The organism is Vibrio sp. QJM3NY_26, from assembly GCF_057786005.1.
In genome coordinates this window covers 2,940,465-3,170,099 of record NZ_CM173515.1, presented here as the reverse complement: position 1 = coordinate 3,170,099, position 229,635 = coordinate 2,940,465, and the positions used below count along the sequence as shown (strand labels likewise).

Genomic DNA, 229,635 nt, shown 5'->3' with positions numbered 1-229,635 from the left:
AATGAATACAAAGCGCTATTCGCAAATAACACGGACAAGCGCACGCTTGAAGATGTTATTGAAGGCGCTGACCTGTTCTTGGGCGTATCGGGTCCTAACCTGCTACCAGCTAAAGCACTCACGCTGATGGCTGATAAGCCTGTTGTGTTTGCATGTTCAAACCCAGATCCAGAGATCAAGCCAGAGCTTGCTCATGAAGTTCGTTCTGACCTTATCATGGGTACAGGCCGTAGCGATTACCCGAACCAAGTAAACAACGTACTTTGTTTCCCATTCATTTTCCGTGGTGCGCTTGATGTGCGTGCGAGCGAAATCAATGATGAGATGAAGCTGGCTGCGGTTAAAGCGATTCGTGAACTAGCGAAAGAAGAAGTTCCGGCTGAAGTACTTGCTGCTGCAGGTGAGACTGCACTGGAGTTTGGTAAAGGCTACATCATTCCTAAGCCAATGGACCCACGTCTACTTCCTCGCGTAGCACAAGCGGTTGCAGTAGCGGCCGTTGAATCTGGCGTAGCTCGTATTGAGATGCCTGCTAACTATATGGCTTAATGCTTTAATAATTTAATAATTTAATAATTTAATAATTTAATAATTTAATAGCTTAATAGCTTAATAGCTGTTGCTCTATTGAGCGAAAAAGAATAATAAAAAACCGACTCATAGGAGTCGGTTTTTTTTATGTCTATCATTCACAGAGCAGCTACCGATAACGTAGTGGGTGATGTGACAAATAAGGTTCAGCTATAGCGAATCAATATTGAAGGCAGTGACTGAGTTGTTTTTATTCTTCGTCAAACGCTTCGAATTCGATACCCATCTCTGTCATCAGCTTTTTCACTTCAGTCGGGATGTCGTCTGGACGGTCTTTACGGAGATCTTCATCCGTTGGCAGTGGTTGGCCTGTGTACGCATGTAGAAAGGCTTCGCACAGTAGCTCACTGTTTGTTGCATGGCGTAGGTTATTAATCTGGCGGCGAGTGCGCTCGTCAGTAAGAACCTTTAACACTTTTAGAGGGATAGAAACTGTAATTTTTTTTACTTGTTCGCTTTTCTTTCCATGCTCAGCATATGGGCTTATGTATTCACCATTCCAGTCGGCCATTGCGTACCTTCATCACTTTAGTTGTTAGAATAAATTAATAGTGGTGATTTTAGCGGGATTTACTGCCATAAGCAAAGACATATAGACGTCTAGAAGTGTTGACGTCTCACATTTATGAAAGTAAAGTGAATAACATATATCTAACACAGCCGCAAAATGCCGACAAGCCGCTGTGATTCTCAGACGCAAAACTTGTAAGGAAGCACCTATGAGCAGCCGGAAGCCAGCAACAATCGCAGTACGTACTGGTATCGAGTCAGACACGCAACACCATGCCGTTGTCCCACCTATTTATCTTTCGACTAACTATGGGTTTCCCGCTTTTGGTGAAGTGCCAAAGTACGATTACACCCGTTCTGGTAACCCAAACCGTGGTTTATTAGAAACGGCATTGTTTGAGCTTGAATCTGGCAAAGGTGCAGTGGTGACTAACTGTGGTACTTCGGCACTTAACTTGTGGGTATCCGCTTTCTTAGGCGGTGATGATCTTATTATCGCACCACACGACTGCTACGGTGGTACTTACCGCCTATTTAATACCCGCTCGTTAAAAGGTGACTTCAAAGTTTTGTTCGTTGATCAATCGGATCAAGCAGCGTTGGATGCGGCGATCGCGCTCAAGCCAAAGTTGATCTTAATCGAAACGCCATCGAACCCGTTGGTTCGTGTGGTTGATATTGCAGAGACTTGCCGTAAAGCGAAAGAGGTAGGTGCTCTGGTTGCTGTCGATAACACGTTTTTGACGCCTGTGTTCCAAAAGCCTTTAGAGCTGGGTGCTGATTTTGTTATCCACTCAACCACCAAATACATCAACGGACACTCAGATGTTATTGGTGGCGTTGTCGTGACGAAAACTGAAGAGCACGCTGAAGAGCTTGCATGGTGGGGCAACTGTATTGGTGCGACCGGCACACCATTTGATAGTTACATGACTCTACGTGGTATTCGTACGCTAGGTGCGCGTATGCGTGTTCACGAAGAGAGTTCACGTGAAATTCTGACGGCTCTGCAACAACAAGATCTGGTGGGCACTATTTACCACCCAAGCCTTCCTGAACACCCGGGTCACGAGATCGCGAAGAAACAGCAGTTGGGCTTTGGTTCCATGTTGAGCTTTGAGTTTGCGGGCTCTTTTGAAGCACTTAAATATTTTGTAGATAAGTTAGAGTTATTTTCTTTGGCTGAATCACTGGGTGGTGTTGAAAGCCTGATTTGTCACCCTGCGTCGATGACTCACCGTGCGATGGGCGAAGAAGCATTGGCAGAAGCGGGTGTTTCTCAACAACTACTGCGCCTTTCTGTTGGCCTTGAAGATGCGGAAGACCTAATCGACGATCTCAAGCAAGCGTTTGAAAAAACACAACGCTTTATTGCTGAAGGGGAGGTTTAATAATGGCAACCTTTCGCCAGCTACATAAATTTGGTGGCAGCAGTTTAGCGAACCCTGAATGTTACCAACGCGTGGTCAACATTCTTAGAGAATATTCATCAGCGACGGATTTGGTGGTGGTATCGGCCGCAGGCAAAACAACCAACCGCTTAATTGAGTTTGTCGAAGCGCTCGACAAAGATGGTCGTATTGCTCATGAATGCCTGCAAACCCTTCGTCAGTTTCAACTTGAACTGATTGAGGCTCTGCTTGAAGGTGAAGCCGCCTCGCAACTAACGGCAACCATTCAACAAGAATTTACCGCTTTGGGTGAGCTTACAGCTCCCTTGAGTGAAGCACAAAAAGCACAAGTACTGGGTCATGGTGAGGTTTGGTCTTCACGTTTGTTGGCGACGTTGTTGTGCCAGCATGACTTACAAGCGGTTGCTCAAGATGCGCGTGCCTTTTTACGTGCAGAAGCGGGTGCTCAACCTGAAGTTGACCGCGCACGCTCTTATCCTCTGATTAAAGAAGCCTTGGCGCAGCATGCACATTGTCGCGTGGTAATTACTGGCTTTATGGCTCAGAACTGCGAAGGCGAAACGGTGCTGCTTGGGCGTAACGGTTCGGATTACTCTGCAACTGTTATTGGTGCTCTGGCTGAAGTTGAACGCGTGACAATCTGGAGTGATGTGGCGGGCGTATACAGCGCAGACCCTCGTTTGGTTTCGGATGCGTGTTTATTACCTCTGCTTCGCCTTGATGAAGCCAGTGAATTAGCTCGTCTTGCGGCTCCAGTGCTACACAGCCGAACGCTACAGCCTGTCGCTCAAAGTGCTATGGATCTCAGCTTGCGCTGCAGCTACCAGCCGGAGGCGGGCTCTACACAGATAGAGCGAGTACTGGCATCGGGGCGTGGTGCAAAAATTATTACCTCTTTGGATGAAGTTCTTATCGTGCAATTGACCTTTGGTCACGGCCATGATTTCGACCGTCTGGAGAGTGAAGTCCTTGAAGGGCTTAAGCGTGCTCAATTAGAGCCGCTTGCTTATGAATTAGAACCCGATCAACACTGCTTGCGCCTTGCTTACACGGAAGAGATCGCTGGTGGTGCATTAGAATATCTACAAGATCACGCGATTGAAGCTGAGATTAAACTGAAAGAAGGTTTTTCTCTGATTGCTGCAGTGGGTGCGGGTGTGACTAAGAACCCGAACCATTGCTACGGTTTCTACCAGCAGCTCAAGAGCTCGCCAGTGGAGTTCATCTCAGAAGCGAACTCAGGCTTAAGCTTGGTAGCCGTGATTCGTAAGAGTGAAACATCAAGCCTAGTGAAAGGTATTCACTCTCAACTGTTCCAAGCTCAGAAGCGTGTTGCGATTGCCTTGTGTGGTAAGGGCAACATTGGCTCAAGTTGGTTAAGCCTGTTTGCTGAGCAAAAATCGGAACTTGAAAAGCGTCGTGGAATGAACTTTGAATTGGTTGCGGTGGTTGATAGCCAAACCTATTGGTTCGACGATCAAGGCATTGATGCGACTTCAGTTGGTAAACGTTTTGATGATGAAGCGATTGCTAACAATGGTAACGACTGGCTAGAGCGTTTAGGTTCTATTCAGAGTTACGATGAAGCTGTGGTACTCGATGTCACCGCAAGCCCAGTGCTTGCTGAAAAATACCTACAAATTGCACAACAAGGTATCCACCTGATCTCGGCTAACAAGGTGGCAGGATCTGCATCGAGCGAGTATTACCATCAGGTACAAGATGCTTTCGCTAAGATCAGCCGTCACTGGCTGTACAACGCGACAGTGGGTGCTGGTTTACCTATCAACCACACTGTGCGAGACCTGCGTGAGAGCGGTGACGATATCATTGCTCTGTCTGGTATTTTCTCTGGCACTTTGTCTTGGTTGTTTCAACAGTTTGATGGCACGGTGCCATTCAGCGAACTGGTTGACTTAGCGTGGCAACAAGGCCTGACGGAACCGGATCCTCGTGCTGATCTAGATGGCTCAGACGTGATGCGTAAGTTGGTGATTCTAGCGCGTGAATCGGGTTTGGATATCGAACCTGAAAACGTAAAAGTGGAATCGCTCGTACCTGCGGAGCTGCAAGAGCTATCAGTGGATGACTTCTTCGATAAAGCTTCTGTTCTAAGCGAAGAGTTGGCTGAGCGTTTGGAAAAAGCGCACTCTCAACAAAAGGTTCTACGTTACGTAGCGCGTTTGGAGAAGAATGGTAAAGCAACCGTAGGCGTTGAAGCACTATCGAAAGAGCACGCACTGGCGAACTTACTGCCCTGCGATAATATCTTTGCGATTGAGAGTAAGTGGTACAAAGATAATCCATTGGTTATTCGTGGCCCGGGTGCTGGACGTGAAGTAACAGCTGGCGCAATTCAATCTGATCTAAACAGAATGTCTAGCTTGTTTTGATACTCAGATCGGTTGGTATAGTACGTAAATAGCATACTATTCACTAAGATAAATAAGGCTGAAAGCACGATGTGTTTCTCAGCCTTTTTTCTTCCTTATTTTTGCTTTGCGACCCATCTAACGACTTGAGTTTTACTCACGATCTACTTGAGAAAAATTCATAATGGATCTGTTGACATTAAATCGTATTCAATACATCCTACAGACATATAGACGTCTAAACGTCGTTTAAGGATTTGAGTTTTTAGTGGTTGCTTTTACCACAGGGAGAGTAAGATGGGATACACACACGCTAGTCATATCGACGCTTTAAATCAGAATATCGCTGAGCTTTCTGACAACATCAATGTGTCATTTGAGTTTTTTCCACCAAGCAGTGAGAAGATGGAAGAGACCCTATGGAACTCTGTTCACCGTCTTAAAACACTTCAACCAAAATTTGTATCGGTAACTTATGGTGCAAACTCGGGCGAACGTGACCGTACCCACTCAATCATTAAAGAAATTAAGAACCAAACTGGCCTAGTGGCAGCGCCGCACCTAACGTGTATTGATGCTAGCCGTGAAGAGCTAATTCAAATTGCCGACGATTACTGGGCAAATGGTATTGAGAGCATCGTTGCGCTGCGTGGTGACATTCCAGCAGGCGGTGGCGCGCCAGAGATGTATGCATCTGACCTAGTCGAGCTACTTAAATCTCGCCACGATTTTGATATCTCAGTAGCGGCATTCCCTGAGGTTCACCCTGAAGCAAAAAGCGCTCAATCAGATCTTATCAACCTAAAGCGTAAAGTGGATGCGGGTGCTAACCGTGCAATCACTCAGTTCTTCTTTGATGTAGAAAGCTACCTACGTTTTCGTGACCGCTGTGTAGCGGCAGGTGTGGATGTTGAGATTGTACCGGGTATCTTACCGGTTTCTAACTTCAAGCAAGCGTCTCGTTTCGCTGCGATGAATAACGTAAAAGTACCGGGCTGGATGGCGAAGCAATTCGAAGGTTTGGATGATGATCCAACAACTCGCCAGTTAGTCGGTGCGAGCCAAGCGATCGATATGGTTCGTACGCTGAGCCGTGAAGGCGTGAAAGACTTCCACTTCTACACGCTAAACCGTGCAGAAATGACCTACGCACTTTGCCATACTCTAGGTGTTCGCCCACAAGTTGCTGCGCTGTAATTAAGCTTCAGCCTTGTTAAAGCGCTATTTTCTGTAAATCTCAAATCCGAGAGATACAAAAAAGGCTTGGACTCTAAGAGTTCAAGCCTTTTGCTTTTCTAGCGTCTAGCGTCTAGCGTCTAGCGTCTAGCGTCTAGCGTCTAGCGTCTAGCTTCGCTTAAGCAAGAGCACCAAGTTCAAGCAGTACTTCGTCCGCCCAAACAATCCATGCTTCACGGATAAGTAGGTTACGACGAAGCGTTAAACGCTCAAGGCGTGCTTGCTTGTCTAGTGTAGATGGCGTTGCGTAGTAAGCCGCTTCGATTTCTTTGTAGTGAGAAACCAGTTTGCGAGACTCTTCAACTAGCTCAGCAAGTTGTACACGGTAAGCGTCAGCAGGTTGTACAGCACAAGCCATTAGCTTAGCTGAGAACTCGTCACGAACGGTTGGGTGTGCAGTTGGTTGTTCAAACCATTCACCTAGCGCGCTGCGGCCTGCGTCAGTGATAGAGTAAACTTTACGATCAGGTTTGCCTTCTTGAGGCTCAAGCACGCAAGTTACCTGGTCGTTCTGAGCCATTTTATTTAGCTCGCGGTAAACTTGTTGGTGGCTAGCTTTCCAGAAGTAACCAATGCTTGAGGAGAATTCTTTTGTGATATCGTAACCAGTAGCATCGCGTGTACTTAAAACGGTTAGAATTACGTGTGGTAATGACATGTCTGAAATCCAAATGGTAAACAGTAAACAAATACTTAGACAACAAGTGTGCTTCTAATGGCACGTTATATTGGTTATGTCTAAGTAGCACCAACTCGGCGGTTGGTTATGTCACCTTACAAAGCCGTTTATCACCTAGGTTGACCAGTTTATAGGTCAAGTTGCTGCAGATTATTTTTTTGGAGTGTTTCCGCAGCGGAGCAGTAGTATATCTAAATAATAAGCATAAAGTAGAATACATGGACAAAATAACCCAAAAAACTGACAAAATACTTACTAGAGGTTATCTGGTGAAATAAAAAGGCCGCATATGGCGACCTTTTGTTCTTTTTTTAGATGTAAATGCTGATTAGGTTATAGTAGGAATCACTAATTAACCAGTGTTTCGCATACCTGCTGCAATACCTGCAATCGTCACCATTAGTGCTTCTTCTAGCTCTGCTGGTGGTGTTTCACACTTACGAGTACGGTAAAGTAGTTCTGCTTGAAGCATGTTTAGTGGCTCAACATAGATGTTACGTAGGCGAATTGATTCAAGCCCCCATGGGTCACTCTGCATCAGGTTCTCGTTATTTTCTACATTCAGCACGGCTTTGATGTCTTTCTGCAATTGTTCACGCAGTAATTCACCCAACGGCAGCAGTTCTTTATCAACAAGGCGTTGATCGTAGTACTTCGCGATTTCCATGTTGCACTTCGAGTACACCATTTCCAACATACCTAGACGAGTAGAGAAGAATGGCCATTCACGACACATTTCTTCCAGTAGCGCTTGATGGCCTTGATCTACGGAGTATTGGATTGCTTCACCTGCACCTAACCATGCTGGAAGTACCAAACGGTTTTGGCTCCAAGAGAAGATCCATGGAATCGCACGTAAGCTTTCTACGCCACCGTTCGGGTTACGTTTTGCTGGGCGAGAACCGAGCGGCAGTTTGCCTAGTTCCAGTTCAGGTGTCGCTTGACGGAAGTAAGGTACGAATTTCTCTTCGCCACGAACTACGTTACGGTAAGCCTCACAAGAGACTTGAGACAGCACTTCCATTAGGTCGCGCCACTCTTGTTTTGGTTCTGGTGGCGGCAGAAGGTTCGCTTCTAGAATCGCACTTGCGTACAGGTTGAAACTGTTTACGGCAACATCTGGTAAGCCAAGCTTAAAGCGGATCATTTCGCCTTGCTCTGTTACACGTAAGCCGCCTTTTAAACTCTTAGGTGGCTGAGAAAGAAGTGCAGCGTGCGCTGGCGCACCACCACGACCAACTGTACCGCCACGACCGTGGAATAGAGTCAGTTCAATGCCCTCTTCTTCACAAACCTTAACCAGCTTATCCATTGCGTCGTATTGCGCCCAACCTGCAGACATTACGCCAGCATCTTTTGCTGAGTCAGAATATCCAATCATCACCATTTGGTGGTTCTGGATAAAGCCACGGTACAAATCGATGCTCATTAGCTGTTTCATTACTGCTTCTGAGTTGTTCAAGTCGTCCAGCGTTTCGAACAATGGACATACGTCCATGCGGTACGGGCAACCACATTCTTGCAGCAACAAGTGAACAGCCAGCACATCCGATGCTGTACGAGCCATAGAAATTACATAAGCACCAAAGGCTTCGCGAGGTTGAGCAGCAACGACCTTACAGGTGTCTAAAACCTCTTTGACTTGTTCAGATGGCTCCCAGTCGCGCGGTAGCAGTGGGCGTTTTGAGCTTAATTCATTGGTTAAGAAAGCAATCTTGTCTTGCTCGCTCCACTGGTCGTAATCGCCAATGCCTAGGTAGCGAGTCAGTTCAGATAGGACATCTGAGTGACGTGTACTTTCTTGACGAACATCGAGACGAACTAAATGCACACCGAATGCTTTTAGGCGACGTAGGGTATCAAGCAGAGAACCATCTGCGATTACGCCCATGCCACATTCGTGCAGCGATTGGTAACACGCGTAAAGTGGTGTCCAAAGTTGGTCGATGTTCTGCAGTGTTTCTTTCTTCGGTACTTCAGCATCATGCAGTTTTGCGTCAAGCACTTCTAGCGTGTTGTTCAGCAGAGTGCGTAGGCTCTTAAGGATTGCACGGTAAGCTTCGTGCTCATCGCCAGCCAATTCACGAACGGCATCATTACACTTCGTCATCGACAGTTCGGTAATCAGCTCGTTCACGTCACCTAGGTACAGATCAGCGGCTTTCCAGCGAGATAGGCGCAGTACTTCTTTGGTGATGGTGTGCGTTACGAATGGGTTACCATCGCGGTCGCCACCCATCCAAGATGAGAAGTGAACTGGGCGTGCATCGATTGGTAGGCCTTCACCAAGGTAACCTTTTAGTCGGCCATCCATATCACGTAGGAAATCAGGCACGGCTTCCCATAGAGAGTTTTCTACAACCGCAAAGCCCCACTTAGCTTCATCAAGTGGTGTCGGGCGTTGCTGACGAATCACATCAGAGTGCCAACCTTGAGCGATAAGCTGCTCTAGGCGACGTTCTGTTTTCACGCGCTCTTTGTGTGATAGGTCGCTTAATTCCAATTTAGACAGACACTCGTTGATCTTAACCAGCTTGTTGATCATGGTTCGACGAGTGATTTCTGTTGGGTGAGCGGTCAAAACGAGTTCAATGTTCAGGTCGCGAACGGCTTGAGCCGCGTCTAGCTTGCTGATGTCATTTTGATTTAGTTTAGAAAATAGAGATTGCAGCACGTCTGGTTCACAAACATGCTCCTCACAGTGGCGAGAGATGGTGTGGTATTGCTCTGCCATGTTGGTGAGGTTGAGAAATTGGTTAAATGCACGAGCAACAGGAGTGAGTTGTTCGTTCGGCAGGTTTTTGATTTCTTCAACTAGGCTGTCACGGTCAGCTTTGTTGCCTGCGCGGGCGGATTTGGAAAGTTTACGGATAGTCTCCACTTTCTCTAAGATAACGTCACCATGTGCATCTTGGATTGTGTTACCTAGCAAGCGTCCCAGCATGCTTACGTTACTCTTGAGAGCGGCGTATTTCTCGTTCATTGTCATCCTGCCTCGTAAAAAAATTACATCCATTGTTCCTTGTTAAGTACACAATCTAGCGAAAAGTGCTGTATCTAGTCAAATAAAGCATTCTAAGTTTGCAATTATTAGGTTTAAAAATGCGGGAGAAGTAAATTTTTCAAAACTTAGAGAAAAAGTGAAATTTAATTACAAGATCAGGCTGTGTCAGGGATAACAGAATAAAAGCCACCTTTTTGGGTGGCTTATATACGAAAATATTGGAAGGGAAGTAATAACTAGAAACAATATTTACGGATCGATTTACTCAGAACATCAATTGTTGGGTCAATAAAATCGAAGCTTAAGAACTCATCGGGTTGGTGAGCTTGGTCAATTGAGCCTGGACCTAACACCAAGGTTGGACATAACTCTTGAAGGAAAGGTGCTTCAGTACAGTAGTTCACGGTTTGCGATTCAATCTCACAAACTGATTCCATGCCACCAATAAATGGATGGTCGTGCTGGCACTCATAACCCGGGATTGGTTCATGCAGGGGAGTAATCTCAATTCTGTCCGGCCATTTTGCTTCTACTTCTTTAAGCGCGCTACGCAGCATGTTATCCAAGCCATCTAAGCTAATGCCCGGTAAAGGACGAACATCATAGTGCAGCTCACAACAGCCACAGATACGGTTAGCGCTGTCGCCACCGTGAATATGACCAAGGTTTAGAGTAGGGCTTGGAATTGCAAAACCTGGGTGATGGTATTCTTTGACTAGCTTGTCACGCAGCTGCATTAAAGCAAACAGCACCTCATGCATGATCTCAATGGCGTTGACGCCTAATGCCGGATCAGAAGAGTGGCCTGACTTACCCGTTACTCGAACAGCATTAGCGACATGGCCTTTATGACCACGAATCGGCACTAGGCTAGTTGGCTCACCAATGATGCAGTAATCCGGTTTAAATGGCGCATTCTCAGTGAAGTGACGTGCACCCAACATAGTGGTTTCTTCGTCACAGGTTGCTAATACATAAAGCGGCTTGGTCTGTTTGCTCCAATCCATCTTCTTTGCAGCTTCATAAACGAAAGCGAAAAAGCCTTTCATATCGGCCGTGCCCAATCCGTAGAAGCGGTTGTTGTGTTCTGTCAGTGCGTGAGGATCGAAATTCCAACGTCCTTCATCGAATGGCACCGTATCGCTGTGTCCTGCAAGCAATAAGCCGCCTTCTCCAGAACCCATCTTTGCGACCATATTATGCTTGCCGGGTTCGACCTCTACCACCTCAACACTAAAGCCTACGTCTTTAAACCATTGAGCCATTTTTTCGATCACTTTCTCGTTGCCATGATCCCAGCTTGGATCGGTTGAGCTAATGGAGTCGGTGGAAATTAGGCCTTTATAGACCTCAAGAAAACTCGGTAATTGCATAATAACTTCACTTCTACTATTGACAGGAAAACCATAAGTCGGTAAAACACATATTAAATCATATTTAATGCATAAGAAATCAAATAAAGCTAAAAATTAAGTATGAATAGTCAAATTTGAAATGTAACTTACCTCAAGAATGGATGTGTTGAGATGTTGAAAACCACGGTCATTGGCGCAAGCGGCTACACAGGAGCAGAACTGGCTCTAATGATAAACAGACACCCTGAGCTCACGCTATCAGGTTTATATGTCTCAGCCAATAGTGTAGATGCAGGCAAACCTATCGCTGCACTGCACGGTAAGTTAGCTGGCCTGATTGATATGCCAGTGCAACCTTTAACGAATCCAGAAGAAGTGGCTAAACAGTCTGATGTGATTTTCTTAGCCACTGCACACGAGGTAAGTCACGACCTAGCGCCAATCTTCCTTGAGAACGATTGCCAAGTGTTCGACCTGTCGGGTGCATTCAGAGTTAAAGGCGAAAACTTCTATCAAGAGTTTTACGGTTTTGAACATCAACACGAACAATGGCTAGACAAAGCTGCTTACGGTTTAGCTGAATGGAACGAACAAGAAATCAAAGAGGCTCAGCTTGTTGCAGTCGCGGGTTGTTACCCAACAGCTTCTCAATTAGCGATTAAGCCTTTGGTTGAAGCAAAGCTACTTGATACAAACCAATGGCCAGTGATTAACGCGACCAGTGGTGTCACTGGAGCAGGCCGCAAGGCGAGTATGGTCAACAGCTTCTGCGAAGTAAGCCTGCAAGCTTATGGTGTATTCAACCATCGTCATCAACCTGAAATGGCTGTACATCTAGGATGTGATGTGATTTTCACCCCGCACCTAGGCAACTTTAAGCGTGGCATTTTAGCGACCATTACCATGAAACTAGCTGACGGTGTGACAGAACAACAGATACAAGAAGCCTTCGAGCAAGCTTATCAAGGTAAACCAGCTGTGAGATTACTCGAAGAAACATTGCCAAGAATTCAAGATGTAGAACAAACACCTTTCTGCGATTTAGGTTGGAAGGTACAAGGTCAGCACATCATCGTTGTTTCAGCGATTGATAACTTATTAAAGGGTGCATCTAGTCAAGCGATGCAGTGTTTGAATTTACGTTATGGTTTTGCACCATTAACTGCGTTAGTGTAAGGAAATCTAGATATGAGCCTTAATAATCAACCATTAATCATAAAGTTAGGTGGCGCTGCGCTATCTTGTGGTGAAACACTTAGCAAGTTATTTGGTGCGATTTCAGCTTACCAACAACAAGCACAACGACCAATCGTGATTGTTCACGGCGGCGGTTACCTTGTTGATGATTTAATGAATAAGTTGAACCTCGAAACCGTTAAGAAAGAAGGGCTACGTGTTACTCCTTATGAGCAGATCCCAGTGATCGCTGGTGCACTAGCAGGCACGGCCAACAAACTACTTCAAGGTCAGGCTATTAAAGACGGTATCAACGCCGTTGGTTTGAGCCTAGCTGATGGTGGTTTATGCAAAGTAAGCGAACTGAACCCTGAACTGGGCGCGGTAGGAAAAGCGGAGCCGGGCGACTCAACCGTTCTGCAAGCGATTCTTAATGCGGGCGCACTGCCAATCATTAGCTCAATTGGTCTGACTGAGCAAGGCCAACTGATGAATGTGAATGCCGACCAAGCTGCGGTTGCCGTTGCAGGCGCGCTTGATGCTGAACTGGTACTGCTTTCTGATGTCAGTGGTGTATTGGATGGTAAAGGCCACCTGATTCCAAGCCTTAATCAGCAACAAGCCGATGACCTTATTAAAGGTAAAGTGATTACCGATGGCATGATCGTAAAAGTACAAGCTGCACTAGAAGCGGCTAATGACCTAGGACGACCAATTGAAGTTGCAACCTGGCGATACCCAGACAAGCTGACACAACTTTTTGCAGGTAAGAGCATAGGAACACAGTTTTTACCTCAGTAGACCTCACTACGAGTTACTACTAAAGAATTTAGATAAACAGATTAAACATATAATTATTAAAGTGATTTCCAACGCTGACCGCCATGTGCAGTATGGAAACTAGGAGAAAGAAAATGAGCAAAGTTAACGTAAAGAAAGTTGTAGTAGCCTACTCTGGCGGTCTAGACACATCAGTAATCATCCCATGGTTGAAAGAGAACTATGACTGCGAAGTTATCGCATTTGTTGCTGATGTAGGCCAAGGCGATGAAGAGCTGATTGGAATCGAAGAGAAAGCAAAAGCTTCTGGTGCGTCTGAGTGTTACATCGCTGACCTTAAAGAAGAGATGGTGGCAGATTACATCTACCCAACGCTTAAAACAGGTGCTTACTACGAAGGTAAATACTTGTTAGGTACTTCAATGGCTCGTCCAATCATTGCGAAAGCTCAGGTTGAAGTTGCACGTAAAGTAGGTGCAGACGCGCTATGTCACGGTTGTACTGGTAAGGGTAATGACCAAGTTCGTTTTGAAGGTGCATTTGCTGCACTAGCACCAGACCTACATGTAATTGCACCTTGGCGTGAATGGGATCTAGTGAGCCGTGAAGAGTGTCTAGACTACCTAGCTGAGCGTAACATCCCTTGTACCGCTTCTCTAACTAAGATTTACTCGCGTGATGCAAACGCATGGCACATCTCTACAGAAGGTGGCGTACTAGAAAATACATGGAATGCCCCTGATGAAGATTGCTGGGCATGGACTGTAGACCCAGAGCAAGCGCCAAACGAATCTGAAACAGTGACGCTTAAAGTTGAAAAAGGTGAAGTGGTTGCGGTTGATGGCGAAACAATGACGCCATACAACGCGCTGGTTTACCTAAACGAGAAGGGTGCTAAACACGGTGTTGGTCGTATCGATATCGTAGAAAACCGTCTTGTTGGCATGAAGTCTCGTGGTTGTTACGAAACTCCAGGTGGCACAATCATGATGGAAGCACTACGTGCAGTAGAGCAATTGGTTCTTGATAAAGCGGCATTCGAATTCCGTGAAGAGCTGGGAGTTAAGGCTTCTCACCTTGTATATGACGGCCGTTGGTTCACTCCGCTATGTAAGTCAATTCTTGCAGCAACAGATGAGCTAGCACAAGACGTGAATGGTGAAGTGGTTATCAAACTTTACAAAGGCCATGCAACGGTGACTCAGAAGCGTTCTGACAACAGCCTGTACTCAGAAGAGTTTGCAACCTTTGGCGAAGATGAAGTTTACGACCAAAGCCACGCTGAAGGCTTCATCCGTCTTTACTCGCTATCAAGCCGTATCCGTGCTCTGAATAGCCAAAAGTAATCCGAACAATGAGTTAGTGAGCTAGCCTTTAGCGAAAGGTTGAAGGCCAGTAAACAGACATCATTATGCAAAGCCCATTTACTATTGATTAGTGAGTGGGCTTTTTGCTTGCTGTTTGTTTAATAAATCAGCTTCGGTTTTTACTGTCGAATGGCATATAATTCGCGCTCCACGCTGAAAATAATCAATGGAATGAACTTGTGGTGAATAAATATGTGAAAATAATGAATTAATACTTTATTTTCATTTTGAATTGCCGTAAGTTTAAACCATCAGAAAAATACTGAATCTTAATCAGAATTATCATTTGCAAAAACAGTGAGCACTGTGCAATTAGGAGATACACAATGGCATTATGGGGCGGTAGATTTACCCAAGCAGCAGACACCCGGTTCAAAGATTTTAACGATTCTCTTCGTTTTGATTACCGATTGGCTGAGCAAGACATTGTGGGCTCTATTGCCTGGTCAAAGGCTCTACAATCGGTCAACGTTCTAACAGAAGAAGAACAGCAAAGACTAGAGCTTGCACTGAACGAGCTAAAACTCGAGGTGATGGAAGATCCTGAACAGATTTTACGTTCTGATGCTGAAGATATTCACAGCTGGGTTGAGCAGCAACTTATCGGCAAAGTCGGTGATTTGGGCAAAAAACTGCATACTGGCCGTTCTCGTAATGACCAAGTAGCGACTGACCTTAAACTTTGGTGTCGTCAACAAGGTAATCAGCTGCTGTTAGCGCTTGATCGTCTGCAAAGCCAAATGGTGAATGTCGCTTCTCAGCATCAAGAAACCGTGCTTCCTGGCTACACTCACTTGCAACGTGCTCAGCCGGTAACTTTTGCTCACTGGTGCTTGGCTTACGTTGAAATGCTTGAGCGTGATTACTCGCGTTTGAATGATGCGATTAAGCGTCTAGATACATGTCCGCTGGGTTCTGGTGCCCTTGCAGGAACCGCTTACCCGATGGACCGTGAAGAGTTAGCTCACAACTTAGGTTTCCGTCGTGCAACGCGCAACTCTCTAGATTCAGTTTCTGACCGTGATCATGTGATGGAGCTGATGTCGATCGCTTCTATTTCAATGCTTCACCTTTCACGTCTTGCAGAAGATATGATTTTCTACAACTCAGGTGAATCGAACTTCATCGAGTTAGCGGATACCGTGACGTCAGGTTCATCTCTGATGCCACAAAAGAAAAACCCGGATGCGCTCGAACTTATCCGTGGCAAAACTGGCCGTGTTTATGGTTCATTAGCCGCAATGATGATGACAGTGAAAGCCCTGCCTTTGGCGTACAACAAAGACATGCAAGAAGATAAAGAAGGTCTGTTCGACGCTTTAGACACTTGGAATGATTGTATGGAAATGGCTGCTCTTTGTTTTGACGGCATTAAAGTGAACGGCGAACGTACACTTGAAGCAGCGAAACAAGGCTACGCGAACTCAACTGAATTGGCTGATTACCTAGTAGCGAAAGGCATTCCTTTCCGTGAAGCTCACCATATTGTTGGTGTGACGGTAGTGGCGGCGATTGCTAAAGGCTGTGCATTAGAAGAGTTAACCATCGCAGAGATGAAAGAGTTCTCTGAGGTGATTGAAGAGGATGTGTATGACATCCTGACCATTGAATCGTGTCTTGAAAAACGTAGCGCGCTAGGCGGTGTATCACCACAGCAAGTGGCTTACGCGGTTGACCAAGCTGAGAAGCGTTTATCACAGCGTGACACTTCCATCGTGAAGGTTCGTCCTGCTCGTCTGACGGATATTGAAGCGTTGGAAGGCATGGTGGCCTACTGGGCGAATATGGGTGAAAACCTACCTCGTTCTCGTAATGAACTGGTGCGTGATATTGGCTCGTTTGCTGTCGCAGAGCATCATGGTGAGGTGACCGGTTGTGCATCACTCTATGTGTATGACTCTGGTTTAGCGGAAATTCGCTCGCTCGGTGTTGAGGCTGGGTGGCAAGGTCAAGGGCAGGGTACCGCGATTGTGCAGCACTTAGTTGATAAAGCACGACAAATGGCCATTAAGAAGGTGTTTGTACTGACTCGTACTCCAGAGTTCTTTATGAAGCATGACTTCTTACCGACATCAAAATCTCTGCTGCCTGAGAAGGTGCTGAAAGATTGTGACCAGTGTCCTCGTCAACACGCGTGTGATGAAGTGGCCTTGGAAGTGAACTTGGTAGAGCAGATCATCGCTAAGGTTAATGTTGCATAAAGCATTGATTTTATAGCCCCTAAAAAAAAGATCAAAAAATTGATCTTTTTTGGGAACAAATTAAGAAAAGTCCGGTCTATTAAAGTACCACTGCTTTTTCTTAGAATTTTCTAAGAAAGCCCTAGAATCGATTGGTTCTGGGGCTTTTTTCTATCTGCTGTTTGGGAAATGATGATGGCTTGCTAAGTTGGGTCATTTAATTGGGCATCTAGCCTTTATCGTTTATCTAGTCTTTATCACTTATCTAGCAAAGTCTCTCTGTTAGCGCTTTTTGTTCCTTAAAGGCAGCACGACAAACTTCATTATCCAATGTAACGACAGCAAGCCACTGAATGCGAAAGCGGCCATCATCAAAGCGATGGCATTGATGGTTTTTGGGTCTTCTTTGAAAAACAACCACCATGCTCCCCAACTTAAAATCGACAACACCATCAGCTGATTCATGCAGCGCTGGCAGCGGCCGAGTTTGTTACGAATTTTTTCACTTTTATTGCAATGAATGCATGTCATCTTGGGTTTGATTCGCGTTATGCTTGTTGCCTTGATAATAACACGTCACAAGATATTGGATCACGGTGACACAGAGAGAGAAAGTCGATGATTGAGCGCCAAGAAACCAAACAACGCATGAGCCGTATTGTTAAACACAACGGCACTATCTACCTATGTGGCCAAGTGTGTGCTGATGCAACCAAAGACATCACAGAACAAACACAAACGATGCTGGATAAAGTGGAAGCCCTACTTGAGCAAGCGGGTAGCGACAAAGAACACATGCTGTCAGCAACGATTTACTTGAAAGACATGAAAGACTTCCAAGAAATGAATGCAGTTTGGGATGCATGGGTTCCAGAAGGTCACGCTCCAGCTCGCGCATGTGTGACGGGTGATATGGCTCGCGAAGCGCTACTTGTTGAGATCTCTGTGATTGCTGCTGAGAAGTAATCGCTAAGCCTTTAGCGACAAGCAATGGCTTCAAGAGATTCCAGATACCTCGTCCCTCGGTTCTGGAATGACGATGCTCGTCGCCAAAAACAAAAAGGAAAGCCAATGGCTTTCCTTTTTAGTGCCTAGTCTCTGTTAATAGACCAAACTGCTAGTTTTGCAACGACCTGAGATTAACAACCAGGGCCACAATCTAGACAGTGTTTCACCATCTCTGGACCAAGGTGCAGTTTCGCATTCAGGTCACGTAGCGCTGTTCGTACACCTTCTTCAATTACTGGGTGGTAAAATGGCATATCCAACATTTCAGAAACCGTCATCTTTTTCTGGTGTGCCCATGCTAATAAGTGAGCCAAATGTTCTGCGTTTGGTCCCATCATCTCAGCACCAAGGAAACGGCCTGTACCTTGCTCGCCGTAAACGTGCAGAATACCTTTGTTGCGTAGCATCACTCGTGAACGACCTTGGTTCTCGAAAGACACTTCACCGGTTGCGAAACAGCCACATGTGCCTAAGCGAGTTGTGATCTCTTTGTAGGTTTCGCCAACCATCGCGATTTGTGGGTCAGAGAATACCGCAGAGATTTTAGAGCGGCGTAAGCCTGCGCGAATCTCAGGGAAGCGACCTGCATTATCACCCGCAATACGTGCTTGGTCTGCTGCTTCATGCAGTAGAGGCAGTTGGTTGCTTGCATCTCCGGCAATAAATACCGATGGTAACGATGTTTGTAGCGTGTAGTGGTCGGCGATTGGCACACCACGTTCATCAAGTTCTAGAGAGGTATTCTCTAGGCCAAGCTTATCAGTGTTAGGACGACGGCCTGTTGCTGCCAGTACGTATTCAACGACGTTAGTTTCTAGTTCACCTTGCTTATTGATGAACTGGATTTCGACGCGATCTTCACCTGATTCTGTGGTAATACGCTTCATGCTTTCGATTTTCACGTCAGCATCAAGGTAGAACTCTTCATTGAAGGCTTTATCTGCATACGCCATGATTTCTGGGTCGGTTACTGGGCCAACTTGACCACCCAAACCGAACAGTTTGGTCTTCACACCTAAGCGATGCAGTGACTGACCAAGCTCAAGACCAATCACACCAGGGCCAAATACTGCGACTGATTCCGGTAAATCATCCCAGCTGAACACGTCGTCGTTAATGATCAGGCGGTCACCAAGCTCATTCCAAACTGCAGGGTATGCAGGGCGAGAGCCGGTCGCGATAACAATACGCTTAGCGGTGACAACCGTGTGGTCATCGATTTGTAGCGTGTTGTCGTCTAAGAACTTTGCGTAGCCAGAAATCTTGTCTTGCTCTGGGATTTCATCAACACCTTCTAAAACAAAACCAACAAAACGGTCACGTTCAAACTTCACTCGGTCCATCACTTCACGGCCGTTAATCACGATATCACCTTGTGGGTGAACGCCAAAAGCCGGAGCTTTCTCGATTTGGTGTACGCTTTCAGCTGCTGCAATAAGCAGTTTAGATGGCATACAACCAACACGAGCACAGGTTGTACCGTAAGGGCCGCCTTCAATCATCACGACACTGTCAGTGTGTGCTTTTGCAGCGCGGTAAGAACCTAGACCTGCTGTACCGCCCCCGATAACTGCTACATCTACATTGACTTGTTTCATAATAATTTTCTCGCAATGGCTTAATTTAGTGTGAACGAACCCCTCCAACTCTGGTGGTTTTTTGAGAGTCAGGATTGCGGGTCAGTTTTGTGATTCTGTTTTATTAGGTTTAGCTTGTGACTCTTAGGTTTGCGAGCTACGAGCTATATTCTTTTCCAAAGCTCAGATAAGAGTGGTTTGGAATAGCTAACCCACAAGAGGGTGGGTTAGCTGGTATTACTAAGCTATTTAATTACTTAGGTTATTTAATCACTAAGCGTTTATTAGCGACTAAGTGATTAACCTAGGAAAGTTTCTAGTTCTTCGCTACCACCGATGTGTTTGCCACCGATGAATACTTGAGGAACGGTAGTGCGACCAGAGATTGCACGTAGGCTTACTGTTGTTGCGTCTTTACCTAGAACCACTTCTTCGTAGTTTAGACCTTTGTCGATTAGGTTCTGCTTTGCTTTCATACAGAAAGGACAGCCTGGCTTAGTGAATACTGTGATTGACTCTTGCTCTTTGTGTTCAGGAGCAAGGTAGTTAAGCATAGTATCAGCATCAGAAACCTTGAACGGGTCGCCTGGTACGTCTTCTTCGATGAACATTTTTTCTACCACGCCGTTTTTAACCAGCATGCTGTAGCGCCATGAACGTTTGCCAAAGCCGATGTCGTTTTTCTCAACTAGCATACCCATGCCGTCTGTGAAGTCGCCGTTGCCATCTGGGATGAATGTGATTTTTTCAGCTTCTTGGTCTGCTTTCCATGCGTTCATTACGAACGTGTCGTTTACAGAAACACAAAGGATGTCATCAACGCCGTTTTCTTTGAATACAGAGTGCAGCTCGTTGTAACGAGGTAGGTGGCTTGAAGAACATGTTGGTGTAAACGCACCTGGTAGGCTGAATACGATAACTGTCTTGTCTTTGAATAGCTCTTCCGTCGTTACGTTAACCCATGCATCACCTTGGCGAGTTGGGAATGTTACTTGAGGGATTAATTGACCTTCTTTAGATGCAAACATATTGATTTCCTTAAATAGTATTTTAATTTTGTTCTATCAGAGCTTAACGTTTTTCTTTGCTCTGTTTCGTTTCGTTGAGCCCATTATTAGATAAATCCTTTGATAGCTCTAATCGTTTGATGTTATGGTTTTGATAGGTAAATTCTATCAAGAGCATTTTTCTTTTAAATGTTTCTATTAAAACCCTTGTTCTTATTAAAACCTGAGGTAAGAGACTGAGCATGAACATTCGTGACTTTGAATACTTGGTGGCGCTCGCTGAGCACAAACATTTTCGAAAAGCAGCAGAAGCGTGCTTTGTAAGTCAGCCGACATTGAGCGGTCAAATACGCAAACTGGAAGATGAAATTGGACTTCAGTTAACCGAGCGTAGCCCAAGGAAGGTAATATTTACAGAATCAGGTTTACAACTTGTTGAGCAAGCCAAGCGCATTCTCAACGAGGTAAAGACGTTTAAAGATATGGCAAGTGGACACGGTGAAGCGATGACGGGGCCGATGCATATTGGTTTTATCCCGACCGTTGGCCCGTACATTTTGCCTAAGATCATTCCTTATCTAAAAGAGAGTTTCCCCGATCTTGAGCTTTACCTGCACGAAGCGCAGACACATCAGTTAGTGAGCCAGTTAGAAGATGGCAAACTTGATTGCTTGGTGCTGGCTGCGGTAGATGAAACGGCGGCGTTCAAAGAGATTGATGTCTATGACGAGCCATTAAGCGTTGCCGTACCGTGTGATCATGAATGGGCACAGCAGGATGCTGTCGATATGCTGCAGTTAAATGGACAAACCGTACTTGCACTGGGCGATGGTCATTGCTTACGAGACCAAGCCTTGGGCTTCTGTTTTGCTGCGGGTGCAAAAGATGATGAACGCTTTAAAGCGACCAGCTTAGAAACGCTGCGTAACATGGTAGCGGCAGGGGCGGGTATTACCTTGTTACCTCAGTTATCGGTTCCAAAGGAAAAACAGAAAGATGGCGTGTGTTACGTGCCAGCGGTGAATCCAACACCTTCACGTCGCATTGTTGTTGCCTACCGACCGGGCTCTCCGCTAAAGGGGCGTTTTGAGCAACTGGCTGAGGCTATCCGAACTCAATTGGAAAAAGCGGCTTAGCACTCGAGTTTAGAGTTGAGTTCGTTCAGATGTAGATATAAAAAAAGGGTTGATATGAATTCATATCAACCCTTTTTTGTTGGTTCATCTTACTAGGTTCAACAAACCCTAGCTAGAATAGCTCTTCTACTGCTTCGCCTGATGACGTTGAGTAGATGTCATCATTGAAACGTTCAGTGATGTACTCAGTTGGCTCTGTGCCTTTCTCGAAGTACTCGAACATCGATGAGCTATCGAACTTGTTAGTCAGTAAGCCAGTTTCACGGTCGATACGAACACGAACGATGTTCTCCGGAATCTCTTTACGTTCAGCAGGAACGCCCGCTAACGCAGTACCCATGAAATCAACCCATGCAGGTTCTGCTGTTTTAGCGCCCGCTTCGGCACCGGTAATTTGGCTCTTGCCAAGGTTAGAGTTCGCTTTAGTTCGACCTAGGTTACGGTTGTGGTTATCAAAACCAACCCATACCGTTGCCACCATGCCAGGGCCGTAGCCGCTGTACCATGTATCTTTCGAGTCATTGGTTGTACCGGTTTTACCGCCAATGTCACGACGCTTCAACGGCTGAGCTCGCCAACCTGTACCATTCCAACCTGTGCCAGCACTCCAGTCACCGCCGCCCCAGATGTTGCTGTACATCATTTCGCGAACAAGGAATGCGTTTTGCTCAGAGATGACTTGAGGCGCGTATTGCACTTTGGCATCCACATCTTGCTCTGCAAACTCATCGGCCATTGGGTCTGTGGCAACCTTATGATCGCAATTGTCCTTACAAACCACTTTTGGTGTTGCTTCGAATTCAGTCTCACCAAATGGCGTTTCAATGCGGCTGATGTAGAAAGGTTCAACGTAGTAGCCGCCATTAGCGAATACTGAGTAACCTTGAGCTACCTTCATTGGCGTTAAGCTACCCGCACCTAGAGCAATGGTTTCAGAGCGAGGTACTTCGTCAATATCAAAACCAAAACGAGTTAGGTAGTTACGAGTATCATCTAAGCCAACTTCACGCAGCACACGCACAGCCATTACGTTTTTAGATTGAGCTAAGCCAATACGTAAACGCGTAGGACCCACGTAGGTCGGTGGTGAGTTCTTTGGTCGCCATGCGGTACCTTGGCTCTTATCCCATTGATTGATAGGCGCATCGTTGATCAGTGATGCTAACGTTAGGCCTTTATCAATCGCCGCTGAGTAGATAAATGGTTTGATACCAGAACCCACCTGACGAATAGATTGCGTTGCACGGTTGAATTTGTTGTGAACAAAGTTAAAGCCACCCACCATCGACAGTACTGCGCCGTTGTTCGGGTTCATTGCAACAAAAGCGGTGTTCGCATTGGGTACTTGGCTTAGTCGCCATTCAACAGGTGTTTCTGACTTCGCCTCTGCTGACTCTTCTGTCGGTTCTTCAGATACTTCGTCTCCTGTAATTGCTTCATGGCGAACCCAAACTTGTTCACCAACAGCAAGAATCTCTTTCGCTTGAGAAGGGGCTGGTCCTTGGCGATTATCCGTTAGGAATTTACGCGCCCAGTTCATGCCTTGCCACTCAACAGTGCCTTCACCTTGGTTTTTAACCCAAACTTGAGCACTTTTCGAATCAACCGCGGTAACAACAGCAGGGACTAAGTCACCATAGGTTGGTTGAGACTTTAGGTGTTTAACGATTTGTTCTTGATCCCAAGCTGATTGTGCCGTCTGCCACAATACTTTTTCTGCACCACGGTAGCCGTGACGCTCATCGTAGCCAAGTAGGTTCTTAATCGCCGCTTGGTTCGCTGCTTTTTGCAGTTTCGAATCAACGGTCGTGTAAACCTTCATACCTGATGTGTAAGCGGCTTCGCCATAGCGTTCAACCATCCACGCACGTGCTACTTCAGCAACATACGGCGCGCTCAGTTCAATCTCTGCACCGTGGTATTTCGATATCAATGTCTCGCTACGAGCTTCATCGAACTCTGCTTGAGTGATGTATTTCTCGTCTAACATACGACGTAATACCACGTTACGACGGTGAGTCGCGCGCTCAATCGAATAGATAGGGTTCATCGTGGACGGTGCTTTTGGCATACCCGCCAGCGTAGCAATTTCACTCAGGGTGAGCTCAGGGAGATCCTTTCCGAAATAAACACGCGCAGCCGCGCCAAAACCGTACGAGCGGTGACCAAGGAAGATCTTATTTACATAAAGCTCCATGATCTCTTCTTTGCTAAGTAGTTGCTCGATATGGATCGCAATGAAGATCTCTTTGATCTTACGCATGATCTTTTTCTCATTAGATAAGAAGAAGTTACGCGCAAGCTGCTGAGTAATGGTACTCGCCCCTTGTTTGGCTGAACCCGACATTGCGACGACGAGCGCTGCACGGGTGATACCGATTGGATCAATACCTGGGTGTTCGTAAAAACGGCTATCTTCGGTGGCAATCAGAGCTTCAACTAAGTGGCGAGGAATCTCGTCATAAGTCACTGGGTTGCGACGCTTTTCGCCAAATTGAGAGATCAACTTACCGTCTTGACTGAAGACTTGCATTGGCGTTTGGAGCTTCACGTCACGCAAAGTGGCAACATCAGGCAACTCTGGTTTTACGTAATAATAAAACCCAAAAATTGTACTGACTCCAAGAATCATGCAAATCAATGTAAATATGAATAATCGCTTTATGAACTTCACCGGATAATCCCTGATTAGTTAAGGCTGATAAGCAGCAAACCCTTGTACTCTAGGCTAAAAACTTAGCTTTCGTTTATTAACGCTTATTTAACTAATAATCACAACCCCTAGATAATCAACGAAATGCTTGGCACTTCAGGAGCTAGGTCACATGGGTTCATCATTAATTACAGGTATAGATATAAATCATCACAGCATCAAAGCCGTGGTACTAAAACCCGTGGGGGAGTTGTATGCCCTAGTGGGATACAAAGAGCTGCCGATTTCGGACGACATTTTTACAGCTAACCATACTTTGGAGTATCAGAAAACTGTTAAGAAACTTAAAGAACTTAGGAAAGGTCTGCCTTTTGGCTGTTGCAACGTCGCTATTTCAGTACCTGATAACACGGTGATCAGCAAAGTACTGCAAATAGAGAGTGAGTTAGAAGACAGAGAAAAAGAGTTTTCGATCTATCAAACCTTTGCTCATCAATCTCCCTTTCCGATAGAGGAGCTGAGTTTAGATTTTGTAAAGCTAGAAGACAAACGATTTGGTAAAGGTTCGACAAGCAGTTACCAGGTATACGCCACACGTAAAGAAGTGGTGGATAGCCGAGCGGATGCTTTGACCAAAGCTGGTTTTAAACCTGTGGTGGTAGACACGCAGGCGCATGGACTGCTTAACATCTGGCAAATGGCATCGCGCCTATACCCCGAAAAGAAAAACTGGCTGCTGGTGGATGTGGGAATCGACCAAACGTCGCTAGGCCTTATTCCACAAGGTTTGGCACCGTTTTATAAAGATATCGCTTTTGGTACCAAAGATCTTCGCGGCAATGGTGCTGCAAGTGATATCGAGAGTGTGTTCGCCACTACTGAAGATACACATCAATTTATTGTTAATTTGATTGAGAAGCTCAAGCGTCAATTACAGCTCTATTCATCAGGAAATGCGCAGCAACCTATCTCAGGGATCTGGCTGATGGGCGAGGGCGCCAGCATTCCTATGGTAACCGAAGAGCTAGAACGTCATTTTCAGATGAGTTGCGAGTCACTGAACCCTTTGTCTCTATTTGAGAATAAGGTGGCGAAGCGACGTCGATTACCAACGAACTGGCAACATTTCGGTATTGCGGCGGGTATGGCGATGAGTGGACTCAAGTGGCAGGGAGAAAAGCATGTTGCATCAAATTAATCTGCTGCCGTGGCGTGATGATATTCGCGCTCAGCACAAAAAGCGCTTTATTCATCTGGTCATTCTTGGTGTCATCATCGCGCTTGCAGGGCAATGGGCGGTTGGTCACTATTTTTACGACCAACAAGCTAAGCAGCAAGCACGTCTTAGTTACCTCAATCGATATATTACCGAGCTCGACCGACAAATTCAGTCATTAAAGGTCGCGGAGCAGGAGCATAAAGCGATTCTGACCAGGCTTGATGTAGTCGAATCATTGCAGCTTGGTCGCAACAAGACCACCGACTTTATGAACCTGATGCCGAAGCTTATTCCTGAGGGTGTGTATGTCGACAAAATAAAGATGAATGGTCAGGAGATTGAAATGTCGGGCATCAGCGACAGCACCGCTCGTCTCGCCACCATGTTGGACAATCTAGAGCGTTCTGATTCTCTGGAAGGGGTCGAGATGCACTCCATCGTTCATAACCGCAAGCGCTTCAATAAAGAGTTTCAGACCTTCAAGGTCTCTTTTGTGTTTAGCCCTATTTCTTTAGAAAACACGACCGCAGAGAGCACAACTGCGAACATAAAAGAGAAGGGGGCGAATCATGGCTAACGTTCAAAATCGGATTAGTTGGCAAAATAGGATGAGCTTGCAAGATCTTGATGTTGATGAGATCACCGAATGGCCGTTACTGCCTCAATTACTGGTGATTCTAGTGTTGGTGATACTTATTCAAGGAGTGGGCACTTGGCTTTATGTGCTGCCGCTCGACGATGAACTGCAACAGATGAAGCAACAGGAGCAGGCCTTAAAAGCGACCTTGAGAATAAAGGCCAATAAGGTTGCGGCCTTACCTAAGCTTCAGAGCCAGTTGGATGAGCTAACTAGCCGTTACGACTATCTATTGGAGCAATTGCCCGTTCAAAAAGAGCTAGCCAGTATGTTGGCCTCTGTGAACGAGCTTGGATTGGATAATAAGCTGACATTTACGCGAATTGATTGGGGCCAGAAACAGAACAAAGAGTTTCTCTATCGTTTACCGCTCAACATCGAGCTGACGGGTGACTACCACGAGATTGGTGATTTCTCTGCGGCCATCGCTAAGCTGCCACGCATCATCAGCTTTGATGACGTGAATTGGCAGCGAGTCAGTCAAGAAAGTAGCACGCTGCACTTCAGGGTCCGAGCTTATACCTACCAATTTAAATCGGAGGTCAATGATGAAACCCAATAGCGTGTTTTATTCAACATTACTATTGCTTGTGCTCACGGGCTGTAAAGCGAATGAAGATTCGTTAGAAGACTTTGTAGTGCAAGTTGAGGCCAAAGCGAGAAAAGAGGTGGAACAACTGGTTCCTGCGACTGAATTTTTGGCCGCTACTTATCAGCGCCGTGCCTTTCGTCCTCCGTTTGAACTGCCTAAAGAAGCCATCGTGCAAAATCAGCCTCTAGTTAAGAAAGACTGTTGGCAACCTAGCGCACGTTCTCGCAATGGAAAATTAGAGAAGTACCCACTGAGTAAGCTTCGTTTAAGAGGCGTCATGGGAAGCGGAACAAGTGTGTTTGGGTTAGTGCAAACACCCAAAGGGAACGTGGTAAACGTCAAAAAAGGCCAGTTTATCGGCTTAAATAATGGCCGAGTTACTAAAGTGACGAGCCAGTACGTTCAGATTAATGAAACTCTTCCAGATGGCTTAGGTTGTTGGCATAAGCGCAACGTTAGACTGGCTCTGAAGTAAACCAATGTCACATGATGTGGATATGAGATGTAAATATGATTAAAGGAATAAGTAGATTAGTGAGCAAGGCTCTACAAGGTTTTGCTGTGTCTGTGATGTTGGTTTTTAGCGTATTCAGTTATGCAGAAAGCCTACCAAATAAATTAGAGAATATTGATTTTAGGGTAAATAAGGATAAAGACGCCGTCATTATTATTGAGCTGGCAACCAGCACCGCTGTGGTGGATGTTCAACGTGCTCAGGAAGGGTTAAGTATCGAATTACTCAATACTCAAGTTAATGACGATAAGCTTTATCTTTTGGATGTGAAGGATTTCGCGACCCTAGTGGAAGGTATTGAAGTCTATAAAGAGACGCCCAGCACACGATTGTTGGCGACGATCGCTGGTGACTATCAGTATGAATATAACCTAAAAGGTCGTTTCATAGAGGTGGTGATCAGCAAGCCTGTTATCAATGAAGCGACCAAAGAGAAAAGCGTTTTAGAAAAAGAGGGCAAACTGATATCGATTAACTTCCAAGATATCCCGGTACGAAATGTCCTTCAGCTGATTGCTGACTACAACGATTTCAATCTCGTCGTGTCTGACTCGGTAGCTGGTAACCTAACTTTACGTTTAGATGGCGTACCTTGGCAGCAAGTTCTCGACATTATCTTGCAAGTTAAAGGACTAGATAAGCGCGTTGATGGCAATGTTATTTTGGTGGCGCCAAAAGCAGAACTCGATCTTCGAGAGCAACAAGCGTTAGAGAAATCTCGCTTGGAAGAGGAGTTAGGAGAGCTTAAGTCGGAAATCATCAAGATTAATTTTGCTAAAGCCACCGACATTGCCGACATGATTGGCGGTGAAGGGGCGGTGAGCATGTTGTCCGATCGTGGCTCGATCACCATTGATGAACGCACCAATTCCCTATTGATTCGTGAGCTGGAAGAAAACATTGCCGTGATACGAGGCATCATTGAATCTTTGGACATCCCCGTGAAGCAAGTCCAGATAGAGGCGCGCATCGTAACCGTTACCGAGGGTAACCTTGATGAGTTAGGGGTGCGTTGGGGTGTTTCTTCCACCAACGGTAGCTTTAAAGTTGGCGGCTCGATAGAGGGCAACCACCCATCGCAAATTACGCCGTATGACGATAATGGTGGGAATAGTGCGATTGACGATTTCCTCAACGTTAATCTAGGGGCGACATCTCCTAATGCATCAAGCATTGCGTTTCAGGTGGCCAAACTGGGTTCAGATACCTTGCTTGATCTTGAATTGTCGGCATTACAACAAGAGTCAAAAGCTGAGATTATTTCCAGCCCACGTTTAATCACCACCAATAAAAAGCCCGCTTATATTGAGCAAGGTACTGAAATTCCTTATTTAGAGTCGTCTTCAAGTGGTGCTACTTCGGTCGCATTTAAGAAAGCAGTGTTGAGTCTTAAGGTGACACCACAAATCACGCCCGACAATCGTTTGGTATTGGATTTAAGCGTGACGCAAGATAGGCCAGGGCAAGTAGTAAAAACGGGAACGGGTGAGGCTGTTGCCATTGATACTCAACGAATAGGTACGCAAGTGCTTGTTAATAATGGTGAAACGGTCGTGCTTGGCGGGATATTTCAGCACAGTGTGAGCAGTACAGTGGACAAAGTTCCTCTGTTAGGAGACCTGCCAGTTTTGGGTGCATTATTCCGTCGTAGCTATGAAAATGTGGGTAAAAGTGAACTACTTATTTTTGTTACACCCAAAGTTGTGATTCAGTAATGAGCAATTAGATTAAAAATAAAGTTGCATTAGTGGCACCTAACCTTGATAATTTCGGGTCTTATCACGAATTATCTGTGAGGAATCGGTGCCACGGGCCTTTTAATTTCAGTACTTGTACTGACCTACCTTGTGGCGATGTCATTGAATTAACGTTGTAAATTACTGCTAAAAACATGGCTGAGAAACGCAATATTTTTCTTGTTGGCCCAATGGGCGCCGGCAAAAGTACAATTGGTAGACACCTAGCTTCCCAACTTCATATGGAGTTTCTAGACTCTGACACTGTGATCGAAGAGCGCACTGGCGCAGACATCGCATGGGTTTTTGATGTTGAGGGCGAAGATGGTTTCCGTAAGCGCGAAGAATCTGTAATCAACGATCTGACAGAAGAACAAGGTATTGTTCTTGCGACAGGCGGTGGTTCAGTGCTGAGCAAAGAAAACCGTAACCGTCTATCTGCACGAGGCATTGTTGTATACCTAGAAACAACAATTGAAAAGCAACTTGCTCGCACTAACCGCGACAAGAAACGCCCTCTACTTCAAACAGACAACCCGCGTGATGTGCTAGAAGATCTAGCTGTATCTCGCAACGCACTATACGACGAAGTGGCGGACTACACAGTTCGTACCGACGATCAAAGTGCAAAAGTGGTAGCCAACCAGATCGTAAAAATGCTAGAAGAACGTTAAGTTCATTTTTTCGGAGAGCAAACCCATGGAACGGATTACGGTCAATCTAGCTGAGCGTAGCTACCCTATCTCTATTGGCGCCGGGTTATTTGAAGACCCGGCGTACCTTTCTTTTTTATCAGGCAAACAGAAAGTTGTTGTTATCAGTAATGTGACAGTAGCGCCTCTTTATGCCGATAAAATTTTATCGTTGTTGGATCAAGTAGGCTGTCAAACTTCTCTTTTAGAGTTGCCAGACGGTGAGCAATACAAAACACTTGAAACGTTCAACTCAGTGATGAGCTACATGCTTGAAGGAAATTACAGCCGCGATGTGGTGGTGATTGCTTTGGGTGGTGGTGTTATCGGTGATTTGGTCGGTTTTGCTGCCTCTTGCTACCAGCGCGGTATTGATTTCATTCAAATCCCGACGACCCTTCTTTCTCAAGTGGACTCCTCTGTAGGTGGTAAAACTGCAGTGAACCATCCTCTTGGCAAGAATATGATCGGCGCTTTTTACCAACCAAAATCTGTCATCATCGATACTAACTGCCTGTCAACGCTTCCTGAGCGTGAGTTCGCAGCGGGCATTGCTGAGGTGATCAAATATGGCATCATTTACGATGAAGTCTTCTTTGATTGGTTGGAACAGAATCTAGAGAAACTTTATCAACTTGATGAAGATGCACTGATTACCGCGATTGCTCGTTGTTGTGCAATTAAGGCTGAAGTGGTTGCTATAGATGAAAAAGAGTCAGGAATCAGAGCGTTATTGAACCTAGGTCATACATTTGGTCATGCGATCGAAGCAGAACTAGGCTATGGTAATTGGCTACATGGTGAAGCTGTGTCGTCAGGCACTGTAATGGCAGCGAAAACCGCTCAATTACAGGGACTGATCTCTCAGCAGCAACTTGAGCGAATTATTTCTATACTCAAGAATGCGAAACTGCCAATCCATACGCCAGAAAGCATGTCTTTTGAAGACTTTATGAAGCACATGATGCGTGATAAAAAAGTGCTGTCTGGTCAGTTACGTTTGGTATTACCAACAAGTATTGGTACCGCTGAAGTGGTCGCTGATGTGCCTCAAGACATCATTAAACAAGCGATTGATTTCTGCCGTACTCTTTAAATTTGGTTGTGAGGTTGCCTAGCTAAACTCTAGGCAGCTGAAGCGTTTTACTGATCGATCTTATCAGTAGGGATCCCCAATGAGTTTGGCTCATGAATTAAGAGTATTAGAGTTAGAGTCTCAAGTTGAGCTGCTAGAGCGCTTACAGCTTTTGACTAACTTTGGTTCAAACCTTGTAACGGTTGCGGGCAAAGCTGGCTCTGGCCGATCTTGGTTGGCTCAACGTTATCTTGAGGCGTGGTCGACAGAAAAAAATCAGTGCTTACTGCTTTGTCACCCAAGCCAAGACGATCAACAACGTCGCGCGCTTATTCTTAGCCAAATTGTTTCTGATCCCCTCTTTAATCAACATGATTCTTTATCAGATAGCCTCGCAAGGTTACTGGATGGAGAGTCGTGTAATGTGGTTATCGTTATCGATGATGCCCATCGACTGTCTGAGCTATTGGTATCCGAATTATGGATGTTGGTACTTGAAGCTCAATCAAACCCTCAATGGACGATTAATATCGTTCTCTTCTCGGAAATTGGCCATCTAGACACGCTACTAACACGTCTTAGTTACGGGCAACCACACAAGCCTATCGACCTCGAAATCGATGATCTTTCTCAACCAGAAGCGGAACATTTCTTTGAATCCCTAGTGATTCGATATGTTGATGATGAGTCTGAAACTCGCGTGCGACGTGCGTTTAATAAAGCGCAACCTTTGCCCGGCGAGTTAATGGCTTTAGGAGAATTGAAAGTGGAAAAAAGGATTATTATTCGCTCAATTATTGGCTCACCCATCAATATCGCGATTGTGGTGGCCTTGTTGTTGGTTTTAATTGGTGGTGGCTATTGGTGGATGTTTAGTCAACCAACCCCTGACGATAAAGCGCAATCACTTATCGCTCCCATCGAACAAACCGCTATCCCAACTTTTGAAGTGGAAAGTGGTACCGAGCAAGCCGGAGTCGACGGATCTTCAGATTCTGAAGCTGAAGCTGACATGAGCTATCAAGGTGCTGACGATGACAGTTCATCTTTACCACCGGTTGTGGTGGAAGGTACAGCCAGTGTTGGCGAGGTGAAACAAGAGCAGCAACGTGTGGTGATTACTTCTGATGTGGTTGATGCCTTACTTGATGACAAGCCGAAAAGTGCCGATACCAGTGCGATTGATGCTGCCGTAGAAGAAAATACAGGTGCCGCGGTTAGCGCGCAACCTGATGCGGCGAAAAACGAGTCACAAGCTTCAGTTGATGAAGATACTGACCTAACGGAATCAACACCGCCGACGAAAAAGATCACCTTCTCATTTGCTCGCGAAGAGTTACAAGCTATCTCGCCACGCGCTTATACCTTACAGTTGAGCGCGATGACGTCATTAGAAGATGTTCAGTCTTTTATTGAAGAATATGAAGTCGAAGACAAGGTTCGTATTTACCCAACACTTCGCAATGACACTAAGTGGTTTATTATCACTTATCAAGATTATCCAACGATTCAAGTCGCGCGAGATGCCGTAAGTGCGTTATCAAAACCACTTCAGCAGTTGGAACCTTGGGCAAAATCGATGAATCAAGTGCATCGAGAGATAGAACGTGCGAAATAACCCTGAGCTTAGCCTCAAAATATGTTACATTCCGCAGCCTTATTTTTGAGTTGATAGATAGAGCAGTAAATGAAAAAGCAGCGTGCCTTTCTAAAATGGGCTGGTGGTAAATATGGCCTAGTTGAAGACATCCAACGTCACCTGCCACCTGCTCGTAAATTGGTAGAACCGTTTGTCGGTGCCGGCTCAGTATTTCTGAATACTGATTTTGAACAGTACCTGCTTGCAGATATCAATCCCGATCTTATCAACCTATACAATCTACTTAAAACCGATCCTGAAACCTATATCACTGAAGCGAAGCGTTGGTTCTGTCCGGAGAATAACCGTAGAGAAGTGTTCTTAGATGTTCGCGCTGAGTTCAATGGTACAGATAACGTCATGTATCGCTCGTTAGCTTTCTTGTACATGAACCGATTTGGCTTCAATGGCCTGTGTCGTTACAACAAGAAGGGCGGTTTTAACGTTCCATTTGGTTCTTATAAAAAACCTTACTTTCCAGAAGCTGAGTTGGAGTTTTTTGCTGAGAAAGCGAAGAAAGCGACGTTTGTTTGTGAAGGGTATAGCGAGACCTTTAGCCGCGCCCGTAAAGGCTGTGTGGTTTATTGTGATCCTCCTTATGCGCCATTGTCTAGTACTGCTAACTTTACCTCTTATGCGGGTAATGGCTTCAGCTTAGATGATCAAGCGGCCTTGGCTGATGTTGCAGAAAGAGCGGCAATGGAACGAGGCATTCCTGTCTTGATTTCAAACCATGATACGACCTTAACGCGCCGTTTATACCATGGTGCGGAACTGAACGTGGTCAAAGTTAAGCGCACCATTAGCCGTAATGGCGCAGGGCGTAATAAAGTTGATGAGTTACTGGCACTTTTTCATAAAGAGAAAAACCAGCAACACGTTTCAACAGAATTGTAGTCGTCAGCATAATCCCCAAACTCATTAAATTGAGTGACCAACGGGTACTTTCATAAACTAATCTTTCGAACTGCTAGAATCTGCTTAGGTGCTTAGGTAGAATTGCACACCAAATAGTCTTGGGATTGAGTCTTGTATTCGTGTACGAGATGTCACAAGGCGGTGATATTCGCAATTTACTCACTCTTAAGAGGTTTGGTATGAAAGATTTTCTAATCGCTCCATCGATTTTGTCTGCAGATTTTGCTCGTCTTGGTGAAGACGTAGAAAAAGTACTCGCAGCCGGTGCCGATGTTGTGCACTTCGATGTGATGGATAACCACTACGTACCCAACCTGACTTTTGGTGCACCTATCTGTAAAGCGCTGCGAGACTACGGCATCACAGCTCCAATCGATGTTCACCTAATGGTTAAGCCAGTAGACAGCATCGTACCTGAGTTTGCTAAAGCCGGTGCATCAATGATTACCTTCCACGTTGAAGCGTCTGAGCACGTTGATCGTACTCTACAGCTAATTAAAGAACACGGCTGTAAAGCAGGCGTAGTATTGAACCCAGCAACGCCACTTTCTTGCCTTGATTACATCCTAGACAAAGTCGACATGATTCTACTGATGTCAGTGAACCCTGGCTTTGGCGGTCAATCTTTCATTCCTCATACTCTTGATAAGCTGCGCGCTGTTCGTAAACTTATTGATGAATCAGGCCGTGATATCCGCCTAGAGATTGATGGCGGCGTGAAGGTAGATAATATCCGTGAAATCGCAGAAGCGGGCGCAGATATGTTCGTTGCCGGTTCAGCTATCTTCAATCAACCAGATTACAAAGAAGTGATTGATGAGATGCGTGCAGAGCTTGCAAAAGTAAACGCATAATCGTAAAACTACAGATAGATTGAATATTAAGGGGCTCATTGGCCCCTTTTTTACGTCTTGGAGCTCAACTCATAAGACGAACATAATAAATAGGAAAGTAAGATGTCATTAAGATCAATAAAACTGATTGCCTTTGATTTGGATGGAACCTTGTTAGATAGCGTGCCTGATTTGGCTGTCGCCGCTGACCAAGCTTGTCAGGAACTGGGTTTTTCTTCAGTAAGCGAAGAACAAGTTCGCGACTATGTGGGTAATGGTGCTGATGTTCTTATTGGACGTTCATTGAGCCGTAATCTTACGGTTGATCCAAGCCTTGAGCCTGATCTTTTGAAGAAAGCGCGTATCCTGTTTGATGATTTCTATGAGCAGGGCGGCCATAAGCTGAGTCACCTTTATCCATCGGTTAAAGAGACGTTAGCTGAGCTAGACAAAGCGGGCTTCACCATGGCTCTTGTCACCAACAAGCCTTCGAAATTTGTACCAGATGTTCTGGCGCAGCACGGTATCGATAAGTACTTTGTTGATGTGTTGGGTGGCGACTCTTTCCCAGAGAAGAAACCGAACCCAGTAGCGCTGAACTGGTTGCTGGAAAAGCATAATGTGAAGGCTGAAGAGATGCTGATGGTAGGCGATTCAAGCAACGACATCAAAGCGGCTAAGAACGCAGGCTGCCACTCGTTTGGTCTGACTTACGGTTATAACCACGGTGAGCCGATTTCAGTATCAAACCCTGACTATGTCGCAGACAACATTGCACAATTACTAGATGTCGTTCTAGTTTCAGCATAAAGCGGACAAAAGTTAGCTAACCTACTAGCAAAATACTTATCAATGAGTACACTGGATGAGCCGTACAGAAGAGCTGTGCGGCTTTCTATTTTAAAGTTAAGAAGCTAAGTTTTTCAGATACTACGTTAAGAAACTAAGTTAACGAGCTTAGCGAACAAGCAAAGGAATTAAAACCATGAGCAAGCCCATCGTATTGAGTGGTGTTCAACCATCTGGTGAACTAAGTATCGGTAACTACTTGGGTGCTCTACGTCAATGGCAACAGATGCAAGATGATTACGATTGCCAATACTGTGTTGTAGACCTTCACGCAATTACGGTTCGCCAAGATCCGAAAGCACTGCATGAAGCGACTCTAGACGCATTAGCAATCTGTCTTGCTGTCGGTGTTGACCCAAAGAAGAGCACGCTATTTGTTCAGTCACACGTACCAGAGCATGCTCAACTTGGTTGGCTTCTTAACTGTTACACACAAATGGGTGAACTGAGCCGTATGACTCAGTTTAAAGATAAGTCTGCACGTCACTCAAATGACGTAAACGTAGGCCTATACGACTACCCAGTGTTGATGGCTGCAGATATCCTGCTTTACGGTGCTCACCAAGTGCCAGTAGGTAGCGACCAGAAACAACATCTAGAGCTAGCGCGTGATATCGCAAATCGCTTTAACAACATCTACGGTCCTGAAACGCCAATCTTCCAAGTACCAGAACCTTACATTCCAACAGTGAATGCACGTGTGATGAGCCTGCAAGATGCGACTAAGAAGATGTCTAAATCTGATTATAACCGTAAGAACGTGATTACTCTGCTAGAAGAGCCTAAGTCGATCATCAAGAAGATCAACAAAGCGCAGACTGACGCAGAAACACCACCACGTATTGCCCATGATTGGGAAAACAAAGCGGGTATCTCTAACCTAATGGGTCTGTACTCTGCAGCGACGGGTAAAACGTTCGAAGAGATCGAAGCGCAATACCAAGGCGTTGAAATGTACGGTCCGTTTAAGAAAGATGTAGGCGCAGCATTGGTTGAGATGCTTGAGCCAATTCAAGCTGAATACCACCGTATTCGTGCTGATCGTGCTTACATGGATGCAGTAATGAAAGCGGGTGCAGAAAAAGCCTCTGAGCGCGCTGCCGTGACACTGAAAAAAGCATACGAAGCAGTCGGTTTTGTTACTCGCCCGTAGATTGGCATGTAAATCACTTTAAAAATCATTAATTATAAATAAAAGGTCACCTTTAATAGGGTGGCCTTTTTTATTAGTGATTACTAATTTAATGTCAAATCATATAAAGCAAAATGAAAACAAAAAATGAGTAATAGCTCTAATTTTTACTACGTTATGTAAAAAAATGTTGCTTAGCCTCGAGTTCTGTTGGAACTGGACAGTGAGTCAAAAGAGTGAAAAGTCACTAGCGATTAATCTCTCATTAAAATGCTGAATTACTTTTGTGTGTTTCATAAAAAAGAGACATTGGCTAAATAAGATAATAACGCTGATTTTTGCCATAAGTCATAATGTGTAGAGACTTCCCTATTTTTAGTCTCACGTTTGGCAAAGTTCAGTAATGGCCATCTTTGGTAGAGCAAGTGCAAATAAACCAGTGGAATTTGTGCTTGCTCTCGATATCAAGTTCATTATTAAAGGTAAATAACCATGGAACGCAAACTTACCCATACCGCAATCGCCCTCGCGGTGAGTAGTGTCTTTGCCGCGAGTGCATCGGCTGAAATCATCATTTCGCAATACGTAGAAGGCGGCAGCTACAATAAAGCCATTGAGATCGCTAATACTGGTGACAGCGCGGTTTCTCTTGATGGCTTCTCGCTTGCCAAATCAAGTAACGGTGGTGGTATCTGGGATACTAAAATAGACTTGACTGGTAAAATACTTAACGCAAAAAGTGTTTGGGTGTTAGCTCACTCAAGAGCCAGTGATGCAATTAAAGCACTAGCAAATCAGCAAGACGGAGCAGTAGCTAACTTTAATGGTAACGATCCGATTGCGTTACTAAACGCGCAAGGTGAAGTACATGACATGTTTGGTGTTATGGGCGATGTTGATTTTGCTAAAGATAAAACTTTTATCCGTAAAGATGAAGCAATGACGTCAAATGCTTCTTACGATAAAGCACAGTGGAAAGAACTTGTTAAAGATGACATCACAGGCCTTGGATCTCTAGGATATGATGCGCCAGAGCCGCCACCAGCCTTTACTTGTACCGATGATGGTGCTACTCCAACGTTTACCTCTATTCAAGCCGTTCAGGGGGATGGTGATCGTTCGCCACTAATACCTGACGGTAAATTTGAATCAGAGCAAGATATCTTTGTTACTGGTGTCGTTTCAGCTGTAACGAAAAGCATTACTAAAGGCTTCTACTTACAAGCCCTAGAGGATGACTACAACGCTAAAACATCCGAAGGTCTCTTTGTAGAAACAGGCAGTTCAGATACTGGCTTATCCCCTGGCGATGTGGTGTGTGTGAAAGGTAAGGCGCATGAGCTGTTTAACCGAACGCAATTGAAATCAGATGCTAATAGCTTTGTTAAGCAAAGTTCGCAAGCTGCGCCAACAGCGGTAGAGTTTGTTGTTGCCGATGGTGAAACATTGCATCAAGCGTTAGAGCGTTACGAGGGCATGAATGTAGAGCTGTCAGCAGACTCCAAGTTGTTTGTCACTCGAAACTTTAGCTACGACTATGCAGGTCGTCGAAATAACATGGTATTGGCTCATGAGAAGCCACTGATGAAGCCAACTCAAGTTTTCGCCGCTGAAAGTGCACAAGCAACCGATCTGGCAAAGAAAAATGCAGTAAGCCAAGTTTACCTAGAGTCGGATTATAAAGCCGCTTCTGGCGAAATACCGTACTACCCTGATTTTGCTAAAGATACAGACCAAGACGGCAGTTCAGAAAACCACATTCGTTTGGGTTCTCGCGTGGAAGGCCTACAAGGGGTTGTAGATTACAGCTATGGCCAATATCGTTTAATCGCGACTAATACAGCAACCAAAGATACTTTTGTAACAAAAGCTGTTGATGCTCAAGGTAACACAATTTTTGATGTGACCCGTAAAGCAGCACCGGAACTGACGAATGCTGATATACGTATTGCTAGTTTCAACGTACTGAACTACTTCAATAGCCACAGCAGTATTGGTGGGCCGCTGAATGCATCTTGTAGTGATCAGGCAGATGCTGATGCCTCAAGAGGCTGTAACCGTGGTGCCAAAGTGAATGATGAGTTTTTGCTTCAAAAAGCAAAAATTATAAAAGCACTAGCTGCAATGGATTCTGACATTATCGGCTTGATGGAAGTTGAAAACAATGGCTTTGGAGATGGTAGCGCACTTAAAGATCTAACCGATGGCCTCAACGCGACAATTGATGACGTTAAAAAGCACTACAGCTATGTAGAAATCAAAAAAGCGGACATGACCAAGGGGGAGTTCTTTGGTAGCGACGCCATTATGGTAGCTATGCTATACCGTGCTGACAAAGTAGTACCAAAAGGCAAAGCGAAAGTTATAGTTACTCCTGAGCAGCATATTCCTGCGGATGTGTTAACACGAACGAAAGAAGACGGAACGCAAGAGTCAAATACTGCGCTTTCTAAATATCAGCGTCATAGCCTGCTACAAACCTTTACTGCAAAAGGTAGTACCGTACCGCTGTCGGTTGTTGTTAACCACTTAAAATCAAAAGGCTCTCACTGTATTGAGCAGTGGCAGAGTTTTGAAGAGAAATCTGATCCAGCAGATCTACAAGGTAAGTGTAATCGCTTCCGTACTTCAGCAACTAAAGTATTAGGCGATAGCCTTAAATCAGTTAAAGGTGATGTGCTGATTATTGGTGATTTGAATGCTTATGGCATGGAAGATCCTGTTCTTACTCTAACTGACTATTCTGAAGCGAAATATGATCGCGAGATCCGCACAGCTTCATTTACTACATTAGGTAAAGATGACGCTGGTGAAAATAAACCTTATGAAGCTACGGGTAGTGTCATAACGAAAGGTTTTGGTTACATTAACTTGAATACTAAGTTCCACGGAGCTGATACGTTCTCTTACACTTACGGCGGTGAGCAAGGTAACTTGGATCATGCTTTAGCAAATCCATCGCTGGCTAACAAAGTAACCTCAATTACAGACTGGCATATCAATGCGTCAGAAAGCACAATGTTTGAGTATTCATCTAAGTATACGGGCAAGATGCCAAAGTACGCAGATGTGTTCTCGGCATCGGATCATGATCCAGTGATCATTGCTCTTGATTACGCGAAATCGAATAAGATCAAATTGCCTGCTAAAGGCGAAAAACTGAAGGTTGAATATTACTTACCTGAAGAGGCTGTTGTTGGAGATGTTGTGACGGTTCGTTTAGCGAAGAAAAGCCAGGCGGCATTAAAAGCAATGGCTGCTTCTGATGATCTAACAGCTTCAACTACTTTAACTCAACCAGATGTTGATGCAGGTGTTGTACAAGTTAGCTTTGATAAAGAGCCAGAAAAAGCTAGTTATGTTATGACTCAAGAATTGGCTGACAGTGCGGGTACCGTGAAATCAACAGTTTCTGCAGATATCACTATTAGTGAAGCCGCTACAGAAAACGTTGAAACCAGTTCGAAATCAGGTGCATCATTTGGTCTAAGCGGTTTATTTGCTCTGTTCGGCTTTGGCTTCCTACGCCGTCGTACTCGCAAATAGATTAGCTATAAGTCATACAAGCTAATTCAGGTAACTGAAAGTTATCTGTAAACAATTAAGGTCAACTTAGGTTGGCCTTAATTATTGGCGAAATGCAGTTTCCACTTGCCTTTCGCCATGGGTATTGCACAATACCGCCCCTATATCTCCCAATCATTTAGTATTTAGCAAACGATTTCGACCCATGTTACTTATCATCGATAACTACGACTCTTTTACCTATAACTTGTATCAGTATTTCTGTGAGTTAGGGGTCACTGTAAAAGTTGTTCGCAACGATGAGATTGATATTGTCGGTATTGAAGCGCTGAATCCTAGCCATCTAGTTATCTCGCCAGGTCCTTGTACGCCTGATGATGCGGGAATCTCTCTGCAAGTCATTGAACACTTCGTGGGTAAACTGCCGATTTTAGGTGTGTGTCTTGGTCATCAAGCCATCGCTCAAGTGTTTGGTGGTGAAGTAGTGCGAGCCAGACAAGTGATGCACGGTAAAACCTCTCCAATACGCCACAATGGCAAGAGCGTTTTTCAAGGGCTTAATAACCCTCTAACTGTGACACGTTACCATTCTCTAGTGGTGAAAAATGGCACGCTGCCTGACTGCTTTGAATTGACCTCTTGGACGGAATTTGAAGATGGCAGCATGGATGAGATCATGGGGTATCAACACAAAACCTTGCCGATTGATGCGGTGCAATTTCACCCTGAGTCGATTAAAACAGAGCAAGGACACCAGCTTCTCGCTAACTTCTTAGCGCGTTGAGTGTTTAAATTTGACCCTTTCTCCGTCTAAATAAGCCAGTTAAACCTGTTAGCCCATTCGTTAAGCGTTTAAATTCGGGCGCTACGCGTCTCTTACTCCTCTGACGCTGATCACTTTTTATAACATTTCTCCCTCTTAAGGCTAAGTTTTTAGCCTATGCAAAATTATTCGCCTTATTTCGTCTCGAACCCAATATACCGCAATGCCAGTAAGGCTTTGCCGTTGCAGGTTATGCGTTTAGGTAAAAAAAGCTTCATAAAACAGATTAATTGATGCATAAATAGTCATAGGTAGTGACGTTTAGCTGGTTGTTAGGGATAGCTAAAGAATAATCTACTATTGAAAACGTTAATTAAATGTAAATATAATGCTGCAGCGGGATTATGGCGAGAGAAAATATCTTTGTCTCACTTATGAACCAGTACGCTTATTTGCGAAGCTTGCGGTATCGAAAAGGAATGTACGATGACAGTGGAAAAAAAAGTAGAACGTAGTCTGTTTAATGAGGTGATGGTGCCTTGTTATAACCCAATGGAAATGATCCCGGTAAAAGGGGAAGGCGCACGCGTTTGGGACCAACAAGGCCGAGAGTATATCGACTTTGCTGGTGGTATCGCTGTGAGCTGTTTGGGTCACTGTCACCCAGCAATGGTTAACGCAGTTACTGAGCAAGCAAACAAGATTTGGCATTTAAGTAATGTAATGACCAATGAACCTGCATTACGTCTAGCGAAGAAGCTAACAGACGTATGTTTTGCAGAAAAAGTATTCTTTGCCAACTCTGGTGCAGAAGCGAACGAAGCTGCATTGAAGCTAGCTCGTCGTTGGGCAGCGGATGTTCACGGTCCTGAGAAATCTGAAATCATTGCATTCAAACAAGGTTTCCACGGTCGTACTTTCTTTACCGTAACCGTGGGTGGTCAAGAGGCTTACTCTGATGGCTTCGGTCCTAAACCGGGCGATGTAACTCACCTGCCTTACAACGATATTGCCGCGCTAGAAGCGCACATCTCAGATCGCACATGTGCAATCATGATGGAACCTCTACAAGGCGAGGGCGGTATCATCTCTCCAACATCTGAGTTCGTGAACACAGTTCGTGAACTGTGTGACAAACACAATGCACTGCTTATCTTTGATGAAGTGCAAACGGGTAATGGCCGTACGGGTAACTTTTACGCTTACCAAGGCCTAGGAGTGACACCTGATATTCTAAGCACAGCGAAATCACTAGGTGGCGGTTTCCCAATCGGCGCAATGCTAACGACCACCGAACTCGCGACACACCTAAAAGTCGGTACGCACGGTTCTACTTACGGTGGTAACCCACTGGCGTGTGCCGTTGCTGAAGCAGTTGTTGACGTAGTAAGCCAACCTGAAACGTTGGCTGGCGTGAAAGAACGCGAAGCTATGTTCCGTGATGGTTTAGCTAAGATTAACGACAAATACCAAATATTCAGTGAAGTTCGCGGTAAAGGCTTATTGCTAGGTGCTGCACTTAATGAAGCATGGCAAGGTCGTGCTCGTGATGTATTAGTAGCAGCAGGCGAACAAGGCTTGATGGTACTGGTTGCGGGTGCAAACGTGGTTCGTTTCACACCATCACTGGTTATCACTACACAAGAAATTGAAGAAGGTTTATCAAAACTAGACAAAGCAATCGCTACGCTAGTTTAGCCTGAGCGGCGTCATAGGAATGATCGCCATTAGAGCGATCCCATGACGTACTGCTAAAGGCCCAAGATTCTCGTTTTGGGCCTGTTTTGCATCTGGAGGGAATATTGATGCTAGTTGTTCGCCCAATAAAATTATCTGATTACGATGCGTTGCATACCTGCGCGGTTGAATCTGGTCACGGATTCACATCTCTTCCGGTTAACGAAGAACTGTTAACCAACCGTATTACTCATTCTGAATACAGCTTTGCTAAACAAGACGTGACTGAACCTGGTGATGAAGGCTACCTAATGGTTGGCTTTGATACCGAAACCGGTGAAGTTGCGGGCACTACGGGTATCGAAGCTTCAATCGGCTGGGATGTCCCGTTTTACTCTTACCACATCAGCAAAGTGGTTCATTCATCGCAAAAGCTTGGCGTGAATAACGTCGTGAAGCTACTGACTTTCGGCAATAACTACACCGGATGCAGTGAAATCTGCACACTGTTCTTACGTCCTGCTTTCCGTGGTGGATTGAATGGTCGTTTGATGTCTAAGTGTCGCTTCTTGATCATGTCAGAACACCCTGAGCGTTTCTCGAAAACGATTTTTGCTGAGATGCGTGGCGTATCAGATGCAGAAGGTAACTCTCCTTTCTGGAAATGGCTGCAAGAGCATTTCTTCTCGATTGATTTTACGCTCGCTGATTATCTAACGGGTATTGGTAAGAAAGGCTTCATTGCTGACCTAATGCCGAAGTTACCTATCTATGTGAACCTACTGAGTAAAGAAGCTCAGGCAGTAATTGGAGTGGTTCATGACAATACGCGCCCTGCACTTAAGTTGCTGGAACGTGAAGGTTTCACCAACCGTGGCTATGTCGACATCTTTGATGGGGGCCCAACGGTTGAGTGTGATCTAAGAAATATCGAATCAGTGCGTCATGCGATTCGAGCTCAAGTGACAATTGCAGAGCATTCAAGCTCTAAAGACTTCCTAATTGGTAATACCTCGTTTGAGAACTTCCGCGCAGTAGCCGCGAAAGGCGCGTATGACCAAGCTAGCGACACAGTGATTTTATCATCTGAAGTAGCAAGCGCTCTTGAAGTAAAAGAAGGCGAATTCGTTCGCATGTTGGCTCAATAAGAGCGGCGATTATCTGTCGAAGATTTTAAGGATAGAAGTATGACTCAGTGGATAGCAGGACAGTGGGTAGCAGGTCAAGGCGACGCCATGACATCAGTAAGCCCATACAATAATGAAGTCGTGTGGCAAGGCGATAGTGCAACTCCAGCACAGGTTGAATCTGCAGTAGCAGCGGCGCGTGACGCTTTCTTAGTATGGAAAAAGATGAGCTTTGCAGAGCGTGAAGCGATCGTGTTGAACTTTGCTGAGAAGGTAAAAGAGAACAGCGAAGAAATTGCACAGATTATTGCAAAAGAGACGGGTAAACCGATTTGGGAAACTCGCACTGAAGCGGGTGCGATGGCGGGTAAAATCGCTATCTCTATTCGTGCTTACCACGAACGTACGGGTGAAGCTTCACGTGAAGCCGCAGGCAACCAAATCGTACTGCGTCATCGCCCATTAGGCGTAATGGCGGTATTTGGTCCTTACAACTTCCCTGGTCACCTACCTAACGGTCATATTGTTCCGGCACTGCTATCGGGTAATACCGTGGTATTTAAGCCGTCAGAGCAGACACCTTGGACGGGTGAGTTTGCGATGAAACTGTGGCAAGAAGCAGGCCTTCCAGCTGGCGTGATTAACCTAGTGCAAGGCGCTAAAGAAACTGGTATCGCACTGGCGGATGCTAAAGGTCTTGATGGCGTGCTATTCACGGGCAGTGCCAATACTGGTCATATCCTTCACCGTCAATTCGCAGGTCAACCGGGCAAGATGTTAGCGCTAGAGATGGGCGGCAACAACCCTATGGTGATCACTGACCAATTTGGTGATGCTGACGCGACGGTTTATACCATTATCCAGTCGGCCTTCATCAGTGCAGGCCAACGTTGTACATGTGCACGTCGCTTGTATGTACCTGTTGGCGAGAAGGGCGAACAACTGCTTGATAAGCTTGTTGCGGCTACCTTGAAAATTCGTGTTGATCAGCCATTCGCTGAACCTGCACCCTTCATGGGACCACAAATCTCTGAAACGGCCGCTAAGTTCATTCTGAACGCACAAGCTAATCTGCAATCACTAGGTGGTGTAAGCCTAGTCGAAGCAAAAGCGGGCGAAGCGGCGTTTGTTTCTCCGGGTATAATCGATGCAACCAACATTGCTGAGTTGCCAGATGAAGAGTACTTCGGCCCATTGTTGCAAGTGGTTCGTTACCAATCGTTAGAGCAAGCCGTTGAATTGGCTAATGACACGCGCTTTGGTTTGTCTGCCGGTTTAGTATCAACAGACGATTCAGAGTGGGAATACTTCGTTGACCATATCCGTGCGGGTATTGTTAACCGTAACCGCCAGCTAACAGGCGCAAGTGGTGATGCACCATTTGGTGGCCCGGGTGCTTCAGGCAACCTACGCCCAAGTGCTTACTACGCGGCGGACTACTGTGCTTACCCAATGGCGTCAATGGAAGGTGGTGAAACTCAACTGCCAGCTACGTTTAGCCCAGGTATTGAGCTGTAGTTTTGGCTTTTAAGCTATAACTTGATGAATCATAAGCTTATGAGCTCTAGGTTCATGAGTAACAGATTGATTGTGTAATAAGGAAGCGGTGTTATCGCTTCCTCTTTTCACCCACGTCCGACACCTCGATTGGGCGGTAGATAATAATAGAACAAGTATGTCACAGGCTGATGGCTGCTGACTCTGTGTCCAGCCTCTCCCTTTCTAATCCAAATTACTAGCTTGCTAGAACCTCTGACAAGGAGTCACCATGACGCCCGATCTACTCTTTAAATCACTATGGGACGATTACATTCACAGGCTTTGCCCATCGGCTGAGAAAGTTCATCATCTGCTGAAAGAAGACGAAGCCTTGATTAATGATCATATTGCACTGCGTACTTTCAATGTTGCACCTCTGGGTATTGAAACACTGGCCAAGCCTTTCCTTGAATTAGGCTACAAGGCGTGTGGCGACTACTTGTTTGAGAGCAAGAAGTTAGTGGCTAAGCACTACGAGCACCCAGACCCAAACCAACCGAAAGTGTTCATTAGTGAGTTGAAGGTAGAAGAGTGTTCAAGTGACTTACAACAGATCGTTGCTAAGTTGGTTGAGCAAGTGGACGTAAGCAAGCTTCAAGGTCATGAGTTCTTGTTTGGTGGTCGCCTTTGGGATCTGAGCTTCGCGGATTTCCAAGTGCTAGCAAAAGAGAGTGAATACGCGTCTTGGCTAGCGGCTCATGGTTACGGTGCCAACCACTTTACGGTGAGTGTGAATCAGCTTAATGAGTTCGATGAAGTACAGACTGTGAATGACTATTTGAGTGATTCAGGTTTCACTATCAATGCATCTGGCGGTCAGGTTAAAGGCTCTCCAGAGGTCTTATTAGAGCAATCATCTACAATGGCAGACAAAGTCCCAGTTTCATTTGTTGAAGGCAATGAGGTGATTCCTGGTGGCTTCTACGAGTTCGCTAAGCGTTATGCGATGGCGAATGGTGAGCTTTATACAGGATTTGTTGCAGCATCGGCTGACAAGATCTTTGAGAGCACCAACGGTTAAAGAAAGATACGAGCACGGGCTTTACCCTAAAGATGCGGGTACGCTTCGCTTTGAGAGTGTTTGCGCTTGGACGCGGGAGGTGCTCCATTCGCATCTGCTCTCTAGATCTTTAGAAAACAAAAAAGCCACCAAATTTGCATTTGGTGGCTTTCAAATTTTTGGCTCAGTTAATCGAGATTAACGAGTGCCGTATACCACGATAGTTTTACCGTGTGCAGAAATTAGGTTCTGCTCTTCTAGCATCTTCAAGATACGGCCTACTGTCTCGCGAGAACAACCAACAATCTGGCCAATCTCTTGACGAGTGATCTTGATTTGCATGCCGTCAGGGTGAGTCATTGCATCTGGCTGTTTCGCTAGGTTAAGTAGCGTTTGAGCGATACGACCTGTTACGTCAAGGAACGCTAAGTCACCAACCTTTTGGCTAGTTACTTGTAGACGGTTTGCCATTTGCGCTGAAAGGCGCATTAGGATATCTGGGTTCACTTGGATAAGTTGACGGAATTTCTTGAAAGAAATTTCAGCCACTTCACAAGGAGATTTTGCACGAACCCATGCAGTACGCTCTTGGTCTTCTTCGAAGAGGCCAAGTTCACCAATGAAGTCACCTTGGTTTAGGTAAGAAAGAATCATTTCCTTACCTTCTTCGTCTTTGATAAGAACTGCCACAGAACCTTTAACGATGTAGTACAAGGTTTCTGCCTTTTCACCAGCATGAATCAAAGTACTTTTTGAAGGGTACTTATGAATATGACAGTGTGAAAGGAACCACTCTAATGTTGGATCGGTTTGGGGTTTACCTAGAACCATAATATCTTACTTCCTCTGCAGGGTATGCTTGCCGCTTTCCGTATTTTAGCTAAGCCTGGATTGACTTGTAGGATAAGAGCACTCGTTGAGCGCTGCAAGCTATCTTGTGTTTCGTTTAAGAATAGTATCCTTTTTCAGGTACTATTTCTTGATTTTAATCGTGACCAAGCTACGATTTTTTACGCAAAATTGTGCACATGATCACGGTATGAAAAGTAATCAACCAGAATGGTGTCTTGTTAACCTATTTTTCCGGTTTCGATGAGCTGTTGTAGGATGGGCCTTACAATGAGCTCCATAGCAAAACTCATCTTACCGCCTGGCACCACAAGCGTGTTGTGGCGTGACATAAATGAGCCATCTATCATAGCTAGAAGGTAGGGGAAATCGACGTTTTTGATGCCACGCAAACGTATAACAACGAAGCTTTCGTCTAAACTTGGAATCCCTTTAGCGTTCAGTGGATTCGATGTATCTACGGTTGGAACACGCTGAAAGTTGATGTGAGTACGTGAAAATTGTGGGGTGATGTAATTAAGGTAATCATCCATTGAGCGAACAATAGAATCCATTACTGCTTCGCGTGAGTGGCCACGATCGCGTGTGTCACGAACGAATTTTTGGATCCACTCAAGGTTGACGATTGGCACCATGCCGATCAGCAAGTCGACGTGTTGTGAGACATTGATGTCGCCATCTACCACGCCACCATGAAGACCTTCGTAGAACATCACATCGGAATTTTCTGGGATCTCTTGCCATGGCGTAAAGGTGCCCGGCATTTGATTGTAAGGCACGGCTTCATCGAAGGTATGTAGGTAACTACGGACTTTACCCGTGCCTTCATTACCGTATTGACGGAAGAACTCTTCTAATGCGCCAAAATCGTTGGCTTGTGGACCAAAGTAGCTGATGTGCTTACCTTGCTCGCGAGCCTTACGGATCTCGACGTCCATCTCTGGTCGAGTGAAGCGATGGAAACTATCCCCTTCAACCCAAGCGGCCTTCACGTCCATCATATTGAACATTTTTCGGAAGGCTTCTGAGGTAGTGGTGGTGCCGGCTCCTGATGAACCCGTCACCGCAATAATTGGATGTTTAGCGGACATGACAACCCTTGTCTTTTGAGTAACTTACTTGTTAGCAATCGTTTACCACTATAACACGGCTCCTTTATGAGCGCAGCTTAGAAGCGTTTTGTGACTTGAATATCAACGGTTTCATGCAGCTCAGAAAACACGATGCTGACTTCCTTTGAGGCTAATTGATGTTTCACTTGATCAATCTTGTTTTGCAGTGAAACCTCTACGTCGCCGTAGTCTGTGCCTTCACGCAGCACGAATTCTTTAATGAGGTTTTCCAGTGTTTCTGGCGCAATGTCTTGCCATGGGATGATCATAAATACTTCTCTCTTTTATGTTCATAAATAGGTTTATTGATGTGTTGATTACTGTGTTTAGTGACGTTTACCACTCAGTCCTTAAAAAAGGCTCGGCCATTATGCTGAATCTTGAATACTTTCATAGTAGGCGGGTAATGCTTCTTCTAACCAAAACCTTGGTTTGAGCGTGCTACCGGTAATGAACCCCACATGGCCGCCTTTTTGAAATAGGCGATAATCGATGTTATCGGGCAACACGAACTTTGGAATCACGTCGTCTGTCATAAACGGATCGTCTTTGGCATGGATGATCTGAGTCGGTAGTTTAATCTTATTAAGTTTTGGAAGCGCTGAGCACTGAGCATAGTAGTCCTGAGCATTCTTGAACCCGTGCAGAGGCGCAGTAATCCGTTCATCAAACTCATACAGCTTGTCTATCTTCTTAATGGTTTCGGCGGTGATACCGAGCTTTTCTTGCAGCAGCTTAATCTTTTTCAAGGCATTCGATTTGAGAGAGTTGAGCAGGTACTTTTTATAGAGCTTAGAGAAACCTCGCTCAATACGACTAGAGCAACAAGCCAGATCAAAAGGTGCAGAGACAATCGTCGCCGCCGACAGCAATGGGTCGTCCGCGTACTCAGCCAAATAGTTCGCCAGCATGTTACCGCCCAAAGAGATACCAACCGCTACCTTAGGGTTATTGGGAAACTGGGCGTGTAGATGTCTTAGGAAAAAGCGTGCATCTTCGACTTCACCTGAATGGTAAGCGCGAGCCAAGCGATTGGGCTTTCCGCTGCAGCCTCTGAAGTGCATCATCACTGATAGCCAGCCATCTTTAGCAAAGGCATTCATCAGTCCGTTGGCATAAGGGCTTTCAAAGCTTCCCTCTAAGCCATGGAATAGAACGAATATCGGCTTGTTACTTCGAGCCTCATTACTTGGGGTGTCACCCTCTGGCGATTCGCTCCAAGCAAGATCGAGAAAGTCACCGTCGGGTGTTTCTAAGGTTTGCCATTGAGGGTCAAACAATGCCTGCTTTCTAATAAATCGTGGCACTAAGGTTTGTAAGTGCGGATTAGATAAACCAGCGGCTGCGGTAAATATTGTCATAAAAACAGTCCATGCTTCTTTTATGGGCTTTGATAAAGTGTTGAGCTTTTAGCGAAACGCCCACGTTTTTATTTGAGCTTGGTTGATTCTCGGTATAAGCGCAAGGGTTTCACTGATACGGGTTACAAAAACAGGGTGTAGGTAACTGGTTGAATATTGTCGAGATTGAGCTTCAAACATATTGCTAGTCATGCGCGCCACTCCCGTGTGGAAACGAAGAGCGATACTACCAAGGTAAGCTTGGATCTTGATTGAAGATTAGAGAAAGGAAACGCGTTAGGGTTGAGGTGCTGGTTCAGAAAAAGCGTCGTAGAGGTTTTCAGCCCCTAATAAACGACAGTATTGAAAAGCGAGTGGTGATTGCTGGTTAGCCGTAAGCTGAAGAGAATTAATGCAGTCGACGAGATCAGATTGCTGTTGCTTCTCTAACTGCAGTTCAAATTGGAGAGCTTCACGGTAGAGGGAATCGACGACTTGAGGTTTGAGGTGCTTACGCAGCTCTCGGTAGCTATGAAGCAGGGTTTCAGAGCGGCTTAAGCACTGTTGTACCTTGTGCCACTCTTCTTCGGCAAAAGACAATTGCTGCTCATCGAGCCATTTGAGAAGCAGCAGTAGATTGACGTTGCCGTGGAACTGGTTTTGCAAAGCTAGGCACGCATCCTTTACACCGCGCACACTGTAATACTGAAGGCTAAATTGCCATAGTCGTTCCAGTGTTAGTGATATTGGTGCGTGCTCTGGGCTCATAAGCTATCCATATCCTGTTCCATCTGCTCAAGCTCTTCTTGAGTGGACATCCAATCCATTTCAACTTCTTCTAGCTGCGACTTACTGCTCGCTTGGAGAGCGAGTACTTTATTCAGTTTAGCCTTATTTTCAGCTTCATACAGTGAAGTGTCGGATAATTCTTGCTCAGCTTCTTCGAGAGATAGCGTTAACTTATCCATCTGCTTTTCAAATTGAGTCAGCTTTTTACGAAGTGGTGCCGTCAGTTTACGGAACTCGGCTTCTTTACGTTTCTGCTCTTTTTTCGCTGCTGCACTGTTGGCTCCGTCTTTTGCTGGTGCCAATGCTTGTGCTTCTTTGCGCTCAACTTTCTGCTGTTCGGTTAGCCACTTGTAGTAATCGCTTAAGTCACCATCAAACGGTGCCACCTGACGGTCGTGCACAAGGTATAAATCATCAGTAGTCGCACGAAGTAGGTAGCGGTCGTGCGATACGATAACCATCGCGCCTTCAAACGTTTGTAGGGCGAAGGTCAACGCCTGACGCATGTCGAGATCCAAGTGGTTGGTTGGTTCATCGAGTAACAACAGGTTCGGCTTTTGCCATACCAGTAGCGCTAATACTAAACGCGCTTTTTCACCACCCGAGAATGGCGCCACCTTGTCGAGTGCTTTTTCACCTTGGAAGCCAAAGCTACCTAGGTAGTCACGCAGTTGTTGCTCGGTGTGTTTCGGCGCAATTTGCATCATGTGCTGAAGTGGCGTTTCTTCTGGGTGCAACGTCTCCAATTGATGCTGAGCGAAGTAACCCATCTTAACGCCTTGCGAATAGCTCAGCTCACCGCCTTGCTGTTTCAGTTCACCTGAAAGCAGCTTGATTAGCGTTGATTTACCAGCACCATTTCGACCAAGCAGACCAATTCGGCTGCCGGGTACTAGATTAAGGCGAATCTTCTCTAGAATCAGATTGTCATCATAGCCCGCTGATACTTCATCCATCATCATGATTGGATTTGGTAGCGCGTCTGGCTCTCTAAACTCAAAGCTGAATGGATTATCAAACTGAGCGGGCAGCACTTGTTCCATTTTCTCTAGTGCTTTAATACGGCTTTGCGCTTGGCGAGCCTTTGATGCTTTGTAGCGGAAACGGTCAATGTAGCTCTGCATGTGAGACATTTGTTTCTGCTGCTTTTGGAACATTGCCTGCTGCAGGATTAACTTTTGTGCTCGTTGAGTTTCAAACGATGAGTAGTTACCGGTGTATTCATTGAGCTGCTGGTTTTCAACATGCACGATGCGGTTGACGATAGGATCTAAGAAGTCTCTATCGTGCGAGATAAGAACCAGTGTGCCTGGGTAGTTTTGTAACCAACGCTCTAGCCACATTACTGCGTCTAAATCCAAGTGGTTGGTAGGCTCATCGAGTAGCAGTAAGTCACTGCGACATAGAAGGGCTTGCGCTAAGTTCAAACGCATACGCCAACCACCCGAGAACTGGGTTAGGTTCCATGTCATTTGCTCTTGGCGAAAGCCTAGGCCATCCAATAACTCGGCAGCACGTGCTTTGATGCTGTAACCACCAATGGTTTCAATCTTGCCGTGGATCTCTGCGACTAATGTGCCGTTGTCGGCTTGTTCCGCTTTCTCTAGTTGATCTTCAAGGCCACGGTATTCACGGTCGCCATCAATCACGTATTCAATGGCTGTTCTTTCTAATGCTGGTGTTTCTTGAGCAACCCAAGCCATTTCCCAATGAGCTGGTTTACTGAACGAGCCTGCATCAATAGACAGTTCGTCCTTGATTAGGGCGAACAGCGTAGATTTACCACAGCCGTTTTTACCAACCAAACCGATCTTGTCGCCAGGATGAAAAGTCGCAGATGCTTGGTCGAGGAGTGGCTTACCACCGCGGAGCAATTGAATATCAGAGAAAGTAATCATAATTGAAATAGCATAGAAATTAGAGGTGAACAGACGCCTGCATAGTAGGCTGAAACCAGATAAAAGTCGATCACAATGCAATTTGCGTTATGATGCCAATAACATATTAATAACTTTTGCTTAAATTCTTGTGGCCTTGCCACCGTTTAGCCCTCAAAGGAATGTTTCAAAGGAATGAGTAATACTCCCTCGACAGACAAAGCCGTGCCAAAGGTGTTAATAATCTACGCACACCCAGAGCCGCACACCTCTATTGCTAATCAAATGATGGTTAAAAAGGTCGAGTCGCTCGGTCATGTCAAAATTCACGATCTCTACGCCATCTACCCAGACTTCTTTATCGATGTGCCTTATGAGCATGACTTACTCCTAGAGTACGATGTGATTGTGTTCCAGCATCCTCTGTTTATGTATTCCTGTCCTTCGTTATTGAAGGAGTGGTTTGATCGTGTGTTAGGAAAAGGATTTGCATTCGGTGAGCAGAGTGCGCTTAAAGGCAAACACTGGCGCAGCGTTATTACTACTGGTGGTAAAGAAGAGGCGTTTGGCGCCGCAGGCTATAATAAATATCCATTACAAGAGATCTTGCAACCATTCGAGCTAACCGCTGCTTTGTGTCAGATGCACTGGATATCCCCCTTAGTTTTACACTGGGCGAGAAATGTTTCGGATATGACGCTTTACCAACACGCAGAAGCGTATCGAAATTGGCTGCGAGACCCGCTACAAGATATAGGAGCGAATGATGGCTCTGACTAATGATTTTCTACAAAGTAGCGTTATATTTTTAGCGGCTGCTGTGGTTGCGGTTCCTATCGCGCAGCGAGCTGGCTTAGGTTCAGTACTCGGCTATCTATTAGCTGGCGTGGCGATTGGCCCGTGGGGGCTTGGTTTAATCAGTGATGTAGAGGCGATTCTACACTTCTCCGAATTTGGGGTGGTGCTGCTGCTTTTCTTGATTGGCTTAGAGCTTAACCCTAAAAAACTGTGGCAGATGAGGGCGCCTATTCTCGGACTCGGTGGCGCGCAAGTGCTGATCACCACTTTGATTATTACCGCCATCGCCTGTCTATTTGGATTAACGTGGCAAACCAGCCTGGTGATAGGTATGGGCTTGGCGCTGTCTTCGACAGCCATAGCCTTACGTGTTATTGAAGAGCGAGAGCTTGGCGGAAAAGAAGCGGGGCAATCCGGCTTTGCAGTACTACTTTTCCAAGATATTGCCGTTATTCCAATGCTAGCGATGTTGCCTCTACTTGCGGGTAATACGGGCGGCAGTTGGGCTGACATGCTGTGGATGCTAGGTGGTGTGATTGGTTTGCTTGTCGGTGGTCACTTCTTATTGAGGCCACTGTTCCGATACGTAGTCATGAGTGGCGTACGTGAGCTGTTCACGGTCGCAGCGCTGCTATTAGTTATTGGTATTGCCGTGATCATGCAACAGATAGGTTTGTCGATGGCTCTGGGTACTTTCTTAGCGGGCGTACTTCTGGCCGAAAGTGAATATCGACATGAGCTTGAAATCGCCATAGACCCATTCAAAGGGTTGCTGCTTGGTCTGTTCTTTATCTCTGTGGGTATGGCGGTAAATCTAGGTTTACTGGCAGAAAGTCCATTCGCAATATTGATCGCGGTGTCGTCTCTGGTCGTATTGAAAGGCTTAGTGCTGTATACGCTGGCTCGTATCTTCGGCACTCAAACTAAAGCGCGCAGCCGTATGGCGATGATTCTCAGCCAAGGTGGTGAATTCGCTTTCGTTATTTTTACCGCAGCGAGTGCACAAGGCATCCTAAGTGGTGACCAAGTGTCGTTCTTACTGGTTGTTGTGAGCCTTTCGATGGTGACCACGCCATTGATGCTTAAGCTGCAAGATCGTTTCTTTGCTCGTCAACTCAATCAAATCAGTGAAAGCGCAATGTCTTCGGATGTGGTCGATCGTAGCCCTCGAGTGATTATTGCGGGCTTTGGTCGTTTCGGTCAGATCATTGGGCGTCTAATGTATGCCAACAAGATTCGTATCACCGTTCTTGAAAGTGATGCAAGCCAAATCCATATCCTTAGAAAATTCGGCTACAAGGTATTCTACGGTGACTCAACTCACCTTGAACTATTACGAGCTGCGGGAGCGGATAAGGCTGAAGCCATTGTGCTGTGTACCGACTCTCCCGATGAAATCATGAAGACCGTGGATTTGTGTAAGCAGCATTTCCCGCAGTTGAAGATCTTAGCGCGTGCTCGAAGCCGTGTTGAAGCGTATCAATTACTTAACCATGGTGTAAGCAACTATTCTCGTGAAACTTTCCTTGGGGCTCTAGATTTAGGTCGTCAAACATTGACTGAACTTGGTATGCATCCATATAAAGCGAAGCGAGCAGAAGCACATTTTAGGAAATTGGATAATGGTATGCTCAAAGAGTTGCTTCCTCAGCATAGCGAAGATGCCGAGTTAGCTCAGAGAGCGAAAGAGGCTCGTAAAGAGCTTGAAGAGATCTTTGGACATGAGATGGAAAATGATCACCAATCTAGAAACTATTGGCAATAGCCTGAGCTTAGAACTTAGAACTTAGAACTTAGAACTAATCGCTTGAGCTTAGCTCTATAGTTGTTCTTAAAAACTGTAACTTAAAGAACCAATCTAATAATAAACGCGGTCTCTGCTTAGTCTCGAATAGAGCATGTGGGAAGAACTGCGAACCCAGAGTAGTAAAGGATATGAACGTGAAACAGAAAAAACGCTTTATCGCAGGGGCGAGCTGCCCAAGCTGCAAGACTCAAGACACACTCCGCTGGTGGGTTGAAAATAATATTGAGCTGGTGGAATGCGTCGATTGTGACTTCACAGAGCAGCGCAAACCGAAAACTGTAGAGAAATCTGAACACGCGAATCAAGAAATGATCGGTATTTTTAAGCCAGAATGATTGAGTTTCGTTAATTGATCCCCATAATATCCCGGTACAGAATTTTTCCTAAGCTCAACTGTTCGAGCTTAGTCCAAACCTCCTTGGAGCTCTCATGAAAATTGAAAAGAACGTAGTAGTTAGTGTTGCATATCAAGTGAAACTTGAAGATGGCGTAGTAGTTGACCAATCAACTGCAGAAGCTCCACTAGATTACCTTCACGGTCACAACAACCTAATTACAGGTCTTGAAAAAGAGCTTGAAGGCAAAGTAGCTGGCGACAAGTTCTCAGCAACGGTTACTCCAGAAGACGCTTACGGCGAGCACAACGATGACTTAGTTCAACGTGTTCCTGCAGACGTATTCCAAGGTGTTGAGCAAATCGAAGTTGGCATGCGTTTCCTAGCGGATACTGACCAAGGTCCAATCCCAGTTGAAGTTACTGAAGTAGATGGCGACGAAGTTGTTGTTGATGGTAACCACATGCTAGCTGGCCAAACTCTAACGTTTGACGTTGAAGTTGTAGCCGTTCGTGAAGCGACTGAAGAAGAAGTTCAACACGGTCACGTACACCAAGAAGGCGGCTGTGGTAGCCACGGTCACGACCATGATCATGACCACGAAGGCGGTTGCTGTGGTGGCGAAGGCCATGACCACGCTGAAGAGAAAAAAGACGGCTGCTGCGGCGGCGGTAGCTGTGGTTCTCACTAATACCGAATTAACGGTTTAGTTTAAGAATACTGAAAGCCTCCCTTGCGGAGGCTTTCTTCGTTTAGAAGTCTCACTTTTTGAGCTGACTTTTAATCTAGCGAACTAAGTGTCCGTAAATCTAAGTGTCCTCAAATCTAAGCATTCGTAAAAAGTTTGGTTTTCGCTATCAGACATCAAACCATGGATGTGGTATTGATAACACAACATTATAAGACGACGTCAGTGGAGAGTTCGCATGTCACAGCCTTTTTCAATTGCCATTCATGGTGGTGCAGGAACCATCTTACGAGAGCAAATGAGCGATGAACTAAAAACGGGTATTACCGAGGCTTTGGAAAAGTCTGTTTTAGCCGGCTATCAAGTGTTGCAATCGGGTGGTGACGCTCTGGATGCGGTGGTTGCATCGGTTAAAGTGATGGAAGACAGCCCGCATTTTAATGCCGGTAAAGGCTCTGTTTTAACTCATGATGAATTTGTTGAGATGGATGCTTCTGTGATGCACGGTCGCGAAATGGATGCGGGTGCTATTGCCGGTGTCCGCCATATCAAAAACCCCATTGAGCTGGCGCGTGATGTGATGCTTAAAAGCGATCATGTGCTGTTGATTGGTGAAGGCGCAGAGAAGTTTGCGTTTGAGCATGAGTATATCTTCACCGAGCAAGATTACTTCTTTACTGAGCGTCGTTATGACCAACTTCAATCGATGAAAGAGAAAGGCATCTTTGCGCTGTCTGAAGCGAAATATGATGAACAACAAGTTCAAAAATACCCAGATGATAAGAAATACGGCACGGTTGGCGCAGTAGCATTAGACCAAGCCGGTAACTTAGCTGCAGCAACCAGTACCGGTGGCGTAACCAATAAAAAATACGGTCGTGTGGGAGATTCTCCAATCATCGGTGCAGGCACTGTTGCTGAAAATGGCAACGTGGCCGTATCAACGACAGGAATGGGCGAGTTCTTCCTTAGAAAGATGGTCGCCAGTGATGTGGCGGCAAGAATGCGTTATCTCAAGGAAGATGTGCATACGGCTTGTGAACACATCATTCAAGGTGAACTGAAAACCATGGGTGGCGAAGGCGGCTTGATTGCTATCGATGGCCAAGGTGATATTCACTTCGGTATGAACAGTTCAGGAATGTATCGCGCGAGTGTTGATACTAACGGCTGCGTGGAAGTGAAGATTTATGCCGATGACTAAGCTTATATTGGTTTAACTAGCTTTGGTTGAATTAGCGCAGACTAAACAAACTAAAAGGGCGACAGATAAGAATCTGTCGCCCTTTTAGTTTGCATATTTCTAGTGATACACGTCACTAGAATCAATTCGTCATTTTGAATGGCGCTTAATAGTGTGGAGGTGGCGTCTCTTCTGATGCATCAGCGAGGTTTGAGCCATCCATATTTTTCACTTTACCCACAACGAACTTCATTTGGTCTTGCATTCTCGTGATCAACATCTGTTGTTGGCTAAGCGCTTCATTGAGTTCTTCAATGGTCTGTTCTTGGAAAGCCAACTGACATTCTAGGTCATTCACGCGGCTTTCTAGTTGTTCAATTCGCTTTTCTGTCATCGTTCTTAATCCACATTCCAAGCTTGGGCGATGCCCGCAGAGGTGCCCGATATCACACGGTTCTTTTCATCAAAGGCTGCATCATACACTACCGCACGGGGAGGGCGAGCATCTTTTAATGGCTCGGCATCGTGACGAGAAATTCGTTTTCCATCTTGAGTATTCCACACACTCACTTGGCTGGATGGCGTACCCGTCACCAACATACTGCCGTCGTCAGAAAAGCGAGCACTAGAGAATATCAGCTGTCGAGACCAGCTCTGCAACTGCGCTTGAGGTTCACCTGTTTCCAAATCCCAGATCATCGCTTGGTTGCCGCCATCGGAAGTAAAAGCCAATTCTCCATCCCGTTGTAGTGCAACTCGTACTACTCTTTGTTCATGCTCGAAGGTACGTAACACCAAGCCTGATTCGGTATCCCAAAGGTAAGCTTTGTAGTCGTTGCCGCCTGATAATGCGTAGCGGCCATTAGAAGAGAGGGAGACTGAATTAACTTTTTCTCGGTGAGCAAGGAACTCAAGACGGCGTCCGGTGACTAAGTCCACATAGATAGCTTTGCCATTAGACAGGCCAAGTAAGACTTTTTCACCATTGCCGGATATATCGACATCACGAATTAGGCCATCGGAAATAGACCAAAGCCCTTCAGCTTGAGTCCAAGATAAGTCCCAAACGGCGAAATTCATCTGGCTGGCGGTAATGGCGAAGCGGCCGTTGTCCGAGATGCGGATACGCGATACTTGGTTTTCTGATTGATCTTGCGGGCCGAGTTGAGCGAGTTCTTTATCTTGGACGAGGTCCCAAAGTAACAGTTGTTTTTGCTGAGAGTAGAGCAGGGCGAAGCGTCCATCTCTGCTTAGTGCAAAGCTGGTGGCACCATTGGGTTCAATTTCCCAACGTTGCTCATCATCTTGAAAGAAAAAGCAACCATTTAACAAGGTGATGACAATCGTACATAGCAATGAGTGGAAAAATATTCGCATCACATCTAATAATCCGGTTTGTGTCGAAAGACATATGACTAGTATATTGTTATAACTAACGTATTCACACCAATCTAATCATTAGATTTGTGCACAATAACCAATGGCTTGGCCATTAATTGGAGAATTCAATGAAATCAGTTTTAAAAGTATCACTGCTTGCCGCAACGGTTATGCTAGCAGTTGGTTGTCAGAAAGAAGAACCAAAGGCAGAAGCTCCACAGGTAGAAGAAGCTAAAGTTGCAGCAGTAAACTTTAAAACAGAAGATGACAAAGCGGCATACGCAATCGGTGTATCTTTCGCGAACTACCTAAGCACAAGCATTGATAAGCCAAGCGAGCTAGGCATTAACCTAGACAAAGATATGGTTCTTCAAGGTATCGAAGACGTATTCGCAGAGAAAACAGCACTTAACGAAGAAGAAACTCGCGCAGCTCTTGAAGCTCTAGACAAGCGTGTTGCTGAAACAATGCAAGCACAAGCGGCAGAAAAATCTGCAGAAGTGAAGAAAGCCGGTGATGATTTCCGCGCTGAGTTCGCTAAAGCTGAAGGCGTTAAGCAAACTGAATCTGGTCTACTTTACCAAGTAATGACGGCTGGTGAAGGTGCTTCTCCAAAAGACACTGATACTGTTCAAGTGCACTACAAAGGTACGCTAACCGACGGTACTCAGTTCGACAGCTCTTACGATCGTGGCGAACCAGCAACCTTCCCACTAAACCGCGTAATCCCAGGCTGGACTGAAGGCGTACAACTGATGCAAGTTGGTTCTAAGTACAAGTTCGTTATCCCGCCAGAGCTAGCATACGGTGAGCAAGACACACCGACTATTCCTGCTAACTCAACGCTAGTATTCGAAGTTGAACTACTTAAAATTGATAACGCTGAAGCGGCTCCTGCTCAGTAATATCAGCTAAAAGTTTTATTCTAAAATACGTTGATTGAATAAAAAGCCTAACTTTGAGTTAGGCTTTTTTTATGATTTGAAGGTGAGTATTTGATTTTTAAACTTGTTCTAAATCACTAGTTGCAATGTTAGCTAGGTGTGCAATTAAAATTTTCTGATAAACTTACATAAATTTGTTGATTTTTCACACGAAGGTAAGGAATAAGTGACTACTACAGAAACAGTCAATGCAGATGTGTTACTTGAAATGGAATCAGTCCACGTTATGCCATTCAGTGAACACGATAAAATCATTCTAAGATCTTATGAGGCCGTGGTTGACGGTATTGCGAGTCTTATCGGTCCGTTTTGTGAAATCGTTTTACACTCTTTAGAAGACCTCAATACTTCTGCGATTAAAATTGCCAACGGCGAAAATACAGGTCGTCAGGTTGGTTCGCCGATCACCGATCTCGCATTGAAGATGCTGAAAGATATTGAAGGTTCTAAGCGTAATTTCTCACGTTCATACTTTACTCGCGCTAAAGGCGGAGTATTGATGAAGTCGATCACGGTTGCTATCCGCAATGGTGAAGACCGAGTGATTGGTTTGTTGTGTATTAACGTAAACTTAGATGCGCCATTCTCACAAGTACTGCAATCTTTCATGCCTACCCAAGATGCGGACGAAGCAGCATCATCAGTAAACTTTGCGAGTGATGTGGAAGAGCTTGTCGACCAGACGGTTGAACGCACCATTGAAGAAATCAATGCCGACAAATCAGTATCGAACAATACTAAGAACCGTCAAATCGTGATGGAGCTTTACGACAAAGGTATTTTCGATATTAAAGACGCGATTAACCGTGTTGCTGAGCGATTGAACATCTCTAAGCACACCGTATACCTATACATCCGACAACGTAAAACAGAGGATGAAGAGGGTTGTTAAGCTATACACTTTTAGTGAATGGGCCGGTCTACGGTTCACAGTCGGCAAGAAGTGCTTACCAGTTTGCAGTGGCTCTTATTAATCAGGGCCACAAACTTCACAGTGTATTCTTCTATCAAGATGGCGTCAGTAATGGCTCTGACCTTACCGTACCTGCTAATGATGAATTCGACCTGGCTTCCGCTTGGCAAAAACTGGCGGATGAGCACAATGTTAGCCTTGAAACGTGTGTTGCTGCTGCGCTTAGACGCGGAGTGATCAGCACGGATGAAGCAACGCAACATCAATTGAGTGCATCTAACTTGGCGGCTGGGTTTACCCAAGCTGGGTTAGGGAGCTTATCTGAAGCACTTTTGACGCAAGATAGGGTTGTACAGTTTTGAGTAAATTGGCCTTTGTATTTAACACTTTTCCTCATACGACGGCAGCGGGCAGAGAAGGGCTAGACGCACTGCTAGCGGCTTCAGCCTATAGTGAAGACATTACCGTGTTCTTTGTCGGTAATGGCGTTACACAGGTTCTCAAGGCTCAACAGCCTGATGAATCCCTATCACGTGACTATATTTCTGCATTCAAGCTTATGGACCTCTACGACATCGAGCAGGTTTACGTGTGTCAACATAGCCTCAATCAGTTTGGTCTTTCGACCGATAACCTACTGATCGATGTGACTGCGCTAGAAGTGAATGAGTTGACGCAGAAGTTAGCTCAGAGCCAAAAAATACTGACTTTCTAGGGAACGTTATGCTTCATATTGTAAAATCAGTAGACAAACTCAAGCTTGCATTGGCGTACTCGCAACAAAAGGATCACATCCTTTTGGTTGAAGATGCGGTGTATGTTTGCCTTCCAAATCATGAGTTATTCAATCAAATCTCAACCGTTGAACATGTGTCGGTATTAAAAACAGATCTCGATAGCCGAGGTTTACAACAACTTGCTTCAAGCACTCTGGATCAAGTGGACTTCGACGGATTCGTCAAACTGACGGTTTTGAACGACAAATCAGTAACTTGGTAGCTGCGTTTTATCAGTATGGTTAAAAAAAGACCATCCTGAGCTCTAGACGGCTAAAAAAGATCTGTATATTTCTTGACACACATCCCACTGCTGAATAGAATTTTGCGTCCCTATTTACACTATGTGTAATAGGGCTAGATTTTTCATCAAGCTTACTTTCAAGTAAATCAGGAGCTAGTTAATGGCAACTATTAACCAGTTGGTACGTACTCCTCGTGTAAAGCAGGTTGTTAAAAGCAACGTGCCTGCACTAGAAGCGTGCCCACAAAAACGTGGTGTATGTACTCGCGTATATACTACTACTCCAAAAAAACCGAACTCAGCACTACGTAAAGTATGTCGTGTTCGTCTAACTAACGGCTTTGAAGTTACTTCATACATCGGCGGCGAAGGTCATAACCTTCAAGAACACAGTGTTGTTCTTATCCGTGGTGGTCGTGTTAAAGATTTACCAGGTGTGCGTTACCACACTGTTCGCGGTGCACTTGACTGTGCAGGCGTTAACGACCGTAAGAAAGGTCGTTCTAAGTATGGTGTGAAACGTCCTAAGTCTTAATGCGTCTTTTTTAAAAAGAAAGCGTTAAGTAAGGCCAAACACTATTTATTTATTATTCTGAAAAGTTTTGGAAAAAACCTGAAGAAGACAACGGAGAAATTCCATGCCACGTCGTCGCGTAATAGGCCAGCGTAAGATCCTTCCAGATCCTAAGTTCAAATCTGAACTGCTGGCAAAATTCGTTAACATCCTTATGGTTGACGGAAAAAAATCTACTGCAGAGAAGATTGTTTACACTGCACTAGAAACTATGGCTGAGAAATCTGGTAAAGATCACTTAGCTGTATTTGAAGAAGCTCTTGAAAATGTTCGCCCAGCGGTAGAAGTTAAATCTCGCCGTGTGGGTGGTTCAACTTACCAAGTACCTGTAGAAGTTCGTCCGGTTCGCCGTAACGCTCTTGCTATGCGTTGGGTAGTTGAAGCTGCGCGTAAGCGTGGTGAAAAATCTATGGCTCAACGCCTAGCTGCTGAAATGCTAGACGCGTCTGAGAACAAAGGTACTGCGGTTAAGAAACGTGAAGACGTTCACCGCATGGCTGACGCAAACAAAGCGTTCGCACATTACCGCTGGTAATACCTTTTTAGTGCTGCAAGGTTCCTTGCAGCACTTCTTTAGTTCCTATGCTTATGCTAGGAACTATTGCTATTTCTAGGGCAAGCACTTTTTATCGAAGCATCGCTTTTAACGCATAATCTAGACATAGCAATAGTCCCTAAGTCTCTAATAAGAGGATTCAACCGTGGCTCGTAAAACTCCTATAGAGCAATACCGTAATATCGGTATCGTTGCTCACGTAGATGCAGGTAAAACAACCACAAGTGAACGTATTCTGTTCTATACCGGTCTTTCTCACAAAATCGGCGAAGTTCACGATGGTGCAGCAACCATGGACTGGATGGAGCAAGAGCAAGAGCGCGGTATTACGATCACTTCAGCAGCAACGACCACGTTTTGGCGTGGTATGGAAGCTCAGTTCTCGGACCACCGTATCAACATCATCGACACTCCTGGACACGTTGACTTCACAATCGAAGTAGAACGTTCTCTGCGTGTACTTGATGGTGCAGTTGTTGTTTTCTGTGGCTCGTCTGGTGTTGAACCTCAGTCAGAGACAGTATGGCGTCAAGCTGATAAGTACCAAGTTCCACGTATGGTTTTCGTTAACAAAATGGACCGTACAGGCGCAGATTTCTTGCGCGTAGTTGAACAGATCAAGGACCGCCTAGGCGCAACCCCTGTTCCAATTCAACTGAACATTGGTGCTGAAGAAAACTTTCAAGGTGTTGTCGATCTTCTCAAGATGAAGGCAATAAACTGGAACGACGCTGACCAGGGCATGACTTTCACGTACGAAGATATTCCTGCAGACATGCAAGAAATGGCTGAAGAATATCGTACCGAACTTGTTGAAGCTGCTGCAGAAGCAAATGAAGAGCTGATGGATAAGTACCTTGAAGAAGGTGAATTAACAGAAGCTGAAATCAAGCAAGGTCTTCGTATTCGTACCCTTAATAATGAAATCGTACTTGCCACTTGTGGTAGTGCATTCAAAAACAAAGGTGTACAAGCTGTTCTAGATGCAGTGGTTGATTTCCTTCCTTCTCCAGTCGATGTACCGGCAATTAAAGGTGTTGATGACGACGAGAATGAAATTGAGCGTCACGCGGACGACAAAGAACCGTTCTCAGCGCTAGCATTTAAAATTGCAACAGACCCATTTGTTGGTACTTTAACTTTCATCCGTGTTTACTCTGGAGTTGTTGAAAGCGGTAAAACAGCTTACAACTCTGTGAAGAAACAACGTGAACGTTTAGGGCGCATTGTTCAAATGCACTCAAACAAACGTGAAGAAGTAAAAGAAGTACGAGCAGGTGACATCGCAGCCATTATCGGCCTTAAAGATGTTACTACTGGTGAAACTCTATGTGATCAGAACCATAAAATCGTTCTTGAGCGTATGGAATTTCCAGATCCAGTTATTCAGATCGTTGTAGAGCCTCGCTCTCAAGCTGATCAAGATAAAATGACTATCGCTCTAGGTAAACTAGCAGCAGAAGACCCATCATTCCGCGTTGATATGGATGCGGAAACTGGCCAGACACTAATTTCTGGTATGGGCGAACTACACTTAGATATCATCGTTGACCGTATGAAGCGTGAATTTAACGTCAACTGCAACGTTGGTAACCCGCAAGTAGCTTATCGTGAAACGATTCGCGGTACTGCGAAAGCGGAAGGCAAATTTATCCGTGAGCATGGTGGTAAAGGTCAGTACGGTCACGTGTGGCTAAAACTTGAACCATCAGAAGCTGGCGAAGGCTTTGTCTTCGTTGATGAAATTGCCAACGGTATCGTACCTAAAGAGTTTATCGCTTCAGTCGCTAAAGGCGTTGAAGAGCAGATGAACAATGGTGTACTTGCTGGCTATCCAGTTTTGGATATCAAAGCTACACTATATGATGGTTCTTACCATGAAGTAGATTCAAGTGAGATGGCGTTTACAATCGCTGCCTCTATGGCTTTCAGATCGGGTGCACTTGAAGCGCAACCGGTTCTGCTTGAGCCTATGATGAAAGTTGAAGTAACTACTCCAGAAGACTGGATGGGTGACGTTGTTGGCGATATTAACCGTCGTCGCGGCATCATCGAAGGTATGGACGAGGGGACAGCTGGCCTGAAGATAATTCGTGCACAAGTTCCGTTGTCTGTCATGTTCGGTTACGCAACTGATTTACGTTCTGCGACACAAGGCCGTGCTTCTTACTCTATGGAGTTTAGTGAGTACGCTGAAGTGCCTAACAATGTTGCAAAAGCAATCATTGCAGAGCGTGGTTAAACAAAAGGGACGCATTTTTTTCATTTTTTGAAAGATCAATGCGTCCAAATATTGCGCTAACGAGAGTTGGCGCATAAAATAGCAATTTCTGGCGCGTCTCGCTCAATAATGAACGTGGCGAATCATAACTAGGAAGGAACACGATTGTGTCTAAAGAAAAATTTGAACGTACGAAACCGCACGTAAACGTTGGTACTATCGGCCACGTTGACCACGGTAAAACAACTCTAACTGCTGCTATCTGTACTACACTTGCAAAAGTGTACGGCGGTGTTGCTAAAGATTTCGCATCTATCGATAACGCTCCAGAAGAGCGCGAGCGCGGTATCACAATCGCAACTTCTCACGTTGAGTACGATACTCCTGAACGTCACTACGCACACGTAGACTGTCCTGGACACGCCGATTATGTTAAAAACATGATCACTGGTGCTGCTCAAATGGACGGCGGTATCCTAGTTGTTGCTGCTACAGATGGCCCTATGCCACAAACACGTGAGCACATCCTACTTGGTCGTCAAGTTGGTATCCCTTACATCATCGTATTCATGAACAAATGTGACATGGTTGATGACGAAGAGCTACTTGAGCTAGTAGAAATGGAAGTACGTGAACTTCTTTCTGAGTACGAGTACCCAGGAGACGACCTTCCAGTAATTCAAGGTTCTGCACTTGGCGCTCTAAACGGCGAAAAGCAGTGGGAAGACAAGATCGTTGAGCTTGCAGAAGCACTAGATTCTTACATTCCACTTCCAGAGCGTGCTGTTGATCTACCGTTCCTACTTCCTATTGAAGATGTATTCTCAATCCAAGGTCGTGGTACTGTAGTTACTGGTCGTATCGAGCGCGGTATCCTACGTGTAGGTGACGAAGTAGAAATCGTTGGTATCAAAGAAACTACTCTTACTACTTGTACTGGTGTTGAAATGTTCCGTAAACTGCTTGACGAAGGTCGTGCAGGTGAGAACGTTGGTGCACTTCTACGTGGTACTAAGCGTGATGACGTTGAACGTGGCCAAGTACTTTCTGCTAAAGGTTCAATCAACCCACACACTAAGTTTGAGTCTGAAGTATACGTACTTTCTAAAGACGAAGGCGGCCGTCACACTCCTTTCTTCAAGGGTTACCGTCCACAGTTCTACTTCCGTACAACTGACGTAACAGGCGATATCACTCTACCAGAAGGCGTAGAAATGGTAATGCCAGGTGACAACGTTCAAATGACTGTTGAGCTAATCGCTCCAATCGCAATGGACGAAGGTCTACGTTTCGCAATCCGCGAAGGTGGCCGTACAGTTGGTGCTGGTGTTGTAGCTAAAATCTTCGCTTAATAGCATTTAGATTTTTGCACACTCTTCATTAGAAGAGCACGCATCTGAAAAGGGAAGCTTCGGCTTCCCTTTTGTTATTCATAGAGAAACATTCCTTTCCCGCGCAATACTCCATACCTCCTCAAGTTCCTTTTTCAATATATTCCGATTATTTTCCCAACACTACTTGCATACTAAAACGTGATCTGTATAATGCATCGCACTGGCTAACGCCGGTTTGTGAACCAATGAGCACTGAGGAGTAGGTCTTACCTAGTAATGTATACTCAGCTTATGTTCGCGGTTAATAAAAATAGTAAACTTTGTGTTTACTTCAAAAGTTAACTGACAATGCGTCCTGATTTTGGATGCTACGGTTTCACATAAATCAATCGGCATTCTCTCGTTCTTTCGAGCTTGAGTGGCGATATTGTTTGTGTAATTTTTAATAATTGGAGCTCTGTCTCATGCAGAACCAACGTATTCGTATCCGCCTTAAAGCGTTTGATTACAAGCTAATCGATGCTTCAACTGCGGAAATCGTTGAAACAGCAAAACGTACTGGCGCACAGGTTCGTGGTCCTATTCCACTTCCTACTCGTAAAGAGCGTTTCACTGTTCTTACCTCTCCACACGTCAACAAAGATGCACGTGACCAGTACGAAATTCGTACTCACAAGCGTTTGATCGACATCGTTGAGCCAACAGATAAAACTGTTGATGCTCTAATGCGTCTTGATCTTGCAGCTGGCGTTGATGTTCAAATCAGCCTAGGTTAAGGGAGATAAGAATAATGATTGGTCTAGTCGGACGTAAAGTGGGTATGACCCGCGTATTTACTGAAGAAGGCGTTTCTATCCCAGTAACTGTTGTTGAGGTTGAAGCGAACCGTATTTCTCAAGTTAAAACTCTTGAGACAGACGGCTACGCAGCAATCCAAGTAACTACTGGTGCTAAGAAAGCTAACCGTGTAACTAAACCTGAAGCTGGTCACTTCGCGAAAGCGGGTGTAGAAGCAGGTCGCGGTCTTTGGGAATTCCGTTTAGAAAACGGCGAAGAGTTTGAAGTTGGCGCTGAGCTAAACGTAGAACTTTTCAACGAAATTAAAAAAGTAGACGTTACTGGTACATCTAAAGGTAAAGGCTTCCAAGGCGCTATCAAGCGTTGGAATTTCTCTACTCAAGATATGACTCACGGTAACTCTTTGTCTCACCGCGCACCGGGTTCAATTGGCCAATGTCAAACTCCAGGCCGCGTGTTTAAAGGCAAGAAAATGGCAGGTCACATGGGAGCTGAGCGTGTAACGACTCAAAACCTAGAGATCGTACGTGTTGACGCTGAGCGCAATCTACTCCTTATTAAAGGTGCAGTACCAGGCTCAACAGGCGGTAACGTGATCGTAAAACCTGCTGTTAAAGCATAACGTCTAGGAGTAAGTAATGGAATTGATGGTTAAAGGTGCTGATGCACTAACTGTTTCCGAGACTACTTTCGGACGTGACTTTAACGAAGCTCTAGTACACCAAGTAGTTGTTGCATATGCAGCAGGTGCTCGTCAAGGTACTCGTGCTCAAAAGACTCGTTCTGAAGTATCAGGCGGCGGTGCTAAGCCATGGCGCCAAAAAGGTACTGGCCGTGCACGTGCTGGTACAATTCGTAGCCCAATCTGGCGTACAGGTGGTGTTACTTTTGCTGCGAAACCACAAGATCACAGCCAAAAAGTAAACAAAAAAATGTACCGCGGTGCTATGAAGAGCATTCTGTCTGAGTTGATTCGTCAAGAGCGTCTAATCGTTGTTGATAACTTCTCTGTAGAAGCACCAAAAACAAAAGAACTTGTAGCTAAGCTTAAAGAGCTTGAGCTAAACGACGTTCTGATTGTGACTGGCGAAGTAGATGAAAATCTATTCTTAGCTGCTCGTAACCTATACAAAGTAGATGCACGTGATGTTGCTGGTGTTGATCCAGTATCACTAATCGCTTTCGACAAGGTTCTGATGACTGCTGACGCAGTTAAGCAAGTTGAGGAGATGCTAGCATGATCACTGAAGAGCGTATCTTAAAAGTTCTACGTGCTCCGCACATCTCTGAAAAAGCAACTATGGCAGCTGAGAAAGCGAACACTATCGTTTTCAAAGTAGCTAAAGATGCAACTAAGAAAGAGATCAAAGCAGCTGTAGAAAAGCTATTTGAAGTTGAAGTTAAGTCTGTAAATACTCTTGTATTAAAGGGTAAGACCAAACGTCAAGGTATGCGTGAAGGCCGTCGTTCAGACGTTAAGAAAGCCTACGTTACTTTGAAAGAAGGTCAAGATCTTGACTTCGTTGGCGGCGCGGAATAACAGGAGTAGTAAAAATGGCTATTGTTAAATGTAAGCCGACTTCCCCTGGTCGTCGTCACGTCGTTAAAGTTGTTAACGCTGACCTGCACAAGGGTAAGCCATACGCACCACTTTTAGAGAAAAACTCTAAGAACGGTGGTCGTAACAACAACGGTCGTATTACAGTACGTCACATCGGTGGTGGTCATAAACACCATTACCGTCTGATTGACTTCAAACGTACTAAAGATGGCATCCCAGCGAAAGTTGAGCGTCTAGAATACGATCCAAACCGTAGTGCTAACATCGCTCTAGTTCTGTACGCAGACGGTGAGCGTCGTTACATCATTGCACCTAAAGGTGTTAACGCAGGCGACCAGATTCAATCTGGCGTAGATGCTGCAATCAAAGCAGGTAACACTCTGCCGATGCGCAACATCCCAGTAGGTTCTACTGTACACTGTGTTGAACTTAAGCCTGGTAAAGGTGCACAACTAGCTCGTTCGGCTGGTGCTTATGCTCAAATCATCGCTCGCGATGGTGCATACGTAACTATCCGTCTACGTTCTGGTGAAATGCGCAAAGTACTTTCTGAAGGTCGTGCAACGATCGGTGAAGTTGGTAACTCTGAGCATATGCTACGTGAACTTGGTAAAGCTGGTGCTTCACGCTGGCGCGGCGTACGTCCAACCGTACGTGGTGTAGTAATGAACCCGGTGGATCACCCACATGGTGGTGGTGAAGGCCGCACATCTGGTGGTCGTCACCCAGTATCTCCTTGGGGCGTTCCTACTAAGGGCTTCAAGACTCGTAAGAATAAGCGCACTGACAAGTACATCGTACGTCGTCGCACTAAATAATTTATAAAGAGGAATCGCCATGCCACGTTCTCTCAAGAAAGGTCCTTTTATTGACCTACACTTGCTGAAGAAGGTAGAGAAAGCGGTGGAAAGCGGAGACAAAAAGCCTATTAAGACTTGGTCCCGTCGCTCAATGATCATCCCAACAATGATTGGTTTGACCATCGCTGTCCATAATGGTCGTCAGCACGTCCCTGTTTTCGTTACCGAAGAAATGATCGGTCACAAACTAGGCGAATTTGCACCAACTCGTACTTATCGCGGTCATGCTGCAGATAAGAAAGCTAAGAAGAAATAAGGAGTAGATGATGGAAGCTTTAGCTAAACATAACTTTGCTCGTATTTCTCCACAGAAAGCTCGCTTAGTTGCAGACCAAATTCGCGGTAAGTCGGTAGACCAGGCTCTAGAAATTCTAACTTTCAGCAACAAAAAAGCTGCTGTTTTAGTTAAGAAAGTTCTTGAGTCAGCTATCGCTAACGCGGAACATAACGAAGGTGCAGATATCGACGATCTAAATGTCGCTAAAATCTTCGTAGATGAGGGCCCTATCATGAAGCGTATTATGCCTCGTGCTAAAGGCCGTGCGGATCGTATCTTGAAGCGTTCAAGCCACATCACTATTGTTGTAGCAGATCGCTAAAGACTAGGAGAGTAAGCAATGGGTCAGAAAGTACATCCTAATGGTATTCGTCTTGGCATCGTCAAGCCTTGGAATGCTACATGGTTTGCTAATACCAACGAATTCGCTGACAACCTAGACGGCGACTTCAAGGTACGTCAGTTCCTTACCAAGGAACTACAAAAAGCATCATTATCTCGTATCGTTATCGAGCGTCCAGCGAAGAGCATCCGTGTGACTATTCACACAGCTCGTCCTGGCGTTGTTATCGGTAAGAAAGGTGAAGACGTAGAGAAGCTACGCGCAGCTGTAGCTAAAATCGCAGGTGTACCAGCGCAAATTAACATCGCTGAAGTACGTAAGCCTGAGCTAGATGGTCAGCTTGTAGCTGATAGCATCGCGTCTCAACTAGAGCGTCGTGTTATGTTCCGTCGTGCAATGAAGCGTGCGGTACAAAATGCTATGCGTCTAGGCGCTAAAGGCATCAAAGTACAAGTAGGCGGCCGTCTTGGCGGTGCTGAAATCGCACGTTCAGAGTGGTACCGTGAAGGCCGTGTGCCTCTACACACTCTACGTGCAGACATTGATTACGCAACTTCTTCGGCTCACACTCAATACGGTGTGATCGGCATTAAAGTTTGGATCTTCAAAGGTGAGATTCTAGGCGGTATGCCAGCTGCTAACGCAGTAGAGCCAAAAGGCGATAAGCCTAAGAAGCAGCGTAAAGGCCGTAAGTAAGGAGTCGAACGATGCTACAACCAAAACGTACTAAGTTCCGCAAGGTTATGACTGGTCGTAACCGTGGTCTAGCTAAAGGTACTGAAGTAAGCTTCGGCGAATTCGGTCTTAAAGCTGTTGGCCGTGGTCGTCTGACTGCACGTCAAATCGAAGCGGCACGTCGTGCTATGACACGTCACATTAAGCGTCAAGGTCAAATCTGGATCCGTGTTTTCCCAGACAAACCAATTACTGAAAAGCCTCTTGAAGTTCGTCAAGGTAAAGGTAAAGGTTCAGTTGCGTACTGGGTTGCTCAAATCCAACCAGGCAAAGTTATGTACGAGATGAATGGCGTACCTGAAGAGTTGGCACGTGAAGCGTTCCGCCTAGCGGCGCGTAAACTGCCTGTTAAAACTACTTTTGTAACTAAGCAGGTGATGTGATGAAAGCACAAGATCTACGCGAAAAGAACGTTGAAGAGCTTAACGCTGAGCTATTGAATTTGCTACGTGAACAGTTCAACTTGCGCATGCAAGCTGCAACTGGTCAACTTCAGCAAACTCATACTCTAAAAGCTGTACGCCGTGACATCGCACGTGTGAAAACTGTTTTGACTGAAAAGGCAGGCGCATAATGAGCGAAACTAACCGCATCCAGCAAGGCCGTGTAGTAAGTGACAAGATGGACAAGTCTATCGTTGTTGCTATTGAGCGTACTGTAAAACACCCAATTTACGGTAAGTTCATCAAACGCACGACTAAAGTACACGCACACGACGAAGACAACACTTGTGGCCTAGGCGACAAAGTTGAAATCGCTGAGTGTCGTCCTCTGTCTAAGACTAAGTCTTGGACATTGGTTAAAGTTCTAGAAAAAGCGAAGATTTAATCTTTGTAATTCTATAACTTATAAGCGGCTCCAAATTATTTTTTGGAGCCGCTTGTTTTTTGTCTACCCAATTTAAAAAAAGGGTGGTACAATTCGCGTCCCTTTTAAAGAGGCAGCCCGACCCGAGAGGGTCTAGTTTTAATATTTAGCGGAGCACTAACAATGATCCAGATGCAAAGTACACTTGACGCAGCAGATAACTCTGGCGCGCGCAAGGTAATGTGTATTAAGGTTCTGGGTGGCTCTCACCGCCGTTATGCACATATCGGTGACGTCATCAAGGTTACAGTGAAGGAAGCGATTCCTCGCGGTAAAGTAAAGAAAGGTGATGTTCTGAAGGCGGTAGTAGTGCGCACCCGTAAAGGCGTTCGTCGCCCAGACGGTTCTGTCATTCGCTTCGACAGTAATGCTTGTGTATTGTTAAATGACACTACTGAGCAACCAGTCGGCACACGTATCTTTGGTCCTGTGACTCGTGAACTTCGTAACGCGAAATTCATGAAGATTGTATCACTTGCACCTGAAGTTCTGTAAGGAGCGGCAACATGGCAGCTAAAATCCGTCGTAACGACGAAGTAATCATTCTTGCTGGTAAAGATAAAGGCAAGAAAGGTAAAGTAACTAAGGTTCTGACAACTGGTAAAGTTGTTGTTGAAGGCATCAATCTTGTTAAAAAACACCAAAAGCCGGTTCCGGCTCTAGGTCAACAAGGTGGCATCGTTGAACAAGAAGCAGCTATTGATGCTTCTAACGTTGCAGTCTTTAACGCGGCTACTGGTAAAGCAGACCGTATCGGTTTCCGTATCGAAGATGGCAAGAAAGTTCGTTTCTTCAAATCTAACGGCGAAACTGTTTCTAACTAATTAGAAGTAATTTGGAGTTCTACTATGGCGAAACTGCATGATTACTACAAGTCGTCTGTAGTCGCTGAGCTTACCAAAGAGTTCAGCTACACAAGCGTCATGCAAGTCCCTAGGATTGAGAAAATCACCCTAAACATGGGCGTTGGTGAAGCAATCAACGATAAGAAACTGCTAGAAAACGCAGCATCTGATATGGCAACGATCTCTGGTCAAAAGCCACTTATCACGAAAGCGCGTAAATCTGTAGCTGGTTTCAAAATTCGTGAAGGCTACCCAATTGGTTGTAAAGTAACCTTGCGTGGTGAGCGCATGTGGGAATTTTTAGAGCGTTTAATCTCTATCGCACTTCCACGTGTACGTGATTTCCGTGGTGTTAGCGCTAAGTCTTTTGACGGACGCGGTAACTACAGCATGGGCGTTCGCGAGCAAATCATCTTTCCGGAAATCGACTACGATAAAGTCGATCGTGTCCGCGGTCTTGATATTACTATCACGACATCTGCGGGATCCGATGAGGAAGGCCGAGCTCTGCTGGCTGCCTTTAACTTCCCATTCCGTAAGTAAGGGTAGGGTTACTGTTATGGCTAAACAATCAATGAAAGCACGTGAAGCTAAACGTGCAAAACTAGTAGTTAAGTTCGCTGAAAAGCGTTCTGCGCTAAAAGTTATCATTAGCGATGTAAACGCATCTGAAGAAGATCGTTGGAATGCGGTTCTTAAACTGCAATCTCTTCCACGTGATTCAAGTGCATCACGTCAGCGCAACCGTTGCAACCAAACTGGTCGTCCACACGGTTACCTACGTAAATTCGGTCTAAGCCGCATTAAGGTTCGTGAAGCTTGCATGAAAGGCGAGATTCCGGGTCTTCGTAAGGCTAGCTGGTAATTGCCACTTAATCATTTGGAGTAAATCTTATGAGCATGCAAGATCCGATTTCGGATATGCTGACCCGAGTTCGTAACGGTCAGGCAGCAAATAAAGTTGCTGTAAAAATGCCTTCTTCAAAGCTTAAAGTTGCAATTGCTGCATTACTTAAAGCTGAAGGTTACATCGTAGACTTCGCTGTTGACAGCGAAGTAAAACCTGAGCTAGAAGTTACTCTTAAGTACTTCCAAGCTAAACCTGTAATCGAGCAAATCAAGCGTGTATCACGTCCTGGTCTAAGAGTTTATAAAAATAAAGACTCTTTACCTACAGTGATGGGTGGTCTTGGTATTGCAGTTGTTTCTACTTCCAAGGGTCTGATGTCTGACCGTGCTGCTCGCAAAGCAGGTCTTGGCGGTGAAATCATCTGTTACGTAGCTTAAGGAGTAGATTATGTCTCGTGTTGCTAAAGCACCTGTCGCTATTCCAGCTGGCGTAGAGGTGAAACTAAACGGCCAAGAAGTTACTGTAAAAGGTAGCAAAGGTGAGCTTACTCGCGTTCTTAACAGCGCCGTAGTTATTGCACAGGAAGAAAACAACCTAACTTTCGGTCCGAAAGAAGGTGTTACTAACGCATGGGCACAGGCTGGTACAGCTCGCGCTCTAGTTAATAACATGGTTGTGGGTGTTACTCAGGGCTTCGTTAAGAAGTTAACTCTTAAAGGTGTTGGTTACCGTGCTGCTATCAAAGGCAACTCTGTAGGTCTAACACTAGGCTTTTCTCACCCAGTAGAGCACGCTCTACCTGAAGGTATTAAAGCTGAGTGCCCTAGCCAAACTGAGATCATTATTACTGGTTGCGATAAGCAAGTAGTAGGTCAAGTTGCGGCTGACATTCGTTCTTACCGTGCTCCTGAACCTTATAAAGGTAAAGGTGTTCGTTACGCAGATGAAAATGTGCGTACTAAAGAAGCTAAGAAGAAGTAAGGTATCACTATGGATAAGAAAGCATCTCGCATCCGTCGTGCTACACGTGCACGTCGTAAGATTGCAGAACTTGGCGCAACTCGCTTGGTAGTACACCGTACTCCTCGCCATGTTTACGCTCAAGTTATCTCGGCAAACGGCTCTGAGGTTATCGCAGCTGCTTCTACTGTAGAAAAAGCGATCCGTGAGCAAGTTAAGAACACTAGTAACGTTGATGCAGCTAAAGCAGTTGGTAAAGCTGTTGCTGAGCGCGCTCTTGAAAAAGGCGTAGCTACAGTTGCATTTGATCGTTCTGGTTTCCAATACCACGGTCGAGTAGCGGCGCTAGCAGATTCTGCTCGCGAAGCTGGTCTGAAATTCTAAGGTAGGGTTGGAAGATGGCTAAAGAACAACAACAAGCTAATGATTTGCAAGAAAAGCTGATCGCTGTTAACCGTGTATCTAAGACGGTTAAAGGTGGTCGAATCATGAGCTTCACTGCACTAACAGTAGTTGGTGACGGTAATGGTCGTGTAGGTTTCGGTTACGGCAAAGCTCGTGAAGTACCTGCTGCGATTCAAAAAGCAATGGAAAAAGCGCGTCGTAACATGGTTACTGTTGCGCTTAACGAAGGCACTCTTCACCACCCGGTGAAAGGTCGTCATTCGGGCTCTAAAGTTTACATGCAGCCAGCTGCTGAAGGTACAGGTGTTATTGCCGGTGGTGCAATGCGTGCCGTACTTGAAGTTGCAGGCGTACATAACGTACTTTCTAAAGCATACGGTTCAACGAACCCAATCAACGTTGTTCGCGCAACGATTGGTGCTCTAGTAGACGTTAAGTCACCAGAAATGGTTGCTGCTAAACGTGGTCTAACTGTTGAATCTATTTCGGAGTAAGAACACGATGGCAACTATTAAAGTAACTCAAACTAAAAGCTCAATTGGTCGCCTACCTAAGCACAAAGCGTGTCTTAAAGGTCTAGGTCTTCGTCGCATCAACCATACAGTAGAACTTGAAGATACACCGTGCGTACGCGGTATGATCAACAAGGTTTACTACATGGTTAAGATTGAGGAGTAATCAGAATGCGTTTGAATACTCTATCACCGGCTGCTGGCTCTAAACCTTCTAAGAAGCGTGTAGGTCGTGGTATCGGTTCTGGCCTTGGTAAAACAGGTGGCCGCGGTCACAAAGGTCAAAAGTCACGTTCTGGCGGCTCTGTTCGTCCAGGTTTTGAAGGCGGTCAAATGCCTCTAAAACAACGTCTACCTAAATTCGGTTTCACTTCTCGTAAGAGCCTAGTGTCTGCTGAAGTTCGTCTAGCTGAGCTAGCGAAAGTAACAGGTGACGTAGTTGATCTTAACAGCCTTAAAGCTGCTAACGTTATCACTAAGAACATCGAGTTTGTTAAGATCGTTCTTTCTGGTGACCTAAGCAAAGCTGTGACTGTTAAAGGTCTACGCGTGACTAAAGGCGCTAAAGCTGCAATCGAAGCTGCAGGCGGTAAAATCGAGGAATAATCTCGAGGAACGAGGTACAGATGGCTAAGAAACCAGGAAAAGATTTTCGTAGTGCTCAAAGCGGCTTAAGTGAACTAAAGTCGCGCTTATTATTCGTAATTGGTGCACTTTTAGTATTCCGAGCCGGCTCTTTTGTGCCGATCCCTGGTATTGACGCAGCTGTACTTGCCGATTTGTTCGATCAGCAAAAAGGTACCATCGTAGAAATGTTTAACATGTTCTCCGGTGGTGCTCTTGAGCGTGCATCTATATTAGCATTGGGTATCATGCCGTACATTTCGGCATCGATCGTAGTCCAATTGCTAACTGTAGTTCATCCAGCGTTAGCGGAACTCAAGAAAGAGGGTGAAGCAGGCCGTCGTAAGATAAGCCAATATACACGCTACGGCACGCTTGTACTTGCAACATTCCAAGCTATTGGTATCGCAACAGGCTTACCAAACATGGTCGACAATCTGGTTGTTATCAACCAAACCATGTTTACGCTTATTGCTACCGTGAGTTTAGTAACTGGTACCATGTTTTTGATGTGGTTAGGTGAACAAATCACTGAGCGAGGAATCGGTAATGGTATTTCCATTCTGATTTTTGCAGGTATTGTTGCTGGATTGCCTTCTGCAATCGGTCAAACAATCGAGCAAGCGCGTCAAGGTGAATTGCATGTGCTTCTTCTGTTGTTTATCGCGGTATTGTCTTTTGCTGTAATTTACTTCGTGGTTTTCATGGAGCGTGGTCAACGTCGTATCGTCGTTAACTATGCGAAGCGTCAACAAGGTCGTAAAGTGTTTGCAGCACAAAGTTCTCATTTGCCACTTAAGATTAATATGGCAGGTGTTATACCAGCGATTTTTGCATCAAGTATTATTTTGTTCCCAGGAACATTAGCGCAGTGGTTTGGTCAAAATGGTGAAAGCAGCGCGTTCGGTTGGTTAACTGACGTGTCATTAGCTCTTAGCCCAGGTCAACCGTTGTATGTAATGCTTTATGCAGCAGCTATAATCTTCTTCTGTTTCTTCTATACAGCGTTGGTGTTTAACCCACGTGAAACAGCTGATAACTTGAAGAAGTCTGGTGCATTCGTACCCGGTATCCGCCCAGGTGAGCAGACAGCGAAATATATCGATAAAGTGATGACTAGACTAACCCTTGCGGGCGCTCTATACATTACTTTTATATGTCTGATTCCTGAGTTCATGATGGTCGCGTGGAACGTTCGTTTCTACTTTGGCGGCACTTCCCTACTAATCGTAGTGGTTGTTATCATGGATTTCATGGCACAGGTACAGACTCATCTGATGTCACAACAGTATGATTCTGTGTTAAAGAAAGCGAATCTGAAAGGTTACGGCCGTTAATTCGGTAGTAATTATTTCGATTCCATTTACGGAGTTTAGCAATGAAAGTTCGTGCTTCCGTTAAAAAAATCTGCCGTAACTGTAAAGTTATCAAGCGTAACGGTGTCGTTCGCGTGATTTGCAGTGAGCCAAAGCATAAGCAACGCCAAGGCTAATCAGCAGAAATTTTTACTTGAAATACTAGGTAGAGTCGAGTATATTCCTCGGCCTACCTTTTGCGTGCAAAAGAAGTAGTATGCCGCAGCGTATCCATAACGGGCTTTGCTGCGGATAATTCTTTTATGAACCCCCTTAGGAGTGAATAATGGCCCGTATAGCCGGCATTAACATTCCTGATCATAAGCATTCTGTAATTGCACTTACTGCAATCTACGGTATTGGTAAAACTCGCTCTCAAGCTATTCTAGCTGAAGTGGGTATTGCTGAAGATGCTAAGATCAGTGAACTAACTGAAGAGCAGATCGATCAACTGCGTGATGGTGTAGCTAAATACACTGTAGAAGGTGATCTACGTCGTGAAGTATCGATGAACATCAAGCGTCTTATGGACCTTGGCTGTTACCGCGGTCTTCGTCATCGTCGCAGTCTACCACTACGTGGACAGCGTACTAAAACCAACGCTCGCACCCGTAAGGGTCCGCGCAAGCCGATCAAGAAATAGTCGGATAAGGTAGAGTACAATGGCAAAACAACCAACTCGCGCGCGTAAGCGCGTACGCAAGCAAGTAGCTGATGGCGTAGCGCACATTCATGCTTCTTTCAACAACACAATCGTAACTATCACTGACCGCCAAGGCAACGCTCTTGCATGGGCTACAGCAGGTGGTTCAGGTTTCCGTGGTTCTCGTAAATCTACTCCGTTCGCAGCACAAGTTGCAGCTGAGCGTTGTGGTGAAATGGCTAAAGAATATGGCCTAAAGAACTTGGAAGTTATGGTTAAGGGTCCAGGTCCAGGTCGCGAATCTACTGTTCGTGCACTGAACGCTGCTGGTTTCCGTATCACTAACATTGTTGATGCGACACCAATCCCTCATAACGGTTGTCGTCCACCTAAGAAACGTCGCGTTTAAGTTTCGTTTCTAGGAATATTGGAGAAAGATCATGGCAAGATATTTGGGTCCTAAGCTGAAGCTTAGCCGTCGCGAAGGTACTGACTTATTCCTTAAGTCTGGTGTCCGTGCGATCGATACCAAGTGTAAAATTGATAACGCACCAGGTGTACACGGCGCTCGTCGCGGTCGTCTATCTGAGTATGGCGTTCAGCTTCGTGAGAAGCAAAAAGTTCGTCGTATCTACGGCGTTCTAGAAAAACAATTCCGCAACTACTACAAAGAAGCTGCACGTCTTAAAGGCAACACAGGTGCAAACCTGCTTCAGCTTCTTGAAGGTCGTCTTGATAACGTAGTTTACCGTATGGGTTTTGGCGCTACTCGTGCTGAATCTCGTCAACTAGTTAGCCACAAGTCTGTTCTAGTTAACGGTAAAGTTGTAAACGTTCCTTCTTTCAAAGTAGCGGCTAACGACGTTGTTTCTATCCGCGAGAAAGCTAAACAGCAATCTCGTATTAAAGCGGCTCTAGAAGTTGCTGAACAACGTGAAAAGCCAACTTGGATTGAAGTAGATGCTAGCAAAATGGAAGGTACATTCAAGCGTATGCCTGAGCGTTCTGACCTATCAGCTGACATCAATGAACACTTGATCGTCGAACTTTACTCTAAGTAAGGTTAAAAAAAGAGAGGACACAATGCAGGGTTCTGTAACAGAATTTCTTAAGCCGCGTCTTGTTGACATTGAACAGATCAATACGACACACGCGAAAGTAACTCTTGAGCCATTAGAGCGCGGTTTCGGCCACACTCTAGGTAATGCTCTTCGCCGCATTCTTCTATCTTCTATGCCGGGTTGTGCCGTAACAGAAGTTGAAATTGAAGGTGTGCTACACGAATACAGCACTAAAGAAGGCGTTCAGGAAGATATCCTGGAAATCCTTCTAAACCTTAAAGGTTTAGCTGTACGCGTTGCTGAAGGCAAAGATGAAGTGTTTATTACACTGAACAAATCAGGCTCAGGCCCTGTTGTTGCAGGTGACATCACCCACGATGGTGATGTAGAGATCGCTAACCCTGAGCACGTAATTTGTCACCTAACGGATGACAATGCTGAGATCGCTATGCGTATCAAAGTAGAACGTGGTCGTGGTTACGTTCCAGCTTCAGCTCGTATCCATACTGAAGAAGATGAGCGTCCTATCGGTCGTCTATTAGTTGACGCTACTTACAGCCCGGTTGATAAAATCGCCTATGCTGTAGAAGCGGCACGTGTAGAACAACGTACTGATTTAGACAAGCTTGTTATCGATATGGAAACGAACGGTACTCTAGAACCTGAGGAAGCAATCCGTCGTGCAGCTACTATTTTAGCTGAACAACTGGATGCGTTCGTAGATCTTCGTGATGTACGTGTACCTGAGGAGAAGGAAGAGAAGCCAGAATTCGATCCTATCCTACTACGTCCTGTAGACGATCTTGAACTAACAGTTCGCTCTGCTAACTGTTTGAAAGCAGAAGCGATTCACTACATCGGTGATCTTGTACAGCGCACTGAGGTTGAGCTACTTAAAACGCCAAACCTTGGTAAGAAATCTCTTACAGAGATTAAAGATGTGCTTGCTTCACGTGGTCTTTCTCTAGGCATGCGCCTAGAAAACTGGCCACCAGCGTCAATCGCTGAAGATTAATCGAAAAGTTAGAAGGATTAGGTCATGCGCCATCGTAAAAGTGGTCGTCAACTCAACCGCAACAGCAGTCATCGCAAAGCGATGTTCAGCAACATGGCTAGCTCTCTTGTTCGTCACGAAGTTATTAAAACTACCGTGCCTAAAGCAAAAGAACTACGTCGCGTAATTGAGCCATTGATTACCCTAGCTAAGACAGACAGTGTTGCTAACCGTCGTCTTGCATTTGCTCGCACTCGTGATAACGAAGTTGTGGCAAAACTATTTAATGAACTAGGCCCGCGTTTCGCGGCTCGCCAAGGTGGTTACACTCGCATTCTTAAATGTGGTTTCCGTACTGGTGATAAAGCTCCAATGGCTTACATTGAGCTTGTAGACCGCCCAGCTGCTGAAGAAGCTGCTGAGTAATCTATACTAGATTCTTAATACAAAAAGCCGAGCATTAGCTCGGCTTTTTTTGTTTCTATCGAATTGAAAAATTGCACCACGATGTTTGGCATTTTTGCTTGCCTGCTCAGCTCTATTTTTCAAAAATATCTCGTATCTCGTATCTCGTATCTCGTATCTCGTATCTCGTATCTCGTATCTCGTATCTCGTATCTCGTATCTCGTATCTCGTATCTCGTATCTCGTATCTCGTATCTCGTATCTCGTATCTCGTATCTCGTATCTCGTATCTCGTATCTCGTATCTCGTATCTCGTATCTCAAATATCTTTTCTTCCACGCACAAAAAAGAGCACCGAAGTGCCCTTACAATATTCTTCAACTAATCGCTAATCGTGATGGCCTACTGCCAAAGAGCGGCGAGTGAATCCATAAGGCCACTCGTTGCACCTTGTGATTGAAGTGCTTGAAGAATGATGGGTGCAAATGTCGTAACCATTGACGAATCCATACCTAACCCAGCAAACGCACTTTCAACAGCACCTTGTGAGCTTAGAACTGATGATAAGCCAGTCGATTCAAGTGAAGACATTCCAGGAATGAGTGATGCGAGTTCTTTATTGTCTGCAGTGCCAAGCGAATTTTGTGCAAGTGCTAGCATTGAACCGATACCGCCAATCGCTTGATCGCTTGTTACAGATGCTTGATCAGCAACGGTATCAGCAAGTGGTGTTGTTTCGTTTTGTTGAGACCACATATTTACAGCTGCCATCAGGGCAGTTTGTGATAGTTGGGAATAGTTGGTATCTGATGTTGAACCGGTTTGTTCAGAGTCGCTAGTGCTAGCGCAAGAGACTACAGCAAGGCTGCTGAGCATAGTGATGAGTATTTTCTTCATTATTCTTCCTTAAGTAATAAAGTAATCGACCTATTCACTATAAACGAAAAACGGCGATGTAGTCACATCGCCGTTGGATTATTTTAATTTTATTTGCCTATAGTATTTTGTTTTACTAAAGGTTTTTATAAAAATTAAAGGATAGCTAGAAGTTCTACTTCAAATACTAGAGCTGCAAATGGTGGAATTGCAGCACCTGCGCCGCGCTCACCGTATGCTAGATCTTGAGGGATGTATAGTTTCCACTTAGAGCCAACAGGCATCATTTGTAGAGCTTGTACCCAACCTTGAATTACGCCAGTTACTGGGAATTCAGCAGGTTGACCGCGAGATACAGAGCTGTCGAAAACAGTACCGTCAGTTAGTTCACCGTGGTAGTGAACACGTACTTGCTTGTCTGCAGTAGGGATTTCGCCAGTACCTTCAGTTAGTACTTCGTACTGAAGACCAGACTCAAGAACTGTTACTTCTGAACGAAGAGCGTTGTCAGTTAGGAAAGCTTCGCCGTCAGCAGCAGCTGCTTTAGCTAGTTCTTGACGTGCAGCTTCACCACGAGTGTGTAGCTCTTGTAGTGCGTTGTTGATTTCGTCAACTTCGATAGCTGGCATGTCACCAACTAGAGCTGTTGCGATACCAGCAGCGATTGCGTCTACGTTTAGGCCTTCAAGACCAGAACCAGCAAGTTGTTGGCCCATTTGTAGACCGATACCGTAGCTAGCTTTTTGCTCTACAGTTTCAAATTTTACTTCAGACATGAAAAGTCACTCTTTTTGTCAGTACGAAAAGGGTAAGAATACCAGTATTAGCAGCCTGAATAAACGGCTAGCCCCTGATCACTTACGCTTTACCGTGTCCAAATCACAGCTATGTCAATTTTCTTGCTTTGGTCTCTGTTGTAGCGGAAAGATCTATACTGTTGGTACTTTGGTTTTTATACTGTAGTTATTCAACGTATAGGACGCAGTGGCATGAATCGTCGTCAAAAGAAAAAACAGAAAGTAGACCACTTAGCAGAGTTCAAGGATCGACTGAATCAGGTCAAAGATAAATTAAGTTCGATCGATATCAAGAAAATGAAAACCTCAACCGTGCAGGCCTGGGGATCATTGCCGAAATTACACCAGAGACTATTGATGGTGATTTCGCCGATCGTATTGATCTTACTTTTTGTGCCGCTACCAGAACCTAAAGTAGACGCAGCCCCAGCAACATCGCGCGTCGAGCTTGAGATAAACACGGTTGGCTTAAGCGAACAGCAAAATGCCAAGAGCAGTTCATCAGAACCGAGTAACAACAATTGGCAAGAGTATCTTGTGAAGCAAGGGGATACGTTAGCGCAGGTTTTTCGAAATAACGACTTACCGTTGTCTGACTTGAACGCGCTAGTTCGTATTGAAGGGGCAGACAAACCACTTAGTCAGATTCGTAAAGGCCAGCTAGTTCGATTCAAACTCGCCGAGACCGGGAAACTAGACATTCTTCAGCTAGAAAAAGGCAACACTTCGGTGATGTTTTTCCGTTTATCTGACGGTGGCTTTGGCCGTAGTAAATAGCTCAATACTGAGCCTGCGTTAAAGCGCTTCGTCAGATACATACAGTCGATAGAAAAGAGCTAATGATTAGCTCTTTTTTTTGGTCGCTTGAAAGGTGCAAGCGGTAAGATGATGAGCATAATTCCGATAAAGGTTAACGTATCTGGAATCTCATCAAACCATATCGCGCCTATTATTGCGACAAACACTAAGCCTGAGTATTCAGCCAAGGCAATTTGACTAGAGTGTGCTTTTTGGTAGGCAGCGACCGCAAGTCCGTTGTAGCTTAAAATTAGCGTCGCACTTAATGCTATGTATCCCAAATGTTCCACAGACACCGGCTGCCAGTATAAGAAGCACAGTACTAATGAGGCTGGAATAGAGCATAACGTTGTCCACCACAGCGTAGTAACCACCGTTTGCTCACTAGGAAGCTTTCTTACCAATACATTGAATAGTGCGAGGGTGAGTGCTGTACCCAAAGCAAACAGTGCTGCCCAATGAAATTGTGATGGCCTCAAGACAATCAATGCACCAATAAAACCGATAGTGGTGGCGATGACCTTGCCAAGTGCCGGTTGCTCTTTGAGGAGAAACATAGAGAGAGGTAACATCAACAGGGGCGCGACGTAAAATACTGCGTTGGCGGTAGCTAAAGAAAGGTGGGTGATCGCGACGACCATACATCCGCTGCCGATTAGGATCAGTTGTCCTCGAATAAAGGTCACTTTAGCTTGTTGTAAGCGTCGTTGTTCTTTTTTCTGCTGTAGCCACAAAGGGGTGATGATGAGCAGAGATATTAACTGTCGGAAAAAAATATACTGTAAGGGCGGTACTTCGCCATTCAATAGTTTTACCGCTACGTCGGAAAGCGAGGCAAACAAGTTACCTGCAACCAACAATAGAATACCGACAGTGATATTCGTCATTACTTTTCTAATCTCATGTCTACATGCGGAATATCGTCTTCCAGATACATCTCAGAGATAGTTTCGAACCCGTGGCTCGCATAGAAGTTTTCTAGGTGTTGTTGCGCGCCAATATCGATGGTCTTGTTCGGCCAAAGAGACTCACAGCGTGTTAACGCTTCTTTGATCAATTGATGACCCAAGCCATCACCTCTTGCCGATTGCTTGGTCGCCACTCGGCCGATGCTCGTGTTGTCGTAAGAGGTGCCGGGTGGTAACAAACGTGCACACGCCACTAGCTCTGCATCAGCATAGCCAAGCAAGTGTTCAACACCTGCGAGTGTATCTTTACCATCGAGCTCTGGATAAGGGCAATTTTGCTCAACGACGAACACATCTACTCGTAATTTAAGTAGTTGATAAAGTTGTTGTGTTGAAAGTTCAGAGAAGGGAATTGAGTGCCAAGTGATCATGTTTACATCCAGAGGTTATCGATGCTCTGAATGTACTATGTGCGATGATTGTTGGCATTAACTATTGTTAATTCGACCTTTAATTCTGCTCAGGCTGATGGCGGTTATTCCTAGATAGGCCGCAATTTGATTGTCGTTCAAGCGCTGCTCAAGGTCGGGGTAATGTTCGCAGAAAAGCTGATAGCGTTGCTCTGGAGTATAGAGCAGCATAAAGCGTTCTTTGTTTTCCTTATGCATGAGCTGAGTTTCTAACAGCTTTAAATACAAAGGGTTATTTGCTGCACGCCACTCAATAACCGCATTCATTGGCAGTTCTAACATAGTAATTGGTGTGAGTGTTTCTAGTAGGTAAGGGGACGCTTGGTTCTTTATCAAACTCTCAAAGCCGATGATCCAGTCTTGTTCCCAGTAGAATTCTTTGCTGTATTGCTTACCGTCATTAGTGAGATAACAAGCGTGGCATAAGCCTTCAAGTACAAAGTAGATTGAACTCGCCATCTCACCTTGATTGATCAGGATGTGTCGGGTTGGCAGCTCAAGCGGCTTCGCGACAGCTAATAGAGATTCAACCTGACTCTCAGAGAAGTCAAAGCTTTGTAGTTGTTTGATAAAAGAGGTGTGCATGAAAATAACCTAACCCAAATAAGTGTCGAAATCATCGCACTTATTTGGAGAGAGGTACAGAGCAGGCTAAATCAGCGTCGACTGTGTTGTTCTAGATAATCTTGAGCGAGGTCTCTTCCCATGTATTTTCCTAGGGTTTTCAACGGTACTTTCTTAAGATTAACCACAATCAAGCCATCCAAGGCATCATTAAAAGATGGGTCGACGTTAAAGCACACAAGTTTACCGTTCATCCCTAAGTATTGGCGTAGCAGTACCGGTAGGCCTTTCCCTTGCTCCATACGAGCCAACACTTTAGAAAGCAGAGGGACACTCGCCAATGACGATAGCAGGTGATTCTGCCAGAACACATTATTACTGGTATTGAGTGGTGACGAAGGAGAAACCAGGTTCGCCTTTTGTTCATCGTAATGGTGTATGGATAGGGTAGTCGCAATCAACAGACGCGCATTGTGGCTGTAATCATTACTGATACTGACTGGGCCGAATAGATGGGTATATTGAGGGTGACGATACACGAAGGCTGCGATACCTTTCCATAATAGTAACAGTGAGTTAAGGCTCTTTTGATAAGGTTTGCTTACTACGGAGCGCCCAAGTTCGATACTGTTATCTAGGGTATCGATGAATTCTTGATTGTAGTTAAACAGGCTACGAGAGTAGAGCTTATCAAGCCCGTGCTCAGCGATGAGCTTGTCGACCATACCAAGTCGGTATGCACCCACTAATTCAGCCTTGGTTTTATTCCAAACAAACAGTTGGTGGTAGTAAAGGTCATACTCATCTAAATCACAGGCAAGCCCGCTGCCTTCTCCGACTTCACGGAAACTCTCTTCTCTAACTCGACCAATTTCGCGCATTAAGTTAGGAATAGATTGGCTTGGCGTACAGTAGACCTCGAAGTCCCCTTGCTCAAGTAACTTCATCTCTTCAGGAAGAGAATCGACCTCTATTGCCAACACTTCAGGTGGAATAGGCGCAATAACCTGAGTGTCAAAAGAGGGGGCGTGAATTGGCGTATTCGGACTATCTTGTTGACTCATTAGGTAAGTATTGAGTCGCAGGTAGTTGACGATATCCATCTCTTGTTCAAACGATTTTATCTCTGAATACGGAATCGATGAGCCAATAGAGATAGAGATAGTCGTCGCTTGCTTATTAAGAAGTTCGCGCCCGAGTAGAGCCGTTCTTAATAGCGGATGGACACGGCCAGCTTGATAGAAAAGCTCGCTGTTTTTACCATTGATAAAGATAGGCACCGTGGTGGCTTGGTGGCGTTTGACGAATTTCGCGACCGACTTGCTCCACTCGATGTCTGTCAGTGTTTTTGCCCCTTTGCGGTAACTCGATACTTCGCCAGCAGGGAACACAATCAAGAGTCCACCGTCTGCTAAATGACGATTGGCATCTCGAATAGCTTTAGCATTGGTGCGTTTCGATTCTTTACTGTTAAAGACATCGACCCCAATGAAAAGATCATCCAGTTCAGGCAGTCGCTTGAGCAACTCATTGGCCAACACTTTCACATCCTTCCTTACCGATCCTACGAGATCAGCAAGGATCACGCCTTCAATCGCACCAAGCGGGTGGTTAGCCACAATGACTACGGGCCCTTGTTCGGGAATATTATCAGTGGCGCCTGCTGAAACGGAATAGTCGATATTCAATGCTGACAAGGTGTGATGCATGAATTCAAAGCTAGATAACTCATCAGGTCTATCTTGATAGAGCTTATCTAGCTTAGATAGCCCAGTTGCCCACTCGACAACAGACTCACCTAAACCAAAAGGCGTGTAACGTGGTAAACGAAAAGGACTATCAATCATAATGAAGCTACCTTATTGACTAAAGTTGTTTAGGAAACCGTCTTGATTCTTGAAATCTTTTACACTTAAAAATGCACCGCAAAGCCATACTAGGCATGCCATGCCAAACAGTAATCCGCCGTCATAACCGACAATTTCACCCGCTGCGTTAAACTCAGGCATTTGAATACCGAGCGGCGTAAACAGATGGAAAAATATCGCGCCACTCATAATCCCCACACTCATAATGGCACCCAGGCCATGCCAACGAGTAAACAGCAAAATGGCCGCAATCAATTCAGCGAACCCTATCAAGTAGCCGCCAAATGAACCGAACCAACTTAGGCCAGACCATGTCGCCAAGGTGCCAAAGATATGCTCAGTCTCGTATGAGCCTGTGAACTTAAAAAACAGCGACTGAACAAATACGAAAGCGATAAATGCCGCAGGAATATGTTTAGCTGGAGTGCATGTCATGGTTATTCCCTTATTTGATCAGTTGCGGCCAAACGGTGTCGGCTTTTTGAATATGCTGTGCTCGATCTTGTTCCCAACGTTGCTTAATCTCTTGGTCATAGTTGAGGTAAAGCTTGTTATCAACAATCGTCCATTGGTTCGGGTCACCGGGTGCAAAGTCACTTTTTGCTGAAACAGCCCAAGCGCAATAACCCCCATATTGAGGGGCATATTTTTCAGGATTATTAACAAATAAAGTCAAATTCTTTTCAGAAGAGAAATACCAGTCCGCACCTTTGTACTCTGTGCTGAATTTTTTACTGCCTTCAATAGGCTTACCTGAAGTGAAATAAGCGACGGTATCGTAGCCATCGAGCGCCTTGCTGCTAAAGAATCCTGTGTAGATTTCATCGGCGGCAAATACGTATGGGCTAACAAGTAGCATGACCATGGTTAATAGTTTTCTCATGATGGACTCCTATAGATTGATTACGGGTGATAGATCGAAGGTAAAGCGCTGTTGATTTATCTGACATGGCTTAATGGGTTCACAAGGCGAGCCGGGTGCATAAAACATCGAGGCTTGGCCATGTAGATTGCGTAAGTGTGTAAAGCTCACCGTATGTGCATCTTCACGATGCATACAGGTCGCTAAATGAGGTTGTTCGCTATGATGGTGAGAGTGAAACTGAAGTAAGTTCTGTTGATTCTTACCTGTTGTCATAAGCTGATCGTATTTTGCTTTTCGATAGGCTTGCACTCGCTCTAAATCAACACCGGATGAAAACAGCGGAGAATCGGTGTCGACGATGTGCTGTTGAATACCATCCCACATGTAGGCGATAACCAAACCATTGTTCTGAGTTAAATTCGGCGCGAAAGCCAACAAGGTAAATGGAGCAAAAGTGTGCAGGTCGAGCTGATGAAATGCTTCAGAGAGCTGACTGATGTTACGACTCGATGACAGATTCTTGAGTAACAAACCACGGCTGACTAAAGGTCCAACAGGTACTATGCCTTGATAGTTATTGAGTAGGCATAACGAAAGCCCGAACTCATTGATACTGATCCAGCTACCACCGCCAGTTGGGTCGAGTGGCATGATGATATCGACACCGCTGACTCGATACTGTTTAGGTGGCATTGCTAGTGCTCGCGTCTTTTGTTCGTCACGGTTAAAAAAGACCTGATAACCATTTTCTTCAAGCAGCCAAGATACTGAACACATGATTATTGCTCCCTCAGATAACTGCTGGTGGTTGGGGCATAACCAAAGGTATTGCATGTTTCGACATCAAGAAAGGTCGTGATCACCTTGATCATCGCATAGTGATGATTGGCATGCAGAGCAGCAAAGGTGACCTCTCTTTCTAACGTAGAAGGCAGGCTGGCGAATACTTGTGTATCCATTGAAACTTCGGTTTGGATCATGATAGGCGCTTCGAGATCTCTGCGGTCTAGTCGTTCAAGCCAGTTGATCACATAATGGATCTCTTTTACTGCAATTGAGCGGTCGTATTCGACGGGATGACCACGACGGCGAGTGTTGTAATCAACGGTCGCATTCTCTTTTAAAATTAAAGCGTGAAAAAGATCGAGCGTGTGACGAGTATGCTCACCAATAGAGCTTGTGACGTGCGGCTTTGCTCGTGTCAGATAGTCGCTGTCAGATATCGCTAACAAAAACTCTAGACCCTGATTCAATATCTCTACCGCTCCTTTGATACTAGGAGAGAAAGAAGTGAGGGCGCTCGGTTGGGCTATGGGGTTCATTCATGGTCCTCGTACAAAGTTAGTCAGTGGTCGGATATTGTTGAACAAGACGTCGCTCTTCTTGCCACGCAGCGAATAAGCTCTTGAAAGAAGGAGTCTTATGGCCTCGTTGTTTTTGCTGAGCGCCAATATCAAAAAGAATGCGGTATTGCAGAAGTAGCGTAGAAAATATCTCTCGCAGCGGTGTGTTGCGATCCCAGATATGCCCAGCCTCACTGCTTGCGCCATTGACCTCAAGGATCGTGAAATCCTCGCCGTTCATTAGGCTGTGCATGTCCTTAAACTTGACGTCGAGTCGGCCAAAATGAAAACCATCGAAGTCATCGAATATCTCGTCTAAACGTTCAGTTAAAGCCCGAGTGATGTATTGATTGCCATCGCGGAAGATGCAGCCACGGCTATGGCTACCTGCGAACGCGAGTTGGAACTCTTCGCCCTCTGCGAGCACGTGATCCAATTTATCTTCATGCCTTGGTAGATACAGGTGACTGAGCTGCCCAGCACGCGGGCTATTTTCAATTAACTGCTTGAGTGTCGACTTGCCATCACCCATCACCATTGGCGCATATTTGAGTGTGATCGAGATGATCTCACCTTGCTTTTTGTTTGGGTAACGAACATAGAAAACGCCAGCTTCTGCCTGATAAGGCGCCTTTTCTTGCAGTAGAAAGCGAGCATTATTTGGGAAAGATTCAACATATTGCTCAAGTTGATCTTGTGTGTTGATCAGCTTGACGCCAACGCCTCGACAGCCAAGATCTGGTTTCGCCACTATGGGGAAGTCAAGATCCGATTGTGTTAGCGCACTGAGTGCATCTTCGGTTTGTTTTTTACTATTAAGATCCGTTTTGGTGAGGGTGATAAACGGAGAGATCCAACGCTGACTTGAAGATCCGGCAAGGCTTAATATCTCGTGTTTTGATTCGCCTACCATTCCGCTTAACTTGATGCTTGGGTTGGCAATGAGCGGCAGTGCCCAGTCAAAGTGCCGTAACCCTTGCATCAGGCTTTGAATCACCACTGGCGTGTAGAAGAACCAAGTCGGAAGAAACTCATAAGGAGAGACACTGCGCACGGTATCTTTTTCAAGCAAGGGCATGCCTGCATTGATTTGATGTGCGGGAATGATGCGAATATCTTGCGGTGAACTCATGATAATCCTCTAGAGTAGGTTTTATTCATTAATCGATTACCGATAAATAGTAAAGCGATGGCACACGGGATAACGATCCATTGATATTCAGAGGCTTGCAGCCACGCTGATGTCCCTAAATAGTAGATGGCAGAGAAGACAATGCCAGTCCAGATCGCGGTGGCGCTGATGACAGCAAGCAAGAAAGTAGACAGTGGGATGGCGAAAAAGCCACTTAAGGTAAACCCGACGGTGCGAAGCCCTGGAATAAAGCGGATAACAAAAAGGCTGCTGAATGCGTTCTGACGTAATTTGGTACGAAGCGAACGAAAGTATTTATTCGTGAGGGCTTTATATCGAACACCTCGGAAATAACGTCCTGATTTACCTAGGTAATAGAGGCCGAGATCACCTGTGGCAATACCGATGAAAATGGCAAGCAACGCATATTGAGGAAGAATGAGCCCTTGAGTTGCTAAACCAGCTGCCGTAACAATCGCCAGATCTTCAAGCAGGTAAGAAAGCGCGATGATGCCAAGCATCAACCATAGCAACGACTCCTCCCCTGAATGTAACCATGCTTGAATGCTCTCGACGGTGCTCATCAAATGTCCTTATCTATCCTATAGATGAATGGCTTAATGACCATTCATTGAGTGTAGTAAATTAAATAGACAGGAGGAGCAGAGAAAAACTTACAGACAATTACCGCTTTTTTGTGTTGATTGAATGAAATGAGTGGTTTGAGGTATGTGGTTTCGGTGCAGAACTAGAGGGTGTTAAAGGGTTAGAAACCTAAGGCTTTGGACTGAACATTTAGAAGAAAAAAAAAAGGCTGAGTCGTTAAACTCAGCCTTTCAGAACGTTAACTATGGATTACTTAAGCAATCTATTTAGTTAGGTCAATCTGGTAAACAGCGAAACCAACATCGTCAGTCGCAACACGTTTCATCGGGTATTGACCCTTCTCTTTAATGAACTCTGCTGCTTTGTCGCTTGGAGATGTTTCAAAGCGGATATCTAGCTTGTTATCCGTTTTGATTGGTGCAAATGACCAATTGTTATCTGCGCTTGGGCTCACTTGACCTTGCTCTTTGCTTACGCGAGAGATGTAGTTTGCAAGAACAGTACGGTTCTCATCTGGTGCATCAAATGCGATGAAGTCTTCACCTGTGCCTGGGAACTTAGCGCTGTATGCACGGTAGTTGTTGGTTGCGATCAGGAAGTCTTGCTTCATGTCGATTGGCTTACCTTGGTAAGTTAGGCCAACAATACGCTGTGAGTCAGGGTTAACGACTTTACAGTTTGCATCGTATTTCGCAGGTTGAGTTACGTCGATTTGGTAATCAACACCGTCGATAACATCGAAGTTGTAAGTGCGGAAGTTATCCCACTCGATCAACTGTTGTGGTGCTGTTGAGTTAACATCAACTTGGTTGAATTGACCAGCAGAACACTCAAGCCACTCTTTTACTTCGTGACCTGTTACCTTCATCGCAACTAGTGTGTTCGGGTAAAGGTATAAGTCAGCTGCGTTACGGAATGTCAGTTGACCAGATTCAACTTCAGTGAAGTTCGCTGGATCATTCTTACGGCCACCGGCTTTGAATGGTGCAGCTGCTGAAAGCACTGGAGTACCATCTAGGTCAGGGTCACCTTGGATGAACTGTTCAACGTAATCTTTCTGTGCAAGGTTAACGATTTGAACTGTTGGATCGTCTTGTACTAGAGACAAGAAGCTGTACATCACATCGTCTGCTTTACCAATCGGTTGGTTAACAAACTCACGAGTACCAGCGTGGTCTTTTTCTAGTGCTGTTACGATGCCTTCATCAGCTTCAGCAAGCGATTTCTTCTCGATTTTGTCGTAGATAGGGCGCGCTTCTGATTGGCCTTTTACTACTTCCCACTTACCGTCTTTTTGTGCAAGTGTTAGATCCATAACACCAACGTGGCTACCCCAACGACCTGGCATTACTGCCGCAACGCCGTTCATTGTGCCCGTTTCGTTGTCGATGCCTTGAATGTCATCAAAACCTTTACCTGGGAACACTGCGTGAGAGTGGCCGAATGCGATCGCATCGATGCCGTCTACTTCAGATAGGTAGAACGTCGAGTTCTCTTCGCCATTTTTGTATGGGTCAGTTGATACGCCTGAGTGAGGGATAGCAACGATAACTTCAGCGCCTTCCGCTTTCATTTGAGGCACTAACTCGTTAGCCGTCTCAATGATATCGCGAGCGATCACTTTACCTTCAAGGTTCTTCTTATCCCACGTCATGATTTGCGGTGGAACGAAACCGATGTAACCCACTTTTACTTCGTGCTCTACGCCAGCAGTATCTTCGAACGTGTGCGTCTTGATGATATAAGGCGTGAAGTAGTGTTCTTTGGTTTCTGCGTCGTAAACGTTAGCACTGATGTACGGGAAATCAGCGTCGTTGATCGATTCTTCTAGGAACTCAAGACCGTAGTTGAATTCGTGGTTACCTAGGTTTGCAGCGTCGTAGCTTAGTTGGTTCATAGCTTTGTATGCAGGGTGAACTTCGCCTACTTCGATGCCTTTGTCTGCCATGTAGTCACCCATTGGGCTACCTTGCAGCAAGTCACCGTTATCAACTAATACGCTGTTGGTTACTTCGCTTTGAGCTTCTTTTACTAGAGTTGCAGTACGTGCTAAGCCAATTTTTTTCGATGGCTTGTCTTTGTAGTAGTCGTAATCCATTAGGTTGGTATGGATATCCGTCGTTTCTACGACACGTAATTTAATCACTTCATCGGTATCTGGTGTTGTTGTGCAGCCTGCTAAAGTCAAACCAAGACCCGCAAGTACAGCTAATGACAAAGGTTTCATTGCAACTTTCATTTTGTAGCTCCAAAGTGGATAGTAGAAAATTCGTTGCGTAATGTAACAAAACCGAATGAAACAATGATTACAACGAATGTTAATTCGTGACTTAGATCGATTACTTTATGGTGTTCTGCAAGACGCCTCCCAAAGCTGCTCAATCGATGCGCAACTGATATCGATAATATTAGTCCATTCATTTCACCTGCTTATCGGTAAATTCAATCCCTTATCAGCTTTTCGAATAAAAAATGAAATTTTAGAATTTCCAGTAATATGAGAGGCTCGTCATAATGCCTATATCAAGGACGTATCAGGCAGATGAATAGCAAGGATAGCTCAAAACGAAGCTTCTGTTTTCTTCTAGTGCCAATACTCCCATTCACTCAAGTGGATGAGTTAAATCCCTTGCTTGGCAAGACCAAGTAATGAATTGCTCGTAACGCGAGCCTTAAAGGAAGCACTGAAATGGACCAAGAACGTTTAACCCACTTAAAACAGCTCGAAGCGGAAAGTATTCATATTATCCGTGAAGTAGCGGCTGAGTTTGATAACCCAGTGATGATGTACTCCATCGGAAAAGATTCTTCTGTGATGCTTCATTTAGCTCGCAAAGCGTTTTATCCAGGCAAGATTCCATTCCCACTATTGCATGTAGATACGGACTGGAAATTCCGCGAGATGATTGAGTTTCGTGATCGTACGGCTAAAAAGTACGGCTTCGACCTTTTAGTACATAAGAACCCAGAAGGTATTGAGATGGGTTGTAGCCCATTTGTACATGGTTCTTCGAAGCACACTGACATCATGAAAACACAGGGCCTTAAGCAGGCGTTAAACAAGTATGGGTTCGATGCGGCTTTTGGTGGTGCGCGTCGTGATGAAGAAAAGTCTCGTGCGAAAGAACGTGTTTATTCTTTCCGTGATAAGAACCATACGTGGGATCCAAAAAACCAGCGTCCAGAGCTTTGGCACACCTACAACGGTCAGGTTAATAAGGGCGAAAGCATTCGTGTATTCCCGCTATCTAATTGGACTGAGCTCGATATCTGGCAATACATCTACCTAGAGAGCATCGATATTGTTCCACTTTACCTTTCAGACAAACGCCCTGTAGTTGAGCGTGATGGCATGCTGATCATGGTTGATGATGACCGTATGGAGCTGCAAGAAGGTGAAGTGATTGAAGAGAAAAGCGTTCGTTTTCGTACTTTAGGCTGTTACCCATTAACCGGAGCGGTTGAATCTGAGGCGAATACGCTAACAGGCATTATTGAAGAAATGCTGGTGGCGACGTCTAGTGAGCGTCAAGGTCGAGCGATTGACCATGATCAGTCGGGCTCTATGGAGCTGAAAAAGCGCCAAGGTTATTTCTAAGAATCTAAGGAAAGAAAAATGAATAGTGCAGTAGAAGCCGAATTGGCTGAACTAGGGATTGAAGGTTATCTAAGTCAGCATCAGCATAAATCTATGCTTAGATTTTTAACTTGTGGCTCGGTAGATGACGGTAAAAGTACGTTAATCGGTCGCTTGCTCCATGATACAAAACAGATTTATGAAGATCAGCTAGCAGCCGTTCACTCTGATAGTCAGCGAGTAGGTACTACGGGTGAGAAGCCTGATTTAGCACTGCTTGTTGATGGCTTGCAGGCTGAGCGTGAGCAAGGGATTACGATCGATGTGGCTTATCGCTACTTCTCGACGCAAAAACGTAAGTTCATTATTGCTGATACCCCAGGGCATGAGCAGTACACGCGCAACATGGCAACAGGCGCTTCAACGTGTGATCTGGCTGTGATCTTGATTGATGCTCGTAAGGGCGTTCTGGATCAAACACGTCGTCACTCGTTTATTTCTAACCTGCTTGGTTTGAAGCATTTCATCGTCGCAGTCAACAAAATGGATCTCGTCGAGTACTCGCAAGATCGTTTTGAGGAGATTCGCGATCAGTATCTAGAGTTTGCTGAAAACCTAGAAGGCGAAACTAATATTCAAATTCTGCCTGTTTCCGCGCTTGAAGGCATTAACGTTGCAGCGCCAAGTAAAGAGCTTGCATGGTTCGAAGGCCCATCTCTATTAGAAGTACTAGAGAACGTAGACATTGACCAAAAACGCTCTGCGGGTGAATTCCGATTCCCTGTTCAGTACGTCAATCGTCCTAACTTAGACTTCCGTGGTTTTGCTGGCACCGTTGCCTCTGGCCGTGTCAGCGTGGGTGATGAAATCAAGGCGCTGCCATCAGGTAAAACGTCTAAGGTGACAAGCATTGTGACCTTTGATGGCGAACTTGAATCAGCACAAGCGGGCTTGGCAGTAACACTGACTCTTGAAGATGAAATCGATATCAGCCGTGGTGATTTGATTGTGCTGGAAAACGCGCAAATTGAATCAACTAACCATGTATTGGCTGACATCGTATGGATGACAGAGCAACCACTGCAACCGGGCAAAGCTTACGACATCAAAATCGCAGGCAAGAAAACCGTCGGTCAGGTTGAAACGGTTCGTCACCAATATGACATCAACAACTTGTCGACTCACGCTGTTGATGAGTTGCCACTGAATGGTATTGGTTTGTGTGAATGGTCATTGAACGAGACTGTGGCGCTGGATAAATACCGTGAAAGTGCCGATACCGGTGGCTTTATCGTCATTGATCGTCTTACCAATGTAACGGTTGGCGCTGGCTTGATTCGAGACCGTTTGGACTCTGTTGAACAGCAAGTCGGTAACTTCTCTGCATTTGAACTTGAGTTCAACGCATTGGTACGCAAGCACTTCCCACATTGGGATGCCAAAGATCTAAGCCAATTACTGAAGTCATAAACGACTAAGTAACAGCTTATTGAATCAGGCGGAAACTCATCGTTTCCGCCATAAAGGACGGGTATATGTGGCAACAAGGATTTGTATTAGCGATTTTGCTCGGCATCATTACTTGCCTGCTCGTTACCCGTATTAAGCCAAGCTTTATCTTTGCTGGCGCGGCGTTTATTGCTTTTATGGCTGGCATGATCGATTTATCGAGCTTAGCCAATAACTTCACTAACTCCTCGTTACTGACTTTAATTCTTCTTATCCTCGCATCAAGTGCGTTGGAGAAAACTCGCTTAATCAGTTGGGTTAGCCGTAATATCTCTGAAGGTAGGCTAGGTACCGTGGTTGCGAAGTTGGGTATTTCCACAGCGTTACTTTCATCTTTTACTAATAATACCGCAGTGGTTGTTTCTTTGATCGGGGCGATCAAACGTAATCAACAGCATGCGCCATCTAAACTGCTAATCCCTTTGTCATACGCTGCCATCTTAGGTGGAACCCTGACATTGATCGGCACCTCTACCAACTTGATCATCAATAGCTTTGTTGAAGATGCTGGACTGCCAAGTTTAAATTTTTTCACACCGACCTTGATCGGTTTAGCGGTGTTGGTCGGTGGTGTGTTGATCCTCATTCCTCTGAGCTACTTCTTACCCAGCTACGATGATGGTTCTCAAGACGATCTACCTTACTTTCTCGAGGCGCGAGTTGAGCCGGGTTCTCCTTTAGTTGGTCGCAGCGTCAGCGAGAATAACCTCAGAGCATTGAGAAAACTGTTCTTAGCAGAAGTAATTCGAGACGGTAAAACAACCGCGTCTATTGACCCAGACTTCATACTGCAAGCTCGTGACCGACTGCTGTTTTGTGGTGATGTCGAGAGTGTTGCAACATTGCAAGAAATCCAAGGATTAACCCTGTTTGGTCAGCATCACCTGAACGGTCAGAGCTTTGTTGAGGTCGTAGTCAGTTCATCGGCAAGCTTCTGTAATAAAACGTTAAAAACCAGCCAGTTCAGAGATCGTTTTGATGCGGTTGTGGTCGCTATTCGCCGTGGTCATGAGCGCCTTGAAGGTGGGTTAGGGAATATCACATTGACCGCTGGTGATACCTTGATTTTGGTTCCAGGAAAACGTTTTGAAGAACAGCGTCAACAACACAATAAAGAGTTTGTGTTGATGAACGACCTAGACTCAAGCGCCAAGCTTGATGCCGATAAATCGACGTTTGTTTTGCTCGGATTTGCTAGTGTGATTGGGTTATCGCTCGCTGATGTAGTCCCTATTATTAAAGGGCTAGCGGGATTTTTATTATTGCTGTTGGCATTTGGTGTAGTACAACTTGGTGAGCTTCGCCGCCGCTTCCCCGTCGATATTGTCGTGATCGTTGGTTCGGCACTCTCTATTGCTCAACTGATGATTTCATCTGGGTTGTCTGAGCGAATGGGGCTGATGTTTATGGAGGCCTTTAATGGCTGGGGCGTATTTGGAGCGCTAGTCGCGACCTATTTCATGACGCTGGTCCTGACTGAGTTGGTGACCAACAATGCGGCAGCGGCACTCTCATTCCCCATTGGCTACAGTATGGCCGTGGGCTATGGCGTCGATCCAATGCCGTTTATTATGGCGGTTCTGTTTGGTGCCAGTGCCAGTTTTATTTCGCCATACGGCTACCAAACCAACTTACTTGTTTATAGCGTAGGTAATTACCACCTTACGGATTATCTGCGCATCGGCATCCCAATCTCGATTGTTTATTCGGGTTTGGTGCTGACCCTAATTCCTTATTTTTTCCCATTTTAATGCTGTTTATTTAAAGGACTAATTATGACCGCAGTACTCAAACCAAAAGATGAGAATGTTGTGTGGCATCAACACTCGATTGATAAAACATTCCGCTCTGATCTGAAATCACAAAAGCCAGCCGTGCTCTGGTTCACGGGATTATCTGGTTCTGGGAAGTCGACAGTCGCTGGAGCATTAGAAAATCGCTTGGCACAGCTTGGTTACCATACTTACCTATTGGATGGCGATAATGTGCGTCATGGGTTATGTAGCGACCTTGGCTTCTCTGAGCAGGATCGCCGAGAGAATATCCGTCGTATTGGTGAACTCGCTAAGCTGATGGCAGATGCGGGCTTAATTGTGTTGTCTGCTTTTATTTCCCCACATCAAGCTGAAAGACAGTTAGTGCGAGACTTGCTACCTGAAGGCGAGTTTTTAGAGGTGTTTGTGAACACGCCACTTGAGGTTTGTGAGCAGCGTGATCCTAAAGGCCTGTATAAGAAAGCACGTGCTGGAGAGATCCCGAACTTCACTGGTATTAGTTCAGCTTACGAAGCGCCTCAGAACCCTGAGATTAATTTACCCGCAGGTGAGAAGACACTCGATGAATTGGTCGAGCTGTGTATTGATGCGTTAGAGAAGCGTAATATTTTAGCCAATTGAGATCGTTGGTATGATTAAGGCTGAGCACTTACTTATCTATTGATTTATGACTGATAAGTCGTGCAGCCTTGGTTTACCGAGACAAGAAACCTATCCTCTAGATTCTCTTTATTCCTCTCAATACACTCCACTTTTACACCGTCTATTTTTTGCACCGTCGAGTGTCTAGACGGTGTAATTTACGCTGCTTTTAACTTCTGTCTGAACAGTGAATTTCTGGCTCAATAGCGCAATCAGTTGGTTGTAATATTGCGTGTTTGGCTTGTTGCCAAGCAAGGTACAAAGCTCATTGCCTGTTGGGCTGAATCGATAGTAAACCAGCTTCACGCCTTTTGATAACGGTGCCAGTGACATGCCCTTACCTTGATAAGTTAGGTGTAGAGCTGGGTCGAAATCAATCTCTCCAGATTCTAATTCTGTTCCTAGAATAATCCCGAGTTCAATCAAGTGGAGCAAACTAGAGTAGGGCAGGTTGTGTCCACCAAGGTTGATGGTGTTGGTGGTGTCCCTTTTGCCAAAGCTGAAGATTCCAGCATGGGATTTAAAGCCGAGTAATAGTTTCCTGCTGTTATCACTACCAAAGCTACAACCCAGTGACGCGGCTCTTTGCAGGGTGAGCGCTTCTTTTGGTGTCATGTCTTTTAAGATCTGAAGCGCCTTCATTGACGTCGAGCCTGGGTTGGTGACTTCTCGTTTCAGTACTTGAGCCCATAGCCTCTGCATCGATGTATTGTGGATCTCTTGTGCCATATCGAAGAAGCGGTATAGCCAGTCCTGATCAGGGTCTCCAGCCGCTTCATCCTTACATGAAGAGTGTGCCAACTTTAGAATTTGTTCTAGGTTCTTTTGGCGAAGCTCTCTACGTTTTTTCTCTCGTAATAGTGCCCGTTCGATAAGCGTACTCTCAGCTTTATCGTTTGGCGTTGTACTATGACTAATTAAGGAATCGAGGCCGAAGCTTTGTGCGATGTGCAGCACTCTGCTTGCACTGTCGGCAATATGAGGCTTTTTCTCATGCTTTTGCTGTGTATCGCTAGCATGCTCAATGATCACTGGCTGTTTAGTTTCTGACATAAGAGTACCGTTAGGAGACGACTTAACTGTCTAAAATGTAACTCTTTATCTTATTGGTGGCTAGATTTTGCGTGCAGAGTTGAAGGTTTCAACAAAATTTTACTTTTGCTAATGATAATAAAATGTTAAATTTGTTGTAATTCTCAAGGAGGAGTTATGAATCAAGTCAATGATAACAAGCTGAAGAAACAGCTTAGTATAGGGTTATTACTCGCTACTTATGTCGCTGTTCTAGCGTACTTATCTAATTACATCGCATAATTTAGAATAAAATAATCGTTATTAAACTGTTATTGAATGATCTCACTCGTTCAGTGACGGCAGCTCATCCTTGAGCCACCCTTCTAATGACTACATGTCGTCATATTCTTCAATCGCAGTACCTTCAATAAGATAACCGGTTTGCGCCAAGTCATGGCTTATTGACTCAGTTTTCAGCGTACCCACTAAATAGATCACATCCCATAACTGCTGGATTGGTGCACCTTTAGGGAACTTCACGTAGATGATTTGGTTTGGTGGTGGCGGTGGCACGTGAATACATGCGCCAAAGTACGGTACCAGCAGAAACTCAGTGATCATGTTCTCATCGCCTTCCAATGGAATCACAAAGCCAGGAATCTTGACTGTGCTGCCATTCAGCTCTGGGCGAACAGCGCCAAGTGTCGATTGTTGAGGTTTGTCCATACTGTCGTGGTTAACCATCGGCATGCCAAATGAGTCGAGTTGTGCTCGCTCTGATTCTGGAATCAAGTCAATCCAATCGAGTGTTAATACCGATTCGTCAGTCTGAGTGGTTTCAGCGTGAGCTGTGCTGATAAATGGGAACATAAGTAACCCAAGTATCAGTAGGAATTTGCGTTGCATCGTAGGTTCCTATTTTAGATTCGAATAGTCATGCCATCAGACAATGACTGACGGTAAGCCCTGAAAGCGGGGATAAAGCCGATAATGATTCCGGCAACTTGCACCAAAATAAGCAGTTTCCACTCATGAGGTGTGATTGCGGATATCGATATGTTGATACCATAACTTTGTTGCACAATAGGAGCAACTACTGCGATCAGGGCAAACAACACGGCAACACCCAATGTGATACCGAGGAAGGTTAGGGCACTTGCTTCACTGATCAGTAAACCAAACACATGACGAGGCCTTGCTCCCATCGCGCGCAGAATAGCCATCTCTCGACGTCTTTCTTGCAAGCTAGTGAGTAGACTACTCAGCATTCCTAACAGTCCCGCGATTACAACAAACCCTGAAACAATCAGTAGTGCTTGTTCTGCTACTGCCATCATTCCCCATAATTCGTGAAGCGCAATGCCTGGCATAATGGCGCTCAAAGGTTCTTGGCGGTAGTTATTGATCTCTCGTTGCAGTGCAAAGGTTTGGATCTTCGACTTAAGGCCAACCATCATCGCGGTAATCTGCTTCGGTTGGAAGTCACGTTGCTTTAGCGCTTCAGCATTCGGTGTGTGCCCGAGGTTAGCCCCCGATTCCCAACCAACGTGAATCGCTTCAATGGCCTCTAACGAAACATGCACCGTTTTATCTACTGGTGTGCCGGTTGGCGCGAGTATTCCGACAATGGTGAAGGGCAGGTTGTCGTGGCGACTGAAGGCGACATCACTGATACCGTGCGCCAGAATGATGTGATCACCAATCTTGTAATCTAACTTCTTCGCGACATCGGCACCAATCACGACATCAAATAGCTGATTGAACTCTTTGCCTTGCTGAAAAGTAAGTGGTTGCTTACTTCCATAGCGATAATTCTCGAAGTAGCTATGGTTCGTGCCCATTACGCGGAAGCCTTTATGTGAGTCACCCAATGAGATTGGGATCGCCCACTTTACAGCGTTGTGCTGGCTAAATTCTTCATAGCTTTTCCAGTCGATGTTGTTGGTCGCATTACCGATTCTAAATACGGAATAAAGCAGCAGGTTTACCTGACCAGAGCGGCCCCCGACGATAAGGTCAGTACCTGAAATCGTATTCGCAAAGCTGCTCTTAGCTTCGGTTCTTACACGTTCCACACCGAGTAATAGAATGACTGACACCGCCACAGTGAGAATAGTTAGAATGGCTGTGGCTTTACGGTTGAGTACGCTTTTTAAGGCTAAGTGAGTAATTACTTTCATACGACAACCTTAGCTTGGTTAACGGTTTTTAAATCTATGGTTCGAGTGAACAGTTTTTCTAATGTTGGATCGTGACTAACAAAGATCAGGGTAGAACCCGCCTGATTCGCTTGTTCTAGCAACAGTTCGATAAAGGCTTCTCGGTTGTCATGATCCAGAGCCGATGTCGGTTCGTCGGCAATAATGATTTTGGGTTGGCCGATCAAAGCACGAGCGGCAGCAACACGTTGTTGTTGACCAATACTCAACTCGGTAACGGGCTTGTCCATTAGAGCTTGAGGTAGCTTTAATCTGAGCAACAACTCTTGAGCGGTTGCTTGCAGGCTGTTCTGACTTTCAGTGACTTGCTGCTTACGAATCTTAGAAAACTGACAAGGAAGCGTCACGTTGTCGATGACTGACAAGTAAGGAAGCAGGTTAAATTGTTGGAATATATAACCAATATGATCGGCTCTGAATTTGTCTCTCTGGCGAGGTGTTAGCTGTGTGAGATCTTGGCCAAGGATAGATACTTCGCCTTGTTCAGCTTGGTTGATTCCGGTCAGTAACCCTAACAATGTTGATTTCCCGCAACCACTAGGCCCTTTGATGAAAAGGTGCTCTTGGGCTTGGATATGCAGTGAGGGGATCTCTAGCGTTGGGGGCAATTCAGGCTTCCAACGAAAGCTGATATTTTCGAGTTTGACGACAAGTGATGAACTGTCAGAAGACATATTAGCTCCAATAATTAAAGCGGTGTATCTACTGGACAGTTATTCGAATAATAAATTCCCAGAGCACACCGATTTGTACAGCCAAGTAAGTGAATACTTACTTGGCTGCTTATCTACGTTTAATTCAATCTAATACTGATTAGAATCGAAAACTAATACGATCTGCGTTAAGCACTTCTTGAATTTGAGCGCTGTCAGTTAGCAGGTTTACCGTCATTGATTTTGTGTTGCTGAACTTAGAGAACCATTGAGTGCTCACCGTATCTAGCTTCGCAATGTCTGAACATTGGTAGTGATACTCAACCGTGAATTCACCGTGGCCACCTTCTGAATGGTCATGGCCTTCGTGGCCTTCGTGGTCGTCATGATCGTGTTCCGCGTGGTCATGGTCTTTGTGGTCGTCATGATCGTGCTCAGCGTGGTCATGACCTTCGTGGTCGCCATGTTCGCCTTCCGCGTGGTCATGGCCTTCATGGCCTTCATGGTCATCATGATCGTCTTCTAGGGTGTTCGTCACTGACTTGAACTTCAAAATACAGCTTGCATTGTTGAAACCAAATAGATCTTCTGGCTTGTTCAGTTGCGCAATCGCTTGTTCAAACACTTTCTTTTGCTCGGCAGTTTCTGGAGCATGTTCAAAGCCAACCACATCAGCGCCGGGAGCTGTCACTTCAACAAGTAGCTCTTGTCCATCTTGAGCGATGTTCACTTCAACTTTACCGTGCACGTGTGCTTCGTGAGAGCGGAATTCTTCGTTAGCTAGAACATTAGTAGAGACAGTCATGCCGATAACAACGGCTAAAATAGTAGGTTTCATGTTTTTTTCCTGAATAAAGGTTAATTAAAAAGTAGTGGTAATTAAGCAATCTTTACAGGAGGTGAACGTGCTAAATAGGCAAAATACAGGCGCTGTAACGAAATGACTGACTCTGTGATAGCGACAGTAAATTCCGAATGGAACTCTGGGATCTGTGGAAGTGAGTGCCCTGTAATGAACTGATTTATCGAAAATAGCTCACAATGGTGTGAAGTGTGGTGTTCTGGTGAGATATCTACGATGTGTGTCGCGGCTAACACGCTTAACATGAGCATCAGCCCAAGCAAGAAGCCTGTTTTGCGTTTCACATTGTTAGGTGTGTTTTGCCACATGAGTATGATTAACCACAGAATTAAAAAAGGATACTGTTATAATATAACAATATCCTTTGGTCAGGTCTCGAAAAAGACGCGAATATCTTATTAAAGGCTCGCTTTAATCAACTCAATGACTTGAGTGACTTCTGATTCGTTTAATGCCCCTTCTTTAACAAACAAGATTTTACCTTGCTTGTCTTGAACGATAATCGCAGAGCTTTCTTCTTTTAAAGCCCATGATGACGCTACCGTGCCGTCTTCATCTAGCACCATAGAAGACCATGGAAATTCTTCTTTGCTACTTTCTGCTGACGATTTAACAAAAGACCCAGTACCCCAAATCGCATCATCTTGGTTGATGATGGTCGTGGTTTGGTAGCTGTCTTCTGAGAATTTCGATGCTGTAATTGCTGCCATCAGTGGTGCGTTGAGCTCTTTCGAGCTGCTACGGCCTGCAATAGCTTGAACGACGCGAACTTTACCTAGAAGATCATTGGTTGCCCAAGCTTGATATCCGGTATTTCCGTCGTTTAGTACGATTTCACCATAGTTGCTAACATCGACAGCAGGTAGAGTTGTACCTACAGATAGGTTGTGAGCATTGGCGAAGAGTGGAGAGGCTGCGGCTAAAAAAGCCAGTAGAGTTTTGTTTTTCATTATATTTTTGTTCCGCTTATTGGTTTGCTCTGGAAGTATAATATGAAATTTGAAAAATGCCTCTTTAACTTTTTTATCGTACGACGTAGAAATAAGTTGCAGGGTTGTTACCAAAAGGTATAATGCATCAATATCGAGATGAACAATAGATTATCTTGCTGTTTGCTAAAGGAATTAGCGATTGAATGTGCTTTGAATACGTTGGTGTTCAGGTACGTGACTGTAGTACTCAAATGGAATTGAGGTTGTATTATGTTAAGAAAATTTTCTACTTATCGTCCACATCAAGTGGCACGTTTCGTTAAAGTCCTATTCAAAGGCCAGTTTGCTATTGAGGGTATTGGAGAGTTTCGCTTCGACCAAGGCAAAGTGCTTCTTCCTGAAGTTTCAGACAAACAAAAGCTCACTATTTTTAAAGAAGTTAACGGCACCATTGCTGCGCTGCCGGTGTAACTGACGGTTATAGCTTTGCATTGCGTAAAATAGATTTCCAATGAAAAAGGGCTTCCTAGCGGAAGCCCTTTTTTAATGGATGTTGTTCTAGTTTGTATGCCTAACACACATTATTGCGGAGGGAAGCACACACCCGTACCGCCTAACCCACAGTAACCGTTAGGATTTTTGGCTAGGTATTGTTGGTGGTAGGTTTCTGCGAAAAAATATTTTCCAGCAGGCAGAACTTCCGTCGTGATCTCGTTGCCTAATGATTCAGTCATTGCTCGTTGATATTCACGTTTAGAGTGCTCGGCGACGGCTTGTTGCTGTTCGCTGAATGTGTATATCGCGGAACGGTACTGAGTCCCTAAGTCGTTGCCTTGGCGCATACCTTGGGTTGGGTTATGGCGCTCCCAAAAGGTCTCAAGTATTCGAGCTAAAGATGTTTGTTCGCTATCAAAAATGACACGAACGACTTCGGTATGACCGGTTTGTCCGCTGCATACCTGCTCATAAGTGGGATTGACTGTGTATCCACCAGCGTAGCCAACGGATGTGGAAATAACACCATCAAGTTGCCAAAACAAACGCTCAGCTCCCCAAAAGCATCCCATACCAAGTAGGACTTCTTGTTGGGAACCCATAGGAGCATCGAGCAAGTCAGTTTGATTGACAAAATGGCGCTCAGTGATTCGGATTGGGTCTGCATTTCCCGGTAATGCGGTTGCTTCGGAAACCAGTTGTTGTTTGTTTAGCATGTTATATTCCTTTTCGCATACGTTTACCGCTTAAGTTAACATTAGATCCAGGTTTATATTAACTCTAGGTTCATATTGACGGTTGGTTAATATTGATTAAGTCTTTAAATTAGACCGTGTTATTACCAGATTTGTTACAGACTCAATGCCTTTTTAGCGGTATTATTTCTTTTCACTTATTAACGTATTGATAACTTCTTCACCAATTAAGCATGATAAGAAAAACTTTACCAGTTCTGATTGGCACTCTATTGTCATCGACGCTCGCTTTCGCTGATGTTTCCCTTGAAATTAAAGGGCTTAATGGAGCGCTTGAGGATAATGTTGATGCTTATCTGAGTGCGATTCCTGAAGAAGAGTACTCGGTTTCATTAAGGTTCCAATCTCGCTTGGAGTCTATGATAAAAGAAGCCCTGAATGCGTTAGGTTACTACCACCCTAAGATCACATTTTCTCACTCCCAAGATGATACCGAAATGACCGTTACGGTTGAGCCGGGAGAGCCTGTTGTTATTTATACTTCAGATATTGTTCTGACTGGTGAAGCCAAAGATGATCCTGACTTTTTGGCTTTGATAGCTAGGAGTAAGCTGTCTAAAGGTTCGATTCTGAATCATGGCAATTATGATTCTTTGAAATCATCGATCCGCAACCTTGGATTAGCGAAAGGCTACTTCGATGGGGCGTATGATCTTAGCAAGCTAGAAGTCGCCCCCGAATTAAACCGTGCTTATGTCCGCCTTCATTATAACAGTGGCATCCGCTATCACTTTGGCACAACCACTGTGACGGGCAGTCAAATTGAAGATGACAAAGTGCAATCTCTCAAGCCGTTTGAAGATGGCGAACCTTACTCAATTACCAAAGTCGGCGAGTACAACCAAAACTTGTCGAATACAGATTGGTTCTCCTCGGTATTTGTTGAGCCAGATTTAAGTCAGTTAGGCGAAGGCCGAGAAATCCCGATGAAGGTTAGCCTTGCTCCGCAAGCGCGTAACCAAATCGAAACAGGTATCGGTGTATCAACAGACTTGGGCGTGAAAGGCACTCTCAAATGGAAAAAACCTTGGGTTAACGAGAAAGGTCATAGCTTCAATAGTAGCTTGTCGATCTCCAAGCCCGAGCAGACGATTACCGCGGCTTATAAAATCCCATTGGATGACGTGCTTAATGACTACTATCAAATTAAGTATGGTATGAAGAACTTGGATAACCGAGATACCAAAAGTTTGGAGTCAAACCTCGCCTTAGAAAGGTACTGGCGCCTAGATAACGGCTGGCAACGCACGGTGTTCATTCGATACTTGGTCGAAAACTATGAACAAGGTTTACAAGATGACTTGGCACAGTTTGTTTTGCCGGGTTTCTCTTTCTCACGAACTCGAACGCGAGGTGGTTCGATGCCGATGTGGGGCGATAAACAAACCATTATGTTTGAAGCGGCCGATGATACCTTGTTATCCGAAACTAAGGTTGTTCGTTTTCAAGGCCAAACCGCTTGGATTCGAAGCATTGGCGATAACCACCGAGGCCTAACTCGGCTTCAATTTGGCGGTAACTTTGCCGACGAGTTTGAGAAGCTGTCTCCTTCCCTAAGATTCTTTGCCGGTGGTGATAACAGCATTCGTGGTTACGGTTATGAGTCGATCTCTCCTCGCGATAAAAGTGGTGCATTAACGGGTGCGAAATTCATGGCAACCAGCTCGTTTGAATACCAATACCGCTTGGTTGGAAACTGGTGGGGCGCAGCATTCTACGATATTGGTGATGCATTTAATGACAAACCAGAGTGGAAGCACGGCACCGGTGTTGGGGTGCGTTGGGCGTCCCCCGTTGGTCCAGTGAGTCTAGATTTTGCTTGGGGCCTAGATGCAGCAAAAGGTGATGAGTTCCAGTTACACTTTAGTTTAGGGCCAGAATTATGATCAAAGTGATGGGCAAATTCATCAAGTGGACGTCGATCTCATTGACGTCTATTTTGCTGTTGTTGATAGCCCTGCTCGGTTTTGTTTTGTTCACTAACCCGGGGTTGAACACTGTGCTGTGGGGCGCTGAAAAAGCATTACCACAACTTAAAGTGGAAAGTACTAAAGGAGCCCTGTTCCCAAGCTTTACGCTTAATAAGGTTCAGTTTAAAGATGACAGCCTGCATATCGACACCAAGGTTCAAAAGCTGAACTTGGCTATTAACCCTCGTTGTTTGCTTGATCCTAAGCTGTGTGTTGATCGTTTAGCGATTCAAGGGTTGGACTTCGCATTTACTGAACTGCCTCCACCCTCTACAGAAGAAGTAGAACCGACTCCGCCCCTAACATCAGTGAAAACACCATTACCAATAGTGATCAATCGCATCGCTTTATCTGATATCAAACTGAATATCTTGGGTCATGAAATCGAATGGGGTTTGTTCTCAACCGCTCTGAGCATGCAGGGTGAAACGCTGACGGTTTCGCCAACCTTGTTCAATGACCTAAAAATTAAGCTTGCTGAATCGACAGAAGAACCGCAAACAGAAATTGTAGAACCAGAGGCTGCCACTAAAACGGCTATCGAGTTACCTGAAGTCTTAATTCCTTTGCAGGTTGTACTTGAGCGTTTTGACCTAAACCGTTTCACCTTAGAACAAGAAGCGCCAATTATTGTCAACCACCTTGGCCTTGAAGCTACGGCGGGTAAGCACACGGTAGATGTTTCCACTCTAGAGCTTGATATGCCCCAAGCAAGTGCGAATTTAGCGACGAAGGTTGAGCTCAAGGGGGGATATCCGCTAGAACTTTCTTTGGATGCGTTAGTGAAAGAAACCGACCTTGCTGGTCAGAAATTATCACTAAAAGCACAAGGAAGCGTGGCTAAGCTGCACTTAGATTCTCAGTTTTCTGAGCTGATTGAGGCAAAGCTATCTGGGGATATTCAACCCTTAGAGCCTACTCTACCATTTGACCTTCTTTTAGAGGGCGGACAAGCGCAGTGGCCTCTTACCGGAAAAAGCGATTACCAAGCGACAATTGAGCAATTCAAAGCTAATGGCTCACTAGATGGTTTCAATGTTCTACTTAAAGGTGAGGCCGATGGTAAGGAAATCCCTGAGTTAGCCATCGATCTGCAGGGTAAAGGCACGACGGAACAGATTGAGTTCGAGCGTCTAAAGCTGAATACATTAGGTGGTGAGTTGAATGGTGTGGTCAAAGCTAACTGGAAGAGTCTCGTTAACTGGCAAGCTGATGTAACACTTAAAGACATTCAGCCGGGCCTGCAATGGCCAGAAGCCGAGGGTAACATTAGCGGAAGCATCGTCACCTCGGGTGAGTTGACGGAAGCGGGCGGTTGGGCGATTGAATTGCCTAAACTGGATATTGAAGGGATCTTGCGAGAGTACCCTCTGGATATCGAAGGTCAGTTGTCAGCGTCGGATCGCAGCGCGAGCGGTGAACCAAAGCTGAAAACCAGCGGTTTGAGCTTGGCTCATGGTGTTAACTCGATTAAGGCACAGGGGCAACTTGATAAGCAATGGGACATGGGCGTTGAGATCTTCTTCCCTGAGCTTGCAAAAAGTAGTCCTGAGCTGAAAGGTAGAGTGATCGGTAGCATCCAACTTAGCGGCCCAACGAAAGAGCCTGAAGTTGATCTCGCTTTAAATGTTGATAAGGTCGATTGGAATAACGAAGCAACACTAGAATCCTTGTCGCTTAATGGCTCTGTGATCCCTCTTCCATTACCTGAGGCTCAAGCCGATCTTGTACTCAAAGCTAAGAACTTAACCTATCAAGATCAAAGCGTGGAAAGCATTGATCTCACGGTCAGTGGTGGCGAGAAGAAACACACAGTGACACTTGATGTGATATCCGACATCGTGTCGACAAGTTTGGCCATCTCTGGTGAGTTGATTCAAAAGCCTTCTATTATTTGGGATGGGTCGTTAGACCGCGTCAAAATAACCACTCAGCAAGGCCCTTGGGTATTAGATCAACCTGTCGCGATAAAGGCGGATGTCGATAAACAGTTTGCCGATGTTCAAGCGCACTGTTGGAAACAATCTGGTTCGAGTGTGTGTTTGGACGAAGACGTTCGTGTCGGAAAATCGGGTGAGGCCAAGGTGGCCATCAATCAATTTGATTTCGAGCAGATTAAAGCCTTTGTGCCAAAAGAGACGCAATTACAGGGCTTAGTCAATGCGACTGCCCATGCTAAGTGGTCTGAACAAGGTGAGCCGGAGGTTACGGTAAGCGTTGATATGCCGAAAGGTCAGGTTGTTCAACAAGTTGGCGAGCCAATCACACTGGGTTGGGAAAGTATTGCATTGAATGCCCAGCTGAAAGATAACAAACTGGATGCCGATTTTAAGTTGGATGTGTCTGATAATGGTGACCTGTCTGGTACGGTGTCGTTACCGGATATTCTTGCCGAAGACAAAATGGTCGATGCCGCAATTAAGCTGACTACGTTCCACCTCGATTTCTTGCAACCAATCCTAGGTGAGTACAGCCTATTGAAAGCCGACCTTGAGAGTGATCTTCAAGTTAAAGGATCTTTGATGCACCCTCAAGTTTTTGGTCAGTTCTCGGTTGATGGTATTCAAGTCAAAGGCGACGTTACGCCTGTTGATGTGAAAGATGGCCGCATCGACCTCGATTTTGATGGTTATAGTGCAAAACTGGATGCGAATGTAGAAACGCCTGACGGTCATCTTGATATTGAGGGAACCGGGGATTGGCAAGATCTTAAAGCATGGCACTCTAACGTTAGAGTTTTTGCCGATGAGTTGATGGTTGATATCCCGCCGATGGTCAAGGTTAAGGTCGTACCTGATATGACTATTGATGTCACGCCCGAGCTGGCAAAAATTACGGGTGACATAGCACTACCATGGGGACGAATTGTGGTAGAAGACTTACCACCGTCAGCGGTTGGTGTGTCTTCCGATCAGGTTATATTGAACAAAGATCTTGAGCCTGAAAGTGAAGATACGATCCCATTCAATGTGATGACCAATATTAATATCTCCATTGGTGATGACTTTAAATTGTCTGCCTTCGGTCTTGAAGGCGACTTGGTTGGTAAGCTCAATGTAGCTCAAAAAGACCAAGGCCCATTCATCACTGGTGAAGTGAATATCGTCGATGGTACTTACCAATCATTCGGGCAAGACCTCTTGATCGAAGAGGGTAAAATTCTAATGAATGGTCCACCGGATCAGCCATATGTAGCCATCAACGCGATTCGTAATCCTGACAATACTCAGGACGATGTGACCGCCGGCATTCGAGTGACGGGCCCAGCGACTGAGCCGACCATCGAGATTTACTCTGATCCAGCGATGCCGCAAGCCAATGCGCTGTCTTATATTTTGCGTGGCCAAGATATTGATGGCGAGTCGAGCGGTTCGATGACAACAACCTTGATCGGTTTGAGTTTGGCGAAGAGTGGTAAGGTTGTTGGCGAAATCGGTGAAGCCTTTGGTGTACAAGATTTACAACTGGATACAGCAGGCTCTGGGGATGACTCACAAGTAACGGTAAGTGGCTACATTCTGCCTGGTTTACAGGTGAAGTATGGTGTGGGTATCTTTAACTCGTTAGGCGAGTTTACCGTTCGTTATCGATTGATGCAGGATCTCTACGTTGAGGCTGTATCGGGTCTAGACAGTGCTGTGGATCTTCTCTATCAGTTTGAATTCGAGTAACACTTTAAGCGGTGATTGATTAGCGGATGACGAATGCTAGGGAGTGAGCATGCAGCACCTCGTTTTTGTTTATGGAACATTGAGAAAAGACCAATCGAACCACCACTATTTAAAACCGTGTGAGTGTTTAGGAAGGTTTGACACACCTGAGGAATACGCACTTTTTGATTTAGTTGCGTATCCGGCGATGATTTTCGGAAAGAAAAGTGTCGCTGGCGAGGTCTATATCATTAACGACGAAATTTTGGAGTCGCTCGATCGGCTAGAAGATGTTCCTGTTGAGTATCGTCGCGAGCAAATAGAGACTATATTTGGATTAGCATGGGTATATTTGTATCAGCTTGATCTAACAGCTAATAAAGAAATACTTTCGGGTGACTGGTGTAAGCGGGACAACCCGCTATAGTGAATGAACTACTGGAAGCATTCTGACGTAATAGCTAAAAGTCTCAATGTACGAGCTAGTCTTTTCCATCAGGAGGAAATTATGAAATATATATTATTGGTGCTATCAGTAATGCTATTTGGTTGTGCGCAAACCCCGCCACCCACATCAATGAACACGACCGATTGGCAGAGCTTTGGTGAGGAAATGGCACTCAAAGGAAAAACAAAGCAGAGTGAAATGAGCTTGGCTGAAGCTGCCTCATCACCATCGATTGATGCAAATTTGTATGCAGCATACGGCCAAGGTTATGAAGTGGGTAAAACTCAGTATTGTTCTCAGAACCCAAGAGCGCTAGGGCGCCGTGGTGAGACTTACCTTGGAATTTGCGATGATATTGATAAATGGTTCCGCTTTAATTATGAAAGAGGCGCTGAATCGAAATTTGATGTTCGATAATTCAATGAATAAACAAAAAGCCAGCATGTGAATGCTGGCTTTTTTAATGGTGTTATTTTGAGAAATAAACGAGAGGATTAGTCTTGGTTAAGTTCAAGAAACTCTTCTACTTTGCGAACCATGTCTGTTGAGCCAACAAAGAAAGGTACACGTTGGTGTAACTCTGTTGGTTTGATATCCATGATACGTTGAGCACCGTCTGAAGCGATACCACCCGCTTGTTCCATAAGGAAAGCAATTGGGTTGCACTCGTAAAGCAAACGCAGTTTACCTTGAGGGTGGCTTTGTGTGCTTGGGTATAAGTAGATGCCGCCTTTCAGCAGGTTACGGTGGAAATCTGATACTAGAGAACCAATGTAACGAGAAGTGTAAGGGCGGTTATCACTTGGCTCATCTTCTTGGCAGTACTTGATGTACTTTTTAACACCCGTAGGGAAGCGGAAGTAGTTACCTTCGTTGATCGAGTAGATCTTACCTTCATCAGGGATCATCATGTTTTCATGAGATAGACAGAAGGTACCCAGTGATGGGTCGTAGGTGAAACCATTGACGCCAGCGCCTGTTGTGTAAACAAGCATGGTTGAAGAACCGTAAATTACGTAACCAGCTGCGACTTGTTTGTGTCCAGGTTGTAGGAAATCTTCTTGTGTTGGTGGGGTACCAATCGGTGACACTCGGCGGTAGATAGAGAAAATCGTACCAACCGATACATTCACATCGATGTTTGAAGAACCATCAAGTGGATCCATCAGAACAACGTATTTTGCGTTTTTGTTGAGCTCTTTATTGAAGGCAACAGCTTCGTCTTCTTCTTCACTTGCAACGCCACAAACTTGGTCACGAGCTTCTAGAGCCGCTTTAAATTTGTCGTTCGCGTAAAGGTCTAGCTTTTGTTGCTCTTCACCTTGAACGTTGTCTGTACCAACAGCGCCAGTAATGTCGACAAGACCTGCTTTGTTGATTTCACGGTTAACAATTTTTGCAGCAAGACGAATTGATGACAAAAGGGATGATAGATCACCACTTGCATGGGGGAAATCATTTTGTTTTGCAACAATGAACTCACCAAGGGTGCGCATCTCAGACATGTTATTTCCTTAAACTTCTCTCAATATTAGGGGGGATTTGAGCACTGTAGATTAGGCCTCTTGAGTGGGCTTTATTCATCTAGACGCTTACCTAAATTCTAAAGGTTAGATCTTTTTAATGGTAATGAACTAAGCGACACAGATCTCACTTACTATGTCGACTAAATTTGTTTTGCATTGCTGCTCGCTTTTAATCGCCATTTAATGATAATGAGTGCAAGTAGTTTGATTTAGACATGGCTCATTTAGCCAAGCGTTTGGAAGCAATATATGCATATTCACATCTTAGGAATTTGTGGCACCTTCATGGGTGGTGCCGCGGTATTGGCTCGTCAATTAGGTCACAAGGTTACGGGTAGTGACGCGAATGTTTATCCTCCAATGAGCACCTTGTTGGAGTCTCAGGGGATTGAGATTATTGAAGGGTTCGACCCTAGTCAATTAGAGCCAAGGCCTGATCTCGTGGTTATCGGTAATGCCATGAGCCGTGGTAACCCGTGTGTTGAGTATGTATTGGATAATAACCTTAGATACACATCAGGCCCGCAATGGTTGCAAGAATTTCTACTGCATGACCGTTGGGTTCTTGCGGTCTCGGGAACGCATGGCAAGACTACTACATCAAGCATGTTGGCTTGGATCTTGGAAGACTGTGGCTATGCACCGGGCTTCTTAGTTGGCGGTGTGTTGGGTAACTTTGGTATATCTGCTCGCCTTGGTGAAAGCATGTTCTTCGTGGTTGAAGCCGACGAATACGACAGTGCTTTTTTCGATAAACGATCTAAGTTCGTTCATTACCACCCAAGAACCTTGGTCATGAATAATCTTGAGTTCGATCATGCGGATATCTTTGATGATCTTGAAGCGATCAAGCGACAGTTTCATCATTTGGTTCGCACTGTGCCAAGTAATGGTCGTATTTTCTCACCGAAGCAAGATACGGCTATTGAAGATGTTCTATCTCGTGGGTGTTGGAGTGAGACTGAATCGAGCGGTGAACTTGGCGATTGGGATGCCAAGAAACTGGTTAAAGATGGCTCCAAATTTGAGGTCTATTTCCAAGACGAATGTGTTGGGACCGTAGACTGGGATTTGGTTGGCGATCATAACGTAAGTAATGCCTTGATGGCGATTGCGGCGGCAAGACATGTCGGTGTGACACCCGACTTAGGATGTGAATCACTGGCGACTTTCATTAATACCAAGCGTCGCTTAGAGTTTAAAGGCGAAGTGGCAGGTGTTTCTGTCTATGACGATTTTGCTCATCATCCTACAGCGATTGAACTTACTCTGGGTGGCTTACGTAATAAGGTCGATACGAAAAAAATCATTGCCGTTTTAGAGCCTCGTTCTGCCACCATGAAGCGTGGTGTGCATAAAGAAACCTTGGCTGATTCGCTCAAACAGGCGGATTCTACCTACTTATTCCAACCAGATAACATTGATTGGTCTGTACAAGATGTTGCCGATGCGTGCCATCAACCCGCACATGTAAGTGATGACATGGATACATTCGTTGCTAGAATTGTCTCAGAGGCACAAGCGGGCGACCAAATCTTGGTAATGAGCAATGGTGGCTTTGGTGGTATTCACCAGAAACTGTTGGATGCGTTGGCACTCAAAGGCTAACTGATCCACGACCTTATATTTTGAAGTAATTGAGAACATGACAAAACACGATAAAGCTATAACCCTCGCTTTCACTGGCGCATCAGGTGCACCTTATGGCCTGCGTTTACTTGAATGCCTTTTGGCGGCGGATTATCAGGTCTATTTACTGATATCGTCGGCTGCGCGAGTGGTGTTGGCGACCGAGCATGAACTTAAGTTACCTGCAGGACCTGATGCAGCGAAACAAGCTTTGGTTAAACACCTTGGGTGTGACCCCGAAAAGCTGGTGGTGTGTGGCAAAGATGATTGGTTCTCACCGGTTGCCTCTGGCTCTGCAGCGCCGAAGCAGATGGTCGTTTGTCCATGTTCAGCGGGAAGCTTGGCTTCAATTGCTCATGGCTTATCGGATAATCTGATTGAGCGTGCTGCAGATGTGGTCATGAAAGAACGAGGCCAGCTGTTGTTGGTGGTTCGTGAGACGCCATTCTCGACGCTGCACTTAGAGAACATGCATAAGCTATCGACTATGGGCGTGACGATCATGCCTGCCGCTCCGGGTTTTTATCATCAACCTAAGTCGATTGAAGATCTGGTCGATTTTATGGTGGCGCGCATTTTGGATCATCTTGGCATCGAGCAAGGTTTAGTGCCACGTTGGGGTTACGATCAACGTAATTGATCCAAACTTGATAGCTTATTGTTAAAATTCGAATTACAATTCTGAACACTCATCGGGGAGCAAACCATTCAAATAATGAATGCGAGCTGAGATCAAGCAAGTGCTTGGGACCCGTAAACCTGAACCAGATAATGCTGGCGTAGGAATTGAGTTAGGAACAACTTCTACCGTTCTCCTCCCTCAAACCTGTGCCGCTCAGACCATGGAGAGCGTCCAGTGAAATTTACATTAACAACTCTTGCTGTTACTACAGCCATCTCTTTTTCTGCCTTTGCTGCAGACAATACCCTAACGGTTTATACCTATGACTCTTTTGCTGCGGATTGGGGCCCTCGTCCTGCCGTTGAAAAAGCATTTGAAGAAAAGTGTGGCTGCGATGTGAACTTTGTCGCGCTAGAAGATGGCGTATCGATTCTGAACCGCTTGCGTCTTGAAGGTGGTAACAGCAAAGCTGATATCGTGTTAGGCCTAGATAACAATCTGATGGCTGAAGCGAAAGCGACGGGCTTATTGGCTGAGCACAATGTTGATACGTCTTCAGTGACACTTCCTAACGGCTGGGACGACAGCACCTTTGTTCCTTATGATTTTGGTTACTTTGCGTTTATCTATAACAAAGAGAAACTAGCAAACCCACCTAAGAGCTTGAAAGAACTGGTTGAGCAGCGTGACGACCTTAAGGTTATCTACCAAGACCCACGTACATCAACGCCGGGTCAAGGCATGATGCTATGGATGAAGTCGGTATACGGTGATGAAGCGACGGCAGCTTGGAAGAAACTTGCTCAGAAGACGGTTACGGTTACTAAAGGTTGGTCTGAAGCTTACTCTATGTTCTTAAATGGGGAGTCGGACTTAGTCTTGTCTTACACAACATCTCCTGCTTACCACATCATTGCAGAAAGTGATTCTAAGTATGCAGCTGCAAGCTTTGAAGAAGGTCATTACACTCAAGTGGAAGTGGCAGCGAAAGTTAAAGGCAGCAAAAATGAAAAACTGGCCGATGAGTTTATGGCGTTTATCTTAAGTGATGAATTCCAATCGGCGATGCCAACGGGCAACTGGATGTACCCAGTGACGGATATCGAGCTACCAAAAGGGTTCGAGCAGTTAACAGTACCGCAGAAAGCTCTGAGTTTTACGCCTGAAGAAATCGCTGCTAAGCGTAAGCCATGGATTCGTGAATGGCAGAGTGCACTTACTTTTTAAAGGATTAGCCTTCTAGCTTAATTTTCTAAAGATGAGTTTCCTAAAGCTCAGCTTTCTAACTTTCTGTATTTAAAGGTTCGTTCGATATTAACTGAGTGAACCACTTACGGTAAAAAATCAATTTATGATAAAGAAAACACCTAAGGTCGGGATCTGGGTTGCGATACTCATTACCGCTTTTGTGGTTTCAGCAGTTGGGGCATTGCTTAGCAATGCCCCTTCTCTTGATATCAGCCAAGTATGGTCCGATCCTTACTATTGGCACGTAACGAAATTCAGTTTTTATCAAGCGACACTCTCAACTGTGCTGAGTGTTGGCTTTGCTATACCAATTGCTCATGCTTTGTGTCGCAGGCAATTTTTTGGGCGAGCTCTGTTGTTAAGGCTGTTCGCATCGACCTTGGTTTTGCCTGTGTTAGTCGGTGTGTTTGGTTTGCTTGCAATTTATGGCAACAGTGGTTGGTTAGCTAAATTTCTGGCGAACTTCGATATTGAATTACCATTCTCCATCTATGGATTGAATGGCATTTTGCTCGCACATGTCTTTTTTAATCTGCCCTATGCCAGCCGTTTACTTTTACAAGCTTTAGATACCGTGCCTGCCGAGCAGCACAAGCTGTGTGCTCATTTGGGTATGAGTCATTGGAATAAATTTAAATGGGTCGAATGGCCGCGATTGAGACAACAACTGCCTCATGTATGTGGCTTAGTCTTCATGTTGTGCTTTACTAGCTTTGCTACCGTGATGGCGCTAGGTGGAGGTCCGAAATCGACCACTATCGAACTCGCTATTTATCAAGCGATTAAATTCGACTTTGACTTACAGGCTGGTGCCTTGCTCGCGATATGGCAAATGCTGCTGTGTGGAGTGCTCGCGGTGAGTATTCAGCGCCTGTCGAAACCTATTTCAGTGACGGCCAGTCAGTTGTCGGAAGAGAAATATTTGGTTAAGGACTGCTGGTGCTCAAAAGCTTGGGATAGCTTTTGGATCATAGTAGTCTCAATGCTGGTATTGCCGCCATTAGCCATGGTTATCGTCAGTGGTATTAACTCACAAGCACTAACTGTGCTCAGCAGCGAACCGTTTTGGGCTGCGCTAATGACCTCAGTTAAAGTTGCGTCCTTAGCAAGTGTTATTGCCGTCGGTATTGGTATTGCGATACTGCTGACCAGTCGTGCATGGCGTTTGCAGAACAAGAACTTTAGAGCCGATAAAATCGAGCTGATTGGTACCATTATCTTAGTGACACCAGGGTTAGTGATCAGTACGGGACTCTTCTTATTACTGCGTTCATTTACCGATGTATTTAGCTTAGCTTTCTTTATTGTGATTGCAGTAAATAGCTTAATGGCACTGCCTTATGTGATTAAAACCTTAGCCCAACCTATGTTGCATTTATCTCAACAGTATCAATACGTGTGTGCAAGCTTGGGAATGACAGGTTTCACACGTTTTAGGCTGGTGGAGTGGCGCGCACTACGTAAACCAATGGCGCAAGCCTTTTCTATTAGCTTTATGCTGGCGATGGGGGACTTGAGTGCCATTGCCTTGTTTGGTAGCCAAGATTTTAGAACGCTGCCTTTGTATCTATTCCAATTGTTAGGCAGCTATCAAATGGAAGCCGCCGCGGTGGTTTCTGTGAGTTTACTGCTGCTGAGTGTGGGCAGTTTTAGCTTAATAGAATTTTTATTTACTCGAAGCTCAAACCCCAATGCTAAAGAGTTAAGGAACCGATGATGTTAGTGATGAAAGAGGTGGACTACCACTATCACCGAGAGTTGTTTCGCTTTGATTTCCAAGCTGAGCAGGGCGACATTGTCGCGTTGATGGGGCCGAGTGGCGCTGGTAAATCAACGTTGTTGGCGCTAGTTGCGGGATTCATAGAGCCTACATCGGGTGAGATCTCAGTGGCAGGACAATCGCTTATTGGTAAAGAAGCGCACCAACGTCCATTGGCGATGTTGCTCCAAGAACACAATCTTTTTGCCCATCTCACCGTACGTGAAAATATTGGTTTAGGGCTGCATCCAGGATTAAAGCTTACAGCAACCCAAAAGCTCAAAGTTGAGCAAGCAGCCGCACAAGTAGGTGTTGCAGAGTATTTAGATAGATTGCCTGAGCATTTATCGGGTGGCCAGCGCCAGCGTGTCGCGTTAGCCCGCTGTTTTGTTCAGCCTCATGATATCTGGTTGCTTGATGAACCTTTCTCTGCGCTTGATCCTTTGCTGCGCGAGGAGATGCTTAGCTTAGTGAAGCGATTAGCGGCAGAACGAAATATTACGGTATTGATGGTGACGCACCATTTAGGTGATGCACGCAGTATCGCGAATAAGTTTATTTTTGTGGCGCTAGGTAAGGTGTTGGTTGAAGACTCGATAGAGGTACTGACCGCTACTCATCCACAGCAAGAATTAAGTTCGTTTGTTAAAGCGGGTGAGTGACGACTGAGTATTGGTCTTGATGGCTTTTGATATTGAGTAAGTCGAAAACAAAAAGACCTAGCATGTGCTAGGTCTTTTATTATCTTTCTGAGTAAAAGGAGACGAAGGTTAGTCGCCTTGCTTTAGCTCTTTTAAGATTTGGAAGATCTCGCGAGAAGACTTCGCTGGCTTGTTCGCTGATTTCTCTTTGTTAGCTTGGCGAGCTAGCTGACGAAGACGTTGACGGTCTGCTTCAGGGTACATTTCCATAACGTCAGAAATGGCAGCATCGCCTTCTGCAACAACGCGGTCACGCAGTTGTTCTAGTTTGTGTAGTTCAACTGTTGCTTGAGAGTGTTTGTTGCGAATTTTATCTAAAGCCGCTTGAATTGGCTCTGGATCTACATTGCGCATTACTTTACCAATGTATTGAAGCTGACGGCGCTTTGCTTCATTTTTAAAGCGTTGTGCATCTTTAATCGCTTGTGCCAGGTCTTCAGACAAAGGGAACTTATCAAGAATAGAAGGCTTTAGTTCAACAAGCTCTTCTCCCAGCTTTTGCAGGGCATCCATGTCCGTTTTCATTTCTGTCTTACTTACCCAGATGATTTCTTCTTCTGGTTCCCATGGGGCTTTTTGGTTTTTGCGAGCCATCTTTTCTGCCTATGTCACTATCTCAAACGAATATATTGCCTATTTTAGCAAGAATCTTGGGGAGAAAGCGAAATTCTTGTTATCCTACCTAATATTGACCTAAAAAATTAGAATAGATATGGATGTAAAACAGCAAGTCGCCCAGCAAAGAGTTGAGCTAGAAGCCGCAGTAGCTAAAGCGTTGGATATGGCATCAGTGAGTGCAGACGCAGCTGAGGTCGCTATTACTAAGTCAACGGGTTTAAGTGTTTCAACACGTATGTGTGAAGTGGAAAACGTTGAATTTAATAGTGATGGTGCTCTAGGTATTACTGTTTACCGCGGCCAGAAAAAAGGCAGCGCATCTACATCTGATCTGAGTGAAAAGGCAATTGCTCAAACAGTAGCGGCTGCGCTTGATATCGCTCAGTACACTTCTGAAGACCCATTTGCCGGTCCTGCCGCAAAAGAATACATGGTAAAAGAAATTCCAGATTTGGACCTTTTCCACCCTGATGAACCAAACCCTGACTATGCCGCTGAGATTGCGATTGCTGCTGAGAAGCAAGCGCTAGCTTATAGCGACAAGATCAAGCAAAGTGATGGTGCAAGCTACGACAGTCACTATGGTGTTAAGGTTTATGGTAACAGCCATGGCTTGCTGGCAAGCTACGCCTCAAGTCGCCATAGCACGAGCTGCTGTGTGATTGGGCAAGGCGCTAATGGTGAAATGGAACGTGACTACAGCTACACCGTTGCACGTCATCGTGATGAGCTATGGGCGCCTGAGCGTGTTGGTCAAGAAGCGGCAGAAAAAACCATCAGCCGTTTGGATGCTAAAAAGCTACCAACAGGCCAATATCCAATTATGTTCGCGAACGATGTCGCTACAGGTCTAATTGGCCACCTTGTGATGGCAATTAGCGGTGGTAATCTTTACCGTAAGTCTTCGTTCTTACTGGATCATCTAGGTCAGAAAATCTTGCCAGATTGGTTCAATATCTCTGAGCGTCCCCATATCTTACGTGGTTTGGCTTCAAGCCCATTCGATAGCGAAGGTGTGTTCACTCAAGATCGTGAAATCATCACCGACGGTGTGTTAGCAACTTACCTGCTAACGAGCTACGCCGCACGTAAAATGGATATGACACCAACAGGTCATGCGGGTGGTATTCATAACTGGTTCGTTAAATCGACCGGTCAAAACTTTGAGCAAATGCTAAAAGAGTTAGGCACAGGCTTCCTTGTGACTGAGGTGATGGGTCAAGGCGTTAATACCGTGACAGGTGATTATTCTCGTGGTGCTGCAGGTTTCTGGGTTGAGAACGGAGAGATCCAATACCCAGTATCGGAAGTGACGATCGCGGGCAATCTCAAAGATATGTTCACTCAGATTGTAGCGGTAGGTAACGACGTTGAAACTCGTTCACAAATTCAAACAGGTTCTATCCTGCTTGAATCGATGAAAGTCGCGGGTGAGTAATTTGCTTAATTGGCTTTAGTTTAAATCTGAAGCTCAAACCTGAAGCGTAAATCTGACCTATTAAAAAGGGAGCCTCTGGCTCCCTTTTTGTATTCAGCATCTCGTCTTAGAATAGGCTATCTGTTTATTCACACGAGATAAGTATGAGTTAGATAAGTATCGTGGCTAAGCCTAAGAACACCGATAGGCCAATCACATCAGTCACCGTGGTCAGAGCCATACCGCCTGCAAGGGCAGGGTCGATATTCATCTTCTTCAGCATTACAGGAATGGTTACACCGGCAATACCCGCGACAATCAAGTTTGTCATCATCGCTGCTGAGATGATGCCTCCCAAGATCCAATTGCCTTTCCAAGCAACCACTATACCGCCAATGATAACGGCCCATAGAATGCCGTTAAGGAAGCCGATAGAGGCTTCTTTGAGTAGTAGTTCGCGTTTGTTACTGTCGCCAATGTGACCAAGCGCTAAACCACGAATCACTAGAGCGACGGTTTGGTTACCTGCAACACCACCCATGGACGGTACGATAGTCATCAAAACGGCAATCGCGGCCATCTCATTCAGTGTGGCCTCAAACATATTAGACACAGACGCTGCCGCGAGTGCTGCTAAAACGTTTGCGCCTAGCCATACACTACGACGACGAGCGGATTTTACGACCGGTGCGAAGGTATCTTCGTCATCGTCCATACCCGCCATACTCATCATTGAGTGCTCGGCATCTTCACGGATAACATCAACCACATCATCGATCGTGATACGACCTACAAGGTGTTGATTTACATCGACAACAGGAGCTGACACCCAGTTACGACGTTCGAACAGGCTGGCGATATCAGAGGCACTGGTTTCAACGGCGATCGCTTCGTCGGCATCTTCCATCACTTCTGAAACAGACACATCAGGCTGGGTTGTAATCAGTGTGCTGAGCGATAGGTTACCAATGAGGCGTTCGTCGTCATCGATAACATATAACGCATCGGTAGCGTCAGGTAATTCACCACGCATACGTAAATAACGCAGTACGACCTCAACATCGACATCACCGCGGATCGTGATTACGTCGGTGTTCATTAACGCACCCGCTGAATCTTCTGGGTACGAAAGGGCGGTTTCTACTAATGCACGATCGACAGAGTCCATTTGGGAAAGGACTTCTCGAGAAACATCGTCCGGCAGGCTTCGAAGTACGTACGCGACGTCATCGGTTTCCATACCTTCGGTTGCTTCTGCCAAGGTTTCTGGTGCCATTTTTGACACAAGAGCATCTTTGACATCTTCGTTTAGCTCATCAAGAATTTCACCGTAGTCTTCTGGATCGGTGAGTTGCCAGAGTACGTCACGACTTTTGCGAGGGGAGGCTTCTAAAAGGTGTGCAATATCCTCAGGTTCCATATCCTGAAGTTGTCGGCGTACGTGAACAAATCGGCCGTTTTCTAGGGCTTCGCTGACTTCTTGGAGGGTTTGGTGAGCTTGGTCGAATTCTAATTGCTCTGCCATATTTTCCTCCTATCTCATTATTCTAACAATGCTTGGAATAGTAACTTAATTCTGGGGCTTATTTAAATCATTAACTTAGGTAGAACTAAGAATTAATATTGGTTGATGCGTGGTTTGAGTTTTAGATGTTGTGAGTGAAGCGTTTTTGCTACTCGCCCTCATCAAACCGGTCTTCAATTAGGTGACAAACGGCATCAAGCGCTTGCTGTGAATCGGTGCCTGCGGCTTGGATAGTGATGTGTTGCCCTTGCGCCGACTCCAGCATAAGTAGCCCCATTACACTGTCTGCTGTTGCCGTTTTATCTTCTTCACTATGGATAGTGATGGTTGCATCAAAGCTTTGTGCAAGCTCAACCAATTTTACGGCTGCTCTAGCGTGAAGACCCAAGCGATTTTGGATCAGTACAGTTCGAGTTAATTCCATGGTTAGCCCTGTTGGTGCTTCTCTAGGGAGGCGTGTCTGATTTGAACTTGATGGCCAAGTTGTTCGAAGTATTCACCAATTTTCTGAGTTAGGTAAACCGAGCGGTGTTTACCGCCAGTACAACCAATCGCGACCGTTAGATAACTGCGATTATTCTTCTCTAACATTGGCAACCACTGCTCAACAAAGCCTTGAATTTGCTGCTTGAGTTCAAGAACTTCTGAGTGTTTTTCAAGAAAAGAGTGAATGGGTGCGTCAAGACCCGTTAATGGTCGTAGTGCTGGTTCCCAGTGAGGGTTTGGCAAAAAGCGAACATCAAACACATAGTCAGCATCACTTGGCAGTCCGTATTTGAAACCGAAAGATTGAAAGACAATGATCAGCTCTTGCTTCTCTTTGCCTTCAACTTTAAATCGAACCTTTTCGCTCAATTCGTAGAGGTTGCAGTCACTGCTGTCAATCACAATGCTGGCTTGCTCTGCGAGAGGTGTTAGGAGTGTCTTTTCTAAATCAATCGCTTGCTCAAGAGATAACTTTTCTTGGCCGATCGATAAAGGGTGAATTCTGCGTGTTTCGCTGTAGCGTTTGAGTAGCGTTTGCTTACTTGCGTCTAGGAACAAAACGTTCACATCAATATCAGTGGCGGCTTCTAGTTGTTCTAGTGTCTCTGTAACTAACTGCGGTTCTTTCGGTAGGTTGCGAATATCAATGCTAACAGCGACGTTTTGATTGATCTCGCGTACCGATTCGACGAAGTCGCTTAGCAGGTTTACTGGAAGATTATCAACACAGTAATACCCCAAGTCTTCAAGGACTCGTAACGCAACACTTTTACCAGCCCCAGATTGGCCACTCACAACGATTAATCGCATGTTATTGCTCGCAAGTTGGCACTTGGATCATGATGTCGTAAAGCTCTTGATCGCTTTGAGCATTACGCAACTGTTTAAGAGTCTGCTTGTCGTTAAGTCGTTCTGCCATACATGAAAGGGTTTTTAGATGCTCCTTGCACTGTTCACTTGGAACAAGCAGGGCAAATAGTAGGTCGACAGGACGATTATCAATCGCATCAAATTCGATTGGGTCTTGGCATTGTAGTAATACAGCTATCGCTTTATCACTGACATTCATACGAGCATGAGGAATAGCGATGCCATTACCAATACCAGTACTGCCCATTTTTTCACGGCTCAACATGCACTCAAACAGTTCTGTTGAATCTTGACCACAGCTTTCTGCAGCGATCTGACTGATGAGCTCAAGGGCTCTTTTTTTGCTTGTGCATTGGACTGCACTTTTGGTGCAGTCCAATGAAAGTACTTCGCTTAATTGCATGTTAGTGACTACTTAGCTTTTCTTTGTGCTTGTTGAGTTGGCGGACGAGTTTATCAACCAATGAATCAATCGCGGCATACATGCTTTCATCAGTTGCTGTCGCATGGATTTCCCCCTGATTTATATGCAGGGTAGCTTCCGCGATTTGATTGATTTTCTCAACTTTTAAAACAACCTGAACGCTATTGATATGATCAAAGAAGCGCTCAAGTTTGTCGAATTTAGTGCGAACATAGTCTTGCATTGAATCGGTAAGATCAACGTGATGGCCTTGAATATTGATTTGCATAGACTTTCCTTTTCAGTTGGTTGCCAGGTTATAACTAAATTAATAGTTAACTAAATTAGCTTATAGCAGGCGTTTACGCTGACTCGATGGGGCAATGCCCAGAGACTCACGGTATTTCGCTATGGTACGTCTAGCTACCTGAATTCCTTGGTCAGCCAGTAAAGCAGCAATCTTACTATCACTGAGAGGCTTCGCGGTATTTTCCGCTGCGACAAGCTTCTTAATCAGTGCGCGAATTGCTGTAGATGAACATTCACCGCCATTGTCAGTGCTGACATGGCTTGAGAAAAAGTATTTGAGTTCGAAGATGCCACGTGGCGTGTGCATGAATTTTTGAGTCGTCACACGAGAGATCGTGGATTCGTGCATATCAACGGCTAACGCAACATCATTCAGAACCATTGGCTTCATCGCTTCTTCGCCATGTTCGAAGAAATCACGCTGATGTTCAACAATGCATCGCGCAACTTTGAGTAGCGTCTCATTTCGGCTTTCTAAGCTTTTGATTAGCCATTTTGCTTCTTGCAAATTTGAGCGAATGAATTGGTTGTCTGCACTGCTGCCCTTGCTACCAAGAGCGGCATATTGCTGATTTACTTTCAGCTTAGGGACACTATCAGGGTTAATGGTGACTAACCACTTTCCAAGATCTTTGAACACAGTTACATCAGGAACCACATATTCAGTTTCGTCCGGTGTAATCTTACTGCCAGGTCGAGGATCCAATTGCTGAATCAGTTGCAGAACCTCACGTAGTTCCGCTTCTTTCAGTTTGGTTTCTTTGATGACTAATTTGTAATCGCGGTTACCGAGTTGGTCGATGTGGCTAGTGAGTACTAACTTAGCTTCGTTAAGCCAAGGGGTATCCTGGGGAAAGGTTGCCAGTTGCAGTAACAAGCAATCTTGTAGATTCACTGAACCGACACCCAGCGGGTCAAACTGCTGAACTCGTTTGCGGACGGCTTCAATCTCATCAAGCTCTACTTCTTCGCTATCGAAGTTTTCAAGGATATCTTCACAAGATACGGTGAGGTAGCCATAGTCATCAATGGCATCAATCAGCGCGAAAGCAATGCTTCGGTCAGTTTCAGAGAATGGTGTTAGGTCGAGTTGCCAAAGTAGGTAGTCGTGTAGGCTTTGAGTCGTTTCGCCTTGATAAACAGGCATGTCGTCATCAATCGCAATACCAGTGTTACCTGTGTTTGCGCTGTAGACGTCTTCCCAAGTTGTGTCGATTTCTAGTTCGTTGCCAATTTCTGATTTTTCGATTAAGTCTGAGCTATCAGGTAAATCTTGTTCTGTGGCTTCAACTGTTTCTTTCTCGTCACTGCTAGGTTTCTCTTCCGATGTAGGCGTATCTTCATTGCCTTCTTCGACATCGAGTAGTGGATTAGATTCAAGTGCTTCTTGAATCTCTTGCTGCAAATCTAAAGTAGACAATTGCAACAAACGAATCGCTTGCTGCAATTGAGGAGTCATTGCTAACTGTTGGCCTAGCTTAAGTTGTAATGAGGGTTTCATTCAGTGTGACTTACCTAGTTATTATTCTTAGAACTCTCGATAATCTCTATATAATCATAGACGGAATTGTTCGCCTAGATAAACTTGTTTAACTTGTTCGTTATTGAGAACATCTTCAGGAGTACCCTCAGCGATCAGGTGTCCTTGGCTTACGATGTAAGCTTTTTCACACACATCTAATGTTTCACGAACGTTGTGATCGGTAATCAAAACGCCCAAGCCGCGATCACGTAGGTGAACAATGATTTTCTTGATATCGATAACTGAGATCGGGTCAACACCGGCAAACGGTTCATCCAGCAGAATGAATTGCGGGTTTGCTGCTAGAGCTCGAGCAATCTCCACACGACGACGCTCACCACCTGACAGAGCCATACCATTACTGGTGCGGATATGTTGGATGTGGAACTCTTCTAGAAGATCTTCCAGCTTATCTTGGCGCTGTTCGTTAGTCATTTCATCACGGGTTTGTAAAACGGCCATGATGTTGTTCTCAACAGACAACTTACGGAAAATCGATGCTTCTTGCGGTAGGTAACCGATACCAAGACGAGAACGACTGTGCATTGGCAAGATACTGATGTCACGGTCGTCAATGCTGATAGTACCTTCATCACGCGCAACCAGGCCAACTATCATATAGAAAGAGGTCGTTTTCCCTGCACCGTTAGGGCCAAGCAGACCAACGATCTGGCCTGACTCTACCTGCAAACTTACATCGGTAACAACTTTGCGCTTGCTGTAGGTTTTCGCTAGGTTTTTTGCTTTAAGAACAGCCATCGTTACTTATTCACTTCCGTTGGTTGTAAAACCGTTGACACTCGTTTGTTTTCACCACTGTCAGCGACTAATTTTTGAGAGCCGATCTGGTAGGTGATCTTAGAGCCACGAATGATGCTGCCATCTTGAGATAGCATTGCATTCTTAGTCATGATCAATTTGTCGGCAACAAGCTGGTAATGTAAGTCGTCAGCTTCACCGTAGAGTGTCTTCCCGTCGTCAGTCAGTTGAGAGAAGGTCGCTGGCTTACCGAAGCCTTGAATTTCTTCAATCTCACCGTTTACGGCGTTGCGGGTAACAATAACCTTATCGGCATTGATATTGATGCTGCCTTGCTTAAGGTTTACATCACCAAGGAAAGTCACTTGGTTACTTTTCATATCCAATTGCTGGCTGTCTGAGTCAATGTAGACAGGTTGCTCGCTATCCGAAGAAAGGGCATAGACATTAGGCGCCGCAAGGGTCAAAGCGAATAAACTAAGGTGTAAGAGTTTCATATCTACCTTGAACAGAATTAAAGAGGGTTGCATTGTTGGTACCGAAGTTACCTTTCATTGCTTGTCCCTCAGTTTCAAACAATGTACCGATCATATGGACCGGAGTCTCTGAATAAAAATCTCGGCTAGGCAGCTCAACAACCATTTTATCTGTGGTCATAGTATCGAAGCTAGCTTCTGGCAACAGGTTCTTTGCCACGACGTTGTCATAAAACGTGACAACTTGATTCTCATCCATAATCGCGCGATCAGCGGTGACTTGCCATTCAATCGTATGCCCTTCTCGGAATACCGAAAGAACCGGGTTTTGAAAGTGCGTATCGCCAACCACTGAGTAGTGCTCTAAATACGTCGATTCAACCTGATAGCTACGAATACCGCTTTCATCATAGCTAATGTTGTTTAGACTTTTGCCACTAAACGCGGGCAGCTCCAAATTTGGAGCCACTTGTATCGTTGATGTTTGCTCTTTGTCGTACAAGTAATAGGTCGACCAAGAGGCAATAAATATGAGTATTAAATAGATAATACGAGTAAAACTCATATGCTTAAACCTTTATGCACGTCGAGTTCATTTCTTGCTTGTAAAATAAGGTCGCAAACTTCACGTACCGCGCCGTGACCACCGTTAATGGTTGTCACGTAATTTGCACGCTTTGCAAGTAGTGGATGACCATCTGCTACACATACCTTCAAGCCAACTTTTTCCATCACAGGCCAGTCGATCAGATCGTCTCCGATGTAGCCCGTATTTTCAGGATTTACAGAAAGCTTATCGCAAATATCTTGATAGGCCTTAACTTTATCATCCTGACCTTGGTAAATAAGCTTAATACCGAGAGCGGTCATTCGATTCTCAACAATTTGAGATTTACGGCCAGTGATGATCGCGATTTCGATACCAGCGTTCATCAGTGACTTAATGCCATAGCCATCACGAGTGTGGAAGGTTTTCAGTTCTTCACCGTTGTTGCCCATGTAGATGCGACCATCTGAGAATACGCCATCGACATCGCAAATAAGCAATTTGATCTCTTTTGCTACGGCAAACACTTCTGAATCTACTGTGCCGTATAGAGTTTCGACTGTCTGTGTCATTACATTACTCCTGCTTTCAGTAAGTCATGCATGTTTAACGCTCCGACTAGTTTGCCTTCATGGCACAGCATTAGGCCATTGATGCTCTTAGCTTGCATCAAGTTCAAACCCTCAACCGCGAGCATGTTTGGTTCTGCTACCGTCGGATTTAGCGTCATCACGTCGCCGATCTGCGTGTCATGGATATCGATGCGCTTGTCTAGGATACGGCGCAAATCACCATCAGTAAAAATACCGACCATTAGACCGTCTTCACTCACGACTGCCGTCATCCCCAAGCCTTTTTGAGATATCTCCAAAAGAGCGTCTCGTACCAACGCTTCCGGTGCTACCACTGGGAGTGCATCGCCCGTATGCATGATATCTTCAAGCTTCAATAATAGTTGTCGACCCAAAGCGCCGCCAGGGTGGGACAAAGCAAAATCTTGCGCAGTAAAGCCTCTGGCTTGTAAAAGTGCGACGGCTAATGCATCACCCATCACCAAGGTAGCCGTTGTACTGGTTGTTGGCGCAAGACCAAGTGGACACGCTTCTTCTGGTACTGATATTTGTAAATGAATATCAGACAAAGTCGCCATGTTTGATGCTGGCTTACCTGTCATGCTGATAATCTTGATGTTCAAACGCTTCAATACCGGGAATAAGCTTAGGATTTCACCTGATTCGCCAGAGTTGGATATTGCTATAACAACATCGCCAGCCCCGATCATTCCTAAGTCACCGTGCGCAGCCTCCCCTGGGTGTACGAAGAAAGCGGATGTCCCAGTACTTGCTAGTGTTGCTGCTATTTTTTTGCCGATGTGGCCAGATTTTCCCATGCCCATCACAACCACTTTTCCTTTGTTGTTCAGGATAAGGTCGCAAGCTTTGCAAAAGTCATCATTAAAATATTGGTCCAATTGAGTAAGACCTGCAACTTCGGTTTCCAAAACTTGCTTTGCAACACTGCGATAATCGAATGACTGAGACATTAAATACTCCAAGTACGGGAAGTTAAATCAATAATTAAGCTGACATGTTCATAAGTAGGTAAGCTTGGTAGGCCACGAATGTCACTATTAACACACCGCCTTCAATACGATTCACACTACGTGATTTACCTAGTGCCATTACAACAAGCAGTAGCGATACGCCTAGCATTACCCAGAAGTCACGACCCATAGCAAACTCGCTCAAGACTGAAGGGTTGAGGATGCCAGGGATACCCATAACAGCAAGGATGTTGAATACGTTCGAGCCAATGATGTTACCCACGGCCATATCATCTTCACCCTTCATTACGCCAGCAAGTGATGCTGCTAGCTCAGGCAGACTTGTACCAACGGCAATAATGGTTAAACCAATCACAAGGTCGCTCATGCCAAAGAATTTAGCGATAACAACGGCGTTATCAACCAACATGTTGGCAGCTAGAGGCAGAATTATCAGACCAACTACCACCCACATTGCGGCTTTAGGGTTGCTCACGCCTTCAGGAACTTCAGATTCTTGTTCTTCAAGGAAGGCATCGCCGTTCTTTTTCTCACTGCGGCTGATTTGCAGCATTGCGAATAAGAATGCGGCAAAAAGAACAAACAACAATACGCCTTCGTAAAACCCTAAATGGTTGTCCCACAGCAAAGCACCCGCTAGTAGAGTGACACCAATCATCAATGGTAGTTCACGGCGAATCACACCAGAGCTAATTGATAGCGGTTTGATGAGCGCTGTAATACCCAAAATCAGTGCGATGTTGGCGATGTTTGAACCGAGAACGTTACCTACAGCCGTATCTGTTTTTCCATCAAGAGCAGCTGTTGCTGAAACCATCATTTCAGGAGCCGAAGACCCCATTGCTAGAATCGTCATACCGATAACTAATGGTGAGATACCAAAGTTGCGAGCAAGAGCAGCGGCGCCGTAAACCAGCTTATCTGCACTCCACACCAAAAAACCTAGACCGATAATAAGAAACGCAATCGCTTCAAGCATGATGATTCCTAAAAAATTAATAAAAAACGGAGAATTAACCGCTAATTTTGACCTGTTGCTAGATAAAAGGGAAGTCACTCGGCAAATTAATTACCAGTTAGCAGGCAAGAAAGAGAGCTCAATAGATAATTTTCTAATGCTTTCAAATCCCTGCATAGATTCCTGTTTAATATGAATTAATTGAACAGTGCTTTTAATTCTAAAGTAGACTCATTATTATTGCAGCCATAATTGGCGTATTTTAAAGCAAGGAAACAACAAAAATATGTTGAACACTGAGCTTGTTAAAGTTAAGAACCTCAGCTTCTCACGCGGTGAGCGCGTTATCTTTGATGACATCAGTTTAGAGGTGCCTCAAGGCAAAATAACCGCAATCATGGGCCCGTCAGGGATCGGTAAAACGACCTTGCTGCGTTTGATTGGCGGACAATTACCGCCAGATGAGGGCGAAATTTGGTTTGATGGCGACAATATCCCTGCATTATCACGTCGTAAGCTATATCAAGCCCGCAAGAAAATGAGCATGCTTTTCCAATCGGGTGCACTTTTTACTGATCTTAATGTCTTTGATAATGTGGCGTTTCCGCTGCGAGAGCACACTGAACTTAACGAAAAATTCATTCGTACCATCGTGTTACTTAAGCTTGAAGCTGTAGGGTTACGAGGTGCAGCGCAATTGATGCCGAGTGAATTGTCTGGTGGGATGGCGAGACGTGCTGCGTTGGCTCGTGCGATCGCATTGGATCCTGAACTTATCATGTACGATGAGCCGTTTGTTGGCCAAGACCCGATCACCATGGGCGTCTTGGTTGAGCTGATCCGTAATCTCAATCAAGCTTTGGGCTTAACCTCTATTGTCGTTTCTCATGATGTGCCTGAGGTGATGAGTATTGCCGATTGGGTTTATCTGATGGCTGATGGAAAAATCATTGCTGCTGGTACACCTGATGAGTTGTACAACAACAGCGATCCGAGAGTGCAGCAATTCTTGCAAGGTGACGCGGATGGCCCTGTGCCGTTTAGATTTCCTGCGAAGAGCTTAAAAGAGGATTTGTTTTAATATGATTGTTAAAGCTATTGCGGGTGTCGGTAAGCGAACACTTGCGATCTGTGAGTCATTTGGTCGAGCAAGCCTGATGTTATTCGGGGCTTTGTTTGGCATCCCGAGACTAAAGAATTTTCCTTTATTCGTTAAACAACTTTATAGCGTTGGTGTTCAGTCATTAGCTATCATTTTAGTTTCGGGTTTGTTTATTGGCATGGTGCTCAGCCTGCAAGGCTATGTCGTGTTAATCGACTACGGTGCTGAAGGTAACCTTGGTCAAATGGTCGCGCTTTCACTGTTACGTGAGTTGGGCCCAGTGGTGACTGCGTTATTGTTTGCAGGCCGCGCAGGTTCAGCATTAACGGCTGAGATCGGCTTAATGAAAGCAACCGAACAGATCTCTAGCCTTGAGATGATGGCCGTCGATCCTCTTAAACGCATTATTGCGCCACGCCTTTGGGCCGGGCTTATTTCAATGCCACTGCTCGCGATGATCTTTATGGCGGTCGGGATTTGGGGTGCTCAACTGGTTGGTGTCGATTGGAAGGGCATTGACCACGGTAGTTTCTGGTCTGCGATGCAGTCTTCCGTTGAGCTAGGCCGAGATATTGGTAACAGCACGATCAAATGTATGGTCTTTGCTATCACAGTAACTTGGATCGCACTTTTTAATGGTTATGATGCGGTACCGACCTCAGAAGGTATTAGTCAGGCAACCACACGCACTGTAGTGCACTCTTCTCTAGCGGTATTAGGGCTAGATTTTGTTCTTACCGCATTGATGTTTGGGAATTAATCATGCAACAAACTCGAAAATTAGAATTATGGGTCGGCACCTTTGTTATTGTCGGAATTTGCGCAATCTTAATCATGATCTTTCAAGTCGCTGACGTAAAAGGCTTAGGTTCGAACCATACTTACAATCTAAAAGCGACCTTTGACAACATTGGTAGCTTAAAAGTTCGTTCTCCAGTGAAGGTGGGTGGCGTCGTTGTCGGTCGAGTTAAAAGTATTGAGCTTGATACCGAGAGTTACCTTCCTGTCGTTGAATTATCTATTGATGCGAAGTACTCACAATTTCCAGATACCTCTAGTGCTCAAATCTTAACTTCTGGCTTAATCGGTGAGCAGTACATCAGTCTGGTTCCTGGCTTCATTTTTGATGATGAAGAGATGTTGGTTGATGGTGATTCTATTGAAGACACCAAGTCAGCATTAGTACTAGAAGATTTGATTGGCCAAGTGCTGTATAGCGTTGGTGGCTCTGATGACAGCGAAGTTAAGGAATAAGATGATGTTGAAAACTATTAGTCACTTCAAAGTTATCGGTTACTTGAAATCAATGTTTATGGTAGCAATGGCTTCACTTATTTCTGCTCAAGTTTTTGCTGCAGAATCGATTGATCGCACTCAGCCTTATCAGATGATGACGCAAGTTGCTGAAGTGGCATTTGATCGTTTAAAGAGTGAGCAAGAGAATATCCAGCAAGATCCTGAGTTATTGAAGGTCATTGTGGAAGATGAATTGATGCCTTATGTGAACGCGCAATATGCGGCACTTAAGTTGTTAGGACCTAACCTAAAAGGGGCGGACAGAAAAGACGTACGTGTATTTATCGATGCGTTCCGTAAATACCTCGTTTCTTCTTACGCTCAAGTACTGACTCAGTACTCGGATCAGACGATTGAATTTGGTCCAGAACCAAAAATCAAAGCAGATAGCCGTATTACCAGTATTAAGGTTAGTATCATAGATACGCCGCGACCAAACATTAAGCTTGAATTTAAGCTACGCAAAGACAAGAAGTCAGGCGAGTGGAAGGCGTTTGATATGGTTGCTGAAGGTATTAGCCTGTTATCGAGCAAGCAATCAGAGTGGAATACTAAAATTCGTCAAGAAGGCATTTTACAAGTTGCCGATGAGTTAGAGAAACTTGCAGCACAACCGATTCGTTTTGAGAGTAATAAATAATGAGCCACTCTCAATGGCAAGCACTAAGCTCTAAAGAGTATCAGCTGCTCGGTGACATAGACCGAGACAGTGTCCCTGCAATCTGGCGTATATTGGAAAAGTGGCAAACGATGGAATCGAGTGTTGAAATTGACCTTAGCCATATAAATCGAGTCGATTCAGCAGGAATGGTGATGCTAATTCACTTATTAGAGCATGCAAAAAATCAAAACTGTCATATAATGCTCAGTTTCGTGCCAGAACAATTACGAACGTTGTTCCAATTGAGCAATATCCAGCCAATGATGGCAGAACACATAAAAAATTAGGCAGGAGCTATTTGTGGACAGCACAAAAGTACAAGAATTATTAGCAGCGGCACTGAACCTTCAGGAGATTTTCGTGAAGGGTGAAGGCAGTCATTACGAAGTTGTTGCGGTTGATGCATGTTTTGACGGCATGAATCGAGTTAAGAAGCAGCAACTAATCTACGGCCCACTAATGGAATACATTCAACGCAATGACATCCATGCTCTTTCTATTAAGGCTTTCACGCCAGAAGAGTGGGAACGTGATAAGAAACTGATGTCACTTTAAGGTTTATGATGGAAAAGTTTCGAGTTATTGGATCGGATAAGCCGTTAAGCGGTGAAGTGACGATCTCAGGCGCAAAAAATGCAGCGCTACCTATTTTATTCGCCTCAATCCTTGCTGAAGAGCCGGTTGAAGTGAGTAATGTTCCTCACCTACGTGACATCGATACTACGATGGAACTACTTAAGCGTTTAGGCGCAAAAGTATCACGTAACGGTAGTGTTCATGTTGATGGCAGCGAGATTAATGAATTTTGTGCGCCTTATGATTTAGTAAAAACAATGCGTGCTTCTATTTGGGCTTTAGGTCCTCTAGTCGCTCGTTTTGGTGAAGGTCAAGTGTCACTTCCTGGTGGTTGTGCAATTGGCGCTCGACCTGTTGATTTACATATCCATGGCCTAGAGCAACTAGGTGCGACCATTAAGTTGGAAGATGGTTATGTAAAAGCAAGTGTTGACGGCCGTTTGAAAGGCGCGCACATCGTGATGGATAAAGTAAGTGTGGGTGCCACCATTACTATCATGTGTGCAGCAACGCTAGCGGAAGGTACAACTGTATTAGATAACTCAGCGCGTGAGCCTGAGATTGTTGATACGGCTGATTTCCTAAACAAACTAGGTGCTAAGATTTCTGGCGCAGGTACAGACACGATTACTATCGAAGGCGTTGAACGTCTTGGTGGTGGTCATCACTCTGTGGTTGCTGACCGTATCGAAACGGGTACGTTCCTTGTTGCTGCTGCTGTTTCTGGCGGTAAAGTGGTTTGTCGCAACACCAACGCTCATCTTCTTGAAGCTGCATTAGCGAAGCTTGAAGAAGCGGGTGCGAAGGTTGAAACGGGCGAAGACTGGATCAGCCTTGATATGACAGATCGTGAGCTGAAAGCGGTGAAAATCGTAACAGCACCTCACCCAGGTTTCCCAACCGACATGCAAGCACAGTTTACTCTGCTCAACATGATGGCGAAGGGCAGTGGTGTTATCACTGAGACTATCTTTGAAAACCGATTTATGCACATTCCTGAGTTACAGCGAATGGGTGCAAAAGCAGAAATCGAAGGCAACACGGCTATCTGTGGTGAAACTGAGAAGTTAAGCGGCGCTCAAGTAATGGCAACGGATCTTCGTGCATCTGCGAGTCTAGTTATTGCTGGCTGTATTGCCCAAGGCGAAACTATCGTTGACCGTATTTATCACATCGATCGTGGCTACGATAAGATTGAAGATAAACTTTCAGCTTTAGGCGCAAACATTACACGATTTAGCGAGTCGAACTAACTTAGGTTAGTGGATTCATGAATCAGTAAGATGAAAACATAAAAGTCGGAACCTTGGTTTCGGCTTTTTTATAGTTGTATTTACCGCAAGTGAATCTATTGCCTATTTTGTGTGAATAGATGAATCAACTTGGCGGTTGTGAGGAGCAAAATGATAGCAATATTACGTATTTTCGCAGTGGCGATATTTGCGATTCTTATGTTTGTATTTGGTTGTGGCTATTGTCTATTAAGCCCGCGTAACCCGAAACACGTATTTACCTTCGGCCGTTATTTCGGTCGCATGTCGAAAATCTTTGGCATGAAGTTAGAGCTTCGCATCCCGGAAGATGCTTACTCTCGTGGCCAACATGTTTATGTTGCAAACCACCAAAACAGCTGGGATCTATTTACGATTTCATCAGCGGTAACACCTAAAGTTGTGACAGTAGGTAAGAAAAGCCTAGCGTGGATGCCTCTTTTTGGTCAGTTGTACTGGTTGACGGGTAATATCCTAATTGACCGAGCTAACCGCAGCAAAGCGGTAGGTACGATCGATCAAGTGGTTACTAGTCTAAAAGAGAGTGATGTTTCGGTTTGGATGTTCCCTGAGGGGACTCGTTCTCGTGGTCGTGGTTTGTTGCCATTCAAAACGGGTGCTTTCCATGCTGCAATTGGCGCTGGCTTACCTATTATCCCTATCGTGTGTAGCTCAACTGGTGGCGTGAAGCTGAACCGTTGGAACAATGGTCATGTGATTGTGGAAATGCTACCACCAATCAGCACTGAAGATTACGATAAGTCTAATGTTCGTCAACTGGCTAACTTAGCCCGTGAGCAGATGGCTGCTAAGCTTGAAGAGTTAGACAAAGAAGTGGTTGAGCTTAATAAGAAGTAATCATCTAAGTGAAACGATGAACAATAAAAAAGGTTGCCAATTGGGCAACCTTTTTTGTATCTGATAAACGTTCAGCGTTATGCCAACTTGTTTACTAGAAACTGTTTATTCTATAGGTAAAAACCTATTTGCGAACCGCAATAGCTTCGATCTCGATACCTACATCTTTTGGTAGACGAGCTACTTCAACACATGAACGTGCAGGGTAGTTTGCAACACCGTGCTCATCAAAGAACTTACCGTAAACTTCGTTTACTGTGCCGAAGTCGTTTAGGTCTTTAACGAATACCGTTAGTTTTACGATGTCTTTTACAGTCAGGCCAGAAGCTTCAACAACCGCTTGAACGTTGTCTAGAGATTGGCGAGCTTGCTCTGCGATATCAGCAGATACTTCACCAGTTGCTGGGTTTACTGGGATTTGACCAGAAGTCAGAACCATATTGCCAAGGTCAACACCTTGTACGTATGGGCCGATTGCAGCTGGAGCAGATTCTGTGTGAAGTACTTTAGTCATTGGTTATTCCGTCAGTTATTGGATAAAAAGCAATTTTTAGTGTGCCTTCAAACTCAGGATAGGTAAAGCGCAAAATACCCCGCATAGGCGAGGTATTGAATAGTTTTTGCGTTCGATCGGCGTTGCCGTATGACGTTATCTTTCTGTCACGATCTCACGAGAGAATACTTTTTCGCAGTACTTACACTTCAATCGAATATCTTCTTTCTTTTCAAAGATCTTAAAGCTGCTTTCTACGGGCTCATTGTGAGTAATACAGTTGGTGTTTGGACACTCAAACACATCGTTGATTTGCTCAGGAAGTTCTAGTGGTAGCTTCTTAACCACTTCGTAATCTTCGATTTGGTTTACCGTTGCGTGAGGTGCGTAAAGTGCTAACTTGCTCGCCTGTTCTTCCGTGATAAAAACATTCTCTATCTTGAGTAAGTCTTTGCCGCCTAGAGCAGAAGATGGCAGGTTTAGGCCAATCGTTACGCGCTGATTTGAGTTATGCATGTCGAACAGTTTGAGTACCTTGATCCCGATGTTGGCTGGGATATGGTCGATAACCGTTCCGTTCTTGATTGCTTCAACTTTTAATTGAGTCTCTTTAGACATGATATCTCTCCTCTACAGCGTTTCGTTAAGAACAAGGGCTAGCAGTGCTTCGCGTGCGTAAACACCGTTCTCTGCTTGCTGGAAGTAGTAAGCGTAAGGTGTTTTATCGACATCGACAGTAATTTCATCAACACGAGGAAGAGGGTGAAGAACCTTTAGGTTATCACGTGCATTTTCCAGCATTGGAGCCGTCAGGATGTACGCTGATTTGATGTGCGCGTATTCCGATTCATCGAAGCGCTCTTTTTGAACTCGAGTCATGTACAAGACATCAAGCTCTGGAATGACATCTTCCATGTCTGTCAGCAGTTGATACTTGATACCCGCCTCATCAAGTTCTTCGCAAATGTAGTCTGGCATCGCCAGTGCTTCAGGTGCCACGAAGTAGAAACAGATGTTATCGAACTTCGCTAGCGCTTGAGTCAACGAGTGAACCGTACGGCCGTACTTAAGGTCACCAACGAATGCAACGTTGAGGTTGTCTAGGCGGCCTTGTGTCTCAGCGATAGAGAATAGGTCTAATAGCGTTTGTGTTGGGTGTTGGTTTGCGCCGTCACCTGCGTTAATAACCGGTACACCGTTAGAAAACTCAGAAGCCAGACGCGCAGCACCTTCTTGAGGATGACGCATTACGTAAGCATCAACGTATGAAGAGATAACCTGTACCGAGTCCGCTAGCGTTTCGCCTTTCTTCGCCAGTGAAGTGTTACCACCACTGTCGAAACCAATCACATCACCACCGATGCGTTGAATAGCCGTTTCAAAAGAGAGACGAGTTCGCGTTGAAGGTTCGAAGAAGCAGCTGGCAACAACTTTGTTCTTGATGAGTTCTGGGTTTGGTTCAGCCTTTAGCTGACCTGCCGTTTGAACAATTAATTCTAGCTCTTCACGAGAAAGCTCTGGAATTGAGATGATGTGCTTTTGATAGAGCGAATTCGCCATGATCTTCTTCCCCACAATAATGTATTGGCCATAAAAAAGCCCCCCATAATGGGAGGCTTTAAAAAAATGCTGAAAAGCAGAATAGACGGCCTGGCAAGCATGATAGCTTGCGAGCAATATTTGGTGTTTTCACAATTTTATTATGTGTTTTCACAATATCATTATGTTTTATCACAACATTGCTTGGCGTCATTTTCACTACTCTCAGACAAATTGCCGAGAATTATACGCTTTCAATTTGTGAGCGCAAGCGATTACATCAAGCTTTTGTTTACTTTCAATATTCGTTATTGGCCCAGTGTTGCAACCATTACCGCTTTGATGGTGTGCATGCGATTCTCTGCTTCATCAAATACAATTGAGTAATCCGATTCAAAGACTTCGTCAGTGACTTCTAAGCCGTTCATTCCATATTTGTCTGCAACTTGCTGGCCGATCACGGTTTCATTGTTGTGGAAAGCGGGCAGGCAATGCATGAATTTCACTTGAGGGTTACCTGTGAGCTTAATGACATCCATATTCACTTGGTAAGGTGTCATTACAGCCACACGTTCGTCCCAAGCTTCTGGCGCTTCACCCATAGAAACCCAAACATCGGTGTAAAGGAAATCACAGCCTTTCACGCCTTCGGCAACGTCTTCTGTTAGTGTGATTTTTGCACCTGTAGTTTGTGCAATAGCTTGGCACTCTTCGACAAGGTGCTCTTCTGGCCAGAACGCTTTAGGCGCGACAAGGCGAATATCCATGCCCATTTTTGCTGCACCTACTAGCAGAGAATTACCCATGTTGTTACGTGCATCGCCTAGGTAAGCAAAACTGATTTGATGCAGATGTTTACCGCGACCATGCTCAAGCATAGTGAGGAAATCAGCCAAGATCTGAGTAGGGTGGAACTCATCGGTTAAGCCATTCCAAACCGGTACACCGGCATAAGCGCCTAAGTCTTCGACAATGCTTTGGCCAAACCCTCGGTATTCAATGCCATCGTACATGCGACCTAATACACGCGCCGTATCTTTCATTGATTCTTTCTGACCAATCTGAGAACCAGAAGGGCCTAAATAAGAGACTTGAGCCCCTTGATCAAAAGCAGCTACCTCAAAGGCACATCGAGTTCGAGTGGATGCTTTTTCAAAGATCAAAGCGATGTTTTTACCGTTAAGCTTTTTCTGCTCTGTACCTGCATACTTAGCTTTTTTAAGGTCGGCAGATAGGTCGAGTAAAAACTGAATCTCTTTAGGAGTAAAGTCGAGAAGTTTTAGAAAGTTACGATTGCGAAGATTAAAGGCCATCTCTCGCTCCTTGCGTATATAGAATCAATGAAGAACTCAGTTAAACATAAAAATGCTATATTTGTGAATATTTATTTTATTAATTTGATAAAAAAGGCCAGTACAATGGTACTGGCCTAGATAAGTTAGCGTGTTCGCTTTATCGAGTTTTGTGGCTTAGATACCGTCTCTTTCGATAGGACAACTCATACAGCGAGCGCCACCTCGGCCACGACCTAGCTCATTGCCCGGAATCGTCAGAACTTCGATACCTGCTTTGTCGTATTTCTCATTGGTGTAAACATTACGCTCATAACCGATAACCGTACCCGGTTTCACCGTCAGTACGTTGTTAGCGTCATTCCACTGTTCACGTTCAGCTTCGTAGTTATCACCACCGGTTGTGATGATCTTCAGTTGATCGAGGTCCAGTGCGCCTTCAATCGCTGTTAGGTAGTTTTCAGCTTTCTCTACTCGCATTTCGCCATTTTCTTTCGGCGTTAAGCGCCAAGTATCTAGGTCTTTACGAACGATCTCTGGATAGACTGAGAATGTGTCGATATCCATGTGCGTCATTACTGTATCAAGATGCATACAAGAGCGGTGCTTTGGTAAATCAATCGCAATCACTTCGGTTGCTTGACCGGATTTGAATAAACTAGCGGCTAGGTTTTCAACACCTTGTGGCTTAGTACGCTCTGAAATACCGATAAGCACGGCACCTTTACCGATAACCAGAACATCTCCACCTTCAATATTCGCATTGTCATAGTGAAGATCTTCATCACCGAAGTGCTTAATGAAATCTTGGCCTGCGAATACAGGGTGCCAGCGGTAAATTGCTCGCAAGTGATTCGTTTCTCGTTGACGAGCAGGCATCATCATTGGGTTAAGAGAGACACCTCCATAAACCCAACAAGAAGTATCGCGGGTAAATAGATGGTTGGGTAGTGGCTCAATAACGAAATCAAGTGGGCGGTGCATCTTCGGTAGCATTGAAGAAGATTTAATAGGAAGTTCAGAGTAGGCTAAGCCACCCAGTAGGATCGTGGCTAAGTGCTCGTTGTCCATTTGAGCAAGGTATTCTCTTAAATCACGTGCGAATGTAGGGCCGTAACGGAAGTCTGAGATTTGAGTCGTCAGTAGCCACTCACGAGCTTGAGCTACAGCGAGTGTCTCAACCAGTAGGTCATGCAGTAATAACACTTCAACGTCTTGGTTACGAAGTGTCGTCGCAAAGGCATCGTGTTCTTCACCTGCGGCTTCTACTGCAAGTACATCATCAAAGAGTAACTCATGACAGTTAGAAGGGGTGAGGTGGGTGAGTGCCCTTTCAGGTCGATTTAGGAGAACTCGTCTTAATTGACCGACTTCGGAGCCAACGTACAGCTTACTCATTTTGCATCCTTACTATTAATCCAGCGTCTATTTATGACAAGCTTGTTCGTAATATGCAAGTTTTGAAAATTGTGTAAAGGTTGTGTTATTTCTCAATTGTTGGTTTTTAATGCTGATTAATTAAAAATTAGTGATATTAAAATCCAATTGAAAGACTCAATGCTAGAACAAACTTTTTGCAGTTCTATGCTCAAATTTCAGTAACTCGATAATCCATTTTGCTTGGTGAACATGATTTTTCATTCAAAATTTATGCAATTATCCATTCTAAAATGAGATCTTATGCACCAATGAAGTGATCGTCAGTATGCATTTGATATGACTAACCACTCAGTTTTAGAGAAGTAAGGCGAAAAGTAACAATAAAAATGAAATGCTAAAACACACGTTAGTTAATAATATGTTGAAAATTTGTTTCTGTGATTTTGATTTCACTTTTTAATTGATATCCCCTCTGTTATCTAGCGATAAACTTACTCTTCTATACCTGATCTAGGTGGCTTTTCTAGGCGATCCATGCCATATTTCGTGGCAATCAAATTTGATCTTTTCATAGTCAACACTCTGGAGCAGACACATGTCTCACGAAGATGAATATCTATCAGTAGCGGAATTAATTGAATTTCAAAAAGGAGAGACTCGCGACATCATTGAAGCACTAATCGAAGATGGTAGCGATCCTGAAGCTCTATACGATATCGAGCATCACCTTTTTGCTGAAGATTTCGCAGTACTTGAGAAAGCCGTTGTTGAAGCATTCAAAATGGGCTTTGAAGTGCTTGAAGCTGAAGAGACAGAAGACGAAGATGGCAACAAGCTACTTTGTTGTGATGCAACGATGCAGTGTACTCTGAATGCAGAAGCGATTGATGAGCAAGTTGAGAAGCTTGTAAATCTTGCAGAGAAGTTTGACATTATCTACGACGGTTGGGGCACTTACTACGAAGGTGAAGATGCTATCTACCCAGACGAAGATGATGAAGACGAAGAGTAATTTCTTCCCAGTTTTAAAGAATGCCAGCCTTGAGCTGGCATTTTTTTATCCTCAGAAAAATAAATGTCTTTATATGCATTCATTCATTATAATGCGGTCAAAATTGATCTAGCTCAAGGAATGCTATGCGATTACCTCTCGATGGTCTTTGGCAAATATCGCCACTGACGGACCTCTCTATTCCACAAGATGACATTACCTTTCCGGCTCCGTTAAGTTCAAAGCTTCCTGATAGCTTGAGTGAAAGCGAAATCGCAGAGCAAGAATGGCACCTGATGCATGACATCGAAGTGGATGATGCGATGTTGGCGTGCCCGTTTGTTGAGTTAGTGATGGCAGGTGTTGATTACTTTGCTGAAGTTCGACTCAATGGTGTGGCTGTGTTTGACTGTGATGGTAGCGAAGCCGAATATCGCAAAGACATCCGCCCTTATATGCAGCTTGGTCGAAATCGTTTTGAGATCCTTTTCCTTGAAGAAGAGGAGAGCTTATTGCTTGAAGAGGATATGGATGAGTCAGTCTCTTCACCGGCTTTCGCTAAATCGGATTCTCGTATCGGAATCTGGCAAGCGCCATATCTGCAGTTCGTTCGTCACGTCAAGCTTGAGCAAGTTGTCACAGAGCAGATCTGGCACCACGGTGGTGGCTGTGAGTTTAAAGTGGATGTTATTTATCAGACACTAAAAGCAGGGCTAGTCTCTGCATCAATCAAATTCAACGGTATGACACTAGTCATGCCAATCGATGTGCGCGCGGAACATACTGGTGTTGTGTTTCAAGTTGAGGCCCCGATCCTTTTTGATCTTGATAACCCCAACCCTAAGCATTTATATCAATTAGAAGTTGAGCTCGATGGGCAAAAAGAGAGCTCTTTTGTTGCTTTGAATCCAGCCTCTTGTGTGAGTAACTTTTTACGTAACTAGCGGTGATTCAATTATCTAGTTACGTAATTAACCTGTTTGTTTCTCGCTTGATTAACTTCCAACGCTAACCCCATTTTTAAAACACATCATAGCGTTTTGGCCATGACAACCTCACAAGCATCATGGCCTGTTTCTCCCCAGGCTGAATCAAGGTGTTCAAAGCCCAATTTTTCGTAAAGTTTAACGGCAGCATTAAGACATTCGGTTGTTTCTAAATACATATGTTGATAACCCAGTTCCTTAGCTTTCTCCATCGACATATTAACCAACTTTTTCGCTAAGCCTTTGCCTCTGGTTTCTGGCAAGAAGTACATTTTTTGCAGTTCACAGACTTCTGGCATCGCTGCTAATGGTGCAAACCCTCCACCACCGACAACCTTTCCATCAAGTTCAATTACCCAATACCGAGATCTTTCATTGTTATAAACGCTGAACATGTCTTCTAAGGTGGGGTCAGCCACACCATAACCTTTATCTTCGGTTAGCCCGTTTTCATAAGAGACTTGGCGAATCACATTGGCCACTACGGTGTTGTCCTGTTGCTGTAGAGGGCGAACTACTACATCGATTGAAGCGTGGCTTTGTTGCAGTGCTTTAAGGTAGTGCTCGATTCCCCCCGAAACTTGTTGAGTTTCTGCTTCCGTTAAACGCTCAAGTACCGAGTCATAAAACTGATTCTGCTGACTGTGAAGTTTGGCAAGAGTGTTTATCCCTTGTTCTGTTACTGAAGCAACAACACTGCGCTTATCGTTGGGGTGTGGGGAGGTTTGAATTAACGAGTTCTTCGCTAGATTGTTGACTGCTCTACTGGCGTTGGATTTATCAATATTGAGCTTATCCGCTAATTGATTCACGGTTAATGGCTGCTGCTCTAGTTCGATAAGTGTATGAGCTTGAATCGGAGGTAGGGCAATATCACCACAATCTTTGTCTAGCATTCCAAGTTGTCGAACGAGTTGACGTGATAATTCTCTAAGTTGTGCTGAAGTCATGCTGCCTCTCAATATGGTTGCGATGTACAACTATAATTTAATTGCGCACCGCAACCATGTCAACAGGATTATTGTAAGTAGGGGGAATAAATTAGAGTTCAAAGGGTTAGTGTTGATAGTTTGCTCTCTTTTTATATTAATTATCAATTGATCAGAATGATGTGTTTCTATATTTTTACGTTGTTGATGTGCACGTAGATGTACATGGTTGTTTTTAAAACGTCAAATGGAATAGAGAAATGGAAACAAAACAGTTAGAAACTAGGGTGAATTTTAAGGGAAAGGGTAACGAATATTTTGGTATTTGGATCGTTAATATTCTTTTATCCGTCATCACATTGGGTATTTACTCGGCTTGGGCGAAAGTTCGAAATAAACGTTACTTTTATGGGAATACATTTATTGGTAGTGATAGCTTTGAATATCATGGTAAACCTATGCAAATATTGAAAGGGCGAATCATTGCGTTGATTTGTGTAGTCGCTTGGGGAGTCAGTAATCAGTTTGCCCCTCAGGTGGCATTGGTTTTATTACTGGTTTTTTTTGCATTGTTACCATTGTTATCTCGCAGCAATGCTCGTTTTGATTCTGCAATGACAAGCTTTCGAAATGTTCACTTCTCTTTCCATGGTACTGTTTCCGGAGCCTACTGGGCAATTCTTGGGCGCGGTCTTGTTGTGGGTGTCGGCGTATTTACGGCAATCATGGCAATAATATTTACTATGCAAATGAACATGATTGCTGGTGGCATCGCCATTTTAATATCCATACCTTCTTATGTTTATTTACAATCCTGGCTACTTGCCGGTATCGCCAATTATTTTTCTAATGGTTATCGCTATGGCGATCGTCAGTTTAAAGCTGATTACCAAGATGGCTTTTATTTCAAAGTATACTTCATCAGTATGATTGCATGGCTGGTTGCCTCTATTGTTGCCGTTTTGGCTTTATTCAGTGCCGTTGGCTTCAACATGGTCAGCAACCCTGAGTCGTTATCCGAAATCGCTAACAACGGAAGTTTGACTTCAATGATGGTTGCTTACTACTTTGTTTTCATTGTTATGAGTATTGCGATTGCTGCTTACATTCAAGTAAAAATTAGAAATTACACGTTCTCTGAATTAGTGCTTGAAGGAAAAGAAAATGAGGCCGATTCAACGTTAAATTTTGCTTCGACATTAACGATAAAAAGCTACATGCTTTTAGTATTAACTAACTTTCTGCTTCAAGTGATTACCCTCGGGTTAGCTAGACCATGGGTGATGGTAAGAACGATGAACTACTTGTCGGAGAATTCGTATGTTCAAGGCGACTTAGATTTATTAATAGCAAACGACCAACCGTCTGATGTGAAATCGGCTATTTCTGATGAGATAGCTCAAGCGTTTAATGTTGATCTTGGTATTGGCTAAATGATCTCTGGTGTTGCACACCCGCCTCGTAGTTCTGAACGCTGCGAGGCCATTTTAGATATATCTCACCCTGATAAATTGCTCCTGAGTGTGGATGGTTCTATTGTTTCTGCATATTTCGAACGTGTTGAAATTATGCGAGGCGTTGGATCCGCTCCAACAAAGCTCAAATTCCCAGATGGATGGCAATTTATCACGGAGGCAAGTGATGAATTGGACGCCTATTTGAGAGACAGAGGTAAACATAATTTCTTAGGTAAATTAGAGAAGAACATCACGGCTATCTTAGTTAGTAGTGTTGTTCTTGTGTTACTTACCATTTCTATGTTTACTCATGGGGTTCCGTGGTTAACTCATAAAATAGTCACTTATTTGCCTGATTCGGTGCCTCAACTCGTTGAAAGACAAGTTCTAAAATCTTTGGATGAACAGCTTTTTGATAACTCGACTATTCCTATTGAGGAACAAGCTCGCATTCGCCAGCGCTTTGACTCCCATCTGAAAGATATAGAGATTTATGATGGAGTGCAGCTCGAGTTTCGTTCTTCAAAACTCGGAGCGAATGCTTTTGCGCTCAGTGGTGGGACAGTTATTGTTTTGGATGACCTCGTTCGCTTAACTAAAACGGATAGGCAGTTAGACAGCATTCTATTGCATGAATTAGGGCATATTCAGCATCAGCATGTCATGAGAGTATTAGTTCGATCGAGTTTGCTCTCGATGACCGTGGCGCTATTGACGGGTGAAAGTTCTGGTGTGATCGACAATCTCGCGGGGTTAGGAGTATTTGTTGCTAATAACGGACAATCTCAAGAAGCAGAGCGTGAAGCGGATGTTTTTGCTTCTGATGCCATGATGAAGCTACATGGTTCTAATCAAGCGATGATTGAGATGTTTGAATTGCTTGGAAAGAGTTCTGATGGACATGCTGAACTACCCACATGGCTCAGCTCTCACCCTGAATTAGGTGAACGAATTGAGTCATTAAGAGCTGCACATTAGTACCTCGTTAAGGTATATACAATTGAGTACTTTACTCAGACGATGCGTAAAGAATTACAGATAGCAAAAAGGGCAGATACTCATCTGCCCTTTTTATTTTTTAAAGTGTCCCGTCCTGAAATGTGTTTACACATTGAGGACTAATGATGACCATTCCAAATAAACACTACGTTAAGCGCACTCAGCGTGATTACACACTAGGCTTTAAATTACAGGTTGTAGACGCTATCGAAAAAGGCGACATGACCTATAAACAAGCCCAATCAATTTACGGCATACAAGGTCGTTCGACCGTTCTTACTTGGTTAAGAAAGCATGGGAAATTGGATTGGACAAACAATCCAAGGAAGAGCGCGATGCCTAAATTACCGAGAGCGAATGAAACGCCTGTCCAAAAAATAAAACGACTAGAACAAGAGCTTGAAGATGAACGCCTCAGATGCCTTCTTCTCAATAGGGTTGTTGATATTCTTGATGCTGAGCACGGGATGTCGCTAAGAAAAAAGTATATAGCGAAGGAGCAAGAAGCCTTCAAAAAGAGAAGAAAGTAAGCTTAAGTAAAGCTTGCTCATTGCTCAATATATCTCGTCAGTGTGTCTATCAGAGAGAAAAGCGTGAGACCACTCGTCAGGCTGAGCTTGCTCCTGTGAAAGGAATGGTGCTTGAACTAAGGCGGTTTATGCCTCGGTTGGGAGCTCGTAAGCTCTATTTCTTACTAAAGCCTAAGTTGATAGCTAAGGGAATAAAACTTGGCCGTGATGCTTTGTTTAATTACCTCAGGGAAGAGCGCCTACTCGTTAAGCCGAAACGAAGTTATACCAAAACAACGAACAGCAGGCACTGGATGAAAAAACATCCGAACTTGCTAAAAGAAGTCGTTCCGTCAAAACCAGAAGAAGTTCTGGTGAGCGACATTACTTATGTTCAGTCAAATGAGGGCGTTCACTACTTGTCATTGGTTACCGATGCCTTCAGCCGTAAAATCATGGGGTATGAAGTCAGCAATGAAATGAAAGCGAGCGATGTTGTGAAGGCTTTAGATATGACGGTAAAAACTCGATGTTATTGTCATGCGACAATCCATCACTCAGATAGAGGGCTTCAGTATTGCTCAAACCTCTATCAAGAGAAACTTAAAAAGTATGGCATAACACCATCAATGACAGATGGTTATGACTGTTACCAAAACGCTTTAGCTGAGCGGGTCAATGGTATCCTCAAGCAAGAGTTCTTGCTTACTCAATGCAAAGATCTTCGCGAGTTGAAAACACTTGTTGAAGAGTCGATTTATACGTACAACGAAATGAGGCCACATCTCAGCCTAGGTATGAATACGCCAAATAAGATGCATGAAAAAAGCCAGCAACTTGCGTTACTGGCTTACTAAAATCGTCAACGTATTTTAGGACGAGACAAAGACTACAGCATGAATTACAAAGCAGCGATAGTCGCTTTTTGCTCTTCAAGCTTAACAAGAGTCTCTTGGTAACCTTCAAGCTTTTCACGCTCTTTCGCGATAACCGCCTCTGGTGCTTTAGCAACAAAACCTTCGTTACCTAGCTTACCTTCGATACGTTTAATCTCACCTTGAGTCTTTGCGCTTTCTTTGTTTAGACGAGCAAGTTCAGCATCTTTGTCGATAATGCCAGCCATTGGCACCATTAGCTCGGATTTGCCAACGAGTTTCGTTGCGCACGCTGGCGTTGCTTCACCGTCTGCAAGCACTTTAAGTACATCAAGTTTTGCTAGAGAGTTTAGAACAATCTTGTTTGCTTCGATACGAGCAGCGTCTTTTTCATCGGCTACTTTGATCATTACTTCTAAGCCTTGGCTTGGTGCAATGTCGTATTCCGCACGTAGGTTACGAATAGCAGTGATGAAAGTCTTAACCCATTCGATGTCGTCAACGATCTCAGCATTGAAGTTAGCTTCATTAAACTGAGGAAGCGCTTGAGTCATGATAGTTCTTTCTTCTGCATCAGGGCCTTCAACGCCGTCGATCAGCGGAATAACGCTCTGCCAGATAGATTCAGTGATGTAAGGAAGAACAGGGTGAGCAAGACGTAGTGTCTTCTCAAGAACCGTGATCAACGTGTAACGAGTCGCTTGTTGTTGAGCTTCAGTACCCTTCCAAAGAACAGGTTTAGTTAGCTCTAGGTACCAGTCACAGAATTGGTTCCAGATGAATTCGTAAAGCGTGTTTGCTGCCATGTCTAGACGGTAGTTGTCTAGATGAGCGTTAAACTCTTTCGCTGCAACTTCAAACTGAGATTCAATCCACTTGTCTGCTAGAGAGAATTCCATGTTTGCACGGTCTTCAACAGACAGTGACATGCCACAATCGTGCTCTTCTGTGTTCATCAGTACGTAACGGCTTGCGTTCCATAGCTTGTTACAGAAGTTACGGTAACCTTCAAGACGCTTCATGTCCCAGTTGATGTCACGGCCAGTTGAAGCCATAGCAGCAAGAGTGAAACGCAGTGCATCAGTACCGTATGGTTCGATACCATCTTCGAAAGTCTTACGTGTTGCTTTTTCGATCTTAGCAGCCAGTTTAGGTTGCATCATGTTGCCACAACGCTTTTCTACTAGCTCTTCAAGGCCGATGCCGTCAATCATATCGATTGGGTCAAGTACGTTACCTTTCGACTTAGACATCTTGTCGCCGTTTTCATCACGGATAAGGCCCGTCATGTAAACTGTTTTGAAAGGTACTTGAGCCTTGCCATCTTCGTCTTTCACGAAGTGCATAGTCATCATGATCATACGAGCAACCCAGAAGAAGATAATATCAAAACCAGATACTAGTACTTCTGATGGGTGGAATGTTTTCATTGCTTCAGTATCTTCAGGCCAGCCTTGTGTGCCGAACGTCCAAAGTGCAGAAGAGAACCATGTATCAAGAACGTCGTTGTCTTGCTTAAGAACAATTACCGGTGAAAGGTTGTTCTTTTCACGAACTTCTTCTTCAGTGCGACCTACGTAAACTTTACCATCGTTGTCGTACCATGCTGGGATACGGTGACCCCACCAAAGTTGACGAGAGATACACCAGTCTTGCACGTCACGCATCCACGCGAAGTACATGTTTTCGTACTGCTTAGGTACGAATTGGATCTCACCATCTTCAACGGCTTTAACAGCAGGAGCAGCAAGAGGTGCTGTACGCACATACCATTGGTCAGTCAGCATTGGTTCGATAACCACACCACCACGGTCACCGTAAGGAACGGTTAGATCGTGATCTTTGATCTCTTCAAGTAGGCCTAGTTCATCAAATTCCGCAACCGTTGCACGACGAGCAGCAAAGCGCTCCATACCTTGGTATTTAGCTGGAAGCTCTGTTGAGTACACATCGCTTTCTTCACCGTTAGTTGTGAAGATTTCAGCCGCATCACGGATATCACCGTTGAACGTTAGGATGTTGATCATTGGTAGGCTATGGCGCTTGCCCACTTCGTAATCGTTAAAGTCATGAGCTGGCGTGATTTTCACACAACCCGTTCCTTTATCCATGTCAGCGTGCTCATCACCTACGATAGGGATAAGACGATTTACGATAGGAAGCAGGATTTCTTTACCGATAAGATCTTTGTAGCGAGGATCTTCTGGGTTAACCGCAACGCCGGTATCACCAAGCATGGTTTCAGGACGTGTAGTAGCAACGACGATGTAGTCTTTGCCGTCAGCCGTTTTAACACCGTTCGCTAATGGGTAGCGGAAGTGCCACATGAAACCTTTTTTGTCTTTGTTTTCAACTTCAAGATCAGAAATAGCAGTGTGCAGTTTAGGATCCCAGTTTACTAGACGCTTACCACGGTAGATTAGGTCTTCTTCGTATAGACGAACAAACACTTCTTGAGTCGCAGCCGATAGGCCGTCATCCATAGTGAATCGCTCACGCTCCCAATCTACAGAAGCACCAAGACGACGAAGTTGTTGAGTGATCGTGCCACCTGATTCGCCTTTCCATTCCCAGATCTTGTCGATGAAAGCTTCACGGCCGTAGTCGTGTTTTGTTTTGCCTTCTTCAGCGGCGATCTTACGCTCAACAACCATTTGAGTGGCGATACCAGCGTGGTCAGTACCCACTTGCCAAAGAGTATTTTTGCCTTTCATACGTTGAGCACGGATAAGCGTATCCATGATCGTATCTTGGAACGCGTGACCCATGTGTAGGCTGCCAGTGACGTTCGGTGGCGGGATCATGATGCTGTAAGCTTCTTTTGATGTGTCACCGTGTGGCTTAAAGTAGCCTTTCTCTTCCCAAGTCTTATACAGAGCTTGTTCGATTGATGTTGGGTTGTATGTCTTTTCCATAGTGCTCTTATAACGGATACTGTGAATGGTTAATCGTGGTCAAACTTCATAAGTGAAGCTTCTTGAATCTAAATCCAAAGATAGCTTTAACTATGAGGTTTGACTATGGATGTTGAATCTCGATAGTTTGTAGCTGATATCCAGCCTGACGATAAATTTTATACCTTTCTCGAGCGAGTTGCTTAGCTTTTTCTTCGCAAGGAACGAAGTCTATCACCTGAGCAAAGGCGTTCGCAAAGGTTGTATTATTATCGGCCAGATTTATTACCAGTTGGCGATTCCAATTATGTTTTACGCCTTGATAGCCAATTTCGATGTTGGTTGAATACTTTGGGCCTTCGCCAACTAAGTTATGTGCAATAAATTCATTGGGTTCGACCTGCCAGAAAACCTCAGCGATACGTTCGGCATGTTCTTTGTCATTGCAGTTGAGATAAAGTTTAGCGCCTTGTTTAGCAAAGTGCTGAGCAAGAAACAACACATAGCGAGCAAAACCATCTTCGCTGGCTTGCGGGCTGTCTGAAGGCACAATGTAAAACGTGGCAGTCTGCATACTTAACACTCAAAACTTGAACTGAAAATCGTGGATATCAATATTACTTGGTTAACAGGGTCTAACAAATAGCGCTTATTAAAAAAGGGCCCGTAGGCCCTTTTCATTATTTTGAAGATTGCTCTTCAGTCTCTTGGCCGCTGCGGTTCAATAAGAATTGGACTAGCATTGAGACAGGACGACCTGTCGAGCCTTTCGCTGCACCTGACTTCCACGCAGTACCTGCACTGTCGATGTGAGCCCAGTGGTACTTCTTAGTGAATTTAGACAGGAAACAACCTGCGGTGATAGTACCGCCAGGGCGGCCACCGATGTTTGCCATATCAGCAAACGGACTGTTCAGCTGCTCATGGTACTCGTCTGCCATAGGTAGACGCCATGCGCGGTCACTTGCTTGCTCTGAAGCATTAACAAGTTCATGAGACAGTGGGTTGTGGTTAGATAGAACGCCACTGATGTGGTGACCTAGAGCGATAACACATGCACCAGTTAGCGTAGCAACATCGACAACACAATCTGGTTCAAAGCGCTCAACGTAAGTTAGGGCATCACATAGAACCAAGCGACCTTCTGCATCAGTATTGAGTACTTCAACGGTTTGGCCTGACATGGTTGTTAGAATGTCACCTGGGCGGTAAGCATTGCTACCAGGCATGTTTTCACAGCCCGCAAGGATACCTACAACGTTGATTGGCAAGTTAAGTTTCGCCAGTGCTTTCATTGTGCCGAATACAGATGCAGCACCACACATGTCGTACTTCATCTCATCCATGCCTTCACCAGGCTTAAGCGAGATACCGCCTGAATCGAAAGTAAGACCTTTACCGACTAGAACGATAGGTTTTGCATTTGGGTCAGCAGCGCCTTTGTATTCCATGATAGACATCATAGATTCGTTCTTAGAGCCACGGCCTACAGCTAAGTATGAAGTCATACCCAGCTTTTCCATCTCTTCTTCACCGATGATCTTAGTCTTTACTGTCTCATAATCGTCAGCTAAACGACGAGCTTGAGAAGCTAGGTAAGCAGGGTTTGCGATGTTTGGTGGCATGTTGCCAAGATCTTTAGATGCTTTCACACCTGAAGCAATAGCAAGACCATGAGAAATCGCTTTTTCGCCAAGGCTTAGCTCGCGACGAGTTGGTACGTTGAAGACCAATTTACGCAATGGACGACGAGTCTCTGGTTTGTTGCTCTTAAATTGGTCGAATGTGTAAAGACCATCTTTAGTCGCTTCTACCGCTTGACGAACTTTCCAGTAAGTGTCGCGACCTTTAACGTGAAGTTCTGTAAGGAAACATACTGCTTCCATAGAACCTGTTTCGTTTAGTGTGCTGATGGTTTTTTGGATAATTTCTTTGTATTGACGCTCGCCTAGCTCACGTTCTTTACCACAGCCTACCAGTAGAACACGTTCTGAAAGTACACCAGGTACTTGATGCAGTAGCAGCATCTGGCCAGGTTTACCCTCTAGATCACCGCGACGAAGCAGTGAACTAATGTAGCCATCGCTAATCTTATCTAATTGCTCGGCTACTGGAGAAAGGCGGCGCGGTTCGAATACACCGACAACGATACATGCGCTGCGCTGTTTCTCTGGGCTGCCACTTTTTACACTGAACTCCATGCGTACTCCTACATCCTGAAGACAAATCGAACTAAATGTTAGATAATGGGTTCTTACTTGTTGGATCCTATAATGGAACTAACCTTAAAGAAGAACGCTAACACTTAGCTAAAAATTTAAAAAAATAAAAGGTTCAACGGGAAATTATAGTGATTCAATCAAAAAAACAAGTTTTGTATAGGTAATTTGAGCGTGATTATTGTTAGATATTTGATCCGCGAGACAATCAAGAGCCAATTTGCGATCTTTTTTGTTCTCTTTCTCGTGTTTCTCAGCCAAAAATTCATCAGTGTTTTAGCGGACGCCTCTGATGGTGATATTCCTGCGAGCCTCATATTGTCGATTGTTGGTCTAAATATGCCAGCGATGGGTTTATTGATGCTTCCACTCAGTATCTATATTGGTATTTTGCTTACTTTTGGCCGTCTTTACGCTGAAAGTGAAATAGTCGTAATGAACGCAACGGGTATTGGTAATAAATTCCTTATCCAATCTGCGCTTTATTTGGCTTTGATTACTGCATCTGTTGCTGCCTTCAACTCATTTTGGTTGTCTCCTTGGTCGCAAGATAAAGTTGAACAAATGTATGAAGAGATGGCTGCAGAAAACAGTGTTGATTTGCTGCCAAAAGGTAAGTTTGAAGGCACACCGGATGGTTCTTCTGTCGTGTTTATCGATGATATTAACGGCAATAAGTTGGAAAATGTGTTCGTTGCTCAAATGCGTCCACGTGATTCGGTATTGCCTAGTGTGATGTTCTCCAAGTCGGGAGACATAAAAGAGCTCAGTGATGGTCGCCAAGTGATTGTGATGTATGACGGTACTCGTCATGAAGGTGTGCCAACTCGTCTTGATTATATGGTGACGCACTTTGAAGAGTACGAAGGTTTAATCGGACAGCGTGAAGTCAAGAAAAAAGGTCGAGATTGGGAAGCTATTCCTACATTCGAACTGATTGGTCACCCAGAAAACAGTGCGAAAGCGGAATTGCAGTGGCGAATTTCTTTAGTGCTTTGTATCCCATTGTTGACCATGCTTGTAGTGCCACTGTCTGCGGTAAACCCTCGACAGGGTCGTTTCGCTAAAATTGGTCCAGCAATCCTTATTTACCTAACCTATTTCTTAGCAATCAGTGCAACCAAATCTTCGATTGAAGAAGGGAGTATCCCAGCGGTAGTCGGCATGTGGCCAATTAATGCGTTATTGTTATTTGTCGCAATTGGTGCAAACTTTATGGATAGCGTGCCAGTAAGGCGTTTAAAAGAAAAATTCAAGAATAAAAGGTTAGCTTAAGCCGTGTTTAAGATTCTCGATTTATATATAGGCAGAACCATCATCGCAACGACGTCACTGGTATTGGTGACGTTTGTTGGTCTTTCTGGAATTATCAAGTATGTAGAGCAGCTGAGAAAAGTGGGTCGTGGCACCTATGATCTACTACAAGCACTGTATTTCGTTTTATTGAGTGTCCCTCGTGATATCGAAATGTTCTTTCCAATGGCTGCATTACTTGGTGCGTTGATTGGACTGGGTATGCTTGCTGCGAGTTCCGAACTGGTGGTAATGCAGGCGGCGGGTTTCTCTAAATTAGATATTGGCCTATCGGTACTCAAAACCGCTATTCCACTAATGATCGTGGTGACTCTTCTTGGTCAGTGGGGAGCGCCCCAAGCACAGAAGATGGCTCGTGACTTAAGAACTATATCGATTGCTGGTGGTAATATTATCTCTACCCAAAGTGGGGTTTGGGCGCGTGATGCCAATGACTTTATCTTCATTGTCAAAATAGACGATGAGAAGTTATATGGTATGAATATGTGGCGCTTTGATGAGAACAAGGCTCTGAAAACGGCTATATATTCAAAAGAAGTCGATTACGTTGGAAACAACGTTTGGACTATGAACGATGTCGAGATTACGTCTTTCGAAAATGATCTTCAGATTACCAAAGAAAGCTTACCAACTTATACTTGGGAAACATCACTCGCTCCGGATAAGCTTGCGATCGTGACGGTTAAACCAGAAGAGCTGTCTTTAAGTGGGTTGTACGATTATGTTTCCTACCTTAAAGCCTCGGAGCAAGATGCATCACGCTATGAACTCGCCTTATGGAGAAAGATAACTCAGCCGATTTCGATAGCGGTCATGATGTTGATGGCATTGTCGTTTATCTTTGGCCCATTACGAAGTGTGACTATGGGAGCAAGGATTCTTTCGGGGGTTATTGCAGGTTTTACCTTCTATATATCCAGTGAGTTCTTTGGTCCGGTCAGTTTGGTTTATCAAATACCACCGGCCTTTGGTGCGCTAGCCCCTAGCGTGGTATTCCTCGGAATCGCCGTAATGCTCTTGAGGCGGAAACTGTAAATAGAAAAAAGGAAGGCATAACACCTTCCTTTTTTGATCTTGACTGTAACAAGTTTAATCGCGTTATCGTGCTTGTGGTAGCACTACTACTTCGGTCTTCGCCCAGATGTCGTGAAAGCCACGCTTCTGAGGATCGAATGGAACACATAAGTTTGCTAATCCAAATCCTGAAGTACCTAAGCGAATCAGAGCTTGGGTTACAGTAATAGCGGAGCCATCTTTGTTTTGAATGCGCAGTTTCCAAGCTCGCATTCCTAGCGTTTGACCTGCTCTTGTCCAAAAGAACACAAAGAAGTACACCCAAACTACGACTAAGTAAAAGGTATATGCAGGGCTCCAAATCGGGTGGTTGCTCAAGAAGTCACTAACATCGGTATAACCGCTATGGTTAAAAACGCCAAGTGCCATGAGCGCATGCAGCAGAGCGACAATGACGCCAGCCGCCAGCATCTCAATAGCGATTACGATAAGGGCGTCATAGAACAAGGCACCAAATCGGCGCATTACTCCTGCTGGTGGCATTGTGTTTGTTGATGTCATGGTGTTATTACTTCTTCAAAAATTTAGGCGTCAGAATATAGTCTAAGGCCTGGCGTGAAAAGAGACATGACGCACAGCTTATGACTTAGTGGCGAAATTATCGGCAAACACACATGAATTCAAGTTTTTATACTTGCCACATCAGTTCGCATACGTATAATGCCAGACATCGAAAGGGCAACGCCCCAAGATAATGCCGGTATGGTGAAATTGGTATACACGACGGATTCAAAATCCGTTGCCTTCGGGCGTGGCGGTTCAAGTCCGCCTACCGGTACCATATTTAAATGACAAAGCCTCGACGAAAGTCGGGGCTTTGTTGTATCTGGAGAATAGAAAAGCTTACCTTTGTTTTAACGGCGGGAACGCTTTTCAATCAGTCAGATCTTGGTGTTTCATTCATAAATCTCACCGTTTCCCTTCGCAATTCGATTCCTTAATAAATTAATCATCTTAAATCATGATGTTACCTACCATTCTCTCATCTATTGTCTATGTTTAAAGGAATAATAGAGGAGAGATATATGCTGACAGTAACCCCTTACTTGTTTTTTGATGGCCGTTGTAACGAAGCGTTGGATTTTTATCATAAATGTTTTGGCGGTGTAGTTTTATCGAAACAACTTTTTAGTGATGCGCCACAAGTAATAGAGGGAGCTCAACCTGATTGGATTATGCATGCTGAGTTTGAAGCGTTTGGTATGAAGCTGATGATGTCTGATGGTGTTAAAGCGAAAGAGCTCGAAGGTAACAACCTCGCTCTCTCCCTTGTTACTGAGGATACCGCGACTCAAGAGCAAATTTTTGAAAACCTGAAGCAAGGTGGGCGAATAATGACACCTTTAACGGATACGTTTTGGGGAGCTCGGTTTGGCAAAGTGGAAGATAAGTTCGGCATACGTTGGATGGTGCACTGTGATTCTTTAAGTTGAACCTGTGAAATTGGATAGTGAAATTGCTGCTCGGTTTTATTAGAATTATAAATAGAGATTATTGATCAATATTATATATAAAAATGGGCAGCATAAAGATTACCGTAGATCGCATTCAGCCCGGTCTACATGTACGACTCCCAGTAAAATGGAATGAACACCCATTTCTACTTAACAGCTTTAAAATCAAAGATGACGCTCAAGTACAAGTAATTCGACATCTTGGGATTAAGCACGTCTATATAAACCCGAACCAAAGCGATACATCACCTTTACCCGCTAACCATGTGAGTGAACAAGACCTTGATACTGATTTACAAGTAAGTCTTGAAGCGGAAAGAATGTGGAAAGATAAGCATGAGCGTATCGAAACTCTAAGCTCTTACCGTCGTAGGGTGAGTCATTGCGAGAAAGAGTTCGAACGTTCGCTTGCCCGAATGCGCTCTGTGATGACCAAAATCCGTAATCGCCCATTAGATGCGGTAGGGGAGGTTAAAGCTCTTGTTGATGATATTGTTGAAACGCTAGTGAGTGACGATAACGTAACCTTGCATCTCATGAATGCAAAAGCTGACTTTGAAGACATTTACTTCCATACATTAAATGTCTCTGTTGTTGCATTAATGATTGGTAAAGCAAAAGGCTACAATACGCAACAGTTGAAAGACCTTTCATTTGCAGCGTTGTTTCACGATATAGGTAAAATAAAGATACCCGTAGCGATACTAAGAAAGCAGGCAGCTTTGACTGTGCCAGAGGCGAATTATCTCAAACTTCATACTAAGTATGGGGTAGATATAGTCACGGCTATTGAGGGTTTTCCTGACAGTGCGAAGAGAGTTATTGGTCAGCATCACGAAATGAATGACGGCTCAGGTTATCCAGAAGGCTTAACTGAAGATGGTATAGATGAGTTTGCAAAAATAGTCGCGGTAGCAAATGCATTTGATAACCTTTGCCACAGTAAAGCGCAATCCCAGCAAAAGATCCCTTACTTAGCACTCTCTCATTTATATAAGAACTGCAAACACCTATATAGTCAGGATAACTTGAGTCTGTTAGTCAAGTTTATGGGAGTGTACCCACCGGGCACTGTCGTGCAGCTTTCAAATGAATCAATTGGAATAGTGATTTCAGTTAATGCCAAACACATGCTTTACCCGAATGTACTGATCTATGATCCTAGCGTGCCAAGAACCCAAGCCCCGATCATTGACCTCTTTACTAAAGAGATAAAAATTGTCAATGCAGTTCATCCAAGTAAGTTACCGGAACAAGTTAGAGAATATCTAAACCCTAGGGCTCGTTTATCTTACTTTTTTGATAATGGCGAGTAGTTATCCACAGGGTGTTGTGGGTAATTTGTTCGAAAGTTGGGTTAAAAGTGGTATAAATAAGCCCTTGGTTGAAATGTCTTCGCTTAACCTCTTTTTTCAATAAAAAACGCATTTAATGCTTGCCAATAAGAGCTGCATCTCTATAATGCCGCCTCACTGACACGGCAGACGCCACAAGGCTTCAGCGCAGAATGTTGGTAAGGCAACTAGCTTAAAGCGTTTAATCGCTCCTACTTTTAAAAAGTAGAAATTAATTCCCAATAAGTGTTTGACACTGAGAATTAAAACGCTAGAATGGCCGTCCACTTCGAGAGGCTCCTTACTTAAAAGGAACGCTCAACAAGTGAAGCTCTTTAACAATTTAAACCTATCAATCTGTGTGGGCACTCGTTGATGAATATCAAAACGTTATTGGTTCTTTTTCGAAAGAGCGTAATAACAGTTACTTCGGTAACAAACTTGATTTCAATGAACTGAGTGACCAATGCAAAGTTAAGTTTACTTAATTTTGGCACAGTCAATTCATTACCATTCTGTTGGAATGGTAATAGCTTTAGAATTACATGTTCATCAATCTTTTTCGAAAGAGCAATGAATATTAGTTTTGAAGTCAGTATTCGTTGAGTCACAAAATCTTAAATTGAAGAGTTTGATCATGGCTCAGATTGAACGCTGGCGGCAGGCCTAACACATGCAAGTCGAGCGGAAACGACACTAACAATCCTTCGGGTGCGTTAATGGGCGTCGAGCGGCGGACGGGTGAGTAATGCCTAGGAAATTGCCTTGATGTGGGGGATAACCATTGGAAACGATGGCTAATACCGCATAATGCCTACGGGCCAAAGAGGGGGACCTTCGGGCCTCTCGCGTCAAGATATGCCTAGGTGGGATTAGCTAGTTGGTGAGGTAATGGCTCACCAAGGCGACGATCCCTAGCTGGTCTGAGAGGATGATCAGCCACACTGGAACTGAGACACGGTCCAGACTCCTACGGGAGGCAGCAGTGGGGAATATTGCACAATGGGCGAAAGCCTGATGCAGCCATGCCGCGTGTATGAAGAAGGCCTTCGGGTTGTAAAGTACTTTCAGTTGTGAGGAAGGGTGTGTAGTTAATAGCTGCGCATCTTGACGTTAGCAACAGAAGAAGCACCGGCTAACTCCGTGCCAGCAGCCGCGGTAATACGGAGGGTGCGAGCGTTAATCGGAATTACTGGGCGTAAAGCGCATGCAGGTGGTTCATTAAGTCAGATGTGAAAGCCCGGGGCTCAACCTCGGAACTGCATTTGAAACTGGTGAACTAGAGTGCTGTAGAGGGGGGTAGAATTTCAGGTGTAGCGGTGAAATGCGTAGAGATCTGAAGGAATACCAGTGGCGAAGGCGGCCCCCTGGACAGACACTGACACTCAGATGCGAAAGCGTGGGGAGCAAACAGGATTAGATACCCTGGTAGTCCACGCCGTAAACGATGTCTACTTGGAGGTTGTGGCCTTGAGCCGTGGCTTTCGGAGCTAACGCGTTAAGTAGACCGCCTGGGGAGTACGGTCGCAAGATTAAAACTCAAATGAATTGACGGGGGCCCGCACAAGCGGTGGAGCATGTGGTTTAATTCGATGCAACGCGAAGAACCTTACCTACTCTTGACATCCAGAGAAGCCAGCGGAGACGCAGGTGTGCCTTCGGGAACTCTGAGACAGGTGCTGCATGGCTGTCGTCAGCTCGTGTTGTGAAATGTTGGGTTAAGTCCCGCAACGAGCGCAACCCTTATCCTTGTTTGCCAGCGAGTAATGTCGGGAACTCCAGGGAGACTGCCGGTGATAAACCGGAGGAAGGTGGGGACGACGTCAAGTCATCATGGCCCTTACGAGTAGGGCTACACACGTGCTACAATGGCGCATACAGAGGGCAGCAAGCTAGCGATAGTGAGCGAATCCCAAAAAGTGCGTCGTAGTCCGGATTGGAGTCTGCAACTCGACTCCATGAAGTCGGAATCGCTAGTAATCGTGAATCAGAATGTCACGGTGAATACGTTCCCGGGCCTTGTACACACCGCCCGTCACACCATGGGAGTGGGCTGCAAAAGAAGTGGGTAGTTTAACCTTTCGGGGAGGACGCTCACCACTTTGTGGTTCATGACTGGGGTGAAGTCGTAACAAGGTAGCCCTAGGGGAACCTGGGGCTGGATCACCTCCTTATACGAAGATAGTCACGATGAGTGTCCACACAGATTGATGGTTTAGATTTAGTTAAAGCCAGAGCTTTAATTAATAACGTAAGTTATTGATTAAAGCTTTTTGCTTTATGCTCTTTAACAATTTGGAAAGCTGACTGATTTGATTACTTACGAGTAATTCAAATCAAATTTAAAAGTTCTCAATGTTTATCTTTCATTAGATAAACACAACAAACACATTCAAGTGTCTTGTATTCGAATCAAACGTTAGTTTGATTCACAATTGAGTCCGGCAAACAGTTATCAAGAATTAACCCTTCTTGATGACAACCAAAAACCTTGGTTAGTTGCCATACGCTAAGACCCTTTCGGGTTGTATGGTTAAGTGACTAAGCGTACACGGTGGATGCCTTGGCAGTCAGAGGCGATGAAAGGCGTAATAACTTGCGATAAGCCCAGATTAGGTAGTAATAACCTTTTGAATCTGGGATTCCTGAATGGGGAAACCCACGTGCATAAGCACGTATCCTGTTGTGAATACATAGCAACAGGAGGCAAACCGGGGGAACTGAAACATCTAAGTACCCCGAGGAAGAGAAATCAACCGAGATTCCGAAAGTAGCGGCGAGCGAAATTGGATTAGCCCTTAAGCTTTTAGTGAGACAGATGAAGGCTCTGGAAAGTGCCGCAATAAAGGGTGATAGCCCCGTAATCGACATCTCATAATCAGTGAAAACGAGTAGGGCGGGACACGTGATATCCTGTCTGAATATGGGGGGACCATCCTCCAAGGCTAAATACTACTGACTGACCGATAGTGAACCAGTACCGTGAGGGAAAGGCGAAAAGAACCCCTGTGAGGGGAGTGAAATAGAACCTGAAACCGTGTACGTACAAGCAGTAGGAGCACCTTCGTGGTGTGACTGCGTACCTTTTGTATAATGGGTCAGCGACTTAATTTTAGTAGCAAGGTTAACCGTTTAGGGGAGCCGTAGGGAAACCGAGTCTTAACTGGGCGTACAGTTGCTAGGATTAGACCCGAAACCAGGTGATCTAGCCATGGGCAGGTTGAAGGTTGAGTAACATCAACTGGAGGACCGAACCGACTAATGTTGAAAAATTAGCGGATGACTTGTGGCTAGGGGTGAAAGGCCAATCAAACCTGGAGATAGCTGGTTCTCCCCGAAAGCTATTTAGGTAGCGCCTCGGACGAATACTACTGGGGGTAGAGCACTGTTAAGGCTAGGGGGTCATCCCGACTTACCAACCCTTTGCAAACTCCGAATACCAGTAAGTACTATCCGGGAGACACACGGCGGGTGCTAACGTCCGTCGTGGAGAGGGAAACAACCCAGACCGCCAGCTAAGGTCCCAAAGTATAGCTAAGTGGGAAACGATGTGGGAAGGCTCAGACAGCCAGGATGTTGGCTTAGAAGCAGCCATCATTTAAAGAAAGCGTAATAGCTCACTGGTCGAGTCGGCCTGCGCGGAAGATGTAACGGGGCTAAGCTATACACCGAAGCTGCGGCTACGTACCTTAGGGTATGTGGGGTAGGGGAGCGTTCTGTAAGCCGTTGAAGGTGGTCTGTAAGGGCTGCTGGAGGTATCAGAAGTGCGAATGCTGACATGAGTAACGATAAAGGGAGTGAAAAACTCCCTCGCCGGAAGACCAAGGGTTCCTGTCCAACGTTAATCGGGGCAGGGTAAGTCGACTCCTAAGGCGAGGCCGAAAGGCGTAGTCGATGGGAAACGGGTTAATATTCCCGTACTTCTTACAATTGCGATGGGGGGACGGAGAAGGCTAGGTGGGCCTGGCGACGGTTGTCCAGGTTCAAGTATGTAGGCGGGTGGTTTAGGTAAATCCGGACCACTACTAACGCTGAGATACGATGTCGAGCTACTACGGTAGTGAAGTCATTGATGCCATGCTTCCAGGAAAAGCCTCTAAGCTTCAGATTGTAAGGAATCGTACCCCAAACCGACACAGGTGGTCGGGTAGAGAATACCAAGGCGCTTGAGAGAACTCGGGTGAAGGAACTAGGCAAAATGGTACCGTAACTTCGGGAGAAGGTACGCTCTTATCAGTGAAGTCCCTTGCGGATGGAGCAGACGAGAGTCGCAGATACCAGGTGGCTGCAACTGTTTATTAAAAACACAGCACTGTGCAAAATCGTAAGATGACGTATACGGTGTGACGCCTGCCCGGTGCCGGAAGGTTAATTGATGGGGTTAGACTTCGGTCGAAGCTCTTGATCGAAGCCCCGGTAAACGGCGGCCGTAACTATAACGGTCCTAAGGTAGCGAAATTCCTTGTCGGGTAAGTTCCGACCTGCACGAATGGCGTAATGATGGCCACGCTGTCTCCACCCGAGACTCAGTGAAATTGAAATCGCTGTGAAGATGCAGTGTACCCGCGGCTAGACGGAAAGACCCCGTGAACCTTTACTACAGCTTGGCACTGAACATTGAACCTACATGTGTAGGATAGGTGGGAGACTATGAAATTGCGTCGCTAGATGTGATGGAGTCGTCCTTGAAATACCACCCTTGTAGTTTTGATGTTCTAACGTTGGTCCCTGAATCGGGATTACGGACAGTGCCTGGTGGGTAGTTTGACTGGGGCGGTCTCCTCCCAAAGAGTAACGGAGGAGCACGAAGGTGGGCTAAACACGGTTGGACATCGTGTGGTTAGTGCAATGGCATAAGCCCGCTTGACTGCGAGAATGACAATTCGAGCAGGTGCGAAAGCAGGTCATAGTGATCCGGTGGTTCTGAATGGAAGGGCCATCGCTCAACGGATAAAAGGTACTCCGGGGATAACAGGCTGATACCGCCCAAGAGTTCATATCGACGGCGGTGTTTGGCACCTCGATGTCGGCTCATCACATCCTGGGGCTGAAGTCGGTCCCAAGGGTATGGCTGTTCGCCATTTAAAGTGGTACGCGAGCTGGGTTTAGAACGTCGTGAGACAGTTCGGTCCCTATCTGCCGTGGGCGTTGGAAAATTGAAAGGGGCTGCTCCTAGTACGAGAGGACCGGAGTGGACGAACCTCTGGTGTTCGGGTTGTCATGCCAATGGCATTGCCCGGTAGCTAAGTTCGGAATCGATAACCGCTGAAAGCATCTAAGCGGGAAGCGAGCCTTGAGATGAGTTTTCCCTGGCACTATAAGTGTCCTAAAGGGTTGTCGTAGACTACGACGTTGATAGGCAGGGTGTGTAAGTGCTGCGAGGCATTGAGCTAACCTGTACTAATTGCCCGTGAGGCTTAACCATACAACACCCAAGGGGTTTTGTGGACTCAGATGTACCAGACCTTGAATGAGTTTGAAGAGAAATACTTTTAGATAAGCTTTCCGAATTTTAAAATTTGCTTGGCGACCATAGCATTGTGGACCCACCTGATTCCATGCCGAACTCAGAAGTGAAACACAATAGCGCCGATGGTAGTGTGGGGTTTCCCCATGTGAGAGTAGGACATCGCCAGGCTTTAATTTCGACTTTGTCTATTTAATAGACAAGTCACCATAGGGTTCTAAGTTTTCTTAGTGTTTTATGTTGACTTTCAAAGTGGAAAGCGTATTATACGCGTCCTGCTTAAGTGCTAAGGCACTGAAAGCGTTCTCTTTTTAGAGGACACGCTCTTTAACAATTTAAACCTATCAATCTGTGTGGGCACTCGTTGATGAATATCAAAACGTTATTACTTAGGTAATGACAGTTACTTCGGTAACACAATGATTTCAATGAACTGAGTGACCAATACGTTTAACTACTTGTAGTTATTCGGCACAGTCAATTCATTACCATTCTGTTGGAATGGTAATAGCTTTAGAATTACATGTTCATCAATCTTTTTCGAAAGAGCAATGAATATTAGTTTTGAAGTCAGTATTCGTTGAGTCACAAAATCTTAAATTGAAGAGTTTGATCATGGCTCAGATTGAACGCTGGCGGCAGGCCTAACACATGCAAGTCGAGCGGAAACGACACTAACAATCCTTCGGGTGCGTTAATGGGCGTCGAGCGGCGGACGGGTGAGTAATGCCTAGGAAATTGCCTTGATGTGGGGGATAACCATTGGAAACGATGGCTAATACCGCATAATGCCTACGGGCCAAAGAGGGGGACCTTCGGGCCTCTCGCGTCAAGATATGCCTAGGTGGGATTAGCTAGTTGGTGAGGTAATGGCTCACCAAGGCGACGATCCCTAGCTGGTCTGAGAGGATGATCAGCCACACTGGAACTGAGACACGGTCCAGACTCCTACGGGAGGCAGCAGTGGGGAATATTGCACAATGGGCGAAAGCCTGATGCAGCCATGCCGCGTGTATGAAGAAGGCCTTCGGGTTGTAAAGTACTTTCAGTTGTGAGGAAGGGTGTGTAGTTAATAGCTGCGCATCTTGACGTTAGCAACAGAAGAAGCACCGGCTAACTCCGTGCCAGCAGCCGCGGTAATACGGAGGGTGCGAGCGTTAATCGGAATTACTGGGCGTAAAGCGCATGCAGGTGGTTCATTAAGTCAGATGTGAAAGCCCGGGGCTCAACCTCGGAACTGCATTTGAAACTGGTGAACTAGAGTGCTGTAGAGGGGGGTAGAATTTCAGGTGTAGCGGTGAAATGCGTAGAGATCTGAAGGAATACCAGTGGCGAAGGCGGCCCCCTGGACAGACACTGACACTCAGATGCGAAAGCGTGGGGAGCAAACAGGATTAGATACCCTGGTAGTCCACGCCGTAAACGATGTCTACTTGGAGGTTGTGGCCTTGAGCCGTGGCTTTCGGAGCTAACGCGTTAAGTAGACCGCCTGGGGAGTACGGTCGCAAGATTAAAACTCAAATGAATTGACGGGGGCCCGCACAAGCGGTGGAGCATGTGGTTTAATTCGATGCAACGCGAAGAACCTTACCTACTCTTGACATCCAGAGAAGCCAGCGGAGACGCAGGTGTGCCTTCGGGAACTCTGAGACAGGTGCTGCATGGCTGTCGTCAGCTCGTGTTGTGAAATGTTGGGTTAAGTCCCGCAACGAGCGCAACCCTTATCCTTGTTTGCCAGCGAGTAATGTCGGGAACTCCAGGGAGACTGCCGGTGATAAACCGGAGGAAGGTGGGGACGACGTCAAGTCATCATGGCCCTTACGAGTAGGGCTACACACGTGCTACAATGGCGCATACAGAGGGCAGCAAGCTAGCGATAGTGAGCGAATCCCAAAAAGTGCGTCGTAGTCCGGATTGGAGTCTGCAACTCGACTCCATGAAGTCGGAATCGCTAGTAATCGTGAATCAGAATGTCACGGTGAATACGTTCCCGGGCCTTGTACACACCGCCCGTCACACCATGGGAGTGGGCTGCAAAAGAAGTGGGTAGTTTAACCTTTCGGGGAGGACGCTCACCACTTTGTGGTTCATGACTGGGGTGAAGTCGTAACAAGGTAGCCCTAGGGGAACCTGGGGCTGGATCACCTCCTTATACGAAGATACCACGATGAGTGTCCACACAGATTGATTAGGTTTAGAAAGTAAAAGAGACGATATTGGGTCTGTAGCTCAGCTGGTTAGAGCGCTCGCCTGATAAGCGGGAGGTCGGTGGTTCGAGTCCACTCAGACCCACCAATATCGACTAGATACAAAGATGGGGCTATAGCTCAGCTGGGAGAGCGCCTGCCTTGCACGCAGGAGGTCTGCGGTTCGATCCCGCATAGCTCCACCATCTTTAAGTGTTTTTATCTGAAAATATTTAAAAATGGTTTCGAAAGAAATCTAGCTCTTTAACAATTTGGAAAGCTGACTGATTGATTACTTACGAGTAATTCAATCAAATTTAAAAGTTCTCAATGTTTATCTTTCATTAGATAAACACAACAAACACATTCAAGTGTCTTGTATTCGAATCAAACGTTAGTTTGATTCACAATTGAGTCCGGCAAACAGTCATTGAGAATTAACCCTTCTTGATGACAACCAAAAACCTTGGTTAGTTGCCATACGCTAAGACCCTTTCGGGTTGTATGGTTAAGTGACTAAGCGTACACGGTGGATGCCTTGGCAGTCAGAGGCGATGAAAGGCGTAATAACTTGCGATAAGCCCAGATTAGGTAGTAATAACCTTTTGAGTCTGGGATTCCTGAATGGGGAAACCCACTTACATAAGTAAGTATCCTGTTGTGAATACATAGCAACAGGAGGCAAACCGGGGGAACTGAAACATCTAAGTACCCCGAGGAAGAGAAATCAACCGAGATTCCGAAAGTAGCGGCGAGCGAAATTGGATTAGCCCTTAAGCTTTTAATGAGACAGACGAAGGCTCTGGAAAGTGCCGCAGTAAAGGGTGATAGCCCCGTAGTCGACATCTCATAATCAGTGAAAACGAGTAGGGCGGGACACGTGATATCCTGTCTGAATATGGGGGGACCATCCTCCAAGGCTAAATACTACTGACTGACCGATAGTGAACCAGTACCGTGAGGGAAAGGCGAAAAGAACCCCTGTGAGGGGAGTGAAATAGAACCTGAAACCGTGTACGTACAAGCAGTAGGAGCACCTTCGTGGTGTGACTGCGTACCTTTTGTATAATGGGTCAGCGACTTAATTTTAGTAGCAAGGTTAACCGTTTAGGGGAGCCGTAGGGAAACCGAGTCTTAACTGGGCGTACAGTTGCTAGGATTAGACCCGAAACCAGGTGATCTAGCCATGGGCAGGTTGAAGGTTGAGTAACATCAACTGGAGGACCGAACCGACTAATGTTGAAAAATTAGCGGATGACTTGTGGCTAGGGGTGAAAGGCCAATCAAACCTGGAGATAGCTGGTTCTCCCCGAAAGCTATTTAGGTAGCGCCTCGGACGAATACTACTGGGGGTAGAGCACTGTTAAGGCTAGGGGGTCATCCCGACTTACCAACCCTTTGCAAACTCCGAATACCAGTAAGTACTATCCGGGAGACACACGGCGGGTGCTAACGTCCGTCGTGGAGAGGGAAACAACCCAGACCGCCAGCTAAGGTCCCAAAGTATAGCTAAGTGGGAAACGATGTGGGAAGGCTCAGACAGCCAGGATGTTGGCTTAGAAGCAGCCATCATTTAAAGAAAGCGTAATAGCTCACTGGTCGAGTCGGCCTGCGCGGAAGATGTAACGGGGCTAAGCTATACACCGAAGCTGCGGCTACGTATCTTAGGATATGTGGGGTAGGGGAGCGTTCTGTAAGCCGTTGAAGGTGGTCTGTAAGGGCTGCTGGAGGTATCAGAAGTGCGAATGCTGACATGAGTAACGATAAAGGGAGTGAAAAACTCCCTCGCCGGAAGACCAAGGGTTCCTGTCCAACGTTAATCGGGGCAGGGTAAGTCGACTCCTAAGGCGAGGCCGAAAGGCGTAGTCGATGGGAAACGGGTTAATATTCCCGTACTTCTTACAATTGCGATGGGGGGACGGAGAAGGCTAGGTGGGCCTGGCGACGGTTGTCCAGGTTCAAGTATGTAGGCGGGTGGTTTAGGTAAATCCGGACCACTACTAACGCTGAGATACGATGTCGAGCTACTACGGTAGTGAAGTCATTGATGCCATGCTTCCAGGAAAAGCCTCTAAGCTTCAGATTGTAAGGAATCGTACCCCAAACCGACACAGGTGGTCGGGTAGAGAATACCAAGGCGCTTGAGAGAACTCGGGTGAAGGAACTAGGCAAAATGGTACCGTAACTTCGGGAGAAGGTACGCTCTTATCAGTGAAGTCCCTTGCGGATGGAGCAGACGAGAGTCGCAGATACCAGGTGGCTGCAACTGTTTATTAAAAACACAGCACTGTGCAAAATCGTAAGATGACGTATACGGTGTGACGCCTGCCCGGTGCCGGAAGGTTAATTGATGGGGTTAGACTTCGGTCGAAGCTCTTGATCGAAGCCCCGGTAAACGGCGGCCGTAACTATAACGGTCCTAAGGTAGCGAAATTCCTTGTCGGGTAAGTTCCGACCTGCACGAATGGCGTAATGATGGCCACGCTGTCTCCACCCGAGACTCAGTGAAATTGAAATCGCTGTGAAGATGCAGTGTACCCGCGGCTAGACGGAAAGACCCCGTGAACCTTTACTACAGCTTGGCACTGAACATTGAACCTACATGTGTAGGATAGGTGGGAGACTATGAAATTGCGTCGCTAGATGTGATGGAGTCGTCCTTGAAATACCACCCTTGTAGTTTTGATGTTCTAACGTTGGCCCCTGAATCGGGGTTACGGACAGTGCCTGGTGGGTAGTTTGACTGGGGCGGTCTCCTCCCAAAGAGTAACGGAGGAGCACGAAGGTGGGCTAAACACGGTTGGACATCGTGTGGTTAGTGCAATGGCATAAGCCCGCTTGACTGCGAGAATGACAATTCGAGCAGGTGCGAAAGCAGGTCATAGTGATCCGGTGGTTCTGAATGGAAGGGCCATCGCTCAACGGATAAAAGGTACTCCGGGGATAACAGGCTGATACCGCCCAAGAGTTCATATCGACGGCGGTGTTTGGCACCTCGATGTCGGCTCATCACATCCTGGGGCTGAAGTCGGTCCCAAGGGTATGGCTGTTCGCCATTTAAAGTGGTACGCGAGCTGGGTTTAGAACGTCGTGAGACAGTTCGGTCCCTATCTGCCGTGGGCGTTGGAAAATTGAAAGGGGCTGCTCCTAGTACGAGAGGACCGGAGTGGACGAACCTCTGGTGTTCGGGTTGTCATGCCAATGGCATTGCCCGGTAGCTAAGTTCGGAATCGATAACCGCTGAAAGCATCTAAGCGGGAAGCGAGCCTTGAGATGAGTTTTCCCTGGCACTATAAGTGTCCTAAAGGGTTGTCGTAGACTACGACGTTGATAGGCAGGGTGTGTAAGTGCTGCGAGGCATTGAGCTAACCTGTACTAATTGCCCGTGAGGCTTAACCATACAACACCCAAGGGGTTTTGTGGACTCAGAAGTACCAGACCTTGAATGCGTTTGAAGAGAAACTTTTATAGCTCTATTAAATAGAGAAGCAGCTTTCCGAATTTTAAAATTTGCTTGGCGACCATAGCATTGTGGACCCACCTGATTCCATGCCGAACTCAGAAGTGAAACACAATAGCGCCGATGGTAGTGTGGGGTTTCCCCATGTGAGAGTAGGACATCGCCAGGCTTTAAATTTATTTTCACTTTTTAAAAGTGAAGACAAAAGTTTTCAGAATCGTTTTTAAACGACTCCTGAATTGCTGATATAGCTCAGCCCGGTAGAGCGCACCCTTGGTAAGGGTGAGGTCCCCAGTTCGAGTCTGGGTATCAGCACCACTATTTAGTTGATTTGATTAATCAAGTTGACAACAGAATTTGTTTGACGACCATAGCATTGTGGACCCACCTGATTCCATGCCGAACTCAGAAGTGAAACACAATAGCGCCGATGGTAGTGTGGGGTTTCCCCATGTGAGAGTAGGACATCGTCAGGCTTAAATTGCATTATGCTGAATAGACACTGCGGAGTGGTAGTTCAGTTGGTTAGAATACCGGCCTGTCACGCCGGGGGTCGCGGGTTCGAGTCCCGTCCACTCCGCCACTTATTTAGAAGCCTCGCTAGAAATAGCGGGGCTTTTTTACATCTAAATTATAGTGTTTCGCCCTTCCATCTAATGACTTCCACATAAGGTTTCCCGTAAACCATAACTCCTAGCCAACGCGTCCCCATAATTCCGTCACTTATCAGAAATCCCAATCCTACGACTAGAATCACATCATTTCTGATTCCAATTGTGGTTTGATACAAGAATGACTTCAAACGCACGCAGATCTTTAAGCTTACTAATCAAATACTCGAGCCATACGACGTTGTAAGTTAGTCTAATGAGACTGTTCTGACTCAGCGCCCCAATTCAATACCTGAAACTATACAAGCATTACAACTCATCCTGCTTGCTCATTGCTTGGAGCCCTCCTCAAGTATTAGTTAATAGATCTTTGTCTAGGAAACCTGACTTCTGTTCTATCTGTTCTATCTGTGAATCTAGAGGATAGTTCTGGTGTGTAATTAGGACTCCATCATGGGGACTTCTGCTAAGAACGCTAGAGCCCTTAATGATTCGATTTCATGCTCTTGCTATGCATTAAACTTAAACCAATCTTAATTGTATTGAGCACCCTGTTTGAAGCATCTCAAAGGGGGAAAGCGGACTAGATTCAGTTTGAAGCTGAGAGTCGCTAGGTTGAGCTCCCCAAGTGATGCTGGAAGGATATATAAGCTAAGAAATAGACTATCCCCCGATCCGTGCTGTGATGTTTATCACCCAACTGATTGAGGTTCTCTGGTTCTAGGTACTGGTATCTTAGGATGTTTGCCGGTATTTCTTCGATTCTGATGTGCTTGTTGACTCGATATGAATTAGTTGTTTCACCGCTTTTACTCTGAACATATTGATTTCTTGCTGGTTAGTTCAAGCTATGTCTAAGTTACTACGACTAATATTAAGCTAAGAATTGTCATTTCTGTTGCTTGGTAAGAATAGAAAATTCCCCAAATCATCGGCAGATAATTTTGTGATTATTTTAAAAATAGATAAAGCCTTAAAACCTAATGGGTCGAATTATGAAATTAAGCTTTAACTTTGAAGATGCGAGCCAGATCTTTGTAGGATCTTTTGCTTTGGCCGTGCCGATTTCTTTTTCTGAAGAAGCGTGGAAGTTAGGAGAGACTTTGCCCACAGCTAACTTGCTGTTGTTGTTTCTATTGTCTGCTGTATTCCTGGGCTTTTACACGTATGAGAGTGTATTTCAGAAAGATATTGTCGCTCGGTTGCCAGTGTTTATTTTCAGAATTGTTATTGCTTATGTGATGACTGCATTGGTTGTTGCTTTGGTGCTGACTTGTTTGGACAAGCTTCCTTTATTAAGCGATCCAATTGTATCTATCAAAAGGGTAATTGTTATTTCTATGCCAGCGTCTATGGGAGCGATTGTAGTGGATAGTTTCGATAAAGAGTGAGTCGTATGCCATTTCAATTTAAGCAACCAACAGAGCCTTTCTAGAGCTTATTTGAATTCATTATTTAGCTTTTAATTCCCGCCCCCATTACGACTAGAATTTCTCAGCAGAGCACTTCTATAGATAACGAAAGTAGCCCTTCGTGATGACTGGCTTCTTGCAAGAGTGACAAGTTTGTTCTTGTGATAGCTTGAGCGGAATTAAAGAGAAAAGTCTGATTGCTTCAGAAGAGCATTAAAAGTGTTGGTTTTCGAATTAAATGAGGTAGTAAAAGGTGAGTAGACTGGTATGGATGAGTTCGGATCTTTAAATGCAAAAAGGCCGCATCAATAATGCGGCCTTTTCTAATTGGCTCCCCTTGCAAGACTTGAACTTGCGACATACGGATTAACAGTCCGCCGTTCTACCAACTGAACTAAAGGGGAATTGATTGTTTAGTCTCTAATCAAGAGAATGGTGCCGACTACCGGAATCGAACTGGTGACCTACTGATTACAAGTCAGTTGCTCTACCTACTGAGCTAAGTCGGCATCATGAATCAAAAAGCTTATGCTTGATGATTAACTTGGCTCCCCTTGCAAGACTTGAACTTGCGACATACGGATTAACAGTCCGCCGTTCTACCAACTGAACTAAAGGGGAATTATTCTTAAAGCTTTAAAGAAATGGTGCCGACTACCGGAGTCGAACTGGTGACCTACTGATTACAAGTCAGTTGCTCTACCTACTGAGCTAAGTCGGCACATAATATTTCTTTGTGCTTTACTGTTGTTGTCTAGGACACCAACAAATAAATTGTGGTGCCCGGAGGCGGAATCGAACCACCGACACGAGGATTTTCAATCCTCTGCTCTACCGACTGAGCTATCCGGGCGACGAGGTGTATTAAACGTGTTTTCGCGTTCTGGGTCAACATTAAATTGCAAAAAAAGTATCGTTTGATGTTTTTCTATACTTAGTGGATTGTTTTTGTTCGTTTGGGGCTAAAAACCTAGGTCTAGCATGCTCTAAAAGATACTGAAACTACGGTTAACTGGACTGAATAGGCACCGAAACAAAAAAAGCACGTATGAAAACGTGCTTTTATATTTAAGAATTTACTCGAGAGTTTAGTGTTTTACTTCAAACCTATTAACCCAAGCTTCTAATTCGTTAGAAAGGGAGGTGAGAGTTTGAGTGCTGTTATGACTTTCTGTCACCACATTACTCAGTTGGTTGCCACTTTCTTCGATCATATTGATACGCTTCGAAATATCGTCACTCACCTGAGTCTGCTCAGCGGCGGCTGTCGCGATTTGATGACTCATCGATGAAATAGACTCTAATGCGATAACAATCTGTTGTAGAGCTTCAGAGGCATTCTGGGACTCTGTTACGGTGCTTTCACTGGTCGTCGCACACACTTCCATAGTTTTTATTGCGTTACGAGAGCCTTCTTGAAGGTTATTGATCATTAGCTGGATTTCTTTCGTGCTTGATTGTGTTCGACCTGCAAGGTTACGAACCTCATCAGCCACAACCGCAAATCCGCGGCCTTGTTCACCAGCGCGCGCAGCTTCAATTGCCGCATTTAGCGCTAGAAGGTTAGTTTGTTCTGCAATATCACCGATGACGTCTAAGACCTTAACGATGTTATGTACATCGCTATCTAGGTTAGCGACGGCTTCACTGGCAGTTCCTAGTTGGCCTGCTAGACCTTGAATGTTATCTACCGTGTTGTGAATTAACTGCTGAGTATGTTGGCTCTGTTTATCAGCTTCGTCAGTATTACGCGCAGTATCACCCGCTGAATCAGCAACATTGTTGGCTGAAGAGGCCATCTCGGTCATTGCTGTTGCGATCATCTCTGTTGATTGCTGTTGTGTCTCTGTTAGCTGAGCAATTGCCCCTGCACGATCTTCTACGCGTTGCAGTTCGCCCCTTAATGCCAGCATTGAAGCGTCAAGGTTTGATACCAACTCAGCCAGTGACTTACTCATTTGTTGTACGGCGTGGTAGATACTGCCGTCTGTTGCCTGAGTTTCGAAATAGGTTTGAATGCGGCCTTCTGCGACTGCTTGTACTGCTTCTCTTACATCCTTAGGCTCGCCACCAAGAAGCGCTAGCATGCGCTTAATGGATGCAATCAAGCTCGATAGGATAAGACCCGCAATTACCACACAAAGGAATAGCTGCCATTGAGCGGTAGACCAGAAACGCGCGTTAACTTCATTGAAGCCGATACCTGTGCCGACAACCCAACCCCAATGTGGCGTTTTCTCTGCCATTGATAGTTTTTCTTCAATGGTTCCATCTGGAAGTTTTTGCGTCCAGGTGTACTCAATGATCTGGCCAGTACGACTGCCAAGTACTCGTTGAATGAGTTGGCCAACGCTATTCCCATCACCGTCTTTAAAATCATTAAAGCTGGTTCCGTGTAGTTGTGGATCCAGAGGTGTCGCAACAAAGGTCATGTTTTCATCCGCAACATAAACGTATTCATTATCTTTATAGATGTTGTTACGTAGTAGGCGAGTGGCAAGCTGTTTGGCCTGTTGTTCTTCTAGAGTGCCATCAATAGCCATTTTTTCGACTTCAGTAAGAATGCTGTATGCGCTCTTAAATAGCTCAGTCACACGAGCTTTGTTGTCCATGTTACTAGCGACTCTCAAGGTCCATAAACCAGTAGCAGTTAGCGCTAGCAGAGCGATCAAGATGATGCCCGATAATAAGTAAGCTTGCGTTTTTAATTTCATATTTTCCTGCGTAGCGATTCAATAATTAGTATTAGATATAATTCATGGAATCTTAATCTAAGTCGTGTAGGGCAGATATCAGAAAGATATCAAAACATGATAGAGATTAAATTTACGAAGCAAAAAAAGTAACGAGTTATCATGCTGTTTATTTTTATGTGACGATACGCGGCTAAAGGTGCTTAATTTCAGAGGTGGTTTAGTTTGTATCGAGAGGGTTTGGACGAATTCAAGGATGGGTACTGTCGATATAGGAAAGGGGATGCTTTAACTTTATGGGGGTGATCAGGGCTTGATGTTGAGCTGGCGGCAATACTGAATAGAGTTAGAGTTAGAGTTAGAGTTAGCTCAAACGAAAAAAAGCCAAGTCTTTCGACTTGGCTTTCTTGAATGTGGCTCCCCTTGCAAGACTTGAACTTGCGACATACGGATTAACAGTCCGCCGTTCTACCAACTGAACTAAAGGGGAATTACTTGTCTTAACATCAGGTCTATAAAGACCATTATTTGTTAAGTACCAAATAATGGTGCCTCGAGGCGGAATCGAACCACCGACACGCGGATTTTCAATCCGCTGCTCTACCGACTGAGCTATCGAGGCAAAAGAATGGTGCCGACTACCGGAGTCGAACTGGTGACCTACTGATTACAAGTCAGTTGCTCTACCTACTGAGCTAAGTCGGCACACTAAATTCTTTGCTTTAGAGAGTAAACTCTCTAATTAAAACCTCATATAAAAATGAAGTTCTTTAAAATGGCTCCCCTTGCAAGACTTGAACTTGCGACATACGGATTAACAGTCCGCCGTTCTACCAACTGAACTAAAGGGGAATTACTTGTCTCAACATCAGGTCTATAAAGACCATTATTTGTTAAGTACCAAATAATGGTGCCTCGAGGCGGAATCGAACCACCGACACGCGGATTTTCAATCCGCTGCTCTACCGACTGAGCTATCGAGGCAAAAGAATGGTGCCGACTACCGGAGTCGAACTGGTGACCTACTGATTACAAGTCAGTTGCTCTACCTACTGAGCTAAGTCGGCACACTAAATTCTTTATGCTTTTGTTCGTGTTGCTACTCCCTGTTAAAGAGTAATGACACCAACAAATCAAATTGTGGTGCCCGGAGGCGGAATCGAACCACCGACACGAGGATTTTCAATCCTCTGCTCTACCGACTGAGCTATCCGGGCAACGGAGCGCTATTAAACGGATTTTCTGCATAACCGTCAACACCTTTTTTGAAAATAATTAAAAAAAACGTTCGTTAGTTGTTTTTTTATTCAAAAGTGAGGCTTACGTTTTACCTTGGTTAAAATCTTTCTTGAATTTTGTTACTTTTTCTAAGTATCGACGCGACTCTTTGTTTGGGTGTTTCTTTGTAAGTGCCCAGTAAGCTTGACTAGGTTGCAATGAGTTTAAGTCACGCATTGCCCGCTTTCTGTCCTTACTGAAGGTATTGAGTACCCCACCAGTGCCACCGTTGTATGCTGAGATCATGCTGTATTCGAGTGTGGTTGGGTGATGCACGTCCTTCAAATAACGATTTTTAAGGATGTAAAAGTACGCAGTGCCAGCATCAATGTTGTTTTCTGGATTGAATAAGTACTCAGGACTTGGTTCTCCAGGTTTATTTTTGACGAGCTTAAAGACATCTCGGCCTGCCGTTTTTGGGACCACCTGCATAAGACCATAAGCATTCGCCCAGCTCACAGCGTATGGGTTAAAACTACTCTCTGTTTTGATGATCGCATAAATCAAGTCTTCAGGAATGTCATAACGTTGAGATGCGCGACGAACGATGTCTGCGTACTTATAGCTTCGTTTGCTGGCGTGATCGGCCACCATTGGAATTTCGACGTAATACGCTTTTTTAAAGTCGACTTCCTTGGTTTTTAAGTTATTGGCGATCAGGTAATCAGCAAATTTATTAGCGCGCCATGTCCATTGGATAGGCTTCTTATCTTGATCAACGACTTGGTTATAGAGGAAAGGTTGACCTTCTAACTTGATGCTTTTGGAAGAGAATAGATCGACATTCGCAGGATCATCTGGCGTTAAAAGTGTCGTCATTATTGCATTTTTGAGGTGCTTTTTAGGATCAGTTGAGGATACGGTTTCAACTGTGATTAGACCTTGGCTAAAGTTTACTTCTGAGCGGCTCAAGTAATTATCTATGTATTTCACATAGTTACTCTTGCCCGCCATCTTTACTTCACTGCTGCCCCAACGTTTTTGGATATTGCCAGAAAAGCTATTAATTAGTGAGTCTAACGCACCTGTGTCTTTCTCAAATTGACCGGGTAACTCAGCCAAATTACTTACAAATCGGTTGGTGGGCTCATAATTTACGTCATAAATTCCTTCGATAAATTCACGACTGCACCCAGTTAACAACATGGTTATTAGGAAGTAACTTAGCTTTTTCATAGTTCCTCAAACAAAAATGACATCGCAGCGTGAGCCATGATGTCATTAAAATTTGCTTAAATAAATGTCTTATTTACTTGGTGGAGTATAGCCATCAATAACGACATCTTTACCTTCGAAAAGGAAGTTAACCATCTCAGTTTCAAGAAGTTTACGATGGTCTGGATCCATCATGTTTAGCTTCTTCTCATTGATGAGCATGGTTTGCTTGCTCTGCCATTGTCCCCAAGCTTCTTTAGAGACGTTGTCAAAGATACGCTTACCTAAGTCACCTGGGTAAAGTTGAAAATCTAGGCCTTCAGCATCTTTTTGAAGGCGAGCACAAAATACAGTGCGGCTCATAGTGGTTCCTCTTATCGCGTTCGTTGATTCAAACGTCGTCGTTTAGTTCAAAGGGTAGGCTCTCAATAAGCTGCTTTACAGGAGCGGCTAGGCCAATTTCTTCCGGTTTTGATAAGTTATACCAGAGACCTTTAGTCCCTTCCATTATCAAATCTGGTTGTTTATCTAATTTTACTAATACAGGTGTGATATCTAAGTGGTAGTGGCTGAAAGTATGTCGAAACGCAATCATGGTCTTGATCGAATCGGTTTCGTTGTCTTTGATCGAACGAAGATCTAATTGATGTTTGATCTCTGCGTTTTCATTTTGAGGGAAACAGAACAGTCCTCCCCAGATACCAGACTGAGGGCGTTGTTCGAGCCATACTTGATTATCGTGGTACAGAATCACAAACCATGTTTCTTTTATTGGCTTTTCTTTCTTAGGCTTTTTGCCAGGGAAATCGAGCTGTCTATCGAGCTTCTTAGCTTCGCACATGCTTTCAATCGGGCACAACGTACATTTGGGCTTGCTACGAGTACAAACCATGGCACCCATATCCATCATGGCTTGATTGTACTTATCGACATCTTGATTGGGAGTGTGTGCTTCTGCGTGTTCCCAAAGCTGGTTCTCGACTTTCTTTTGCCCCGGCCAACCTTCTACTGCAAAGCTTCTCGCCAAGGTGCGCTTGACGTTGCCATCAAGAATCGCATGAGGGAGTTTATGCACAGAGGACAGCACTGCAGCGGCAGTAGAGCGTCCAATACCCGGTAGCGCGTTCATTTCTTCGATAGAAAGCGGAAATTCACCACCGTATTGCTCGGTAACAATCTTGGCAGCCTTATGTAAGTTACGAGCTCGCGCGTAATAGCCAAGCCCTGTCCATAGGTGCAGCACCTCATCTTGTTCGGCGTTCGCTAGGTCAATAACCGTTGGAAAGCGTTCTAAGAAGCGCTGGTAGTATGGAATCACCGTGGCGACTTGAGTCTGCTGAAGCATGATTTCAGATAGCCAAACGGTGTAGGCGGTTTTGTTTTGTTGCCAAGGTAATTCTTTACGCCCAAAGGCGTCATACCACTTTAATATGGCTGTTGCGAAAGGAGTCACGACATGCTCTATGCTTTGCTATTATTAGGAGTGAAATTGCACCACACTTACGGTTGGATGTAAAACAGACAAATTGTGTGGGAATTTATCCACGGAAAGACTTGCACCGGAGGCAATTCTTTGGATAATCCCCGCTTTGATTAATCAATGTGCAGGCAAAAATCAATGAGTGAAGTGACCACTAACGAATATACTGAAGACGGCAAACTGGTTCGTAAGATCCGTAGTTTTGTTCGCCGCGAAGGCCGCTTAACAAAAGGCCAAGAAAACGCGATGAACGAATGTTGGCCAACAATGGGTATCGACTACAATCCAGAACTTCTTAATTGGAAAGAAGTGTTTGGCAACGACAACCCTGTTGTACTAGAAATTGGCTTCGGTATGGGTGCATCACTGGTTGAAATGGCAAAGAATGCGCCTGAGAAAAACTTCTTAGGTATTGAAGTTCACAGCCCAGGTGTTGGTGCGTGTTTAGGTACAGCTCGCGATGCTGGCGTAACTAACTTGCGTGTAATGTGTCACGATGCAGTAGAAGTATTTGAACACATGATCCCAGATAGCAGCCTGCATACACTGCAACTGTTCTTCCCTGACCCATGGCACAAAGCTCGTCACCACAAACGTCGTATTGTTAAGGCTGAGTTTGCAGAGATGGTTCGCGGTAAGCTGCAACTTGATACTGGTATTTTCCACATGGCAACAGACTGGGAAAACTACGCAGAACATATGATTGAAGTGATGAACGTAGCTCCAGGCTTCAAGAATATCGCTGAAGATGGGGATTACATTCCTCGTCCAGACGAGCGTCCGCTGACTAAGTTTGAAGCGCGTGGTCACCGTTTAGGTCATGGTGTTTGGGACATTAAGTTCAAGCGTACTAAGTAATTCTGAATCAAATTAAGTGAAGGTGAATCCGACTGAGGATTAAACCCTACACTTTATGGGATTGATTAAAGCCAACATTATTGTAATGTTGGCTTTTTTGTCCTTAGGCTTTTATTGCGATAAAGGTTTAAGGACAGAAAATAATGTCACACCCCCTACAAAAATAACAATAAAGAAGTAAGCACACATGAAACCAACTCAAGCTATTTTGGCCGAGATTTTAGATGAAGTTCGCCCTTTAATTGGTCAGGGAAAGGTCGCAGATTATATTCCTGCATTGGCTCGTGTATCGAACCAGAAACTGGCGATTGCGGTATACACCAATGAAGGTGAAGTTATTCAAGCTGGCGATGCCGATGAAGCCTTTTCTGTGCAATCAATCTCTAAAGCTTTAAGCCTGACGTTGGCGATGGTGTTGTATAAGCCTGAAGAGATATGGCAGCGAGTAGGGAAGGAGCCTTCAGGACAAGCCTTTAACTCGATGATTCAACTTGAGATGGAGCACGGCATCCCTCGTAACCCGTTTATTAATGCTGGCGCGATTGTCGTGGCTGACTTATTACAAAGCCGTTTATCAGCACCAAGACACCGTTTATTAGAATTTGTTCGTCAGCTATCAGGTGATACTCATATTGTGTATGACAAGGTTGTGGCGGCTTCTGAGATGATGCACAGCGATCGTAATGCTGCTATCGCTTATTTGATGCGTTCATTTGGTAATTTTGAGAACGATGTTATTCCCGTACTCAACAATTACTTTCATGCTTGTGCGCTTAAAATGACCTGTGTTGACTTGGCGAAGACCTTTAGCTATTTGGCAAACAAAGGTGTGTCGGTTCAGACCAAGAAAGAGATCATCACGCCAGTTCAAACCAAACAGCTGAATGCTTTGCTTGCGACATGTGGTTTGTACGATGGGGCGGGAGAGTTTGCCTATCGTGTTGGTATGCCGGGTAAATCGGGTGTTGGCGGTGGGATTATTGCGATTGTTCCTGGCGAAATGACGATCGCGGTGTGGTCTCCGGAACTGGACGCGTCGGGTAATTCACTAGCGGGAACTCAGGCTTTAGAATTGCTCTCTGAGCGTATTGGTCGTTCTATTTTCTAAGTTCGACAAAAAAGCCTCTCGTGATGAGAGGCTTTTTGCATTCTAGCGTTCGAACTATTCGTCTTCTTCTGCCATAAAGGCTTCAAGCAAATCGTTTAAGAAGAGTTTTCCTTTTTCAGTGATCTGCCAATGGCTGTCGGTTTCATTAAGATAACCGAGCTCTTTAGCCCATTCTATCGTTGGCTGAATCGAATTAAACTCTAACCCAGTCGTATCAATGAAGTCTTGTTTTGGACACGCTTCCATTAGCCTGAAGCGGTTCATGAAGAACTCAAAAGGGCGGTCCTCATTAGGTACTTCAAGTTCATCCGACAGATAGGGTTTCACCAGATTCTGATACGCTGCTAGGTAGCCTCTAGGGTGTTTAACCTTAGTGGTGCGAACAATACGTCCATCTGCAAAGCTCAGCTTGCCATGAGAGCCACAGCCAATACCTAGGTAGTCACCAAAGCGCCAGTAGTTGAGATTATGCTGACACTGATATCCCGGCTTACTGTAACCTGAAATTTCGTACTGTACATAACCTGCATCTGCGAGCTTCTTATGGCCTAAGTCGAAGATATCCCAAAGGTCATCATCGTCAGGCAGCTGTGGCGTTTTGTAATAGAACATGGTGTTAGGTTCTATTGTTAGCTGATACCAAGACAAATGTGGAGGGTCGAGCTCGATCGCTTTGTCTAAGTCAGCCAACGCTTGATCAATGCTTTGATCGGGTAAGCCGTGCATTAGATCTAGGTTGAAGCTATTTAATCCAATTTTATGTGCTAAGTGAGCTGCGTTGACCGCTTCATCTTGACCATGAATACGCCCAAGCCTTTCCAGTTTCTCTTGCTCAAAACTTTGTACACCAACTGAGATACGACTAATACCTGCCTTTTGGTAACCTGCAAAACGTTCAGCTTCTATGGTGCCCGGGTTGGCTTCCATGGTGATTTCTATTTCAGGTTTGAACGGGATGCGTTGTTCAATACCTTGCAGCAATCGACCTATTCCTTCTGGAGAAAATAGACTCGGCGTGCCGCCACCAATAAAGATCGAATGCAATGGGCGAGGTGCGCCATTGAGTTGGTATTTTTCGATATCGGTATCGAGATCCTCAAGCAGAGCATCTATATACTCTTTTTCAGGAATCTCGGCTTTTAGAGCGTGAGAGTTAAAATCACAATACGGACACTTTTGTACACACCATGGAATGTGGACATAGAGGCTAAGTGGGGGTGGTATAAGCGCTGCATTGTGCATTACAGAGCTTGCTCCTTGAGAGTCTTAAATAATGACGTGAGGGCTTTACCACGGTGTGACAGTTGCTTCTTACGTGATGATTCAAGCTCTGCTGAGGCGCAGTTATCTTCTGGCACAAAGAACACAGGATCGTAGCCAAAGCCATTATCACCGTGTTCTTCAGTCAGAATACGACCTTCCCATTTACCGTGACACACCAATGGTGTTGGATCGTTTTCGTGACGCATTAGCACCAACACACAGTGGAAACGGGCGGTACGCTTTTCAGTAGCCACACCTTGCATGGCATCTAACAGCTTTTCGATGTTCTGCTTATCACTCGCCCCTTCACTAGAGTAACGCGCTGAGTAGATACCGGGTGCACCATTAAGGTAATCAACTTCTAAGCCAGAATCGTCAGCAATGGCTGGTAGCCCCGTTGCTTTCGCAGCGTGGCGAGCTTTGATGATGGCATTTTCAATGAAAGTTGTTCCCGTTTCAGCGACTTCTGAAACGTTAAACTCACTTTGCGCGACAACGTCGAAACCAAACTCAGACAGAATATCTGCCATCTCGCGAACTTTGCCTTGGTTGCCTGTTGCTAAAACAATCTTACTCATGGGGATGTGGCTCTAATAAGTTAATGACTAGAAAAGTGAGCTTTGAAGCTACTCTTCTATATAGAATTTTTGTGTGAAACGTAGTGGACCTGTGCCTTTCAAACCTGCGTTAACATCAATATTAAAAGTGATGTTTTCTTCGTGAGTGATAGGGAACTCTGCAAGGTAATAAATCGCATCGCCTTCCTTTATTTCACGGAAGTTAAGCGTGCGAGTGTTACCTACTAGGTTTCGTGCGGTTCCCGTAATTTTAGCCGTTGTTGCAGGCTTGCCTAGGGAAGCGTTGTCTAGCACGCTGATATTTAGAATCGCTGAGTATCCGTTTCGTTTCAGCTTATATTGCTTAGCAACCTGCGCAGTTAAAAACGTGGAATTGAAAGCCGAGTAATGAACCTCGACATCCTTGATACTTTTAAACTGTCCTGCCGAGCTTGGTAGGGCAATCAGAGCGGTGAGTAGTGCTGTTATCCATAGACGCATAATGACTCCAATAAATAGCAAAAAGCCATCATAGGATGGCTTTGACTTCAGTTGGGATCTGGCTTGGTGAGCATATTCGAACTTGTTTATGCCGACCGAGCTCTCCCTTTTCTATCTTAATTTGCCCTTTAGCGACCTTAAATTGTTTCGCAAGGTATTTCGCTAAGTGAGCATTTGCTTTGCCATCAACCGGTGGTGCAGTAATGGCAATTTTCAGTTCCTCTCCGTGCAAGCCGACAATCTTGTCTCGGCTTGCTTTGGGTTGGATATAGAGCCTAAGAAGAATATCGTCTTCTTCGGCCCAAACTGCTTTTGGCATCGTCAAAGTACCTGATGTTCGTACTTGAATTATAGCTGATACCAAATAGGACCGATCATGTCGCCCATTAGGAAGTTCGCAAATTGTAGAACAATGAACAGAACAAGCACACTTAGGTCGAAGCCACCCATATCAGGAAGGATACGGCGAATCGGCGTTAGCATTGGTTCTGTTAACTGGTGGAATACGTATTCGATTGGGCTACGGCCTTGGCTAACCCAGCTCAGGATTGCACGGATCAGTAGAACCCAGAAAATTAACCCACCAGCTGCTTTGAGCAGAGATAGCGCGCCAAAGATCAGGAAGCTAATATCAAATACAGCCGCACCGCCAGAGATAATCAAGTTTAGAGCGACGAACTTAAGTACACACAGCACATAAGCGAAAACAACAGTCGCCAGGTCAAGGCTGCCTATTGATGGAATCACTCGGCGTAGTGGGGCAACAACCGGTTGTGTCGCTTTTACGATAAATTGTGAGAATGGGTTGTAGAAATCTGCACGTGATGCTTGTAGCCAGATACGCAAGATCACAACCATGATGTAAAGATCAAAAACGGTCGAGATCAGAAAGCTCATCGAATTCATATTGTTTCCTTTTTCGGATTTACTTGCCGCTAGGTATAACCCGAACGGCACAATGCTTTTGTACTGTAACGAGTATTAAAACAGTTTTTCCATCTCTTCAGCTCGAGCAACCGCCGCTTGCATGGCTTTCGCTACGATGTCTGATAGTTGATGGTCGTTAAACGTGCGCAATGCTTCTGCGGTCGTTCCGCCTTTTGAAGTCACTTGCTCACGCAGTGTTGATAATTCAGTATTTGGATTTGCTACTACCATCTCTGCCGCGCCTAATGCAGATTGCTGCACTAATTTACGAGCGGTTTCTTGGTCAAAACCTTGGTTAATTGCTTCAGCTTGCATCGCTTCCATAAACAGGAAGAAGTAAGCCGGAGCACTCCCTGCAGCTGCAATGATGTTGTTGATACCAGACTCTTGTTCAACCCAGCTTACCTCACCTACGGCTTGCATTAGCTGAGAAGCGAACTCTTTATCGCCCTGACTAACCGTTGAGTCAGCATAAAGGCCGCTCATCCCTTTACCAAGTAGTGATGGCGTGTTTGGCATCACACGAACAAGGTTCAGCTGGCAGTTTAACATCTCATTGAGTCGATTCGCATTAATACCCGCGGCAATTGAGATAACCAGTTTGTTGCTGAAGTCGATATCTTGTAAGGGTTTGCATACATCAGCCATCATTTGTGGCTTCACGGATAACACAACAACGTCTGCTTGCTCTGCTGCGGCAATATTATCGCTGGTGGTATTGATGCCGTACTCTTGCTCTAACGGCAGCCTTCTGGTGTCTGAAGGCGCTGTTGCCGTAATCTTTTGCGCTGGGTAACCACTCGCCACTAAGCCCGCTACAATCGAGCGAACCATATTTCCCGCCCCAATAAAGGCGATGTTCTTATGTTCCATATATAAAATCCTGAGCGTGTCGCTGCGCAGTTAAAGCGAAGCGATATCAATACTTATCATCGACTTTTGGTCGCTAACTATTTGCTATTTCGCGTAATTACGAGCACCGAAGATAGCCGTTCCAATACGAACCATTGTGCTGCCAGCCTCAACTGCTGCATCCATATCACCACTCATACCCATCGAAAGGGTATCTATGTTTGGATACTTTGCGGCTAGCTTGTCTTTAAGCTCCGCCAGTTGAGAAAATGCATTAAGCTGAGATTGATAGTCAGATACGTTTGCAGGAATCGACATCAATCCTCTTAAAGTGAGGTTAGGGAGCGACGAAATCAACTCCGCGAGTGCAAAAACTGTTTCTTCTGACGTTCCAGACTTGGATTCTTCACCACTGGTGTTTACCTGAATCAAAACTTGCAAAGGTGGAAGTTCGCTTGGTCGTTGGTCATTAAGTCTTTGTGCGATCTTGTCGCGTTCAACGGAATGTACCCATTGGAAGCTTTCTGCGATTGGGCGGGTTTTATTGGATTGAATTGGGCCAATAAAATGCCACTCTAAATTTAGGTTAGAATGTTGTTCTGAAAAGTGTTTTACTTTATCAACACCTTCTTGAACATAGTTTTCACCAAAGGCAACTTGGCCTCCGAGTGCGGCTTCTAGAATTGCATCAATAGGTTTAGTTTTGCTGACGGCTAAAAGTTGCACGGACTCTGGAGCTCGTCCGCACTTTTGCTCAGCACTACGTATCTGTGAGGTGATTTGTTCGATATTTTGTTGAATACTACTCATAGCTGACTTTACTTAAGGGAAAATAAATGGATATCACTGAGTTACTAGATTTTAGTGTAAAGCATAACGCGTCAGATCTACATCTTTCTGCGGGTGTATCTCCAATGGTACGTATAGATGGTGAAGTAAGGAAGCTTGGAATACCAGCTTTGAGTCATGCCGATGTGCATCGTTTGGTTTTTGAGATCATGAGTGATTCACAACGTGGTGAGTTCGAAGAAAAACTGGAAGTCGACTTCTCTTTTGAATTACCCAATGTTGGTCGTTTCCGTGTTAATGCTTTTAACCAATCTCGTGGCTGCTCTGCTGTGTTTCGTACCATTCCAGTAGAGATTCCCACCCTTGAACAGCTAGGGGCTCCAGAGATATTTGAAAGAATATCTAATTACGAAAAAGGTCTAGTATTGGTCACTGGACCCACTGGTTCAGGTAAGTCGACAACTTTGGCTGCGATGGTGGACTATGTTAACCGTAACCATAATAAGCATATATTGACGATTGAAGATCCGATCGAATTTGTTCATACCAACAACAAATGCCTAATCAACCAACGAGAAGTGCACCGCGACACTCACAGCTTCAAAGCGGCGTTGCGTAGTGCGTTACGTGAAGATCCAGACGTAATCCTTGTTGGTGAGCTTCGTGACCAAGAGACGATCAGCTTAGCGTTAACCGCTGCAGAAACAGGTCACTTAGTTTTTGGTACCTTGCATACTAGCTCTGCTGCAAAAACCATAGACCGTATTATCGATGTATTTCCGGGTAGCGACAAAGATATGGTGCGTTCAATGCTGTCTGAATCGTTACGTTCAGTGATTGCTCAGAAGCTGTTAAAGCGTGTAGGTGGTGGTCGTGTGGCTTGTCATGAAATCATGATGGCGACACCTGCGATTAGAAACTTGATCCGCGAAGACAAGGTCGCGCAGATGTATTCGATAATTCAAACGGGCGCGGCACATGGTATGCAGACCATGGAGCAAAATGCGAAGCAGTTGATGGCTCAAGGCCTGGTTGATTCAGAAGAGGTCGAGAAAAAGATCGAAATTGAAACCTCAATGTTTTAATCAAGGTGAACAAAATGGAATTGAATCAAATCCTTGAGGGGATGCTTTCTCAAAAGGCTTCGGATCTTTATATCACTGTCGATGCTCCAATCCTGTTTCGTGTGGATGGTGAACTTCGCCCTCAAGGAGATAAGCTGAATTCGGCTCAGGTCGCACAGTTGCTTGACGCGATGATGGATCAAGACCGACGTGATGAATATCAGCAAACGCGTGAGGCTAATTTTGCCATCGTGCGTGATTTTGGCCGTTTTCGTGTTAGCGCATTCTTTCAACGAGAGCTACCAGGAGCGGTAATTCGTCGTATCGAGACTAACATCCCAACCTTTGAGCAATTAAAGCTTCCTGATGTACTGCAAGACCTGTCAATTGCAAAGCGTGGACTTGTGCTGGTGGTTGGGGCGACGGGCTCCGGTAAGTCAACCTCGATGGCTGCGATGACAGGTTATCGCAATACTAATCGTTCCGGGCATATTTTGACGGTTGAAGACCCGATTGAATTCGTTCACGAACATAAAAAGTGTATCGTGACTCAACGTGAGGTTGGGCTCGACACCGAGAGTTATGAAGTTGCGCTTAAGAACTCTTTGCGCCAAGCACCTGATATGATTTTGATTGGCGAAATCCGTAGCCGTGAAACCATGGAATACGCGATGACCTTTGCTGAAACGGGCCACTTGTGTATGGCAACACTGCACGCGAATAATGCCAACCAAGCGTTAGAACGTATTCTTCACTTGGTGCCTAAAGAGCAGAAAGAGCAGTTCTTGTTTGATCTGTCGATGAACCTGCGTGGTGTGGTCGCTCAGCAATTAATCCGAGATAAGAATGGCAGCGGTCGTCATGGTGTATTTGAGATTCTACTCAACAGCCCGCGAGTGTCTGACTTGATTCGTCGTGGTGAGTTGCATGAACTAAAAGCGACTATGGCTAAATCGAAAGAGATTGGTATGCAGACCTTTGACCAAGCGTTGTATGACTTAGTGCTTGCAGGCAAGATCAGTGAAGAAGACGCATTCCACAGTGCTGATTCCGCCAATGACTTACGCTTAATGCTAAAAACCAGACGTGGTGATGATGACTACGGGACTGGTGCTTTGGCTGGTGTGAAGATTGATATGGGTTAGATTGATGCTGAATGCTGAACGCTAAAAAACCGCTGTGAAGGCGGTTTTCTGAGGCTAGATAATTTAGTGGTTGCCGTAACTATTGTTGTTACCAGAATATCCTCGTTCTTTCTCTAATTTGATTTTTGTCGGATATTGTTCACCGGTATAACCTGCTGAGCCTCCGCTCATAGAGCTGCATGCTGTGATTGCTAGAGAAGCGAAGATGACTAAAAAAATTTTCATATGAACTCCCACGTCCTTATTATGAATTGCACTGGCACTACGGCGTGAAATTCATGTGGGATCATAAATTAGCTCAAATGTTAATCGCTTAGTTTTTACTAAGAATATTGTGCTTCAAACCAACTTTCTAGAATAACAACTGCGGATTGGTTATCGACGTTACCTTTACTTAGTGCTTTATAGCCGCCCATTTCAAAAAGGTCGGCCCTAGCTTCTGTCGTAGAAAGTCTCTCATCATGTAATTCAACATCGACACCAAAGCGTCCTTTAAGACGGTTAGCGAATTTTTTCGCCCTTGGTGTAATCGCGGCTAGATCTTTACCATGAAGGTCGGTAGGAAGACCAACCACGATAATATTCGGCTGCCACTCTTTGATTTGCTTTTCGATGTCATCCCAGTTTGGGATGCCATCTTTCGCTTTAAAGGCTTTTAAAGGGCTGGCTGTGCCTGTGATCTCTTGTCCTATCGCACTGCCGATACTTTTTGTACCGTAGTCAAATGCCATAATTGTTCGTGACATGGGGTTTCCAAATTAATCTGTGTTTGAGAGTTTATATACTGAGTCTGAGTCTGAGTCTGAGTCTGAGTTAGGCGTGACCAGCGTCAGCAGAAAGCTGAGCGGCATTAATACCTAACATCTGCACTGCGACTTTCCAGCGGTCTGAAATTGGCGTATCGAAGATGACCTTTGGATCTGCTTCTACGGTTAACCATGAGTTTTCAGTCAGTTCGGTTTCCAGTTGCCCAGGTTCCCATCCGGCATAACCAAGAGCGACTAGATAATTCATCGGTTCATCTTCTGTACCTAATACCATCAAGATATCTTTTGAGGTTGTCACCGATATTTGATCCGTCATGCTGATACTGGATTGATAGCTGCCTTTAGGTTTGTGCAAAATAAACCCACGGTCTTCTGCGACCGGCCCACCATTCAATACAGGCTTATCAAGGCTTGCTTGATTGGGTTTCGGTTGTTCAGAGTCAACCTCAACCTGCTTAAGCATGCTGCCGACTGTGACATCGATAGGAGCGTTGATCATCAAACCCATCGCACCTTCGTCATTGTGCTCACAAAGATAGATCACCGAATTTTGAAAGTATGGGTCTTTCATTCCGGGCATAGCGACCAGAAAGTGGTTCGTTAAATTCATAGAGCCTCCTGCCAGTGTGTTCCCAGTAAAGGAAAAAGAGCGGCGTAAAGCCGCTCATTGTTCTTTGCCTAGATATTTTTGTGTTTCGAATAGCTAAGGCTTTCTTTAGTTTAGGCTATTTAGCGTTAACGCGACGCTCAATTGCATCCATTAATTTACCTGTAACTGAAATATCAAAAGCGGCTTCAATTTCACGGATACAAGTAGGGCTAGTCACGTTAATTTCAGTCAGCTTGTCACCGATAACATCAAGCCCTACAAAGATTAAACCTTTCTCTTTCAGTGCTGGAGCAACTGCTCTTGCGATAGCCCAGTCTGTTTCACTCAGCGGGCGAGCTTCACCTGTACCACCAGCAGCAAGATTACCTCGAGTTTCCCCTTTTGCAGGAATACGCGCTAGACAGTAAGGCATTGGTTCACCGTCAACCACAAGAATACGCTTGTCACCATTGCTGATGTCTGGAACAAAGGTTTGTGCCATAGCGTAGTTTTGACCGTGGTTAGTCAGTGTTTCAATGATCACTGATACGTTTGGATCGCCCTCTTTTACTCGGAAGATAGACGCGCCACCCATGCCATCAAGTGGCTTTAAGATCACGTCACCGTGCTCTTCTCGGAATGCTTTAATTTTTTCAGCTTTACGAGTCACGATAGTGGTTGGTGTCAGTTCAGGGAACCAAGCCGTGAATAGCTTCTCGTTACAGTCACGTAAGCTTTGTGGCTTGTTGACGATCAGTGCGCCGTTCTCTTCAGCACGCTCAAGAATGTAAGTTGCGTAGATGTATTCTGTATCAAACGGAGGATCTTTACGCATCAGTACTGCATCTAAATCAGAGAGAGCGATAGTCTGTTCTGATTTGAATTCGTACCAGCCGTTTGGATCTTCTTTTAGTTCAACAACCTTAGTGTCAGCAATGGCTACGCCTTGATCTAAATGTAGATCATCCATTTCCATGTAATGGATTTCGTAACCACGACGCTGAGCTTCAAGCATCATGGCAAAGCTAGAGTCTTTTTTGATGTTAATGGATGAAATTGGATCCATTACGATGCCAAGTTTGATCATTTTTTTCTCCTAGCCTAGATCGCCAAAACGGACTTGTAAGGCAGTAATTGCGGTTAGAGCTGCTGTCTCGGTACGAAGTACACGTGGGCCGAGTAGCGTCTCTTCAAATTTGTATTGTTCTGTCATACCGATTTCTTCAGCTGACAGTCCGCCTTCAGGACCGATCAATAGGCGCACCTTACTGATCGGCTCTGGAAGGGTATTGATTGAGTATTTTGCACGAGGATGCAGGTTTAGTTTTAACGCTTCGCTCGGTTCGCTGCACCACTCTTCAAGTTGCATGATTGGGCGAATAACTGGAACCGTATTACGGCCAGATTGTTCACATGCCGCGATAGCAATCTTTTGCCACTGCGCGAGCTTTTTCTCGAAGCGTTTAGTATCAAGCTTAACTCCACAGCGCTCTGAAATAAGGGGGGTAATGGTGTTCACACCAAGCTCAACCGATTTCTGAATCGTGAATTCCATTTTGTCGCCACGTGAAATCACTTGGCCTAAATGTAAGTCTAACGGAGATTCGCTGCTGCGCTCGATACGTTCAGTAACATTAACTGTGACGTTCTTTTTTGATACTTCAGCAATTGTCGCAGGGAATTCAGCGCCACTGCCATCAAATAGAAGAACATCTTGACCTTCTTTCATACGAAGGACTCGACCAACATGACCCGTGGCATCTTCGCCTAAAGCGAGTGAACCTAACTGATGAATGCGTTCTGGGTGATGGATACGAGGGATTCTCATGCTGGTAAACCTATAAATAGTGTCATTTGGGTATTTTGTCTCTGCCTAACATGGATGCTAAGTAAGGAAAAAACAAGTAGCGAACAAAAATAGGCGAGAGATCTTATCCTTATGATTTAGAGTTTGAAATTTATAAAGCCAATAAATACAATTCAACCGATTGAATATAAATATAATTAATAAAGGCTTTATCTATGTTTTGTATGAAAAGACGTTCTATTTTAACGTGTGCAGTCAGTAGCTTACTCTTGGCGGGTTGTGGTGGTGGATCGGATTCATCTTCCGATGTTCCTGCTAGTATCGTGTCACCTAATGTGAACGGAACGCCAAGTTTAGCGTCTGTTTCGACTTACCAAACTTCGAGTATGTCGAAGGATATTGAAGAATGTTCAAAAGCATTTTTAGTGAATAGCTCTTGTGATTTATCGGTAATAAAGCCTCTTGGGGTTAACCAAGTAAATGTGACAATTGAGCAGATTCAAGAAAGGTTAGTAGTGTCCCATCAGTGGATGGCCGACAGTTTTATCGAAGCATTAAAAGAAATTAATGACCAAGATTTACTGAATCTTTTTAAGCCATTGAACAGCATTGTGATCAGTTATGATATTCGCCCATCATTTTACACAACGTCTACAGCATCTATGTATATAGACCCTAAGTATGTATGGCGCAATAAAAGCGAGTGGGATTCTATTCATAAGCAAGAAGATTATCGAAATGGTTTTCAAACAGAGTTTAAATTCGATAAAGCTCAGCGCTATATTCATGAAGCAACAAATGACTATATCTCTTATTCAAATACCTATACCCCGTTAAGGAATGAATCGAGAGAAGCGAATCATATTGCTCCTGGTTTATTTAGGCTCCTTTCTCATGAACTTGCACACGCGAATGATTTCTTGCAAGAGCACGACCTGACTCAAATCCCTTCTTATGGGGATATCACTAACTATATTCATCCGTTAAAAAAATTAAATCACGAGCTTATTGAAAGGGATCCTTTAACTTCAAACCTGCTGAATAAAGCGGCTCAAATTGCCTTTCAAGGTGAATCAATGACAAACGAAATTAGACGACTTACAGGAGAGGTTGCCGGGGATGCATTTGAAGCCGATAAAGCAGCGGCATTCTACTCTTACTCAAGTCCTGCTGAAGATGTGGCTATGCTCTTTGAAGCTTACATGATGTACAAAAAGTACCGCGCTTTGTCTGATGTCGCTTTTCTTAGTATTCCACAAATAGAAGATTATTCATGTAACGACTGGAAAGTGCAGTGGGGCCAACGTTCTCGTTTATCTGATAATGATGTTCAAGATCGAGCCGTGTTTGTTGCTAGTGGTATATTGGGTAAATCAGAGTTGACGATTAGAGCTGAATTGGCTTCTCTTCCTGCCGCTCCTGAAATGTTAAGTGTTGGGCAAGGTTGGTGTGCAAGTCAGAAATTGATGGACGTAAACCCTGAGGCGCGCTCCGTTATTTCGGCGGCTTCAATGACAGGTTTTAGTGAGAATACTCGTTATCTAGAAGACTTAGAAAACTAAACTTAATAATAGAGCATTAAAAGTGATTATGGCCCTGTGTGACAAGGGCCTTTTTATCTTGCTGGCTATTATTTACAGCTTTCAAATACAAATTGGTTGTGATTCCCCTGGATGGCATGGATTCGCTCATCACGGGTACATTCCCACTTATCGACAGGGAATTGCTTGTTCCACGCCATCATCAGGTTAGTCTGCTGCTTAGATAGCTTGAAACCATACTCTTGGCTCATATAAAGATAAGTCCGTGCGATAGAACCTTTTGCTCTGTCTGGCGGCATAACTTTACGCTGCTTGAAGTTGACCTGCATTTCACACTGACCATAGCTCACGCCATTCATTCCATTCCACTGACTGAAATTGTAATTGGATCGATCACCATTAACCTCGCCAATTGCCGGAGTCAGGTTGTGAAGATCGGCTTCCATCGATTTAAATATTTTGTCATTGCGAGTGCAGTTCTTACGTCCGCCATCTTGCCAGCACTGACGCTGGTGGCCAAATTGCCAAGCTGGAACTACGTGTTCCCACTCAATGCGGGAAGCGCGCTTTTGCTGTTTTCTCACTTGATAACCACAGCCGTCGAGGTCGGGGATACCTTTCTTTTTGTCTTTCCAAGTAATGTCACAACCACAATAAAATGAAGTCGGATGATCGAGATAAATCTTCACTGCTTCTTTTTTAGCTTTAGAGAATGAGCTTGGTGGAGCGGCGAAAACGCTTTGGGTTACCAGTAGGCCAAATACTATTGATAGGCAAAATGGCACCGATAGGCCAAATACTTTTGGAGAGGTTTTTTGCATAGAAAAAGACTGATGAAAGTATGGTAAACAACAGTCTAGCACTCAAATGTTAGTTCACTCTATTACATTTATTCGCGTTACCTTGTGAGCTTAAGACTTAGCTCAATTGAAGGCCGGTAAAAGCTAAGGTTTGCTGGCATTGTTGGCAACGATACGTTGATTGGTTGCGGATGACTTTGTTGTGTCGTCTTATCGACAGGGGATAAGTGGTGCAATCACAGCGATACTCAAAAGTTTTGCCCTGCACTGAGGTGATTTCCAAGCTGTGGGTCGTTCTGGCCGGTACATTGAATACCTTTTCCATCACGTATTTCCACTCATTGCCGTGAGGCCTAACTCGTCCGAAGACCTGATGTGTGATCAGATGTGCGAGTTCATGAGGCACGACTTCGTTAATAAAGGCGTCTTCATTTTCGCTGAATAGCACTTGGTTGAGTTTTATCTCGTTTAACTGGAGGTAGGCTTTTCCCGCTGCCTTTCCTCTTAACTTGTAAGTGACGGTTGGGCATGGAAATTCACGAGAAAAGTGTTGATTAGCAATAGCTAGGCATTCGCCCAGTTTCTTATTTACTCGATGTTGTTGCGGGGTGTAAGACAAGCGTTGTTAACTCCAAAAAAAGCCTCAGCGTTTAAACTAAGGCCTCATCATAACATTGCTCATCGATCGTGAAACGATTTAAGCGTGATGTTTCTTTTTGATGACTTCGTGGTAAGCATGCCATGTTCCGTAACCAAGTAATGGCATCGTTACAATCATACCGACACCGTAGGTCGCGAAGCCGACTAAGATACCTGTACCAATGATACCAGCCCAAACGACCATCGCAGGGATGTTTGATTTAACAGCGTTGAAGCTAGTAAAAATGGCACTCATTACATCTACACGTCTTTCCATCATTAATGGAATCGAAAATGCTGAGATGCTAAATATCAGGCTAGCGATAACCAACCCAATCACTGAACCCGTAATCAGGAATGGTGCAAACTCGCTTAATGGTGCTCCTTGTACGGAAGGGTAGAGCGCATGCAATAACGCAGCAATCCGCATCCAAAAGATCATTGCAACCATTAACACAATCGCAAAGGCCCATTGGTGGGTGGAGTTGCGAGTAATTGCTTTCATTGAGTGGAACAAACTTGGGGAATGTCCTTTCTCTCTTTCCCAGCTTGCGTCATATAGGCCTAGAGCAAGAAAGGGTCCTATCAACATATAGACTATCAAGCTTGGCATGACGACTAGGTGTGTTCCTTGCCATTGGACTAGTTGCACGATGGCGATGGCCGCAGCCATGAAACACAATCCGTAAAACGCGCTGATTATTGGCATTTTCACTAAGTCATGCAGTGCAAGCGATAACCAGTGGAATGGGGCGGATATGCTTACTTGGTTACAAGGAATGGTGCGAGCGTAATCCTGATCGCTGACCTTGTGTTTCTTATCGTTTAGTTCGGATGGGTGCACGGTACGAGGCATAGATCCCCCTAGTTAAATAACGTCCTAGTTATAATTCCACAAGGCTCTGAAGTATCGCTTACGAGAGCGTTATGGTGTTGAGCTAAACTGCTCTTTGTCATCCCAGTTATTGTTCTTGCGTACATTTAACGAGCGTTATCAGACTGAATTAATTTGAGTTAAATGTGAGCTTGATCGCCTAGGAGTTACCTTAACTATTGTCAGTAGAGCTAGAAAACACAAATTATCAGCGGATTTTTATACTAAGTGGTTAACGGTAAAGAAGACTTGGACAGGGTGTTCTAGCAGGGGAAGGTTTGGTAAGTGCATAAAAATAAAGCCCTTACTAAGAAGTAAGGGCTTTAAAGAAACAAATCGCAGTGGCTAAATTATTTTAGGCCAGCGAAGTCCGCAAGGATTGCTGCTTTGTCCGTCGCTTCCCAAGGGAACTCTTCGCGACCGAAGTGACCGTATGCAGCCGTCTTTTTGTAGATAGGCTGAAGAAGGTTCAGCATTTCTTGAAGACCGTATGGACGTAGGTCGAAGTTTTGACGAACAGCTTCAATGATGATCTCGTGAGCTACTTTCTCAGTACCAAACGTTTCAACCATGATAGATGTTGGATCTGCAACACCGATAGCGTAAGACAGTTGAATCTCACAACGGTCAGCCATGCCAGCAGCAACGATGTTTTTCGCAACGTAACGCGCTGCGTAAGCTGCAGAACGGTCAACTTTTGATGGATCTTTACCAGAGAATGCACCGCCACCGTGACGAGCTGCGCCGCCGTAGGTATCAACGATGATCTTACGACCTGTTAGACCACAGTCACCCATTGGGCCACCGATTACGAAACGGCCGGTTGGGTTGATGAAGAAGTTAGTGTCTTTATTGATCCATTCAGCAGGAAGTACTGGCTTGATGATCTCTTCCATTACCGCTTCACGTAGGTCAGGTGTTGTTACTGAATCACAGTGTTGAGTTGAAAGAACAACTGCGTCGATACCAACAATCTTACCTTGGTCGTATTGGAACGTAACTTGAGATTTCGCATCTGGACGAAGGAAGTCAAGCTTGCCGCTCTTACGTACTTCAGCTTGCTTCTTAACAAGAAGGTGAGAGTAAGTAATTGGAGCTGGCATTAGGATTGGTGTTTCGTTAGTCGCGTAACCAAACATGATACCTTGGTCGCCTGCGCCTTGATCTTTAGGATCGGCTTTATCAACACCTTGGTTGATGTCTGGAGACTGCTTACCAATGGTGTTTAGTACAGCACAAGAGTCTGCGTCAAAGCCCATATCAGAATGAACGTAACCAATTTCACGAACTGTTTCACGAGTGATTTCTTCGATATCAACCCATGCAGACGTTGTTACTTCACCGCCAACCATAACCATGCCGGTTTTTACGTAAGTCTCACAAGCAACACGTGCTTTTGGATCTTGTTCCAAGATGGCATCAAGAACAGCATCAGAGATTTGGTCTGCAATTTTATCTGGATGGCCTTCTGAAACAGATTCAGAAGTGAATAGGTGCTTAGCCATGAGAGCTCCACTTTTAGTTTAGTTTTTAGTTGCAAATAGTTAAATGCAAATAATTTTAGGCGTCGCAAGCTAGGAAGCGCCGCCATTAAATACAGTATATTTTGTAGGTGTTTCTACATCTAGACGGCTATTCTAAATTCCAGCGGTCGAATTACAAGCTCTTTTTTATGATATGTCATAACTAATCGTTTGCGTATCGGTCGAGATAACACATTGCTAAGTGATGTAAATGTTCGAAAATTGCGAAAAGTGACCGTTAAAATGCCAGTAAAACGTTTGCAGTCGCTAAAGTCGTTTGAGAGAATACCCGCGCTAATAAAAATGAAAACTTTAGCATCAATCTATTTTTTAAATCGCTTATGTACTCAGGAGCAGACATGCCTTCTCGTAAAGATCTAGCCAATGCAATTCGCGCACTTAGCATGGATGGCGTTCAACAAGCAAATTCAGGCCACCCTGGCGCACCTATGGGTATGGCTGACATCGCTGAAGTTCTTTGGCGTGGTCACTTGAACCACAACCCAGCAAACCCAGAGTGGGCTGACCGCGACCGTTTTATTCTGTCTAACGGGCATGGTTCAATGTTGATTTACTCTCTGCTTCATCTTGCAGGTTACGAGCTTTCAATTGAAGACCTTAAGAACTTCCGTCAACTGCACTCTAAGACTCCTGGTCACCCAGAGTACGGTTACGCTCCTGGTATCGAAACAACGACTGGTCCTCTAGGTCAAGGCATCACTAACGCTGTTGGTATGGCGATGGCTGAGAAAGCATTGGCTGCACAGTTCAACAAAGAAGGCCACGACATCGTCGATCACTTCACTTATGCATTCATGGGTGATGGTTGTCTGATGGAAGGTATCTCTCACGAAGCATGTTCTTTAGCAGGTACGCTAGGTCTTGGTAAGCTGGTTGCTTTCTGGGATGACAACGGCATCTCTATCGATGGCGAAGTTGAAGGTTGGTTCTCTGACGATACACCTAAGCGTTTTGAAGCTTACGGCTGGCACGTAATCCCGGCCGTTGATGGTCACGACTCTGATGCTATCAACGCGGCTATCGAAGCAGCTAAAGCGGATCCTCGTCCAACGCTTATCTGTACTAAAACTATTATCGGTTTTGGTTCTCCAAACAAAGCGGGTACGCACGACTGTCACGGTGCTCCACTAGGCGCTGATGAAATCACAGCAACTAAAGCGGCACTTGGTTGGGAACACGGTCCTTTCGAAATTCCAGCTGATATCGCAGCTGAGTGGAATGCGAAAGAAGCGGGCGCAGCGAAAGAAGCGGCTTGGAATGCTAAGTTTGACGCATACGCAGCGGCTCACCCAGAGCTAGCAGCAGAATTTAAACGTCGTACTAACGGCGAGCTTCCAGCTGAATGGGAAGAGAAAGCAAACGCAATCATTGCTGACCTTCAAGCTAACCCAGCAAACATCGCATCACGTAAAGCATCTCAAAATGCACTAGAAGCGTTCGGCGCTATGCTACCTGAATTCATGGGCGGCTCTGCTGACCTTGCGCCTTCTAACCTGACTATGTGGTCTGGTTCTAAGTCTCTTGAAGCGAACGATTTCTCAGGTAACTACATCCACTACGGTGTACGTGAATTCGGTATGACGGCTATCATGAACGGTATCGCTCTGCACGGTGGTTTCGTACCATACGGCGCAACGTTCTTAATGTTCATGGAATACGCGCGTAACGCAATGCGTATGGCGGCTCTGATGAAAATTCAGAACATTCAAGTTTACACGCACGATTCTATCGGCCTAGGCGAAGATGGTCCTACTCACCAACCGGTTGAGCAGATCGCATCTCTACGTCTGACTCCAAACATGAGCACATGGCGCCCATGTGACCAAGTTGAGTCTGCTGTTGCTTGGAAACTGGCAATCGAGCGTAAAGATGGTCCTTCTGCACTTATCTTCTCTCGTCAAAACCTTGCACAACAAGATCGTGACGCTGAGCAAGTAGCAAACATCGCGAAGGGTGGCTACATCCTGAAAGATTGTGCTGGCAAGCCAGAGCTAATCATCATTGCAACTGGTTCTGAAGTTGAGCTAGCGGTTAGCGCTGCTGCTGAACTAACAGCTGAAGGTAAAGCGGTACGCGTAGTCTCTATGCCTGCAACTGACGCGTTTGATAAGCAAGACGCTGAATACCGTGAGTCTGTACTTCCATCTGACGTAACAGTACGTATTGCTGTAGAAGCTGGCATCGCTGACTTCTGGTACAAGTACGTTGGCTTCGGTGGCAAGATCATCGGTATGACAACGTTCGGCGAATCTGCACCAGCAGGCGAGCTATTCAAGATGTTCGGTTTCACTACTGAAAATGTAGTAAACACAGCGAAAGAGCTTCTTGCTTAATCATTGACTGATGGCCTTGTGCTAACAGTTAAATGAAGGAAAAAACCGAGCGCTGAGCTCGGTTTTTTTGTATCTGGGGTTTGTTATCACTTAGACTAAGGCTTACAAGCAACAGATCAATCTGTCATAAGTAAGCTGAGTTATTCAAGTAATGCCTTTTAGGTAGGATTCAGTTATCATCTGTTGCACGAAATTTTGGTTAGATGTACGGAACTATGCTAAAAGTCGCGATAAATGGATTTGGACGAATAGGGCGCAATGTATTGCGCGCTGTCTATGAAAGTGGCAAAAGCCAACAAATCAAAGTAGTAGCGGTCAATGAGCTTGCTCAGCCTGACGCTATGGCTCACCTATTGCAGTACGACACCAGTCACGGCCGCTTCGGCAAGAAAATCTCAAACGATCAAGAGCACATCTATGTTCATCATGGCATTGGTGCTGAAGATAAAGGAGAGTTTGATACCATTCGTATCTTACACTTGGCTGATATTGAACTGCTGCCTTGGCGTGACCTTGAAGTCGATATTGTTCTCGATTGTACAGGTGTTTACGGTTGCCGAGATGACGGCTTAGCACACATCGCTGCTGGAGCGAAAAAGGTGCTGTTCTCGCATCCTGGCGCTAATGACCTTGATAACACCATTATCTATGGTGTGAATCACGAGACTATCGAAGCCGATCATCGAATCGTTTCCAATGGTTCATGTACCACCAATTGTATTGTCCCTATCATCAAGGTGCTTGATGATGCCTTTGGTATTGAGTCCGGCACGATTACGACCATTCACTCTTCTATGAATGACCAGCAAGTGATCGATGCGTACCACAGCGACCTACGTCGAACTCGAGCAGCAAGCCAATCCATCATTCCTGTCGATACCAAATTGCATAAAGGTATTGAAAGAATCTTCCCGAAATTTTCTAACAAATTTGAAGCTATATCTGTGCGTGTGCCAACGGTAAACGTCACTGCGATGGATTTAAGTGTCACAATTAATGCAAATGTGAAAGTTAATGACGTAAATCAAACCATTGTTAATGCATCCCAGTGTACATTACACAATATAGTTGACTATACTGAAGCGCCGCTCGTTTCCATCGACTTTAATCACGATCCCCATAGCGCAATTGTTGATGGTTCACAAACTCGAGTGAGCAACGGCCACTTAGTAAAAATGCTTGTGTGGTGTGACAATGAATGGGGCTTTGCGAACCGGATGCTGGATACGGTTCTTGCAATGCAAGCTTCTGAAGGCAAGAAGTAAGACCTAGAAGCAAATGTGTGGATTATTTATTTTTTAGCTTGAAATAAATGCTAAGTGTCCACATATTATGAGTAGTTAAAGAATTACCAGTTGAATAATTTATAGGCTTAGCAGGGTTGCTGAGTTTCCAAAACTTTATTTTTATTTAAATTTGAGAGGACAAATCATGTCTGTGATCAAGATGACTGACCTGGAACTTGCAGGTAAACGCGTATTCATCCGTGCTGACCTAAACGTACCAGTAAAAGACGGTAAAGTAACTTCAGATGCACGTATCCTTGCATCTCTACCAACTATCAAACTTTGCCTAGAAGCTGGCGCAAAAGTTATGGTTACTTCTCACCTTGGTCGTCCTACTGAAGGCGAATACAACGAAGAGTTCTCTCTAGCTCCTGTAGTTAACTACCTAAACGACGCACTAGACTGCGACGTTAAACTAGCGAAAGATTACGTAAATGGTCTTGAGCTAAACGCTGGTGAACTAACTGTTCTTGAAAACGTTCGCTTTAACAAAGGCGAGAAGAAGAACGAAGAAGCACTTTCTAAGCAATACGCTGCACTATGTGACATCTTCGTGATGGACGCATTCGGTACAGCTCACCGTGCTCAAGCTTCTACACACGGCGTTGGTACTTACGCTCCTGTAGCATGTGCTGGTCCTCTTCTAGCTGCTGAGCTTGAAGCTCTTGGTAAAGCAATGGACAACCCAGCTCGCCCACTAGTGGCTATCGTTGGTGGTTCTAAAGTTTCTACTAAACTAACTGTTCTAGAATCTCTTTCTAAAATCGCTGACCAACTTGTTGTTGGTGGTGGTATCGCGAACACGTTCATCGCTGCTGAAGGCCACAACGTAGGTAAGTCTCTATACGAAGCTGACCTAGTTGAAACTGCTAAGAAGCTAATGAAAGAGTGTGCTATCCCAGTAGCGACTGACGTTGCATGTGCTAAAGCATTCGACGAAAACGCAGAAGCTGAAATCAAGCACGTTTCTGAAGTTCAAGACGACGACATGATCTTCGACCTTGGCCCAGATTCAACTGCAGCTCTAGCTGAAATCATCGGCAACGCAAAAACAATTCTTTGGAACGGCCCTGTAGGCGTATTCGAATTCAAAAATTTCGAAGCGGGTACTGCTGGCATTTCTAAGGCAATCGCTGACTCTGAAGGTTTCTCAGTAGCAGGCGGTGGTGACACACTAGCAGCTATCGACAAGTTCGGTATCAAAGCAGATGTTTCTTACATCTCTACTGGCGGCGGCGCTTTCCTTGAGTTTGTTGAAGGTAAAGTACTTCCTGCAGTAGCAATGCTTGAAGAGCGTGCTAAAGCGTAATTGATTTAGAAAGGCGAGATGTGAATCTCGCCTTTTAACGTTTGCTGCATATCACACTTTTTTGCTAGAATGGCATAAGTTGTGAGCAAACGATTGCAAATTTTTAAACTTAAGTTTTTTAATCTTAAAACGATAGAATAAATAGGACTATTTCCATGTCTAAGATCTTCGATTTTGTAAAACCTGGTGTGATTTCTGGCGATGACGTACAGAAAGTATTTGAAGTAGCAAAAGCAAACAAATTTGCTCTTCCTGCAGTAAACGTAATCAACACTGATACTATCAACGCTGTTCTTGAAGCTGCTGCTAAAGCAAAAGCTCCAGTTGTTGTTCAGTTCTCTAACGGCGGTGCTGGTTTCTTCGCTGGTAAAGGCGTTAAACTTGAAGGTCAAGGCGCACAAATTCTTGGCGCTGTAGCTGGTGCAAAATACGTTCACGCAGTAGCAGAATCTTACGGTGTTCCAGTTATTCTTCATACTGACCACGCTGCTAAGAAACTTCTTCCATGGATCGACGGTCTACTAGACGCTGGTGAAGAGTTCTTCGCACAAACTGGTAAGCCACTATTCTCTTCTCACATGCTAGACCTTTCTGAAGAGTCTCTAGAAGAGAACATTGAAACATGTGCAGCTTACTTAGCTCGCATGGCTAAACTAAACATGACAATCGAGATCGAACTTGGTTGTACTGGTGGTGAAGAAGACGGCGTTGATAACTCTGATATGGACGCATCTGAGCTTTACACTTCTCCTGAAGATGTTGCATACGCATACGAGAAACTAAACGCAGTTAGCCCACGTTTCACTATCGCAGCTTCTTTCGGTAACGTACACGGTGTTTACCAAGCTGGTAACGTTGTACTTACTCCAACTATCCTGCGTGATTCTCAAGCATACTGTGCTGAGAAGTTTGGCATTGCAGCTGACGCTCTTAACTTCGTATTCCACGGTGGTTCTGGTTCTTCTGAAGCAGAAATCCAAGAGTCTATCGGTTACGGTGTTATCAAAATGAACATCGATACTGATACTCAGTGGGCTTCATGGGATGGCGTTCGTACTTACGAAGCTGAGAACCGTGATTTCCTACAAGGTCAAATCGGTAACCCAACTGGCGAAGCTGCTCCAAACAAGAAGTTCTACGATCCACGCGTATGGCTACGTGCTGGTCAGTCTTCAATGGTTACTCGTCTTGAGAAAGCATTCGCTGACCTTAACGCTGTAGACGTACTGTAATTCTTTGAATTAAGTACTCTTTAAGTTTTTAAAGCCCGCTCATTGAGCGGGTTTTTTTATGTCTGATAAAAACTTGTACTAAATATGTGAAAAACCTAGCGTGCGGTGAATAAATTTCGTAGTCTTTTAGTTATCGGTATTTGTGTTTATTGGTAAGTTTTATTAATTCAAAAGCTTACATAAATATGACTTTGCAATCTGTCAAAGATAGGATATCGTGCCGAAAAATTGAACTTGGTTCAGTTTATAAAAAAGGACTTGGCTTTAATTTACTTTTAACACAACGACTTAATATGAGTTATACGGTTTATTTTGTTGTTGGGTAAGTTTGGCTTAAGGCAGTTTAGCTCATAGCATATTATATAGAGGATGCACATTATGGCTGATAGTTCGACAGCGATTGAGACTCCACTTGTGGATGGTCTGTCTCACGCAGAACAGTGGTTAACAAATAACTCAGATCTGTTTATTCAATACGGTGTAAACATTATCTCAGCACTGATAATTCTATTTATTGGTAACCTTATTGTTAAAGCAGTAGCGAATAGCGTGTCTAAGGTTCTTCAGAAGAAGAAAATGGACCGAGCAGTTGTGGAGTTCGTCCATGGTTTAGTTCGTTACTTGTTGTTTGTTATCGTTTTAATTGCTGCACTTGGTCGTCTAGGCGTTCAAACTGCATCTGTGGTTGCTGTTATTGGTGCGGCTGGTTTGGCTGTTGGTCTTGCACTACAAGGCTCACTATCTAACTTTGCTGCGGGTGTACTTATCGTTGCATTCCGTCCATTCAAGTCTGGTGACTACGTGGAAATTGGTGGTGTAGCGGGTTCAGTAGATTCAATTCAGATCTTCCAAACCGTTCTAACAACACCAGACAACAAAATGGTTGTAGTACCTAACGGCAGCGTTATTGGTAGCCCAATTACTAACTACTCTCGTCATGATACGCGCCGTATTGATCTAATGATTGGTGTTTCTTACAACGCCGATCTTCAAAAGACAAAAGCGCTACTGACTAAGATCTGTGAATCTGATGAGCGTGTACTGAAAGAGCCTGGCGTTCAAGTTGGTGTTCACACACTAGCGGATTCTTCAGTTAACTTTGTTGTTCGTCCTTGGGTCAGCACTGCTGACTACTGGAATGTTTACTTCGACCTGATGCAAGCAATCAAAGAAGGCTTGGATAACGAAGGTATCGAAATCCCATTCCCGCAAGTGGATGTGCACATGAATAAAGTAGAAGCTTAATTTCTAGTTAGTTTTTCTAGCTATAAGCTTTTATAAGGAAAGGCGGATAACTTAGGTTATCCGCCTTTTTTTGATGAGTTAAGTCTGTGGATGACTCAATATGAACGGATTTAGCCGTACTGCTCAATGAGTCCATTGGCGAGTACAAGTGCAATAGTGAACATCATGGTTGCTACCGCGATATCGATGCCTTTCTTAACTTTGGGTTTCGATAGCGTTGGGCCTAGCTTTGCAGCGCCTAATGACAAAGAGTAAAACCACACGAATGAAGCTAAGATAGTCCCCATAGCAAAAGCTATTCTATCGTTGCCTTCAAACTGCCCGCCTATGGATCCAAGAATCACTACAGTATCTAAATAAAGATGCGGGTTTAATACGGTTACTGCCAATGCACCTAAAACAACGGTGCGCTTACCGCGAGCCAGTATCTCACCCTTTGATTCATCACTAATACGTGTTCTGAACGCACTGCGCAGTGATAATAAACCATAAACGGTTAGGAATGCGATACCACCCAGTGTCACTGAGGTGAGCAGTAATTCATTTTGCGACAGGATCGCTCCGCCACCAAAGATACCCAATGAAATGAACAAGGTATCGAGTAGGCTACAAATCGTCGCTGTGGTTAGGTGGTGATTGCGTTTAATCCCTTGATTTAAGACGTACGCGTTCTGAGCGCCAATAGGGATGATCATACTCGCCCCTAGACCAAAACCTTGTAATAAAACCCAAAAATTCATTTCAACCTCCACTTAATTAAAGATATTTACGTGCTATATGGCGAAGATACTCTGACACTTTAAATAAGTATAATTAATGATTTTAATCTATTATTAGAGTTGCTAATGTGGGCGGTAGTTAGGCCAAAAAGGAAGCAAGTTGATGCGTGGATTGGATTATAAATGGATAGAAGCACTCGATGCTGTGGTGAAACAACGCAGTTTTGAAAGGGCAGCCGAGCAGTTATATATCTCCCAGTCTGCGGTGTCTCAACGCATCAAACAACTGGAAAAATGGTTAGCACAGCCTGCTCTGGTAAGAGAGAGCCCACCAAGGCCAACACCAGCAGGAAAAAAACTGTTGGGTTTGTATCGTCGTGTTCGCTTGTTAGAGCATGAGCTTGTCCCAGAGTTGATGAACGAAGAGGGAGCTCAACCTCTTTCTCTGTCTATTGCGACCAATGCTGATAGCTTGGCGACATGGTTACTTCCGGCGTTATCTGATGTGATGAATTCACGTCAAGTTGAGTTGAACCTCGCGATTCATGGTGAATCAAGAACCATTGAGAAGATTAAAAGTGGTGAGGTTGCTGGGGCTATCAGCCTCGAACCTCAACCTATTCCGGGTTGCAGTGCGGACTATCTTGGAAGAATGGATTATGTGTGTGTGGCGAACCCTAGCTTCCATCAACGCTACTTCTCTGATGGAGTGAACTATTCGACACTAACCAAAGCCCCAGCGGTTTCGTACGACCAATACGATGATCTGCATAAGAAGTTTTTGCATGATCATTTTAACGTCCCGAGAGATAGCGTGATCAATCATACTGTCGGCAGTTCAGAAGCATTTGTACGCTTGGCATTGTCGGGCGTTGCTTACTGTTTGATTCCTCGATTGCAGATTATCGAGGAGCTAGAGTCTGGTGCTTTGATTGATATTACGCCCGGTTTTTTGTTGTCTTACCGAATCTATTGGCACCATTGGCAATTAGAAAGCGGGGTACTGAAAGAGATCTCTCAAGCGATATTAAATTATGCCCACAACCACTTACCTCAGTAAGCTGTTGGTTTTTGCAGCGTCAAAGTTGTGTTAGAAGTCCTGTCGCGGGATTGGTTATGTGACAAATTGCTCTATGATAAAAGAACATTTGTTCAGCATAGGTCTACCTAATGAAGTTTGTACCAAAGATGTTAGCAACGTCTCTTACTCTTACTGCAGCATTGAGTGCTGTGAGTTTTCCATCATTGGCTGACTCGCCATCTTTTCCGCATATTTCAACGACAGGCTATGGTGAAGTGATCGCGACACCAGACATGGCGACATTTTCAGTTAGAGTCGTGGAATCGACGATGACTGCTGAGCAGGCCAAAAATACCGTTGATAAAGTGGTGACTGGCTTTCTAAATAAGCTACATCAAGCGGGTGTTGATGAGGCGAGTGTACACAGCTCTAACCTCTATTTATCTCCTCAATATCATTACCCGAAAAATGGTAAACCTGAACTGGTTGGTTACCGTGCGTCACGTAATGTGACCGTTCAAGTGAATGAGCTAGCCAACTTAAATGACTACATGGATATTGCCATCGGGCAGGGTATTAACCAGATCGATAATATCCAACTTCAGGTTCGTGACCAAGCTAAGTATCAGGAGCAAGCGCGCTTGGAGGCCATTAAAGATGCGACATCAAAAGCTAAATCATTAGCGAGCGGTTTTGAGCGCGAGTTAGGTGATGTCTGGCGCATAGATTACAACGCACAATCTTCTCAGCCTGTATTGATGCGTTCAATGGCAATGGATGCGAGAACCGAGTCGAATTCTTATGAAGATTCGACGATCACCATTCGTGATCGAGTGAATGTGATCTACCAACTAGAAGAGTAGTGAACATACCTCAGGAAGAGATTAGATCATCATGATCTATTTACCTACAGTAGACCAAATACTAAAAAGGCTCTCATTACGAGAGCCTTTTCTATTTTTACTTATGATCTAATTCGATGATTAGTGAAGTAGACGAGCACGAATTGTGCCTTCGATCTCTTTCAGTTTAAGCAGAGCTTCTTCTGAACGATTCGCTTCCACGTCGATAACCACATAACCCATATCTGCTGCAGTTTGTAAGTACTGACCTGCAATGTTAATCCCTTCCTCTGCGAAGATGGTGTTGATCTGAGTTAGGATGCCTGGGCGGTTTTCGTGAATGTGCAGCAGGCGAGAAGCACCTGTATGCAGTGGTAATGATACTTCTGGGAAGTTAACACTTGATAGCGTTGAGCCATTATCAGAGTATTTTGCAAGCTTACCTGCTACTTCAACACCGATGTTCTCTTGTGCTTCTTGAGTTGAACCACCCACGTGAGGCGTTAGGATCACGTTATCGAACTGCATCAATGGTGACTCAAATGGGTCAGCATTGGTTTTTGGTTCCGTTGGGAATACATCGATTGCTGCACCTGAAAGGTGACCAGAATCTAGAGCGCCGCACAGAGCTGGAATATCGACTACCGTGCCACGCGCTGCATTGATAAAGATTGAACCCGGCTTCATGCGTTCAAATTCTTCTTTGCCCATCATGTTCTTAGTTTCATTGGTCTCAGGAACGTGTAAAGAGATTACATCACATTTGTTGAGCAAATCAGTCATCGTATGAACTTGAGTCGCGTTACCCAGAGAAAGCTTGTTTTCGATATCGTAAAAGTAAACTCGCATACCCAGGTTTTCAGCAATAATACCTAGCTGAGTACCAATGTGACCGTAGCCAATAATACCTAAACGCTTACCACGAGCTTCGTAAGAGTTGTCAGCACTCTTTTTCCAGATACCACGGTGAGCAAGAGCATTCTTCTCTGGGATACCGCGTAGTAGCAATAGAACTTGACCAAGAACCAACTCAGCAACGCTTCGAGTATTTGAGAACGGTGCATTGAATACAGGGATACCGCGTTTTGCTGCCGCTTGAAGGTTAACTTGGTTAGTACCAATACAGAAACAACCGACTGCAACTAGCTTTTCAGCTGCATCAATAACTTCTTGGGAGATGTTGGTGCGAGAACGGATACCAATGAAATGAGCATCTTTCACTGCTTCAAGAAGTTCATCTTCAGGTAGTGAGCCTTTATGGTACTCAATGTTTGTGTAACCAGCGGCTTGCAGTACTTCTACAGAAGAAGGGTGAAGACCCTCTAGAAGTAGAATTTTAATTTTTTCTTTTTCCAGTGAAACTTTGGCCATTGTTCTCGTCCTTAAAATGGAAAGGTTGGGCAAATGCGGCGCACGTGCTACAAAACGGCTAAAAGAGGAACTTATTCACCATTTTGTCAGGAGACAAACGTTTTCCCTGTGCGTCTTCTGAACAATAAAGTAACAAAAAAAAAATGTTTTGGGTAAGAAAATTACGGAATAAGACATAATTTTACGGGCGAAAAGCAAAAAAAACGGCGCCCTTGGGCACCGTATGTAATGAAGTAACAGAAAAACTCAATCTTCTATTATTTATTCTTCAATTTTTGCACCTTCAGGTGTGCCTGTGATAACCACATCAGCACCACGGTGAGCAAATAGACCAACCGTAACCACACCAGCGATACCGTTGATGATATCTTCTAATTGTTTCGGGTTTTCGATCGCCATGCCGTATACATCTAGGATCACGTTGCCATTATCAGTGGTGCAACCTTCGCGGTAAACTGGGTCACCACCAAGCTTTACTAGTTCACGTGCAACATATGAACGTGCCATCGGGATAACTTCAACAGGCAATGGGAATTTACCCAACACATCAACGGCTTTAGTACCGTCAACAATACAAATAAACTTATCAGAGATAGCCGCTACGATTTTTTCACGAGTCAAAGCAGCACCGCCGCCTTTGATCATGTCGCGTGAACCGTTGATCTCATCTGCGCCATCAACATAGATGTCTAACTTGAATACGTCATTACACTCAAATACTTTGATTTCTAGCGCTTCTAGTTTTTCAGTAGAGGCTACAGAGCTTGAAACCGCACCTTTGATTTTTTCTTTCATTGTGCCTAGTGCGTCGATGAAGTGATTTACTGTAGAGCCAGTACCTACACCTACAATGCTGCCTTCTTCAACATATTGAAGTGCTGCCCAGCCAGCTGCTTTTTTCATTTCATCTTGAGTCATGCCATTCTCCTGAATAAGGTCTTGCGCTTTGAATTAATCGTTCGCGTATTGAAGTTAACGTTTGGATATCGAGGTTAACGTTTGGATATCGAGGTTAACGTTTGCGGCGCGATTATAGCGCTTTAATGGCTGTTTTCCCATTGCCAAGTCTTACTCGGAGTCACGATTTTAGGTAACGGAATGTCCCACTCTTCAATTGGCAGTGTATCGACATGCTGGCAATCATGAGCTAAACCAATTGGCGTTGCGCCTTCACCAGTCTCAAACCATCGAACCAAGGTACGATCGTAATATCCGCCGCCCATGCCTAAGCGATGCCCTTGAGAGTCAAAGCCTACAAGGGGAGTCAGAATGAGATCGAGTTGCTGACAAGGTTTAACCAGCATTTGATTGAGCTGAGGTTCGACAATGCCGTATTTATTCAAAACAGTGGGTGTGGTTGGAGAGTAATGTAGAAACAGCAGATGTCCGGCAGAGAAGGGGTGTAATACTGGTAAATAAGTTTGCTTGCCTTGCGCCCATAACCATTCAATTAAAGGCTGGGTATCGAGTTCGCCATCAATGGAAATATAGAGGGCGATATGTTGAGCTGACTGAATCTCATCAAGCTGAGAGCACTGCTTAACTAAGTCTATACCGGATTGAGTTTGTTGGTCGCCAGATAAGGCATTGCGTTTGATACGGATCTGTTTGCGAAATTCGCTGCGTGTGAGCGTCTTCATAAGAAGGGATACCCCAAAGTGCCGTTGAGAATAGATGGCCCTTGAACCAGCGAGTTCAAGGCGGATCAGCAATGATTACCGTAGGCTTCTCGGCGGACCGAGCATGCTCAATAGCACTCAAGTACTAACCCTTAGGGATTGCTTATCGGCTCGGGGACGTGAATCCTCTGACAAACACTCCAGGGTAAATTTTGTGTACGCTATTGCTGTCCGTGCTTAACTTTACTGAGGACATCTGAAAGCGATGTCGTGAGCTGTTCCATTCGCTCGGTCAGTGCGTTTTGTTCATCATTTGCTTCAAACTTCTTCGTTTGTAATTCATAGCAAATGTTCAGAGCTGCGATCGTTAGCAGCTTCACTTCATTGGTTACCTTAGTACGTTCAGCCATCTCTTTCAATCGATTATCAAGATCGGCCGCCGCTGCAATCAATGACTCTTCTTGCCCTGGGGGACAATTCACTCGAGTCAGTTTTCCTAATATTTCAACGTCTACCGCTTGATTACTCATGATGGATGAACTCTTTAACGCACTATTTAAGGCTGTTGCCCTTTATCATATTTTTACAAAGAAAAAGTGCAAGTACCGATGAGGAAGCAATCTCCTCTGAGGGAGAAACTATAGGTAAACCGCTATTAAGATTCAAGCTTTTCAGAGTGACTGTTTGTAAATGAGAGCTTGAGCACACAGTAATTCAGCAAATTGAACAATTGGTAGTCAGTCATCCTTCAATTGCTCAGGATCGATGCTTATCAGAATTGGGGTGAAGTGGTACGATTATACTATCGATATAAAGAATAACTGAGCGAGCTATCTGATGAGCGAAACTACTTTACCTGACTACCTAACGGTTGCGACTGAACTTCAATCGGCAAGCCTAGCCGTAAACCCTGCTGAGATGCATGGTTTATTAACGGGTATGTTGAGCGGAGGCTTAAACCTGGCAGATAAAAGCTGGCAACCACTGATCTTTGATTACACCAATGAAGGTATGGGCTGGCCAGATCGCGCATTAACGCTTGCGGAAGCAACGCTAAAAGTAACGACCAGCGAAATCACAGGTTCAGGCATGGAGCTGTCTATGTTGTTGCCGGACGAAGACGCAAGCGCAAGCCTGTTTGATCTTGCGGACGGTGTGTCTGATTGGATTAACCACTTCATTTCTGGCTTAGGCTTGGTTGGCGCTCAATTGAATAAAGCCTCTGACGGTACCAAAGAAGCTTTGGCTGATCTTGAAGAGATGGCAAAGCTGGGTATTGATGAAGAAGATGATATGGAAGAGCAGGCGCAGCTTCTAGAGCACGTTATTGAACACGTAAAAGCGTGTGCACTAACGATTCATGCTGAATTCGGTGCTCGCCCATCTGAAGATGCAGCTCCAACCATTCATTAATCCGCTTGTCGGTTTGAGGTTATAATGGCTCAGTATGATGTTGTAATTGCTGGTGGCGCAATGGCAGGGGCGACCTTAGCCCTTGCTCTGAATCACCTCAGTCAAGGTTCACTATCGATCGCGGTAGTAGAGCCTTATCAGGTTGATCATCAAGCTCACCCTGGTTTTGATTCTCGTTCGATCGCTTTGTCTTATGGCACGGTGCAGATCCTTGATTCTTTGCATTTGTGGCAATCTATCGCACCGGTAGCAACCCCGATTAAAGATATCCATGTATCGGATAGAGGGCATGCCGGGATGACGGACATCTACAGTGAAGAGCTTGCTGTTGATGCGCTTGGCTATGTGGTGGAGTTGGCGGATGTGGGTCGAATCTATCAGCAGAAGCTTGAATCAGAAGCTGCAATTACGATGCTTTGCCCTGAGTCTGTCAGTAAAGTCGAACGTGAAGAGTTGCAAACGACGATTGAACTGACAAGTGGGCAAACAGTAACAACTAAGTTATTGGTTGCTGCCGATGGCGCTATCTCAACATGTTGCAAGCAACTCAATATCTCATTGAGTGAGCATGACTTTGAACAAGTTGCTGTGATTGCCAATATCGTGGCGAGCGAACCTCATCAAGGTCGCGCATTTGAGCGTTTTACTCATCATGGGCCAGTCGCTCTATTACCGATGAGTGATAACCGTTTGTCGTTGGTTTGGTGTTTGTCACCGGAGCAAGCACAAAAAGTGATGACGCTAAACGACAACGAATTTCTTGAGCAGTTGCAGAGTGACTTTGGTTGGCGACTTGGCAGACTCGAGAAGGTAGGCAAGCGTGCCAGTTACCCACTGATTCTTCGTCATCGTCAGCAAAATATCTCTCATCGATTTGCGATTATTGGTAATGCCGCTCAAACGCTTCACCCAATTGCAGGACAAGGTTTTAATCTTGGCATCCGTGATGTGGCTTCCTTGGCGGAAGAGTTGTGTACCCAACTCGATGATGTTGGGCGTTACAATGGTCTTGTTAACTTTAGAAAGCGTAGAGAACAAGATAGAGACACGACGATTACGCTGACATCAAGCCTAGTTCATTTATTCTCAAACGATTTTTTGACCGCTCGCATTGGGCGTAATCTTGGGTTAGCCGTAATTGATAACCTTCCACCACTTAAAGGTCCACTTTTGCGTCATACGCTTGGCCTAGTAAAAAGATAAGGTAGAAAAATAATGATGCAAAGTGTTGATATCGCGATTGTTGGTGGAGGCATGGTTGGCCTAGCGCTTGCTGCTGCGTTGAAAGACAGTGACCTAAGAATTGCCGTCATTGAAGGCAGGGCACCCAGTGAAGGGCTTAGCGAATTGCCTGATGTGCGTGTGTCGGCATTGAGCCGCTCTAGTGAAGTGATTCTTCGTAACTTAGGCGCATGGCAAGGCATTGAACAAAGACGTGCTGCACCTTACCAAGCGATGGAGGTGTGGGAACAAGATAGCTTTGCTCGTATTGAGTTTGACTCGACACGTTTGGCTCAGCCGAATCTCGGTCATATTGTTGAGAACCGTGTGATTCAACTCGCACTGCTTGATCAGGTGAAGAAGCAAGATAATGTCAGCCTGTACATGCCCGCGACGTGCAAAACGATGGCGATTGGTGAAAGCGAAGCATGGCTAACGCTAGATAATGGCCAAGCACTGACCGCTAAGTTGGTTGTTGGAGCGGACGGCGCAAACTCTTGGGTTCGCAAACAACAAGATATTCCATTAACACATTGGGATTACGGACACAGCGCGATTGTCGCGAATATCAAGACCACAGAGCAACACCACAGCGTTGCTCGTCAGATATTCACACCACAAGGGCCATTGGCATTCCTACCAATGCAGCCAAGCCACATGAGTTCGATAGTTTGGTCTACGGAGCCTAATCGTGCCGAGAAGCTTGTATCCATGTCGGATGCTGATTTTAATAAGCAGCTAACGGCAGAGTTCGACTCAAAGCTTGGATTATGCGAAGTGGTTGGTGACCGTTTTGCCTTCCCACTGCGCATGCGCTATGCACGTGACTTTGCGGTGGAGCGTGTGGCTTTGGTTGGTGATGCTGCTCATACGATTCATCCGTTAGCAGGGCAAGGCGTGAACCTTGGCCTATTAGACGCAGCAAGCTTAGCGCAAGAGCTGTTAACGCTATGGGCTGCTGGCGAGGACATTGGTACTAAACGTAACCTTCGTGGCTATGAACGCTGGAGAAAAGCTGAGGCGGCGAAGATGATTGCTTCAATGCAGGGCTTTAAAGATCTGTTTGAAGGCGATAACCCAGCCAAGAAGCTGATTCGTGGCATCGGTATGAAGCTCGCGGGCCAATTACCGGGGGCGAAAGATGAGATCATGAAGCGAGCACTGGGTTTGTCAGGCAATCTTCCTGATCTAGCCAAGCGTCCAGTTACGCACCAATAATCGTGAATCAACAATCGCAAATCAATAGTCGCGCACGGGTGAGCCGTTGTTGATGGTCAGCAGCTGGAGCTGATTGCCATTGACTCAATCTGAACACGAAAAAAGGGTTGGCATTATGCCAACCCTTTTTGTTTTTAATTCTGTAGAGAATCAGGTCATGCGTATGCGCAGCGCAGTTTCATGATTTCACTATTTATTTCTTTTACCGTTTGAAAGTGACGCCTTTCTGCTCGGTCTGGCAGCACGAGTTTACCGTTATCAAACTCAAATTTGCCTACGCCGTAAATGTAGATTCGTCCTTTGAAAAGTCGACTTACATGTTTAGCAATCATACTCGGTGTATAGCGCTTAAACAGTCTCATTTTAATTATCCTTATATTTACCTAGCCTGCATATTATAGAAAAACTCCGAGATAATAATTGTGATAAGCATGGAGTAATATGCAGTAGAGTTGACGTGAATTAGATATTTGTGCTGTTCTAAGCACTTTCTTCAGTAAATATCTATTTTTACGTGAGCTCCTCCCCAAAATAATACTGAGTAGTGAACTGCTGTGAACTTTCCTGTTCGGTATTAAGCAGTGATAATGTTACAAGTATAAGAATAGGCGGGATTTTTTTGTTTGTGTAATCAAATTGTAAATTTTTGACAAAAAAAAGCCCGTCTAAAACGGGCGAATAGTCACAGATGCATTACACAAAAGTGGATACTGATGTTACTCAGTGGATTCACTTGTACTGATTTGCTTAAAAGCGAGTCAGTAAATTTACAATAACGTAAATTCGCCCTTGTGACTACTTATGCTTTTATTTTGAGTAACTATTTATTATTGGTATGTTCTTCTTATGACGAACTTCACACTAAAAATGTATTCAATGAAAATTTGTACTTAAGTTTGCGAACGATGACTCGATCGAAAAGGTCATCGACTGATGTCAGCAACTATTGGTGCGCAAAGGGTCATAAGATCATTGGGATCCAGCGCAATACCAGCCATTCGATCACCCGAGCTAATAGTAACCGTCGAGTTTTTTTGAATTGAAGGATCAAAAATGATCGGCATGTATCTCTTTAGAGCAAGAGGGCCAACACATCCAGCCTTAAAGCCTGTGATCGTTTCAACATCAGCGAGTGATACACAGGTCATTCGACGGCAATTCAGTACCGAGCGTACTTTCTTGGGGTCGACGGAGCGATCACCAGCAGTACAGGCCAACGCATATTGGTTGCCCATATCCTTGAGCAAAATACACTTCACCATTTGAGAGGCGTCGATGCCTCGCTCTTGAGCTGTTTCTTCGATGCTGGTGGTTGGTTTACTTTGCATCAGCAGGCGATAGTTCACCTGCTGTTGATCCAGCCATCGTGTAATCAGTGTTTCCACGTGGTTACTCGTCGTCAAGGCTGTAAGGCAGTGGCAGGATATTCCATGTTTGATCAGGTTGCGCGGTCAGTCGAAGCTGAACATCGTCATCAAGGTTGTTTGGCAGTACCATCAAACCAATCGCTTGGTTATTAGCAAATTGATAGACGTTTAATAGTCGGCCTGCACCACGCCAGTTCTCACCCACGCTACGTTCAAGTTCAATCGTATTCTCTAGAGACAGCACATCTGAAGTTGTTCCAGAAACAATGCGCATCTCACGCTTGTTCATGCCACGGTACTTGGCACGAGCAACCGTTTCTTGACCTGTGTAGCATCCCTTTGAAAAGCTGATACCGCCAATCGCTTGTAGGTTAAGAGCTTGAGGGATGTGCTCGTTTTGATCTGCTTTTGATAGGTTAGGCTGAGCATCAAGAATTTCATGATACTGCCAAAGCGCTTCTGATACTTTTTCAGCTGAGCTGCTTGATACCAAGGCTTCTGCTGCTTCTTGAGTAACAAGTAGAGCCCAACGGTTGTCTGAGACTTGAACTGCTGTACCACCAGAGATAGTACGCACTTTACCTTGACCCTCTGCAATCGAATCAACGTATTGGTTCGCTGAAGTACCCATGATTCCGATAACAACGTCAGACGTCTGCTCGATATCAATTTTAGAGAACACGGCGTATTTCTTGATTTCAACTAACTCGACTTCAATTGCCGATTTAGGCTGCATAAGAGCGTAACCACCATTGTGGTGGAACAAACGAAAGATACTCCAAACCTTTCCTTTCGCATCACAATGCGCGCCTAATGTAGAATCATTATTAGGAAGAGTGACGACATCGCACGTTACTTGACCTTGTAGGTACGACTTTTTGTCATCGCCTATCATGGTGATTGCGCTCCAGTCTGACACGTGTGTGATCATCAGTTCTGGAAGCGATTCATTTTGCGTATGAGCGAGCGGCTGAAATGTGTTTTTCCAATCCATTTTATCTTTCCTAAGAATTTTATTTGGCTCTATGTTAATCCGGTTCTGTTTCTTTGTCAGCCTAGGTTTTTTTGTGAGCTTAGATAGGGACTGTGACTCACATAGTAGTTGCAGAGCGTATGACTTGTTACACTCCGAGAAAGAAAAATTATAGGTGAGGATAGCCAATGTACACTGCAGAGCAGAAAGCACGAATTAAATGGGGTTGCCGTCGTGGCATGTTAGAACTTGATGTAGTCATCATGCCATTTTTTGAAGAGTGTTTTGATTCATTGCAAGAGCAGGAACAGCGTGAGTTTGTTTCTCTACTTGAGTGTGATGACCCAGATTTGTTTACTTGGGTTATGGGACATGGGCGCAGTGAAAATCTAGGTCATGCTTCAATGGTTGATAAAATTGTCGCGCATAACCTCAGCAAGGTTCGTTAAGCTTCAGCTTAAACCTTCATATTCCGCATTATTTGCAAAAGGCACTGTTTTTGGGTGCCTTTTGTTTTTCATTGTCTTTTCTTCTATCCCGCTCGTTGTTGCCCTCTATTGTTTAGCTCTAATGTTCCGTTTGTTTAAAGCCAATCATGTAATCTTGAATACAGCACATGGATGCTTTGATTATAAAGAAGATGGCGAGATTCGACTCAATGACCAATCCTACACACTTAAGTTCGTTGATAAGATCTGGGCACAGTTTTTCGTCAAACTAAAATTCGAATGTGGGCATTCGGTAATGCTTTGGCGTGATAGTTGTCGTGAGCGTGAATATCGCCACTTTCTGGCGAACTTACAACGATCGCACGAGGTAAATGAGGACGCGAGATAAAAGAAAAAGGAGCACTAGGCTCCTTTTCGTTTGATTGCGTTTAGTTGATTAGCTAATAGCTTTCAAATAATGATTACGACTGGTTTCTCTCTGGCGTCAGAATCGTTGGGCCACTGTCTTTTGCAAGTTCTGGGTAATCCAACGTGTAGTGTAAGCCGCGGCTCTCTTTACGTTGCATCGCACAGCGAACCATTAGCTCAGCCACTTGTAGCAAGTTACGCAGTTCTAATAGGTTGTTCGAAACCTTAAAGTAGCTGTAGTACTCATGAGTTTCTTGCTGCAGCATCTGAATACGGCGCATTGCACGTTCTAGACGTTTATCCGTTCGAACAATACCCATGTAATCCCACATGAACAGTCTTAGCTCGTGCCAGTTGTGCTGAATGATCACTTCTTCATCACTGTTGGTGACTTGGCTTTCGTCCCATGCAGGCAGTTCGGCGCACAGTTGAGATTGGTCGATGTTTTCAACGATATCTTTTGCTGCTGCCCAAGCATACACTACACATTCAAGCAGTGAGTTTGACGCCATGCGGTTCGCACCGTGTAAGCCGGTGTAACTCACTTCACCAATCGCATATAAGTTAGTTAAGTCGGTTTGACCTTGCTTATTCACCATCACACCACCGCAGGTATAGTGCGCAGCCGGTACGATAGGGATCGGCTCTTTGGTCATATCAATCCCTAAATCCATCAAACGAGTATGGATCATTGGGAAATGCGTTGTGATGAATTCTTCAGGCTTGTGGCTGATATCAACATACATGCAGTCAGCACCTAGGCGCTTCATTTCGAAGTCAATCGCACGAGCAACCACATCACGCGGAGCCAGTTCACCGCGCTCATCGAAGTCCTTCATGAAGCGAGAACCGTCTGGACGACGCAGGTAGGCACCTTCACCACGTAGTGCTTCCGTCAGTAGGAAATTACGCGCTTCTGGGTGGAACAAGCAAGTCGGGTGGAACTGGTTGAACTCAAGGTTGGCTACACGGCAACCCGCACGCCAAGCAATAGCAATACCATCACCTGAAGAGACATCTGGGTTAGAGGTGTATTGGTAAACCTTTGAAGCGCCGCCTGTTGCTAACACAACAAATTTAGCACGCACGGTTTCAACGTGTTCTTGGTTACGGTTCCAAATGTAGGCACCGATAACTTTGTCTTTCGAACCACCAACCTTATCTTCTGTGATCAAATCTAGCGCATTGTGGCGCTCGAAGATCTCGATGTTGGGGTGATTGTTGACGTTATCTTGCAGTGAGGTTTGCATTGCCATGCCAGTTGCATCGGCAGCGTGCAGAATTCGGCGGTGGCTGTGGCCACCCTCACGAGTGAGGTGATATTTTGGTTGGCCTTCCGTGCTGTTCTCATCTTTATCAAATGGAACACCACCATCAATCAGCCATTGCACACACTCTTTAGCATTTTCAGCAATGAATTGAACTGTATCTTCTTCGCATAACCCAGCCCCAGCAATTTGAGTATCTTCTACATGAGACTCAATACTGTCCGACTCATCGAACACCGCGGCGATACCACCTTGTGCGTAATACGTCGATCCTTCGCTGCGTGGTCCTTTGCTTAATACAATTACTTTTGCATGTTCTGCTACACGTAAGGCTAATGACAAGCCTGCCGCACCACTTCCTACCACTAATACATCACACTGATGTTCACGGTTTGCGTTCATAAAACTTATTAAATCCCGGGCTATAGTCGAGTTGTCCACTCTCAATTGACGTTGTCTTGTTTTAGGAGTTTGGCTAAGACTGTTATAATCTTTCCAAAGTCATCCTAAAACGCTACACAAAATCAATGTACAGACAGCTATCTAGAAATATTTAATTGCTCAATACCATTGCTTTTGCTCAAGTTTCCCCAAATTGATAGGGATAGCTATTTTTATTACATCACATTGTGAAACAATAATGGCAAATAATTTTAAGAAAGTTGGAACTTTCGGTATTTGGCTTAGTCACAATAGTGCTCTTGTAGACGGTGGTGTCAATACTACATTTCGCATAATTAGTACCCATATCTGTGAAGGTAAGGGTTATAACAATAGGAGTACCCGCTCGAATGAACGAGCAGCTAACCGATCAAGTGTTGATTGAGCGAGTTCAGAGTGGAGATAAGCAGGCTTTTAACTTACTAGTGGTTAAGTACCAAAATAAAGTTTGTAATCTTATCTCTCGATACGTGAATAATTCCGGTGATGTACCTGATGTAGCACAAGAAGCTTTTATTAAAGCTTACCGCGCGATACCTAACTTTCGTGGCGAGAGTGCCTTCTATACATGGTTGTACCGAATTGCCGTGAACACCGCTAAAAATCATATCGTTGCCCAGAGCCGTAGGCCGCCAGCAACAGATGTAGATGCAGAAGATGCAGAATATTACGAAACAGGCAGCGCGTTAAAAGAAATATCGAACCCTGAGAACTTAACGCTGTCAAACGAATTGAAACAAGTTGTTTTTGGAGCGATTGAAGCGCTACCAGAAGACTTAAAAACTGCAATGACGTTGCGTGAGCTCGAAGGTTTGAGCTACGAAGAGATTGCAGAAGTAATGGATTGCCCTGTAGGAACCGTACGTTCGCGTATTTTCCGAGCTCGTGAAGCGGTGGAAAAGAAAATTAAGCCTCTTTTGCAACGCTAGAACTTGTAATAATTATGGTGAAAATAATGGCTGATAAAGAAAAGCTTTCGGCACTCATGGATGGTGAAACGATCGATAAAGCTCTCATTGTAGATCTCGAATCTGATCAAGAAAGCATGGATACCTGGCAGAGTTACCATCTAATTGGTGATGTTATGCGTGGGGATGCGCCAGAAACTCCAGAGTGGAACATTGCTAACAGTGTTGCGGCAGCGCTTGATAATGAGCCTGCACATAGTGTAATGCCGAACCTGCACCAAGTGCGTGTTGAACCAACTGTTGCTCCAATTGAAGAGCAGCCTAAACCTCAGCAAGCGAAGCGTCAGCTTCCGGCGTGGTTACAACAGTTTGGACAAGTTGCCGTGGCAGCGTGTGTCTCACTAGTCGTTGTACTAGGTGTTCAACAATATGGTGGCAGCGACCCTGCTGCGCCAGAGCAGTTGCCTGTACTCCAGACGATTCCATTTGCGGGTTCTGCGGAACCAGTAAGTTTAACGCGTGACTCTGTTGAGAAGCCAGCATCTGAAGCTAACTTGCAAGAGCAGCGTAAACGCGTTCATGCAATGCTAGAAGATTATGAGCTGCAGCTAAGATTAAACAGTGATGCATCGCCAATGCAAGATGCACATCTAGAATCGGACATTGAATGAAGAAAATCCTGGTCAGTGCACTGACACTGTTCAGCTTGATGTCTCCAACAGCCTTTGCAGAGGAACCCACTGCAAAGGCGTTGTTACATCAGATGAACGAGGCCAGTCAGCATCTAAATTACGAACTCTCCTACATTTTGATCAAGAAGAGCAGTATTGAACCTCTTGTTTATCGCCATGCGGTTAACGACGACCAACAACTCGCGCACCTTGTTTATTTGAGCGGGCCTATCCGTGAAGTTATTCGACGTGGTGATGAAGTCAGTTATATTGAACCGGGCACAGAACCGTTTACCATTCAATCTGGCAGTATGGTTGCCCCTGTTATTCCGATGATTAATCGAGATATTGACGCGCTCAACGACTATTACGATTTCGTTAAAGTTGGCCGTGCTCGTGAAGCTGGAAGTACTACGCAAGTATTGCGCGTGGTACCGAAAGATGGCCTTCGTTACTCTTACGTCGTTTGGGTAGATGAAAAAACGAGTCTTCCTTTACGTGCCGACCTGTTGGATCGTGATGGCGAAGTGCTTGAACAGTACCGTACTATCTCTTTCGTGGTGAACGATAAGATTGCTGAGGCAATGGGGGGCTTGAATAGCGCTCAACTGCCGAAAGTCTTATCACTGCCGGAAGGCCTAGTGAGTGAAACTAATTGGCAAGCCTCTTGGATACCTGAAGGGTTTAAATCAAAAGAGCTTAGTCGTTATCCAATGGCTGCGACCGATAAAATGGTTGAAAGCCAACTTTTCAGTGATGGGTTGTTTAGCTTTTCAGTTTATATCGCCGATAAAGACGAACATTCATTGAAAGGGCAGTTGGTACGCCAAGGACGCAGAACCTTACACAGCTTAGTGATTGGTGACAAAGAGATCTCTGTGGTGGGTGATATTCCGCCAGCAACGGCCAAACGTATTGCGCAATCAGTTACGTTCAATAAACCGGTACCAGCGCAATGATGACGGCGCTGGCAACCGTTAGCTCGGTTGAACAAAGCGGTCAACAATACTTTGTTCAACTGAGCTGCGAACAACAAACCAGTTGCAGCAGTTGCTCATCTCAAAAAAGCTGCGGAACGGGTATTGTCACTAAAGCTGTCGGCAATAAATCTTTGTTTTGGCAGCTAAAAACCAAAAGCTTAGTTAAAGCCGGACAAATCGTAGAAATTGGCTTTCCAGAAAAAAGTCTACTTCAGTCTGCGGCTATTGTTTACCTCATTCCACTTTTCATGTTGATGATTGGTGCTGGTTTTGGACAACTCTTGTTACAACCCTTACTCCAAGGGGGCGAGGGCATTGTTATCTTAAGTGCAGCGCTGTTTACTGCTGGTGGCATTGCCTTAGCGAAGCGGTTAGCCAAACCTATGGAAGACAAATCCAAGCAAGAAGTCGTCTTGATTCGAATCCTAGGCGAGCCTCTCGTCTAATTTATGATGCTTCTTGCCCTTAAATTGGGTAGAATCTGCCAACTTGATTGAAATGCCGCCACCAATGCTGACTGTAGATTGGACGTGTCGCGGCTTTCTTATTATCCCTATTCAAAGAGTTTAGTCACACCAAGCCTATGAAGCACATTCGTAATTTTTCGATTATCGCCCACATCGACCACGGTAAGTCGACCCTTTCTGACCGCTTAATCCAAGTTTGTGGAGGGTTAAGTGAACGTGAGATGGCAGCTCAAGTCCTCGATTCTATGGATATAGAACGCGAGCGTGGTATTACAATTAAAGCGCAGAGTGTGACTTTAGATTACAAAGCGAAAGATGGTGAAACTTACCAACTTAACTTTATCGACACTCCAGGACACGTAGATTTCTCTTACGAAGTATCTCGTTCTCTAGCCGCTTGTGAAGGCGCGCTATTGGTTGTAGATGCTGGTCAAGGTGTTGAAGCACAAACTCTAGCAAACTGTTACACCGCGATCGAAATGGAACTGGAAGTAGTGCCAATCTTGAACAAGATTGACTTACCTGCTGCTGAACCTGAGCGTGTTGCTGAAGAAATCGAAGAGATCGTTGGTATCGATGCGATGGAAGCGACGCGTTGTTCTGCAAAAACCGGTATCGGTGTTGATGACGTTCTTGAAAACATCGTAACAGCTATCCCACCACCGGAAGGTGATCCAGACGCGCCACTACAAGCGTTGATCATTGACTCTTGGTTCGATAACTACTTAGGCGTTGTTTCTTTGGTTCGTATCAAGAACGGTAAGCTGAAGAAGAACGACAAGATTAAAGTAATGTCGACAGACCAAGTTTGGGGTGTTGACCGTCTAGGTATCTTCACACCTAAGCAAATCGACACAACAGAGCTAAATACTGGCGAAGTTGGTTGGGTTGTTTGTGGTATTAAAGACATCCTTGGCGCACCTGTTGGTGATACGTTGACGCTTGCAAAAGGCGGTAGCACAGAACGTCTGCCTGGTTTCCAAAAAGTGAAGCCTCAGGTATACGCAGGTCTATTCCCAGTATCGTCTGATGACTACGAAAACTTCCGTGATGCACTAGGCAAATTAAGCCTGAACGATGCATCACTGTTCTACGAACCAGAAAGTTCAGCAGCACTTGGCTTTGGTTTCCGTTGTGGCTTCTTAGGAATGCTTCACATGGAGATCATCCAGGAGCGTTTAGAGCGTGAATACGACCTAGACCTAATCACAACGGCACCAACCGTAGTGTACGAAGTTGTAAAAACGGATGGCAGCATTCTTTACGTTGATAGCCCAGCTAAATTGCCTGCGACTAATGATGTAGAAGAAATTCGTGAGCCTATCGCTCGTTGTAATATCCTTGTACCGTCTGACTACTTAGGTAACGTAATTACCTTATGTGTAGAAAAACGTGGTGTTCAAGTTGATATGGTTTATCACGGTAAGCAAGTTGCTGTGACTTATGACCTACCAATGGCAGAAGTGGTTCTAGACTTCTTCGACCGTTTGAAATCAACATCTCGTGGCTATGCGTCACTGGATTACAACTTCCAACGTTTTGAAATGTCGAACATGGTTCGTGTAGACGTATTGCTTAATGGCGAAACGGTTGACGCACTGGCTATCATTACGCACAAAGACATTGCACAGTCTCGTGGTCGTCTATTGGTTGAGAAGATGAAAGAATTCATCCCTCGTCAAATGTTCGATATCGCGATTCAAGCAGCGATTGGTAACCACATCATTGCTCGTTCTACAGTGAAACAACTGCGTAAGAACGTAATCGCAAAATGTTACGGTGGTGATATCAGTCGTAAGAAGAAACTTCTTAAGAAACAAAAAGAAGGTAAGAAGCGTATGAAGCAGATCGGTAACGTTGAACTGCCTCAAGAAGCATTCTTAGCGATTCTTCATGTTGGTAAAGACTAACTTTATCCAGCATTAAACGAATAATTGAAAGTGGAAGAGTAGCTCGCTATTCTTTCACTTTCGTTATTTTTAAAGAAATGAAATTTAAGGGATATCAATGGCTAATACATTTTCGCTTATTTTAGTGATCGTAACTCTAGTGACCGGCATTGTATGGGCGTTGGAAAAGTTTGTGTGGGCGAAGAAACGCCAGCAAAAGCTTGCTGACGTTGAAGCACAATCGAATGGCCTAGACGCTGAAACCAGCGCAAAAGTTACGGCTCAGCCTTGGTGGGTTGAGAACAGTGTGTCCATTTTCCCTGTAATTGCATTTGTTTTGGTTTTGCGTTCATTTATTTATGAACCGTTTCAAATCCCATCTGGTTCGATGATGCCAACACTATTGGTTGGTGATTTCATCTTAGTAGAGAAGTACGCATACGGTCTAAAAGACCCGGTATGGCGCACTCAACTAGTCGAAACGGGCAAACCAGAACGTGGTGATTCAATCGTATTCAAATACCCACCTCAGCCGAATATCGACTACATTAAGCGTGTTGTTGGTATGCCGGGTGATACCATTCGCTACAGCAGCAATAAAGAAGTCTGCATTCAAGCGAAGGGTGGCAGTAGCTGTAAACCAGTGAAGTTAAGTAACGTTGAAGAAAGCCAATTTATTCAAGATGGTGTGCCTCTGATTCAGCTGAATGAACAGCTGGGTGATGTGGAGCACCAAATTTTAGTTAACCCATTACGCCGTGATCGTGTGCAAGCATATCAACCTCGCAATGGTGTTAACGAGTGGATCGTTCCAGAAGGCCAATACTTTGTTATGGGTGATAACCGTGACAACAGTGCTGACAGCCGTTACTGGGGCTTTGTCCCTGAAGCAAACCTTGTTGGTAAGGCCGTTGCTATTTGGATCAGCTTCGAATTCGAACGCGGTTCAGACAGTGTACTTCCAACATGGATTCCTACTGGTGTGCGTTTTAATCGCATCGGTGGGATTCACTAATCGATCACATAACACATCGAGAGAGCATGAATTCTCCAATTGATAAACTAGAGAGAAAGATTGGCTATCAGTTTAATGATGCCGATCTTATCCATTTGGCGCTGACTCACCGTAGCGCCGCAGGTAAACACAACGAACGTCTTGAGTTTCTGGGCGATTCAATTTTAAGTTTTGTTATCGCTGATGATCTTTACCACCGTTTCCCTAAGGTAAACGAAGGTGATATGAGCCGCATGCGCGCAACATTAGTACGTGGTCATACATTGGCAGAACTAGGTCGTGAATTCGAACTAGGAGATTACTTAAAATTAGGTCCAGGTGAGTTGAAGAGTGGCGGTTTCCGTCGTGATTCTATTCTAGCGGATGCAGTAGAAGCGATCATCGGTGCTGTCTATTTAGATAGTGATACCGAGGTTGTTCGCCGCATTATTTTAAGCTGGTACCAATCTCGCCTAGAGTCTATTCAGCCTGGTGTATCTCAAAAAGATCCGAAAACTCGCCTACAAGAGTTTTTACAAGGTCGAAGAAATCCCCTACCTGTCTACACAGTGACTAATATTAAAGGTGAAGCACACAACCAAGAGTTTACGGTTGAGTGTGAAGTGGCAGGTGTGGATAAACCTGTTATCGGTAAAGGCACTAGCCGCCGCAAGGCAGAACAAGCGGCTGCTGAAACAGCATTAGAGCAACTAAGCAATGTCTGATAACAATCAAGATTTCGATATCGATGCATTCTTTTCATCTGATAGCAAAAAAACGGGCCTACCGGAAAACCAACACTGTGGCTTCATCGCTATCGTGGGTCGACCAAACGTAGGTAAATCGACGCTTCTGAACCATATTTTGGGTCAGAAAATCTCGATCACATCACGTAAACCTCAGACGACACGCCACCGTATTATGGGCGTAGAAACTGAAGGTGATTACCAAGCGATCTACGTTGATACTCCTGGACTTCACATCGAAGAAAAGCGTGCAATCAACCGTTTGATGAACCGTGCGGCGAACAGCTCACTGAGTGATGTGAACCTAGTATTCTTCCTTGTTGACGGTACTCACTGGACTGACGACGATGAAATGGTACTGAACAAGCTGAGAAAAACAGATTTCCCAGTTGTCCTTTGTATTAACAAAGTAGACAACGTTCAAGACCGTACCGACGTAATGCAACACATGATGGAAGTGTCTAAGAAGATGGACTTCCTTGATGTTGTGCCAATCTCGGCGAAGCAAGGTAAGAATATCGATGTACTGCGTAAGCACGTTCGTAATTCTTTACCAAAAGCGACGCACCACTTCCCTGAAGAGTACGTAACGGATCGCTCACAGCGCTTTATGGCCTCTGAAATCATCCGTGAAAAACTGATGCGATTCACAGGCGAAGAGCTACCTTACTCAGTAACGGTTGAAATCGAGCGTTTTGATTACAACCCAGATAACGATGGTTTCCACATCAACGCTTTGATTCTTGTTGAACGTACTGGTCAGAAGAAGATGGTGATTGGTAAAGCGGGCGAGAAGATCAAAACGATTGGTCGTGAAGCTCGTATCGATATGGAAGAACTATTCGGTCGTAAGGTTTACCTAGAGACTTGGGTTAAAGTTAAGTCTGGTTGGGCTGACGATGAGCGTGCACTTCGCTCGTTAGGCTACATCGACGATCTATAATATATTGAACGTCACTTTCTGATATTAAGAAAGTTGAATTGAATATAAATACAAGAGAGAGTGCGAACTCTCTCTTTTTGTATCTGTAAGAAGGGTAAGTTATTGAGCGAAGGGTTACAGCGATGCTTTGTGTTGCACCGTCGACCATACAGTGAGTCGAGCCTGATTCTGGACGTCTTCAGTGAAGAGTACGGTAGGGTGACGTTGATGTCTAAAGGTGCGCGGAGTAAGCGTTCTAATTTGAAAGGTGCATTGCAACCTTTTACGCCTCTGCTGCTTAAGTGGTCTGGCAATGGTTCAATGAAAACGTTGCGCCAAGCTGAACCGATCAGCTTGGGGCTTCCTCTTGCCGGTATTAATCTGTATTCAGCAATGTACGTGAATGAATTAGTTGGGCGAGTGTTGATGGCCGAAGTGGCTATGCCCGCATTTTTTCATGACTATCTTCATGCTTTAACAGAACTCGCTCATAATGAGAATCCTGAGCCAGCGCTACGTCGTTTTGAATTGGCTCTACTTTCCGCTATGGGGTATGGCGTCGACTTTTTACACTGCGCGGGCACCGGTGAACCGATTGATCCGAGCATGACTTATCGTTATCGAGAGCAGAAAGGTTTTATCGCATCGGTGCGTCGAGATAACCTGACTTTTATGGGCGATGAACTTATCGCAATCAGTGAACGTAGGTTTATCACTAAAGAGCAGTTAAAAGCGGCAAAACGCTTTACACGCATAGCCTTAAAGCCGTATCTTGGCGGCAAACCATTAAAAAGTAGAGAGCTATTTATGCCAACAATAGCCCTCTCTAGAGCACGGAGTATTGGAAAATGAGCTCAATCCTTTTAGGCGTTAATATCGACCATATTGCAACACTACGTAATGCACGTGGTACTAAATATCCAGACCCAGTACACGCAGCTGAAATTGCTGAACGTGCTGGTGCTGACGGCATCACTATTCACCTACGCGAAGATCGCCGTCATATCGTTGACCGTGATGTACGCATTCTTGCTGAGACAATCCAAACTCGCATGAACCTTGAGATGGCCGTGACGGACGAGATGGTTCAAATCGCACTCGATACTAATCCTGAGTTCGTTTGCTTGGTTCCAGAAAAGCGTGAAGAGCTAACGACTGAAGGTGGCTTGGATGTTGTCGGTCAACTAGATAAGATCAAAGCGGCGACCGAAAAACTGTCGGCTGCAGGTATTAAGGTCTCTCTATTTATCGATGCAGATCGTGAGCAAATCGATGCAGCAAAAGCATGTGGTGCACCGTTTATTGAGCTTCACACTGGTCATTACGCTGATGCGAAAACAGAAGAAGATCAGCAAGATGAGCTTAAAAAGATTGCTGCAGGCGCAAGCTACGCAGATGATTTAGGTATTACAGTGAATGCGGGCCATGGCCTGACTTACCACAACGTAGCACCCATTGCGGCACTCCCTGAGATCTACGAGTTGAACATCGGTCACTCGATCATGGGACGCGCAGTGTTTGATGGCTTGAATAAAGCCGTTGCAGACATGAAAGCAATCATGGAAACAGCACGTAACAACGCTTAATTAGTTAATTAGGTAAGTGGTTAATCAAAAACCAATAGAATCAATAAATCGAAGTTTAATAGTAGGGTAAACATGGCTGTTGTTGGATTAGGTACAGATATCGCAGAAATCGAACGTGTTGAAAAGGCACTGTCACGAAGTGGCGATGCTTTTGCTCAGCGTATTTTGACCGACTCTGAGTTTGAAGTATTTCAGCAACTGAAGCAAAAAGGTCGTTACCTTGCAAAACGCTTTGCTGCAAAAGAAGCGGCATCTAAGGCGTTGGGCACGGGTATCGCGCTTGGTGTGACCTTTCACGATTTCGAGATTTCAAACGATGAGCATGGCAAGCCAGTTCTAAGCCTACATAAAAAGGCGCGTGAAATCGCAGAAGCGAGTGGTACAAAGTCGATTCATCTGACTATCTCAGATGAGCGCCATTATGCGGTGGCGACGGTACTACTCGAGTCGTAAATAGATTACCGTTACTCTATATCTAGTGCCCGAGGTTCTAGACAGAAAAAAGCAGAGCTCATGAGCTCTGCTTTTTTATTGGCTGGTAAACCGTTTAACGAATATTTGTGAGTAAGAAATGTTCGCTAGGTCTTGGCTGGTTTCAAATAATGAATCGCGGTTGCTTGAACCTTATCTAATTCATCCTGAAGTTCAAAAAGTTCAGGTTCAATGTCTTCAACGGAAGTGCCGGAACGCAGCTCTTTCTCTATCGTCGCACACACCGACTTCAGCCTTGGTACACCGCTGTATGAGCTGCTGCCATGCATCTTGTGGATGATGTGTGTCAGCGCTTCAACAGGGTAGTCACTGTCTTCTATCGCTTTCTCTGCGGCTTCATAAACCTCAGGAATGAAGTCGACTAGCATTTGCAGCATATCGCGTGCGAGGTCTTCTTTGTTGGCGGCTTGCTTCATAGCTGCTTGCCAATCAATGATGATATTCTTATGCACGCTAGCCTCAGAATCTGAAACTGAGCTATTGTCTACTTCCGCAGAGACTGCTGGGTGGGCTGGGTCTATTTTTTCAATGTGCTCAACCTCAGAGGTAGGGCTCCAATGAATCAGAACCTGCTGTAACACGTGCTCTTCAATCGGTTTGGTTAGGTAGTCATCCATGCCGGCTTCAAGCAGACGGTCACGTTCGCCAACCATCGCGTGTGCTGTGACGGCAATGACGGGGGTATTCGCATTATTCGCTAGCTCTTTTATATTCTTACAGGCCGTTACACCATCCATTTGCGGCATTTGGATATCCATGAAAATGATATCAAATGGGGTCTCCTTCGCCTTATCTATGGCCTTCTGTCCGCTGGTGCAACTGATGACAGTCTCTACACGCTCTTTTAGTAGCGCGGTGATCAATTTAAGGTTTGCTGGGTTGTCGTCGACCGCCAATACAGTGAGCGGTAGCTTCTCTTCTGAGTGCGTTTCAATGGCTGGTGCAATCAAAGTGGGTGCTTGATTAGAGATCAGAGTTTGTAGAAGTTTCTTACGAGAGAGAGGCTTGGTGATGCATTGGACATCAACCTCTTTCATCAATTGTTCACCCAGAGCTAACTCAGTACTCGGCGTACCAATAATTACGTTCTGAGCGATTTTCTTCGCGCCAATCGCCCAACCACTCACGGTATCAAATTGATACTCTTGGTTGGCGGCTAGGTTGAGTAGAACGTAGTCATACGAGGTCGACTCGTCAGGCATCACCGAACGATACGTTACCACCAAGCCTTCTTGGGTTAAGATTTGCTGAGTAATCGACGCCGCTTGCATGTTTGGCTCGATAAGCAGCAGCTGCTTGTCTTGCAGACACTGAGTCTCAATCAGCTCAGTCATCGGCATATCAGTCGTTGATAGTCTCAAAGTAAACCAGAAGGTTGAACCTTGGTGTAGGCGACTGGTTAGGCTGATCTCTCCGCCCATTTGGCTGACCAGTTTTTGGGTGATAACTAGGCCTAGCCCCGTACCGCCATAACGACGAGAGATGCTTGCGTCGGCTTGGCTGAAGGCTTGGAATAGCTGAGCTTGTTGACGCTCAGAGATACCAATACCTGTATCGCGAACCATGAATTGCAATTCGATGCTGTCTTCGCTTTGTGAACGAAGTTCAACACTGATATCAATGTTGCCACGTTCAGTAAACTTGATTGAGTTACCAACAAGGTTGGTTAGGATCTGCTGAATACGCAGTGGGTCACCAACAACGCCTGGTGGCACTTTCGGGTCTATCTTAAGAGTTAACTCTAGGCCTTTCTCATGGGCGTTGGTCGCTTGAAGGTTCACAACCTCTTCAAGGCTGGCTTGGAACTCGAATGGGATGTTCTCGAGTGCTAATTTACCGGCTTCCAGTTTCGAGAAATCAAGAATGTCGTTGATGATGCTGAGTAGGTTATTTGCTGAACGTTCAATGGTTTGCAAGTAATCTGTTTGACTGGTCGATAGATGAGTCTTAAGCATTTGACGAGTAAAGCCAATCACACCGTTAAGCGGTGTTCTCAATTCGTGAGACATGTTAGCTAAGAACTCTGATTTAACACGTGCCGCTTCTTGAGCGCGTTTTTTCGCAATGTCTAACTCAACGTTTTGAATCTCTAATTGCTCTAGGGTTTCACGCAGATCAGACGTAGCCTGGTCGATACTGTGCTGCATCTCGACGTGGTATTCTGATAGCGATACCGCCATCGCGTTGATACCGTTTTTCAGTGAGTCTAGCTCACCGTGCATTTTGCCTTCGATACGCACATCGAGATGACCACGACGAATTCGGTCGACCATGTTTTTCATATGTGTGATCGGTTGGGTTACGTCATGCATCAAGCGAAAAGCAAATACACCAGAAAGTCCCAGCCCCAAAATCAACACCAAGAAGGCAGAGAACACTTCTTGATACTGCTGCAATCGAAGTGACGACAAGTCTAACTCTATCGCGATATAGCCGATCGCTTGGTTGGCTTGAGACTGCCCATTGGCTGAATTGATGTATTGACCTTCAGCGATGATGGGTGTCCGAAGAATTAGCGTATTATCGAGCAGGTTCGATGAGCTTAAATGCGGGATGGGTTTATCTTTCGGATAGGTCAGGCTTTCAAAATCAGGGTGGAAGTTTGAGGTTACAAACAACTCATGACGTTCATCAAACACCGCGATACTGCGCACCAGCTTAGAGTTTTTTCGATGCGCATAGCTAATAAGCTGACGAACAGACTCTCGACTTTCGAGCTTCATGCCTGACTCACTAGCAATTGCCAGCGGTTCAATGATGCTAGTACCAGTATTAACCACTTGGCCCTCAAGGTCTTGATAGCGGTTAAATGAGAAAAATGCACTCAATAGCAACCCAATAATCAAGGTTGGAGCTAGAGTTAAGGTAATTACACGGGCTCTTAAGCCATATCTGGTCATGTTCTTTAATTACATCGAGGTCTGGATATGGGAAAATAACGCGCACAATGGCGGTTAAGTGAACGGTAAGCTTAATCAAAGCCGTGACGTTCGACAATGATTCCAAGGCATAATAGTGAGTCCTGGATACAAATTACTTATTAAAAGATACATTAGGCACAAGCAATGGCACGTTTTTTTCAACCAAAAAAGAAAACTCAATTCGAGACCAAGCACCAATCGGTTTTGGTTGAACGAATGGATCACAATGGGGCAGGTATTGCTTATCAGAAGAATAAGCCTGTTTTCATTGATGGTGCATTGCCGGGTGAGCAGGTTGTTATTCAGCTCATCGAGAGTAAGAGTAAATTTGCGCGAGCAAAACTGATTAAATTACTGGAGCCAAGCGAACTGCGTTTGAAGCCTTTCTGTAAACATTTTAATCAGTGCGGTGGCTGTCACCTCCAGCACCTTGGCTACTCTTCTCAGGTAGAGCATAAAGCGCAGTCTTTGAGCCACCTGATGAGCCAATACCAAACGGATAAAACAGACGTTGTTGAACCGATTATTGGTGATGAGACAGGTTATCGTCGCCGTGCGCGCATCAGCTTATTTGTCGATAAAAAGACACAGCAGCTTCAATTTGGTTTCCGTAAAAAGCAAAGCAAGCAGATTGAAAATATTACCGATTGTGCGGTGCTTGACCCTCGTCTCAATATCTTGCTGCCAAAGCTGAAAAGTTTACTCAATACTTTCAGCAACCTTACTTCTTTAGGACACGTTGAATTAGTGATCGGGGATACTGGTCCGGTGATGGTGCTACGCCACCTTAAGCCTTTGGTTGAAAAAGATGAGCAATCTTTGATTGAGTTGGCTCAGGCAGAAGGCGCTACGCTGTATTCTATGCCAGAAACTGACAAGTTGATTCGTTTAGTGGGTGATACGCCAAGCTATAGCGAAACCGGCGTAACCTTACCTTTTGAGCCAAACCACTTCATTCAAGTGAATCAAAAGGTCAATCAGCAGATGGTAACTCAAGCGATTGAATGGTTAGAGCCTCAAACCGATGAGCGCGTGCTCGACTTGTTTTGTGGCTTGGGCAACTTCAGTCTGCCTATCGCACAACAATCTGCGTTTGTGGTGGGGGTTGAAGGTGTCGATGAAATGGTTCAGCAAGCAACGTCTAACGCAGCTTTGAATCAATTAAATAATACAGAATTCTACCAAGCGAACCTTGAAGAAGAGCTGTCTTCACAACCTTGGGCAAAAGAAAGATTTGATAAAATCTTACTCGATCCAGCTCGTGCTGGAGCGAGTGGGATCGTTGATCAAATTTCAGGGTTAGGAGCGAAGCGTGTGGTTTATGTTTCGTGTAATCCTGCTACTCTAGCTAGAGATTCAGAGAGCTTAGAAAAACAAGGCTACCAATTGGCTAAGCTAGGCATGTTGGACATGTTCCCTCATACCAGTCATCTCGAATCGATGGCTCTCTTTATCAAGGCTT

The 229,635-nt window shown here is 44.9% G+C and carries 225 protein-coding genes, 17 tRNA genes, 7 rRNA genes, 1 other RNA gene and 1 riboswitch (2 of these 251 running past the window's edge); of the genes, 145 read left to right on the top strand and 105 right to left on the bottom strand.

Annotated features, from left to right (window positions below):
- Positions 1-549: the end of a malic enzyme-like NAD(P)-binding protein gene (locus AC3CH4_RS14170; protein ID WP_488543069.1), read on the top strand. The gene continues 741 nt to the left of window position 1, outside the view; the window shows 549 of its 1,290 coding nt (coding positions 742-1,290); its start codon lies beyond the left edge, outside the window; it ends in the stop codon at positions 547-549.
- 232 nt (positions 550-781) lie between these two features.
- On the opposite strand, the gene metJ is transcribed toward AC3CH4_RS14170, so the two are convergent.
- Positions 782-1,102, bottom strand: a complete 321-nt coding sequence (gene metJ, locus AC3CH4_RS14165; RefSeq protein WP_004729686.1) for a met regulon transcriptional regulator MetJ — start codon at positions 1,100-1,102, stop codon at positions 782-784.
- A gap of 208 nt (positions 1,103-1,310) precedes the next feature.
- On the opposite strand from metJ, the gene AC3CH4_RS14160 reads away from it, so the two are divergent.
- The 3 genes from AC3CH4_RS14160 to metF all read left to right on the top strand — a co-directional run bounded on the left by AC3CH4_RS14160 (position 1,311) and on the right by metF (position 6,082).
- The gene (locus AC3CH4_RS14160; protein ID WP_029222061.1) at positions 1,311-2,492 is read left to right on the top strand and encodes an O-succinylhomoserine (thiol)-lyase; all 1,182 of its coding nucleotides are present in this window, start codon (positions 1,311-1,313) and stop codon (positions 2,490-2,492) included.
- Positions 2,493-2,494: 2 nt separating this feature from the next.
- Entirely contained in the window at positions 2,495-4,906 is a 2,412-nt protein-coding gene (locus AC3CH4_RS14155) for a bifunctional aspartate kinase/homoserine dehydrogenase II (RefSeq protein WP_488543068.1), read from the top strand.
- A 276-nt stretch (positions 4,907-5,182) separates the two neighbouring features.
- Positions 5,183-6,082, top strand: a complete 900-nt coding sequence (gene metF, locus AC3CH4_RS14150) for a methylenetetrahydrofolate reductase (RefSeq protein WP_004729683.1) — start codon at positions 5,183-5,185, stop codon at positions 6,080-6,082.
- Positions 6,083-6,239: 157 nt separating this feature from the next.
- On the opposite strand, the gene AC3CH4_RS14145 is transcribed toward metF, so the two are convergent.
- From AC3CH4_RS14145 to argE, 3 genes are all read right to left on the bottom strand, one after another.
- On the bottom strand, positions 6,240-6,779 hold the full coding sequence (locus AC3CH4_RS14145) for a PadR family transcriptional regulator (protein WP_065207413.1): 540 nt from the start codon (positions 6,777-6,779) through the stop codon (positions 6,240-6,242).
- A gap of 373 nt (positions 6,780-7,152) precedes the next feature.
- Entirely contained in the window at positions 7,153-9,789 is a 2,637-nt protein-coding gene (gene ppc / locus AC3CH4_RS14140) for a phosphoenolpyruvate carboxylase (protein WP_017077604.1), read from the bottom strand.
- A 251-nt stretch (positions 9,790-10,040) separates the two neighbouring features.
- Positions 10,041-11,177, bottom strand: a complete 1,137-nt coding sequence (argE, locus tag AC3CH4_RS14135; protein WP_065207412.1) for an acetylornithine deacetylase — start codon at positions 11,175-11,177, stop codon at positions 10,041-10,043.
- Between the two features lie 153 nt (positions 11,178-11,330).
- Here argE and argC point away from each other — a divergent pair, with 153 nt between their 5' ends.
- The 4 genes from argC (at position 11,331) to argH (ending at position 16,683) form a co-directional block, all read left to right on the top strand.
- Positions 11,331-12,335 carry an N-acetyl-gamma-glutamyl-phosphate reductase gene (gene argC, locus AC3CH4_RS14130; RefSeq protein WP_372244121.1) on the top strand — a complete coding sequence of 335 codons (1,005 nt, stop codon included), beginning with the start codon at positions 11,331-11,333 and terminating at the stop codon, positions 12,333-12,335.
- A gap of 12 nt (positions 12,336-12,347) precedes the next feature.
- Positions 12,348-13,136, top strand: a complete 789-nt coding sequence (argB, locus tag AC3CH4_RS14125) for an acetylglutamate kinase (RefSeq protein ID WP_488543067.1) — start codon at positions 12,348-12,350, stop codon at positions 13,134-13,136.
- A gap of 113 nt (positions 13,137-13,249) precedes the next feature.
- Positions 13,250-14,461, top strand: coding sequence for an argininosuccinate synthase (locus AC3CH4_RS14120; protein WP_009848894.1), 1,212 nt, complete (start codon positions 13,250-13,252; stop codon positions 14,459-14,461).
- A gap of 347 nt (positions 14,462-14,808) precedes the next feature.
- A complete protein-coding gene (argH, locus tag AC3CH4_RS14115) occupies positions 14,809-16,683 on the top strand; it encodes an argininosuccinate lyase (protein WP_004729676.1) in 1,875 nt (624 codons plus the stop codon).
- A 261-nt stretch (positions 16,684-16,944) separates the two neighbouring features.
- Here argH and AC3CH4_RS14110 read toward each other — a convergent pair whose 3' ends face one another.
- Positions 16,945-17,193: a DUF3624 domain-containing protein gene (locus AC3CH4_RS14110; protein WP_029235154.1), complete on the bottom strand. Its 249-nt coding sequence runs from the start codon at positions 17,191-17,193 to the stop codon at positions 16,945-16,947.
- A gap of 87 nt (positions 17,194-17,280) precedes the next feature.
- Between AC3CH4_RS14110 and AC3CH4_RS14105 the strand changes: the two genes are divergently transcribed.
- On the top strand, positions 17,281-17,628 hold the full coding sequence (locus AC3CH4_RS14105) for a RidA family protein (protein ID WP_004729674.1): 348 nt from the start codon (positions 17,281-17,283) through the stop codon (positions 17,626-17,628).
- 173 nt (positions 17,629-17,801) lie between these two features.
- Here the strand turns inward: AC3CH4_RS14105 and AC3CH4_RS14100 are convergent, their stop codons facing one another.
- The 3 genes from AC3CH4_RS14100 to AC3CH4_RS14090 all read right to left on the bottom strand — a co-directional run bounded on the left by AC3CH4_RS14100 (position 17,802) and on the right by AC3CH4_RS14090 (position 20,498).
- Positions 17,802-19,268, bottom strand: coding sequence for a dihydrolipoyl dehydrogenase (locus AC3CH4_RS14100; protein WP_488543066.1), 1,467 nt, complete (start codon positions 19,266-19,268; stop codon positions 17,802-17,804).
- Between the two features lie 278 nt (positions 19,269-19,546).
- Positions 19,547-20,275, bottom strand: a complete 729-nt coding sequence (locus AC3CH4_RS14095; RefSeq protein WP_146456924.1) for a glutathione peroxidase — start codon at positions 20,273-20,275, stop codon at positions 19,547-19,549.
- Between the two features lie 43 nt (positions 20,276-20,318).
- Complete coding sequence (locus AC3CH4_RS14090) at positions 20,319-20,498, bottom strand: hypothetical protein (protein WP_017080197.1); 180 nt, start codon at positions 20,496-20,498, stop codon at positions 20,319-20,321.
- On the opposite strand from AC3CH4_RS14090, the gene oxyR reads away from it, so the two are divergent.
- Positions 20,497-21,390, top strand: a complete 894-nt coding sequence (oxyR, locus tag AC3CH4_RS14085) for a DNA-binding transcriptional regulator OxyR (protein WP_019821390.1) — start codon at positions 20,497-20,499, stop codon at positions 21,388-21,390. The two genes, AC3CH4_RS14090 and oxyR, sit on opposite strands and share 2 nt — an antisense overlap.
- Before the next feature lie 112 nt (positions 21,391-21,502).
- Here oxyR and AC3CH4_RS14080 read toward each other — a convergent pair whose 3' ends face one another.
- On the bottom strand, positions 21,503-24,064 hold the full coding sequence (locus AC3CH4_RS14080) for a penicillin-binding protein 1A (protein ID WP_186733103.1): 2,562 nt from the start codon (positions 24,062-24,064) through the stop codon (positions 21,503-21,505).
- A gap of 151 nt (positions 24,065-24,215) precedes the next feature.
- Between AC3CH4_RS14080 and pilM the strand changes: the two genes are divergently transcribed.
- The 18 genes from pilM to AC3CH4_RS13990 all read left to right on the top strand — a co-directional run bounded on the left by pilM (position 24,216) and on the right by AC3CH4_RS13990 (position 45,531).
- Positions 24,216-25,241, top strand: coding sequence for a type IV pilus assembly protein PilM (pilM, locus tag AC3CH4_RS14075; protein WP_146456921.1), 1,026 nt, complete (start codon positions 24,216-24,218; stop codon positions 25,239-25,241).
- The gene (locus tag AC3CH4_RS14070; RefSeq protein ID WP_146456919.1) at positions 25,225-25,839 is read left to right on the top strand and encodes a PilN domain-containing protein; all 615 of its coding nucleotides are present in this window, start codon (positions 25,225-25,227) and stop codon (positions 25,837-25,839) included. The genes pilM and AC3CH4_RS14070 overlap by 17 nt, the downstream gene beginning before the upstream one ends.
- The gene (locus tag AC3CH4_RS14065) at positions 25,832-26,461 is read left to right on the top strand and encodes a type IV pilus inner membrane component PilO (protein ID WP_146456917.1); all 630 of its coding nucleotides are present in this window, start codon (positions 25,832-25,834) and stop codon (positions 26,459-26,461) included. The genes AC3CH4_RS14070 and AC3CH4_RS14065 overlap by 8 nt, the downstream gene beginning before the upstream one ends.
- On the top strand, positions 26,445-26,966 hold the full coding sequence (locus AC3CH4_RS14060; protein WP_017085981.1) for a pilus assembly protein PilP: 522 nt from the start codon (positions 26,445-26,447) through the stop codon (positions 26,964-26,966). The genes AC3CH4_RS14065 and AC3CH4_RS14060 overlap by 17 nt, the downstream gene beginning before the upstream one ends.
- A gap of 59 nt (positions 26,967-27,025) precedes the next feature.
- Positions 27,026-28,720, top strand: a complete 1,695-nt coding sequence (locus AC3CH4_RS14055; protein ID WP_371706764.1) for a type IV pilus secretin PilQ — start codon at positions 27,026-27,028, stop codon at positions 28,718-28,720.
- 176 nt (positions 28,721-28,896) lie between these two features.
- Positions 28,897-29,415 (top strand): shikimate kinase AroK, encoded by a 519-nt coding sequence (aroK, locus tag AC3CH4_RS14050; protein WP_004729664.1) that lies wholly within the window; start codon positions 28,897-28,899, stop codon positions 29,413-29,415.
- A gap of 25 nt (positions 29,416-29,440) precedes the next feature.
- Positions 29,441-30,529, top strand: coding sequence for a 3-dehydroquinate synthase (aroB, locus tag AC3CH4_RS14045; RefSeq protein ID WP_004729663.1), 1,089 nt, complete (start codon positions 29,441-29,443; stop codon positions 30,527-30,529).
- 79 nt (positions 30,530-30,608) lie between these two features.
- Positions 30,609-32,126, top strand: a complete 1,518-nt coding sequence (locus tag AC3CH4_RS14040) for an AAA family ATPase (protein WP_488543065.1) — start codon at positions 30,609-30,611, stop codon at positions 32,124-32,126.
- Positions 32,127-32,195: 69 nt separating this feature from the next.
- Entirely contained in the window at positions 32,196-33,044 is an 849-nt protein-coding gene (locus tag AC3CH4_RS14035) for a Dam family site-specific DNA-(adenine-N6)-methyltransferase (protein WP_065207402.1), read from the top strand.
- Positions 33,045-33,244: 200 nt separating this feature from the next.
- Positions 33,245-33,919: a ribulose-phosphate 3-epimerase gene (rpe, locus tag AC3CH4_RS14030; protein WP_029222055.1), complete on the top strand. Its 675-nt coding sequence runs from the start codon at positions 33,245-33,247 to the stop codon at positions 33,917-33,919.
- 102 nt (positions 33,920-34,021) lie between these two features.
- On the top strand, positions 34,022-34,708 hold the full coding sequence (locus tag AC3CH4_RS14025; protein ID WP_488543064.1) for a phosphoglycolate phosphatase: 687 nt from the start codon (positions 34,022-34,024) through the stop codon (positions 34,706-34,708).
- Between the two features lie 175 nt (positions 34,709-34,883).
- Positions 34,884-35,900, top strand: coding sequence for a tryptophan--tRNA ligase (trpS, locus tag AC3CH4_RS14020; protein ID WP_488543063.1), 1,017 nt, complete (start codon positions 34,884-34,886; stop codon positions 35,898-35,900).
- A gap of 471 nt (positions 35,901-36,371) precedes the next feature.
- Positions 36,372-39,425 (top strand): ExeM/NucH family extracellular endonuclease, encoded by a 3,054-nt coding sequence (locus tag AC3CH4_RS14015; protein ID WP_488543062.1) that lies wholly within the window; start codon positions 36,372-36,374, stop codon positions 39,423-39,425.
- Positions 39,426-39,609: 184 nt separating this feature from the next.
- Positions 39,610-40,188, top strand: a complete 579-nt coding sequence (locus AC3CH4_RS14010) for an aminodeoxychorismate/anthranilate synthase component II (protein WP_004729656.1) — start codon at positions 39,610-39,612, stop codon at positions 40,186-40,188.
- Between the two features lie 465 nt (positions 40,189-40,653).
- Positions 40,654-41,865, top strand: coding sequence for an aspartate aminotransferase family protein (locus AC3CH4_RS14005; RefSeq protein ID WP_004729655.1), 1,212 nt, complete (start codon positions 40,654-40,656; stop codon positions 41,863-41,865).
- 107 nt (positions 41,866-41,972) lie between these two features.
- A complete protein-coding gene (astA, locus tag AC3CH4_RS14000) occupies positions 41,973-42,992 on the top strand; it encodes an arginine N-succinyltransferase (RefSeq protein WP_065207399.1) in 1,020 nt (339 codons plus the stop codon).
- Between the two features lie 39 nt (positions 42,993-43,031).
- A complete protein-coding gene (gene astD / locus AC3CH4_RS13995) occupies positions 43,032-44,489 on the top strand; it encodes a succinylglutamate-semialdehyde dehydrogenase (protein WP_171316617.1) in 1,458 nt (485 codons plus the stop codon).
- 250 nt (positions 44,490-44,739) lie between these two features.
- Entirely contained in the window at positions 44,740-45,531 is a 792-nt protein-coding gene (locus AC3CH4_RS13990; protein ID WP_171308874.1) for a DUF1338 domain-containing protein, read from the top strand.
- Positions 45,532-45,708: 177 nt separating this feature from the next.
- Here the strand turns inward: AC3CH4_RS13990 and crp are convergent, their stop codons facing one another.
- The 6 genes from crp to AC3CH4_RS13960 all read right to left on the bottom strand — a co-directional run bounded on the left by crp (position 45,709) and on the right by AC3CH4_RS13960 (position 51,498).
- Positions 45,709-46,341, bottom strand: coding sequence for a cAMP-activated global transcriptional regulator CRP (crp, locus tag AC3CH4_RS13985; RefSeq protein ID WP_004729651.1), 633 nt, complete (start codon positions 46,339-46,341; stop codon positions 45,709-45,711).
- Positions 46,342-46,580: 239 nt separating this feature from the next.
- Complete coding sequence (locus AC3CH4_RS13980; protein ID WP_004729650.1) at positions 46,581-47,450, bottom strand: phosphoribulokinase; 870 nt, start codon at positions 47,448-47,450, stop codon at positions 46,581-46,583.
- Positions 47,451-47,527: 77 nt separating this feature from the next.
- Positions 47,528-47,740: a YheU family protein gene (locus AC3CH4_RS13975; RefSeq protein WP_004729649.1), complete on the bottom strand. Its 213-nt coding sequence runs from the start codon at positions 47,738-47,740 to the stop codon at positions 47,528-47,530.
- 99 nt (positions 47,741-47,839) lie between these two features.
- Entirely contained in the window at positions 47,840-48,832 is a 993-nt protein-coding gene (locus tag AC3CH4_RS13970; protein ID WP_017095847.1) for a hydrolase, read from the bottom strand.
- Between the two features lie 276 nt (positions 48,833-49,108).
- Positions 49,109-49,579 (bottom strand): TIGR02444 family protein, encoded by a 471-nt coding sequence (locus AC3CH4_RS13965; RefSeq protein WP_004729647.1) that lies wholly within the window; start codon positions 49,577-49,579, stop codon positions 49,109-49,111.
- Entirely contained in the window at positions 49,576-51,498 is a 1,923-nt protein-coding gene (locus AC3CH4_RS13960) for an ABC transporter ATP-binding protein (protein ID WP_004729646.1), read from the bottom strand. Before AC3CH4_RS13960 ends, AC3CH4_RS13965 begins: the two co-directional genes overlap by 4 nt.
- Positions 51,499-51,672: 174 nt before the next feature.
- On the opposite strand from AC3CH4_RS13960, the gene kefG reads away from it, so the two are divergent.
- The 5 genes from kefG to AC3CH4_RS13935 all read left to right on the top strand — a co-directional run bounded on the left by kefG (position 51,673) and on the right by AC3CH4_RS13935 (position 56,309).
- Positions 51,673-52,257: a glutathione-regulated potassium-efflux system ancillary protein KefG gene (gene kefG / locus AC3CH4_RS13955; RefSeq protein WP_004729645.1), complete on the top strand. Its 585-nt coding sequence runs from the start codon at positions 51,673-51,675 to the stop codon at positions 52,255-52,257.
- Positions 52,244-54,040, top strand: coding sequence for a glutathione-regulated potassium-efflux system protein KefB (gene kefB, locus AC3CH4_RS13950; RefSeq protein WP_004729644.1), 1,797 nt, complete (start codon positions 52,244-52,246; stop codon positions 54,038-54,040). Before kefG ends, kefB begins: the two co-directional genes overlap by 14 nt.
- A gap of 176 nt (positions 54,041-54,216) precedes the next feature.
- The gene (locus AC3CH4_RS13945; RefSeq protein ID WP_086048637.1) at positions 54,217-54,417 is read left to right on the top strand and encodes a YheV family putative zinc ribbon protein; all 201 of its coding nucleotides are present in this window, start codon (positions 54,217-54,219) and stop codon (positions 54,415-54,417) included.
- A gap of 94 nt (positions 54,418-54,511) precedes the next feature.
- Complete coding sequence (gene slyD, locus AC3CH4_RS13940) at positions 54,512-55,108, top strand: peptidylprolyl isomerase (protein WP_017083786.1); 597 nt, start codon at positions 54,512-54,514, stop codon at positions 55,106-55,108.
- 235 nt (positions 55,109-55,343) lie between these two features.
- Entirely contained in the window at positions 55,344-56,309 is a 966-nt protein-coding gene (locus AC3CH4_RS13935) for an isoaspartyl peptidase/L-asparaginase family protein (RefSeq protein ID WP_428783890.1), read from the top strand.
- 145 nt (positions 56,310-56,454) lie between these two features.
- On the opposite strand, the gene AC3CH4_RS13930 is transcribed toward AC3CH4_RS13935, so the two are convergent.
- The gene (locus AC3CH4_RS13930) at positions 56,455-56,682 is read right to left on the bottom strand and encodes a SlyX family protein (protein WP_004729640.1); all 228 of its coding nucleotides are present in this window, start codon (positions 56,680-56,682) and stop codon (positions 56,455-56,457) included.
- A gap of 5 nt (positions 56,683-56,687) precedes the next feature.
- Positions 56,688-57,665 carry a WD40 repeat domain-containing protein gene (locus AC3CH4_RS13925; protein ID WP_488543637.1) on the bottom strand — a complete coding sequence of 326 codons (978 nt, stop codon included), beginning with the start codon at positions 57,663-57,665 and terminating at the stop codon, positions 56,688-56,690.
- 131 nt (positions 57,666-57,796) lie between these two features.
- Between AC3CH4_RS13925 and fkpA the strand changes: the two genes are divergently transcribed.
- From fkpA to rplQ, 37 genes are all read left to right on the top strand, one after another.
- Complete coding sequence (fkpA, locus tag AC3CH4_RS13920; RefSeq protein WP_171308871.1) at positions 57,797-58,573, top strand: FKBP-type peptidyl-prolyl cis-trans isomerase; 777 nt, start codon at positions 57,797-57,799, stop codon at positions 58,571-58,573.
- 205 nt (positions 58,574-58,778) lie between these two features.
- Entirely contained in the window at positions 58,779-59,504 is a 726-nt protein-coding gene (locus tag AC3CH4_RS13915; protein WP_004729851.1) for a helix-turn-helix transcriptional regulator, read from the top strand.
- A complete protein-coding gene (gene tusD / locus AC3CH4_RS13910; protein WP_017083781.1) occupies positions 59,498-59,887 on the top strand; it encodes a sulfurtransferase complex subunit TusD in 390 nt (129 codons plus the stop codon). The genes AC3CH4_RS13915 and tusD overlap by 7 nt, the downstream gene beginning before the upstream one ends.
- Entirely contained in the window at positions 59,884-60,240 is a 357-nt protein-coding gene (gene tusC, locus AC3CH4_RS13905) for a sulfurtransferase complex subunit TusC (RefSeq protein ID WP_488543061.1), read from the top strand. Before tusD ends, tusC begins: the two co-directional genes overlap by 4 nt.
- Before the next feature lie 8 nt (positions 60,241-60,248).
- A complete protein-coding gene (gene tusB, locus AC3CH4_RS13900; RefSeq protein ID WP_017083779.1) occupies positions 60,249-60,524 on the top strand; it encodes a sulfurtransferase complex subunit TusB in 276 nt (91 codons plus the stop codon).
- A 181-nt stretch (positions 60,525-60,705) separates the two neighbouring features.
- The gene (rpsL, locus tag AC3CH4_RS13895) at positions 60,706-61,080 is read left to right on the top strand and encodes a 30S ribosomal protein S12 (protein ID WP_012604917.1); all 375 of its coding nucleotides are present in this window, start codon (positions 60,706-60,708) and stop codon (positions 61,078-61,080) included.
- A gap of 103 nt (positions 61,081-61,183) precedes the next feature.
- Positions 61,184-61,654, top strand: a complete 471-nt coding sequence (gene rpsG / locus AC3CH4_RS13890) for a 30S ribosomal protein S7 (RefSeq protein ID WP_017073678.1) — start codon at positions 61,184-61,186, stop codon at positions 61,652-61,654.
- A gap of 166 nt (positions 61,655-61,820) precedes the next feature.
- On the top strand, positions 61,821-63,917 hold the full coding sequence (gene fusA / locus AC3CH4_RS13885; RefSeq protein ID WP_171308869.1) for an elongation factor G: 2,097 nt from the start codon (positions 61,821-61,823) through the stop codon (positions 63,915-63,917).
- Positions 63,918-64,063: 146 nt separating this feature from the next.
- The gene (gene tuf, locus AC3CH4_RS13880; protein ID WP_012604914.1) at positions 64,064-65,248 is read left to right on the top strand and encodes an elongation factor Tu; all 1,185 of its coding nucleotides are present in this window, start codon (positions 64,064-64,066) and stop codon (positions 65,246-65,248) included.
- A gap of 446 nt (positions 65,249-65,694) precedes the next feature.
- Complete coding sequence (gene rpsJ, locus AC3CH4_RS13875) at positions 65,695-66,006, top strand: 30S ribosomal protein S10 (RefSeq protein ID WP_004736761.1); 312 nt, start codon at positions 65,695-65,697, stop codon at positions 66,004-66,006.
- Between the two features lie 14 nt (positions 66,007-66,020).
- On the top strand, positions 66,021-66,650 hold the full coding sequence (gene rplC / locus AC3CH4_RS13870) for a 50S ribosomal protein L3 (RefSeq protein WP_004736763.1): 630 nt from the start codon (positions 66,021-66,023) through the stop codon (positions 66,648-66,650).
- A gap of 16 nt (positions 66,651-66,666) precedes the next feature.
- Entirely contained in the window at positions 66,667-67,269 is a 603-nt protein-coding gene (gene rplD / locus AC3CH4_RS13865) for a 50S ribosomal protein L4 (RefSeq protein ID WP_004736764.1), read from the top strand.
- Positions 67,266-67,568: a 50S ribosomal protein L23 gene (gene rplW, locus AC3CH4_RS13860; protein ID WP_004736765.1), complete on the top strand. Its 303-nt coding sequence runs from the start codon at positions 67,266-67,268 to the stop codon at positions 67,566-67,568. Before rplD ends, rplW begins: the two co-directional genes overlap by 4 nt.
- A gap of 14 nt (positions 67,569-67,582) precedes the next feature.
- The gene (rplB, locus tag AC3CH4_RS13855) at positions 67,583-68,407 is read left to right on the top strand and encodes a 50S ribosomal protein L2 (RefSeq protein WP_017076297.1); all 825 of its coding nucleotides are present in this window, start codon (positions 67,583-67,585) and stop codon (positions 68,405-68,407) included.
- A gap of 19 nt (positions 68,408-68,426) precedes the next feature.
- Entirely contained in the window at positions 68,427-68,705 is a 279-nt protein-coding gene (rpsS, locus tag AC3CH4_RS13850) for a 30S ribosomal protein S19 (protein WP_004736729.1), read from the top strand.
- Between the two features lie 10 nt (positions 68,706-68,715).
- On the top strand, positions 68,716-69,048 hold the full coding sequence (gene rplV, locus AC3CH4_RS13845; protein WP_004736732.1) for a 50S ribosomal protein L22: 333 nt from the start codon (positions 68,716-68,718) through the stop codon (positions 69,046-69,048).
- Between the two features lie 18 nt (positions 69,049-69,066).
- Entirely contained in the window at positions 69,067-69,765 is a 699-nt protein-coding gene (rpsC, locus tag AC3CH4_RS13840; RefSeq protein ID WP_004736734.1) for a 30S ribosomal protein S3, read from the top strand.
- An 11-nt stretch (positions 69,766-69,776) separates the two neighbouring features.
- Positions 69,777-70,187 carry a 50S ribosomal protein L16 gene (rplP, locus tag AC3CH4_RS13835; RefSeq protein ID WP_004736736.1) on the top strand — a complete coding sequence of 137 codons (411 nt, stop codon included), beginning with the start codon at positions 69,777-69,779 and terminating at the stop codon, positions 70,185-70,187.
- Complete coding sequence (gene rpmC / locus AC3CH4_RS13830; protein ID WP_004736737.1) at positions 70,187-70,378, top strand: 50S ribosomal protein L29; 192 nt, start codon at positions 70,187-70,189, stop codon at positions 70,376-70,378. The genes rplP and rpmC overlap by 1 nt, the downstream gene beginning before the upstream one ends.
- Entirely contained in the window at positions 70,378-70,632 is a 255-nt protein-coding gene (gene rpsQ, locus AC3CH4_RS13825; RefSeq protein WP_004736739.1) for a 30S ribosomal protein S17, read from the top strand. Before rpmC ends, rpsQ begins: the two co-directional genes overlap by 1 nt.
- A 162-nt stretch (positions 70,633-70,794) precedes the next feature.
- Positions 70,795-71,166, top strand: coding sequence for a 50S ribosomal protein L14 (gene rplN / locus AC3CH4_RS13820; RefSeq protein WP_004736740.1), 372 nt, complete (start codon positions 70,795-70,797; stop codon positions 71,164-71,166).
- An 11-nt stretch (positions 71,167-71,177) separates the two neighbouring features.
- Positions 71,178-71,495 (top strand): 50S ribosomal protein L24, encoded by a 318-nt coding sequence (gene rplX, locus AC3CH4_RS13815; protein WP_004736742.1) that lies wholly within the window; start codon positions 71,178-71,180, stop codon positions 71,493-71,495.
- Positions 71,496-71,519: 24 nt separating this feature from the next.
- Positions 71,520-72,059 carry a 50S ribosomal protein L5 gene (gene rplE, locus AC3CH4_RS13810; protein ID WP_004736744.1) on the top strand — a complete coding sequence of 180 codons (540 nt, stop codon included), beginning with the start codon at positions 71,520-71,522 and terminating at the stop codon, positions 72,057-72,059.
- Positions 72,060-72,075: 16 nt separating this feature from the next.
- Complete coding sequence (gene rpsN, locus AC3CH4_RS13805) at positions 72,076-72,381, top strand: 30S ribosomal protein S14 (RefSeq protein WP_004736747.1); 306 nt, start codon at positions 72,076-72,078, stop codon at positions 72,379-72,381.
- Between the two features lie 29 nt (positions 72,382-72,410).
- A complete protein-coding gene (gene rpsH, locus AC3CH4_RS13800) occupies positions 72,411-72,803 on the top strand; it encodes a 30S ribosomal protein S8 (RefSeq protein WP_004736749.1) in 393 nt (130 codons plus the stop codon).
- A 10-nt stretch (positions 72,804-72,813) separates the two neighbouring features.
- Entirely contained in the window at positions 72,814-73,347 is a 534-nt protein-coding gene (gene rplF, locus AC3CH4_RS13795; protein WP_004736750.1) for a 50S ribosomal protein L6, read from the top strand.
- Positions 73,348-73,356: 9 nt separating this feature from the next.
- Positions 73,357-73,710, top strand: a complete 354-nt coding sequence (gene rplR / locus AC3CH4_RS13790) for a 50S ribosomal protein L18 (protein WP_004736752.1) — start codon at positions 73,357-73,359, stop codon at positions 73,708-73,710.
- A 14-nt stretch (positions 73,711-73,724) separates the two neighbouring features.
- The gene (rpsE, locus tag AC3CH4_RS13785; RefSeq protein ID WP_004736754.1) at positions 73,725-74,225 is read left to right on the top strand and encodes a 30S ribosomal protein S5; all 501 of its coding nucleotides are present in this window, start codon (positions 73,725-73,727) and stop codon (positions 74,223-74,225) included.
- Positions 74,226-74,232: 7 nt separating this feature from the next.
- On the top strand, positions 74,233-74,409 hold the full coding sequence (gene rpmD, locus AC3CH4_RS13780) for a 50S ribosomal protein L30 (RefSeq protein ID WP_004736756.1): 177 nt from the start codon (positions 74,233-74,235) through the stop codon (positions 74,407-74,409).
- A gap of 5 nt (positions 74,410-74,414) precedes the next feature.
- On the top strand, positions 74,415-74,849 hold the full coding sequence (gene rplO, locus AC3CH4_RS13775; protein WP_004736758.1) for a 50S ribosomal protein L15: 435 nt from the start codon (positions 74,415-74,417) through the stop codon (positions 74,847-74,849).
- 20 nt (positions 74,850-74,869) lie between these two features.
- Complete coding sequence (secY, locus tag AC3CH4_RS13770) at positions 74,870-76,204, top strand: preprotein translocase subunit SecY (RefSeq protein WP_004736759.1); 1,335 nt, start codon at positions 74,870-74,872, stop codon at positions 76,202-76,204.
- Between the two features lie 41 nt (positions 76,205-76,245).
- Positions 76,246-76,359: a 50S ribosomal protein L36 gene (gene rpmJ / locus AC3CH4_RS13765; protein ID WP_000868186.1), complete on the top strand. Its 114-nt coding sequence runs from the start codon at positions 76,246-76,248 to the stop codon at positions 76,357-76,359.
- Between the two features lie 149 nt (positions 76,360-76,508).
- On the top strand, positions 76,509-76,865 hold the full coding sequence (gene rpsM, locus AC3CH4_RS13760; protein WP_004738779.1) for a 30S ribosomal protein S13: 357 nt from the start codon (positions 76,509-76,511) through the stop codon (positions 76,863-76,865).
- A gap of 19 nt (positions 76,866-76,884) precedes the next feature.
- Positions 76,885-77,274 (top strand): 30S ribosomal protein S11, encoded by a 390-nt coding sequence (gene rpsK / locus AC3CH4_RS13755; RefSeq protein WP_004738778.1) that lies wholly within the window; start codon positions 76,885-76,887, stop codon positions 77,272-77,274.
- Positions 77,275-77,305: 31 nt separating this feature from the next.
- A complete protein-coding gene (gene rpsD, locus AC3CH4_RS13750; protein WP_004729814.1) occupies positions 77,306-77,926 on the top strand; it encodes a 30S ribosomal protein S4 in 621 nt (206 codons plus the stop codon).
- 22 nt (positions 77,927-77,948) lie between these two features.
- Positions 77,949-78,941 (top strand): DNA-directed RNA polymerase subunit alpha, encoded by a 993-nt coding sequence (locus AC3CH4_RS13745; protein WP_004729813.1) that lies wholly within the window; start codon positions 77,949-77,951, stop codon positions 78,939-78,941.
- A 24-nt stretch (positions 78,942-78,965) separates the two neighbouring features.
- Entirely contained in the window at positions 78,966-79,346 is a 381-nt protein-coding gene (gene rplQ / locus AC3CH4_RS13740) for a 50S ribosomal protein L17 (RefSeq protein WP_004729812.1), read from the top strand.
- Positions 79,347-79,727: 381 nt separating this feature from the next.
- Here rplQ and AC3CH4_RS13735 read toward each other — a convergent pair whose 3' ends face one another.
- On the bottom strand, positions 79,728-80,222 hold the full coding sequence (locus AC3CH4_RS13735; protein ID WP_065207479.1) for a DUF2780 domain-containing protein: 495 nt from the start codon (positions 80,220-80,222) through the stop codon (positions 79,728-79,730).
- 134 nt (positions 80,223-80,356) lie between these two features.
- Positions 80,357-80,977 carry a BamJ family beta-barrel-assembly machinery protein gene (bamJ, locus tag AC3CH4_RS13730; protein ID WP_017078817.1) on the bottom strand — a complete coding sequence of 207 codons (621 nt, stop codon included), beginning with the start codon at positions 80,975-80,977 and terminating at the stop codon, positions 80,357-80,359.
- 213 nt (positions 80,978-81,190) lie between these two features.
- On the opposite strand from bamJ, the gene AC3CH4_RS13725 reads away from it, so the two are divergent.
- Positions 81,191-81,775, top strand: coding sequence for a LysM-like peptidoglycan-binding domain-containing protein (locus AC3CH4_RS13725; protein ID WP_065207478.1), 585 nt, complete (start codon positions 81,191-81,193; stop codon positions 81,773-81,775).
- A gap of 59 nt (positions 81,776-81,834) precedes the next feature.
- Here AC3CH4_RS13725 and AC3CH4_RS13720 read toward each other — a convergent pair whose 3' ends face one another.
- From AC3CH4_RS13720 to AC3CH4_RS13670, 11 genes are all read right to left on the bottom strand, one after another.
- Positions 81,835-82,683, bottom strand: a complete 849-nt coding sequence (locus AC3CH4_RS13720) for a DMT family transporter (RefSeq protein WP_017096572.1) — start codon at positions 82,681-82,683, stop codon at positions 81,835-81,837.
- On the bottom strand, positions 82,683-83,135 hold the full coding sequence (locus AC3CH4_RS13715; RefSeq protein WP_114634053.1) for a GNAT family N-acetyltransferase: 453 nt from the start codon (positions 83,133-83,135) through the stop codon (positions 82,683-82,685). The genes AC3CH4_RS13720 and AC3CH4_RS13715 overlap by 1 nt, the downstream gene beginning before the upstream one ends.
- Before the next feature lie 57 nt (positions 83,136-83,192).
- Positions 83,193-83,759 carry a Crp/Fnr family transcriptional regulator gene (locus tag AC3CH4_RS13710; protein ID WP_114634052.1) on the bottom strand — a complete coding sequence of 189 codons (567 nt, stop codon included), beginning with the start codon at positions 83,757-83,759 and terminating at the stop codon, positions 83,193-83,195.
- 71 nt (positions 83,760-83,830) lie between these two features.
- The gene (locus AC3CH4_RS13705) at positions 83,831-85,585 is read right to left on the bottom strand and encodes a bifunctional lysophospholipid acyltransferase family protein/GNAT family N-acetyltransferase (RefSeq protein ID WP_488543060.1); all 1,755 of its coding nucleotides are present in this window, start codon (positions 85,583-85,585) and stop codon (positions 83,831-83,833) included.
- Positions 85,586-85,597: 12 nt separating this feature from the next.
- Entirely contained in the window at positions 85,598-86,041 is a 444-nt protein-coding gene (locus AC3CH4_RS13700) for a hypothetical protein (RefSeq protein ID WP_054548263.1), read from the bottom strand.
- A 10-nt stretch (positions 86,042-86,051) separates the two neighbouring features.
- Positions 86,052-86,489, bottom strand: a complete 438-nt coding sequence (locus AC3CH4_RS13695) for a YHS domain-containing (seleno)protein (protein WP_004735265.1) — start codon at positions 86,487-86,489, stop codon at positions 86,052-86,054.
- A 9-nt stretch (positions 86,490-86,498) separates the two neighbouring features.
- Positions 86,499-87,248 carry an NRDE family protein gene (locus AC3CH4_RS13690; protein WP_488543059.1) on the bottom strand — a complete coding sequence of 250 codons (750 nt, stop codon included), beginning with the start codon at positions 87,246-87,248 and terminating at the stop codon, positions 86,499-86,501.
- Positions 87,249-87,250: 2 nt separating this feature from the next.
- On the bottom strand, positions 87,251-87,793 hold the full coding sequence (locus AC3CH4_RS13685) for a DinB family protein (RefSeq protein WP_017083769.1): 543 nt from the start codon (positions 87,791-87,793) through the stop codon (positions 87,251-87,253).
- Between the two features lie 19 nt (positions 87,794-87,812).
- Entirely contained in the window at positions 87,813-88,946 is a 1,134-nt protein-coding gene (locus tag AC3CH4_RS13680) for a D-alanine--D-alanine ligase (protein WP_488543058.1), read from the bottom strand.
- A complete protein-coding gene (locus tag AC3CH4_RS13675; protein WP_488543057.1) occupies positions 88,943-89,530 on the bottom strand; it encodes a DedA family protein in 588 nt (195 codons plus the stop codon). The genes AC3CH4_RS13680 and AC3CH4_RS13675 overlap by 4 nt, the downstream gene beginning before the upstream one ends.
- 284 nt (positions 89,531-89,814) lie before the next feature.
- Positions 89,815-91,791: a bifunctional 2',3'-cyclic-nucleotide 2'-phosphodiesterase/3'-nucleotidase gene (locus AC3CH4_RS13670; protein WP_171330747.1), complete on the bottom strand. Its 1,977-nt coding sequence runs from the start codon at positions 91,789-91,791 to the stop codon at positions 89,815-89,817.
- A gap of 450 nt (positions 91,792-92,241) precedes the next feature.
- On the opposite strand from AC3CH4_RS13670, the gene cysD reads away from it, so the two are divergent.
- From cysD to cysC, 4 genes are all read left to right on the top strand, one after another.
- Positions 92,242-93,150: a sulfate adenylyltransferase subunit CysD gene (gene cysD / locus AC3CH4_RS13665; RefSeq protein ID WP_004735271.1), complete on the top strand. Its 909-nt coding sequence runs from the start codon at positions 92,242-92,244 to the stop codon at positions 93,148-93,150.
- 18 nt (positions 93,151-93,168) lie between these two features.
- On the top strand, positions 93,169-94,599 hold the full coding sequence (gene cysN, locus AC3CH4_RS13660) for a sulfate adenylyltransferase subunit CysN (protein ID WP_488543056.1): 1,431 nt from the start codon (positions 93,169-93,171) through the stop codon (positions 94,597-94,599).
- A 65-nt stretch (positions 94,600-94,664) separates the two neighbouring features.
- Positions 94,665-96,389, top strand: coding sequence for an SLC13 family permease (locus AC3CH4_RS13655; RefSeq protein ID WP_065207468.1), 1,725 nt, complete (start codon positions 94,665-94,667; stop codon positions 96,387-96,389).
- 24 nt (positions 96,390-96,413) lie between these two features.
- Positions 96,414-97,034 carry an adenylyl-sulfate kinase gene (gene cysC, locus AC3CH4_RS13650; RefSeq protein WP_019825496.1) on the top strand — a complete coding sequence of 207 codons (621 nt, stop codon included), beginning with the start codon at positions 96,414-96,416 and terminating at the stop codon, positions 97,032-97,034.
- A 165-nt stretch (positions 97,035-97,199) separates the two neighbouring features.
- On the opposite strand, the gene AC3CH4_RS13645 is transcribed toward cysC, so the two are convergent.
- The 7 genes from AC3CH4_RS13645 to AC3CH4_RS13615 form a co-directional block, all read right to left on the bottom strand.
- Positions 97,200-98,108 (bottom strand): TIGR03899 family protein, encoded by a 909-nt coding sequence (locus AC3CH4_RS13645; protein ID WP_473576311.1) that lies wholly within the window; start codon positions 98,106-98,108, stop codon positions 97,200-97,202.
- 351 nt (positions 98,109-98,459) lie between these two features.
- Positions 98,460-98,975, bottom strand: a complete 516-nt coding sequence (locus AC3CH4_RS13640) for a DUF3299 domain-containing protein (protein ID WP_004735277.1) — start codon at positions 98,973-98,975, stop codon at positions 98,460-98,462.
- 14 nt (positions 98,976-98,989) lie between these two features.
- On the bottom strand, positions 98,990-100,249 hold the full coding sequence (locus AC3CH4_RS13635) for an ABC transporter permease (protein ID WP_054548270.1): 1,260 nt from the start codon (positions 100,247-100,249) through the stop codon (positions 98,990-98,992).
- On the bottom strand, positions 100,246-100,962 hold the full coding sequence (locus AC3CH4_RS13630) for an ABC transporter ATP-binding protein (RefSeq protein ID WP_019824198.1): 717 nt from the start codon (positions 100,960-100,962) through the stop codon (positions 100,246-100,248). The genes AC3CH4_RS13635 and AC3CH4_RS13630 overlap by 4 nt, the downstream gene beginning before the upstream one ends.
- A 139-nt stretch (positions 100,963-101,101) precedes the next feature.
- A complete protein-coding gene (gene zrgA / locus AC3CH4_RS13625) occupies positions 101,102-101,779 on the bottom strand; it encodes a zinc uptake protein ZrgA (protein WP_488543055.1) in 678 nt (225 codons plus the stop codon).
- A 41-nt stretch (positions 101,780-101,820) separates the two neighbouring features.
- Complete coding sequence (locus AC3CH4_RS13620) at positions 101,821-102,111, bottom strand: DUF2607 family protein (protein ID WP_108209466.1); 291 nt, start codon at positions 102,109-102,111, stop codon at positions 101,821-101,823.
- 90 nt (positions 102,112-102,201) lie between these two features.
- Entirely contained in the window at positions 102,202-102,753 is a 552-nt protein-coding gene (locus AC3CH4_RS13615; RefSeq protein WP_017078800.1) for a YtfJ family protein, read from the bottom strand.
- A 252-nt stretch (positions 102,754-103,005) separates the two neighbouring features.
- Here AC3CH4_RS13615 and AC3CH4_RS13610 point away from each other — a divergent pair, with 252 nt between their 5' ends.
- A complete protein-coding gene (locus AC3CH4_RS13610) occupies positions 103,006-103,206 on the top strand; it encodes a DUF1107 family protein (RefSeq protein WP_004735283.1) in 201 nt (66 codons plus the stop codon).
- A 110-nt stretch (positions 103,207-103,316) separates the two neighbouring features.
- On the opposite strand, the gene msrA is transcribed toward AC3CH4_RS13610, so the two are convergent.
- Positions 103,317-103,946: a peptide-methionine (S)-S-oxide reductase MsrA gene (gene msrA / locus AC3CH4_RS13605; protein WP_428786407.1), complete on the bottom strand. Its 630-nt coding sequence runs from the start codon at positions 103,944-103,946 to the stop codon at positions 103,317-103,319.
- Positions 103,947-104,158: 212 nt separating this feature from the next.
- Here msrA and tamA point away from each other — a divergent pair, with 212 nt between their 5' ends.
- The 4 genes from tamA to AC3CH4_RS13585 all read left to right on the top strand — a co-directional run bounded on the left by tamA (position 104,159) and on the right by AC3CH4_RS13585 (position 110,470).
- Positions 104,159-105,871, top strand: coding sequence for an autotransporter assembly complex protein TamA (gene tamA / locus AC3CH4_RS13600; protein WP_146456674.1), 1,713 nt, complete (start codon positions 104,159-104,161; stop codon positions 105,869-105,871).
- On the top strand, positions 105,868-109,626 hold the full coding sequence (tamB, locus tag AC3CH4_RS13595) for an autotransporter assembly complex protein TamB (RefSeq protein ID WP_171317062.1): 3,759 nt from the start codon (positions 105,868-105,870) through the stop codon (positions 109,624-109,626). Before tamA ends, tamB begins: the two co-directional genes overlap by 4 nt.
- A gap of 49 nt (positions 109,627-109,675) precedes the next feature.
- Entirely contained in the window at positions 109,676-110,032 is a 357-nt protein-coding gene (locus tag AC3CH4_RS13590) for a gamma-glutamylcyclotransferase family protein (protein ID WP_488543054.1), read from the top strand.
- 81 nt (positions 110,033-110,113) lie between these two features.
- Positions 110,114-110,470, top strand: coding sequence for a DUF2799 domain-containing protein (locus tag AC3CH4_RS13585; RefSeq protein WP_488543053.1), 357 nt, complete (start codon positions 110,114-110,116; stop codon positions 110,468-110,470).
- 77 nt (positions 110,471-110,547) lie between these two features.
- On the opposite strand, the gene fbp is transcribed toward AC3CH4_RS13585, so the two are convergent.
- Positions 110,548-111,558 carry a class 1 fructose-bisphosphatase gene (gene fbp, locus AC3CH4_RS13580; protein ID WP_192889470.1) on the bottom strand — a complete coding sequence of 337 codons (1,011 nt, stop codon included), beginning with the start codon at positions 111,556-111,558 and terminating at the stop codon, positions 110,548-110,550.
- 270 nt (positions 111,559-111,828) lie between these two features.
- On the opposite strand from fbp, the gene mpl reads away from it, so the two are divergent.
- From mpl to thiQ, 5 genes are all read left to right on the top strand, one after another.
- A complete protein-coding gene (gene mpl, locus AC3CH4_RS13575; RefSeq protein ID WP_428785982.1) occupies positions 111,829-113,187 on the top strand; it encodes a UDP-N-acetylmuramate:L-alanyl-gamma-D-glutamyl-meso-diaminopimelate ligase in 1,359 nt (452 codons plus the stop codon).
- Between the two features lie 37 nt (positions 113,188-113,224).
- Entirely contained in the window at positions 113,225-113,848 is a 624-nt protein-coding gene (locus tag AC3CH4_RS13570; RefSeq protein WP_016787846.1) for a flavin prenyltransferase UbiX, read from the top strand.
- 43 nt (positions 113,849-113,891) lie between these two features.
- Positions 113,892-114,011, top strand: a riboswitch (TPP riboswitch).
- A 53-nt stretch (positions 114,012-114,064) separates the two neighbouring features.
- Positions 114,065-115,057: a thiamine ABC transporter substrate binding subunit gene (gene thiB / locus AC3CH4_RS13565; RefSeq protein ID WP_114634038.1), complete on the top strand. Its 993-nt coding sequence runs from the start codon at positions 114,065-114,067 to the stop codon at positions 115,055-115,057.
- 124 nt (positions 115,058-115,181) lie between these two features.
- Positions 115,182-116,795, top strand: coding sequence for a thiamine/thiamine pyrophosphate ABC transporter permease ThiP (gene thiP, locus AC3CH4_RS13560; protein WP_488543052.1), 1,614 nt, complete (start codon positions 115,182-115,184; stop codon positions 116,793-116,795).
- Entirely contained in the window at positions 116,795-117,499 is a 705-nt protein-coding gene (thiQ, locus tag AC3CH4_RS13555; protein WP_488543051.1) for a thiamine ABC transporter ATP-binding protein, read from the top strand. The genes thiP and thiQ overlap by 1 nt, the downstream gene beginning before the upstream one ends.
- Before the next feature lie 108 nt (positions 117,500-117,607).
- Here thiQ and yjgA read toward each other — a convergent pair whose 3' ends face one another.
- Positions 117,608-118,132: a ribosome biogenesis factor YjgA gene (gene yjgA / locus AC3CH4_RS13550; protein WP_017083748.1), complete on the bottom strand. Its 525-nt coding sequence runs from the start codon at positions 118,130-118,132 to the stop codon at positions 117,608-117,610.
- 118 nt (positions 118,133-118,250) lie between these two features.
- Here yjgA and pmbA point away from each other — a divergent pair, with 118 nt between their 5' ends.
- On the top strand, positions 118,251-119,594 hold the full coding sequence (pmbA, locus tag AC3CH4_RS13545) for a metalloprotease PmbA (RefSeq protein WP_017086694.1): 1,344 nt from the start codon (positions 118,251-118,253) through the stop codon (positions 119,592-119,594).
- Between the two features lie 148 nt (positions 119,595-119,742).
- Here the strand turns inward: pmbA and mgtE are convergent, their stop codons facing one another.
- From mgtE to AC3CH4_RS13485, 12 genes are all read right to left on the bottom strand, one after another.
- Positions 119,743-121,098 carry a magnesium transporter gene (mgtE, locus tag AC3CH4_RS13540; protein ID WP_004735298.1) on the bottom strand — a complete coding sequence of 452 codons (1,356 nt, stop codon included), beginning with the start codon at positions 121,096-121,098 and terminating at the stop codon, positions 119,743-119,745.
- A gap of 148 nt (positions 121,099-121,246) precedes the next feature.
- Positions 121,247-121,522, bottom strand: coding sequence for an HPr family phosphocarrier protein (locus tag AC3CH4_RS13535; RefSeq protein ID WP_004735299.1), 276 nt, complete (start codon positions 121,520-121,522; stop codon positions 121,247-121,249).
- A 2-nt stretch (positions 121,523-121,524) separates the two neighbouring features.
- Positions 121,525-122,394, bottom strand: a complete 870-nt coding sequence (gene rapZ / locus AC3CH4_RS13530; RefSeq protein ID WP_004735300.1) for an RNase adapter RapZ — start codon at positions 122,392-122,394, stop codon at positions 121,525-121,527.
- A gap of 1 nt (position 122,395) precedes the next feature.
- The gene (gene ptsN / locus AC3CH4_RS13525) at positions 122,396-122,857 is read right to left on the bottom strand and encodes a PTS IIA-like nitrogen regulatory protein PtsN (RefSeq protein WP_004738707.1); all 462 of its coding nucleotides are present in this window, start codon (positions 122,855-122,857) and stop codon (positions 122,396-122,398) included.
- Between the two features lies 1 nt (position 122,858).
- Entirely contained in the window at positions 122,859-123,146 is a 288-nt protein-coding gene (hpf, locus tag AC3CH4_RS13520; protein ID WP_004735302.1) for a ribosome hibernation promoting factor, read from the bottom strand.
- Between the two features lie 60 nt (positions 123,147-123,206).
- Positions 123,207-124,667, bottom strand: a complete 1,461-nt coding sequence (locus AC3CH4_RS13515) for an RNA polymerase factor sigma-54 (RefSeq protein ID WP_004735303.1) — start codon at positions 124,665-124,667, stop codon at positions 123,207-123,209.
- 54 nt (positions 124,668-124,721) lie between these two features.
- The gene (gene lptB, locus AC3CH4_RS13510; RefSeq protein ID WP_004735304.1) at positions 124,722-125,447 is read right to left on the bottom strand and encodes an LPS export ABC transporter ATP-binding protein; all 726 of its coding nucleotides are present in this window, start codon (positions 125,445-125,447) and stop codon (positions 124,722-124,724) included.
- A gap of 2 nt (positions 125,448-125,449) precedes the next feature.
- Positions 125,450-125,944 carry a lipopolysaccharide transport periplasmic protein LptA gene (lptA, locus tag AC3CH4_RS13505; protein WP_004735305.1) on the bottom strand — a complete coding sequence of 165 codons (495 nt, stop codon included), beginning with the start codon at positions 125,942-125,944 and terminating at the stop codon, positions 125,450-125,452.
- The gene (gene lptC, locus AC3CH4_RS13500) at positions 125,925-126,488 is read right to left on the bottom strand and encodes an LPS export ABC transporter periplasmic protein LptC (RefSeq protein WP_102442585.1); all 564 of its coding nucleotides are present in this window, start codon (positions 126,486-126,488) and stop codon (positions 125,925-125,927) included. The genes lptA and lptC overlap by 20 nt, the downstream gene beginning before the upstream one ends.
- The gene (gene kdsC / locus AC3CH4_RS13495) at positions 126,485-127,042 is read right to left on the bottom strand and encodes a 3-deoxy-manno-octulosonate-8-phosphatase KdsC (RefSeq protein WP_004735307.1); all 558 of its coding nucleotides are present in this window, start codon (positions 127,040-127,042) and stop codon (positions 126,485-126,487) included. Before kdsC ends, lptC begins: the two co-directional genes overlap by 4 nt.
- The gene (locus tag AC3CH4_RS13490; RefSeq protein ID WP_488543050.1) at positions 127,042-128,013 is read right to left on the bottom strand and encodes a KpsF/GutQ family sugar-phosphate isomerase; all 972 of its coding nucleotides are present in this window, start codon (positions 128,011-128,013) and stop codon (positions 127,042-127,044) included. The genes kdsC and AC3CH4_RS13490 overlap by 1 nt, the downstream gene beginning before the upstream one ends.
- A gap of 34 nt (positions 128,014-128,047) precedes the next feature.
- Entirely contained in the window at positions 128,048-129,013 is a 966-nt protein-coding gene (locus AC3CH4_RS13485; RefSeq protein WP_004735309.1) for a calcium/sodium antiporter, read from the bottom strand.
- 265 nt (positions 129,014-129,278) lie between these two features.
- Between AC3CH4_RS13485 and mlaF the strand changes: the two genes are divergently transcribed.
- The 8 genes from mlaF to AC3CH4_RS13445 all read left to right on the top strand — a co-directional run bounded on the left by mlaF (position 129,279) and on the right by AC3CH4_RS13445 (position 134,756).
- A complete protein-coding gene (gene mlaF / locus AC3CH4_RS13480) occupies positions 129,279-130,073 on the top strand; it encodes a phospholipid ABC transporter ATP-binding protein MlaF (protein WP_372326615.1) in 795 nt (264 codons plus the stop codon).
- Between the two features lies 1 nt (position 130,074).
- Entirely contained in the window at positions 130,075-130,854 is a 780-nt protein-coding gene (gene mlaE, locus AC3CH4_RS13475) for a lipid asymmetry maintenance ABC transporter permease subunit MlaE (RefSeq protein ID WP_004735312.1), read from the top strand.
- A gap of 2 nt (positions 130,855-130,856) precedes the next feature.
- The gene (gene mlaD, locus AC3CH4_RS13470) at positions 130,857-131,348 is read left to right on the top strand and encodes an outer membrane lipid asymmetry maintenance protein MlaD (RefSeq protein WP_054548285.1); all 492 of its coding nucleotides are present in this window, start codon (positions 130,857-130,859) and stop codon (positions 131,346-131,348) included.
- 52 nt (positions 131,349-131,400) lie between these two features.
- Positions 131,401-132,030 (top strand): MlaC/ttg2D family ABC transporter substrate-binding protein, encoded by a 630-nt coding sequence (locus AC3CH4_RS13465; RefSeq protein WP_237291209.1) that lies wholly within the window; start codon positions 131,401-131,403, stop codon positions 132,028-132,030.
- A complete protein-coding gene (locus AC3CH4_RS13460; RefSeq protein ID WP_428779760.1) occupies positions 132,030-132,338 on the top strand; it encodes an STAS domain-containing protein in 309 nt (102 codons plus the stop codon). Before AC3CH4_RS13465 ends, AC3CH4_RS13460 begins: the two co-directional genes overlap by 1 nt.
- A gap of 13 nt (positions 132,339-132,351) precedes the next feature.
- Positions 132,352-132,606 (top strand): BolA family iron metabolism protein IbaG, encoded by a 255-nt coding sequence (gene ibaG, locus AC3CH4_RS13455; RefSeq protein WP_004735316.1) that lies wholly within the window; start codon positions 132,352-132,354, stop codon positions 132,604-132,606.
- Positions 132,607-132,614: 8 nt separating this feature from the next.
- A complete protein-coding gene (murA, locus tag AC3CH4_RS13450; RefSeq protein ID WP_004735317.1) occupies positions 132,615-133,880 on the top strand; it encodes a UDP-N-acetylglucosamine 1-carboxyvinyltransferase in 1,266 nt (421 codons plus the stop codon).
- Positions 133,881-134,030: 150 nt separating this feature from the next.
- Positions 134,031-134,756, top strand: coding sequence for a 1-acylglycerol-3-phosphate O-acyltransferase (locus AC3CH4_RS13445; protein WP_004735318.1), 726 nt, complete (start codon positions 134,031-134,033; stop codon positions 134,754-134,756).
- A gap of 124 nt (positions 134,757-134,880) precedes the next feature.
- Here AC3CH4_RS13445 and AC3CH4_RS13440 read toward each other — a convergent pair whose 3' ends face one another.
- From AC3CH4_RS13440 to arcA, 5 genes are all read right to left on the bottom strand, one after another.
- On the bottom strand, positions 134,881-135,270 hold the full coding sequence (locus AC3CH4_RS13440) for a RidA family protein (protein WP_004735319.1): 390 nt from the start codon (positions 135,268-135,270) through the stop codon (positions 134,881-134,883).
- A gap of 135 nt (positions 135,271-135,405) precedes the next feature.
- A complete protein-coding gene (gene pyrI, locus AC3CH4_RS13435; protein WP_004735320.1) occupies positions 135,406-135,867 on the bottom strand; it encodes an aspartate carbamoyltransferase regulatory subunit in 462 nt (153 codons plus the stop codon).
- Positions 135,868-135,879: 12 nt separating this feature from the next.
- Positions 135,880-136,809, bottom strand: a complete 930-nt coding sequence (gene pyrB / locus AC3CH4_RS13430) for an aspartate carbamoyltransferase (protein WP_004735321.1) — start codon at positions 136,807-136,809, stop codon at positions 135,880-135,882.
- Between the two features lie 287 nt (positions 136,810-137,096).
- Positions 137,097-138,101, bottom strand: coding sequence for an ornithine carbamoyltransferase (locus AC3CH4_RS13425; protein ID WP_054548287.1), 1,005 nt, complete (start codon positions 138,099-138,101; stop codon positions 137,097-137,099).
- Positions 138,102-138,257: 156 nt separating this feature from the next.
- Complete coding sequence (arcA, locus tag AC3CH4_RS13420) at positions 138,258-139,478, bottom strand: arginine deiminase (protein WP_017110564.1); 1,221 nt, start codon at positions 139,476-139,478, stop codon at positions 138,258-138,260.
- A 577-nt stretch (positions 139,479-140,055) separates the two neighbouring features.
- Here arcA and rraB point away from each other — a divergent pair.
- Together rraB and AC3CH4_RS13410 are read left to right on the top strand one after the other, a co-directional pair.
- The gene (rraB, locus tag AC3CH4_RS13415) at positions 140,056-140,472 is read left to right on the top strand and encodes a ribonuclease E inhibitor RraB (RefSeq protein WP_004735324.1); all 417 of its coding nucleotides are present in this window, start codon (positions 140,056-140,058) and stop codon (positions 140,470-140,472) included.
- Positions 140,473-140,597: 125 nt separating this feature from the next.
- A complete protein-coding gene (locus AC3CH4_RS13410; RefSeq protein ID WP_102553807.1) occupies positions 140,598-141,395 on the top strand; it encodes a glycosyl hydrolase 2 galactose-binding domain-containing protein in 798 nt (265 codons plus the stop codon).
- Between the two features lie 86 nt (positions 141,396-141,481).
- On the opposite strand, the gene AC3CH4_RS13405 is transcribed toward AC3CH4_RS13410, so the two are convergent.
- Positions 141,482-142,387 (bottom strand): bifunctional helix-turn-helix transcriptional regulator/GNAT family N-acetyltransferase, encoded by a 906-nt coding sequence (locus tag AC3CH4_RS13405; protein ID WP_017073423.1) that lies wholly within the window; start codon positions 142,385-142,387, stop codon positions 141,482-141,484.
- A 239-nt stretch (positions 142,388-142,626) separates the two neighbouring features.
- Between AC3CH4_RS13405 and AC3CH4_RS13400 the strand changes: the two genes are divergently transcribed.
- The 3 genes from AC3CH4_RS13400 to AC3CH4_RS13390 all read left to right on the top strand — a co-directional run bounded on the left by AC3CH4_RS13400 (position 142,627) and on the right by AC3CH4_RS13390 (position 146,188).
- Positions 142,627-143,799, top strand: coding sequence for a YjgN family protein (locus tag AC3CH4_RS13400; protein ID WP_488543049.1), 1,173 nt, complete (start codon positions 142,627-142,629; stop codon positions 143,797-143,799).
- Positions 143,800-144,801 (top strand): M48 family metallopeptidase, encoded by a 1,002-nt coding sequence (locus tag AC3CH4_RS13395; protein ID WP_488543048.1) that lies wholly within the window; start codon positions 143,800-143,802, stop codon positions 144,799-144,801.
- 146 nt (positions 144,802-144,947) lie between these two features.
- Positions 144,948-146,188, top strand: a protein-coding gene (locus AC3CH4_RS13390) for an IS3 family transposase (protein ID WP_479304477.1) whose coding sequence is annotated in 2 segments (ribosomal slippage) — positions 144,948-145,320 and positions 145,320-146,188 — 1,242 coding nt in all. Because the reading frame shifts where the segments join, the coding sequence is not laid out codon by codon here.
- A 44-nt stretch (positions 146,189-146,232) separates the two neighbouring features.
- Here AC3CH4_RS13390 and AC3CH4_RS13385 read toward each other — a convergent pair.
- From AC3CH4_RS13385 to pepA, 3 genes are all read right to left on the bottom strand, one after another.
- On the bottom strand, positions 146,233-149,121 hold the full coding sequence (locus tag AC3CH4_RS13385; RefSeq protein ID WP_488543047.1) for a valine--tRNA ligase: 2,889 nt from the start codon (positions 149,119-149,121) through the stop codon (positions 146,233-146,235).
- Positions 149,122-149,224: 103 nt separating this feature from the next.
- Positions 149,225-149,674, bottom strand: a complete 450-nt coding sequence (locus AC3CH4_RS13380; RefSeq protein ID WP_054548291.1) for a DNA polymerase III subunit chi — start codon at positions 149,672-149,674, stop codon at positions 149,225-149,227.
- Between the two features lie 106 nt (positions 149,675-149,780).
- Entirely contained in the window at positions 149,781-151,301 is a 1,521-nt protein-coding gene (gene pepA / locus AC3CH4_RS13375; protein ID WP_004735335.1) for a leucyl aminopeptidase, read from the bottom strand.
- A 192-nt stretch (positions 151,302-151,493) separates the two neighbouring features.
- On the opposite strand from pepA, the gene lptF reads away from it, so the two are divergent.
- Both lptF and lptG read left to right on the top strand, forming a co-directional pair.
- Positions 151,494-152,594, top strand: coding sequence for an LPS export ABC transporter permease LptF (gene lptF / locus AC3CH4_RS13370; protein ID WP_171312971.1), 1,101 nt, complete (start codon positions 151,494-151,496; stop codon positions 152,592-152,594).
- 3 nt (positions 152,595-152,597) lie between these two features.
- Complete coding sequence (lptG, locus tag AC3CH4_RS13365) at positions 152,598-153,668, top strand: LPS export ABC transporter permease LptG (RefSeq protein WP_428783870.1); 1,071 nt, start codon at positions 152,598-152,600, stop codon at positions 153,666-153,668.
- 63 nt (positions 153,669-153,731) lie between these two features.
- Here the strand turns inward: lptG and AC3CH4_RS13360 are convergent, their stop codons facing one another.
- Complete coding sequence (locus tag AC3CH4_RS13360; RefSeq protein ID WP_488543046.1) at positions 153,732-154,208, bottom strand: RDD family protein; 477 nt, start codon at positions 154,206-154,208, stop codon at positions 153,732-153,734.
- Between the two features lie 195 nt (positions 154,209-154,403).
- Here AC3CH4_RS13360 and AC3CH4_RS13355 point away from each other — a divergent pair.
- The 15 genes from AC3CH4_RS13355 to AC3CH4_RS13285 all read left to right on the top strand — a co-directional run bounded on the left by AC3CH4_RS13355 (position 154,404) and on the right by AC3CH4_RS13285 (position 169,610).
- Positions 154,404-154,488: transfer RNA gene (locus tag AC3CH4_RS13355), tRNA-Leu, on the top strand.
- 244 nt (positions 154,489-154,732) lie between these two features.
- Entirely contained in the window at positions 154,733-155,140 is a 408-nt protein-coding gene (locus AC3CH4_RS13350) for a VOC family protein (protein WP_473576264.1), read from the top strand.
- Between the two features lie 83 nt (positions 155,141-155,223).
- Entirely contained in the window at positions 155,224-156,477 is a 1,254-nt protein-coding gene (locus AC3CH4_RS13345; protein WP_019350468.1) for a cyclic di-GMP phosphodiesterase, read from the top strand.
- 637 nt (positions 156,478-157,114) lie between these two features.
- Positions 157,115-158,669 (top strand): 16S ribosomal RNA (locus AC3CH4_RS13340).
- A 357-nt stretch (positions 158,670-159,026) separates the two neighbouring features.
- A 23S ribosomal RNA gene (locus AC3CH4_RS13335) occupies positions 159,027-161,920 on the top strand.
- A 97-nt stretch (positions 161,921-162,017) separates the two neighbouring features.
- A 5S ribosomal RNA gene (gene rrf, locus AC3CH4_RS13330) occupies positions 162,018-162,133 on the top strand.
- 426 nt (positions 162,134-162,559) lie between these two features.
- A 16S ribosomal RNA gene (locus AC3CH4_RS13325) occupies positions 162,560-164,114 on the top strand.
- Between the two features lie 66 nt (positions 164,115-164,180).
- Positions 164,181-164,257, top strand: a tRNA-Ile gene (locus AC3CH4_RS13320).
- Between the two features lie 21 nt (positions 164,258-164,278).
- Positions 164,279-164,354: transfer RNA gene (locus AC3CH4_RS13315), tRNA-Ala, on the top strand.
- A 300-nt stretch (positions 164,355-164,654) separates the two neighbouring features.
- Positions 164,655-167,548: ribosomal RNA gene (locus AC3CH4_RS13310) — 23S ribosomal RNA — on the top strand.
- Between the two features lie 113 nt (positions 167,549-167,661).
- Positions 167,662-167,777 (top strand): 5S ribosomal RNA (rrf, locus tag AC3CH4_RS13305).
- A 72-nt stretch (positions 167,778-167,849) separates the two neighbouring features.
- Positions 167,850-167,926: transfer RNA gene (locus AC3CH4_RS13300), tRNA-Thr, on the top strand.
- Between the two features lie 42 nt (positions 167,927-167,968).
- Positions 167,969-168,084, top strand: a 5S ribosomal RNA gene (gene rrf / locus AC3CH4_RS13295).
- The 16S, 23S and 5S rRNA genes sit together here with 4 tRNA genes alongside, the layout of an rRNA operon.
- 30 nt (positions 168,085-168,114) lie before the next feature.
- Positions 168,115-168,191 (top strand) — tRNA-Asp (locus AC3CH4_RS13290).
- A 1,023-nt stretch (positions 168,192-169,214) separates the two neighbouring features.
- On the top strand, positions 169,215-169,610 hold the full coding sequence (locus tag AC3CH4_RS13285; protein ID WP_017079303.1) for a DUF2391 family protein: 396 nt from the start codon (positions 169,215-169,217) through the stop codon (positions 169,608-169,610).
- Between the two features lie 349 nt (positions 169,611-169,959).
- Here AC3CH4_RS13285 and AC3CH4_RS13280 read toward each other — a convergent pair.
- The 16 genes from AC3CH4_RS13280 to mutY all read right to left on the bottom strand — a co-directional run bounded on the left by AC3CH4_RS13280 (position 169,960) and on the right by mutY (position 176,210).
- Positions 169,960-170,035, bottom strand: a tRNA-Asn gene (locus AC3CH4_RS13280).
- A 29-nt stretch (positions 170,036-170,064) separates the two neighbouring features.
- Positions 170,065-170,140 (bottom strand) — tRNA-Thr (locus tag AC3CH4_RS13275).
- 36 nt (positions 170,141-170,176) lie between these two features.
- Positions 170,177-170,252, bottom strand: a tRNA-Asn gene (locus AC3CH4_RS13270).
- A 24-nt stretch (positions 170,253-170,276) separates the two neighbouring features.
- Positions 170,277-170,352 (bottom strand) — tRNA-Thr (locus AC3CH4_RS13265).
- A gap of 56 nt (positions 170,353-170,408) precedes the next feature.
- Positions 170,409-170,484: transfer RNA gene (locus AC3CH4_RS13260), tRNA-Phe, on the bottom strand.
- Between the two features lie 235 nt (positions 170,485-170,719).
- Complete coding sequence (locus AC3CH4_RS13255) at positions 170,720-172,345, bottom strand: methyl-accepting chemotaxis protein (protein ID WP_146458292.1); 1,626 nt, start codon at positions 172,343-172,345, stop codon at positions 170,720-170,722.
- Between the two features lie 393 nt (positions 172,346-172,738).
- A tRNA-Asn gene (locus tag AC3CH4_RS13250) sits at positions 172,739-172,814 on the bottom strand.
- Between the two features lie 56 nt (positions 172,815-172,870).
- Positions 172,871-172,946 (bottom strand) — tRNA-Phe (locus AC3CH4_RS13245).
- A 7-nt stretch (positions 172,947-172,953) separates the two neighbouring features.
- Positions 172,954-173,029: transfer RNA gene (locus tag AC3CH4_RS13240), tRNA-Thr, on the bottom strand.
- 71 nt (positions 173,030-173,100) lie between these two features.
- A tRNA-Asn gene (locus AC3CH4_RS13235) sits at positions 173,101-173,176 on the bottom strand.
- A 56-nt stretch (positions 173,177-173,232) separates the two neighbouring features.
- Positions 173,233-173,308, bottom strand: a tRNA-Phe gene (locus AC3CH4_RS13230).
- A 7-nt stretch (positions 173,309-173,315) separates the two neighbouring features.
- Positions 173,316-173,391 (bottom strand) — tRNA-Thr (locus AC3CH4_RS13225).
- A gap of 74 nt (positions 173,392-173,465) precedes the next feature.
- Positions 173,466-173,541 (bottom strand) — tRNA-Phe (locus tag AC3CH4_RS13220).
- A 103-nt stretch (positions 173,542-173,644) separates the two neighbouring features.
- Positions 173,645-174,778 (bottom strand): membrane-bound lytic murein transglycosylase MltC, encoded by a 1,134-nt coding sequence (mltC, locus tag AC3CH4_RS13215; RefSeq protein WP_488543045.1) that lies wholly within the window; start codon positions 174,776-174,778, stop codon positions 173,645-173,647.
- 69 nt (positions 174,779-174,847) lie between these two features.
- The gene (locus tag AC3CH4_RS13210) at positions 174,848-175,120 is read right to left on the bottom strand and encodes an oxidative damage protection protein (RefSeq protein ID WP_017075434.1); all 273 of its coding nucleotides are present in this window, start codon (positions 175,118-175,120) and stop codon (positions 174,848-174,850) included.
- A 28-nt stretch (positions 175,121-175,148) separates the two neighbouring features.
- Positions 175,149-176,210, bottom strand: coding sequence for an A/G-specific adenine glycosylase (gene mutY, locus AC3CH4_RS13205; RefSeq protein WP_488543044.1), 1,062 nt, complete (start codon positions 176,208-176,210; stop codon positions 175,149-175,151).
- 165 nt (positions 176,211-176,375) lie between these two features.
- Here mutY and trmB point away from each other — a divergent pair, with 165 nt between their 5' ends.
- Together trmB and glsB are read left to right on the top strand one after the other, a co-directional pair.
- A complete protein-coding gene (gene trmB, locus AC3CH4_RS13200) occupies positions 176,376-177,095 on the top strand; it encodes a tRNA (guanosine(46)-N7)-methyltransferase TrmB (RefSeq protein ID WP_029222028.1) in 720 nt (239 codons plus the stop codon).
- Between the two features lie 187 nt (positions 177,096-177,282).
- On the top strand, positions 177,283-178,203 hold the full coding sequence (gene glsB, locus AC3CH4_RS13195; protein ID WP_009847707.1) for a glutaminase B: 921 nt from the start codon (positions 177,283-177,285) through the stop codon (positions 178,201-178,203).
- Between the two features lie 54 nt (positions 178,204-178,257).
- On the opposite strand, the gene hemW is transcribed toward glsB, so the two are convergent.
- The 7 genes from hemW to AC3CH4_RS13160 all read right to left on the bottom strand — a co-directional run bounded on the left by hemW (position 178,258) and on the right by AC3CH4_RS13160 (position 183,113).
- Positions 178,258-179,445, bottom strand: a complete 1,188-nt coding sequence (gene hemW, locus AC3CH4_RS13190; RefSeq protein ID WP_488543043.1) for a radical SAM family heme chaperone HemW — start codon at positions 179,443-179,445, stop codon at positions 178,258-178,260.
- Positions 179,445-180,044 (bottom strand): XTP/dITP diphosphatase, encoded by a 600-nt coding sequence (locus AC3CH4_RS13185; RefSeq protein ID WP_237300293.1) that lies wholly within the window; start codon positions 180,042-180,044, stop codon positions 179,445-179,447. Before AC3CH4_RS13185 ends, hemW begins: the two co-directional genes overlap by 1 nt.
- Before the next feature lie 48 nt (positions 180,045-180,092).
- A complete protein-coding gene (locus tag AC3CH4_RS13180; protein ID WP_004735472.1) occupies positions 180,093-180,524 on the bottom strand; it encodes a DUF4426 domain-containing protein in 432 nt (143 codons plus the stop codon).
- 28 nt (positions 180,525-180,552) lie between these two features.
- Entirely contained in the window at positions 180,553-180,843 is a 291-nt protein-coding gene (gene yggU / locus AC3CH4_RS13175; RefSeq protein WP_009847703.1) for a DUF167 family protein YggU, read from the bottom strand.
- Positions 180,844-180,872: 29 nt separating this feature from the next.
- The gene (locus tag AC3CH4_RS13170) at positions 180,873-181,430 is read right to left on the bottom strand and encodes a YggT family protein (protein ID WP_004735475.1); all 558 of its coding nucleotides are present in this window, start codon (positions 181,428-181,430) and stop codon (positions 180,873-180,875) included.
- Between the two features lie 75 nt (positions 181,431-181,505).
- Positions 181,506-182,324 carry a pyrroline-5-carboxylate reductase gene (proC, locus tag AC3CH4_RS13165; protein WP_017077774.1) on the bottom strand — a complete coding sequence of 273 codons (819 nt, stop codon included), beginning with the start codon at positions 182,322-182,324 and terminating at the stop codon, positions 181,506-181,508.
- An 84-nt stretch (positions 182,325-182,408) separates the two neighbouring features.
- On the bottom strand, positions 182,409-183,113 hold the full coding sequence (locus tag AC3CH4_RS13160; RefSeq protein WP_076647417.1) for a YggS family pyridoxal phosphate-dependent enzyme: 705 nt from the start codon (positions 183,111-183,113) through the stop codon (positions 182,409-182,411).
- Between the two features lie 26 nt (positions 183,114-183,139).
- Here AC3CH4_RS13160 and AC3CH4_RS13155 point away from each other — a divergent pair, with 26 nt between their 5' ends.
- Positions 183,140-184,177: a type IV pilus twitching motility protein PilT gene (locus AC3CH4_RS13155; RefSeq protein ID WP_004735478.1), complete on the top strand. Its 1,038-nt coding sequence runs from the start codon at positions 183,140-183,142 to the stop codon at positions 184,175-184,177.
- 14 nt (positions 184,178-184,191) lie between these two features.
- A complete protein-coding gene (locus tag AC3CH4_RS13150) occupies positions 184,192-185,301 on the top strand; it encodes a PilT/PilU family type 4a pilus ATPase (protein ID WP_065205686.1) in 1,110 nt (369 codons plus the stop codon).
- Between the two features lie 63 nt (positions 185,302-185,364).
- Here AC3CH4_RS13150 and AC3CH4_RS13145 read toward each other — a convergent pair whose 3' ends face one another.
- From AC3CH4_RS13145 to rsmE, 5 genes are all read right to left on the bottom strand, one after another.
- Complete coding sequence (locus AC3CH4_RS13145; protein ID WP_017090793.1) at positions 185,365-185,526, bottom strand: hypothetical protein; 162 nt, start codon at positions 185,524-185,526, stop codon at positions 185,365-185,367.
- A gap of 98 nt (positions 185,527-185,624) precedes the next feature.
- Entirely contained in the window at positions 185,625-186,047 is a 423-nt protein-coding gene (gene ruvX / locus AC3CH4_RS13140) for a Holliday junction resolvase RuvX (RefSeq protein WP_146454210.1), read from the bottom strand.
- A 67-nt stretch (positions 186,048-186,114) separates the two neighbouring features.
- Positions 186,115-186,678: a YqgE/AlgH family protein gene (locus AC3CH4_RS13135; RefSeq protein ID WP_146454208.1), complete on the bottom strand. Its 564-nt coding sequence runs from the start codon at positions 186,676-186,678 to the stop codon at positions 186,115-186,117.
- A gap of 115 nt (positions 186,679-186,793) precedes the next feature.
- Positions 186,794-187,744 (bottom strand): glutathione synthase, encoded by a 951-nt coding sequence (gshB, locus tag AC3CH4_RS13130; protein ID WP_004735482.1) that lies wholly within the window; start codon positions 187,742-187,744, stop codon positions 186,794-186,796.
- Between the two features lie 9 nt (positions 187,745-187,753).
- Entirely contained in the window at positions 187,754-188,485 is a 732-nt protein-coding gene (gene rsmE, locus AC3CH4_RS13125; protein ID WP_146454206.1) for a 16S rRNA (uracil(1498)-N(3))-methyltransferase, read from the bottom strand.
- A gap of 194 nt (positions 188,486-188,679) precedes the next feature.
- On the opposite strand from rsmE, the gene AC3CH4_RS13120 reads away from it, so the two are divergent.
- Positions 188,680-190,026, top strand: a complete 1,347-nt coding sequence (locus AC3CH4_RS13120) for a hypothetical protein (RefSeq protein ID WP_171313540.1) — start codon at positions 188,680-188,682, stop codon at positions 190,024-190,026.
- A 68-nt stretch (positions 190,027-190,094) separates the two neighbouring features.
- On the opposite strand, the gene AC3CH4_RS13115 is transcribed toward AC3CH4_RS13120, so the two are convergent.
- The 4 genes from AC3CH4_RS13115 to metK all read right to left on the bottom strand — a co-directional run bounded on the left by AC3CH4_RS13115 (position 190,095) and on the right by metK (position 193,823).
- Positions 190,095-190,826, bottom strand: coding sequence for an endonuclease (locus AC3CH4_RS13115; protein ID WP_146454203.1), 732 nt, complete (start codon positions 190,824-190,826; stop codon positions 190,095-190,097).
- 97 nt (positions 190,827-190,923) lie between these two features.
- Positions 190,924-191,424 (bottom strand): SprT family zinc-dependent metalloprotease, encoded by a 501-nt coding sequence (locus AC3CH4_RS13110; RefSeq protein ID WP_012604825.1) that lies wholly within the window; start codon positions 191,422-191,424, stop codon positions 190,924-190,926.
- A 78-nt stretch (positions 191,425-191,502) separates the two neighbouring features.
- Positions 191,503-192,300 (bottom strand): DUF2189 domain-containing protein, encoded by a 798-nt coding sequence (locus AC3CH4_RS13105; RefSeq protein ID WP_054547453.1) that lies wholly within the window; start codon positions 192,298-192,300, stop codon positions 191,503-191,505.
- A gap of 368 nt (positions 192,301-192,668) precedes the next feature.
- Positions 192,669-193,823 (bottom strand): methionine adenosyltransferase, encoded by a 1,155-nt coding sequence (gene metK / locus AC3CH4_RS13100; RefSeq protein ID WP_004735487.1) that lies wholly within the window; start codon positions 193,821-193,823, stop codon positions 192,669-192,671.
- Between the two features lie 377 nt (positions 193,824-194,200).
- Here metK and tkt point away from each other — a divergent pair, with 377 nt between their 5' ends.
- The 5 genes from tkt to mscS all read left to right on the top strand — a co-directional run bounded on the left by tkt (position 194,201) and on the right by mscS (position 201,267).
- Positions 194,201-196,195: a transketolase gene (gene tkt / locus AC3CH4_RS13095; RefSeq protein ID WP_488543042.1), complete on the top strand. Its 1,995-nt coding sequence runs from the start codon at positions 194,201-194,203 to the stop codon at positions 196,193-196,195.
- 215 nt (positions 196,196-196,410) lie between these two features.
- Entirely contained in the window at positions 196,411-197,460 is a 1,050-nt protein-coding gene (epd, locus tag AC3CH4_RS13090; RefSeq protein ID WP_032545991.1) for an erythrose-4-phosphate dehydrogenase, read from the top strand.
- A 166-nt stretch (positions 197,461-197,626) separates the two neighbouring features.
- On the top strand, positions 197,627-198,790 hold the full coding sequence (locus AC3CH4_RS13085) for a phosphoglycerate kinase (protein WP_004735491.1): 1,164 nt from the start codon (positions 197,627-197,629) through the stop codon (positions 198,788-198,790).
- Between the two features lie 155 nt (positions 198,791-198,945).
- Entirely contained in the window at positions 198,946-200,022 is a 1,077-nt protein-coding gene (gene fbaA / locus AC3CH4_RS13080; RefSeq protein ID WP_004735492.1) for a class II fructose-bisphosphate aldolase, read from the top strand.
- Between the two features lie 378 nt (positions 200,023-200,400).
- Positions 200,401-201,267, top strand: a complete 867-nt coding sequence (gene mscS, locus AC3CH4_RS13075; RefSeq protein ID WP_065205680.1) for a small-conductance mechanosensitive channel MscS — start codon at positions 200,401-200,403, stop codon at positions 201,265-201,267.
- 110 nt (positions 201,268-201,377) lie between these two features.
- Here mscS and AC3CH4_RS13070 read toward each other — a convergent pair whose 3' ends face one another.
- Positions 201,378-202,007 (bottom strand): LysE/ArgO family amino acid transporter, encoded by a 630-nt coding sequence (locus AC3CH4_RS13070; protein ID WP_146454356.1) that lies wholly within the window; start codon positions 202,005-202,007, stop codon positions 201,378-201,380.
- A 142-nt stretch (positions 202,008-202,149) separates the two neighbouring features.
- Here AC3CH4_RS13070 and AC3CH4_RS13065 point away from each other — a divergent pair, with 142 nt between their 5' ends.
- Positions 202,150-203,046 carry a LysR family transcriptional regulator ArgP gene (locus AC3CH4_RS13065; RefSeq protein ID WP_054547457.1) on the top strand — a complete coding sequence of 299 codons (897 nt, stop codon included), beginning with the start codon at positions 202,150-202,152 and terminating at the stop codon, positions 203,044-203,046.
- A gap of 110 nt (positions 203,047-203,156) precedes the next feature.
- Positions 203,157-203,870, top strand: coding sequence for an oxidative stress defense protein (locus AC3CH4_RS13060; RefSeq protein ID WP_054547458.1), 714 nt, complete (start codon positions 203,157-203,159; stop codon positions 203,868-203,870).
- A gap of 120 nt (positions 203,871-203,990) precedes the next feature.
- Here AC3CH4_RS13060 and serA read toward each other — a convergent pair whose 3' ends face one another.
- From serA to zapA, 5 genes are all read right to left on the bottom strand, one after another.
- Positions 203,991-205,220, bottom strand: coding sequence for a phosphoglycerate dehydrogenase (gene serA / locus AC3CH4_RS13055; RefSeq protein ID WP_017077788.1), 1,230 nt, complete (start codon positions 205,218-205,220; stop codon positions 203,991-203,993).
- Between the two features lie 261 nt (positions 205,221-205,481).
- Positions 205,482-206,138: a ribose-5-phosphate isomerase RpiA gene (gene rpiA, locus AC3CH4_RS13050; protein ID WP_054547459.1), complete on the bottom strand. Its 657-nt coding sequence runs from the start codon at positions 206,136-206,138 to the stop codon at positions 205,482-205,484.
- Between the two features lie 122 nt (positions 206,139-206,260).
- Positions 206,261-206,860: a 5-formyltetrahydrofolate cyclo-ligase gene (locus tag AC3CH4_RS13045; RefSeq protein WP_102548041.1), complete on the bottom strand. Its 600-nt coding sequence runs from the start codon at positions 206,858-206,860 to the stop codon at positions 206,261-206,263.
- A gap of 6 nt (positions 206,861-206,866) precedes the next feature.
- A non-coding RNA gene (ssrS, locus tag AC3CH4_RS13040) (6S RNA) lies at positions 206,867-207,049 on the bottom strand.
- Between the two features lie 11 nt (positions 207,050-207,060).
- A complete protein-coding gene (gene zapA, locus AC3CH4_RS13035; RefSeq protein WP_004735366.1) occupies positions 207,061-207,369 on the bottom strand; it encodes a cell division protein ZapA in 309 nt (102 codons plus the stop codon).
- 307 nt (positions 207,370-207,676) lie between these two features.
- Between zapA and AC3CH4_RS13030 the strand changes: the two genes are divergently transcribed.
- The 3 genes from AC3CH4_RS13030 to AC3CH4_RS13020 are packed head-to-tail and all read left to right on the top strand — an operon-like array spanning position 207,677 to position 210,691.
- Entirely contained in the window at positions 207,677-208,252 is a 576-nt protein-coding gene (locus AC3CH4_RS13030) for a YecA/YgfB family protein (protein ID WP_017075399.1), read from the top strand.
- A gap of 24 nt (positions 208,253-208,276) precedes the next feature.
- Complete coding sequence (gene ubiH, locus AC3CH4_RS13025) at positions 208,277-209,455, top strand: 2-octaprenyl-6-methoxyphenyl hydroxylase (RefSeq protein ID WP_488543041.1); 1,179 nt, start codon at positions 208,277-208,279, stop codon at positions 209,453-209,455.
- A gap of 12 nt (positions 209,456-209,467) precedes the next feature.
- Positions 209,468-210,691, top strand: coding sequence for an FAD-dependent 2-octaprenylphenol hydroxylase (locus AC3CH4_RS13020; protein WP_171313214.1), 1,224 nt, complete (start codon positions 209,468-209,470; stop codon positions 210,689-210,691).
- A 155-nt stretch (positions 210,692-210,846) separates the two neighbouring features.
- Here AC3CH4_RS13020 and AC3CH4_RS13015 read toward each other — a convergent pair whose 3' ends face one another.
- The 3 genes from AC3CH4_RS13015 to ygfZ all read right to left on the bottom strand — a co-directional run bounded on the left by AC3CH4_RS13015 (position 210,847) and on the right by ygfZ (position 213,052).
- A complete protein-coding gene (locus tag AC3CH4_RS13015) occupies positions 210,847-211,053 on the bottom strand; it encodes a DUF1107 domain-containing protein (protein WP_004735370.1) in 207 nt (68 codons plus the stop codon).
- A gap of 561 nt (positions 211,054-211,614) precedes the next feature.
- The gene (locus AC3CH4_RS13010; RefSeq protein WP_054547646.1) at positions 211,615-212,076 is read right to left on the bottom strand and encodes an aminoacyl-tRNA deacylase; all 462 of its coding nucleotides are present in this window, start codon (positions 212,074-212,076) and stop codon (positions 211,615-211,617) included.
- Positions 212,077-212,080: 4 nt separating this feature from the next.
- Positions 212,081-213,052, bottom strand: a complete 972-nt coding sequence (ygfZ, locus tag AC3CH4_RS13005; protein WP_488543040.1) for a tRNA-modifying protein YgfZ — start codon at positions 213,050-213,052, stop codon at positions 212,081-212,083.
- Positions 213,053-213,219: 167 nt separating this feature from the next.
- Between ygfZ and AC3CH4_RS13000 the strand changes: the two genes are divergently transcribed.
- Positions 213,220-213,480, top strand: coding sequence for an FAD assembly factor SdhE (locus AC3CH4_RS13000; protein WP_004735374.1), 261 nt, complete (start codon positions 213,220-213,222; stop codon positions 213,478-213,480).
- Positions 213,428-213,868, top strand: a complete 441-nt coding sequence (locus AC3CH4_RS12995; RefSeq protein WP_473576226.1) for a protein YgfX — start codon at positions 213,428-213,430, stop codon at positions 213,866-213,868. The genes AC3CH4_RS13000 and AC3CH4_RS12995 overlap by 53 nt, the downstream gene beginning before the upstream one ends.
- A gap of 73 nt (positions 213,869-213,941) precedes the next feature.
- Here the strand turns inward: AC3CH4_RS12995 and nadB are convergent, their stop codons facing one another.
- Positions 213,942-215,558, bottom strand: coding sequence for an L-aspartate oxidase (gene nadB, locus AC3CH4_RS12990; RefSeq protein WP_017084322.1), 1,617 nt, complete (start codon positions 215,556-215,558; stop codon positions 213,942-213,944).
- A 389-nt stretch (positions 215,559-215,947) separates the two neighbouring features.
- On the opposite strand from nadB, the gene rpoE reads away from it, so the two are divergent.
- The 11 genes from rpoE (at position 215,948) to acpS (ending at position 225,213) form a co-directional block, all read left to right on the top strand.
- Positions 215,948-216,526 (top strand): RNA polymerase sigma factor RpoE, encoded by a 579-nt coding sequence (gene rpoE, locus AC3CH4_RS12985; RefSeq protein WP_004735377.1) that lies wholly within the window; start codon positions 215,948-215,950, stop codon positions 216,524-216,526.
- A 26-nt stretch (positions 216,527-216,552) separates the two neighbouring features.
- Positions 216,553-217,176 carry a sigma-E factor negative regulatory protein gene (locus AC3CH4_RS12980; RefSeq protein ID WP_114634015.1) on the top strand — a complete coding sequence of 208 codons (624 nt, stop codon included), beginning with the start codon at positions 216,553-216,555 and terminating at the stop codon, positions 217,174-217,176.
- Positions 217,173-218,135, top strand: a complete 963-nt coding sequence (gene rseB, locus AC3CH4_RS12975) for a sigma-E factor regulatory protein RseB (RefSeq protein WP_114634014.1) — start codon at positions 217,173-217,175, stop codon at positions 218,133-218,135. Before AC3CH4_RS12980 ends, rseB begins: the two co-directional genes overlap by 4 nt.
- The gene (locus tag AC3CH4_RS12970; RefSeq protein WP_017084321.1) at positions 218,132-218,602 is read left to right on the top strand and encodes a SoxR reducing system RseC family protein; all 471 of its coding nucleotides are present in this window, start codon (positions 218,132-218,134) and stop codon (positions 218,600-218,602) included. Before rseB ends, AC3CH4_RS12970 begins: the two co-directional genes overlap by 4 nt.
- 137 nt (positions 218,603-218,739) lie before the next feature.
- Complete coding sequence (lepA, locus tag AC3CH4_RS12965) at positions 218,740-220,533, top strand: translation elongation factor 4 (protein WP_017084320.1); 1,794 nt, start codon at positions 218,740-218,742, stop codon at positions 220,531-220,533.
- 97 nt (positions 220,534-220,630) lie between these two features.
- Positions 220,631-221,527 (top strand): signal peptidase I, encoded by an 897-nt coding sequence (lepB, locus tag AC3CH4_RS12960; RefSeq protein ID WP_017092872.1) that lies wholly within the window; start codon positions 220,631-220,633, stop codon positions 221,525-221,527.
- 26 nt (positions 221,528-221,553) lie between these two features.
- Complete coding sequence (gene rnc / locus AC3CH4_RS12955) at positions 221,554-222,231, top strand: ribonuclease III (RefSeq protein WP_004735383.1); 678 nt, start codon at positions 221,554-221,556, stop codon at positions 222,229-222,231.
- Entirely contained in the window at positions 222,224-223,195 is a 972-nt protein-coding gene (era, locus tag AC3CH4_RS12950) for a GTPase Era (protein WP_004735384.1), read from the top strand. The genes rnc and era overlap by 8 nt, the downstream gene beginning before the upstream one ends.
- Positions 223,196-223,297: 102 nt before the next feature.
- Complete coding sequence (gene recO, locus AC3CH4_RS12945) at positions 223,298-224,026, top strand: DNA repair protein RecO (protein ID WP_017108686.1); 729 nt, start codon at positions 223,298-223,300, stop codon at positions 224,024-224,026.
- Complete coding sequence (gene pdxJ, locus AC3CH4_RS12940) at positions 224,023-224,760, top strand: pyridoxine 5'-phosphate synthase (protein WP_102340793.1); 738 nt, start codon at positions 224,023-224,025, stop codon at positions 224,758-224,760. The genes recO and pdxJ overlap by 4 nt, the downstream gene beginning before the upstream one ends.
- Before the next feature lie 72 nt (positions 224,761-224,832).
- Complete coding sequence (gene acpS, locus AC3CH4_RS12935; protein ID WP_017077798.1) at positions 224,833-225,213, top strand: holo-ACP synthase; 381 nt, start codon at positions 224,833-224,835, stop codon at positions 225,211-225,213.
- A 125-nt stretch (positions 225,214-225,338) separates the two neighbouring features.
- Here acpS and barA read toward each other — a convergent pair whose 3' ends face one another.
- Positions 225,339-228,152 carry a two-component sensor histidine kinase BarA gene (gene barA, locus AC3CH4_RS12930; RefSeq protein WP_102492015.1) on the bottom strand — a complete coding sequence of 938 codons (2,814 nt, stop codon included), beginning with the start codon at positions 228,150-228,152 and terminating at the stop codon, positions 225,339-225,341.
- Between the two features lie 165 nt (positions 228,153-228,317).
- On the opposite strand from barA, the gene rlmD reads away from it, so the two are divergent.
- Positions 228,318-229,635, top strand: the 5' portion of a protein-coding gene (gene rlmD / locus AC3CH4_RS12925; RefSeq protein WP_065110783.1) for a 23S rRNA (uracil(1939)-C(5))-methyltransferase RlmD. Its footprint extends 2 nt past the window's final position; 1,318 of the gene's 1,320 nt are visible here — the first part of the coding sequence; the start codon lies at positions 228,318-228,320; its stop codon straddles the right edge of the window (only 1 of its three bases is visible, at position 229,635).

Excerpts from the sequence above, each read along its gene's own strand:
- AC3CH4_RS14070 (WP_146456919.1), top strand. The coding sequence starts at position 25,225 with ATGTTGCATCAAATTAATCTGCTGCCGTGGCGTGATGATATTCGCGCT.
- metK (WP_004735487.1), bottom strand. The coding sequence starts at position 193,823 with ATGGCTAAGCACCTATTCACTTCTGAATCTGTTTCAGAAGGCCATCCA.
- fkpA (WP_171308871.1), top strand. The coding sequence starts at position 57,797 with ATGAAATCAGTTTTAAAAGTATCACTGCTTGCCGCAACGGTTATGCTA.
- pepA (WP_004735335.1), bottom strand. The coding sequence starts at position 151,301 with ATGGAGTTCAGTGTAAAAAGTGGCAGCCCAGAGAAACAGCGCAGCGCA.
- epd (WP_032545991.1), top strand. The coding sequence starts at position 196,411 with ATGCTAAAAGTCGCGATAAATGGATTTGGACGAATAGGGCGCAATGTA.
- AC3CH4_RS13400 (WP_488543049.1), top strand. The coding sequence starts at position 142,627 with ATGGAAACAAAACAGTTAGAAACTAGGGTGAATTTTAAGGGAAAGGGT.
- AC3CH4_RS13345 (WP_019350468.1), top strand. The coding sequence starts at position 155,224 with ATGGGCAGCATAAAGATTACCGTAGATCGCATTCAGCCCGGTCTACAT.
- AC3CH4_RS13680 (WP_488543058.1), bottom strand. The coding sequence starts at position 88,946 with ATGAGTTCACCGCAAGATATTCGCATCATTCCCGCACATCAAATCAAT.
- rplR (WP_004736752.1), top strand. The coding sequence starts at position 73,357 with ATGGATAAGAAAGCATCTCGCATCCGTCGTGCTACACGTGCACGTCGT.
- rpsM (WP_004738779.1), top strand. The coding sequence starts at position 76,509 with ATGGCCCGTATAGCCGGCATTAACATTCCTGATCATAAGCATTCTGTA.
- AC3CH4_RS14145 (WP_065207413.1), bottom strand. The coding sequence starts at position 6,779 with ATGTCATTACCACACGTAATTCTAACCGTTTTAAGTACACGCGATGCT.
- AC3CH4_RS13615 (WP_017078800.1), bottom strand. The coding sequence starts at position 102,753 with ATGAAAAACAAAACTCTACTGGCTTTTTTAGCCGCAGCCTCTCCACTC.
- AC3CH4_RS13610 (WP_004735283.1), top strand. The coding sequence starts at position 103,006 with ATGTTAAGAAAATTTTCTACTTATCGTCCACATCAAGTGGCACGTTTC.
- AC3CH4_RS13485 (WP_004735309.1), bottom strand. The coding sequence starts at position 129,013 with ATGCTTGAAGCGATTGCGTTTCTTATTATCGGTCTAGGTTTTTTGGTG.
- AC3CH4_RS13070 (WP_146454356.1), bottom strand. The coding sequence starts at position 202,007 with ATGAATTTTTGGGTTTTATTACAAGGTTTTGGTCTAGGGGCGAGTATG.
- AC3CH4_RS13635 (WP_054548270.1), bottom strand. The coding sequence starts at position 100,249 with ATGAAAGTAATTACTCACTTAGCCTTAAAAAGCGTACTCAACCGTAAA.
- AC3CH4_RS13490 (WP_488543050.1), bottom strand. The coding sequence starts at position 128,013 with ATGTCTCAGTCATTCGATTATCGCAGTGTTGCAAAGCAAGTTTTGGAA.
- AC3CH4_RS14160 (WP_029222061.1), top strand. The coding sequence starts at position 1,311 with ATGAGCAGCCGGAAGCCAGCAACAATCGCAGTACGTACTGGTATCGAG.
- AC3CH4_RS13380 (WP_054548291.1), bottom strand. The coding sequence starts at position 149,674 with ATGCAGACTGCCACGTTTTACATTGTGCCTTCAGACAGCCCGCAAGCC.
- AC3CH4_RS13975 (WP_004729649.1), bottom strand. The coding sequence starts at position 47,740 with ATGATCATCCCATGGCAAGACATTGCGCCAGAAACACTGGAAAACCTC.
- gshB (WP_004735482.1), bottom strand. The coding sequence starts at position 187,744 with ATGATCAAACTTGGCATCGTAATGGATCCAATTTCATCCATTAACATC.
- AC3CH4_RS14015 (WP_488543062.1), top strand. The coding sequence starts at position 36,372 with ATGGAACGCAAACTTACCCATACCGCAATCGCCCTCGCGGTGAGTAGT.
- murA (WP_004735317.1), top strand. The coding sequence starts at position 132,615 with ATGGAAAAGTTTCGAGTTATTGGATCGGATAAGCCGTTAAGCGGTGAA.
- mlaF (WP_372326615.1), top strand. The coding sequence starts at position 129,279 with ATGTTGAACACTGAGCTTGTTAAAGTTAAGAACCTCAGCTTCTCACGC.
- lptC (WP_102442585.1), bottom strand. The coding sequence starts at position 126,488 with ATGAGTTTTACTCGTATTATCTATTTAATACTCATATTTATTGCCTCT.
- kefG (WP_004729645.1), top strand. The coding sequence starts at position 51,673 with ATGAGTAATACTCCCTCGACAGACAAAGCCGTGCCAAAGGTGTTAATA.
- thiQ (WP_488543051.1), top strand. The coding sequence starts at position 116,795 with ATGTTAGTGATGAAAGAGGTGGACTACCACTATCACCGAGAGTTGTTT.
- crp (WP_004729651.1), bottom strand. The coding sequence starts at position 46,341 with ATGGTTCTAGGTAAACCCCAAACCGATCCAACATTAGAGTGGTTCCTT.
- mpl (WP_428785982.1), top strand. The coding sequence starts at position 111,829 with ATGCATATTCACATCTTAGGAATTTGTGGCACCTTCATGGGTGGTGCC.
- AC3CH4_RS14155 (WP_488543068.1), top strand. The coding sequence starts at position 2,495 with ATGGCAACCTTTCGCCAGCTACATAAATTTGGTGGCAGCAGTTTAGCG.
- rpe (WP_029222055.1), top strand. The coding sequence starts at position 33,245 with ATGAAAGATTTTCTAATCGCTCCATCGATTTTGTCTGCAGATTTTGCT.
- hemW (WP_488543043.1), bottom strand. The coding sequence starts at position 179,445 with ATGCACAATGCAGCGCTTATACCACCCCCACTTAGCCTCTATGTCCAC.
- pyrB (WP_004735321.1), bottom strand. The coding sequence starts at position 136,809 with ATGGCGAATTCGCTCTATCAAAAGCACATCATCTCAATTCCAGAGCTT.
- AC3CH4_RS13180 (WP_004735472.1), bottom strand. The coding sequence starts at position 180,524 with ATGCGTCTATGGATAACAGCACTACTCACCGCTCTGATTGCCCTACCA.
- serA (WP_017077788.1), bottom strand. The coding sequence starts at position 205,220 with ATGGCCAAAGTTTCACTGGAAAAAGAAAAAATTAAAATTCTACTTCTA.
- rplF (WP_004736750.1), top strand. The coding sequence starts at position 72,814 with ATGTCTCGTGTTGCTAAAGCACCTGTCGCTATTCCAGCTGGCGTAGAG.
- cysN (WP_488543056.1), top strand. The coding sequence starts at position 93,169 with ATGAATAGTGCAGTAGAAGCCGAATTGGCTGAACTAGGGATTGAAGGT.
- AC3CH4_RS13445 (WP_004735318.1), top strand. The coding sequence starts at position 134,031 with ATGATAGCAATATTACGTATTTTCGCAGTGGCGATATTTGCGATTCTT.
- rpiA (WP_054547459.1), bottom strand. The coding sequence starts at position 206,138 with ATGACTCAAGATGAAATGAAAAAAGCAGCTGGCTGGGCAGCACTTCAA.
- AC3CH4_RS13105 (WP_054547453.1), bottom strand. The coding sequence starts at position 192,300 with ATGCCTCGTACCGTGCACCCATCCGAACTAAACGATAAGAAACACAAG.
- kdsC (WP_004735307.1), bottom strand. The coding sequence starts at position 127,042 with ATGACACAGACAGTCGAAACTCTATACGGCACAGTAGATTCAGAAGTG.
- ygfZ (WP_488543040.1), bottom strand. The coding sequence starts at position 213,052 with ATGGATTGGAAAAACACATTTCAGCCGCTCGCTCATACGCAAAATGAA.
- secY (WP_004736759.1), top strand. The coding sequence starts at position 74,870 with ATGGCTAAGAAACCAGGAAAAGATTTTCGTAGTGCTCAAAGCGGCTTA.
- AC3CH4_RS13120 (WP_171313540.1), top strand. The coding sequence starts at position 188,680 with ATGTTTTGTATGAAAAGACGTTCTATTTTAACGTGTGCAGTCAGTAGC.
- AC3CH4_RS13145 (WP_017090793.1), bottom strand. The coding sequence starts at position 185,526 with ATGAAAATTTTTTTAGTCATCTTCGCTTCTCTAGCAATCACAGCATGC.
- cysC (WP_019825496.1), top strand. The coding sequence starts at position 96,414 with ATGACCGCAGTACTCAAACCAAAAGATGAGAATGTTGTGTGGCATCAA.
- AC3CH4_RS13935 (WP_428783890.1), top strand. The coding sequence starts at position 55,344 with ATGTCACAGCCTTTTTCAATTGCCATTCATGGTGGTGCAGGAACCATC.
- AC3CH4_RS14100 (WP_488543066.1), bottom strand. The coding sequence starts at position 19,268 with ATGAAACAAGTCAATGTAGATGTAGCAGTTATCGGGGGCGGTACAGCA.
- kefB (WP_004729644.1), top strand. The coding sequence starts at position 52,244 with ATGGCTCTGACTAATGATTTTCTACAAAGTAGCGTTATATTTTTAGCG.
- argE (WP_065207412.1), bottom strand. The coding sequence starts at position 11,177 with ATGCAATTACCGAGTTTTCTTGAGGTCTATAAAGGCCTAATTTCCACC.
- AC3CH4_RS13405 (WP_017073423.1), bottom strand. The coding sequence starts at position 142,387 with ATGACTTCAGCACAACTTAGAGAATTATCACGTCAACTCGTTCGACAA.
- argB (WP_488543067.1), top strand. The coding sequence starts at position 12,348 with ATGAGCCTTAATAATCAACCATTAATCATAAAGTTAGGTGGCGCTGCG.
- trpS (WP_488543063.1), top strand. The coding sequence starts at position 34,884 with ATGAGCAAGCCCATCGTATTGAGTGGTGTTCAACCATCTGGTGAACTA.
- rplW (WP_004736765.1), top strand. The coding sequence starts at position 67,266 with ATGATCACTGAAGAGCGTATCTTAAAAGTTCTACGTGCTCCGCACATC.
- slyD (WP_017083786.1), top strand. The coding sequence starts at position 54,512 with ATGAAAATTGAAAAGAACGTAGTAGTTAGTGTTGCATATCAAGTGAAA.
- AC3CH4_RS12980 (WP_114634015.1), top strand. The coding sequence starts at position 216,553 with ATGGCTGATAAAGAAAAGCTTTCGGCACTCATGGATGGTGAAACGATC.
- acpS (WP_017077798.1), top strand. The coding sequence starts at position 224,833 with ATGGCTGTTGTTGGATTAGGTACAGATATCGCAGAAATCGAACGTGTT.
- AC3CH4_RS13350 (WP_473576264.1), top strand. The coding sequence starts at position 154,733 with ATGCTGACAGTAACCCCTTACTTGTTTTTTGATGGCCGTTGTAACGAA.
- AC3CH4_RS13725 (WP_065207478.1), top strand. The coding sequence starts at position 81,191 with ATGAATCGTCGTCAAAAGAAAAAACAGAAAGTAGACCACTTAGCAGAG.
- AC3CH4_RS14025 (WP_488543064.1), top strand. The coding sequence starts at position 34,022 with ATGTCATTAAGATCAATAAAACTGATTGCCTTTGATTTGGATGGAACC.
- rplQ (WP_004729812.1), top strand. The coding sequence starts at position 78,966 with ATGCGCCATCGTAAAAGTGGTCGTCAACTCAACCGCAACAGCAGTCAT.
- rnc (WP_004735383.1), top strand. The coding sequence starts at position 221,554 with ATGAATTCTCCAATTGATAAACTAGAGAGAAAGATTGGCTATCAGTTT.
- AC3CH4_RS14105 (WP_004729674.1), top strand. The coding sequence starts at position 17,281 with ATGATTGAGCGCCAAGAAACCAAACAACGCATGAGCCGTATTGTTAAA.
- AC3CH4_RS13705 (WP_488543060.1), bottom strand. The coding sequence starts at position 85,585 with ATGATTGATAGTCCTTTTCGTTTACCACGTTACACGCCTTTTGGTTTA.
- AC3CH4_RS13645 (WP_473576311.1), bottom strand. The coding sequence starts at position 98,108 with ATGTCAGAAACTAAACAGCCAGTGATCATTGAGCATGCTAGCGATACA.
- tusB (WP_017083779.1), top strand. The coding sequence starts at position 60,249 with ATGCTTCATATTGTAAAATCAGTAGACAAACTCAAGCTTGCATTGGCG.
- mscS (WP_065205680.1), top strand. The coding sequence starts at position 200,401 with ATGGCTGATAGTTCGACAGCGATTGAGACTCCACTTGTGGATGGTCTG.
- AC3CH4_RS13030 (WP_017075399.1), top strand. The coding sequence starts at position 207,677 with ATGAGCGAAACTACTTTACCTGACTACCTAACGGTTGCGACTGAACTT.
- rpmD (WP_004736756.1), top strand. The coding sequence starts at position 74,233 with ATGGCAACTATTAAAGTAACTCAAACTAAAAGCTCAATTGGTCGCCTA.
- AC3CH4_RS13150 (WP_065205686.1), top strand. The coding sequence starts at position 184,192 with ATGGAATTGAATCAAATCCTTGAGGGGATGCTTTCTCAAAAGGCTTCG.
- rsmE (WP_146454206.1), bottom strand. The coding sequence starts at position 188,485 with ATGAGAATCCCTCGTATCCATCACCCAGAACGCATTCATCAGTTAGGT.
- ptsN (WP_004738707.1), bottom strand. The coding sequence starts at position 122,857 with ATGCAATTAAGCGAAGTACTTTCATTGGACTGCACCAAAAGTGCAGTC.
- AC3CH4_RS14110 (WP_029235154.1), bottom strand. The coding sequence starts at position 17,193 with ATGACATGCATTCATTGCAATAAAAGTGAAAAAATTCGTAACAAACTC.
- AC3CH4_RS13000 (WP_004735374.1), top strand. The coding sequence starts at position 213,220 with ATGTACACTGCAGAGCAGAAAGCACGAATTAAATGGGGTTGCCGTCGT.
- AC3CH4_RS13590 (WP_488543054.1), top strand. The coding sequence starts at position 109,676 with ATGCAGCACCTCGTTTTTGTTTATGGAACATTGAGAAAAGACCAATCG.
- astA (WP_065207399.1), top strand. The coding sequence starts at position 41,973 with ATGCTAGTTGTTCGCCCAATAAAATTATCTGATTACGATGCGTTGCAT.
- AC3CH4_RS13745 (WP_004729813.1), top strand. The coding sequence starts at position 77,949 with ATGCAGGGTTCTGTAACAGAATTTCTTAAGCCGCGTCTTGTTGACATT.
- pilM (WP_146456921.1), top strand. The coding sequence starts at position 24,216 with ATGGGTTCATCATTAATTACAGGTATAGATATAAATCATCACAGCATC.
- AC3CH4_RS13655 (WP_065207468.1), top strand. The coding sequence starts at position 94,665 with ATGTGGCAACAAGGATTTGTATTAGCGATTTTGCTCGGCATCATTACT.
- AC3CH4_RS13185 (WP_237300293.1), bottom strand. The coding sequence starts at position 180,044 with ATGAGTAAGATTGTTTTAGCAACAGGCAACCAAGGCAAAGTTCGCGAG.
- AC3CH4_RS14010 (WP_004729656.1), top strand. The coding sequence starts at position 39,610 with ATGTTACTTATCATCGATAACTACGACTCTTTTACCTATAACTTGTAT.
- AC3CH4_RS13160 (WP_076647417.1), bottom strand. The coding sequence starts at position 183,113 with ATGAGTAGTATTCAACAAAATATCGAACAAATCACCTCACAGATACGT.
- rplX (WP_004736742.1), top strand. The coding sequence starts at position 71,178 with ATGGCAGCTAAAATCCGTCGTAACGACGAAGTAATCATTCTTGCTGGT.
- AC3CH4_RS13735 (WP_065207479.1), bottom strand. The coding sequence starts at position 80,222 with ATGAAGAAAATACTCATCACTATGCTCAGCAGCCTTGCTGTAGTCTCT.
- arcA (WP_017110564.1), bottom strand. The coding sequence starts at position 139,478 with ATGAGTAAGCTGTACGTTGGCTCCGAAGTCGGTCAATTAAGACGAGTT.
- glsB (WP_009847707.1), top strand. The coding sequence starts at position 177,283 with ATGAAACCAACTCAAGCTATTTTGGCCGAGATTTTAGATGAAGTTCGC.
- argH (WP_004729676.1), top strand. The coding sequence starts at position 14,809 with ATGGCATTATGGGGCGGTAGATTTACCCAAGCAGCAGACACCCGGTTC.
- AC3CH4_RS14090 (WP_017080197.1), bottom strand. The coding sequence starts at position 20,498 with ATGCTCAGTCTCTTACCTCAGGTTTTAATAAGAACAAGGGTTTTAATA.
- mlaD (WP_054548285.1), top strand. The coding sequence starts at position 130,857 with ATGCAACAAACTCGAAAATTAGAATTATGGGTCGGCACCTTTGTTATT.
- msrA (WP_428786407.1), bottom strand. The coding sequence starts at position 103,946 with ATGCTAAACAAACAACAACTGGTTTCCGAAGCAACCGCATTACCGGGA.
- AC3CH4_RS13960 (WP_004729646.1), bottom strand. The coding sequence starts at position 51,498 with ATGATTACTTTCTCTGATATTCAATTGCTCCGCGGTGGTAAGCCACTC.
- AC3CH4_RS13115 (WP_146454203.1), bottom strand. The coding sequence starts at position 190,826 with ATGCAAAAAACCTCTCCAAAAGTATTTGGCCTATCGGTGCCATTTTGC.
- AC3CH4_RS13285 (WP_017079303.1), top strand. The coding sequence starts at position 169,215 with ATGAAATTAAGCTTTAACTTTGAAGATGCGAGCCAGATCTTTGTAGGA.
- AC3CH4_RS13925 (WP_488543637.1), bottom strand. The coding sequence starts at position 57,665 with ATGCGAATATTTTTCCACTCATTGCTATGTACGATTGTCATCACCTTG.
- AC3CH4_RS13695 (WP_004735265.1), bottom strand. The coding sequence starts at position 86,489 with ATGAGAAAACTATTAACCATGGTCATGCTACTTGTTAGCCCATACGTA.
- AC3CH4_RS13930 (WP_004729640.1), bottom strand. The coding sequence starts at position 56,682 with ATGACAGAAAAGCGAATTGAACAACTAGAAAGCCGCGTGAATGACCTA.
- AC3CH4_RS13155 (WP_004735478.1), top strand. The coding sequence starts at position 183,140 with ATGGATATCACTGAGTTACTAGATTTTAGTGTAAAGCATAACGCGTCA.
- AC3CH4_RS13425 (WP_054548287.1), bottom strand. The coding sequence starts at position 138,101 with ATGGCCTTTAATCTTCGCAATCGTAACTTTCTAAAACTTCTCGACTTT.
- proC (WP_017077774.1), bottom strand. The coding sequence starts at position 182,324 with ATGGAACATAAGAACATCGCCTTTATTGGGGCGGGAAATATGGTTCGC.
- AC3CH4_RS13970 (WP_017095847.1), bottom strand. The coding sequence starts at position 48,832 with ATGACAATATTTACCGCAGCCGCTGGTTTATCTAATCCGCACTTACAA.
- AC3CH4_RS14065 (WP_146456917.1), top strand. The coding sequence starts at position 25,832 with ATGGCTAACGTTCAAAATCGGATTAGTTGGCAAAATAGGATGAGCTTG.
- ruvX (WP_146454210.1), bottom strand. The coding sequence starts at position 186,047 with ATGTCACGAACAATTATGGCATTTGACTACGGTACAAAAAGTATCGGC.
- AC3CH4_RS14035 (WP_065207402.1), top strand. The coding sequence starts at position 32,196 with ATGAAAAAGCAGCGTGCCTTTCTAAAATGGGCTGGTGGTAAATATGGC.
- AC3CH4_RS13990 (WP_171308874.1), top strand. The coding sequence starts at position 44,740 with ATGACGCCCGATCTACTCTTTAAATCACTATGGGACGATTACATTCAC.
- rseB (WP_114634014.1), top strand. The coding sequence starts at position 217,173 with ATGAAGAAAATCCTGGTCAGTGCACTGACACTGTTCAGCTTGATGTCT.
- rpsN (WP_004736747.1), top strand. The coding sequence starts at position 72,076 with ATGGCTAAACAATCAATGAAAGCACGTGAAGCTAAACGTGCAAAACTA.
- thiP (WP_488543052.1), top strand. The coding sequence starts at position 115,182 with ATGATAAAGAAAACACCTAAGGTCGGGATCTGGGTTGCGATACTCATT.
- AC3CH4_RS13720 (WP_017096572.1), bottom strand. The coding sequence starts at position 82,683 with ATGACGAATATCACTGTCGGTATTCTATTGTTGGTTGCAGGTAACTTG.
- AC3CH4_RS13700 (WP_054548263.1), bottom strand. The coding sequence starts at position 86,041 with ATGACATGCACTCCAGCTAAACATATTCCTGCGGCATTTATCGCTTTC.
- rpsH (WP_004736749.1), top strand. The coding sequence starts at position 72,411 with ATGAGCATGCAAGATCCGATTTCGGATATGCTGACCCGAGTTCGTAAC.
- AC3CH4_RS14095 (WP_146456924.1), bottom strand. The coding sequence starts at position 20,275 with ATGTTTGCATCTAAAGAAGGTCAATTAATCCCTCAAGTAACATTCCCA.
- zrgA (WP_488543055.1), bottom strand. The coding sequence starts at position 101,779 with ATGAAACCTACTATTTTAGCCGTTGTTATCGGCATGACTGTCTCTACT.
- AC3CH4_RS13020 (WP_171313214.1), top strand. The coding sequence starts at position 209,468 with ATGATGCAAAGTGTTGATATCGCGATTGTTGGTGGAGGCATGGTTGGC.
- barA (WP_102492015.1), bottom strand. The coding sequence starts at position 228,152 with ATGACCAGATATGGCTTAAGAGCCCGTGTAATTACCTTAACTCTAGCT.
- rapZ (WP_004735300.1), bottom strand. The coding sequence starts at position 122,394 with ATGCGATTAATCGTTGTGAGTGGCCAATCTGGGGCTGGTAAAAGTGTT.
- AC3CH4_RS12995 (WP_473576226.1), top strand. The coding sequence starts at position 213,428 with ATGCTTCAATGGTTGATAAAATTGTCGCGCATAACCTCAGCAAGGTTC.
- rpsG (WP_017073678.1), top strand. The coding sequence starts at position 61,184 with ATGCCACGTCGTCGCGTAATAGGCCAGCGTAAGATCCTTCCAGATCCT.
- AC3CH4_RS13685 (WP_017083769.1), bottom strand. The coding sequence starts at position 87,793 with ATGAACCCCATAGCCCAACCGAGCGCCCTCACTTCTTTCTCTCCTAGT.
- AC3CH4_RS13135 (WP_146454208.1), bottom strand. The coding sequence starts at position 186,678 with ATGAATTTAACGAACCACTTTCTGGTCGCTATGCCCGGAATGAAAGAC.
- astD (WP_171316617.1), top strand. The coding sequence starts at position 43,032 with ATGACTCAGTGGATAGCAGGACAGTGGGTAGCAGGTCAAGGCGACGCC.
- oxyR (WP_019821390.1), top strand. The coding sequence starts at position 20,497 with ATGAACATTCGTGACTTTGAATACTTGGTGGCGCTCGCTGAGCACAAA.
- aroK (WP_004729664.1), top strand. The coding sequence starts at position 28,897 with ATGGCTGAGAAACGCAATATTTTTCTTGTTGGCCCAATGGGCGCCGGC.
- AC3CH4_RS13690 (WP_488543059.1), bottom strand. The coding sequence starts at position 87,248 with ATGTGTTCAGTATCTTGGCTGCTTGAAGAAAATGGTTATCAGGTCTTT.
- zapA (WP_004735366.1), bottom strand. The coding sequence starts at position 207,369 with ATGAGTAATCAAGCGGTAGACGTTGAAATATTAGGAAAACTGACTCGA.
- AC3CH4_RS12970 (WP_017084321.1), top strand. The coding sequence starts at position 218,132 with ATGATGACGGCGCTGGCAACCGTTAGCTCGGTTGAACAAAGCGGTCAA.
- bamJ (WP_017078817.1), bottom strand. The coding sequence starts at position 80,977 with ATGTCTGAAGTAAAATTTGAAACTGTAGAGCAAAAAGCTAGCTACGGT.
- hpf (WP_004735302.1), bottom strand. The coding sequence starts at position 123,146 with ATGCAAATCAATATTCAAGGCCATCACGTTGATCTTACCGATTCAATG.
- rplV (WP_004736732.1), top strand. The coding sequence starts at position 68,716 with ATGGAAGCTTTAGCTAAACATAACTTTGCTCGTATTTCTCCACAGAAA.
- aroB (WP_004729663.1), top strand. The coding sequence starts at position 29,441 with ATGGAACGGATTACGGTCAATCTAGCTGAGCGTAGCTACCCTATCTCT.
- AC3CH4_RS14005 (WP_004729655.1), top strand. The coding sequence starts at position 40,654 with ATGACAGTGGAAAAAAAAGTAGAACGTAGTCTGTTTAATGAGGTGATG.
- AC3CH4_RS13395 (WP_488543048.1), top strand. The coding sequence starts at position 143,800 with ATGATCTCTGGTGTTGCACACCCGCCTCGTAGTTCTGAACGCTGCGAG.
- yjgA (WP_017083748.1), bottom strand. The coding sequence starts at position 118,132 with ATGGCTCGCAAAAACCAAAAAGCCCCATGGGAACCAGAAGAAGAAATC.
- rpsC (WP_004736734.1), top strand. The coding sequence starts at position 69,067 with ATGGGTCAGAAAGTACATCCTAATGGTATTCGTCTTGGCATCGTCAAG.
- AC3CH4_RS13620 (WP_108209466.1), bottom strand. The coding sequence starts at position 102,111 with ATGTGGCAAAACACACCTAACAATGTGAAACGCAAAACAGGCTTCTTG.
- AC3CH4_RS14060 (WP_017085981.1), top strand. The coding sequence starts at position 26,445 with ATGATGAAACCCAATAGCGTGTTTTATTCAACATTACTATTGCTTGTG.
- AC3CH4_RS13965 (WP_004729647.1), bottom strand. The coding sequence starts at position 49,579 with ATGAGCCCAGAGCACGCACCAATATCACTAACACTGGAACGACTATGG.
- rpsL (WP_012604917.1), top strand. The coding sequence starts at position 60,706 with ATGGCAACTATTAACCAGTTGGTACGTACTCCTCGTGTAAAGCAGGTT.
- fbaA (WP_004735492.1), top strand. The coding sequence starts at position 198,946 with ATGTCTAAGATCTTCGATTTTGTAAAACCTGGTGTGATTTCTGGCGAT.
- AC3CH4_RS13060 (WP_054547458.1), top strand. The coding sequence starts at position 203,157 with ATGAAGTTTGTACCAAAGATGTTAGCAACGTCTCTTACTCTTACTGCA.
- AC3CH4_RS13670 (WP_171330747.1), bottom strand. The coding sequence starts at position 91,791 with ATGAAAGTTGCAATGAAACCTTTGTCATTAGCTGTACTTGCGGGTCTT.
- AC3CH4_RS13980 (WP_004729650.1), bottom strand. The coding sequence starts at position 47,450 with ATGTCCGCTAAACATCCAATTATTGCGGTGACGGGTTCATCAGGAGCC.
- tkt (WP_488543042.1), top strand. The coding sequence starts at position 194,201 with ATGCCTTCTCGTAAAGATCTAGCCAATGCAATTCGCGCACTTAGCATG.
- rpsE (WP_004736754.1), top strand. The coding sequence starts at position 73,725 with ATGGCTAAAGAACAACAACAAGCTAATGATTTGCAAGAAAAGCTGATC.
- rpmC (WP_004736737.1), top strand. The coding sequence starts at position 70,187 with ATGAAAGCACAAGATCTACGCGAAAAGAACGTTGAAGAGCTTAACGCT.
- pyrI (WP_004735320.1), bottom strand. The coding sequence starts at position 135,867 with ATGTCTAAAGAGACTCAATTAAAAGTTGAAGCAATCAAGAACGGAACG.
- AC3CH4_RS13710 (WP_114634052.1), bottom strand. The coding sequence starts at position 83,759 with ATGCACACCTCTTTTATCAAACAACTACAAAGCTTTGACTTCTCTGAG.
- rraB (WP_004735324.1), top strand. The coding sequence starts at position 140,056 with ATGTCTCACGAAGATGAATATCTATCAGTAGCGGAATTAATTGAATTT.
- AC3CH4_RS13465 (WP_237291209.1), top strand. The coding sequence starts at position 131,401 with ATGTTTATGGTAGCAATGGCTTCACTTATTTCTGCTCAAGTTTTTGCT.
- rpsK (WP_004738778.1), top strand. The coding sequence starts at position 76,885 with ATGGCAAAACAACCAACTCGCGCGCGTAAGCGCGTACGCAAGCAAGTA.
- rpsQ (WP_004736739.1), top strand. The coding sequence starts at position 70,378 with ATGAGCGAAACTAACCGCATCCAGCAAGGCCGTGTAGTAAGTGACAAG.
- AC3CH4_RS13255 (WP_146458292.1), bottom strand. The coding sequence starts at position 172,345 with ATGAAATTAAAAACGCAAGCTTACTTATTATCGGGCATCATCTTGATC.
- AC3CH4_RS13570 (WP_016787846.1), top strand. The coding sequence starts at position 113,225 with ATGACAAAACACGATAAAGCTATAACCCTCGCTTTCACTGGCGCATCA.
- lptA (WP_004735305.1), bottom strand. The coding sequence starts at position 125,944 with ATGAAACTCTTACACCTTAGTTTATTCGCTTTGACCCTTGCGGCGCCT.
- rplN (WP_004736740.1), top strand. The coding sequence starts at position 70,795 with ATGATCCAGATGCAAAGTACACTTGACGCAGCAGATAACTCTGGCGCG.
- AC3CH4_RS13440 (WP_004735319.1), bottom strand. The coding sequence starts at position 135,270 with ATGACTAAAGTACTTCACACAGAATCTGCTCCAGCTGCAATCGGCCCA.
- rplC (WP_004736763.1), top strand. The coding sequence starts at position 66,021 with ATGATTGGTCTAGTCGGACGTAAAGTGGGTATGACCCGCGTATTTACT.
- rpsJ (WP_004736761.1), top strand. The coding sequence starts at position 65,695 with ATGCAGAACCAACGTATTCGTATCCGCCTTAAAGCGTTTGATTACAAG.
- AC3CH4_RS13085 (WP_004735491.1), top strand. The coding sequence starts at position 197,627 with ATGTCTGTGATCAAGATGACTGACCTGGAACTTGCAGGTAAACGCGTA.
- AC3CH4_RS13360 (WP_488543046.1), bottom strand. The coding sequence starts at position 154,208 with ATGACATCAACAAACACAATGCCACCAGCAGGAGTAATGCGCCGATTT.
- rpmJ (WP_000868186.1), top strand. The coding sequence starts at position 76,246 with ATGAAAGTTCGTGCTTCCGTTAAAAAAATCTGCCGTAACTGTAAAGTT.
- AC3CH4_RS14120 (WP_009848894.1), top strand. The coding sequence starts at position 13,250 with ATGAGCAAAGTTAACGTAAAGAAAGTTGTAGTAGCCTACTCTGGCGGT.
- argC (WP_372244121.1), top strand. The coding sequence starts at position 11,331 with ATGTTGAAAACCACGGTCATTGGCGCAAGCGGCTACACAGGAGCAGAA.
- fbp (WP_192889470.1), bottom strand. The coding sequence starts at position 111,558 with ATGTCTGAGATGCGCACCCTTGGTGAGTTCATTGTTGCAAAACAAAAT.
- pmbA (WP_017086694.1), top strand. The coding sequence starts at position 118,251 with ATGGATGTAAAACAGCAAGTCGCCCAGCAAAGAGTTGAGCTAGAAGCC.
- tamB (WP_171317062.1), top strand. The coding sequence starts at position 105,868 with ATGATCAAAGTGATGGGCAAATTCATCAAGTGGACGTCGATCTCATTG.
- tamA (WP_146456674.1), top strand. The coding sequence starts at position 104,159 with ATGATAAGAAAAACTTTACCAGTTCTGATTGGCACTCTATTGTCATCG.
- metF (WP_004729683.1), top strand. The coding sequence starts at position 5,183 with ATGGGATACACACACGCTAGTCATATCGACGCTTTAAATCAGAATATC.
- rpoE (WP_004735377.1), top strand. The coding sequence starts at position 215,948 with ATGAACGAGCAGCTAACCGATCAAGTGTTGATTGAGCGAGTTCAGAGT.
- AC3CH4_RS13640 (WP_004735277.1), bottom strand. The coding sequence starts at position 98,975 with ATGCAACGCAAATTCCTACTGATACTTGGGTTACTTATGTTCCCATTT.
- AC3CH4_RS13715 (WP_114634053.1), bottom strand. The coding sequence starts at position 83,135 with ATGATCACTTGGCACTCAATTCCCTTCTCTGAACTTTCAACACAACAA.
- rpsD (WP_004729814.1), top strand. The coding sequence starts at position 77,306 with ATGGCAAGATATTTGGGTCCTAAGCTGAAGCTTAGCCGTCGCGAAGGT.
- AC3CH4_RS13385 (WP_488543047.1), bottom strand. The coding sequence starts at position 149,121 with ATGGAAAAGACATACAACCCAACATCAATCGAACAAGCTCTGTATAAG.
- trmB (WP_029222028.1), top strand. The coding sequence starts at position 176,376 with ATGAGTGAAGTGACCACTAACGAATATACTGAAGACGGCAAACTGGTT.
- AC3CH4_RS13210 (WP_017075434.1), bottom strand. The coding sequence starts at position 175,120 with ATGAGCCGCACTGTATTTTGTGCTCGCCTTCAAAAAGATGCTGAAGGC.
- AC3CH4_RS13535 (WP_004735299.1), bottom strand. The coding sequence starts at position 121,522 with ATGGAATTAACTCGAACTGTACTGATCCAAAATCGCTTGGGTCTTCAC.
- AC3CH4_RS13045 (WP_102548041.1), bottom strand. The coding sequence starts at position 206,860 with ATGAAGACGCTCACACGCAGCGAATTTCGCAAACAGATCCGTATCAAA.
- pdxJ (WP_102340793.1), top strand. The coding sequence starts at position 224,023 with ATGAGCTCAATCCTTTTAGGCGTTAATATCGACCATATTGCAACACTA.
- AC3CH4_RS13460 (WP_428779760.1), top strand. The coding sequence starts at position 132,030 with ATGAGCCACTCTCAATGGCAAGCACTAAGCTCTAAAGAGTATCAGCTG.
- rplP (WP_004736736.1), top strand. The coding sequence starts at position 69,777 with ATGCTACAACCAAAACGTACTAAGTTCCGCAAGGTTATGACTGGTCGT.
- mgtE (WP_004735298.1), bottom strand. The coding sequence starts at position 121,098 with ATGGCAGAGCAATTAGAATTCGACCAAGCTCACCAAACCCTCCAAGAA.
- lptB (WP_004735304.1), bottom strand. The coding sequence starts at position 125,447 with ATGGCTGTTCTTAAAGCAAAAAACCTAGCGAAAACCTACAGCAAGCGC.
- lepB (WP_017092872.1), top strand. The coding sequence starts at position 220,631 with ATGGCTAATACATTTTCGCTTATTTTAGTGATCGTAACTCTAGTGACC.
- AC3CH4_RS13675 (WP_488543057.1), bottom strand. The coding sequence starts at position 89,530 with ATGAGCACCGTCGAGAGCATTCAAGCATGGTTACATTCAGGGGAGGAG.
- cysD (WP_004735271.1), top strand. The coding sequence starts at position 92,242 with ATGGACCAAGAACGTTTAACCCACTTAAAACAGCTCGAAGCGGAAAGT.
- AC3CH4_RS13015 (WP_004735370.1), bottom strand. The coding sequence starts at position 211,053 with ATGAGACTGTTTAAGCGCTATACACCGAGTATGATTGCTAAACATGTA.
- AC3CH4_RS13515 (WP_004735303.1), bottom strand. The coding sequence starts at position 124,667 with ATGAAACCCTCATTACAACTTAAGCTAGGCCAACAGTTAGCAATGACT.
- rplB (WP_017076297.1), top strand. The coding sequence starts at position 67,583 with ATGGCTATTGTTAAATGTAAGCCGACTTCCCCTGGTCGTCGTCACGTC.
- rpsS (WP_004736729.1), top strand. The coding sequence starts at position 68,427 with ATGCCACGTTCTCTCAAGAAAGGTCCTTTTATTGACCTACACTTGCTG.
- mlaE (WP_004735312.1), top strand. The coding sequence starts at position 130,075 with ATGATTGTTAAAGCTATTGCGGGTGTCGGTAAGCGAACACTTGCGATC.
- lepA (WP_017084320.1), top strand. The coding sequence starts at position 218,740 with ATGAAGCACATTCGTAATTTTTCGATTATCGCCCACATCGACCACGGT.
- AC3CH4_RS14040 (WP_488543065.1), top strand. The coding sequence starts at position 30,609 with ATGAGTTTGGCTCATGAATTAAGAGTATTAGAGTTAGAGTCTCAAGTT.
- rplE (WP_004736744.1), top strand. The coding sequence starts at position 71,520 with ATGGCGAAACTGCATGATTACTACAAGTCGTCTGTAGTCGCTGAGCTT.
- AC3CH4_RS13410 (WP_102553807.1), top strand. The coding sequence starts at position 140,598 with ATGCGATTACCTCTCGATGGTCTTTGGCAAATATCGCCACTGACGGAC.
- yggU (WP_009847703.1), bottom strand. The coding sequence starts at position 180,843 with ATGCCAAAAGCAGTTTGGGCCGAAGAAGACGATATTCTTCTTAGGCTC.
- AC3CH4_RS13630 (WP_019824198.1), bottom strand. The coding sequence starts at position 100,962 with ATGTCTTCTGACAGTTCATCACTTGTCGTCAAACTCGAAAATATCAGC.
- ppc (WP_017077604.1), bottom strand. The coding sequence starts at position 9,789 with ATGACAATGAACGAGAAATACGCCGCTCTCAAGAGTAACGTAAGCATG.
- rplD (WP_004736764.1), top strand. The coding sequence starts at position 66,667 with ATGGAATTGATGGTTAAAGGTGCTGATGCACTAACTGTTTCCGAGACT.
- metJ (WP_004729686.1), bottom strand. The coding sequence starts at position 1,102 with ATGGCCGACTGGAATGGTGAATACATAAGCCCATATGCTGAGCATGGA.
- ubiH (WP_488543041.1), top strand. The coding sequence starts at position 208,277 with ATGGCTCAGTATGATGTTGTAATTGCTGGTGGCGCAATGGCAGGGGCG.
- AC3CH4_RS13065 (WP_054547457.1), top strand. The coding sequence starts at position 202,150 with ATGCGTGGATTGGATTATAAATGGATAGAAGCACTCGATGCTGTGGTG.
- era (WP_004735384.1), top strand. The coding sequence starts at position 222,224 with ATGTCTGATAACAATCAAGATTTCGATATCGATGCATTCTTTTCATCT.
- AC3CH4_RS13585 (WP_488543053.1), top strand. The coding sequence starts at position 110,114 with ATGAAATATATATTATTGGTGCTATCAGTAATGCTATTTGGTTGTGCG.
- rplO (WP_004736758.1), top strand. The coding sequence starts at position 74,415 with ATGCGTTTGAATACTCTATCACCGGCTGCTGGCTCTAAACCTTCTAAG.
- mltC (WP_488543045.1), bottom strand. The coding sequence starts at position 174,778 with ATGAAAAAGCTAAGTTACTTCCTAATAACCATGTTGTTAACTGGGTGC.
- AC3CH4_RS13170 (WP_004735475.1), bottom strand. The coding sequence starts at position 181,430 with ATGAATTCGATGAGCTTTCTGATCTCGACCGTTTTTGATCTTTACATC.
- nadB (WP_017084322.1), bottom strand. The coding sequence starts at position 215,558 with ATGAACGCAAACCGTGAACATCAGTGTGATGTATTAGTGGTAGGAAGT.